The 228,589-nt window shown below is 70.1% G+C and carries 217 protein-coding genes, 2 tRNA genes and 1 pseudogene (2 of these 220 running past the window's edge); 120 read left to right on the forward strand and 100 right to left on the reverse strand.

Features of this window, described 5'->3' with window-relative positions:
• The 27 genes from C8E83_RS06020 to C8E83_RS06150 all read left to right on the forward strand — a co-directional run.
• Nucleotides 1-308, forward strand: the final stretch of a protein-coding gene (locus C8E83_RS06020; protein ID WP_121368887.1) for a dihydroorotase. It extends 1,072 nt beyond the left edge of the window; the window shows 308 of its 1,380 coding nt (coding positions 1,073-1,380); the start codon falls outside the window, past its left edge; it ends in the stop codon at nucleotides 306-308.
• Nucleotides 305-823: a PH-like domain-containing protein gene (locus tag C8E83_RS06025; RefSeq protein WP_121368888.1), complete on the forward strand. Its 519-nt coding sequence runs from the start codon at nucleotides 305-307 to the stop codon at nucleotides 821-823. Before C8E83_RS06020 ends, C8E83_RS06025 begins: the two co-directional genes overlap by 4 nt.
• A complete protein-coding gene (gene carA / locus C8E83_RS06030; protein ID WP_121368889.1) occupies nucleotides 820-1,989 on the forward strand; it encodes a glutamine-hydrolyzing carbamoyl-phosphate synthase small subunit in 1,170 nt (389 codons plus the stop codon). Before C8E83_RS06025 ends, carA begins: the two co-directional genes overlap by 4 nt.
• Nucleotides 1,989-5,288 (forward strand): carbamoyl-phosphate synthase large subunit, encoded by a 3,300-nt coding sequence (carB, locus tag C8E83_RS06035; protein WP_121368890.1) that lies wholly within the window; start codon nucleotides 1,989-1,991, stop codon nucleotides 5,286-5,288. Before carA ends, carB begins: the two co-directional genes overlap by 1 nt.
• The gene (gene pyrF / locus C8E83_RS06040; protein ID WP_121368891.1) at nucleotides 5,285-6,127 is read left to right on the forward strand and encodes an orotidine-5'-phosphate decarboxylase; all 843 of its coding nucleotides are present in this window, start codon (nucleotides 5,285-5,287) and stop codon (nucleotides 6,125-6,127) included. The genes carB and pyrF overlap by 4 nt, the downstream gene beginning before the upstream one ends.
• Nucleotides 6,124-7,044, forward strand: a complete 921-nt coding sequence (gene gmk, locus C8E83_RS06045; protein ID WP_121368892.1) for a guanylate kinase — start codon at nucleotides 6,124-6,126, stop codon at nucleotides 7,042-7,044. The genes pyrF and gmk overlap by 4 nt, the downstream gene beginning before the upstream one ends.
• 8 nt (nucleotides 7,045-7,052) lie before the next feature.
• Nucleotides 7,053-7,322: a DNA-directed RNA polymerase subunit omega gene (rpoZ, locus tag C8E83_RS06050; RefSeq protein ID WP_121368893.1), complete on the forward strand. Its 270-nt coding sequence runs from the start codon at nucleotides 7,053-7,055 to the stop codon at nucleotides 7,320-7,322.
• Nucleotides 7,323-7,558: 236 nt separating this feature from the next.
• The gene (metK, locus tag C8E83_RS06055; protein ID WP_121368894.1) at nucleotides 7,559-8,779 is read left to right on the forward strand and encodes a methionine adenosyltransferase; all 1,221 of its coding nucleotides are present in this window, start codon (nucleotides 7,559-7,561) and stop codon (nucleotides 8,777-8,779) included.
• A gap of 13 nt (nucleotides 8,780-8,792) precedes the next feature.
• Nucleotides 8,793-10,853: a primosomal protein N' family DNA-binding protein gene (locus tag C8E83_RS06060; protein WP_121368895.1), complete on the forward strand. Its 2,061-nt coding sequence runs from the start codon at nucleotides 8,793-8,795 to the stop codon at nucleotides 10,851-10,853.
• 16 nt (nucleotides 10,854-10,869) lie between these two features.
• Nucleotides 10,870-11,862 carry a methionyl-tRNA formyltransferase gene (fmt, locus tag C8E83_RS06065; RefSeq protein ID WP_121368896.1) on the forward strand — a complete coding sequence of 331 codons (993 nt, stop codon included), beginning with the start codon at nucleotides 10,870-10,872 and terminating at the stop codon, nucleotides 11,860-11,862.
• Nucleotides 11,859-13,235, forward strand: coding sequence for an RsmB/NOP family class I SAM-dependent RNA methyltransferase (locus tag C8E83_RS06070; RefSeq protein WP_121368897.1), 1,377 nt, complete (start codon nucleotides 11,859-11,861; stop codon nucleotides 13,233-13,235). The genes fmt and C8E83_RS06070 overlap by 4 nt, the downstream gene beginning before the upstream one ends.
• Before the next feature lie 40 nt (nucleotides 13,236-13,275).
• Nucleotides 13,276-13,956 (forward strand): ribulose-phosphate 3-epimerase, encoded by a 681-nt coding sequence (gene rpe, locus C8E83_RS06075; RefSeq protein WP_121368898.1) that lies wholly within the window; start codon nucleotides 13,276-13,278, stop codon nucleotides 13,954-13,956.
• A 5-nt stretch (nucleotides 13,957-13,961) separates the two neighbouring features.
• On the forward strand, nucleotides 13,962-14,225 hold the full coding sequence (locus C8E83_RS06080; RefSeq protein ID WP_121368899.1) for a phosphoribosyl-ATP diphosphatase: 264 nt from the start codon (nucleotides 13,962-13,964) through the stop codon (nucleotides 14,223-14,225).
• Between the two features lie 50 nt (nucleotides 14,226-14,275).
• Nucleotides 14,276-15,115 carry an ATP phosphoribosyltransferase gene (gene hisG, locus C8E83_RS06085; RefSeq protein WP_121368900.1) on the forward strand — a complete coding sequence of 280 codons (840 nt, stop codon included), beginning with the start codon at nucleotides 14,276-14,278 and terminating at the stop codon, nucleotides 15,113-15,115.
• A 2-nt stretch (nucleotides 15,116-15,117) separates the two neighbouring features.
• Nucleotides 15,118-15,912: an imidazole glycerol phosphate synthase subunit HisF gene (gene hisF, locus C8E83_RS06090; protein ID WP_121368901.1), complete on the forward strand. Its 795-nt coding sequence runs from the start codon at nucleotides 15,118-15,120 to the stop codon at nucleotides 15,910-15,912.
• A 46-nt stretch (nucleotides 15,913-15,958) separates the two neighbouring features.
• Nucleotides 15,959-16,357, forward strand: a complete 399-nt coding sequence (gene hisI, locus C8E83_RS06095; RefSeq protein WP_121368902.1) for a phosphoribosyl-AMP cyclohydrolase — start codon at nucleotides 15,959-15,961, stop codon at nucleotides 16,355-16,357.
• Nucleotides 16,335-17,930, forward strand: a complete 1,596-nt coding sequence (locus tag C8E83_RS06100) for an anthranilate synthase component I (protein WP_245981440.1) — start codon at nucleotides 16,335-16,337, stop codon at nucleotides 17,928-17,930. Before hisI ends, C8E83_RS06100 begins: the two co-directional genes overlap by 23 nt.
• Nucleotides 17,930-18,634, forward strand: coding sequence for a Trp biosynthesis-associated membrane protein (locus C8E83_RS06105; RefSeq protein ID WP_121368904.1), 705 nt, complete (start codon nucleotides 17,930-17,932; stop codon nucleotides 18,632-18,634). The genes C8E83_RS06100 and C8E83_RS06105 overlap by 1 nt, the downstream gene beginning before the upstream one ends.
• Nucleotides 18,635-18,746: 112 nt before the next feature.
• Entirely contained in the window at nucleotides 18,747-18,941 is a 195-nt protein-coding gene (locus C8E83_RS06110; protein WP_121371767.1) for a DUF6704 family protein, read from the forward strand.
• Nucleotides 18,941-19,714 (forward strand): indole-3-glycerol phosphate synthase TrpC, encoded by a 774-nt coding sequence (gene trpC / locus C8E83_RS06115; protein ID WP_121368905.1) that lies wholly within the window; start codon nucleotides 18,941-18,943, stop codon nucleotides 19,712-19,714. The genes C8E83_RS06110 and trpC overlap by 1 nt, the downstream gene beginning before the upstream one ends.
• A gap of 1 nt (nucleotide 19,715) precedes the next feature.
• Nucleotides 19,716-20,927 carry a tryptophan synthase subunit beta gene (gene trpB, locus C8E83_RS06120; RefSeq protein WP_121368906.1) on the forward strand — a complete coding sequence of 404 codons (1,212 nt, stop codon included), beginning with the start codon at nucleotides 19,716-19,718 and terminating at the stop codon, nucleotides 20,925-20,927.
• Nucleotides 20,924-21,739, forward strand: coding sequence for a tryptophan synthase subunit alpha (trpA, locus tag C8E83_RS06125; protein WP_121368907.1), 816 nt, complete (start codon nucleotides 20,924-20,926; stop codon nucleotides 21,737-21,739). The genes trpB and trpA overlap by 4 nt, the downstream gene beginning before the upstream one ends.
• A 57-nt stretch (nucleotides 21,740-21,796) precedes the next feature.
• Entirely contained in the window at nucleotides 21,797-22,828 is a 1,032-nt protein-coding gene (gene lgt / locus C8E83_RS06130; RefSeq protein WP_425454755.1) for a prolipoprotein diacylglyceryl transferase, read from the forward strand.
• 245 nt (nucleotides 22,829-23,073) lie between these two features.
• A complete protein-coding gene (gene gltB, locus C8E83_RS06135; RefSeq protein WP_121368908.1) occupies nucleotides 23,074-27,651 on the forward strand; it encodes a glutamate synthase large subunit in 4,578 nt (1,525 codons plus the stop codon).
• A 114-nt stretch (nucleotides 27,652-27,765) separates the two neighbouring features.
• Complete coding sequence (locus C8E83_RS06140; protein ID WP_121368909.1) at nucleotides 27,766-29,226, forward strand: glutamate synthase subunit beta; 1,461 nt, start codon at nucleotides 27,766-27,768, stop codon at nucleotides 29,224-29,226.
• Nucleotides 29,227-29,361: 135 nt separating this feature from the next.
• The gene (gene pyk, locus C8E83_RS06145; RefSeq protein WP_121368910.1) at nucleotides 29,362-30,807 is read left to right on the forward strand and encodes a pyruvate kinase; all 1,446 of its coding nucleotides are present in this window, start codon (nucleotides 29,362-29,364) and stop codon (nucleotides 30,805-30,807) included.
• Nucleotides 30,808-30,929: 122 nt separating this feature from the next.
• Nucleotides 30,930-31,556, forward strand: coding sequence for a hypothetical protein (locus tag C8E83_RS06150; RefSeq protein WP_121368911.1), 627 nt, complete (start codon nucleotides 30,930-30,932; stop codon nucleotides 31,554-31,556).
• A gap of 78 nt (nucleotides 31,557-31,634) precedes the next feature.
• On the opposite strand, the gene C8E83_RS06155 is transcribed toward C8E83_RS06150, so the two are convergent.
• Nucleotides 31,635-31,838 carry a cold-shock protein gene (locus C8E83_RS06155; RefSeq protein WP_121368912.1) on the reverse strand — a complete coding sequence of 68 codons (204 nt, stop codon included), beginning with the start codon at nucleotides 31,836-31,838 and terminating at the stop codon, nucleotides 31,635-31,637.
• 221 nt (nucleotides 31,839-32,059) lie between these two features.
• On the opposite strand from C8E83_RS06155, the gene C8E83_RS06160 reads away from it, so the two are divergent.
• A tRNA-Leu gene (locus tag C8E83_RS06160) sits at nucleotides 32,060-32,141 on the forward strand.
• Between the two features lie 97 nt (nucleotides 32,142-32,238).
• On the forward strand, nucleotides 32,239-32,844 hold the full coding sequence (locus C8E83_RS06165) for an ANTAR domain-containing response regulator (RefSeq protein WP_066279960.1): 606 nt from the start codon (nucleotides 32,239-32,241) through the stop codon (nucleotides 32,842-32,844).
• 72 nt (nucleotides 32,845-32,916) lie between these two features.
• Here the strand turns inward: C8E83_RS06165 and C8E83_RS06170 are convergent, their stop codons facing one another.
• Nucleotides 32,917-33,264, reverse strand: coding sequence for a PaaI family thioesterase (locus C8E83_RS06170; protein WP_121371769.1), 348 nt, complete (start codon nucleotides 33,262-33,264; stop codon nucleotides 32,917-32,919).
• Between the two features lie 205 nt (nucleotides 33,265-33,469).
• Between C8E83_RS06170 and polA the strand changes: the two genes are divergently transcribed.
• From polA to C8E83_RS06255, 17 genes are all read left to right on the forward strand, one after another.
• Nucleotides 33,470-36,142 carry a DNA polymerase I gene (gene polA, locus C8E83_RS06175; protein ID WP_121368913.1) on the forward strand — a complete coding sequence of 891 codons (2,673 nt, stop codon included), beginning with the start codon at nucleotides 33,470-33,472 and terminating at the stop codon, nucleotides 36,140-36,142.
• A 71-nt stretch (nucleotides 36,143-36,213) separates the two neighbouring features.
• Nucleotides 36,214-36,525 (forward strand): PTS sugar transporter subunit IIBC family protein, encoded by a 312-nt coding sequence (locus C8E83_RS06180; protein ID WP_121368914.1) that lies wholly within the window; start codon nucleotides 36,214-36,216, stop codon nucleotides 36,523-36,525.
• Between the two features lie 45 nt (nucleotides 36,526-36,570).
• Nucleotides 36,571-38,283 carry a DUF885 domain-containing protein gene (locus C8E83_RS06185; protein ID WP_121368915.1) on the forward strand — a complete coding sequence of 571 codons (1,713 nt, stop codon included), beginning with the start codon at nucleotides 36,571-36,573 and terminating at the stop codon, nucleotides 38,281-38,283.
• 173 nt (nucleotides 38,284-38,456) lie between these two features.
• Entirely contained in the window at nucleotides 38,457-39,908 is a 1,452-nt protein-coding gene (gene rpsA / locus C8E83_RS06190; RefSeq protein ID WP_121368916.1) for a 30S ribosomal protein S1, read from the forward strand.
• A gap of 103 nt (nucleotides 39,909-40,011) precedes the next feature.
• On the forward strand, nucleotides 40,012-40,632 hold the full coding sequence (coaE, locus tag C8E83_RS06195) for a dephospho-CoA kinase (protein ID WP_121368917.1): 621 nt from the start codon (nucleotides 40,012-40,014) through the stop codon (nucleotides 40,630-40,632).
• A gap of 122 nt (nucleotides 40,633-40,754) precedes the next feature.
• The gene (uvrB, locus tag C8E83_RS06200; RefSeq protein WP_121368918.1) at nucleotides 40,755-42,821 is read left to right on the forward strand and encodes an excinuclease ABC subunit UvrB; all 2,067 of its coding nucleotides are present in this window, start codon (nucleotides 40,755-40,757) and stop codon (nucleotides 42,819-42,821) included.
• On the forward strand, nucleotides 42,811-43,740 hold the full coding sequence (locus tag C8E83_RS06205; RefSeq protein ID WP_121368919.1) for an SDR family NAD(P)-dependent oxidoreductase: 930 nt from the start codon (nucleotides 42,811-42,813) through the stop codon (nucleotides 43,738-43,740). Before uvrB ends, C8E83_RS06205 begins: the two co-directional genes overlap by 11 nt.
• Nucleotides 43,741-43,842: 102 nt before the next feature.
• The gene (uvrA, locus tag C8E83_RS06210; RefSeq protein ID WP_245981900.1) at nucleotides 43,843-46,803 is read left to right on the forward strand and encodes an excinuclease ABC subunit UvrA; all 2,961 of its coding nucleotides are present in this window, start codon (nucleotides 43,843-43,845) and stop codon (nucleotides 46,801-46,803) included.
• A 42-nt stretch (nucleotides 46,804-46,845) separates the two neighbouring features.
• Complete coding sequence (gene uvrC, locus C8E83_RS06215; protein ID WP_121368921.1) at nucleotides 46,846-48,753, forward strand: excinuclease ABC subunit UvrC; 1,908 nt, start codon at nucleotides 46,846-46,848, stop codon at nucleotides 48,751-48,753.
• 9 nt (nucleotides 48,754-48,762) lie between these two features.
• The gene (gene rapZ / locus C8E83_RS06220; RefSeq protein ID WP_121368922.1) at nucleotides 48,763-49,659 is read left to right on the forward strand and encodes an RNase adapter RapZ; all 897 of its coding nucleotides are present in this window, start codon (nucleotides 48,763-48,765) and stop codon (nucleotides 49,657-49,659) included.
• A gap of 77 nt (nucleotides 49,660-49,736) precedes the next feature.
• Complete coding sequence (whiA, locus tag C8E83_RS06225) at nucleotides 49,737-50,717, forward strand: DNA-binding protein WhiA (RefSeq protein WP_121368923.1); 981 nt, start codon at nucleotides 49,737-49,739, stop codon at nucleotides 50,715-50,717.
• Between the two features lie 148 nt (nucleotides 50,718-50,865).
• The gene (locus C8E83_RS06230; protein ID WP_121368924.1) at nucleotides 50,866-51,489 is read left to right on the forward strand and encodes a superoxide dismutase; all 624 of its coding nucleotides are present in this window, start codon (nucleotides 50,866-50,868) and stop codon (nucleotides 51,487-51,489) included.
• Between the two features lie 135 nt (nucleotides 51,490-51,624).
• On the forward strand, nucleotides 51,625-52,629 hold the full coding sequence (gap, locus tag C8E83_RS06235; protein ID WP_121368925.1) for a type I glyceraldehyde-3-phosphate dehydrogenase: 1,005 nt from the start codon (nucleotides 51,625-51,627) through the stop codon (nucleotides 52,627-52,629).
• 105 nt (nucleotides 52,630-52,734) lie between these two features.
• Nucleotides 52,735-53,946 (forward strand): phosphoglycerate kinase, encoded by a 1,212-nt coding sequence (locus C8E83_RS06240; RefSeq protein WP_121368926.1) that lies wholly within the window; start codon nucleotides 52,735-52,737, stop codon nucleotides 53,944-53,946.
• The gene (gene tpiA, locus C8E83_RS06245) at nucleotides 53,940-54,728 is read left to right on the forward strand and encodes a triose-phosphate isomerase (protein WP_121368927.1); all 789 of its coding nucleotides are present in this window, start codon (nucleotides 53,940-53,942) and stop codon (nucleotides 54,726-54,728) included. The genes C8E83_RS06240 and tpiA overlap by 7 nt, the downstream gene beginning before the upstream one ends.
• Nucleotides 54,729-54,811: 83 nt before the next feature.
• A complete protein-coding gene (gene secG / locus C8E83_RS06250) occupies nucleotides 54,812-55,063 on the forward strand; it encodes a preprotein translocase subunit SecG (protein ID WP_121368928.1) in 252 nt (83 codons plus the stop codon).
• The gene (locus tag C8E83_RS06255; protein WP_121368929.1) at nucleotides 55,063-55,431 is read left to right on the forward strand and encodes an RNA polymerase-binding protein RbpA; all 369 of its coding nucleotides are present in this window, start codon (nucleotides 55,063-55,065) and stop codon (nucleotides 55,429-55,431) included. The genes secG and C8E83_RS06255 overlap by 1 nt, the downstream gene beginning before the upstream one ends.
• An 80-nt stretch (nucleotides 55,432-55,511) precedes the next feature.
• Here C8E83_RS06255 and pgl read toward each other — a convergent pair whose 3' ends face one another.
• The 5 genes from pgl to tkt form a co-directional block, all read right to left on the reverse strand.
• Nucleotides 55,512-56,282, reverse strand: coding sequence for a 6-phosphogluconolactonase (gene pgl, locus C8E83_RS06260; protein ID WP_121368930.1), 771 nt, complete (start codon nucleotides 56,280-56,282; stop codon nucleotides 55,512-55,514).
• A 59-nt stretch (nucleotides 56,283-56,341) separates the two neighbouring features.
• Nucleotides 56,342-57,292 carry a glucose-6-phosphate dehydrogenase assembly protein OpcA gene (locus C8E83_RS06265; RefSeq protein WP_121368931.1) on the reverse strand — a complete coding sequence of 317 codons (951 nt, stop codon included), beginning with the start codon at nucleotides 57,290-57,292 and terminating at the stop codon, nucleotides 56,342-56,344.
• Nucleotides 57,289-58,845 (reverse strand): glucose-6-phosphate dehydrogenase, encoded by a 1,557-nt coding sequence (zwf, locus tag C8E83_RS06270; protein WP_121368932.1) that lies wholly within the window; start codon nucleotides 58,843-58,845, stop codon nucleotides 57,289-57,291. The genes C8E83_RS06265 and zwf overlap by 4 nt, the downstream gene beginning before the upstream one ends.
• Nucleotides 58,846-58,984: 139 nt before the next feature.
• Entirely contained in the window at nucleotides 58,985-60,112 is a 1,128-nt protein-coding gene (gene tal / locus C8E83_RS06275; RefSeq protein WP_121368933.1) for a transaldolase, read from the reverse strand.
• 40 nt (nucleotides 60,113-60,152) lie between these two features.
• The gene (gene tkt / locus C8E83_RS06280) at nucleotides 60,153-62,255 is read right to left on the reverse strand and encodes a transketolase (protein ID WP_121368934.1); all 2,103 of its coding nucleotides are present in this window, start codon (nucleotides 62,253-62,255) and stop codon (nucleotides 60,153-60,155) included.
• Nucleotides 62,256-62,610: 355 nt separating this feature from the next.
• Between tkt and C8E83_RS06285 the strand changes: the two genes are divergently transcribed.
• Together C8E83_RS06285 and C8E83_RS06290 are read left to right on the forward strand one after the other, a co-directional pair.
• Nucleotides 62,611-63,558, forward strand: coding sequence for a heme o synthase (locus C8E83_RS06285; protein WP_121368935.1), 948 nt, complete (start codon nucleotides 62,611-62,613; stop codon nucleotides 63,556-63,558).
• Entirely contained in the window at nucleotides 63,559-64,077 is a 519-nt protein-coding gene (locus tag C8E83_RS06290) for a P-loop nucleotide/nucleoside kinase family protein (RefSeq protein ID WP_121368936.1), read from the forward strand.
• Here the strand turns inward: C8E83_RS06290 and C8E83_RS06295 are convergent.
• Nucleotides 64,074-65,030 (reverse strand): COX15/CtaA family protein, encoded by a 957-nt coding sequence (locus C8E83_RS06295; RefSeq protein WP_121371770.1) that lies wholly within the window; start codon nucleotides 65,028-65,030, stop codon nucleotides 64,074-64,076. The genes C8E83_RS06290 and C8E83_RS06295 overlap by 4 nt on opposite strands.
• A 229-nt stretch (nucleotides 65,031-65,259) precedes the next feature.
• Here C8E83_RS06295 and sufB point away from each other — a divergent pair, with 229 nt between their 5' ends.
• From sufB to C8E83_RS06320, 5 genes are read left to right on the forward strand one after another with little or no spacing between them, the layout of a single operon-like run.
• On the forward strand, nucleotides 65,260-66,678 hold the full coding sequence (gene sufB, locus C8E83_RS06300) for a Fe-S cluster assembly protein SufB (protein ID WP_121368937.1): 1,419 nt from the start codon (nucleotides 65,260-65,262) through the stop codon (nucleotides 66,676-66,678).
• Nucleotides 66,679-67,938: a Fe-S cluster assembly protein SufD gene (gene sufD, locus C8E83_RS06305; protein ID WP_121368938.1), complete on the forward strand. Its 1,260-nt coding sequence runs from the start codon at nucleotides 66,679-66,681 to the stop codon at nucleotides 67,936-67,938.
• A complete protein-coding gene (locus C8E83_RS06310; protein WP_121368939.1) occupies nucleotides 67,935-68,264 on the forward strand; it encodes a non-heme iron oxygenase ferredoxin subunit in 330 nt (109 codons plus the stop codon). Before sufD ends, C8E83_RS06310 begins: the two co-directional genes overlap by 4 nt.
• A 28-nt stretch (nucleotides 68,265-68,292) precedes the next feature.
• Nucleotides 68,293-69,102 carry a Fe-S cluster assembly ATPase SufC gene (gene sufC, locus C8E83_RS06315; protein ID WP_121368940.1) on the forward strand — a complete coding sequence of 270 codons (810 nt, stop codon included), beginning with the start codon at nucleotides 68,293-68,295 and terminating at the stop codon, nucleotides 69,100-69,102.
• 10 nt (nucleotides 69,103-69,112) lie between these two features.
• Nucleotides 69,113-69,445, forward strand: coding sequence for a metal-sulfur cluster assembly factor (locus C8E83_RS06320; protein ID WP_121368941.1), 333 nt, complete (start codon nucleotides 69,113-69,115; stop codon nucleotides 69,443-69,445).
• A gap of 129 nt (nucleotides 69,446-69,574) precedes the next feature.
• Here the strand turns inward: C8E83_RS06320 and C8E83_RS06325 are convergent, their stop codons facing one another.
• Nucleotides 69,575-70,201: a biotin transporter BioY gene (locus C8E83_RS06325; RefSeq protein ID WP_121368942.1), complete on the reverse strand. Its 627-nt coding sequence runs from the start codon at nucleotides 70,199-70,201 to the stop codon at nucleotides 69,575-69,577.
• 136 nt (nucleotides 70,202-70,337) lie between these two features.
• On the opposite strand from C8E83_RS06325, the gene C8E83_RS06330 reads away from it, so the two are divergent.
• Nucleotides 70,338-71,936: an ABC-F family ATP-binding cassette domain-containing protein gene (locus C8E83_RS06330; protein WP_121368943.1), complete on the forward strand. Its 1,599-nt coding sequence runs from the start codon at nucleotides 70,338-70,340 to the stop codon at nucleotides 71,934-71,936.
• A gap of 95 nt (nucleotides 71,937-72,031) precedes the next feature.
• On the opposite strand, the gene C8E83_RS06335 is transcribed toward C8E83_RS06330, so the two are convergent.
• From C8E83_RS06335 to C8E83_RS06365, 6 genes are all read right to left on the reverse strand, one after another.
• Nucleotides 72,032-72,856: a hypothetical protein gene (locus C8E83_RS06335; RefSeq protein WP_121368944.1), complete on the reverse strand. Its 825-nt coding sequence runs from the start codon at nucleotides 72,854-72,856 to the stop codon at nucleotides 72,032-72,034.
• Nucleotides 72,853-73,458 (reverse strand): RNA polymerase sigma factor, encoded by a 606-nt coding sequence (locus tag C8E83_RS06340; protein WP_121368945.1) that lies wholly within the window; start codon nucleotides 73,456-73,458, stop codon nucleotides 72,853-72,855. Before C8E83_RS06340 ends, C8E83_RS06335 begins: the two co-directional genes overlap by 4 nt.
• Before the next feature lie 70 nt (nucleotides 73,459-73,528).
• Nucleotides 73,529-74,368 carry a hypothetical protein gene (locus C8E83_RS06345; RefSeq protein WP_121368946.1) on the reverse strand — a complete coding sequence of 280 codons (840 nt, stop codon included), beginning with the start codon at nucleotides 74,366-74,368 and terminating at the stop codon, nucleotides 73,529-73,531.
• Nucleotides 74,365-74,994 (reverse strand): RNA polymerase sigma factor, encoded by a 630-nt coding sequence (locus tag C8E83_RS06350; protein ID WP_121368947.1) that lies wholly within the window; start codon nucleotides 74,992-74,994, stop codon nucleotides 74,365-74,367. The genes C8E83_RS06345 and C8E83_RS06350 overlap by 4 nt, the downstream gene beginning before the upstream one ends.
• 100 nt (nucleotides 74,995-75,094) lie before the next feature.
• Nucleotides 75,095-75,985, reverse strand: coding sequence for an SURF1 family cytochrome oxidase biogenesis protein (locus C8E83_RS06355; protein ID WP_170159858.1), 891 nt, complete (start codon nucleotides 75,983-75,985; stop codon nucleotides 75,095-75,097).
• A 258-nt stretch (nucleotides 75,986-76,243) separates the two neighbouring features.
• Nucleotides 76,244-76,921 (reverse strand): DUF3099 domain-containing protein, encoded by a 678-nt coding sequence (locus C8E83_RS06365; protein WP_121368950.1) that lies wholly within the window; start codon nucleotides 76,919-76,921, stop codon nucleotides 76,244-76,246.
• Between the two features lie 187 nt (nucleotides 76,922-77,108).
• Between C8E83_RS06365 and fabG the strand changes: the two genes are divergently transcribed.
• Nucleotides 77,109-77,819: a 3-oxoacyl-ACP reductase FabG gene (gene fabG, locus C8E83_RS06370; RefSeq protein ID WP_121368951.1), complete on the forward strand. Its 711-nt coding sequence runs from the start codon at nucleotides 77,109-77,111 to the stop codon at nucleotides 77,817-77,819.
• Between the two features lie 43 nt (nucleotides 77,820-77,862).
• Here fabG and serB read toward each other — a convergent pair whose 3' ends face one another.
• Entirely contained in the window at nucleotides 77,863-78,501 is a 639-nt protein-coding gene (serB, locus tag C8E83_RS06375) for a phosphoserine phosphatase SerB (protein ID WP_121368952.1), read from the reverse strand.
• 123 nt (nucleotides 78,502-78,624) lie between these two features.
• Nucleotides 78,625-79,866: a glucose-1-phosphate adenylyltransferase gene (locus tag C8E83_RS06380; protein ID WP_121368953.1), complete on the reverse strand. Its 1,242-nt coding sequence runs from the start codon at nucleotides 79,864-79,866 to the stop codon at nucleotides 78,625-78,627.
• Between the two features lie 46 nt (nucleotides 79,867-79,912).
• On the opposite strand from C8E83_RS06380, the gene glgA reads away from it, so the two are divergent.
• Nucleotides 79,913-81,094 carry a glycogen synthase gene (gene glgA / locus C8E83_RS06385; RefSeq protein ID WP_121368954.1) on the forward strand — a complete coding sequence of 394 codons (1,182 nt, stop codon included), beginning with the start codon at nucleotides 79,913-79,915 and terminating at the stop codon, nucleotides 81,092-81,094.
• A gap of 91 nt (nucleotides 81,095-81,185) precedes the next feature.
• Nucleotides 81,186-81,971 (forward strand): ABC transporter ATP-binding protein, encoded by a 786-nt coding sequence (locus C8E83_RS06390; protein ID WP_121368955.1) that lies wholly within the window; start codon nucleotides 81,186-81,188, stop codon nucleotides 81,969-81,971.
• Here the strand turns inward: C8E83_RS06390 and C8E83_RS06395 are convergent.
• Nucleotides 81,968-83,446 carry a peptide MFS transporter gene (locus C8E83_RS06395; protein WP_121368956.1) on the reverse strand — a complete coding sequence of 493 codons (1,479 nt, stop codon included), beginning with the start codon at nucleotides 83,444-83,446 and terminating at the stop codon, nucleotides 81,968-81,970. The genes C8E83_RS06390 and C8E83_RS06395 overlap by 4 nt on opposite strands.
• Before the next feature lie 190 nt (nucleotides 83,447-83,636).
• Between C8E83_RS06395 and C8E83_RS06400 the strand changes: the two genes are divergently transcribed.
• Entirely contained in the window at nucleotides 83,637-83,891 is a 255-nt protein-coding gene (locus tag C8E83_RS06400) for a type B 50S ribosomal protein L31 (protein WP_121368957.1), read from the forward strand.
• A 103-nt stretch (nucleotides 83,892-83,994) separates the two neighbouring features.
• The gene (locus C8E83_RS06405) at nucleotides 83,995-84,723 is read left to right on the forward strand and encodes a 3'-5' exonuclease (RefSeq protein WP_425454756.1); all 729 of its coding nucleotides are present in this window, start codon (nucleotides 83,995-83,997) and stop codon (nucleotides 84,721-84,723) included.
• Here the strand turns inward: C8E83_RS06405 and treS are convergent.
• Nucleotides 84,720-86,468, reverse strand: coding sequence for a maltose alpha-D-glucosyltransferase (gene treS / locus C8E83_RS06410; protein WP_121368958.1), 1,749 nt, complete (start codon nucleotides 86,466-86,468; stop codon nucleotides 84,720-84,722). The genes C8E83_RS06405 and treS overlap by 4 nt on opposite strands.
• 93 nt (nucleotides 86,469-86,561) lie before the next feature.
• Between treS and C8E83_RS06415 the strand changes: the two are divergent.
• The 6 genes and pseudogenes from C8E83_RS06415 to C8E83_RS06440 all read left to right on the forward strand — a co-directional run.
• Nucleotides 86,562-87,500: pseudogene (locus C8E83_RS06415) on the forward strand (alpha/beta fold hydrolase); the annotation flags it as partial.
• Between the two features lie 81 nt (nucleotides 87,501-87,581).
• On the forward strand, nucleotides 87,582-88,643 hold the full coding sequence (locus C8E83_RS06420) for a glycosyltransferase family 4 protein (protein ID WP_342768943.1): 1,062 nt from the start codon (nucleotides 87,582-87,584) through the stop codon (nucleotides 88,641-88,643).
• Nucleotides 88,644-88,726: 83 nt separating this feature from the next.
• Entirely contained in the window at nucleotides 88,727-89,512 is a 786-nt protein-coding gene (locus tag C8E83_RS06425; protein WP_147430099.1) for a hypothetical protein, read from the forward strand.
• Between the two features lie 131 nt (nucleotides 89,513-89,643).
• Entirely contained in the window at nucleotides 89,644-90,819 is a 1,176-nt protein-coding gene (locus tag C8E83_RS06430) for a hypothetical protein (protein ID WP_121368960.1), read from the forward strand.
• Nucleotides 90,816-91,184: a hypothetical protein gene (locus C8E83_RS06435; protein WP_121368961.1), complete on the forward strand. Its 369-nt coding sequence runs from the start codon at nucleotides 90,816-90,818 to the stop codon at nucleotides 91,182-91,184. The genes C8E83_RS06430 and C8E83_RS06435 overlap by 4 nt, the downstream gene beginning before the upstream one ends.
• Nucleotides 91,181-92,002, forward strand: a complete 822-nt coding sequence (locus C8E83_RS06440) for an ankyrin repeat domain-containing protein (RefSeq protein ID WP_147430100.1) — start codon at nucleotides 91,181-91,183, stop codon at nucleotides 92,000-92,002. The genes C8E83_RS06435 and C8E83_RS06440 overlap by 4 nt, the downstream gene beginning before the upstream one ends.
• Here the strand turns inward: C8E83_RS06440 and C8E83_RS06445 are convergent.
• The 6 genes from C8E83_RS06445 to C8E83_RS06470 all read right to left on the reverse strand — a co-directional run bounded on the left by C8E83_RS06445 (nucleotide 91,999) and on the right by C8E83_RS06470 (nucleotide 95,641).
• Nucleotides 91,999-92,226, reverse strand: coding sequence for a hypothetical protein (locus tag C8E83_RS06445; RefSeq protein WP_121368963.1), 228 nt, complete (start codon nucleotides 92,224-92,226; stop codon nucleotides 91,999-92,001). The two genes, C8E83_RS06440 and C8E83_RS06445, sit on opposite strands and share 4 nt — an antisense overlap.
• A 55-nt stretch (nucleotides 92,227-92,281) precedes the next feature.
• Nucleotides 92,282-92,818 carry a LysM peptidoglycan-binding domain-containing protein gene (locus C8E83_RS06450; RefSeq protein WP_121368964.1) on the reverse strand — a complete coding sequence of 179 codons (537 nt, stop codon included), beginning with the start codon at nucleotides 92,816-92,818 and terminating at the stop codon, nucleotides 92,282-92,284.
• Complete coding sequence (locus tag C8E83_RS06455; protein WP_147430101.1) at nucleotides 92,818-93,621, reverse strand: hypothetical protein; 804 nt, start codon at nucleotides 93,619-93,621, stop codon at nucleotides 92,818-92,820. Before C8E83_RS06455 ends, C8E83_RS06450 begins: the two co-directional genes overlap by 1 nt.
• A gap of 56 nt (nucleotides 93,622-93,677) precedes the next feature.
• Nucleotides 93,678-94,169, reverse strand: a complete 492-nt coding sequence (locus C8E83_RS06460) for a WapI family immunity protein (RefSeq protein WP_121368966.1) — start codon at nucleotides 94,167-94,169, stop codon at nucleotides 93,678-93,680.
• 43 nt (nucleotides 94,170-94,212) lie between these two features.
• Nucleotides 94,213-94,788, reverse strand: a complete 576-nt coding sequence (locus C8E83_RS06465; RefSeq protein ID WP_121368967.1) for a hypothetical protein — start codon at nucleotides 94,786-94,788, stop codon at nucleotides 94,213-94,215.
• Nucleotides 94,789-95,044: 256 nt separating this feature from the next.
• Complete coding sequence (locus C8E83_RS06470) at nucleotides 95,045-95,641, reverse strand: hypothetical protein (RefSeq protein ID WP_121368968.1); 597 nt, start codon at nucleotides 95,639-95,641, stop codon at nucleotides 95,045-95,047.
• A gap of 104 nt (nucleotides 95,642-95,745) precedes the next feature.
• On the opposite strand from C8E83_RS06470, the gene C8E83_RS19410 reads away from it, so the two are divergent.
• The 5 genes from C8E83_RS19410 to C8E83_RS06490 all read left to right on the forward strand — a co-directional run bounded on the left by C8E83_RS19410 (nucleotide 95,746) and on the right by C8E83_RS06490 (nucleotide 98,740).
• Nucleotides 95,746-95,904: a hypothetical protein gene (locus tag C8E83_RS19410; protein WP_170159859.1), complete on the forward strand. Its 159-nt coding sequence runs from the start codon at nucleotides 95,746-95,748 to the stop codon at nucleotides 95,902-95,904.
• Nucleotides 95,905-95,955: 51 nt separating this feature from the next.
• Nucleotides 95,956-96,387, forward strand: a complete 432-nt coding sequence (locus C8E83_RS06475; RefSeq protein ID WP_121368969.1) for a RidA family protein — start codon at nucleotides 95,956-95,958, stop codon at nucleotides 96,385-96,387.
• An 88-nt stretch (nucleotides 96,388-96,475) separates the two neighbouring features.
• A complete protein-coding gene (locus C8E83_RS06480; RefSeq protein ID WP_170159860.1) occupies nucleotides 96,476-97,558 on the forward strand; it encodes a DUF805 domain-containing protein in 1,083 nt (360 codons plus the stop codon).
• A gap of 79 nt (nucleotides 97,559-97,637) precedes the next feature.
• A complete protein-coding gene (locus C8E83_RS06485) occupies nucleotides 97,638-97,967 on the forward strand; it encodes a hypothetical protein (RefSeq protein ID WP_121368971.1) in 330 nt (109 codons plus the stop codon).
• Complete coding sequence (locus tag C8E83_RS06490) at nucleotides 97,964-98,740, forward strand: hypothetical protein (protein ID WP_121368972.1); 777 nt, start codon at nucleotides 97,964-97,966, stop codon at nucleotides 98,738-98,740. The genes C8E83_RS06485 and C8E83_RS06490 overlap by 4 nt, the downstream gene beginning before the upstream one ends.
• Nucleotides 98,741-98,752: 12 nt before the next feature.
• Here C8E83_RS06490 and C8E83_RS06495 read toward each other — a convergent pair whose 3' ends face one another.
• On the reverse strand, nucleotides 98,753-99,268 hold the full coding sequence (locus C8E83_RS06495) for a GNAT family N-acetyltransferase (protein ID WP_121368973.1): 516 nt from the start codon (nucleotides 99,266-99,268) through the stop codon (nucleotides 98,753-98,755).
• Between the two features lie 82 nt (nucleotides 99,269-99,350).
• Between C8E83_RS06495 and C8E83_RS06500 the strand changes: the two genes are divergently transcribed.
• Together C8E83_RS06500 and C8E83_RS19415 are read left to right on the forward strand one after the other, a co-directional pair.
• The gene (locus C8E83_RS06500; RefSeq protein WP_121368974.1) at nucleotides 99,351-99,602 is read left to right on the forward strand and encodes a hypothetical protein; all 252 of its coding nucleotides are present in this window, start codon (nucleotides 99,351-99,353) and stop codon (nucleotides 99,600-99,602) included.
• A gap of 124 nt (nucleotides 99,603-99,726) precedes the next feature.
• A complete protein-coding gene (locus C8E83_RS19415; RefSeq protein ID WP_170159861.1) occupies nucleotides 99,727-99,873 on the forward strand; it encodes a hypothetical protein in 147 nt (48 codons plus the stop codon).
• Here C8E83_RS19415 and C8E83_RS06505 read toward each other — a convergent pair.
• Nucleotides 99,861-100,184, reverse strand: a complete 324-nt coding sequence (locus tag C8E83_RS06505; protein WP_121368975.1) for a hypothetical protein — start codon at nucleotides 100,182-100,184, stop codon at nucleotides 99,861-99,863. The two genes, C8E83_RS19415 and C8E83_RS06505, sit on opposite strands and share 13 nt — an antisense overlap.
• Before the next feature lie 361 nt (nucleotides 100,185-100,545).
• Between C8E83_RS06505 and C8E83_RS06510 the strand changes: the two genes are divergently transcribed.
• The gene (locus C8E83_RS06510; protein ID WP_121368976.1) at nucleotides 100,546-101,568 is read left to right on the forward strand and encodes a GNAT family N-acetyltransferase; all 1,023 of its coding nucleotides are present in this window, start codon (nucleotides 100,546-100,548) and stop codon (nucleotides 101,566-101,568) included.
• Nucleotides 101,569-101,843: 275 nt separating this feature from the next.
• The gene (locus C8E83_RS06515) at nucleotides 101,844-102,203 is read left to right on the forward strand and encodes a hypothetical protein (protein ID WP_121368977.1); all 360 of its coding nucleotides are present in this window, start codon (nucleotides 101,844-101,846) and stop codon (nucleotides 102,201-102,203) included.
• Between the two features lie 9 nt (nucleotides 102,204-102,212).
• On the opposite strand, the gene C8E83_RS06520 is transcribed toward C8E83_RS06515, so the two are convergent.
• Nucleotides 102,213-102,530, reverse strand: a complete 318-nt coding sequence (locus C8E83_RS06520) for a hypothetical protein (protein WP_121368978.1) — start codon at nucleotides 102,528-102,530, stop codon at nucleotides 102,213-102,215.
• A 199-nt stretch (nucleotides 102,531-102,729) separates the two neighbouring features.
• Between C8E83_RS06520 and arfB the strand changes: the two genes are divergently transcribed.
• The gene (gene arfB / locus C8E83_RS06525) at nucleotides 102,730-103,152 is read left to right on the forward strand and encodes an alternative ribosome rescue aminoacyl-tRNA hydrolase ArfB (protein WP_121368979.1); all 423 of its coding nucleotides are present in this window, start codon (nucleotides 102,730-102,732) and stop codon (nucleotides 103,150-103,152) included.
• Nucleotides 103,153-103,217: 65 nt separating this feature from the next.
• On the opposite strand, the gene C8E83_RS06530 is transcribed toward arfB, so the two are convergent.
• From C8E83_RS06530 to C8E83_RS06540, 3 genes are all read right to left on the reverse strand, one after another.
• A complete protein-coding gene (locus tag C8E83_RS06530) occupies nucleotides 103,218-103,994 on the reverse strand; it encodes a phosphotransferase family protein (RefSeq protein WP_211331670.1) in 777 nt (258 codons plus the stop codon).
• 113 nt (nucleotides 103,995-104,107) lie between these two features.
• The gene (locus C8E83_RS06535; RefSeq protein WP_121368980.1) at nucleotides 104,108-104,746 is read right to left on the reverse strand and encodes a histidine phosphatase family protein; all 639 of its coding nucleotides are present in this window, start codon (nucleotides 104,744-104,746) and stop codon (nucleotides 104,108-104,110) included.
• Nucleotides 104,747-104,836: 90 nt separating this feature from the next.
• Complete coding sequence (locus C8E83_RS06540; RefSeq protein ID WP_121368981.1) at nucleotides 104,837-105,673, reverse strand: Sir2 family NAD-dependent protein deacetylase; 837 nt, start codon at nucleotides 105,671-105,673, stop codon at nucleotides 104,837-104,839.
• A gap of 78 nt (nucleotides 105,674-105,751) precedes the next feature.
• Between C8E83_RS06540 and C8E83_RS06545 the strand changes: the two genes are divergently transcribed.
• The 3 genes from C8E83_RS06545 (at nucleotide 105,752) to C8E83_RS06555 (ending at nucleotide 108,266) form a co-directional block, all read left to right on the forward strand.
• On the forward strand, nucleotides 105,752-106,549 hold the full coding sequence (locus C8E83_RS06545; protein WP_121368982.1) for a TrmH family RNA methyltransferase: 798 nt from the start codon (nucleotides 105,752-105,754) through the stop codon (nucleotides 106,547-106,549).
• On the forward strand, nucleotides 106,546-107,811 hold the full coding sequence (locus C8E83_RS06550; RefSeq protein WP_170159862.1) for a D-alanyl-D-alanine carboxypeptidase family protein: 1,266 nt from the start codon (nucleotides 106,546-106,548) through the stop codon (nucleotides 107,809-107,811). Before C8E83_RS06545 ends, C8E83_RS06550 begins: the two co-directional genes overlap by 4 nt.
• 116 nt (nucleotides 107,812-107,927) lie before the next feature.
• Nucleotides 107,928-108,266, forward strand: coding sequence for a zinc ribbon domain-containing protein (locus tag C8E83_RS06555; RefSeq protein ID WP_121368983.1), 339 nt, complete (start codon nucleotides 107,928-107,930; stop codon nucleotides 108,264-108,266).
• Nucleotides 108,267-108,358: 92 nt separating this feature from the next.
• Here C8E83_RS06555 and C8E83_RS06560 read toward each other — a convergent pair whose 3' ends face one another.
• Nucleotides 108,359-109,144, reverse strand: coding sequence for an SGNH/GDSL hydrolase family protein (locus C8E83_RS06560; RefSeq protein ID WP_121368984.1), 786 nt, complete (start codon nucleotides 109,142-109,144; stop codon nucleotides 108,359-108,361).
• A gap of 23 nt (nucleotides 109,145-109,167) precedes the next feature.
• Here C8E83_RS06560 and C8E83_RS06565 point away from each other — a divergent pair, with 23 nt between their 5' ends.
• From C8E83_RS06565 to C8E83_RS19165, 4 genes are all read left to right on the forward strand, one after another.
• On the forward strand, nucleotides 109,168-110,334 hold the full coding sequence (locus tag C8E83_RS06565; protein ID WP_121368985.1) for an acyl-CoA dehydrogenase family protein: 1,167 nt from the start codon (nucleotides 109,168-109,170) through the stop codon (nucleotides 110,332-110,334).
• Nucleotides 110,335-110,387: 53 nt separating this feature from the next.
• A complete protein-coding gene (dinB, locus tag C8E83_RS06570; RefSeq protein ID WP_121368986.1) occupies nucleotides 110,388-111,659 on the forward strand; it encodes a DNA polymerase IV in 1,272 nt (423 codons plus the stop codon).
• An 11-nt stretch (nucleotides 111,660-111,670) separates the two neighbouring features.
• Nucleotides 111,671-113,560: a DEAD/DEAH box helicase gene (locus C8E83_RS06575; RefSeq protein ID WP_121368987.1), complete on the forward strand. Its 1,890-nt coding sequence runs from the start codon at nucleotides 111,671-111,673 to the stop codon at nucleotides 113,558-113,560.
• Nucleotides 113,561-113,740: 180 nt separating this feature from the next.
• Nucleotides 113,741-113,959 (forward strand): hypothetical protein, encoded by a 219-nt coding sequence (locus tag C8E83_RS19165; RefSeq protein ID WP_147430103.1) that lies wholly within the window; start codon nucleotides 113,741-113,743, stop codon nucleotides 113,957-113,959.
• On the opposite strand, the gene C8E83_RS06580 is transcribed toward C8E83_RS19165, so the two are convergent.
• The 10 genes from C8E83_RS06580 to C8E83_RS06625 all read right to left on the reverse strand — a co-directional run bounded on the left by C8E83_RS06580 (nucleotide 113,884) and on the right by C8E83_RS06625 (nucleotide 123,718).
• Nucleotides 113,884-114,423, reverse strand: coding sequence for a hypothetical protein (locus C8E83_RS06580; RefSeq protein WP_121368988.1), 540 nt, complete (start codon nucleotides 114,421-114,423; stop codon nucleotides 113,884-113,886). The genes C8E83_RS19165 and C8E83_RS06580 overlap by 76 nt on opposite strands.
• Nucleotides 114,424-114,551: 128 nt before the next feature.
• Nucleotides 114,552-114,995 carry an FAD synthase family protein gene (locus tag C8E83_RS06585; RefSeq protein WP_121368989.1) on the reverse strand — a complete coding sequence of 148 codons (444 nt, stop codon included), beginning with the start codon at nucleotides 114,993-114,995 and terminating at the stop codon, nucleotides 114,552-114,554.
• Nucleotides 114,992-116,236, reverse strand: coding sequence for a P-loop NTPase family protein (locus C8E83_RS06590; RefSeq protein WP_121368990.1), 1,245 nt, complete (start codon nucleotides 116,234-116,236; stop codon nucleotides 114,992-114,994). Before C8E83_RS06590 ends, C8E83_RS06585 begins: the two co-directional genes overlap by 4 nt.
• Entirely contained in the window at nucleotides 116,237-117,001 is a 765-nt protein-coding gene (locus tag C8E83_RS06595) for a CDP-alcohol phosphatidyltransferase family protein (RefSeq protein ID WP_121371775.1), read from the reverse strand.
• Complete coding sequence (locus C8E83_RS06600; protein WP_121368991.1) at nucleotides 116,998-118,227, reverse strand: glycosyltransferase family 4 protein; 1,230 nt, start codon at nucleotides 118,225-118,227, stop codon at nucleotides 116,998-117,000. The genes C8E83_RS06595 and C8E83_RS06600 overlap by 4 nt, the downstream gene beginning before the upstream one ends.
• Entirely contained in the window at nucleotides 118,227-119,783 is a 1,557-nt protein-coding gene (locus C8E83_RS06605) for a sugar transferase (RefSeq protein WP_121368992.1), read from the reverse strand. The genes C8E83_RS06600 and C8E83_RS06605 overlap by 1 nt, the downstream gene beginning before the upstream one ends.
• 869 nt (nucleotides 119,784-120,652) lie before the next feature.
• Complete coding sequence (locus tag C8E83_RS06610) at nucleotides 120,653-121,978, reverse strand: NAD(P)/FAD-dependent oxidoreductase (protein ID WP_121368993.1); 1,326 nt, start codon at nucleotides 121,976-121,978, stop codon at nucleotides 120,653-120,655.
• A gap of 41 nt (nucleotides 121,979-122,019) precedes the next feature.
• A complete protein-coding gene (locus C8E83_RS06615; RefSeq protein ID WP_121368994.1) occupies nucleotides 122,020-122,286 on the reverse strand; it encodes a hypothetical protein in 267 nt (88 codons plus the stop codon).
• 78 nt (nucleotides 122,287-122,364) lie between these two features.
• Nucleotides 122,365-123,342, reverse strand: coding sequence for an aldo/keto reductase (locus C8E83_RS06620; protein ID WP_121368995.1), 978 nt, complete (start codon nucleotides 123,340-123,342; stop codon nucleotides 122,365-122,367).
• Between the two features lie 291 nt (nucleotides 123,343-123,633).
• Nucleotides 123,634-123,718: transfer RNA gene (locus C8E83_RS06625), tRNA-Leu, on the reverse strand.
• A gap of 101 nt (nucleotides 123,719-123,819) precedes the next feature.
• Between C8E83_RS06625 and C8E83_RS06630 the strand changes: the two genes are divergently transcribed.
• From C8E83_RS06630 to C8E83_RS06645, 4 genes are read left to right on the forward strand one after another with little or no spacing between them, the layout of a single operon-like run.
• Nucleotides 123,820-125,115, forward strand: a complete 1,296-nt coding sequence (locus C8E83_RS06630) for a M20/M25/M40 family metallo-hydrolase (RefSeq protein WP_121368996.1) — start codon at nucleotides 123,820-123,822, stop codon at nucleotides 125,113-125,115.
• A gap of 15 nt (nucleotides 125,116-125,130) precedes the next feature.
• Entirely contained in the window at nucleotides 125,131-125,973 is an 843-nt protein-coding gene (locus C8E83_RS06635) for an undecaprenyl-diphosphate phosphatase (protein WP_121368997.1), read from the forward strand.
• Nucleotides 125,973-127,217, forward strand: coding sequence for a cysteine--1-D-myo-inosityl 2-amino-2-deoxy-alpha-D-glucopyranoside ligase (mshC, locus tag C8E83_RS06640; protein ID WP_121368998.1), 1,245 nt, complete (start codon nucleotides 125,973-125,975; stop codon nucleotides 127,215-127,217). The genes C8E83_RS06635 and mshC overlap by 1 nt, the downstream gene beginning before the upstream one ends.
• Nucleotides 127,218-127,235: 18 nt before the next feature.
• Nucleotides 127,236-127,982: a class I SAM-dependent methyltransferase gene (locus tag C8E83_RS06645; protein ID WP_211331671.1), complete on the forward strand. Its 747-nt coding sequence runs from the start codon at nucleotides 127,236-127,238 to the stop codon at nucleotides 127,980-127,982.
• 210 nt (nucleotides 127,983-128,192) lie between these two features.
• On the opposite strand, the gene C8E83_RS06650 is transcribed toward C8E83_RS06645, so the two are convergent.
• Nucleotides 128,193-128,729, reverse strand: coding sequence for a hypothetical protein (locus C8E83_RS06650; protein WP_121368999.1), 537 nt, complete (start codon nucleotides 128,727-128,729; stop codon nucleotides 128,193-128,195).
• Between the two features lie 23 nt (nucleotides 128,730-128,752).
• On the opposite strand from C8E83_RS06650, the gene C8E83_RS06655 reads away from it, so the two are divergent.
• Nucleotides 128,753-129,319 carry a P-loop NTPase family protein gene (locus C8E83_RS06655; RefSeq protein WP_121369000.1) on the forward strand — a complete coding sequence of 189 codons (567 nt, stop codon included), beginning with the start codon at nucleotides 128,753-128,755 and terminating at the stop codon, nucleotides 129,317-129,319.
• A 30-nt stretch (nucleotides 129,320-129,349) separates the two neighbouring features.
• Here C8E83_RS06655 and C8E83_RS06660 read toward each other — a convergent pair whose 3' ends face one another.
• Nucleotides 129,350-130,270, reverse strand: coding sequence for a proteasome assembly chaperone family protein (locus tag C8E83_RS06660; protein WP_121369001.1), 921 nt, complete (start codon nucleotides 130,268-130,270; stop codon nucleotides 129,350-129,352).
• Between the two features lie 74 nt (nucleotides 130,271-130,344).
• Between C8E83_RS06660 and C8E83_RS06665 the strand changes: the two genes are divergently transcribed.
• The 9 genes from C8E83_RS06665 to lnt all read left to right on the forward strand — a co-directional run bounded on the left by C8E83_RS06665 (nucleotide 130,345) and on the right by lnt (nucleotide 141,439).
• The gene (locus C8E83_RS06665) at nucleotides 130,345-131,076 is read left to right on the forward strand and encodes an HAD family hydrolase (RefSeq protein ID WP_245981444.1); all 732 of its coding nucleotides are present in this window, start codon (nucleotides 130,345-130,347) and stop codon (nucleotides 131,074-131,076) included.
• Entirely contained in the window at nucleotides 131,073-132,176 is a 1,104-nt protein-coding gene (locus tag C8E83_RS06670; protein WP_245981447.1) for a tRNA (adenine-N1)-methyltransferase, read from the forward strand. Before C8E83_RS06665 ends, C8E83_RS06670 begins: the two co-directional genes overlap by 4 nt.
• Nucleotides 132,177-132,179: 3 nt before the next feature.
• Nucleotides 132,180-133,142: an FKBP-type peptidyl-prolyl cis-trans isomerase gene (locus C8E83_RS06675; RefSeq protein WP_121369002.1), complete on the forward strand. Its 963-nt coding sequence runs from the start codon at nucleotides 132,180-132,182 to the stop codon at nucleotides 133,140-133,142.
• 94 nt (nucleotides 133,143-133,236) lie between these two features.
• Nucleotides 133,237-134,154, forward strand: coding sequence for an FKBP-type peptidyl-prolyl cis-trans isomerase (locus tag C8E83_RS06680; RefSeq protein WP_121369003.1), 918 nt, complete (start codon nucleotides 133,237-133,239; stop codon nucleotides 134,152-134,154).
• Nucleotides 134,155-134,238: 84 nt separating this feature from the next.
• Nucleotides 134,239-135,291, forward strand: coding sequence for a helix-turn-helix transcriptional regulator (locus C8E83_RS06685; RefSeq protein ID WP_342768908.1), 1,053 nt, complete (start codon nucleotides 134,239-134,241; stop codon nucleotides 135,289-135,291).
• Nucleotides 135,284-136,255 carry a helix-turn-helix transcriptional regulator gene (locus C8E83_RS06690; RefSeq protein ID WP_281270800.1) on the forward strand — a complete coding sequence of 324 codons (972 nt, stop codon included), beginning with the start codon at nucleotides 135,284-135,286 and terminating at the stop codon, nucleotides 136,253-136,255. Before C8E83_RS06685 ends, C8E83_RS06690 begins: the two co-directional genes overlap by 8 nt.
• Before the next feature lie 157 nt (nucleotides 136,256-136,412).
• Nucleotides 136,413-137,177, forward strand: a complete 765-nt coding sequence (gene tatC / locus C8E83_RS06695; protein ID WP_121371780.1) for a twin-arginine translocase subunit TatC — start codon at nucleotides 136,413-136,415, stop codon at nucleotides 137,175-137,177.
• Complete coding sequence (locus C8E83_RS06700) at nucleotides 137,143-139,716, forward strand: DEAD/DEAH box helicase (RefSeq protein ID WP_121369005.1); 2,574 nt, start codon at nucleotides 137,143-137,145, stop codon at nucleotides 139,714-139,716. The genes tatC and C8E83_RS06700 overlap by 35 nt, the downstream gene beginning before the upstream one ends.
• Nucleotides 139,717-139,804: 88 nt before the next feature.
• Complete coding sequence (gene lnt / locus C8E83_RS06705; protein ID WP_121369006.1) at nucleotides 139,805-141,439, forward strand: apolipoprotein N-acyltransferase; 1,635 nt, start codon at nucleotides 139,805-139,807, stop codon at nucleotides 141,437-141,439.
• Nucleotides 141,440-141,491: 52 nt separating this feature from the next.
• On the opposite strand, the gene C8E83_RS06710 is transcribed toward lnt, so the two are convergent.
• From C8E83_RS06710 to C8E83_RS06725, 4 genes are all read right to left on the reverse strand, one after another.
• Nucleotides 141,492-141,857: an RNA polymerase-binding protein RbpA gene (locus C8E83_RS06710; RefSeq protein ID WP_121369007.1), complete on the reverse strand. Its 366-nt coding sequence runs from the start codon at nucleotides 141,855-141,857 to the stop codon at nucleotides 141,492-141,494.
• 140 nt (nucleotides 141,858-141,997) lie between these two features.
• On the reverse strand, nucleotides 141,998-142,750 hold the full coding sequence (locus C8E83_RS06715) for a glycerophosphodiester phosphodiesterase family protein (protein WP_121369008.1): 753 nt from the start codon (nucleotides 142,748-142,750) through the stop codon (nucleotides 141,998-142,000).
• A complete protein-coding gene (locus C8E83_RS06720) occupies nucleotides 142,747-143,940 on the reverse strand; it encodes an SPFH domain-containing protein (protein WP_121369009.1) in 1,194 nt (397 codons plus the stop codon). Before C8E83_RS06720 ends, C8E83_RS06715 begins: the two co-directional genes overlap by 4 nt.
• A gap of 2 nt (nucleotides 143,941-143,942) precedes the next feature.
• Complete coding sequence (locus C8E83_RS06725) at nucleotides 143,943-144,425, reverse strand: NfeD family protein (RefSeq protein WP_121369010.1); 483 nt, start codon at nucleotides 144,423-144,425, stop codon at nucleotides 143,943-143,945.
• A 183-nt stretch (nucleotides 144,426-144,608) separates the two neighbouring features.
• Between C8E83_RS06725 and C8E83_RS06730 the strand changes: the two genes are divergently transcribed.
• The 4 genes from C8E83_RS06730 to C8E83_RS06745 all read left to right on the forward strand — a co-directional run bounded on the left by C8E83_RS06730 (nucleotide 144,609) and on the right by C8E83_RS06745 (nucleotide 148,199).
• A complete protein-coding gene (locus C8E83_RS06730) occupies nucleotides 144,609-145,373 on the forward strand; it encodes an SDR family oxidoreductase (RefSeq protein WP_121369011.1) in 765 nt (254 codons plus the stop codon).
• 3 nt (nucleotides 145,374-145,376) lie between these two features.
• The gene (locus C8E83_RS06735) at nucleotides 145,377-145,871 is read left to right on the forward strand and encodes an NUDIX hydrolase (protein WP_245981453.1); all 495 of its coding nucleotides are present in this window, start codon (nucleotides 145,377-145,379) and stop codon (nucleotides 145,869-145,871) included.
• Nucleotides 145,868-146,941 (forward strand): LLM class flavin-dependent oxidoreductase, encoded by a 1,074-nt coding sequence (locus C8E83_RS06740; protein WP_170159863.1) that lies wholly within the window; start codon nucleotides 145,868-145,870, stop codon nucleotides 146,939-146,941. Before C8E83_RS06735 ends, C8E83_RS06740 begins: the two co-directional genes overlap by 4 nt.
• Nucleotides 146,942-147,032: 91 nt before the next feature.
• The gene (locus tag C8E83_RS06745) at nucleotides 147,033-148,199 is read left to right on the forward strand and encodes a glycosyltransferase (protein ID WP_121369013.1); all 1,167 of its coding nucleotides are present in this window, start codon (nucleotides 147,033-147,035) and stop codon (nucleotides 148,197-148,199) included.
• A 314-nt stretch (nucleotides 148,200-148,513) separates the two neighbouring features.
• Here the strand turns inward: C8E83_RS06745 and C8E83_RS06750 are convergent, their stop codons facing one another.
• The 8 genes from C8E83_RS06750 to C8E83_RS06785 form a co-directional block, all read right to left on the reverse strand.
• A complete protein-coding gene (locus C8E83_RS06750) occupies nucleotides 148,514-150,640 on the reverse strand; it encodes an acyl-CoA dehydrogenase family protein (protein WP_121369014.1) in 2,127 nt (708 codons plus the stop codon).
• 208 nt (nucleotides 150,641-150,848) lie between these two features.
• On the reverse strand, nucleotides 150,849-152,819 hold the full coding sequence (locus C8E83_RS06755) for a S53 family peptidase (protein WP_211331672.1): 1,971 nt from the start codon (nucleotides 152,817-152,819) through the stop codon (nucleotides 150,849-150,851).
• A 153-nt stretch (nucleotides 152,820-152,972) separates the two neighbouring features.
• A complete protein-coding gene (locus tag C8E83_RS06760; protein ID WP_121369016.1) occupies nucleotides 152,973-153,680 on the reverse strand; it encodes a response regulator in 708 nt (235 codons plus the stop codon).
• A complete protein-coding gene (locus tag C8E83_RS06765; RefSeq protein ID WP_147430104.1) occupies nucleotides 153,677-154,885 on the reverse strand; it encodes a sensor histidine kinase in 1,209 nt (402 codons plus the stop codon). Before C8E83_RS06765 ends, C8E83_RS06760 begins: the two co-directional genes overlap by 4 nt.
• Nucleotides 154,886-154,948: 63 nt before the next feature.
• A complete protein-coding gene (locus tag C8E83_RS06770; RefSeq protein ID WP_121369018.1) occupies nucleotides 154,949-156,316 on the reverse strand; it encodes a hypothetical protein in 1,368 nt (455 codons plus the stop codon).
• Nucleotides 156,297-157,148 (reverse strand): TIGR03943 family putative permease subunit, encoded by an 852-nt coding sequence (locus C8E83_RS06775; protein ID WP_121369019.1) that lies wholly within the window; start codon nucleotides 157,146-157,148, stop codon nucleotides 156,297-156,299. Before C8E83_RS06775 ends, C8E83_RS06770 begins: the two co-directional genes overlap by 20 nt.
• A complete protein-coding gene (locus C8E83_RS06780) occupies nucleotides 157,141-158,166 on the reverse strand; it encodes a permease (RefSeq protein ID WP_121369020.1) in 1,026 nt (341 codons plus the stop codon). The genes C8E83_RS06775 and C8E83_RS06780 overlap by 8 nt, the downstream gene beginning before the upstream one ends.
• 53 nt (nucleotides 158,167-158,219) lie before the next feature.
• Nucleotides 158,220-158,786 carry a TetR/AcrR family transcriptional regulator gene (locus C8E83_RS06785; protein WP_121369021.1) on the reverse strand — a complete coding sequence of 189 codons (567 nt, stop codon included), beginning with the start codon at nucleotides 158,784-158,786 and terminating at the stop codon, nucleotides 158,220-158,222.
• A gap of 52 nt (nucleotides 158,787-158,838) precedes the next feature.
• Here C8E83_RS06785 and C8E83_RS06790 point away from each other — a divergent pair, with 52 nt between their 5' ends.
• Both C8E83_RS06790 and C8E83_RS06795 read left to right on the forward strand, forming a co-directional pair.
• Complete coding sequence (locus C8E83_RS06790) at nucleotides 158,839-159,378, forward strand: tautomerase family protein (RefSeq protein WP_121369022.1); 540 nt, start codon at nucleotides 158,839-158,841, stop codon at nucleotides 159,376-159,378.
• A gap of 106 nt (nucleotides 159,379-159,484) precedes the next feature.
• Complete coding sequence (locus C8E83_RS06795; protein ID WP_121369023.1) at nucleotides 159,485-159,739, forward strand: CBU_0592 family membrane protein; 255 nt, start codon at nucleotides 159,485-159,487, stop codon at nucleotides 159,737-159,739.
• 69 nt (nucleotides 159,740-159,808) lie between these two features.
• Here the strand turns inward: C8E83_RS06795 and C8E83_RS06800 are convergent, their stop codons facing one another.
• Nucleotides 159,809-160,225 carry a hypothetical protein gene (locus tag C8E83_RS06800; protein ID WP_121369024.1) on the reverse strand — a complete coding sequence of 139 codons (417 nt, stop codon included), beginning with the start codon at nucleotides 160,223-160,225 and terminating at the stop codon, nucleotides 159,809-159,811.
• A 250-nt stretch (nucleotides 160,226-160,475) separates the two neighbouring features.
• Here C8E83_RS06800 and C8E83_RS06805 point away from each other — a divergent pair, with 250 nt between their 5' ends.
• Entirely contained in the window at nucleotides 160,476-161,480 is a 1,005-nt protein-coding gene (locus C8E83_RS06805; protein ID WP_121369025.1) for an Ig-like domain-containing protein, read from the forward strand.
• A 57-nt stretch (nucleotides 161,481-161,537) separates the two neighbouring features.
• Here C8E83_RS06805 and C8E83_RS06810 read toward each other — a convergent pair whose 3' ends face one another.
• Nucleotides 161,538-162,146 carry a dihydrofolate reductase family protein gene (locus C8E83_RS06810; RefSeq protein ID WP_121369026.1) on the reverse strand — a complete coding sequence of 203 codons (609 nt, stop codon included), beginning with the start codon at nucleotides 162,144-162,146 and terminating at the stop codon, nucleotides 161,538-161,540.
• A gap of 61 nt (nucleotides 162,147-162,207) precedes the next feature.
• On the opposite strand from C8E83_RS06810, the gene C8E83_RS06815 reads away from it, so the two are divergent.
• Both C8E83_RS06815 and C8E83_RS06820 read left to right on the forward strand, forming a co-directional pair.
• Nucleotides 162,208-162,615, forward strand: a complete 408-nt coding sequence (locus tag C8E83_RS06815) for a hypothetical protein (protein ID WP_121369027.1) — start codon at nucleotides 162,208-162,210, stop codon at nucleotides 162,613-162,615.
• 446 nt (nucleotides 162,616-163,061) lie between these two features.
• Nucleotides 163,062-163,484, forward strand: coding sequence for a hypothetical protein (locus tag C8E83_RS06820; RefSeq protein ID WP_121369028.1), 423 nt, complete (start codon nucleotides 163,062-163,064; stop codon nucleotides 163,482-163,484).
• 15 nt (nucleotides 163,485-163,499) lie between these two features.
• Here C8E83_RS06820 and C8E83_RS06825 read toward each other — a convergent pair whose 3' ends face one another.
• Both C8E83_RS06825 and argG read right to left on the reverse strand, forming a co-directional pair.
• A complete protein-coding gene (locus tag C8E83_RS06825; RefSeq protein ID WP_121369029.1) occupies nucleotides 163,500-165,134 on the reverse strand; it encodes a histidine phosphatase family protein in 1,635 nt (544 codons plus the stop codon).
• A gap of 134 nt (nucleotides 165,135-165,268) precedes the next feature.
• Complete coding sequence (argG, locus tag C8E83_RS06830; RefSeq protein WP_121371782.1) at nucleotides 165,269-166,711, reverse strand: argininosuccinate synthase; 1,443 nt, start codon at nucleotides 166,709-166,711, stop codon at nucleotides 165,269-165,271.
• Between the two features lie 135 nt (nucleotides 166,712-166,846).
• Here argG and C8E83_RS06835 point away from each other — a divergent pair, with 135 nt between their 5' ends.
• On the forward strand, nucleotides 166,847-167,311 hold the full coding sequence (locus tag C8E83_RS06835; RefSeq protein WP_121369030.1) for a MarR family winged helix-turn-helix transcriptional regulator: 465 nt from the start codon (nucleotides 166,847-166,849) through the stop codon (nucleotides 167,309-167,311).
• A 34-nt stretch (nucleotides 167,312-167,345) separates the two neighbouring features.
• On the opposite strand, the gene C8E83_RS06840 is transcribed toward C8E83_RS06835, so the two are convergent.
• Both C8E83_RS06840 and C8E83_RS06845 read right to left on the reverse strand, forming a co-directional pair.
• The gene (locus C8E83_RS06840) at nucleotides 167,346-168,917 is read right to left on the reverse strand and encodes a glycosyltransferase family 39 protein (RefSeq protein ID WP_245981455.1); all 1,572 of its coding nucleotides are present in this window, start codon (nucleotides 168,915-168,917) and stop codon (nucleotides 167,346-167,348) included.
• Nucleotides 168,892-171,438 (reverse strand): glycosyltransferase, encoded by a 2,547-nt coding sequence (locus tag C8E83_RS06845; protein ID WP_121369032.1) that lies wholly within the window; start codon nucleotides 171,436-171,438, stop codon nucleotides 168,892-168,894. Before C8E83_RS06845 ends, C8E83_RS06840 begins: the two co-directional genes overlap by 26 nt.
• 224 nt (nucleotides 171,439-171,662) lie before the next feature.
• Between C8E83_RS06845 and C8E83_RS06850 the strand changes: the two genes are divergently transcribed.
• Nucleotides 171,663-172,871: a CaiB/BaiF CoA transferase family protein gene (locus C8E83_RS06850; protein WP_121369033.1), complete on the forward strand. Its 1,209-nt coding sequence runs from the start codon at nucleotides 171,663-171,665 to the stop codon at nucleotides 172,869-172,871.
• Entirely contained in the window at nucleotides 172,868-174,040 is a 1,173-nt protein-coding gene (locus tag C8E83_RS06855; protein WP_121369034.1) for an acyl-CoA dehydrogenase family protein, read from the forward strand. The genes C8E83_RS06850 and C8E83_RS06855 overlap by 4 nt, the downstream gene beginning before the upstream one ends.
• Nucleotides 174,041-174,070: 30 nt before the next feature.
• Here the strand turns inward: C8E83_RS06855 and C8E83_RS06860 are convergent, their stop codons facing one another.
• Nucleotides 174,071-174,262, reverse strand: coding sequence for a hypothetical protein (locus tag C8E83_RS06860; RefSeq protein WP_121369035.1), 192 nt, complete (start codon nucleotides 174,260-174,262; stop codon nucleotides 174,071-174,073).
• Between the two features lie 59 nt (nucleotides 174,263-174,321).
• Here C8E83_RS06860 and C8E83_RS06865 point away from each other — a divergent pair, with 59 nt between their 5' ends.
• Nucleotides 174,322-174,729: a YchJ family protein gene (locus C8E83_RS06865; protein WP_121369036.1), complete on the forward strand. Its 408-nt coding sequence runs from the start codon at nucleotides 174,322-174,324 to the stop codon at nucleotides 174,727-174,729.
• Here the strand turns inward: C8E83_RS06865 and dhaM are convergent.
• The 3 genes from dhaM to dhaK form a co-directional block, all read right to left on the reverse strand.
• Nucleotides 174,726-175,418 carry a dihydroxyacetone kinase phosphoryl donor subunit DhaM gene (gene dhaM, locus C8E83_RS06870; protein WP_121369037.1) on the reverse strand — a complete coding sequence of 231 codons (693 nt, stop codon included), beginning with the start codon at nucleotides 175,416-175,418 and terminating at the stop codon, nucleotides 174,726-174,728. The genes C8E83_RS06865 and dhaM overlap by 4 nt on opposite strands.
• Nucleotides 175,415-176,065, reverse strand: a complete 651-nt coding sequence (dhaL, locus tag C8E83_RS06875; protein ID WP_121369038.1) for a dihydroxyacetone kinase subunit DhaL — start codon at nucleotides 176,063-176,065, stop codon at nucleotides 175,415-175,417. The genes dhaM and dhaL overlap by 4 nt, the downstream gene beginning before the upstream one ends.
• A gap of 83 nt (nucleotides 176,066-176,148) precedes the next feature.
• Nucleotides 176,149-177,150: a dihydroxyacetone kinase subunit DhaK gene (gene dhaK, locus C8E83_RS06880; RefSeq protein WP_121369039.1), complete on the reverse strand. Its 1,002-nt coding sequence runs from the start codon at nucleotides 177,148-177,150 to the stop codon at nucleotides 176,149-176,151.
• Between the two features lie 207 nt (nucleotides 177,151-177,357).
• Here dhaK and C8E83_RS06885 point away from each other — a divergent pair, with 207 nt between their 5' ends.
• Both C8E83_RS06885 and glpK read left to right on the forward strand, forming a co-directional pair.
• Nucleotides 177,358-178,080, forward strand: a complete 723-nt coding sequence (locus tag C8E83_RS06885; RefSeq protein WP_121369040.1) for an MIP/aquaporin family protein — start codon at nucleotides 177,358-177,360, stop codon at nucleotides 178,078-178,080.
• A gap of 94 nt (nucleotides 178,081-178,174) precedes the next feature.
• Complete coding sequence (glpK, locus tag C8E83_RS06890; protein WP_121369041.1) at nucleotides 178,175-179,692, forward strand: glycerol kinase GlpK; 1,518 nt, start codon at nucleotides 178,175-178,177, stop codon at nucleotides 179,690-179,692.
• A gap of 63 nt (nucleotides 179,693-179,755) precedes the next feature.
• On the opposite strand, the gene trpD is transcribed toward glpK, so the two are convergent.
• Nucleotides 179,756-180,808 (reverse strand): anthranilate phosphoribosyltransferase, encoded by a 1,053-nt coding sequence (trpD, locus tag C8E83_RS06895; RefSeq protein ID WP_121369042.1) that lies wholly within the window; start codon nucleotides 180,806-180,808, stop codon nucleotides 179,756-179,758.
• Between the two features lie 93 nt (nucleotides 180,809-180,901).
• Here trpD and ctaE point away from each other — a divergent pair, with 93 nt between their 5' ends.
• The 4 genes from ctaE to qcrB all read left to right on the forward strand — a co-directional run bounded on the left by ctaE (nucleotide 180,902) and on the right by qcrB (nucleotide 185,266).
• Nucleotides 180,902-181,546, forward strand: coding sequence for an aa3-type cytochrome oxidase subunit III (gene ctaE / locus C8E83_RS06900; protein WP_121369043.1), 645 nt, complete (start codon nucleotides 180,902-180,904; stop codon nucleotides 181,544-181,546).
• Between the two features lie 21 nt (nucleotides 181,547-181,567).
• On the forward strand, nucleotides 181,568-182,416 hold the full coding sequence (gene qcrC / locus C8E83_RS06905; RefSeq protein WP_121369044.1) for a cytochrome bc1 complex diheme cytochrome c subunit: 849 nt from the start codon (nucleotides 181,568-181,570) through the stop codon (nucleotides 182,414-182,416).
• A 94-nt stretch (nucleotides 182,417-182,510) separates the two neighbouring features.
• Nucleotides 182,511-183,578 carry a cytochrome bc1 complex Rieske iron-sulfur subunit gene (qcrA, locus tag C8E83_RS06910; protein ID WP_121369045.1) on the forward strand — a complete coding sequence of 356 codons (1,068 nt, stop codon included), beginning with the start codon at nucleotides 182,511-182,513 and terminating at the stop codon, nucleotides 183,576-183,578.
• Between the two features lie 86 nt (nucleotides 183,579-183,664).
• Complete coding sequence (qcrB, locus tag C8E83_RS06915; RefSeq protein WP_121371783.1) at nucleotides 183,665-185,266, forward strand: cytochrome bc1 complex cytochrome b subunit; 1,602 nt, start codon at nucleotides 183,665-183,667, stop codon at nucleotides 185,264-185,266.
• Nucleotides 185,267-186,003: 737 nt separating this feature from the next.
• Here qcrB and C8E83_RS06920 read toward each other — a convergent pair.
• From C8E83_RS06920 to C8E83_RS06940, 5 genes are all read right to left on the reverse strand, one after another.
• On the reverse strand, nucleotides 186,004-186,426 hold the full coding sequence (locus tag C8E83_RS06920; protein ID WP_121369046.1) for a cytochrome c oxidase subunit 4: 423 nt from the start codon (nucleotides 186,424-186,426) through the stop codon (nucleotides 186,004-186,006).
• A 4-nt stretch (nucleotides 186,427-186,430) separates the two neighbouring features.
• Nucleotides 186,431-188,167 carry an aa3-type cytochrome oxidase subunit I gene (gene ctaD, locus C8E83_RS06925; protein ID WP_121369047.1) on the reverse strand — a complete coding sequence of 579 codons (1,737 nt, stop codon included), beginning with the start codon at nucleotides 188,165-188,167 and terminating at the stop codon, nucleotides 186,431-186,433.
• Between the two features lie 11 nt (nucleotides 188,168-188,178).
• Nucleotides 188,179-189,072, reverse strand: coding sequence for an aa3-type cytochrome oxidase subunit II (ctaC, locus tag C8E83_RS06930; RefSeq protein WP_121369048.1), 894 nt, complete (start codon nucleotides 189,070-189,072; stop codon nucleotides 188,179-188,181).
• A 200-nt stretch (nucleotides 189,073-189,272) separates the two neighbouring features.
• Nucleotides 189,273-189,644: an iron-sulfur cluster insertion protein ErpA gene (gene erpA, locus C8E83_RS06935; protein ID WP_121369049.1), complete on the reverse strand. Its 372-nt coding sequence runs from the start codon at nucleotides 189,642-189,644 to the stop codon at nucleotides 189,273-189,275.
• A gap of 82 nt (nucleotides 189,645-189,726) precedes the next feature.
• On the reverse strand, nucleotides 189,727-191,142 hold the full coding sequence (locus C8E83_RS06940) for a dipeptidase (protein ID WP_121369050.1): 1,416 nt from the start codon (nucleotides 191,140-191,142) through the stop codon (nucleotides 189,727-189,729).
• Nucleotides 191,143-191,185: 43 nt separating this feature from the next.
• On the opposite strand from C8E83_RS06940, the gene C8E83_RS06945 reads away from it, so the two are divergent.
• Nucleotides 191,186-191,767 carry a DUF3043 domain-containing protein gene (locus C8E83_RS06945; protein WP_245981457.1) on the forward strand — a complete coding sequence of 194 codons (582 nt, stop codon included), beginning with the start codon at nucleotides 191,186-191,188 and terminating at the stop codon, nucleotides 191,765-191,767.
• Between the two features lie 44 nt (nucleotides 191,768-191,811).
• On the opposite strand, the gene C8E83_RS06950 is transcribed toward C8E83_RS06945, so the two are convergent.
• The 24 genes from C8E83_RS06950 to C8E83_RS07065 form a co-directional block, all read right to left on the reverse strand.
• Nucleotides 191,812-192,879 carry a quinone-dependent dihydroorotate dehydrogenase gene (locus C8E83_RS06950; RefSeq protein WP_121369052.1) on the reverse strand — a complete coding sequence of 356 codons (1,068 nt, stop codon included), beginning with the start codon at nucleotides 192,877-192,879 and terminating at the stop codon, nucleotides 191,812-191,814.
• Entirely contained in the window at nucleotides 192,876-193,361 is a 486-nt protein-coding gene (gene nrdR / locus C8E83_RS06955; RefSeq protein ID WP_121369053.1) for a transcriptional regulator NrdR, read from the reverse strand. The genes C8E83_RS06950 and nrdR overlap by 4 nt, the downstream gene beginning before the upstream one ends.
• A 12-nt stretch (nucleotides 193,362-193,373) precedes the next feature.
• Nucleotides 193,374-194,684 carry a histidinol dehydrogenase gene (gene hisD, locus C8E83_RS06960; RefSeq protein ID WP_121369054.1) on the reverse strand — a complete coding sequence of 437 codons (1,311 nt, stop codon included), beginning with the start codon at nucleotides 194,682-194,684 and terminating at the stop codon, nucleotides 193,374-193,376.
• A gap of 79 nt (nucleotides 194,685-194,763) precedes the next feature.
• Nucleotides 194,764-198,273, reverse strand: a complete 3,510-nt coding sequence (dnaE, locus tag C8E83_RS06965; protein ID WP_121369055.1) for a DNA polymerase III subunit alpha — start codon at nucleotides 198,271-198,273, stop codon at nucleotides 194,764-194,766.
• A gap of 84 nt (nucleotides 198,274-198,357) precedes the next feature.
• On the reverse strand, nucleotides 198,358-199,281 hold the full coding sequence (locus C8E83_RS06970) for an RluA family pseudouridine synthase (RefSeq protein ID WP_121369056.1): 924 nt from the start codon (nucleotides 199,279-199,281) through the stop codon (nucleotides 198,358-198,360).
• Nucleotides 199,278-199,937 (reverse strand): signal peptidase II, encoded by a 660-nt coding sequence (lspA, locus tag C8E83_RS06975; protein WP_245981459.1) that lies wholly within the window; start codon nucleotides 199,935-199,937, stop codon nucleotides 199,278-199,280. The genes C8E83_RS06970 and lspA overlap by 4 nt, the downstream gene beginning before the upstream one ends.
• Nucleotides 199,924-200,775, reverse strand: coding sequence for a DivIVA domain-containing protein (locus tag C8E83_RS06980; protein WP_121369057.1), 852 nt, complete (start codon nucleotides 200,773-200,775; stop codon nucleotides 199,924-199,926). The genes lspA and C8E83_RS06980 overlap by 14 nt, the downstream gene beginning before the upstream one ends.
• A 200-nt stretch (nucleotides 200,776-200,975) precedes the next feature.
• The gene (locus C8E83_RS06985) at nucleotides 200,976-201,278 is read right to left on the reverse strand and encodes a YggT family protein (protein WP_121369058.1); all 303 of its coding nucleotides are present in this window, start codon (nucleotides 201,276-201,278) and stop codon (nucleotides 200,976-200,978) included.
• A 54-nt stretch (nucleotides 201,279-201,332) separates the two neighbouring features.
• On the reverse strand, nucleotides 201,333-201,938 hold the full coding sequence (locus tag C8E83_RS06990; protein ID WP_121369059.1) for a cell division protein SepF: 606 nt from the start codon (nucleotides 201,936-201,938) through the stop codon (nucleotides 201,333-201,335).
• 49 nt (nucleotides 201,939-201,987) lie between these two features.
• A complete protein-coding gene (locus C8E83_RS06995) occupies nucleotides 201,988-202,689 on the reverse strand; it encodes a YggS family pyridoxal phosphate-dependent enzyme (RefSeq protein ID WP_211331673.1) in 702 nt (233 codons plus the stop codon).
• Nucleotides 202,690-202,695: 6 nt separating this feature from the next.
• Nucleotides 202,696-203,847, reverse strand: a complete 1,152-nt coding sequence (gene ftsZ, locus C8E83_RS07000) for a cell division protein FtsZ (RefSeq protein ID WP_121369060.1) — start codon at nucleotides 203,845-203,847, stop codon at nucleotides 202,696-202,698.
• 196 nt (nucleotides 203,848-204,043) lie between these two features.
• A complete protein-coding gene (locus tag C8E83_RS07005; protein ID WP_121369061.1) occupies nucleotides 204,044-205,120 on the reverse strand; it encodes a cell division protein FtsQ/DivIB in 1,077 nt (358 codons plus the stop codon).
• Between the two features lie 8 nt (nucleotides 205,121-205,128).
• Nucleotides 205,129-206,556, reverse strand: a complete 1,428-nt coding sequence (murC, locus tag C8E83_RS07010) for a UDP-N-acetylmuramate--L-alanine ligase (RefSeq protein WP_121369062.1) — start codon at nucleotides 206,554-206,556, stop codon at nucleotides 205,129-205,131.
• Nucleotides 206,553-207,689, reverse strand: coding sequence for a UDP-N-acetylglucosamine--N-acetylmuramyl-(pentapeptide) pyrophosphoryl-undecaprenol N-acetylglucosamine transferase (locus tag C8E83_RS07015; protein WP_121369063.1), 1,137 nt, complete (start codon nucleotides 207,687-207,689; stop codon nucleotides 206,553-206,555). The genes murC and C8E83_RS07015 overlap by 4 nt, the downstream gene beginning before the upstream one ends.
• Nucleotides 207,686-208,942: a putative lipid II flippase FtsW gene (ftsW, locus tag C8E83_RS07020; RefSeq protein ID WP_121369064.1), complete on the reverse strand. Its 1,257-nt coding sequence runs from the start codon at nucleotides 208,940-208,942 to the stop codon at nucleotides 207,686-207,688. The genes C8E83_RS07015 and ftsW overlap by 4 nt, the downstream gene beginning before the upstream one ends.
• On the reverse strand, nucleotides 208,887-210,434 hold the full coding sequence (gene murD, locus C8E83_RS07025) for a UDP-N-acetylmuramoyl-L-alanine--D-glutamate ligase (RefSeq protein WP_121369065.1): 1,548 nt from the start codon (nucleotides 210,432-210,434) through the stop codon (nucleotides 208,887-208,889). Before murD ends, ftsW begins: the two co-directional genes overlap by 56 nt.
• On the reverse strand, nucleotides 210,431-211,522 hold the full coding sequence (gene mraY / locus C8E83_RS07030) for a phospho-N-acetylmuramoyl-pentapeptide-transferase (RefSeq protein WP_121369066.1): 1,092 nt from the start codon (nucleotides 211,520-211,522) through the stop codon (nucleotides 210,431-210,433). Before mraY ends, murD begins: the two co-directional genes overlap by 4 nt.
• Entirely contained in the window at nucleotides 211,519-212,940 is a 1,422-nt protein-coding gene (locus tag C8E83_RS07035) for a UDP-N-acetylmuramoyl-tripeptide--D-alanyl-D-alanine ligase (protein ID WP_121371786.1), read from the reverse strand. The genes mraY and C8E83_RS07035 overlap by 4 nt, the downstream gene beginning before the upstream one ends.
• On the reverse strand, nucleotides 212,937-214,511 hold the full coding sequence (locus C8E83_RS07040; RefSeq protein WP_121369067.1) for a Mur ligase family protein: 1,575 nt from the start codon (nucleotides 214,509-214,511) through the stop codon (nucleotides 212,937-212,939). The genes C8E83_RS07035 and C8E83_RS07040 overlap by 4 nt, the downstream gene beginning before the upstream one ends.
• A gap of 63 nt (nucleotides 214,512-214,574) precedes the next feature.
• On the reverse strand, nucleotides 214,575-216,371 hold the full coding sequence (locus tag C8E83_RS07045; protein ID WP_147430105.1) for a peptidoglycan D,D-transpeptidase FtsI family protein: 1,797 nt from the start codon (nucleotides 216,369-216,371) through the stop codon (nucleotides 214,575-214,577).
• Nucleotides 216,372-216,431: 60 nt separating this feature from the next.
• The gene (ftsL, locus tag C8E83_RS07050; protein ID WP_121369069.1) at nucleotides 216,432-217,043 is read right to left on the reverse strand and encodes a cell division protein FtsL; all 612 of its coding nucleotides are present in this window, start codon (nucleotides 217,041-217,043) and stop codon (nucleotides 216,432-216,434) included.
• Nucleotides 217,040-218,035, reverse strand: coding sequence for a 16S rRNA (cytosine(1402)-N(4))-methyltransferase RsmH (rsmH, locus tag C8E83_RS07055; protein ID WP_121369070.1), 996 nt, complete (start codon nucleotides 218,033-218,035; stop codon nucleotides 217,040-217,042). Before rsmH ends, ftsL begins: the two co-directional genes overlap by 4 nt.
• 101 nt (nucleotides 218,036-218,136) lie before the next feature.
• A complete protein-coding gene (gene mraZ / locus C8E83_RS07060) occupies nucleotides 218,137-218,568 on the reverse strand; it encodes a division/cell wall cluster transcriptional repressor MraZ (RefSeq protein ID WP_121369071.1) in 432 nt (143 codons plus the stop codon).
• 226 nt (nucleotides 218,569-218,794) lie between these two features.
• Nucleotides 218,795-219,190: a DUF3040 domain-containing protein gene (locus C8E83_RS07065; RefSeq protein WP_121369072.1), complete on the reverse strand. Its 396-nt coding sequence runs from the start codon at nucleotides 219,188-219,190 to the stop codon at nucleotides 218,795-218,797.
• Nucleotides 219,191-219,285: 95 nt separating this feature from the next.
• Between C8E83_RS07065 and C8E83_RS07070 the strand changes: the two genes are divergently transcribed.
• Complete coding sequence (locus tag C8E83_RS07070; RefSeq protein ID WP_121369073.1) at nucleotides 219,286-220,407, forward strand: polyprenyl synthetase family protein; 1,122 nt, start codon at nucleotides 219,286-219,288, stop codon at nucleotides 220,405-220,407.
• Between the two features lie 10 nt (nucleotides 220,408-220,417).
• Here C8E83_RS07070 and C8E83_RS07075 read toward each other — a convergent pair whose 3' ends face one another.
• Nucleotides 220,418-220,774, reverse strand: a complete 357-nt coding sequence (locus C8E83_RS07075) for an Rv2175c family DNA-binding protein (protein WP_121369074.1) — start codon at nucleotides 220,772-220,774, stop codon at nucleotides 220,418-220,420.
• 187 nt (nucleotides 220,775-220,961) lie between these two features.
• Here C8E83_RS07075 and C8E83_RS07080 point away from each other — a divergent pair, with 187 nt between their 5' ends.
• Both C8E83_RS07080 and pknB read left to right on the forward strand, forming a co-directional pair.
• The gene (locus C8E83_RS07080; protein WP_245981461.1) at nucleotides 220,962-222,317 is read left to right on the forward strand and encodes a LysM peptidoglycan-binding domain-containing protein; all 1,356 of its coding nucleotides are present in this window, start codon (nucleotides 220,962-220,964) and stop codon (nucleotides 222,315-222,317) included.
• Between the two features lie 99 nt (nucleotides 222,318-222,416).
• Nucleotides 222,417-224,453 (forward strand): Stk1 family PASTA domain-containing Ser/Thr kinase, encoded by a 2,037-nt coding sequence (gene pknB, locus C8E83_RS07085; RefSeq protein WP_121369076.1) that lies wholly within the window; start codon nucleotides 222,417-222,419, stop codon nucleotides 224,451-224,453.
• 87 nt (nucleotides 224,454-224,540) lie between these two features.
• On the opposite strand, the gene C8E83_RS07090 is transcribed toward pknB, so the two are convergent.
• The 3 genes from C8E83_RS07090 to C8E83_RS07100 form a co-directional block, all read right to left on the reverse strand.
• A complete protein-coding gene (locus C8E83_RS07090) occupies nucleotides 224,541-225,875 on the reverse strand; it encodes a class II 3-deoxy-7-phosphoheptulonate synthase (RefSeq protein WP_121371787.1) in 1,335 nt (444 codons plus the stop codon).
• A gap of 103 nt (nucleotides 225,876-225,978) precedes the next feature.
• Complete coding sequence (locus C8E83_RS07095; protein ID WP_121369077.1) at nucleotides 225,979-226,668, reverse strand: lysophospholipid acyltransferase family protein; 690 nt, start codon at nucleotides 226,666-226,668, stop codon at nucleotides 225,979-225,981.
• Nucleotides 226,669-226,723: 55 nt separating this feature from the next.
• The gene (locus C8E83_RS07100; RefSeq protein ID WP_121371788.1) at nucleotides 226,724-227,689 is read right to left on the reverse strand and encodes an ROK family glucokinase; all 966 of its coding nucleotides are present in this window, start codon (nucleotides 227,687-227,689) and stop codon (nucleotides 226,724-226,726) included.
• Nucleotides 227,690-227,762: 73 nt separating this feature from the next.
• Between C8E83_RS07100 and C8E83_RS07105 the strand changes: the two genes are divergently transcribed.
• Nucleotides 227,763-228,589, forward strand: the 5' portion of a protein-coding gene (locus tag C8E83_RS07105) for an AMP-binding protein (protein ID WP_170159865.1). 580 nt of this gene lie beyond the right edge of the window; 827 of the gene's 1,407 nt are visible here — the first part of the coding sequence; it begins with the start codon at nucleotides 227,763-227,765; its stop codon lies beyond the right edge, outside the window.

Below are 228,589 nucleotides of genomic sequence, written 5' to 3' on the forward strand. Positions count from 1 at the left end.
GCTGGGGCGACGTCGAGCGCATCCTCTCCGCCGCACCCGCGCGCATCGGTCAGGTCGAGGGCCACGGGCAGCCGATCGGCGTGGGGTCACCGGCCGAGATCACGCTCTACGATCGAAGTGTGACCAGGAATTTCTCGGTCGACGACCTCGCCGGCAAGAGCACCAACTCGCCCTACCTCAATCGCGAGCTGCCCGGGCGCGTCATCTCGACCTTCCACGCCGGGTACGCCACCGTGCTCGACGGCCGCGTCCTCGACGCGGCCGAGATCGAGCAGGCCGCGGCACTCGGCGCAGGAGCGACCCGATGATCGACTGGGTGATCGGCGCCGGGTTCCTGGTCGCCTGCGGCCTCGTGTACCTGCTCATGCGCTGGGGCTGGAAGCGGCGGGGCCGACGACAGTCGGGCGTCGCCGCCCCGATCCCCGCTCCCGCCGACCTCGGCACGCCGCGTCACACGAGCGACCTGTTCTACGTCGCCACCGCGAACGCGCAGAACCGCCTCGACCGCATCGTCACCGGCGGCCTCGGGTTCCGCGCCCGGGCCGTGGTCGAGGTGCACGACGAGGGAGTGGTGCTCGATCTCGCCGGAGTCGCCCCGATCCTGATCCCGCGCGCCGACCTCCGCTCGGTCGGCCGCGCCACCTGGACCATCGACCGCGTCGTCGAGGCGGACGGGCTCGTGCAGCTCGGCTGGCGCCTCGGCGACCTCGACGTCGACACCTTCCTGCGCGACCCGGACGACCCGCGTCCGCTGATCGCCGCCATCGAATCGCTCATCGCCACGGCAGGCGCAGCCCCCACCAGAGGAGACACCACCCCGTGACAACCGTCACCAGCAGCACCCCCGCAGTCCTCGTCCTCGAAGACGGCAGCCGCTTCACCGGCCGCGCCTACGGCGCTATCGGCCGCACCCTCGGCGAAGCGGTCTTCGCCACCGGCATGACCGGCTACCAGGAGACCCTCACCGACCCGTCCTACGCCGGGCAGATCGTCGTCATGACCGCGCCGCACATCGGCAACACCGGCGTGAACGACGAGGACCCCGAGTCGCGCCGCATCTGGGTGGCCGGCTACGTGGTCCGCGACGCCAGCCGCGTCGTCTCCAACTTCCGGGCCGACGGCACGCTCGACGACCAGCTGGTCGACGACGGCATCGTCGGCATCCGCGGCGTCGACACCCGCGCGATCACGCGGCGCCTCCGCGACACAGGCTCGATGAAGGCCGGGATCTTCTCCGGCTCCGAGGCCGAGATCCCCGAGGCCGAGATGCTCGAGATCGTCAAGGCCGGCCGCGACATGCGCGGGCTCAACCTCTCCAGCGAGGTCTCGACCGCCGAGCGGTACGACGTCCCTGCCGTGGGCGAGCGCATCGGCTCGCTCGCCGTGCTCGACCTCGGCGTGAAGACGTCGACCGTGCGCTACCTCTCCGAGCGCGGCTTCGACGTCATGGTCCTGCCGCAGTCGCTGACCTCCGCCGAGCTGCGCGAGATCGGGCCAGACGCCCTCTTCTACTCGAACGGTCCCGGCGATCCTGCGGCCTCCGACTCCCAGGTCGAGCTGCTGCAGGGGGCCCTGCGCGACGGGCTGCCGTTCTTCGGCATCTGCTTCGGCAACCAGCTGCTCGGCCGCGCCCTCGGCTTCGGCACGTACAAGCTGCCGTTCGGTCACCGCGGCATCAACCAGCCGGTGTGGGACAAAACGACCGGCACCGTCGAGATCACCAGCCAGAACCACGGCTTCGCGGTCGACGCCCCGATCGACGGCGTGCTCGAGTCGCCCGCCGGGTTCGGCCGGGTCGAGGTGAGCCACTTCTCGCTCAACGACCACGTGGTCGAGGGCCTGCGCGCGCTCGACATCCCCGCGTTCAGCGTCCAGTACCACCCCGAGGCCGCCGCCGGCCCGCACGACGCCAACCACCTGTTCGACCGGTTCCGCCAGCTCGTCATCGAGCGCACGTCCGGCAGCCAGACCTCCACCGAAAGCCTCTGATGCCCAAGCGCCCCGACATCAACTCCGTCCTCGTCATCGGCTCCGGCCCCATCGTCATCGGCCAGGCCGCCGAGTTCGACTACTCGGGCACGCAGGCCTGCCGCGTCCTCCGCGAGGAGGGCGTCCGCGTGATCCTCGTGAACCCGAACCCGGCGACGATCATGACCGACCCCGGCTTCGCCGACGCGACCTACATCGAGCCGATCACCTCCGAGATCCTCGAGGCGATCATCGTGAAGGAGCGCCCCGACGCGATCCTGCCGACCCTCGGCGGCCAGACCGCGCTCAACGCGGCGATCGCCCTCGACAAGGAGGGCATCCTCGCCAAGCACGGCGTCGAGCTCATCGGCGCGAAGGTCGACGCGATCAACCGCGGCGAAGACCGGCAGATCTTCAAAGACCTGGTGATCGAGTCCGGAGCCGAGGTGGCCCGCTCGCACATCACTCACACCCTCGACGAGGCGATCACGGCCGCCGACGACCTCGGCTACCCGCTCGTCGTCCGCCCCAGCTTCACCATGGGCGGCCTCGGCTCCGGCTTCGCGCACACCCGCGACGAGCTGATCCGCATGGTGACCGACGGTCTCCACTCCAGCCCGACCACCGAGGTGCTCCTCGAGGAGTCGATCCTCGGCTGGAAGGAGTACGAGCTCGAGCTCATGCGCGACACGGCCGACAACACGGTCGTGATCTGCTCGATCGAGAACGTCGACCCGGTCGGCGTCCACACCGGCGACTCGATCACGGTGGCGCCCGCGCTCACGCTCACCGACCGCGAGTACCAGCGGATGCGCGACATCGGCATCGACATCATCCGCCGCGTGGGCGTCGACACCGGCGGCTGCAACATCCAGTTCGCCGTCGACCCGGCCAACGGCCGCATCATCGTCATCGAGATGAACCCCCGCGTGTCGCGATCGAGCGCCCTCGCCTCGAAGGCGACCGGCTTTCCGATCGCGAAGATCGCCGCGAAGCTGGCCATCGGCTACCGCCTCGACGAGATCCCGAACGACATCACCAAGGTCACCCCGGCGTCGTTCGAGCCGACCCTCGACTACGTCGTGGTCAAGGTGCCGCGGTTCGCCTTCGAGAAGTTCCCCGCCGCCGACACCACGCTCACCACGACGATGAAGAGCGTCGGCGAGGCCATGGCGATCGGCCGCAACTACACGACCGCCCTGCAGAAGGCGCTGCGCTCGCTCGAGAAGCGCGGCTCCAGCTTCCACTGGGAGGGTCACCCCGGCAGCGTGTCGGAGCTCCTGGAGCTCGCCGCCACGCCGACCGACGGCCGCATCGTCACCGTCCAGCAGGCCCTGCGCGCCGGCGCCACCCCCGAGCAGGTGTTCGAGGCGACCAAGATCGACCCCTGGTTCGTCGACCAGATCGTGCTGATCAACGAGGTCGCCGAGCGCGTGAAGAACGCCGACGAGCTCGACTACGACACGATGGCCGAGGCGAAGGACCACGGGTTCAGCGACGCCCAGATCGCGCAGCTGCGCGGTCGGCAGGAGCACGACATCCGCGACCACCGCCACTACCTGGGTCTGCGCCCGGTCTACAAGACCGTCGACACGTGCGCCGGCGAGTTCCCGGCGCTCACGCCGTACCACTACTCGTCGTACGACTTCGAGACCGAGGTGGCGCCGTCCGACCGTCGCAAGGTGATCATCCTCGGCTCCGGCCCGAACCGCATCGGGCAGGGCGTCGAGTTCGACTACTCGTGCGTGCACGCGTCCTTCGCGCTCTCCGACGCCGGCTTCGAGACGATCATGATCAACTGCAACCCCGAGACGGTCTCGACCGACTACGACACCAGCGACCGGCTCTACTTCGAGCCGCTGACCCTGGAGGACGTCCTCGAGGTCATCCACGCCGAGAGCGCCTCCGGCGAGCTCGTCGGCGTCGTCGTGCAGCTCGGCGGCCAGACGGCTCTCGGGCTCGCGCAGGGCCTCGCCGCGGCGGGCGTGCCGATCCTGGGCACCACGCCCGACGCGATCGACTCGGCCGAAGAGCGTGGCCTCTTCTCGCAGATCCTCGAGCAGGCCGGCCTGCTCGCGCCCCGCAACGGGATCGGCACCGACGCGGCCACGGCCATCGCCGTCGCGGAAGAGATCGGCTATCCGGTGCTCGTGCGGCCGTCGTACGTGCTCGGCGGCCGCGGCATGGAGATCGTGTACTCGTCCGAGCTCCTGAGCGACTACTTCACCAGGGTCAAAGACCAGGTGATCATCGGCCCCGGCCAGCCGCTGCTCGTCGACCGCTTCCTGGACGACGCGGTCGAGATCGACGTCGACGCCCTCTACGACGGCGACGAGCTCTACATCGGCGGGATCATGGAGCACATCGAGGAGGCCGGAATCCACTCCGGCGACTCGAGCTGCACCCTGCCGCCGGTCACCCTCGGCAAGGGCGAGATCGCCCGAGTCCGCGAGGCGACGCTCGCCATCGCCCAGGGCATCGGCGTGTCGGGCCTGCTCAACGTGCAGTTCGCGATCGCCGCAGGCGTGCTCTACGTGCTCGAGGCGAACCCGCGCGCGAGCCGCACCGTGCCGTTCGTGTCGAAGGCGCTCGGCATCCCGCTGGCGAAGGCCGCCTCGCTCGTCATGGTCGGGCACTCGATCCGCTCGCTTGTCGAGTCGGGCCTCCTGCCCGTGCGCGACGGCTCCGACGTTCCACTCGACTCGCCGATCTCGGTGAAGGAGGCCGTGCTGCCGTTCAAGCGCTTCCGCACGGTCGAGGGCCAGGTCGTGGACTCCGTCCTCAGCCCGGAGATGCGCTCCACCGGCGAGGTCATGGGCATCGACCGCGACTTCCCGCGGGCGTTCGCGAAGAGCCAGGACGCCGCGTACGGCGGCATCCCGTCGAAGGGCGTCGTGTTCGTCTCGGTGGCGGATCACGACAAGCGCGCGATCGTTCTGCCGATCCTGCGCCTCCAGCAGCTCGGCTTCGAGATCCTCGCGACCGAGGGCACCGCGACGGTGCTCGTGCGCAACGGGATCAAGGCGAAGGTCGTCGGCAAGTTCTCGGAGGGCGGCGAGAGCGTCGTCGACCTCATCAACCGCGACGAGGTCGACATCGTGGTGAACACGCCGACCGGCTCGTCGGGTCGCGCCGACGGCTACGAGATCCGGGCCGCGACGGTCGCCGCCGACAAGGCGCTGTTCACGACCATCGCCCAGCTCGGCGTGGCCGTGGCCTCGATCGAGTCCACGCACACCGGCTACGACGTCACCAGCCTGCAGGACTACGAGCGCGAGCGGCAGGCCGCACTCGTGCGCGAGGCCGAGGCGGTCAAGTGACCTCAGCGTTCGGTGCCCGGCTCGCCGACTCGTTCGGCCGGGCCGGGCAGCTGTGCGTCGGCATCGACCCGCACCCCTACCTGCTGACCGAGTGGGGGCTGCCGGTCGACGCCTCCGGCGCCCGCGAGTTCGGTCTGCGTCTCGTCGACGCGGCCGCCGGGCGCGCCGCGGTGGTCAAGCCCCAGGTGGCGTTCTACGAGCGCTACGGCTCGGCCGGGTTCGTCGCGCTGGAGGCCGTGCTGGCCGCCGCGCGCGACACCGATCTGCTCGTCATCGGCGACGCGAAACGCGGCGACATCGGCACGACCATGGACTCGTACGGCGACGCGTGGCTCGACGACTCCTCGCCTCTCCGCGTCGACGCGGTCACCGTGGCGACCTACCAGGGCCTCGGCGCCAACACCGGGTTCCTCGCCAAGGCGCGCGCGACGGGCCGCGGCGTGTTCGTGCTCGCCGCGACCTCGAATCCCGAGGCGCATCTCACGCAGACGGCACGTCTGGCGTCGGGAGCGACCGTCGCGGCCGGTATCGTCGACGACGTGCTCTCCGACAACCAGGCCGCAGGATCAGACACTCTCGGCTCCGTCGGCCTCGTGCTCGGCGCCACCCTCGACCTCGGGGAGTACGGCATCGACCTCGGCCGCCTGACCACGACGCCGATCCTCGCGCCCGGCTTCGGGGCGCAGGGTGCGCTCTACTCCGACGTCGCGCGCCTGTACGGCCCCGCCGCGGGCGCCGTCCTCGTCTCCGCGTCGCGGTCGATCGCGCAGGGCGGCCCCGCAGGCGTCGCCGCGGCGATCGACGAGGCGAACCGAGAGGTGGCCTCGTGCCTCGCATGACCCCGCCGCCGGTCGACCGTGCCGCAGCCGCGAAGGCCGCCGTCGCCGCACGGCGCGCCCGTGCCGCCGTGAAGCGAGACGTCGCCGACCGCACCCGCACCGCGCTCGAGGTGGCGGACGCCGGCTGGGCCGGGGAGGCGACCGCACCCGAGGCGACGCTGCGCGTGCGCGAACTGCTCACGAGCATCCCGGGCATCGGCCCGACCCGCGTCGCTCGGATCATGGAGCAGCTCGGCATCGCCGAGTCGAAGCGCGTCGGAGGCCTCGGCGTCCGTCAGCGGGCGACGCTGTCGACGTGGCTGCAGCAGCGGGAGTCGAGGGGGCGACTCAAGTCGCGCCTCGTCGTGCTGGCCGGCCCGACGGCCGTCGGCAAGGGCACCGTGTCGAGCTACATCCGCGACAACTACCCCGACGTCCACCTCTCCATCTCGGCCACGACGCGCAAGCCGAGGCCGGGCGAGGTCGACGGCGTGCACTACTACTTCGTCGACGACGCCGAGTTCGACCGGATGATCGCCGAGCACGAGCTGCTCGAGTACGCCACCGTTCACAACTCGTTCCGCTACGGCACGCCGCGTCCGCCGATCGACGCGGCTCTCGACCGCGGCCGGAGCGTGCTCCTCGAGATCGACCTGCAGGGAGCACGCCAGGTGCGGGCCGTGATGCCGGAGGCCGTCCTGGTGTTCCTGCTGCCCCCGACCTGGGAAGAACTGGTGCGCCGCCTCATCGGCCGCGGCACCGAGGACAAGGCCGAGCAGCAGCGTCGTCTCGAGACCGCGAAGGTCGAACTCGCCGCCCAGGACGAGTTCGACGCGAAAGTCGTGAACAGCGACGTCGCCCAAGCCGCCCAGGAGGTCGTAGACTTGATGGCATTGCCTGCGGCGCACTCGCGCGCCCTCCGGCAACCAGAACTCTAGGAGGCACCATGGCCGACAGGACCAAGGGCATCATCGACCCGCCCATCGACGACCTGCTCTCGAAGGTCGAGTCGAAGTACGCGCTCGTCATCTTCGCGTCGAAGCGCGCGCGTCAGATCAACGACTACTACGCCGACCTTCACGAGGGGAGCCTGTTCGACAACGTGGGCCCGCTCGTCGACTCCACGATCGACGACAAGCCCCTCTCGGTCGCGATGCACGAGATCAACGAGGACAAGCTGACCTCGAAGCCGCTCGAGGTCGCTCCCGCCGAGTAGCCGCAGCGTCCACGAAGGCGGGCCGTCCCTCTCCGGGCGGCCCGCCTTCGTCGTGCCGCCCGGCCGCCCCGCCCCCGTCCCGCCCTCGCGCCGCCGAGTGGCACGAAAACGTTGATGATGGCGGCGTCGATCAGCCCTGTCGTGCCACTCGGCGTCACGCAGGAAGCCCTGTCGGAGGGCGGCGCTAGGCTGGATGAGCCGAACGGCAGCCGCCACCGCACCACCTTGAGGAATCCTTGACACGCACCCGCGATCTCCGCCTGTTCACGTCCGAGTCGGTCACCGAGGGCCACCCCGACAAGATCTGCGACCAGATCTCCGACGGCATCCTCGACGCCCTCCTCGCCGTCGACCCGCACAGTCGCGTGGCGGTCGAGACGCTGGTCACCACGGGCCTCGTGCACGTCGCGGGCGAGGTCACGACCACCGGCTACGTCGACATCCCGACCATCGTGCGCGACCTCATCACGGGCATCGGCTACAACGACTCGTCGGTCTCGTTCGACGGCCGCACCTGCGGCGTCGAGGTCTCCATCGGCGCCCAGTCGCCCGACATCGCACAGGGCGTCGACGTGGCGCTCGAAGCCCGCACGGGGGGCGACGACGACCGTCTGAGCCAGCAGGGCGCCGGCGACCAGGGCATCATGTTCGGCTTCGCCACGACCGAGACGCCGCAGCTCATGCCGCTCCCGATCTGGCTCGCCCACCGCCTCGCCGAGCGACTCAGCGCCGTCCGCAAGGAGGGCCTCCTCGGCTACCTGCGCCCCGACGGCAAGACCCAGGTCACGATCGGCTACGACGGCACCACACCCGTCACGGTCGACACCGTGGTGCTGTCGACGCAGCACTCGCCGCAGGTGTCGATGCTCGACCTCGAGCGCGAGGTCATCGAGCACGTCATCAGGCCCGTCCTCGCCGCCGAGGCACCCGGCCTCGACACCTCCGAGACCACGTTCATCATCAACCCGACCGGCCGGTTCGAGATCGGCGGTCCGCAGGGCGACGCCGGCCTCACGGGGCGGAAGGTGATCGTCGACACCTACGGCGGCGCGTCCCGTCACGGCGGCGGCGCCTTCTCGGGCAAAGACCCCTCGAAGGTCGACCGATCGGCCGCCTACGCCATGCGCTGGGTGGCCAAGAACGCCGTCGCGGCCGGCCTCGCCGACCGCCTCGAGGTGCAGGTCGCCTACGCGATCGGCCGCGCCGCACCGGTCGGCCTCTACGTCGAGACGTTCGGCACGAACCACGTCGACGACGAGACGATCATCCGAGCCATCGGCGAGGTCTTCGACCTCCGACCGGCCGCGATCATCCGCGACCTCGACCTCCTCCGCCCGATCTACGGGCAGACGGCCACCTACGGCCACTTCGGCCGCGACCTGCCCGACTTCACGTGGGAGCACCTCGACCGCGTCGACGCCCTCCGCGCCGCTGCCGGGCTCGCCCCCGCCGCCTAGAGGGCGCGAGCCCGTGGCTGTCGCGCGGGTGCTGGTCGACACCCCGCTGCCGCAGCTCGACCGGCTCTTCGACTACGCCGTGCCGGCGAAGCTCGCGGCCGACATCGGTCCGGGCATGCGCGTTCGCGTGCCGCTCCGCACCGCCGGCCGCATGGCCGACGCGTTCGTCGTCGAGGTGGTCGACACGAGCGAGCACGAGGGCACGCTGAGCGAGGTCGACGAGATCATCTCGACGGTGCCGGTGCTCGCGCCCGAGGTGTGGCGCCTGGCCAGGGCGGTCGCCGACCGCGCCGGCGGATCAGCGAGCGACGTGCTGCGGCTGGCCGTGCCCACGAGACAGGTGCGGGTCGAGAAGCAGTGGCTGGCGGCTCGGGCCGAGGGTGCCTCGGCTCCTGCGCCCCTGCCCGTCGTCACGGCACCCGAGGCCGTGGCGGGCTACCGCTCGACCGACCTGCGTGCCGCCCTCCGCGCCCGCGCGCGGCTCGCACTCGACGCGGTGCCGCTGCTGGTCGAGCTGTCGCCGGCCGCCGGGGCAGAAGACCCCGAGGGCGCAGGAGCACGCGCCACCCCTCCCGGCGACACCCCCACGCCCCCGAACCTCTGGGTCGGCCGCTGGGCCGCGACGCTGGCGACCCTGGCGGCGATGACGGTCGCCGAGGGCGAGAACGCGATCCTGGCCGTCCCCGACTACCGCGACCAGGAGCAGCTCGTGACCGCCCTCGAGGCCGTGGTGCCGCGCGCGCGCATCGTGCGGCTCGACGCCAAGCAGTCGAACCCGGAGCGCTACCGGGCGATGCTGCGGGCGCGAGGCGACGAGGCGCTGGTGCTCGTCGGCAACCGCTCGGTGCTGCTGGCGCCGTCCGAGCGTCTCGGCCTGATCGCGGTGTGGGACGACGGCGACCCGCTCTACTCCGAACCTCTCGCGCCGTACGTCCACGCCCGCGACACCGCGCTGCTGCGTGCCGAGCAGCAGAACGCCGCGCTGGTGTTCGCCGGCCACGCGCGCTCGACCGACGTGCAGCGGCTGGTCGAGATCGGCTGGCTCATCGAGGTGCTGCCCGACCCGCGCTACCAGCCGCACGTGATCCCGACGATGCAGCAGGGGTCGAGCGAGGGCTTCGCCGCCAACGCCCGCATCCCGTCGTCGGCCTGGGCGTCGGCCAAAGCCGCGGTCGAGTTCGGCCCCGTGCTCGTGCAGGTCGCCCACCCCGGCTACGCACCGCGCCTGGCCTGCGCCGAGTGCGGCGACGTCGCCCGCTGCCTGAAGTGCTCGGGGCCGCTGCAGAAGCACGACTCCGGCGCCGTCCCCGCCTGCGCCTGGTGCGGCGCCCTCGCGGTCGGCTGGCACTGCCAGACCTGCGAGAACACGACGATGCGCTCGATCGGCACCGGCGCCGGCCGCACCGCCGACGAGCTCGGCCGGGCGTTCCCCGGGGTGAAGGTCGTCGTCTCCGACGGCTCGCGGCAGATCACCCGGGTCGACGACGAGCCGGCGATCGTGGTGGCGACCCGCGGGGCCGAGCCGGTCGCTCCAGGCGGGTATCGGGCGATCCTGCTGCTCGACGGTGAGCGCATGCTCGCCCGCGAGAGCCTGCGCGTGGCGGAAGACTGCCTGCGCTGGTGGTCCGACGCCATCGCCCTCGCGGCGCACCGGGCGCCCGTGCACCTGGTCGGCGTCGGGGGAGCCCTCGCCTCCGCCCTCGCGACCTGGACCCTGCCGCGCTTCGTCTCGACCGAGCTCGCCGACCGGCGGCACCTGCGGTTCCCGCCCGCAGTGCGGGTGGCGACTCTGACCGGGCAGACGGCCGTGGTCGAGAAGGCCGTCGACGCCCTGCCCGAGGCCGCGCGGCACGAGGTCCTCGGCCCGGTCGACGTGCCGGGAGGCACCGTGCGGGCGATCGTGCGCTTCGACTACGCGCAGGGGGCGGACGTCGCGCGGCTCCTGCGCAGCCAGGTGATCCGCGCCGCGACCGACCGCCGCCGGCCGCCCAAGGGCTCGCGCGACGACGGTCGCCGCGTCGCCCCTCCTACACTCAGAGTGCGGTTCGACGACGTCGAGCCGTTCTCCGACTGACACCGAAAGCCTCTTCTTGCGTCTCGTCTTCGCGGGCTCTCCCGCCGCCGCCGTCCCGTCGCTCCGCGCCCTCGCGGCCTCGCCCGACCACGAGGTCGCGGCCGTCCTCACCCGCGACGACACGCCGCAGGGCCGCAAGCGGGTGCTGACGCCGACACCGGTCGCCGACGCCGCCGCAGAGCTCGGCATCCCGGTCATCAAGGCCCGCCGCATCACCGACGAGGTCACGAGCGCGATTGTCGAGACGCAGGCCGACCTGGGCGTCATCGTCGCCTACGGCGCCCTCTTGCGCGAACCTCTGCTCTCGACGCTGCGCCTCGGCTGGATCAACCTACACTTCTCGCTCCTGCCCCGCTGGCGGGGCGCCGCTCCCGTACAGCGGGCGCTGATCGCGGGCGACACCGAGACCGGCGCGGCCGTCTTCCAGCTGGTGCCCGAGCTCGACGCGGGCGTCGTCCACGGGCAGATCACCAAGCCTCTCCACGGCGACGAGACCGCGGGCGTGCTCCTCGGCGAGCTCGCCATCTCGGGCGCGCTGCTGCTGTCGCGGGTCGTCGACGAGATCGGCGCCGGCACGTCGACGCCCGTCGAGCAGCAGGGCGACGTCACTCTCGCCCCGAAGCTCACACTCGACGACGCCCGCCTCGACCCCTCGCAGCCCGCCGCCGCCGTCTACGACCGCTTCCGGGGCGTCACCCCCGAGCCCGGCGCCTTCGTCGAGGTCGCAGGAGCCCGGCTCAAGCTCCTCGCCGCGAAGCCCGCCGGCCCCGGCACCCCGGCCGTCCCCGCCGGAGCCTTCCTGCTCGACGGTCGGCGCGCGCTCCTCGGCGCCGGCGGCGGCGCCCTCGAGCTCGTCACCGTGCAGCCCGCCGGCAAGAAGCCGATGGCGGCGGCGGACTGGCTCCGGGGCGTCGCCTCGCGAGAGACTCTGCGCGTCGACGACCCGGCGGCCGAGGCCGACGGCCCCGCCGCGCCCGGCACCGCATCGGCGACCGGGGCCGCCTCGTGAGCCGCGTCCAGCCCGCGCGCCGCGTCGCCCTCGAGGTCATCCGCGCCGTCGAGCAGGACGACGCCTACGCGAACCTCCTCCTGCCGCAGCGCATCGCGAAGGCGCGGCTCGACGCGAAGGACGCCGGCCTGGCGACCGAGCTGACCTACGGCACCCTCCGCATGCAGGGCTACTACGACCGCGTCATCGAGCTCGCCGCGCGCCGCCCGACCGCGAAGATCGACCCGGCCGTGCTCGACGTCCTGCGGCTCGGCACGCACCAGCTGCTGGCGACCCGCGTCGCGAGCCACGCCGCCGTCGACGAGTCGGTCACGCAGGTCCGCGACGCCGGCAAGGGACAGGCGTCGGGCTTCGTGAACGGCGTCCTCCGCACCATCTCGCGCGACACCCCCGAGTCCTGGCGTGCGCGCGTCCTCGACGCCGCCGAGGGTGTCGACGCCCGCCTCGCCGCCGAGTTCTCGCACCCCGAGTGGGTCGTCCGGGCGCTCCGCGGCGCCCTCGCCGCCGAGGGCCGGGCCGACGAGCTCGGCGAGCTGCTCGCGGCCGACAACGTGCCTCCGAGGGTGAGCCTGGTGGCGCTGCCCGGGCTCGACGAACCCGGCGCGGTCGCTGGCGTCGAGCCGGGGCGCTGGTCGCCGGTCGCGGTCACGGCACCGCCCGGGGATCCTGCGGCTCTGCCCTCGGTGAAGGCCGGCAAGGTTCGAGTGCAAGATGAAGGTTCGCAGCTCGCGGCTCTCGCCCTCTCGCGAGTCGCGCCGATCACTGCGGGCGAGCGCTGGCTCGACATGTGCGCGGGCCCCGGCGGCAAGGCGGCGCTGCTCGCCGCCGAGGCCCAGGCGGGCGGGGCGACCCTCGTCGCGAACGAGCTCGTTCCCGGGCGCGTGGGCCTGGTGCGGCAGGCCCTCGCGGCCTCCGGGCTCGAGGGCGTCGAGGTGCGGCAGGGCGACGCGGCCGAGATCGGGGCGCAGGAGCCGGCGTCGTACGACCGCATCCTGCTCGACGCCCCCTGTACCGGCCTCGGGGCCCTCCGCCGCCGGCCCGAGGCCCGCTGGCGCAAGCAGCCGCGCGACGTGGCCGACCTCGCGGCCCTTCAGGTGCGGCTCCTGGCGTCCGGCCTCGCCGCGCTGAAGCCCGGCGGCACTCTCGCGTACGTCACGTGCTCGCCGCACCTCGCGGAGACACGGGCTATCGTCGACGGGGGAGTGAAGCGGTTCGCCCGCGACGGCGGTGACGTCACGCTGCTCGACGCGCCCGCGGTGCTCGGCGGCATCGCCACGGCGCCGCTCGACCTGGGGCCGGGGCCGTTCGCCCAGCTGTGGCCGCACCGGCACGCCACCGACGCCATGTTCATCTCCCTGCTCGTCCGCGGCTGACCGGCGAAACACGCCGAAAGCCCCCGGTAGGCTTGATCCCGTGCCCGTTCGCATCAGCCCCAGCATCCTCTCGGCCGATTTCGTCAACCTCGAGCGCGACCTGAACCGCATCAGCGACGCCGACCTGGTCCACGTCGACGTGATGGACAACCACTTCGTGCCGAACCTCACCCTGGGCCTGCCGATCGTGCAGCGCATCCAGGAGGTCAGCCCGCTGCCGCTCGACGTGCACCTCATGATCGACGACGCCGACCGCTGGGCCCCGCTCTACGCCGAGACCGGCGCCTACTCGGTGACCTTCTCGGCCGAGGCCGCCCGCGACCCGCGCGCCCTGGCGAAGACGCTCCGCGGCGCCGGTGCTCGCGCCGCCGTCGCCATCAAGCCGGGCACGCCGGTCGAGCCGGTGCTCAAGTACCTCGACGACATCGACATGATCCTGGTGATGACGGTCGAGCCCGGCTTCGGCGGCCAGTCCTTCATGGACGACACGATGCCCAAGCTCCGCGCCGCCCGCGAGGCGATCGACGCCTCCGGCCGCGACGTCTGGCTCGAGGTCGACGGCGGCATCAACGACACGACCATCCTCACCGCGGTCGAGAACGGCGCCGACACGATCGTCGCCGGCTCGTCGGTCTACGCGTCGAAGCCGGGCGAGGGCACCGAGACCGGCCCCGCCGAGCGCATCGCCGCCCTTCGCGCCGCCGCGGCCCGGGTAGCGTAGTCGCCGTGAAGACCTTCGACGAACTGTACGCAGAGCTGAGCCTCAAGGTGCGCGAGCGCCCCGAGGGCTCCGGCACCGTCAAGGAGTTCGACGGCGGCGTGCACCAGATCGGCAAGAAGATCGTCGAGGAGGCCGCCGAGGTGTGGATGGCCGCCGAGTACCAGAGCGACGACGAGTGCGCCGAAGAGATGTCGCAGCTGCTCTACCACGTGCAGGTGATGATGCTCGCGCGCGGCCTCACGCCGGCCGACCTCTACCGACATCTGTGAGCTGAGACCCCCACCTCGCTCACCTCCCACAGATCGGCACCCACGAACCCATGCTCCGCGTCGCAGTCCCCAACAAGGGCTCCCTCTCCGAGACCGCAGGCCAGATGCTCTCCGAGGCCGGCTATTCCGGCCGCCGCGACCCCAAGTCGCTCTACCTCGCCGACGAGCGCAACGGCGTCGAGTTCTTCTACCTCCGCCCGCGCGACATCGCGACCTACGTCGGCTCCGGCGCCCTCGACGTCGGCATCACCGGCCGCGACCTCCTGCTCGACTCCGGCTCGACGGCCAGAGAGGCCACCGCGCTCGACTTCGGCTCGTCGACCTTCCGCTTCGCTGGGCCCGCCGGCCGGTTCTCCGAGCTGAGCGACCTCCAGGGCCTCCGGATCGCGACGAGCTACGCCGGGCTCGTCGGCGACTTCCTCGCCAAGCACGGCGTCACGGCGACGCTCGTGTCGCTCGACGGCGCGGTCGAGAGCGCCGTGCAGCTCGGCGTGGCCGACGCGATCGCCGACGTCGTCGAGACGGGCACGACGCTCCGGGCGGCCGGCCTCGAGATCTTCGGCCCCGTGATCCTGAAGTCCACCGCCGTCCTCATCACCTCGCGCGACGACGTGCCCGGCCTCGACGTGCTGCAGCGTCGTCTTCACGGCGTCCTCGTGGCCCGGCAGTACGTGATGATGGACTACGACCTCCCGGTCCGCCTGCTCGACGAGGCCACGCGCATCGCGCCCGGCATCGAGTCGCCCACGGTCGCGCCGCTGCACGACCCCGAGTGGGCCGCCGTCCGCGTCATGGTGCCGCGCGCCGACACCAACCAGATCATGGACGCCCTGTACGAGATCGGCGCCCGGGCCATCCTGGTGACGCCCATCCACGCCGCGAGGCTGTGACCATGGGCGCAGGAGCAGACGAGAGCCGCACCCACGCAGGCCTCGCCGTCCGCGTGATCCCCTGCCTCGACGTCGCCGCCGGGCGCGTCGTCAAGGGCGTGAACTTCCTGAACCTCCGCGACGCCGGCGACCCGGTCGAGCTGGCGAAGACGTACTACGAGCAGGGCGCCGACGAGATCACGTTCCTCGACGTCACGGCGACGGTCGAGGAGCGCGCGACGATGTACGAGGTCGTAGCTCAGACGGCCGAGCAGGTGTTCATCCCGCTGACCGTGGGCGGGGGAGTCCGCTCGACCGACGACGTCGCCCGGCTCCAGGCGTCCGGCGCCGACAAGGTCGGCGTGAACAGCGCCGCGATCGCCCGCCCCGCCCTCGTCACCGAGATCGCGGACCGCTTCGGCGCCCAGTGCGTCGTGCTGTCGCTCGACGTCAAGCGATCCGAGCGCATGCCGTCCGGCTTCGTCGTGACCACCCACGGCGGCCGCACCGAGACCGACATCGACGCAATCGCATGGGCTCGTGAGGCGATCGAGCGCGGGGCCGGAGAACTGCTGGTCAACTCGATCGACGCCGACGGCACGAAGCAGGGCTACGACCTCGAGCTCGTCGCGCTCATGCGCGAGAACAGCACTGTGCCGGTGATCGCCTCGGGCGGCGCCGGGTCGCTCGACGACTTCGCTCCGGCGATCCGGGCGGGCGCCGATGCTGTGCTCGCGGCGAGTGTGTTCCACAATGGAGAGCTGACGATCGGCGAGGTCAAGCGATCCCTCGCCCAATCGGGCGCCGTGGTCCGCTGACCGCGGGCCCTCGCCACGCAGAGAACGACACGAGAGAAGACGACAGATGACCACCGAGCAGCCGCTCACTCGCGAGACCGTGGAGGCCGTCGTCGAACGGGCCGCGTTCGACGCGAAGGGGCTCCTGCCCGCGATCATCCAGGAGGAGTCCACGAAGGACGTCCTCATGATGGGATGGATGGATGCCGAGGCGCTCCGCCGCACACTGACCGAGGGTCGAGTCACCTTCTGGTCGCGGTCGCGCCAGGAGTACTGGCGCAAGGGCGACACCTCCGGACACTTTCAGTACGTCCGCGGTGCCGCCCTCGACTGCGACGGTGACACCCTCCTGGTGACCGTCGACCAGGTCGGAGCCGCGTGCCACACCGGTGAGCACGCCTGCTTCGACGTCGACCCTCTCTCCCCTCAGATCGGCTCTCGAAATGACCACCTCGTCCATGACTGACGGCTCCACCCCCGCTCCCTCCGCGACGACCGCGCCTGCCGCGCCGGCCGAGCCCCGCACCACCACCCGCGCCGAGTTCGACGCGCTCCTCGACGGCCACCGCGTCGTCCCTGTGCTCCGCGCCCTCTTCGCCGACGGCGAGACGCCCGTCGGCATCTACCGGAAGCTCGCCGAAGGCAGGCCGGGCACCTTCCTGCTCGAATCCGCCGAGCAGGGCGGCATCTGGAGCCGCTACTCGTTCGTCGGCGTGTCGTCGTTCGGCGTCCTGACGACCGCCGGCCCCCGCGCCGAGAGCACCTGGATCGACTACGGCATGAGCGCAGAGCGCGCCCTGGGCGGCGCGACGGGCGCACCGCTCGACGTCCTCTCGGCGCTCCACGAGCGCTGGAAGACCCCGGCGATGCCCGGCTTCCCCCCGCTGACCGGCGGCCTCGTCGGCTTCATCGGCTGGGAGACCGTGCGGCAGCTCGAGAACCTCCCCGACGCGCCGCCCGCCGAGTTCGAGGTGCCCGTCCAGGCACTGAGCTTCGCCTCCGAGCTTGTCGTCATCGACCATCGCACGGGCACCGCGTTCCTCATCGCGACCGCCCTCAACGACGGCGCCGACGACGCCGACACGCTGTGGGAGGGCGCGCAGCGTCAGCTCGACGAGCTCCAGCGACGCCTGGCGCAGCCGACCGAGACGTTCCTCGCCGACATCGACATGACGATCGAGCCGCAGCCGGTCCGCCGCTCGACCGACGACGACTACGCCGAGGCGATCCGCCGCTCGAAGGAGCACATCCACGACGGCGACGTCTTCCAGGTCGTCATCTCGCAGCGCTTCGACCACGAGCTCACCGCGTCGCCGATCGACGTCTACCGGGTGCTCCGCACGCTCAATCCGAGCCCGTACATGTACCTCGTGAGCCTCGAAGGCACGGACGGCACCCCGTACGCGATCGTCGGCTCGTCGCCCGAGGCCCTGGTGAAGGTCGCCGGCACGCGCGTCTACTCGCACCCGATCGCCGGGTCGAAGCCGCGCGGCGAGACCCCCGAGGCCGACGTCGCGCTGGCCGCGGCGCTCGAGGGCGACGACAAGGAGCGCGCCGAGCACCTCATGCTCGTCGACCTGGCCCGCAACGACCTCCTGAAGGTCTGCGTGCCCGGAACCGTCGAGGTGACCGAGTTCATGCACGTCGAGCGCTTCAGCCACATCATGCACCTGGTCTCCAGCGTCGAGGGCGACCTCACCCCGGGCAAGAACGCCATCGACGCCTTCCGCGCGACGTTCCCGGCGGGCACGCTCTCGGGCGCGCCGAAGCCGCGTGCCCTCGAGATCATCGACGCGCTCGAACCCGCGCGCCGCGGCGTCTACGGCGGGGTCGTCGGCTACTTCGACTTCGCCGGCTCGGCCGACGTCGCGATCGCGATCCGCACCGTGCTCCTGCAGCCCGGCATCGCCCGTGTCCAGGCCGGCGCCGGACTCGTCGCCGACTCCGACCCCGTCGCCGAGAACCAGGAGGCACGCAACAAGGCCGCCGCGCCCCTCCGCGCGGTCGCCGTCGCCAATGCCATGAAGGGCCTGCACTGATGTCTTCCGAGGGCGCTCCGGCCGACGGGCTTCCCGATCCTGCGACCGCAGGATCCGAGACGCCGACCGACCGAGACGCCGATCGCGCCGCGACCCGCCCGGGCCGCCGCCTCCGGCTCTACTCGATCCTCATCGGCCTCGCCCTCTCGGGCGTGGTCTTCCTCGCCTACAGCCAGACCTGGTTCTCGCTCGACGTGTCGAGCCCGCAGGGCGGCGACAGCACGGTGACCGTCGCGGGCAGCGCGGCGGGCGCCGCGCTGTCGGCGCTCGCTCTGGCCGGGCTGGCGCTGTTCTGCGCGATCACGATCGCCGGGCGGGTGTTCCGCGTGATCCTGGGTGCCCTCGAGGTGGTCCTGGGCGGCTGCGTCGTCCTCGCGGCGGGGCTCGGCATCGGCGACCCGGTGAAGGCCTCCGAGACGTCGATCACGAACGTCACCGGCGTGAGCGGCACGGCCTCGGTGCGCGCTCTCGTCCAGAGCCACTCGATGACCGCGTGGCCGATCGTCGCCGTCGCAGCCGGCGTGGCGATGGCCGTTCTGGGCGTCGCCGTCGTCGTGACCTCGCGCCGATGGCCCACCGGGAGCCAGCGCCGATACCAGGCGATCCGCGTGGTCGACGCAGCCGCGCCGACCGACCCCGTGGTCGCGTGGGACACCCTCTCGACCGGCGCCGACCCGACGGCCGAGCCCGGCGACAACCGATAGACTCATTTCACCCCGTGATACAAGGAGCACCGTGAGCACGCAGACGACCAACGACGCAGGCCTCGCCCAGGCGAGCCAGCACCACGAAGAGCACGACGCCGAGGGCAACTCGATCGCCGCGTGGACGGCCGTCGTCATCATGCTCGTCGGCTTCGCCTTCGGCACCATCGCCTTCTGCGCCGCGATCCCGGCGCTCGTCTGGGTCGGAGCAGCCATCCTCGTGATCGGACCGATCGTGGGTGGCATCCTGAAGAAGATGGGCTACGGCGTGGGCGGTCACCGCTACGTGCCGAAAGCGCACAACTAGTGCTCGACGACCTCTTCGCGGGCGCGGCCGCCGACGCCGAGGCCCGCCGCTCCCTCGTCTCCCTGGCCGACGTCGAGCGCGCCGCACTGGCACGCCCGGCGGCCCTCGACGCACGCGCCGCGCTGCAGCCCGCCGACCAGGTGAAGATCATCGCCGAGGTGAAGCGCGCGAGTCCGTCCCGCGGTCCCCTCTCGGCGATCCCCGACCCCGCCTCGCTCGCCCTCTCGTACGAGACCGGCGGCGCCAGCGCGATCAGCGTGCTGACCGAGGGGCGCAAGTTCAAGGGCACGCTCGGCGACCTCGAGGCCGTCCGCGAGGTCGTCTCGGTGCCCGTCCTGCGCAAGGACTTCATCTCCGAGCCGTACCAGGTGTTCGAGGCCCGTGCCGCGGGCGCCGACCTCGTGCTCCTCATCGTGGCGGGCCTCGACCAGAAGACCCTCGTCGAACTCCACGAGCTCGTCCAGCAGCTCGGGATGACCGCCCTCATCGAGACGCACTCCGCCGACGAGGTCGTCCGCGGCCTCGACGCGGGCGCCGCGGTCCTCGGCGTGAACGCCCGCGATCTCACCACCTTCGAGCTCGACCAAGACCTCTTCGGCTCCCTGGCCGACAGCATCCCGTCCGGCGTCGTCCGCGTGGCCGAATCCGCCGTGAAGGCGCCGGCCGACGTCGCGCACTACCGCCGCGCCGGGGCCGACGTCGTGCTCGTGGGCGAGGCCCTCGTCACGCACGGCGACCCGGTCGACGCCCTCACCGCCTTCCTGGAGGTCTGACATGGCCCTGCGCGACGCAGTCGGTCCGTACTTCGGCGACTTCGGCGGGCGCTTCGTCCCCGAATCCCTCGTCGCCGCCCTCGACGAGCTCGACGCCGCCTACCGCGAGGCCGCCGTCGACCCCGAGTTCCAAGCCGAGCTCGCCGGTCTGCACGCGACCTACACCGGGCGGCCGTCGATCATCACCGACGTGCCGCGGTTCGCCGAGCACGCCGGCGGGGCGCGCATCCTGCTGAAACGGGAAGACCTGAACCACACCGGCAGCCACAAGATCAACAACGTGCTCGGGCAGGCCCTTCTCGCCCGGAAGCTCGGCAAGACCCGCCTCATCGCCGAGACCGGCGCCGGTCAGCACGGCGTGGCGACCGCCACGGCCGCGGCGCTCTTCGGCATGGAGTGCGTCGTCTACATGGGCGAGGTCGACACCGAGCGGCAGGCGCTGAACGTGGCCCGCATGCGCCTCCTCGGCGCCGAGGTCGTCGCGGTCAAGACCGGCTCGCGGACCCTGAAAGACGCCATCAACGACGCCCTGCGCGACTGGGTCGCCTCCGTCGAGACCACGCACTACGTGCTCGGCACGGTCGCGGGGCCGCACCCGTTCCCGACGATGGTGCGCGACTTCCACAAGATCATCGGCGAGGAGGCGCGGCAGCAGGTCCTCGACCTCACCGGCGCGCTTCCCGACATCGTCACCGCCTGCATCGGCGGCGGCTCGAACGCCATGGGCATCTTCGACGCGTTCCTCGACGACGAGGGCGTCGAGCTCTACGGCTTCGAGGCCGGCGGCGAGGGGATCGAGACCGGTCGCCACGCGTCGTCGATCACGCTGGGCCGCACCGGCGTCCTGCAGGGCGCGCGGTCGTATCTCATGCAGGACGAAGACGGCCAGACCGTCGAGAGCCACTCCATCTCGGCGGGCCTCGACTACCCGGCCGTCGGCCCCGAGCACGCCTGGCTGGCCTCGATCGGCCGCGCGACCTACGAGCCGGTCACCGACGTCGAGGCGATGGAGGCGTTCCGCCTCCTCACCCGCACCGAGGGCATCATCCCCGCCATCGAGTCGTCGCACGCCCTCGCCGGCGCCCTGCGCCTCGGGCGCGACCGCGGGCCGGGCACCACGATCCTGGTCTCGCTGAGCGGCCGCGGCGACAAGGACGTCGCGACCGCCAGCCGCTACTTCGGCATCCTCGACGAAGGGGCGAGCCAGCTGTGACCCTCGAGTTCACCCCCGACACCCGCCCCAGCAAGGTCTCGTCGGCCATCCGTGCCCGGAAGGACGCCGGGTCGGGCGCCGTCATCGGCTACCTCCCCGCGGGCTTCCCCGACCTCTCGACGAGCATCGACGCCGCCGTCACCCTGGCGACAAACGGCATCGACGTCATCGAGCTCGGCCTGCCGTACTCCGACCCCGTGATGGACGGCCCGGTCATCCAGGCGGCCACGCAGAAGGCCCTCGCCGGCGGCTTCCGCGTGCGCCAGGTCTTCGAGGCGGTCCGCGAGATCACGTCGCAGACCAGCGTTCCCGTCGTGGTGATGACCTACTGGAACCCGGTCACGCAGTTCGGCGCGCAGCGTTTCGCCGACGCGCTGGCCGAGGCCGGGGGAGCAGGGCTCATCACGCCCGACCTGATCCCCGACGAGGCCTCCGAGTGGATCGAGGCGGCCACGAACGCCGACCTCGACCGCGTCTTCCTCGCCGCTCCGTCGTCGAGCGAGGCGCGCCTCCGCCAGGCCGTGGCGGCCAGCCGAGGCTTCGTCTACACGGTCTCCACGATGGGCATCACCGGTGCGCGCGCCGACGTCGACGCCGCCGCCGCGACTCTCGTCGGCCGACTCCGCGAGGTGGGCGTCGAGAACGCCTGCGTGGGGCTCGGCATCTCGACCGCGCAGCAGGTCCGCGAGGTCCTCGAGTACGCGGACGGCGCCATCATCGGCTCCGCGTTCGTCCGCGCCCTGTCCGACGGCGGCACCGCGCGACTGGCCGAGGTCGCCGCCGATTTGGCTTCCGGCGCTAAAGTCTCCTAGCGTCGGTACGACGTCAGCACTCTCGTCACGTCCGTTTTCCCCGAAAGGCTCCTGCCTGTGTCGTTGCCCCTCGCCCCCCTCGGGCTCAGCATTCCCAGCCCGTCGAGCGCGTGGCAGTACCTCGATCTCACGGCGATCTACAACGACATCTTCCACCAGAACGCGACTTTCGACGTCCGCATCCACATGTACGCGATCTGCATCCTCGCCGGCATCGTGGCGGCCGTGCTCTTCACGAACGCCCGCCTCAACCGACGCGGTGCCGAGCGCTGGGTCATCATCGACCTCGCCATCTGGTGCGTCCCGTTCGGCATCGTGGGCGGCCGCATCTTCCACGTGGTGACGCACACCGACGACTACTTCGGCCCCGGCAAGAACTGGGTCACGATCTTCTACGTCTGGGAGGGCGGGCTCGCCATCTTCGGCGCCCTCATCTTCGGCGCGATCGGCGCCTGGCTCGGCTGCCGACAGACCGGCATCCGCTTCTGGGTGTTCGTCGACGCCCTCGTCCCCGGCCTCATGCTCGCGCAGGCCTTCGGCCGCCTCGGCAACTACTTCAACGTCGAGCTCTACGGCACGCCGACCACGCTGCCGTGGGGCCTCCAGGTGCCGTCGTCGAACGCGGCGTACCCGGTGGGCCTGCCCGCCGGCACGCTGTTCCACCCGACGTTCGCCTACGAGATCCTCTGGAACCTCTTCGGCCTGTTCGTCATCCTCCTGATCAACAAGAACGTCAAGCTCGAGTGGGGCAAGACCTTCGCCCTCTACCTCGTCTGGTACGGCTCGGGCCGCATGTGGTTCGAGTCGATCCGGACCGACTACAGCGACGTCTTCTTCGGCCTCCGCACCAACGTGTGGGCGGCGATGGGCGCCGTCGTGCTGGGCATCATCATCTTCCTCGTGCAGTCGAGGCGTCACACCGGCCTCGTGCCGAGCGCCTACGCTCCGGGCCGCGGCCCGAACGAGGCGGGGTTCCAGCCCGTCATCACCGGTGAGGTCGACCACCCTGAGGTAGACTCGTCTGGCGACCTCGCGGGCGACGACGACGATGCCGACGAAGTCGCACCCGCCACAGCCCTGCACCGCTAGCACGACACGCATCACCACCGCCGGGGCCTGACCACCGGCCCGCGGTTCGCACCACCTCTCGCTCCGCACACAGACCGAGAGCACACATCGTCTGTCTCCGCCACGACCCCGGCCACCAGACGACTGCCAGAGGCACTCGATTTCCTGTCGGGTCGACCTGAAACGGGCCAGAGACGCCCCGCCCTGCATTAGTTTTCGTCTTACCTCCCTCTCAGGGCGGTTCCACATCGCGAGGACGGATCGACATGGCTCTCACGCCAGCGCACCAGACTTTCAGCAGCATCCCGAAGGCCCAGGGTCTCTACGACCCCAGCCTCGAGAAGGACGCCTGCGGCCTTGCCATGGTCGCGACCCTCCGTGGCACCCCGGGCCACGACATCATCGACGCCGCCCTCGGCGCCCTCCGCAACCTCGAGCACCGCGGCGCGGTCGGCTCGGACGCCGGCACGGGCGACGGCGCCGGCATCCTGATGCAGGTCCCCGACGCTTTCTTCCGCGCCGTCGTGCCCTTCAACCTGCCGGAGGCCGGCCGCTACGCCGTCGGCATCGGCTTCCTGCCCACCGACGACTCCGAGCGCGCCGAGATGAAGGCCGCCATCGAGGCCATCGCCGCCTCCGAGCAGCTGAGCGTCCTCGGCTGGCGCGACGTGCCGGTCCGGGCGCAGGAGCTCGGCAACCTCGCCCGCGCAGCCATGCCCGCGTTCGAGCAGCTCTTCGTGGCCCACGCCGCAGCCGACGGTGTGACGCCGCTCGCCGGCATCGAGCTCGACCGCCTGGCCTTCCGCCTGCGCAAGAGGGCCGAGCGCGAGCTGGAGGCGTACTTCACCTCCCTGTCGAGCCGCACCATGGTCTACAAGGGCATGGTCACGACCCTGCAGCTCGAGCCGTTCTACCCCGACCTCTCCGACGAGCGGGTCGCGTCCAAGCTCGCGATCGTGCACTCGCGCTACTCGACCAACACGTTCCCGTCGTGGCCGCTCGCTCAGCCGTTCCGCATGATCGCGCACAACGGCGAGATCAACACGGTGCGCGGCAACCGCAACTGGATGCGCGCGCGCCAGTCGCAGCTCGAGTCCGAGCTGATCGGCGACATGCGGCCGCTGCTGCCGATCGTCAGCCCGGGCGCCAGCGACTCGGCCTCGTTCGACGAGGTCGTCGAGCTCCTGAGCCTGACCGGCCGCTCGCTGCCGCACGCCATCATGATGATGGTGCCCGAGGCGTGGGAGAACCAGGTCGGGATCGACCCCGTGCTCCGCAACTTCTACGAGTACCACTCGATGCTCATGGAGCCGTGGGACGGCCCGGCGGCCATCACGTTCACCGACGGCTCGCTCGTCGGCGCCACGCTCGACCGCAACGGCCTGCGCCCCGGCCGCTACCTCGTCACCGACGACGGCCTCGTCGTGCTCGCCAGCGAGATCGGTGTGCTGCCGGAGATCGACCAGTCGAAGATCGTTCGCAAGGGCCGTCTGCGCCCGGGCAAGATGTTCCTCGTCGACACCGAGGCTGGTCGCCTCATCGAGGACGACGAGATCAAGAGCGAACTCGCGTCGAGCGAGGCGTACGGCGAGTGGCTCGAGATGAGCCGCATCCACCTCAAAGACCTCCCGGAGCGCGAGCACATCGTGCACACCCCGGCTTCCGTGACCAGGCGTCAGCGGACGTTCGGGTACACGGAGGAAGAGGTTCGGATCCTGCTCACCCCCATGGCGAAGACCGGCGCCGAGCCGCTCGGCGCGATGGGCAGCGACACCCCGATCGCCGTGCTCTCCGACCGGCCGCGCCTGCTGTTCGACTACTTCACCCAGCAGTTCGCGCAGGTGACCAACCCGCCGCTCGACTCGATCCGCGAGTCGGTCGTGACGAGCCTCGGCATGGGCCTCGGCCCCGAGCGCAACCTGCTGGCGGCGACGCCGGAGCACGCGCGCCAGGTGATCCTCGACTTCCCGGTGATCGACAACGACGAGCTCGCGAAGATCCAGCACATCGACCCGCGGCCAGGATCGCGCCTCACGGCCACGATCAAGGGGCTGTACCGCGTCGACAAGGGTCCGCGCGCCATGGAGGAGCGCATCGCCGCGATCTGCGCCGAGGTCGACGAGGCCATCGAGAACGGCACCGAGCTGATCGTGCTCTCCGACCGCGACTCGACGGCCGACCTCGCGCCGATCCCGTCGCTCCTGCTCGTCGCGGCGGTGCACCACCACCTGATCCGCACCGAGAAGCGCATGAAGACCGGTCTGATCGTCGAGGCCGGCGACGTCCGCGAGGTGCACCACGTGGCGACGCTGATCGGCTACGGCGCGTCGGCGATCAACCCGTACCTCGCGATGGAGACGTGCGAGAACCTCGTCCGCAGCGGCATGATCACCGGCATCTCGCCCGAGCAGGCCGTCAAGAACGTGATCAAGGCGCTCGGCAAGGGCGTCCTCAAGATCATGTCGAAGATGGGCATCTCGACCGTGTCGAGCTACGCGGCCGCCCAGGCGTTCGAGGCCGTCGGCCTCAGCCAGCAGTTCATCGACACCTACTTCACCGGCACCTCGACGCGCCTCGGCGGAGTCGGCATCGACGTGGTCGCGGCCGAGAACGCCGAGCGCCACCTCAGCGCGTACCCGGCCGACGGCGCCACGAGCGCGCACGAGCGCCTGCAGACCGGCGGCGAGTACCAGTGGCGCCGCGAGGGTCCGCCGCACCTCTTCAACCCCGAGACGGTGTTCCGCCTGCAGCACGCGACCCGGTCGGGCCGGTACGACATCTTCCGCGAGTACACCAAGCTCGTCGACGACCAGGCCGAGAACCTCATGACCCTGCGCGGGCTGTTCACGCTGCGCACCGGCACGCGTCCCGCGGTGCCGCTCGACGAGGTCGAGCCCGTCTCGTCGATCGTCAAGCGGTTCTCCACCGGCGCGATGAGCTACGGCTCGATCTCCCGCGAGGCCCACGAGACGCTCGCCATCGCGATGAACCGCCTCGGCGGCAAGTCGAACACGGGCGAGGGCGGAGAAGACGTCGACCGCCTCCTCGACCCCGAGCGCCGCAGCGCGGTCAAGCAGGTCGCGTCGGGCCGATTCGGCGTGACGAGCATGTACCTCACGCACGCGACCGACATCCAGCTCAAGATGGCGCAGGGCGCGAAGCCGGGCGAGGGCGGCCAGCTGCCTCCGTCCAAGGTGTACCCCTGGGTCGCGCGCACGCGTCACGCGACGCCGGGAGTCGGCCTCATCTCGCCGCCCCCGCACCACGACATCTACTCGATCGAAGACCTCAAGCAGCTGATCTTCGACGTGAAGCGCGCCAACCCGACCGCCCGCGTCCACGTGAAGCTCGTGTCGCAGTCCGGCATCGGCGCGGTAGCTGCGGGCGTGACGAAGGCCCTGGCCGACGTCGTCCTGGTCTCCGGCCACGACGGCGGAACAGGAGCCAGCCCGCTCAACTCCCTCAAGCACGCCGGCACGCCGTGGGAGATCGGCCTGGCCGAGACGCAGCAGACGCTCATGCTGAACGGCATGCGCGACCGCGTCGTCGTCCAGGTCGACGGACAGATGAAGACGGGCCGCGACGTCATCGTCGCCGCGCTCCTCGGAGGCGAGGAGTTCGGGTTCGCGACGGCCCCGCTCGTGGTGAGCGGGTGCATCCTGATGCGCGTCTGCCACCTCGACACCTGCCCCGTGGGCGTCGCGACGCAGAACCCCGAGCTGCGTGCGCGCTTCTCGGGCAAGGCCGAGTACGTCGTCAACTTCTTCGAGTTCCTGGCGCAGGAGGTGCGCGAGTACCTCTCCGAGCTCGGCTTCCGCTCGCTCGACGAGGCCATCGGCCACAGCGAGCTGCTGGGCGTCGACCGCGCCGTCGACCACTGGAAGGCGTCGGGTCTCGACCTCGAGCCCGTGCTCGTCGGGCCGGAGTTCGCCGACGACGAGCCGCGGCGCAACCGTGTTCCGCAGGACCACGAGCTCGAGAAGCACTTCGACAACCAGCTGATCCACGCCACCGCCGAGGTGCTCGAGAAGGGCGGCCAGGTCTCGCTGACCCTGCCGATCCGCAACACCGAGCGCGCCGTCGGCACGATGCTGGGCCACGAGGTGACCGTCCGCCACGGCGAGAACGGCCTGCCGCAGGGCTCGATCGACGTGACGCTCACCGGATCCGCCGGGCAGTCGCTCGGCGCGTTCCTCCCGGCCGGCATCACGCTGCGCCTCGAGGGCGACAGCAACGACTACGTCGGCAAGGGCCTGTCCGGCGGCACGATCGTCGTGCGTCCGCCCGCGGGTGCCGGCTTCGTGCCGGAGGAGAACGTCATCGCCGGCAACGTGATCGGCTACGGCGCGACGCAGGGCAGCATGTTCATCCGCGGCATCGTGGGCGAGCGGTTCCTCGTGCGCAACTCCGGCGCCACCGCCGTCGTCGAGGGCGTGGGAGACCACGCGCTCGAGTACATGACGGGCGGCCTCGCGCTGATCCTGGGCCCCACGGGTCGCAACCTCGGAGCGGGCATGTCGGGCGGAACCGCCTACGTGCTCGGGCTCGAGCGCGACAACGTGAACGAGGACTCCCTGACGACCGGCGAGCTCCTGCTGCAGGAGCTGGGGAGCGCCGACCTCGAGATCGTCACCGACCTCCTCGAGAAGCACCTCGCGGAGACCGGATCCGGCCTCGCGGAGCGCCTCCTGGCCGACGGCGAGGCCCTCGCATCCAAGTTCACGAAGGTTCTGCCGCGCGACTACGCCGCGGTCATGGAGACACGCCAGACGGCTGTCGACGAGGGGCTCGACCCCGACGGCGACGAGGTCTGGAATCGAATCATGGAGGTTACCGGTGGCTGACACGAACGAGGTCTGGAACCGGCTGTGCCCATCAAAATCCCAGGAGGTGACCGGTGGCTGACACGAACGAGGTCTGGAACCGGCTGTGCCCATCAAAATCCCAGGAGGTTACTGGTGGCTGACCCGAAGGGCTTCCTCAAGGTCCAGAAGCGCGAGCTCCCGCAGCGTCGCCCCGTCTCGGTCCGTCTCATGGACTGGAAAGAGGTCTACGAGCAGCAGGAGTCCGGCGAGCTCCGCCGGCAGGCCGGCCGCTGCATGGACTGCGGCGTGCCGTTCTGCCATCAGGGCTGCCCCCTCGGCAACCTGATCCCCGAGTGGAACGACCTCATGTGGCGCGGCGAAGGCCGTCAGGCCATCGAGCGTCTCCACGCGACGAACAACTTCCCGGAGTTCACCGGCCGCCTGTGCCCCGCACCCTGCGAGGCGTCCTGCGTGCTGGGCATCAACCAGCCCGCGGTGACGATCAAGCAGGTCGAGGTGTCGATCATCGACCAGGCCTTCTCGAACGGCTGGGTCACGCCGCACCCGCCGGAGCGCCTCACCGGCAAGACCGTGGCGATCGTCGGATCCGGCCCCGCCGGCCTCGCCGCCGCGCAGCAGCTGACGCGCGCCGGCCACACCGTGGCCGTGTACGAGCGCGACGACCGCATCGGCGGCCTCCTGCGCTACGGCATCCCGGACTTCAAGATGGAGAAGAAGCAGATCGAGGCCCGCCTCGCCCAGATGCAGGCCGAGGGCACCCGCTTCCGCGCCGGCGTCGAGATCGGCAAGGACATCTCGTGGGACGACCTGCGCGCGCGCTACGACGCCGTCGTGGTCGCGACCGGCGCGACGGTGCCGCGCGACCTGCCGATCCCGGGCCGCGACCTCTCGGGCGTGCACTTCGCCATGGAGTACCTCGTCCAGCAGAACAAGGCCGGCGCCGGCGACCAGGTCGCCGACCAGATCACGGCCGAGGGCAAGCACGTCGTCGTCCTGGGCGGCGGCGACACCGGAGCCGACTGCATCGGCACCGCGCACCGCCAGGGCGCCCTGAGCGTCACGAACCTCGCCATCGGCAAGCAGCCGCCTCTCGAGCGTCCGTCGCACCAGCCGTGGCCGACTCAGCCGACGCTCTTCGAGGTCTCGAGTGCGCACGAGGAGGGTGGCGAGCGGGTGTACCTCGCGTCGACCGTCGAGTTCCTGAGCAACGAGGTCGGCGAGGTGCGCGCCATCCGCGTCGCCGAGACCGAGTACATCGACGGGCGCCGCGTGCCGAAGTCGGGCACCGAGCGCGAGATCCCGGCCGACCTGGTCCTCCTGGCGCTGGGCTTCACAGGCCCCGAGAGCGAGACGCTCGAGAGCCAGCTCGGCGTGCCGTTCGATGAGCGCGGCAACGTCGAGCGCGACGGCCAGTACGAGACCAGCGAGCCGGGCGTCTTCGTGACCGGCGACGCCGGCCGCGGCCAGTCGCTCATCGTCTGGGCAATCGCCGAGGGCCGCGCCACCGCGTCGGCCGTCGACCGGTACCTCGAGGGCTCGACCTCGCTGCCCTTCCCGGTCAAGCCGACCGACCGCGCCATCTCCGTGATCTGACCCGCTGCGACCACCCCGGCCGCACGAATTCATGCCGACGACGGGTGCCGGTTACTGGCACCCTCGTCGGCGGGAATAGGGTGGGGTGGTGCCACGTGCGCTTCACCCCGCAATCACCTCCGACGAAGGAATATTTTGAGACGAGCAAAGATCGTCGCGACCCTCGGGCCCGCGACGTCGAGCTATGACGACATCCGGTCGATCATCGACGCCGGTGTCGACGTGGCGCGGATGAACCTCAGTCACGGCACCTACGAGGTGCACCAGGGCGTGTACGAGAACGTGCGCAAGGCGGCGGCCGATTCCGGCCGTGCCGTCGCGGTCCTGGTCGACCTGCAGGGTCCGAAGATCCGTCTCGGCAAGTTCTCCGACGGCCCGCACGACCTCGCGGTCGGCGACATCTTCAAGATCACGACCGAGGACATCCTCGGCACGAAGGAGATCTGCGGCACGACCTTCAAGGGCCTGCCGCAGGACGTCGCCGCCGGCGACCCGCTGCTCATCGACGACGGCCGCGTGAAGCTGCGCGTTCTCGAGACCGATGGCACCGTGGTCACCACCGAGGTCGTCGTGGCCGGCACGGTCTCGAACAACAAGGGCATCAACCTGCCCGGCGTCGCGGTCAACGTGCCCGCGCTCTCCGAGAAAGACGAAGCCGACCTCCGCTGGGGCCTCGGCCTCGGTGCCGACTTCATCGCCCTCTCGTTCGTCCGCAACGCGGAGGACATCGACCGCGTCGCCGAGATCATGGCCGAAGAGGGCCGCAAGGTGCCGGTCTACGCGAAGATCGAGAAGCCCCAGGCGGTCGACAACCTCGAGGAGATCATCGACGCCTTCGACGGCATCATGGTCGCGCGAGGCGACCTCGGCGTCGAGCTGCCGCTCGAGGCGGTGCCGATCGTCCAGAAGCATGCCATCGAGCTCTCACGTCGCATGGCCAAGCCGGTCATCGTCGCCACGCAGATGCTCGAGTCGATGATCTCCAGCCCGATCCCGACCCGCGCTGAGACGTCCGACGTCGCGAACGCCGTCCTCGACGGCACCGACGCCGTCATGCTCTCGGGCGAGACCAGCGTCGGCGAGTACCCCGCGATCACGGTGGCCACCATGGCCAGGATCGTGCAGTCCACCGAAGAGCACGGCCTCGAACGGATCCCGGCACTCGGCACGAAGCCCCGCACCCAGCCCGGCGCCATCACGCTCGCCGCGGCCGAGGTCGCCGACTTCGTCGAGGCCAAGTACGTCTGCGTCTTCACCGAGGGCGGCGACACCGTCCGCCGCATGGCTCGCCTCCGTCACGCGATCCCGATCGTCGCCTTCACCACCGACGAGGCCATCCGCCGCCGCATGGCGATGAGCTGGGGCGCCCAGTCGTACCTCGTCGACCCGGTGACCCACACCGACGCCATGTTCGGCCAGGTCGACGACGTGCTGCTCGGCAACGGTCTCGCCCAGCACGGCGACAAGGTGATCGTCATCTCCGGGTCCCCTCCCGGGATCTCCGGCTCGACGAACGACCTGCGCGTGCACCGCGTCGGCGACGCCCACAACGAGGCGGCTCCGGCCTACGCGCGCAGCTAGGTTCGACCGACGGCCGCTCTCACCTCTGGGTGAGGGCGGCCGTCGCCGTTTTCATTCCCAGCGAGCCGTGACCATGCTGTGAAGGCCTCGCCCGGAGGCCGCCGAAAACCTAGGATCGTCGCATGGCTGTCGACGGTTCGCACGAGGGGTGCTTCGAGTTCGGCTCGCGCCTGTACGTCGTGCCGACCGACTCCGAGCACAGCGTCGCCGAGGTGGCCCGCAGCTACTCGGATGCGTCGCGCATCCGGCGTCGCGGGCACCGCATCCGCCTGCACTGGACTGCGTTCGTGGGCGCGGCCCTCGGCGGCGGATTCCTCGACCTCTCGGCCTGGCACTCGTCGGGTCTGACGGCACCCCTCGATCTCGCGATGCTGTTCGGGCTCGGGGGAGTGGTGGGCTTCGCCACGGCGATCGGCATGCGCCAGGCCTTCCGGGCGCAGGCGACCGAGGTGGTCGTGCGGCTTCCCGCCATCCAGGTGCCGGCCGAGGTCGCCCGCCATGCTCCCGACGACGCCACGGCCGACGAGCTCGTGCTCTGGAGCGTCCTCACCCGCCGGTTCCGTGCCGCGCGCGTCGCCCTCGAGAACGTGCCCTTCGAGTCGGCGGGGCCGTCCGAGGCGCCCGGTCACTCGCCCACCGGCACCCTGACACCGCAGGCGACGGGGGCACTCGCCGAGCTGACGTATGTGACGGCCAAGCACGACTACGAACCCGTCGCGTTGATCCTGGGCCTGCCCGTCCCCGACTGATCCGCACACGGCTCGGCCGGGGAATGCAAGAGGCCCCGGCACGAATGCCGGGGCCTCTCGGGTGTGCGTCGCCTAGGGCTAGAGGACGCGGATGTTCTCGGCCTGGAGGCCCTTCTGGCCCTGGGTGGTCTCGAACTCGACCTTCTGGTTCTCCTCGAGGTTGCGGTAACCCGAACCCGAGATGGCCGAGAAGTGCGCGAACACGTCGGTCGAACCGTCGTCAGGCGTGATGAAGCCGAAGCCCTTCTCGGAGTTGAACCACTTGACGGTGCCTGTTGCCATTTTTCTGTATTCCTTCAATCAGAGGTGCTCGATCCCCGTGCGAGATCTCTCGTCGCGGTGTCTTCCGCTCCCTCTAGGAACGATGAGAGCGAAACCGCCTCATCGCGAAGTACAAATGCGTCACACAACAACCAGTGCCGCTCACCCTATCCCAGGCGGAGCCTCAGCGACACCGCCCGCGCGAAAGAAGTCGTCATGAAGTCGGTAGGCTGGTCATTCACGCGAATGTGGTGGAATTGGCATACACGGGGCACTCAAAATGCTCTGCCTCACGGCTTGCGGGTTCGAGTCCCGCCATTCGCACCCTGGGCGCCGTGCCGGAGCGGCCGAGCCCCGGTCGCAGCGCCCCTCACCCGGGCCGCGCGATTCCACAAAACCTCAAGACGGTAGGATTCCATTCGTGAGTGACCAAGAAGCAACTCCCGCAGCTCCGCGACGCGTCGTCGTCGCCGAAGACGAGAGTCTCATCCGCCTCGACATCGTCGAGATCCTCCGCGACAACGGCTTCGAGGTCGTCGGCGAGGCCGGCGACGGCGAAGCAGCAGTGGCGCTCGCCACCGAGCTGCGTCCCGACCTCGTGATCATGGACGTCAAGATGCCCAAGCTCGACGGTATCTCGGCCGCCGAGCAGCTGAGCAAGAACCACATCGCGCCCGTCGTGCTCCTCACCGCCTTCAGCCAGAAAGAACTCGTCGAGCGCGCCAGCGAAGCCGGCGCCCTCGCCTACGTGGTGAAGCCGTTCACGCCGAACGACCTCCTCCCCGCCATCGAGATCGCCCTCTCGCGCTACACGCAGATCATCACCCTCGAGGCCGAGGTCGCCGACCTCGTCGAGCGCTTCGAGACGCGCAAGCTCGTCGACCGGGCCAAGGGCCTCCTCAACGAGAAGATGGGCCTCACCGAGCCCGAGGCGTTCCGCTGGATCCAGAAGGCGTCGATGGACCGCCGCCTCACCATGCACGACGTCGCCCAGGCGATCATCGAGCAGCTCAGCGTCAAGAAGTAGCAGCACCCCTCACGACGAAGGCCGACCCCGGGCGGGGTCGGCCTTCTGCGTCTGCGGCGCGCCCGGCGCGTCCTAGCGGGCGTCGCGCAGGATGTTCGTGATGCGCACCGTGCTCAGCCTCCGGCCCGCATCGTCGGTGAGCACGACCTCGTGCGTGGCGAGGGTGCGCCCGATGTGGATCGCCGTGCACGTGCCGGTCACCCAGCCGCTCGTCGCCGCCCTGCTGTGGCTGGCGTTGAGTTCGATGCCCATCGCCATGCGCCCCGGGCCGGCGGCCAGGGTCGCCGCCATCGATCCCAGCGACTCGGCGAGCACCACGTGGGCACCGCCGTGGAGGATGCCGAACGGCTGCGTGTTGCCCTCGACCGGCATCCGGCCGACCGCCCGTTCGGCGCTGATCTCGAGGATCTCGATGCCCATCTTCGCGGCCAGGTCGCCGACGCCGCGTCGCCCGGAGACGTCGAGGTCGTCGTCGGGCAGGGGAGCGGGCGACGAGCCGGTCTCGGCTCCTGCGCCACCTGTCTCGATGATGGGATCGGTCACTTCGGCCTCCTCGCGAACGGAGCCCGTCGCGGTCGGCCGCCGCACCGGAACGAGTGTCGGAGGCGGCCGCTAGGCTGACGGGGTGTCGGACGCAGCAAAGCCTACCCTTCTCGTGATCGACGGCCATTCCCTGGCCTTCCGGGCGTTCTACGCCCTTCCGGTCGACAGCTTCGTCAACCGCGAGGGCCAGCACACCAACGCCATCCACGGCTTCATCTCGATGCTGCTGAACCTCCTCAAGAACGAGAAGCCGACGCATCTCGGCGTCGCGTTCGACATCTCGCGCTACTCCTTCCGCACGCGCGAGTACCCCGAGTACAAGGGCACCCGCTCCGAGACGCCGCCCGAGTTCGTCGGCCAGATCCCCCTGCTGCAGGAGGCACTGCACGCCATGGGCATCACGACGATCACGAAAGAGGACTTCGAGGCCGACGACATCCTGGCGACCCTCGCCAGCCGCGGGGCGTCCGAGGGCTTCCGCGTCTCCGTGGTCTCCGGCGACCGCGACGCCATCCAGATGGTCAACGACGACGTCACGCTCCTCTACCCGTCCGCACGAGGTGTCACCGACCTCACCCGCTACGACCGCGACAAGGTCTTCGAGCGCTACGGCATCGAGCCTCCGCAGTACCCCGAGATCGCCGCCCTCGTCGGCGAGTCGAGCGACAACCTGATCGGCGTCGACAAGGTCGGCGAGAAGACCGCGGTCAAGTGGATCACACAGTACGGCTCCCTCGAAGAGGTGATCGCCCACCGCGACGAGATCAAGGGCGTCGTCGGCGACAAGCTCCGCGAGCAGTACGAGCGAGCCGAGCGCAACCGCCGCCTCAACCGGCTCGTCACCGACGTCGAGCTCCCGGTCGGCCCTGGCGACCTCGAACGTCGGCCGATCGACGTCACAGCGGTCCGCGAGGTCTTCGACCGCCTGCAGTTCCGCACTCTGCTCGACCGGGTGGTCGCCCTGGCCGAGGCTTCGGGCGACGGCGAGGGCAGCGCTCCTGCGCCCTCCGAGCCCGTCGGGCCCACCACGCCCGTCGTCCGCACGCTCATCGACGAAGAGCTCGGCTTCTGGCTGAAGAACCACGCGGGCGCCGACAAGCCGGCCGTGGGTCTGGCCGTCGAGTACGGCGCAGGCGGCACCGTGACCGGCCTCGGCATCGCGGCCGCCGACGACACCGTGTACGTGCCCTGGGCCGCGGGCCGCGGCGACTACGTCGCGCTCGAGGAGTGGCTCGGCGCAAGCAGTCCGAAGGTCGTGCACGACGCGAAGCGCAGCTACAAGGCGTTGAAGACCTCCGGGCTGCCGCTCACCGGTCTCGTGGGCGACCCGCGGATCGCGGCGTGGCTCCTGCGGCCCGGGCGCACCTCGTTCGCGCTCGACGACCTCGTCTACGAGCACCTCGGCGAGAAGATGCCGACGGCAGACCCGAACCAGCTCGTGCCCGCCGACGACGCCGGCTCGGCCGCGCTCGACGCCTGGTACGCCCTCCGGGTCTCCGACGCGATCGTCGAGGCGCTCGACGAGGGCTCCCGCGGCGTGCTCCGCGACATCGAGCTGCCGCTCGTGCGGGTGCTCGGCGACATGGAGCTCACGGGCGTCGCCACCGACCAGAAGTCGCTCCGCGACCTGTCCGTCAGGCTCGGCGACACCGCCGCCTCGATCGCCGCCGAGGCGTTCGAGGTCATCGGGCGCGAGGTCAACCTCGGTTCACCCAAGCAGCTGCAGGAGGTCCTGTTCGAGCAGCTCGACATGCCGAAGACCCGTGCGATGAAGACGGGCTACTCCACCGACGCTGCCTCGCTCGCCGACCTCCAAGACAAGCATCCGCACCCGTTCCTCGGGCTGCTGCTGAAGCACCGCGACGCCACGAAGCTCCGGCAGATCATCGACACGCTCGACAAGGCGGTGGACGAGGGCGGCCGGATCCACACGACCTACGACCAGACGGGCACGACGACGGGCCGCATCTCGTCGATCGACCCGAACCTCCAGAACATCCCCGTCAAGACCGAGGTCGGGCACGAGATCCGCGCCGCGTTCCAGCACGGCTCCGACTACGAGACGCTGCTCACCGCCGACTACTCGCAGATCGAGATGCGCATCATGGCGCACCTCTCCGGCGACCCGGGTCTCATCGAGGCGTTCAACGTCGGCGAAGACCTCCACCGCTTCGTCGGCGCCCGCATCTTCGGCGTCGAGCCGGCCGACGTGTCGCCGCTCATGCGCACCAAGGTCAAGGCCATGTCGTACGGCCTCGCCTACGGTCTGAGCCCGTTCGGCCTCTCCAAGCAGCTCCGCATCGAGACGGCCGAGGCCAAGCAGCTCATGGCCGACTACTTCGCCCGCTTCGGCGCCGTCCGCACCTACCTCCGCGGCGTCGTCGAGCAGGCCCGCGAAGACGGCTACACCGAGACCATCTTCGGCCGCCGACGCCCGTTCGCCGACCTCACCTCGCCGAACCGCGTGCTCCGCGAGAACGCCGAGCGCGCCGCCCTGAACGCCCCGATCCAGGGCTCGGCCGCCGACATCATGAAGATCGCGATGCTGGGTGTGCGCGACGACCTCGACGAGCGCGAGCTCCGGTCGCGCGTTCTGCTGCAGGTGCACGACGAGCTCATCGTCGAGGTCGCCCGGGGCGAGGCCGACGACGTGGAGGAGATCGTCCGTCGCCGCATGGGCTCGGCCGCCGACCTCAAGGTGCCGCTCGACGTCTCCGTCGGCCACGGCGAGAGCTGGGACGCCGCCGCGCACTGACCGCCCGCGGGGCGCATCCGCCGCCAGGGGAGCACGATGGGGGAGATCACATCCGCGACGAAGGAGTTCCCATGGCCACCCTCAACGGATCCACCGTCAAGAAGCTGATCGTCGCCTGCGACGCCGGCATGGGCTCGAGCATCATGCTCGCCACGACGCTGAAGAAGCAGCTGAAGAAGAACGGCGTCACCGTCGAGCACTCCGCGGTGGCCGAGATCCCGCAGGATGCCGACGTCGTCGTCACCCAGAACAACCTCGCCGCCCGCGCACGCGACGCGGCCGCCCCCGGCACACCGATCGTGCCGTTCCAGCTCTTCATGGGCGATCCCGCCGTGGCCGCCGTCGTCGACGCCATCCAGAACGGCACCACCGTCGAGGTCTGACCCCGGCGCCCGCCGGGTGTCGGCACCCGTCGCTAGTCTCGATCCATGAGCACCGTGACCTCCGCGAGCACCGAAGCCGCGCGCCAGCCCACCGCCGTCGACGCCATCGCCGAGCGCTGGGTCGACACCCTCTGCGAGCTCGACCCGCAGTGGGCCACCTGGCTGGGGCGGCCCGGGCGGACGGGCGAGTACGGCGACCTCTCGCCGCGCGGGCACGCCGCGTACATCGAGGCGGCGCGGTCGACGCTGGCCGAGCTCCGCCGGGCTCCTGCGGCCGATGCCGTCGACCGGGTGACGAAAGGCGACCTCGAGGCCTCTCTCGAGCTCGATCTCGAGTACGACGCCCAGCGCCTGCACCTGCGCGATCTCAATGTTCTCGCGTCGCCGGCCCAGAGCGTCCGAGACGTCTTCGACCTCATGCCGACCGCGACCGAGGGCGACTGGGCCGATATCGCCTCGCGGCTGGAGCACCTGCAGGGCGCTCTCGACGGCTACGTCGAGACGCTGCGGCAGGGCATCACCGAGGGCGTCGTGCCGGCGAAGCGGCAGGTCCGGGCCGTCGCCGAGCAGTGCGACCGGCACATCGCGGTCGACGGCTTCTTCGCCGAGCTCACCGAGGCCCCGGTGCTCGCCGACGGCAGCGCCGTCCCCGACGACCTCGGAGACCGGCTCAGCGAAGGCGCCCGGGCTGCGTCCGAGGCGTATCGCTCGTTCGGCGCGTTCCTCCGCGACGAGCTCCTCCCCGCCGCGACCGAGGCCGACGCCGTGGGCCGCGACGCGTACGCGCTGCACTCCCGCCGATTCCTCGGGGCGACCGTCGACCTCGACGAGACCTACGAGTGGGGCCTCGCCGAGGTGGCCCGCATGGCCGCCGAGCAGGAGGCAGTGGCCGACACGATCGAGGCGGGCGCGAGCGTGACGAGGGCGATCGAGGTGCTCGACTCGGATCCTGCCCGCCAGCTCGACGGCGCCGACGCCCTCCGGGCCTGGATGCAGACGCTCAGCGATCGCGCGGTGGCCGAGCTCGGCGAGAGCCACTTCGACATCCCCGACGAGATCCGCACGCTCGAGTGCCGGATCGCGCCGACGCACGACGGCGGCATCTACTACACGTCGCCGAGCGACGACTTCACGAGGCCGGGCAGGATGTGGTGGTCCGTCCCGGTGGGCGTCACCCGGTTCACCACGTGGCGCGAGACCACGACGGTGTACCACGAGGGCGTCCCCGGTCATCACCTGCAGCTCGGCCAGGCGGTCGTCAATCGCGCGACGCTCAACACGTACCGCCGCTCGGTGGCCGGCACCTCCGGTCACGCCGAGGGCTGGGCGCTCTACGCCGAGCGGCTCATGGAGGAGCTCGGCTACCTCGACGACCCGGGCGACCGGCTCGGCATGCTCGACGGGCAGCGCATGCGCGCGGCGCGCGTCGTCATCGACATCGGCGTGCACCTCGGCAAGGAGTTCCCGGGTTGCGCCTCGATGCCCGCCGGCGGCACCTGGGACTACGACAAGGCCTTCGCCTACATGACCGACAACGTCAACATGGACGAGTCGTTCATCCGCTTCGAGATCGACCGCTACCTCGGCTGGCCGGGTCAGGCGCCGTCCTACAAGGTCGGCCAGCGCATCTGGGAGGGGCTGCGGGCCGCCCGCGCCGAACGGGACGGCGACGCGTTCGACGTCCGGCGCTTCCACAGCGAGGCGCTCGCCCTCGGCGGTGTGGGGCTCGACACCCTTCGACGCGCGCTGCTCGACTGAGGTTGTCGCGCCTGCGTCCGTGCCGTTAGACTTGCTGGGCGCAAACTGCGTCGACCTATCCGCACGCTGCCGCTTCATCACAATTCCCATGCACTGCGACCTCCGCGAGGAGTCGTGTGTCGTGCGGGAGAAGCGCGTGGCCCGAACAATGCCCAAAACGGAGCAACCACTACATGACAATCGTAACGACCAAGGCACCCAAGCAGGTCGCCGTCAACGACATCGGATCTGCTGAAGACTTCCTCGCCGCGGTCGAAAAGACTCTCAAGTTCTTCAACGACGGCGACCTCATCGAGGGCACCGTCGTCAAGATCGACCGCGACGAGGTCCTCCTCGACGTGGGCTACAAGACCGAGGGCGTCATCCCCTCGCGCGAGCTCTCGATCAAGCACGACGTCGACCCCAGCGAGGTCGTCGGCGTCGGCGACACCGTCGAGGCCCTCGTTCTCCAGAAGGAGGACAAGGAAGGCCGTCTGATCCTGTCCAAGAAGCGTGCGCAGTACGAGCGCGCGTGGGGCGACGTGGAGAAGATCAAGGACGCCGACGGCGTCGTCACCGGCACCGTCATCGAGGTCGTCAAGGGCGGCCTCATCGTCGACATCGGCCTCCGCGGCTTCCTCCCGGCCTCGCTCATCGAGCTGCGCCGCGTCCGCGACCTCACGCCGTACCTCGGCCAGGAGATCGAGGCGAAGATCCTCGAGCTCGACAAGAACCGCAACAACGTGGTCCTGTCGCGCCGCGCCCTGCTCGAGCAGACGCAGTCCGAGAGCCGCACCTCGTTCCTCAACAACCTCCACAAGGGCCAGGTCCGCAAGGGCATCGTGTCGTCGATCGTCAACTTCGGTGCGTTCGTCGACCTGGGCGGCGTCGACGGTCTCGTCCACGTCTCCGAGCTCTCGTGGAAGCACATCGAGCACGCCTCCGAGGTCGTCGAGGTCGGCCAGGAGGTCACCGTCGAGATCCTCGAGGTCGACCTCGACCGCGAGCGCGTCTCCCTGTCGCTCAAGGCGACGCAGGAAGACCCGTGGCAGGTCTTCGCCCGCACGCACGCCATCGGCCAGGTCGCTCCCGGCAAGGTCACGAAGCTGGTGCCGTTCGGTGCGTTCGTCCGCGTCGCGGACGGCATCGAGGGCCTCGTGCACATCTCCGAGCTGTCCGCCAAGCACGTCGAGCTCGCCGAGCAGGTCGTGTCGGTCGGCGACGAGGTGTTCGTCAAGGTCATCGACATCGACCTCGAGCGTCGCCGCATCTCGCTGAGCCTCAAGCAGGCCAACGAGGGTGTCGACCCCGAGGGCACCGAGTTCGACCCGGCGCTCTACGGCATGCTCACCGAGTACGACGACCAGGGCAACTACAAGTACCCCGAGGGCTTCGACCCGGAGACCAACGAGTGGCGCGAGGGCTTCGAGGCCCAGCGCGAGAAGTGGGAGCAGGACTACGCTGCCGCCCAGGCTCGCTGGGAGGCTCACAAGAAGCAGGTCGCCGCTTCGCTCGCCGAAGAGGCCACCTCGTTCGACGTCCCCTCGGGTTCGTCGTTCTCGAACGAGTCGTCCTCGAACGCCGGCACCCTCGCCGACGACGAGTCGCTCGCCGCGCTTCGCGAGAAGCTGTCGAACAACAACTAGTTCGACCTGCCTCACACGCAACGGCGGTCACCCCCTCGGGGTGGCCGCCGTTCGGCGTTTCACTGCGCATTCCGTCCAAGGCGTGCGCGCTAGGGTGTCACCCGTGTTCGTTGTGGGATTGACCGGGGGAATCGCAGCCGGCAAGTCGATCGTCGCCTCGCGCCTGGGCGCGCTCGGCGCAGCCGTGGTGGACGCCGACCGTCTGGCCCGCGAGGTCGTCGAGCCGGGCACACCCGGGCTCGCCGAGATCGCCCAGCGGTTCGGCGAGGGGGTCGTGCAGCCGGACGGCTCGCTCGATCGGGCGGCTCTCGGGGCGATCGTGTTCAGCGATCCTGCCGCCCGACTCGACCTCGAGGCGATCACGCACCCGCGCGTGCAGGCTCTCAGTCTGCAGCGGATGTGCGAGGCCGTGGCCGACGACCCGGCGCGCGTCGTCGTCTACGACGTGCCGCTACTCGTCGAGGCCAGGGGAGTGGGCGAGTTCGACCACATCGTCGTCGTGCACGCGCCCGCCTCGATGCGCATCGCACGGCTGGTCACGCTGCGCGGCATGGACCCCGCCGAGGCCCGCAAGCGCGTCGACGCCCAGGCGTCCGACGAGCAGCGGGCGGCGGTGGCCGACGACGTGATCGACTCGTCGACCAGCCTCGCGTCGACCGAGAAGCAGACCGACGCCCTCTACGCCCGACTGGTCGACCTGGCCGTCGCGAAGGCGCGCGCCTAGGGCGATCCATCTCGACGTGGCACCCTCGCGCCGCGCCCGCGTCGGCACGATTCCGCTCAGGGCGCAGGAGCAGCGTCGCCCCGCCCGGCCGAGTGTCAGTGGCCGCTCGTACACTTGTTCGCATGGAACCGACTCGCAGCGTCCGCCCCTTCGAAGTGGTCAGCGAGTACCAGCCCAGCGGCGATCAGCCCGCTGCCATCGCTGAACTCGCCGGCCGGATCAACGCCGGTGAGACCGACGTCGTGCTGCTCGGCGCGACCGGCACCGGCAAGTCCGCGACCACCGCCTGGCTCGTCGAGGCCGTCAACCGGCCGACCCTGGTGCTCGCCCACAACAAGACGCTGGCGGCGCAGCTGGCGAACGAGTTCCGCGAGCTGTTCCCGCACAACGCCGTCGAGTACTTCGTGTCGTACTACGACTACTACCAGCCCGAGGCGTACGTGCCGCAGACCGACACCTTCATCGAGAAAGACTCGTCGATCAATGCCGAGGTCGAGCGCCTGCGTCACTCGACGACCAACTCGCTGCTGAGCCGCCGCGACGTCATCGTCGTCTCGACCGTGTCGTGCATCTACGGCCTCGGCACGCCCGAGGGCTACATGGAGGCGATGCAGGCCCTCCAGGTCGGCATGATGATTCCGCGCGACACGCTCATCCGCAAGTTCGTGGCGATGCAGTACCAGCGCAACGACATCGACTTCTCGCGCGGCAACTTCCGGGTGCGCGGCGACACGATCGAGATCATCCCGATGTACGAAGAGCTCGCGATCCGCATCGAGATGTTCGGCGACGAGATCGAGGCGCTCTACTACCTGCACCCGCTCACCGGTGACGTCGTCCGCAAGGTCGACGCGGTCTCCGTGTTCCCGGGGTCGCACTACGTCGCCGGCACCGACGTCATGCACCGCGCCATCGGCACGATCAAAGAAGAGCTCGCCGAGCGTCTCGCCGAGCTCGACCGTCAGGGCAAGCTCCTCGAGTCGCAGCGGCTGCGCATGCGCACGACGTTCGACCTCGAGATGATGGAGCAGATCGGCTTCTGCAACGGCATCGAGAACTACTCGCGCCACATCGACGGCCGCGTGGCCGGCGAGGCGCCGCACTGCCTCCTCGACTACTTCCCCGACGACTTCCTCGTCGTCATCGACGAGTCACACGTCACCGTGCCGCAGATCGGAGCGATGTACGAGGGCGACGCCTCGCGCAAGCGCACGCTCGTCGACCACGGCTTCCGTCTGCCGAGCGCCCTCGACAACCGCCCGCTCAAGTGGGAGGAGTTCCTCGAGCGCGTCGGCCAGAAGGTCTACCTGTCGGCGACCCCCGGCAAGTACGAGCTCGGCGTCACCGACAGCGTGGTCGAGCAGATCATCCGCCCGACCGGTCTGGTCGACCCGAAGATCGTGGTCAAGCCGTCCGCCGGCCAGATCGACGATCTGCTCGAGGAGATCCAGCTCCGCACCGAGCGCGACGAGCGCGTGCTCGTCACGACGCTGACCAAGAAGATGGCCGAAGAGCTCACCGACTTCCTCACCGAGGCCGGCGTGCGCGTGCGCTACCTCCACTCCGATGTCGACACCCTCCGTCGCGTCGAGCTGCTCACCGAGCTCCGGCAGGGTGTCTACGACGTCTTGGTGGGCATCAACCTGCTCCGCGAGGGACTCGACCTCCCCGAGGTGTCTCTCGTCGCCATCCTCGACGCCGACAAGGAGGGGTTCCTCCGCTCGTCGACGTCGCTCATCCAGACGATCGGCCGTGCGGCCCGCAATGTCTCGGGCGAGGTGCACATGTACGCCGACGTCATGACCGACTCGATGAAGCAGGCCCTCGACGAGACCGAGCGCCGCCGCGAGAAGCAGATCGCGTACAACGTCGAGCGCGGCATCGACCCGCAGCCGCTGCGCAAGAAGATCGCCGACATCACGGCGGTGCTCGCCCGCGAGGGCGCCGACACGGCCGAGCTGCTCGCCGGCCGCCAGGGCGCGAAGCGCGCACCGACACCGAACCTGCGCCGCGAGGGCCTCGCCGCCGGCGCCGCCGACAACATCGAGTCGATCATCGCCGACCTCAACGAGCAGATGCTCCAGGCCGCCGCCGAGCTCAAGTTCGAGCTCGCGGGCCGACTGCGCGACGAGGTCGCCGAACTCAAGAAAGACCTGAGGGGCATGGAGGCCGCCGGGCATGTCCGCTGACGCGCGGGGAGGGTCTCCGCGCGCGACGCGACGCCGGGTCGTCGTCACCGGCGCCAGTGCGGGCCTGGGCTACTTCGTGAGCGAGCAGCTCGCGGCGACCGGCGCGCGCGTCGTCCTGGCCTGCCGCGACGAGGGGAGGGCCGAGCGCGCCGCCGAGAGCATCCGGGCGGTCGTCCCCGACGCCGATCTGCAGATCGTGCTGACCGACCTCGCCGACCTCGCGTCCACCCGCGCGGCCGCGGAGCAGATCGCCGCCGACGGGCCTGTCGACGCCCTCGTCGCCAACGCGGGCGTCGTCGGCTCGCGTCGCCGACGCGTGACGTCCGACGGCTTCGAGCTGCAGTTCGGCACGAACCACCTCGGGCACTTCGCCCTCGTCTCCCACCTGCTGCCGGCGATCGCCGCGGCCGAGGCCGGTCGCATCGTGCACGTGGGCAGCATCGCCCACAGGTTCGCCCGGCTCGACCTCGACGACCCGATGATGGTCCGGCAATACCGCGGCCACCTCGCCTACTCGCGCTCGAAGCTGGCCGTCATGACCTTCGGATTCGAACTCGACCGACGTCTGCGCGAGTCGGGCTCGACGGTACGGAGTCTGGTCGCGCATCCTGGTTTCTCCCTCGAGAACCTCACGGAGCGACGACCGGGCATCACCCGCCGCCGCTGGCTGCCGTCGCCGCTGATCGGCCTCATGCGGACCGTCTCGCAGGGCAAAGACCAGGGCGCTCGGCCGCTCACCTACGCGGCCATCGGGGCCGACGTCCAGGGCGGGGAATACTGGGGGCCCGACGGCTGGTTCCAGCTCACGGGGTCGCCGGCCCTGGTCCGCGCCCAGCGTCACGCCCACAGCCGCAAGGTCGCCGCCCGCCTCTGGAACCTCTCGTCGCGCCTCACCCGCGTGCACCCGATCCTCGAGTGATCGCCCCCTCCGCCTCCCGTCACCGCCTCGCCGACCCCGCGTCCGGCCGAGGCCCCTCGAACTAGAATGGACAGAGTGTCGATCTCAGCCGCCAACCCCGTCGTGAACGCTCCCGACCCCCTCGAGGCGAGCGTCTCGGATCCCGGTGACGTCGCCAAGCTCAGCGTGCGCGGCGCCCGCGTCCACAACCTCCAGAACGTCGACATCGAGATCCCTCGCGACTCCCTCGTCGTCTTCACCGGGCTCAGCGGCTCCGGCAAGTCGTCGCTCGCGTTCGACACGATCTTCGCCGAGGGCCAGCGCCGCTACGTGGAGTCGCTGTCGGCCTACGCGCGCCAGTTCCTCGGTCAGGTCGACCGCCCCGACGTCGACTTCATCGAGGGCCTGAGCCCTGCGGTGTCGATCGACCAGAAGTCGACGAACCGCAACCCGCGATCGACCGTCGGCACGATCACCGAGATCTACGACTACATGCGCCTGCTCTGGGCGCGCATCGGAATCCCGCACTGCCCCGTTTGCGGCGAGCCGATTCAGAAGCAGACGGTCCAGCAGATCGCCGACCAGCTGATGGAGCTCGAGACCGGTCGCCGCTACCAGGTGCTCAGCCCCATCGTGTCGCAGAAGAAGGGCGAGCTCGTCGACCTCTTCAAAGAGCTCGCCTCGTCGGGCTATTCGCGCGCGATCGTCGACGGCGAGCAGATCCAGCTCTCCAACCCGCCGACGCTCAAAAAGCAGGTCAAGCACGACATCTCGGTCGTGGTCGACCGACTCGTGGCGTCCGACGAGATCCTGCAGCGCCTCACCGACTCGCTCGAGACGGCGCTCCGGCTGACCGACGGCCTCGTCACCATCGACTTCGTCGACGACGAGGGGCCGGCGAAGTACCGCACGTTCTCCGAGAAGCTCTCGTGCCCGAACAACCACCCGCTGCAGCTGACCGAGATCGAGCCCCGCACGTTCTCGTTCAACGCGCCGTTCGGCGCCTGCCCGGAGTGCTCGGGCCTCGGCACGAAGATGTCGGTCGACGCCGACCTGCTCCTGGGCGACGAAGACCTCAGCCTCTCCGAGGGCGTGATCCTGCCCTGGACCAACTCGGGCAAGGGTCTCTACAACTACTTCCAGAAGCTGCTCGAGGGCCTCTCCGGCGACCTCGGATTCAGCCTCAAGACGCCGTGGCGCGACCTCGGCGACGACGTCAAGCGCGCGGTGCTCGAGGGCAACGACTTCGAGGTCACCGTGCGGTACCGCAACCGCTTCGGCCGCGAGATGAAGTACACCACGGGCTTCGAGGGCGTGATGCCGTACATCGAGCGCAAGTACGCCGAGGCCGAGAGCGACTCGCAGCGCCAGCGCTACGCCAGCTACCTCCGCGAGATCCCGTGCGTGGTCTGCAAGGGCAAGCGCCTCAAGCCCGAGGTGCTCGCCGTACTCGTCGACGGCCACAGCATCGCCGACGTCTCCGAGCTCAGCCTCACCGATGCCTTCGGCTTCATGGAGTCGCTCGAGCTCTCGGCCCGCGAGGCCAGGATCGCGGCGCAGGTGCTCCGCGAGATCCGGGTGCGCCTCGAGTTCCTCCTCGAGGTGGGCCTGACGTACCTCTCGCTGGCGCGATCGGCCGGCTCGCTCTCCGGCGGCGAGGCGCAGCGCATCCGCCTGGCGACGCAGATCGGCTCCGGCCTCACGGGCGTCCTCTACGTGCTCGACGAGCCGTCGATCGGCCTGCACCAGCGCGACAACCGCCGACTCATCGACACCCTCGTCAAGCTGAAGAACCTCGGCAACACGCTCATCGTCGTCGAGCACGACGAAGACACCATCCGCACCGCGGACTGGATCGTCGACATCGGCCCCGGCGCCGGCGTCAACGGCGGCCGCGTGGTCCACTCGGGCAGCTACGAGTCGCTCATCGCGAACACGTCTTCGTACACCGGCGACTACCTCGCGGGGCGCCGGTCGATCGAGACGCCGACCACCCGGCGCACGATCGACACCGGTCGCATGATCTCTGTCGTCGGAGCCAAGGCGAACAACCTCCAGAACGTCACGGTCGACTTCCCGCTCGGCGTGTTCGTCGCCGTCACCGGGGTCAGCGGCTCGGGCAAGTCGTCGCTCGTCAACGACATCCTCTACAAGGTGCTCGCCAACGAGCTCAACGGCGCCCGTCAGATCCCGGGCAAGCACACGCGGGTCACCGGGCTGGAGAACCTCGACAAGGTCGTCCACGTCGACCAGGCGCCGATCGGCCGCACCCCGCGGTCGAATCCGGCGACCTACACCGGCGTCTTCGACCGGATCCGCAACCTGTTCGCCGAGACCGTCGAGGCCAAGGCCCGCGGCTACCTGCCCGGCCGGTTCAGCTTCAACGTCAAGGGCGGCCGCTGCGAGAACTGCGCGGGCGACGGCACCATCAAGATCGAGATGAACTTCCTGCCCGACGTCTACGTCGCGTGCGAGGTCTGCGGCGGCGCGCGGTACAACCGCGACACGCTCCAGGTGCACTACAAGGGCAAGAACATCTCCGAGGTGCTCGAGATGCCGATCAGCGAGGCGGCCGAGTTCTTCGAGCCGATCAGCGCGATCTCCCGGTACATGAAGACCCTGGTCGATGTGGGTCTCGGCTACGTCCGGCTCGGTCAGAGTGCGACGACCCTCTCCGGCGGCGAGGCCCAGCGTGTGAAGCTGGCCACCGAGCTCCAGAAGCGGTCGAACGGTCGCAGCGTCTACGTGCTCGACGAGCCGACGACGGGTCTCCACTTCGAAGACGTCCGCAAGCTCCTGCTCGTGCTCGACGGTCTCGTCGAGAAGGGCAACACCGTGATCACGATCGAGCACAACCTCGACGTGATCAAGTCCGCCGACTGGCTGATCGACATGGGTCCGGAGGGCGGAGCCGGCGGCGGCACCGTGATCGCCGCGGGAACACCCGAGCATCTCTCGTCCGTTCCCGAGAGTCACACCGGGCGGTTCCTGCACGAGATCCTCTCGATGCCGCGGGCCGAGATCCCCGCGCCGGCCAAGGCCCGGTCGAAGGGTCGCCCCCGGCAGAAGGCGATGGCAAGGTAAGACGCTGATAGCGCACGAACACGAACAGGAGGCCACGGCACGATGAGCGACACCGTCTCCTGGCGCCCCAAGGCCGGCGAGATACCGACCCAGCCGGGCGTCTACCGCTGGCGCGACGAGCGGGGTCGAGTGCTCTACGTCGGCAAGGCCAAGAACCTCCGGCAGCGGCTGAGCAACTACTTCGCGCCGCTGCCCTCGCTCCACGAGCGCACCCGGCGGATGGTCCTGACGGCTCGGAGTCTCGACTGGACCGTCGTCGGCACCGACATCGAGGCGCTGCAGCTCGAGTACACCTGGATCAAGGAGTACGACCCGCCGTTCAACGTCAAGTTCCGCGACGACAAGACCTACCCCTTCATGGCCATCACCCTGGCCGACGAGGCGCCCCGCGTGATGGTGAGCCGCAACACCCGGATCAAGGGCGCCAAGTACTTCGGCCCGTTCCCGAAGATCTGGGCTGTCCACGACACCATCGACCTCATGATCAAGGTGTTCCCGATCCGCACCTGCTCCGACTCGAGCTACAAGAAGGCGATGGCGACCGGCAAGCCGTGCTTCCCCGGTCAGATCGGGCGCTGCGGCGGCCCCTGCTCGCAGACCGTCTCGGTGGAGGAGCACCGGAAGCGGGTCGACGAGTTCGTCCGCTTCATGGGCAGCTATGACCGCTCCGTGATCGTCGAGCGCCAGCGCCAGATGAAGCTCGCCGCCGACGAGCAACGGTACGAAGACGCCGCGAGGTACCGCGACCAGGTCGAGGCCCTCGAGGCCGTCCTCGAGAAGTCCGCCGTCGTGCTCCGCGACTCCGTCGACCTCGACCTGTTCGCCGTCGCCGAGGACGAGTTGGCGGCGGCCGTCCAGCTCTTCACAGTGCGCGGCGGCCGGATCCGCGGCGCGCGGGCCTGGGTGCTCGACAAGGAGATCGACATCTCGACCGGCGACATCGTCGAGCAGGCCCTCCAGGACGTCTACGCGTCCGGCGCCGAGCTGCCGCGCGAGATCGTCGTCCCGACGCTGCCCGACGACTCCGAGGCCCTCGAGACCTGGCTCACCGACCTCCGCACGGAGGCGGCGACGGACGGCAGGATGCGCGGCAGAGTCGCCCTGCACACGCCGCAGCGCGGCGACAAGGCGACCCTCATGCAGAACGCCGCCCTCAACGCCGGGCAGGCGCTCATGCTCTACAAGACGAAGCGGTCTGCCGACTTCGCGACGCGCTCCACGGCCCTCGCCGACATCCAGGAGGCCCTGGGGATGGACGAAGCCCCGCTGCGGATGGAGTGCTACGACGTGTCGCACCTGCAGGGCACGAACATCGTGGCGTCGATGGTGGTCTTCGAGGACGGCCTGCCGCGGAAGGACCAGTACCGCCGGTTCAGCATCCCGTCGTCCACCGACGACACCGAGTCGATCTACCAGACGCTCACCCGCCGCCTGGCCCGCCTCGACGACGAGCTCGCCCCGGTCGAGGAGGTGGGGGAGCAGCGCAAGCGCTTCGCCTACCGGCCGAACCTCCTCATCGTCGACGGCGGCCAGCCGCAGGTCGCCGCCGCACAGCGCGCCATGGACGACCTCGGTGTGACGGGCATCCAGCTGTGCGGGATCGCCAAGCGTCTCGAGGAGATCTGGCTGCCCGACGACGACTTCCCCGTGATCCTGCCCCGCAACTCCGACGCCCTCTTCCTGATCCAGCGGATCCGCGACGAGGCGCACCGCTTCGCGATCACGTTCCAGCGGCAGAAGCGCAAGCGCGACATCGCGACCCAGCTGTCCGAGATCCCCGGGCTCGGCAAGACGCGCACCGCCGAGTTGCTCAAGCACTTCGGCTCGGTGGCGCGACTCAAGAAGGCGTCCGCCGACGAGATCGCCGAGGTCAAGGGCATCGGGCCCGCCCTGGCGAAGAGCGTGGCCGCGACGATCGGCACCGCGCAGCCCGTCGCGAGTGCCGAGTAGGCTTTCGGCGTGAGCGACGCGTCCGAGCAGCAGGAGGTGCTGATCGTCACCGGCATGTCCGGTGCCGGCCGCTCCACGGTGGGCAACGCCCTCGAAGACCTCGGCTGGTACGTGGTCGACAACCTCCCCGCGCAGATGCTGCGGCCGCTGCTCGACCTCGCGGGCCGGGCCGGCGACGGCCTGCCCAAGATTGCGGCCGTCGTCGACGTCCGCGGCGGTCGCCTCTTCTCGGAGGCGCAGGAGGCCGTCCGCTCGCTCCAGGAGCGCCCGTTCGGCGAGTCGACGCCCACCCGGGTGCGCGTGCTCTTCCTCGACGCGACCGACGCCGTCCTGGTCCGTCGCTTCGAGCAGGTGCGTCGCCCGCACCCCCTACAGGGCAGCGGCACGCTCCTCGACGGCATCCTCGCCGAGCGCAGCCGCATGGAAGAGCTCCGCGAGACGAGCGATATCATCATCGACACGTCCGAGCTGAACATCCACCAGCTCGCCACCGCCATCACCGAGAAGTTCTCCGGCCCTGAGACCGCCGGCGTCACGGTCACCGTCCTGAGCTTCGGCTTCAAGTTCGGCCTGCCCGCCGACGCCGACATGGTCGGCGACGCCCGCTTCCTCCCGAATCCGTTCTGGGTGCCTGAGCTCCGCCCGCAGAACGGCCTCGACGCTCCCGTCGCCGAGTACGTCCTGGGCCAGCCCGGCGCCCGCGAGTTCATCGAGTCGTTCGGCGCAGCGCTCGAGCCCGTCATGGCGGGCTATCAGCGTGAGAACAAGAGACACGCTACGATCGCCATTGGCTGTACGGGGGGCAAGCACCGATCCGTCGCCCTCGTCGGCGAGCTGGCCGCTCATCTGCGCGGTCTCCCCGGCGTGGCGGTCAACGTCAAGCACCGCGATCTGGGTCGGGAGTGAGCAGGAGCCCGCGACACCGTGCCCGTGGCGACTGCACCCGCGCCCGCACCACCGAGAACAACACGTAAGGAACCGCCTTGGCCCATACCGCCGACGTCAAAGAAGAACTCGCCCGAGTCGAGGTCTCGAAGACCACCGTGCGGGCGGCTGAGGTCGCGACGATCCTGCGCTTCGCCGGCGGTCTCCACGTCATCTCCGGCCGCATCGCCGTCGAGGCCGAGCTCGACAGCCCGCAGGTCGCCCGGCGGGTGCGAAAAGACCTCGCCGAGCTCTACGGGGCACGAAGCGACGTCTCGGTCATCGCGGCGACAGGGCTCCGCCGGACCAGCCACTACCTGGTCCGCATCCACGAGGCGGGGGAGACCCTCGCTCGCCAGACCGGCCTGATGGACGCCCGCCGCCGCCCTGTCCGCGGCCTGCCGAACCGGCTGACGACGGGCTCGCGCGACGACCTCGCCGCGATCTGGCGCGGTGCCTTCCTCGCCCAGGGGTCGCTCACCGATCCGGGTCGCTCCGCCGCACTCGAGGTCGTCTGCCCCGGCAACGAGGCCGCCATGGCCCTCGTCGGCGCCGCCGGCCGCCTCGGCATCCCGGCCAAGGCCCGCGAGGTTCGCGGCGTCCACCGCGTCGTCATCCGCGACGGCGAGGCGATCAGCGCCATGCTGACCCAGATGGGCGCGAGCCAGAGCGTCCGCGACTGGGAGGAACTCCGCCAGCGACGCGAGGTCCGGGCCACGGCCAACCGCCTCGTCAACTTCGACGACGCCAACCTCCGCCGCTCCGCGCAGGCGGCTGTCGCCGCGTGCGCTCGCGTCGATCGGGCGATGGAGATCCTCGGCGACGACATCCCCGACCACCTGCGCTATGCGGGCGAGCTCCGCCTGGCCCATCGCGACGCCAGCCTCGACGAGCTCGGGCACCACGCCGACCCGCCCATGACGAAGGACGCCGTGGCCGGCCGCATCCGGCGACTCCTCGCCATGGCCGACAAGAAGGCGCAGGATCTCGGCATCCCCGGCACCGAGGCGAACCTCCCCGCTGATCTCGAGCTCGACTAGATCTTTCGGCGCGCCCGCGGTTCCGAACGGGTTTCCTGAGGGTTCCGTCACCGGCCGATCCCCGTTCGCTGGGCGTCGATACACTGGCCGGGACCCCCGAAGTGGTGCCCTCGTGCGGCTTCGGACCCGCTAGTGAGGAGTACAGACCATGGCTGAATACACCCTTCCTGACCTTGCGTACGACTACTCGGCTCTCGCGCCGAGCATCTCGGGCACGATCATGGAGCTGCACCACTCCAAGCACCACCAGACCTACGTCACCGGCGCGAACACCGCCGTCGCCCAGATCGCCGAGGCCCGCGAGTCCGGCAACCTGGCCACCATCAACAAGCTCGAGAAGGACCTCGCGTTCAACCTCGGCGGACACGTGAACCACTCGATCTTCTGGACCAACATGTCGCCCGACGGCGGCGACAAGCCCACCGGCGACCTCGCGAGCGCGATCGACGACCAGTTCGGCTCGTTCGACAAGTTCACCGCCCAGTTCACCGCCGTCGCCCTCGGCGTCCAGGGCTCCGGCTGGTCCGTCCTCGCCTACGACATCCTCGGCGAGAAGCTGTCGATCTTCCAGCTGTTCGACCAGCAGGGCAACGTCCCCTTCGGCCTCGTCCCGCTGCTCATGCTCGACGTCTGGGAGCACGCCTACTACCTCGACTACAAGAACGTCCGCGCCGACTACGTCAAAGCGTTCTGGAACATCGTCTCCTGGAACAACGTCCAGGCTCGTTACACGGCAGCCACCACGAAGACCCAGGGCCTCATCACCCTGTAAGCCGTGCGGCCCCGCACCGTCGCGCACCTGCGCTACTGTCGAAGTGGCCACAAGCTCGCATCGCCCCGGCGTGACACCCATGTCACGCCGACACAACAAAGTGCGCCGCAAGGCGCCGGATAATCTGGAGAACCATTGAGCGTCAAGATCGGAATCAACGGCTTCGGCCGGATCGGCCGCAACTACTTCCGCGCCGCCCTCGCCAAGGGCAGCGACCTCGAGATCGTCGCGGTCAACGATCTGACTGACAACGCCGCCCTCGCCAATCTGCTGAAGTTCGACTCGATCACCGGCCGCCTCGACGCGACCGTCGAGCTCGACGGCGACACCATCGTCGTCAACGGCAAGCCGATCAAGGTCTTCGAAGAGCGCGACCCCGCTAACCTCCCCTGGGGCGAGCTGGGCGTCGAGATCGTCATCGAGTCGACCGGCTTCTTCACCAAGGCGTCCGACGCCCAGAAGCACATCGACGCGGGTGCCAAGAAGGTCATCATCTCGGCTCCTGCGACCGGAGACGACGCCACGATCGTCCTCGGCGTCAACGAGGGCACCTACGACCCGGCCAACCACCACATCATCTCGAACGCGTCGTGCACGACGAACAGCCTCGCGCCCCTGATGAAGGTGTTCCTCGACAACTTCGGCGTCGAGCGCGGCCTCATGACGACGGTTCACGCCTACACGGCCGACCAGAACCTCCAGGACGGCCCGCACAAAGACCCGCGTCGCGCCCGCGCCGCGGCCCTCAACATCGTGCCGACCTCGACCGGTGCGGCGAAGGCCATCGGCCTCGTCATCCCCGAGCTGTCCGGCAAGCTCGACGGCTACGCTCTCCGGGTGCCGGTGCCGACCGGCTCGATCACCGACGTCACGCTCACCACCACGAGCACCGTCACGATCGAGGAGATCAACGCGGCCTACAAGAAGGCCGCCGAGGGCGAGCTGAAGGGCATCCTGCTCTACTCGGAAGACCCGCTGGTCTCGAGCGACATCCGCACCGACCCGCACTCGTCGATCTACGACTCCGGCCTCACGAAGGTGATCGGCAACCTCGTCAAGATCACGTCGTGGTACGACAACGAGTGGGGCTACTCGAACCGTCTCGTCGACCTCGCCGAGTACGTCGCGGCGCGGCTCTAAGCACCACCCGGCGGCGGGCACTCTCCTCGAGTGCCCGCCGCCTCTCGGTTGGCAGGCCGACCTGCGCGACCGGTGACCACCTCCCGCCACCAACGAATCGATCCCATGGCACTTCGCACCCTCGACTCCCTCGGCGATCTCGCCGGCAAGCGAGTCATCGTCCGCTGCGACCTCAACGTCCCCCTGAAAGACGGCGTGATCACCGACGACGGCCGCGTCCGCGCCTCGCTCGGCACGCTCAACACCCTGATCAACCAGGGCGCACGAGTCGTCGTCATCTCGCACCTCGGCCGCCCCGATGGCGAGGTGAAGCCCGAGTACAGCCTCGCGCCGGTCGCCCAGCGTCTCAGCGAGCTGCTCGGCAAGTCCGTCGGCTTCGCGACCGAGACCACCGGCGAGGCCACCACCGAGGCCGTCCTCGCGATGACCGACGGCCAGATCACCGTCCTCGAGAACCTCCGCTTCCAGGCCGCCGAGACGTCGAAGTCCGACGACGAGCGCCGCGGATTCGCCGAAGAGCTGGCGAAGCTGGGGGAGGCATTCGTCTCCGACGGCTTCGGTGTGGTGCACCGCAAGCAGGCGAGCGTCTACGACCTGCCTCAGCTCCTGCCCAGCGCCGCCGGCTCGCTCATCGAGACCGAGCTCGGTGTGCTCGACCGCCTCACCGAGAACCCCGAGCGCCCCTACACGGTCGTGCTCGGCGGCTCGAAGGTCTCCGACAAGCTCGGCGTGATCGAGCACCTGTTGCCGCGCGTCGACAACCTGCTCATCGGCGGCGGAATGCTCTTCACGTTCCTCGCGGCCCAGGGCCACGCGGTCGGCAAGAGCCTGCTCGAAGAGGACCAGCTCGACCGGGTCCGCGGCTACATCGCCGAGGCCGAGTCGAAGGGCATCCGCCTCGTCCTGCCGACCGACGTCGTCGTGGCCTCGGGATTCTCGGCAGACGCCGACCACGAGACGGTCGCGGCCGACGCGATCGAGTCCACGTCCTTCGGCGCGAACGGCATCGGCCTCGACATCGGCCCCGCCACCGCGCAGGCCTTCGCCGAGATCGTCACCGCATCGAAGACCGTGTTCTGGAACGGCCCGATGGGCGTGTTCGAGTTCCCGGCCTTCGCCGCGGGCACGAAGACGGTCGCCGAGGCGCTCACGAAGGTCGACGGCCTCGGTGTCGTCGGCGGCGGCGACTCCGCCTCCGCCGTGCGCGCGCTCGGATTCGCCGACGACCAGTTCGGTCACATCTCGACCGGCGGCGGCGCCAGCCTCGAATTCCTCGAGGGCAAGAAGCTTCCCGGACTGGAGGTCCTCGGATGGTAACCACCCGCCGCCCGCTCATCGCGGGCAACTGGAAGATGAACCTCGACCACCTGCAGTCGATCGCGTTCGTGCAGAAGCTCGCCTGGAGCCTGAAAGACGCGAAGCACGACTACCAGACCGTCGAGGCGGCGATCTTCCCGCCCTTCACCGATCTGCGCAGCGTGCAGACCCTGCTCGACGCCGACAAGCTCGAGCTCGAACTGGGTGCGCAAGACCTGTCCGACAACGACTCGGGCGCCTTCACCGGCGACATCTCGGGCGCGTTCCTGGCCAAGCTCGACGTGAAGTACGTGATCGTCGGTCACTCCGAGCGCCGCACGATCCACCACGAGAGCGACGAGATCGTGGCGTCGAAGGTCGCGGCGGCTCACCGCAACGGCCTCGTGCCCGTCATCTGCGTGGGCGAGACGGCCGACGACCTCGAGAAGCACGGCCCCAGCGCCGTGCCCGTCGCGCAGCTCAAGGCGGCTCTCGAGACCGTCCCGGCCGACGCCGAGATCGTCGTCGCGTACGAGCCCGTGTGGGCCATCGGCTCCGGCCAGGCCGCGACGCCCGAGCAGGCCGAGCAGGTCTGCGCGGCGCTCCGCGAGACCCTCGCCGAGAAGCTCGGTGCCGACCAGGCGAGCGCCACGCGCGTGCTCTACGGCGGCTCCGTCAAGGCCGCCAACATCGCGACGTTCATGCGCGAGCCCAACGTCGACGGCGCCCTCGTCGGCGGCGCGAGCCTCGACACGAACGAGTTCGCGAGCATCGTGCGCTATCAGAACCACGTGGGCGTGTAACCGCATTCCCCGCGACCGGAGGGCGGGTTTCGCCCGCCCTCCGGTTATACTTCTTAGCGGCCCGCCCGCTCGAAAGGTTCTCCGTGCAAATTCTCCAGGTCGTCCTGCAGGTGGTGCTCGGCATCACAAGCCTGCTGCTGACCCTGCTCATTCTTCTGCACCGCGGTCGCGGTGGCGGTCTGTCCGACATGTTCGGCGGCGGCGTCACCTCCAACCTCGGTGCCTCCGGGGTCGCCGAGCGCAACCTCAACCGCATCACAGTCATCCTCGGGCTCGTCTGGATCGCGTGCATCGTGGTCCTCGGGCTCATCACCAAGTTCACGGCAGGTTCGTAATGGCATCAGGCGGCAGTGCAATTCGAGGGTCTCGCGTCGGCGCGGGCCCCATGGGCGAGCAGGATCGCGGATTCCATGCCGAGCGAATCACCGTCTCGTACTGGGACGCCCTGGGCAACGAGGTCGTGCGCCACTTCGCGGCGAATGTGCCGGAAGAAGAGATCCCCGAGACCGTCGACTCGCCGTCGACGGGTCTGCCCGCCGGTCGCGACAAGGACAACCCGCCGGTCGTCGCCAAGCTCGAGCCGTACAAGACGCACCTCGCGTACGTGAAGGAGCGCCGCACCGAAGAGGAGGCGGCTCAGCTCCTCGACGAGGCCCTGCAGCAGCTGCGCGAGCGCCGGGGCAAGGTTCCCGCGAAGAAGTAGTCCGCGTTCCACGCGAAAGGGCCCGACACCAGCTGGTGTCGGGCCCTTCGGCGTTCGTGGGCTCCTGCGCCCTGATCGACTCAGTAGGTCGAGGCGATCAGCTGCTCGGGGACCTCGGCGGCGGCGTCCTTGTCGACGAAGAACACGGTGCGCTTGCGGCCCTTGACGCCCGCCACCGGCACCTGGTCTTCGCCGGCACCCGCGAGAGCGAGGCCGAGCGAGGCGGCCTTCTCGGCGCCGGCCAGGATCAGCCACACGCGCTGCGAGTTGTTGATCGCCGGCAGGCTGAGGGTCAGGCGCTCCGGCGGAGGCTTGGGGGAGTCGTCGATGGTGAGGACCGTCGGCGAGGTCTGGAGCACCTGAGGCTTGTCGGGGAAGAGCGACGCGACGTGGCCGTCGGGGCCGACGCCGAGGAGCGTGATGTCGAAGCGCGGCGATTCGTCGTCGCCCTGCGCGTGCGCCTTCAGCTCGGCCTGGTACTGCGTCGCAGCCTCGGCGAGCGACGCCGCCTGCGACGTGTTCGCCATGCGGTGGACGTTCTCGGGCAGGACCCCGATGTGGTCGAGCAGGTCGATGCCGTTCTGCTTGTCGTTTCGCTCGTCGTCGCCGTCGGCCACGAAGCGCTCGTCGGCCCACCAGAACGACACCTTCGACCAGTCGACGCTGTCGCGGGCCTCGGAGCGGTTGATCGCGGCGAGGACCAGGGTCGAGACCGAGCCACCCGAGAGGACGACGCTGGCGTAGTCCTGCTCTTCGATGACGTCGATGATCTTCGTGATGAAGCGGGCGGCGACGGAGGCCCCGAGGTTCTGCTTGTCGGGGTGTACGAGCACCCGGCGTTCATTCGTCACGTCTGAGTCAGCCTCTATCACTGTCGAGACCCGTTGGGTGCGGGTCGTGAACCGTCAAATCAGTCGTTGCTCGGGTCGGACCGGAGCAGCGCGACTCCGCTCCTGACCACATTGCCGAAGAGCGCGTCTGGGTCGAGTCTACGGAGTTCTTCGGCCAGGCAGTCACGCAGGCTGCGGCGTGGCAGCGAGAGGTCGTGCGTCGGCTGGCCGGGCTGCGACAGGGTCGCGACGTTGACCAGCGAGCGCTCGAGCTCGATGGGCCCGGACGCCCGCACGAGCTTCACGCCGTGGATGCCGCTCGAGCCGGTGGCGCGACTGGTCAGCTCGTGATTCACGGGCACCTGGAGCTGCAGGCGGAGCCAGGCCGCCAGGAGGAGGGTCGAGGGGGAGTCGGCTGCTCCTGAGACCTCGACCGCCGTCACGGGCTCGTACGGGGGCTGGTCGAGCGCCGCGGCCAGCTGCGTGCGCCAGAGCGTGAGACGGGTCCAGGCGAAGTCGGTGTCGCCGGGCTCGTACGTCGAGGCCAGGTCGATGATCGACTGGCGCGGGTTGCTCTGGGCGGCGGCGTCGGTGATCCGGCGCTGCGCGATCCGGCCGAGAGGCGACTCGGAGACCACCGCGGGCGCCTTGCCGGGCCACCACGCCACGACAGGGGCGTCGGGCAGGAGCAGGCCGGTCACCAGCCCCTCCTCGTCGCGCGCCACGTCTCCGTACGCCCGGAGGAGGATGACCTCGCTCGCGCCGGCGTCGCCGCCGACGCGAATCTGCGCGTCGAGGCGGGGGTCGTCGTCGGGGGAGATCTCGTCGTCGGTGGAGATGACGATGACCCGCATCGGGTGCTCGCGCGAGGCCTCGTTGGCGGCCTCGATCGCCTCCTCCTCGTGGCCGAGGGTCGTGGCGATCACCAGGGTCAGCACGCGGCCGAGGGCGACGACACCGCCCTCCTCGCGGATCTTGACCAGGGCCTTCGAGACTCGGCTGATGGTGCTGTCGGGCAGATCGACGATCACGGACGCCTCCAGGTACGGCCGTCGCGGGCCATGAGCTCATCGGCGCTGTGGGGACCCCACGTGCCGGGACGGTACTGCTCGGGCTGGCCCTGGGTGGCCCAGAACCGCTCGATGGGGTCGAGGATCTTCCACGAGAGCTCGACCTCCTCATGACGGGGGAAGAGGGGCGGGTCGCCCAGCAGGACGTCGAGGATCAGTCGCTCGTACGCCTCGGGGCTCGCCTCGGTGAAGGCGTGGCCGTAGCCGAAGTCCATCGTGACGTCGCGCACCTGCGTGCCGATGCCGGGGACCTTCGAGCCGAAGCGCAGAGTCACACCCTCGTCGGGCTGCACGCGGATCACCAGGGCGTTCTCGCCGAGCTCGATGCCGTCGCCGAGGCCGAAGACGTTCTCGGGGACGCGCTTGAACACGACCGCGATCTCAGTGACGCGGCGGCCGAGTCGCTTGCCGGCGCGGAGGTAGAAGGGCACGCCCGACCAGCGGCGCGTGGCGATCTCGAGTTTGATGGCCGCGTACGTCTCGGTGACCGACTCGGGGTTCATGCCGCCCTCTTCGAGGAAGCCGAGCACCTTCTCGCCGCCCTGCCAGCCGCCGGAGTACTGCCCGCGGGCGGTGCCCTCGGCCAGGTCGGCGGGGATCGTCACCGCCGACAGCACCTTCTCTTTCTCGGCGCGCAGATCGCGGGCCTTGAAGCTCACGGGCTCCTCCATGGCGGTGAGCGCCAGGAGCTGCAGGAGGTGGTTCTGGATGACGTCCCTGGCTGCCCCGATGCCGTCGTAGTAGCCGGCGCGGCCTGCGACGCCGATGTCCTCCGCCATCGTGATCTGCACGTGGTCGACGTAGTTCGAGTTCCACAGGGGCTCGTACATCTGGTTGGCGAAGCGCAGCGTCAGGAGGTTCTGGACGGTCTCCTTGCCGAGGTAGTGGTCGATGCGGAACACCGAGTCGGGCTCGAACACGGTCTCGACGACGGCGTTGAGCTCGCGGGCGGTCTCGAGATCGGAGCCGAACGGCTTCTCGATGACGACGCGGCGCCACGGCTTCTCGCCGTGCTCGTCGACGGTGTCGTCGGCGAGGCCCGAGTTGCGCAGCTGTTCGGTCACCAGCGGGAAGAACCGGGGTGGAATCGAGAGGTAGAACGCGTGATTGCCCTTCGTCCCGCGTTGCGCGTCGAGCTCGTCGATGGTGAGCTTGAGCTGGGCGAAGGCCTCGGGGTCGTCGAAGTCGCCCTGGACGAAGCGGATGCCCTCCTTCAGCTGACGCCACACGTCTTCGTCGAAGGGGGTGCGGGCGTGCTGCTTGACGGCCTCGTAGACGACCTGCTCGAAGTCCTGGTCCTCCCACTCGCGCCGGGCGAAGCCCACGAGGGCGAAGCCGGGCGGCAGGAGTCCGCGGTTGGCGAGGTCGTAGACCGCGGGCATGAGCTTCTTGCGCGACAGGTCTCCGGTGACGCCGAAGATGATGAGCGCGCTCGGCCCAGCGATGCGATTGAGGCGGCGATCGGAGGGCAACCTCAGCGGGTTGAACTCCGGCGTGATGTCCACCGGTGCCATGTGTCTATCCAAGTCCTTGATGCGTCGGTCGGTGCAGATCGTGATCGCGCGAGCGCCGAACGGCACACCGAACAACGGGGGCGACTGCGCGTGCAGTCGCCCCCGTGCCGGTGAGCGCTGGTCTCACGTGGGAGGTCGATTACTTGGCTGCGTCCAGAGCGGCCGTGACCGTGTCGAGCAGCTCGTTCCACGAGACGATGAACTTGTCGACGCCCTCGGACTCGAGCACGCCCACGACGTCGTCGTAGTCGACGCCGACGGCCGCGATGGCGTTCATGACTTCGTTCGCCGCGGCGTAGGAGCCGGTGATGGTGTCGCCGGTGATGACGCCGTGGTCGAACGTCGCCTCGAGCGTCTTCTCGGGCATCGTGTTGACGACGTCGGCCGCGACGAGCTCGACCACGTAGGTCGTGTCGGGCACGGACGGGTCCTTGACGCCGGTCGACGCCCAGAGCGGACGCTGCTTGTTCGCACCCGCGGCCAGGAGGCCGGTGGCGCGCTCGGTGGCGAACGCCTGCTCGTACACCTCGTAGGCGAGCTGGGCGTTGGCGACGCCGGCCTTCGACTTGAGGGCCTTGGCCTCGTCGGTGCCGACCGCCTCGAGGCGCTTGTCGATCTCGGTGTCGACGCGCGACACGAAGAACGAGGCGACCGAGTGGATCTTCGACAGGTCTTTGCCCGCTGCCTTGGCCTGCTCGAGGCCGGTGAGGTAGGCGTTGATGACCGCGCGGTAGCGCTCGAGCGAGAAGATCAGGGTCACGTTGACGCTGATGCCCTCGGCGATCGTGGCGGTGATGGCCTCGAGGCCCTCGACGGTGGCGGGGATCTTGATGAGGACGTTCTCGCGGTCGACCTTGGTGAACAGCGCCTTGGCCTGCTCGATCGTGCCCTGGGCGTCGTGCGCGAGGCCCGGCTCGACCTCGATCGAGACGCGGCCGTCGAAGCCCTTGGTCGAGTCGTAGATCGGCTTGAAGATGTCGCACGCGTTGGCGACGTCGTCGGTCGTGATCTCGAAGACGGCATCGGTGACGCCGGTGCCGGCCTTGGCCAGCTCGGCGACCTGGGCGTCGTACGCCTCGCCCTTGGCGAGGGCGCCGGCGAAGATCGTCGGGTTGGTGGTGACGCCGACGACGTTGCGGTCGGCGATGAGCTTCTGCAGGCCCTGCGACTCGATGCGCTCGCGCGACAGGTCGTCGAGCCAGATGCTCACGCCCGCGGCCGAGAGGGCCGCGGTGGGCGTGGTAGCGGTGGTCTGGGTGTCAGTCATTTCTTCTCTTCTTTCGACGTGTTCTCTGTCGTCGGCCGGCTCAGAGAGCGGCCAGCGAGTTGAGCGAGTCCTTGGCAGCCGCGACGGCGTGCTCGGTGGTCATGCCGAACTCCTTGAACAGGGTCTTGTAGTCGGCCGAGGCACCGAAGTGCTCGATCGACACGGAGCGACCGGCGTCGCCGACGTAGTTCTTCCAGCCGAGCGCGATGCCGGCCTCGATCGAGACGCGAGCCTTGACGGACGACGGGAGCACCGACTCCTTGTACTCGTCGCTCTGCTCCTCGAACCAGTCGAGGCTCGGGGCCGAGACGACGCGGGCGTTGATGCCCTCGCCGCGCAGCACCTCGCGGGCCTCGAGAGCGATCTGCACCTCGGAGCCGGTGGCGATGAAGATGACGTCGGCCGAGCCGTTCGGCGCCTCGGCGAGCACGTAGGCGCCCTTCGAGGCGTACTTGGCCGAGGCGAGCGTGTCGCCGGTGGCCTCGCCCTCGCCGCGCTCGAACACGGGGAGGTTCTGGCGGCTGAGCGCCAGGCCCTCCGGGCCCGAGAAGCGCTGGAGCACGGTGAGCCAGGCGTACGAGGTCTCGTTGGCGTCGGCCGGGCGGACCACGGACATGCCGGGGATCGCACGGAGCGCCCAGAGCTGCTCGATCGGCTGGTGCGTCGGGCCGTCCTCGCCGAGCGCGACCGAGTCGTGCGTCCACACGTAGGTGGCCGGCGCCTTCATGAGCGCGGCGAGACGCACGGCCGGGCGCATGTAGTCGGAGAAGATGAGGAAGGTGCCGCCGAAGGGCCGGGTGTTGCCGTGGAGGACGATGCCGTTGAGGATCGCGCCCATGGCGTGCTCGCGGATGCCGAAGTGCAGCACGCGGCCGTACTCGTTGCCCGTCCACTCGTGGGTCGACCACTCGGTCGGGACGAACGAGCGGGCACCCTCGATGGTGGTGAGGTTCGACTCGGCGAGGTCGGCCGAGCCGCCCCAGAACTCGGGGAGCAGCGGGGCGATCGCGTTGATGACCTTGCCGGAGGCGGCACGGGTCGAGACCTCCTTGCCGGGCTCGAAGACGGGCAGCGCCGCCTCGAGGCCCTCGGGCAGGTCGCCGGCGAGCATGCGGTTGAGCAGGGCGTTCTTCTCGGGGTTGGCCGCAGCCCACGCCTCGAGCTTCTCGTTCCACTCGGCGTGCTGCGCCTGGCCGCGCTCGACGGCCTGGCGGGTGTGCTCGAGCACGGCCGGGTCGACATCGAACGACTTCTCGGGGTCGAAGTCCAGGACCTTCTTGAGGGCCGCGATCTCGTCGGCGCCGAGAGCGGAACCGTGCGACTTGCCGGAGCCCTGCTTGGTGGGCGACGGCCACGCGATGATGGTCTTCAGGATGATGAGCGACGGCTTGTCGGTGATGCCCTTCGCGCGCTCGATGGCGTCGAACAGCTCCTGCACGTCTTCGACGTACTCGCCGGTCTTCTTCCAGTCGACGACCTGGACGTCCCAGCCGTAGGCCTCGTAGCGCTTGTGGACGTCCTCGGTGAAGGCGATGTTGGTGTCGTCCTCGATCGAGATCTGGTTCGAGTCGTAGATCGCGATGAGGTTGCCGAGCTGCTGGTGGCCGGCGAGCGAGGCGGCCTCGCTGGTGACGCCCTCCTGCATGTCGCCGTCACCGGCGATGACGTAGACGAAGTGGTCGAAGGGGCTGGTGCCCGCTGCGGCCTCGGGGTCGAAGAGACCGCGCTCGAAACGGGCCGCATATGCGAAACCGACGGACGAGGCCAGTCCCTGGCCCAGGGGGCCGGTGGTGATCTCGATGCCGTCGGTGTGGCCGTACTCGGGGTGGCCCGGGGTCTTGGAGCCCCAGGTGCGGAGCGCCTCGAGGTCCTCGAGCTCGAGGCCGTAGCCGCCGAGGTAGAACTGGATGTACTGGGTGAGGGAGGAGTGCCCGACCGAGAGGATGAAGCGGTCGCGACCGATCCAGGTGCTGTCGCTCGGGTCGCGGTGCATCACCTTCTGGAACAGGAGGTAGGCCGCGGGGGCCAGGCTCATCGCGGTTCCGGGGTGGCCGTTGCCGACCTTCTGGACCGCGTCGGCCGCGAGGACGCGGACCGTGTTGACTGCCTTTTCGTCAATGGAATCCCATTGCAGATCTGCCACGTGAAGATGACCCTTCTAGATGCGAGATTGCGCGGGTCTTGCTCCCGCGCGGACAGCGCCTGCCGAGACATCGTCGGCTCGACCTTGTTATCGGCCCGGCTGGAGGGTGCGGTCTCGATCTGACATCGCCGGAATCGGATGTCGCCCGATTCTGACTCGCACTGAAGCGTCGACGTCGTGAACGACATCGACACGGTCAGTGATCGGCGCCTGTGCCCTGCAACTGGCAAGCACCTGCCAGTATAGGGACGTCCGGGGTGCGACCGCCCTCCGTGACGTCCCCCGTATCGCCGTCAGCGTAGACATTCATCACTTAGACTTGCTCGCGACACAGCATCGCCGGTTTTGAGGACGCATGACAGCTATCGACACCCGCTCCACACCCGCAGGGGAGCGCCCCACGTGGCGGCGGATAGGCGTCAAGCGCAAGGTCCGGGCCTACGTCTCGCTGACCAAGCCGCGCGTCATGGAGCTCCTGCTCGTCACCACCGCGCCGACCATGTTCCTCGCGCAGGGCGGCATCCCGAACCTCTGGCTCGTCGCCGCCACCCTCATCGGCGGCGCCCTGAGCGCCGGCAGCGCCTCCTCGTTCAACTGCTACATCGACCGCGACATCGACCGCCAGATGAAGCGCACCGCCGATCGCGCGCTCGTCACCGGCGACGTCACCGACCGCGAGGCCCTCGTCTTTTCGTACGTCATGGGCGTGGCCTCGACGATCTGGCTGGCGCTGACGGTCAACCTGCTCGCGGCCGCACTGTCGCTGTTCGCGATCCTCTTCTACGTCGTCGTCTACACGCTGTGGCTCAAGCGCCGCACGCCCCAGAACATCGTCTGGGGCGGGATCGCGGGCTGCATGCCCGTGCTGATCGGGTGGGCGGCCGTGACGGGCACGCTGGGCTGGGCTCCGCTGATCCTGTTCGGCATCATCTTCCTCTGGACCCCGCCGCACTACTGGCCGCTGTCGATGCGCTACCGCGACGACTACGCGTCGGTGAAGGTGCCCATGCTCGCGGTCGTCCGCGGCCGCGCGCACGTCGGCCTGCAGGTGATCCTGTATGCCTGGGCGACCGTGGCATGCTCGCTGCTGCTCGTGCCGGTGGCCCACATGGGCGTGTTCTACACGGTCGTCGCGCTGGCGGCGGGCGCCTGGTTCATCGTCGAGTCGCACCGCCTCTACGGCCGCGCCATTCAGCCGGTGGCCGAGGTCAAGCCGATGAAGGTCTTCTTCGCCTCCATCACCTACCTCACGCTGATCTTCCTGGCGGTCGGCATCGATCCGCTGCTGCCGCACCTTTTGTAGTTGTCTCAGTCGGCGGTGCTCATCAACGGGGCACCGGGTTCTGGAAAGACGACCCTCGCCCGGCTCCTGGGCCCTGAGCTGGGCCGGACCGTGCTGTCGAAAGACGCGGTCAAAGAAGCCCTCGCCGATGCCGTCGCTGCGCGGCTGCCGACGCGAGAGTTGGGCGCGCTGGCATCCGACGCGATGTGGCGTCTCGCGGCCCTCGTCGACGGCCCCGTCGTCGTCGAATCGTTCTGGGCGGCCGATCGCGACGAGGCATTCCTGGCCGAGGGGCTCCGGATCGCCGGAATCACGTCCGGTGTCGAGGTCTACTGCGAGGCGCCCCTGCCCATGATGCGCGCGCGGTTCGTCGACCGTGAGCGGCACGCCGCTCATGACGACGCCCTGCGCCTGGACGAGTGGGAGCACCTCGCCGCCGTGGCCAGGCCGCTGTCGGGCTTCCCCGTGCTGCGCGTCGACACATCCGCGCCCGTCGACGTGGCGGCCGTCGCCGTCGCCGTCCGCGAGACCCTCGGCTAGCGGACGGCGGCAGCGGCAGCGGCGTCAGCAGGCGCCGCGGTGAGGTCGACGTCGGACTGCAGCGTGTGCCCCACGGCCGTCATCGCCGACACGAGCAGCGCCGCGAGCACCAGGTGCGCGCCGACGAGCAGCGACGGAAGCCCCGTGTTGGCCTGGATCAGGCCCACGGCGATCTGCGCGACCTCGACGGCGAGCAGCATCGTGACGAGGCGCCGGGGGAGCCCCAGCCGATAGGTGGCGATCACCAGCAGGATCGTGAGACCGAACACGGCGAACGCCGGCACGGCGTGGACCACCTCGATCACCCGGGGGTCGAGCCCGTTGCGGTGGGTGTGCGCGTCGCCGGCGTGTGGGCCGGCTCCTGTGGTCAGGATGCCCAGCACCACCGTGATCGCGACGAAGACGGCCGTGACCCGCGCGACGTTCGCGAACCACGCCGGCGTGGCGGCGGACGTGCCGCGCGGCCCGTGCGTGACGCGGTAGACGAGCGTGGTCGCGATACGGACCAGAATCATCGACACGATGAAGTGCGACCCGACGACGTAGGGGTTGAGCTTGGCCAGGACGCTGATGCCGCCGAGCACGGCCTGGAACGGGATCGACATGCCCTGGATGAAGGTGAGCCAGAAGAGGTCGCGGCGGACCTTCCGGAATCGCAGGATGCTGAGGAACGCCGCGATCACGACGATCACCAGGACGAACGTGAGCATCCTGTTGCCGAACTCGATGACCCCGTGATACCCCATCGCGGGCGTGGTCACGAAGGAGCCGTCACCGCACTGCGGCCACGTCGGGCAGCCGAGACCCGACCCTGTGAGGCGAACGAGACCCCCCGTGCCCACGAGGACGATCTGGCAGACGAGGGACGCCCAGGCCACGACGACCACGCGGCGGTCGACGCCCGACGGCAACCACGACCACACGGTCGACCAGAGCCGGCCGAGGGGTTTCATCGACGTTGCCTGTGCATTGCTCACCTGGTGGTGCCCTTCGTTCCCTTTGCTGTGCGGACCTGTAGAATCGACTGGTTCAGGAAACGACAGACCCGTTGTCTCAAGTCTACGGACGCCGGTCTGAGCGACCGCCTGAGTCCGCCCCGCCGCCGACGGCGAGGGTGTCGCCCCGCATGAGGGAATGCCGCAACGAGCGTGAAGGTTCGAGCCGGCAGAGAAAGAGGTAGCTATGTCCGACGTGCTGATCGACCGCCCCGAGCTCGAAGGGCTCGGCCAATACGAGTTCGGCTGGGCCGACTCCGACGAGGCGGGCGCCTCCGCCCGTCGCGGCATCAACGACGAGGTCGTCACCGACATCTCGAACCTCAAGAGCGAGCCCGAGTGGATGCTCAAGAACCGCATCAAGGGCCTCCGGCTCTTCGAGAAGAAGCCCATGCCGACGTGGGGCGCCGACCTCTCGGGCATCGACTTCGACAACATCAAGTACTTCGTCCGCTCGACCGAGAAGCAGGCCGCGTCGTGGGAGGAGCTCCCCGACGACATCAAGGCGACCTACGAGAAGCTCGGCATCCCGGAGGCCGAGCGCAACCGTCTCGTCGCCGGCGTCGCCGCCCAGTACGAGTCCGAGGTGGTCTACCACCAGATCCGCGAAGACCTCGAGGCCCAGGGCGTGATCTTCATGGACACCGACACCGCGCTCCGCGAGCACCCCGAGTTCTTCGAGGAGTACTTCGGCACGGTCATCCCGGCCGGCGACAACAAGTTCGCGGCGCTGAACACGGCGGTGTGGTCGGGCGGCTCGTTCGTGTACGTGCCGAAGGGCGTCCACGTCGAGATCCCGCTCCAGGCCTACTTCCGCATCAACACCGAGAACATGGGCCAGTTCGAGCGCACGCTGATCATCGCCGACGAAGACAGCTACGTGCACTACATCGAGGGCTGCACGGCCCCGATCTACAAGTCCGACTCGCTGCACTCGGCCGTCGTCGAGATCATCGTGAAGAAGAACGCCCGCGTGCGCTACACGACGATCCAGAACTGGTCGAACAACGTCTACAACCTCGTCACGAAGCGCGCCATCGCGCACGAGGGCGCCACCATGGAGTGGATCGACGGCAACATCGGCTCCAAGGTGACGATGAAGTACCCGTCCATCTACCTCGTCGGCGAGCACGCCAAGGGCGAGACGCTCTCCGTCGCGTTCGCGGGCCCGGGCCAGCACCAGGACGCCGGCGCGAAGATGATCCACATGGCGCCGTACACGACGTCGTCGATCGTCTCGAAGTCGATCGCGCGCGGCGGCGGCCGCGCCGGCTACCGCGGCGAGGTCCGCGTCGACGAGGGCGCTCACCACGCCGCCAACACGGTGCGCTGCGACGCGCTCCTGGTCGACACCGTCTCGCGCTCCGACACGTACCCGGCCATCGACATCCGCGTCGACGACGTCCAGCTCGGCCACGAGGCCACGGTCTCGCGCGTCTCGGAAGAGCAGCTCTTCTACCTCATGTCGCGCGGCATGGCGGAGGACGAGGCGATGGCGATGATCGTCCGCGGCTTCATCGAGCCGATCGCCCGCGAGCTCCCGATGGAGTACGCACTTGAATTGAACAAGCTCATCGAGATGAGCATGGAAGGATCCGTCGGCTAGATGTCCGCCACTCCCGCACCAACCACAGCCACGACGGACTCCCGCGACGATCTCGTCCAGCACGGGGCGAAGGCCCACAGCGACGGCGGCTGGGACGCCTCCGACCGCAAGGTGCCGGTGCAGACGCGCTCCGAGAGGTTCGCGTCCACCGATCCTGCCGCCTTCCCCGACGTCACCGGCCGCGAGGTCGACTGGAAGCTCAGCCCGGTCGCGAACCTCCGTCACCTGATCGACGGCCCGCTCGACGGCAGCCCGTACGCCTACCTCGCCCGCGAGACGCCTGGCGCGAGCGTCGACTGGGTGTCGCCGTCGCACGAGCTGGTCGGCCGCGCCGGCACTCCCGAAGACAAGGCGTCCGCCAACGCCTGGTCGAGCGTCGAGAACGTCCTGCTGATCACCGTGAAGGGCGACGAGCCGACCACGATCACCGTGGGCCGCTCCGGACTCGACGACCAGCCCCGCGCCGGTCACACCGTGATCCACGCCGAGGCGAACTCGTCCGGTCTCGTGATCCTGCTGAACTCGGGCGCCGCGAACCTCGTCGAGAACGTCGAGATCGTGGTCGACGAGGGCGCGCACCTCACGATCGTGAGCGTGCAGGAGTGGGACGACGAGGCGATCCACCTCGGCAGCCACTTCTCGCGTGTCGGCCGCGACGCGCAGCTGAAGCACTTCGTCGTCAGCCTCGGCGGCAAGGTCGTCCGGATCAACCCGTCGGCGCACCTCGCCGAGCAGGGCGCCGACGCCGACCTGAACGGCGTGTACTTCGCCGACGCCGGTCAGCACCTCGAGCAGCAGGTCTACGTCAACCACGACGCCCCCAACACCAAGAGCCGCGTCAACTACAAGGGCGCGCTGCAGGGCGAGGGCGCGCGCACGGTCTGGATCGGCGACGTCCTCATCGGCCGCACCGCCCCCGGCACCGACAGCTACGAGCAGAACCGCAACCTCGTGCTGTCTGAGGGCACCCGCGCCGACTCGATCCCGAACCTCGAGATCGAGACCGGCGACATCCTCGGCGCCGGCCACGCGTCCGCCACGGGCCGCTTCGACGACGAGCACCTGTTCTACCTCGAGTCGCGCGGCATCCCCGAAGACGAGGCCCGCCGCATCGTGGTGCTCGGCTTCCTCTCCGAGATCGTCCAGCGCATCGGCGAGCAGGGGCTGCAGGATCGCCTGATCGCCGCCCTCGAAGCCGAGCTGGCGGGCGGCGCCGCCGCACGTGCCGAGGCCGACGCGAACGCGGCGACGACGGCATGACCGCGCAGAAGGTCTGCTCCGACGCCGACGTGAGCGTCTCGGAGGCGCTCCGCGTGGTCGTCGACGGCATCCCCGTGGCGGTCGTCCGCGACTCGGCCGGCACCCTGCACGCCCTGGGCGACACCTGCACGCACGGCGACATCTCGCTGGCCGAGGGCTTCGTCGAGGACGACACGATCGAGTGCTGGGCGCACGGGTCGAAGTTCGAGCTCACGAGCGGCAAGCCGCTCACCCTGCCGGCGTACGAGCCGGTCCCCGTCTTCGAGGTCACCGTCCAGGACGGCGACGTCTACGTCGACACCGCGACGCGAGTCGCTGCATCCTGAGTCTTCTTCTTTTCAGTTAGGAACATCAATGTCTACCCTCGAAATCCGCGACCTGCAGGTCTCGATCGACACCGAGCAGGGCTCGAAGCCGATCCTCAAGGGCGTCGACCTCACCATCAAGCAGGGCGAGATCCACGCCGTCATGGGCCCCAACGGCTCCGGTAAGTCGACCCTCGCGTACACGATCGCCGGGCACCCGCGCTACAAGGTCGACGGCGGCTCGATCCGTCTCGACGGCGCCGAGGTGCTCGACATGACGGTCGACGAGCGCGCCAAGGCGGGCCTGTTCCTCGCGATGCAGTACCCGGTCGAGATCCCGGGCGTGACGGTCGCGAACTTCCTGCGCACCGCGAAGACCGCCCTCGACGGCCAGGCTCCGGCTCTCCGCACCTGGGTCAAGGACCTCCGCACCCACATGGCCGACCTCAAGATGGACGCCTCGTTCGCCGAGCGCAACGTCAACGAGGGCTTCTCGGGCGGCGAGAAGAAGCGCCACGAGATCATGCAGCTCGAGCTGCTCAAGCCGAAGTTCGCGATCCTCGACGAGACCGACTCCGGCCTCGACGTCGACGCGCTCAAGATCGTCTCCGAGGGCGTCAACCGCGCCCACGCGGCCACCGGCCTCGGCATCCTGATGATCACGCACTACACGCGGATCCTCCGCTACATCAAGCCCGACTTCGTGCACGTGTTCGTCGACGGCCACGTCGCCGAGCAGGGCGGCCCCGAGCTCGCCGACCGCCTGGAGGAGGAGGGCTACGACAAGTACGTCACGGCCGCCGCTCTCGCCGCAGGTGAGGGTTCGGCGACCGCGCCGACCGACGCGGTCTCGGCGTAGGGTCGCGATCATGCCGAAGGCACTCGCACCCGAGAAGTTCGACTCCGTCGAAGAGGCGCTCAAAGAGGTCATGGACCCCGAGCTGGGCGTCAACGTCGTCGACCTCGGGCTGATCTACGACCTCGCGATGGACGACGAGGTCGAAGACGCGCTCATCATCAGCATGACGCTCACGAGCGCCGGCTGCCCTCTGACCGACGTCATCGAGTCCGAGACGGCCAACGCGCTCGACGGCATCGTCGACGCGTTCCGCATCAACTGGGTGTGGATGCCGCCGTGGGGCCCCGAGCGGATCACCGACGACGGTCGCGACATGATGCGCGCCATCGGCTTCTCGATCTGAGTCGTCTCCGCTGCTCCTGCGCCCCCGCCCGCCTCGTGCCGGCGGGGGCGTCGTCGTCCGCGCACGAGAGAGCCCCCGGTGCTCCTACAGGGCGCAGGAGCAGCGGGGGCTCTCGGGGCTTCGCCGGTACTAGCGGCCGCGACGCGAGTCGAGCGCGCGCGACGCCCGCCACGCGAGCGGCAGAGCGCCCGCGGCGATGGCCCACTTGACGATGCCGCCGACGATGAACGGCGTGAAGCCGGCGGCCAGGACGTCGGCGAACGTGTGGGGGAGATGCAGCTGAGCCAGCGACATCGCGAGGTAGGGCAGGCCCACAGCGAACGGGATCAGCGAGGCGCCGAGGAAGCCGAGCGCCGAGAGCACGACGTGGCGGTCCCAGGATCGCTCGGACAGCCACCCGATGAGGGCCGCGGCCGGGATGAACCCGATCACGAAGCCGAAGCTGGGGATCGCGAGGCTGCCGACCGAGTGGCCGGCGTAGATCGGGGCGCCTAGGAGGCCGATGACCATGTACGCCGTGAGCGACAGCGCGCCGCGGCGGGCGCCGAGCGTGGCGCCGACGAGCATGACCGCGAGGGTCTGCCCGGTGATCGGCACCGGCCACAGCGGGATCTCGACCTGGGCGAGGAGAGCGACGAACGCGACGCCCGCGAGAACGAGGGCAGCGTCGGTGACGACCTTCGGAATCGAGGTGCTTCCGGGCACCAGACGGTCGGCCAGGACGGGTCGCAGAGTCGCGCGGGCGGTGTTCGTCATCGAGTCTCCTAGAATAATCAGGTCGATCGGCGCGTTCTGTGTCGTAGACGGTCCACGCATCGATCCCTTTCATCCTAGGGGCGGCCCACCGGCGGGCGGCGTTGTGGACATCTCCTCAGATGATTGGAACTTTGCTGTGCTTTCCGTGCACGACCTCGAGATCCGCGTGGGCGCTCGCCTCCTGATGAGCGACGTCACCTTCCGGGTCGACAAGGGCGACAAGATCGGCCTGGTGGGCCGGAACGGCGCGGGCAAGACCACGATGACCAAGACGCTGGCCGGCGAGACGCTGCCCACGGGCGGCAAGATCGAGCGGACCGGGGAGATCGGCTACCTGCCGCAGGACCCGCGGAGCGGGAACCCCGAGGATCTCGCGCGGACCCGAATCCTCGACGCCCGCGGGCTCGGTCAGATCCTGCTCGGGATCCAGCAGGCCACGCTCGACATGGGATCGGACGACCCGGCCGTGGCCGAGAAGGCGATGAAGCGCTACGGCGACCTCGACGACCGCTTCAACGCGCTGGGCGGCTACGCGGCCGAGGCGGAGGCGGCGTCGATCGCGTCGAACCTCAGCCTGCCCGACCGCATCCTCGACCAGCCGCTCTCGACCCTCTCGGGTGGTCAGCGGCGTCGCATCGAGCTGGCGCGCATCCTGTTCTCGGCGGCCGAGACGATGATCCTCGACGAGCCGACCAACCACCTCGACGCCGACTCGATCGTGTGGCTGCGCGAGTACCTCAAGACGTACTCGGGCGGCGTGATCGTGATCAGCCACGACATCGAGCTTGTCGACGAGGTCGTCAACCGCGTCTTCTACCTCGACGCGAACCGCCAGCAGATCGACATCTACAACATGGGCTGGAAGCACTACCAGCGCCAGCGCGCCGCCGACGAGGAGCGCCGCAAGAAGGAGCGCGCCAACGCCGAGAAGCAGGCGTCCGCTCTGCAGAAGCAGGCCGCCCGCTTCGGGGCGAAGGCGACGAAGGCCGCCGCGGCGCACCAGATGGTGGCGCGCGCCGAGAAGCTGCTGGCGGGCCTCGAGGAGGTCCGCGCCGTCGACCGCGTGGCCAAGCTGCGGTTCCCGACGCCGGCCGCCTGCGGGCGCACGCCGCTCATGGCGTCGAACCTGTCGAAGAGCTACGGCTCGCTCGAGATCTTCACCGCCGTCGACCTCGCGATCGACCGCGGCTCGAAGGTCGTGATCCTGGGCCTCAACGGTGCCGGCAAGACTACGCTGCTGCGCATCCTCGCGGGTGTCGACGAGCCCGACACCGGGCAGCTCGAACCGGGGCACGGCCTGCGCGTCGGCTACTACGCGCAGGAGCACGAGACCATCGACGTCAAGCGCAGCGTGCTCGAGAACATGGTGTCGTCGTCGCCGAACATCACCGAGACCGAGGCGCGGCGCGTGCTGGGATCGTTCCTCTTCACGGGCGACGACTCCGCGAAGCCCGCCGGGGTGCTGTCGGGCGGCGAGAAGACCCGTCTCGCGCTGGCGATGATCGTGGTGTCAGGAGCAAACGTGCTGCTGCTCGACGAGCCGACCAACAACCTCGACCCGGCTTCGCGACTCGAGATCCTCGACGCTCTCAACAACTACGAGGGCGCCGTGGTGCTCGTGAGTCACGACGAGGGTGCGGTCGAGGCGCTGAACCCCGAGCGTGTGCTCATCATGCCCGAGGGCACCGAAGACCACTGGACCAAGGACTACGCGGATCTGATCACTCTGGCGTAGCGCCGTCGTCCGGCTGCCCTCGCCTTTCCGGCCTACGCGCCGTGCCTAAGACACGCGCCTAGTCCGAAACTACGCGGATAGTCCGGCGGCCCGCATCAGCAGAACTCGCCGGGCTTGCCCTTCGTGTAGGTGACGTCGATCTCGCCGACGACGCCGTGCTCGTCGAGCACGAAGGTGAGCCAGCGGCCGGACGAGTCCTCGATGCCGTACGTCTCGCCGAACGTGCTGGTCGTGCCGACGGTCGTGCTGAGCGACTCGATGTCCGGGTAGGTCGCCAGGAGGGCGGCCTGCGTCGATCCCAGTCCAATGCCCGACGGCGTCTTGGGCGAGTCCGCTGCAGGCGACGTGCCGAGCGCGCCGATCATGATGAGGTCGATCCGGTCGCCCGAGAAGGCCTGCGTCGTGAGCTTCGGGTCGCCGCCGCCGTGCGGCGTGTAGAAGTCGACGGGGCACGCGTAGGCCTGGCGCGCGACGCTGTAGGCCGAGGCGGCAGCCGCAGCCGCAGCCGTCTGGCTCCCACCGAGGGCGATCGGACCGATGCCGGCGGTCGTGATGGTCCAGCTCGACGGGTCGACCGGCAGCGGCGTCGCCGTGCCCGCCGGCTCGGAGGTCGGGCCGGGGGCCGAGGTCTTCGACGGGCCCGCCGACGGGACGGTCGAGGGCGCAGGAGCCGAGGTGACGGGCACGGGCACCGCCACAGGGCCCTGCGTCGACGCTCCGCCGCCCAGGGCGGCGTAGGCGAGGCCCCCGCCGCCCAGCACCACGACTGCACTCGCGGCGATCGCCGTGAAGCGGAGCACGCGCCGACGGCGGATCGCCGGAGCGGCGGCGGCGTGCTCCTGCGCCTGATCGTGGACGAGGCGCCGGACCGCGGCGCGGCGGACGGGGTCGATGTAGTCGGGTGCGGGTGTGGCGTTCATTGGTGTTCTCCCATCGTGGCGATGGCGGACAAGGAGGGGGCCAGGTCGGGCCCGGTGAGCGTGGCGAGGCGACGCTTGGCGCGGGAGAGACGCGACTTGACGGTGCCGACGGGCACGCGCAGCACGTCGGCGGCCTGCTGCAGGGGGAGCTCGTGGACGACGCAGAGGGTGAGGACGTCGCGGTCGTTCGGCGCGAGCTGCGCGAACGCGGCCCGGAGGCGCGACTCCCGCCCACTCGAGTCGATGCGGTCGAGCACGTCGTCGGTGGAGTCGTCGACGCTCTCCTGGAGGGGGAGCTTCGCCATCGCGACCCGGTGTCTGCGGGCGGAACGGCTGGCGTTCGCCGAGACGTAGTTCGCGGTGACGAGCAGCCACGGCAGCACCGAGCCGTCGACGACGCGGACGTGCGCCCGTCGCCGCCACGCCTCGAGGAAGACCAGCGCCGCGACGTCCTCGGTGTCGTGGACGGTCGGCGCCAGCCTCAGCGAGTGACGGTAGACGCGGTCGTAGTGGCGGTCGTAGATCTCCGTGAACGCGTCGGCGTCGCCGTCGCGTGCGCGGTTCCAGACGACCTCGTCGTCGGGTGGTGTGGTGCCCGGCATGCTTCCCCCTGTGGTGGTTCCTTTCTCTGGTGTGTCCGCTGCCCGAGAAAGGTTCCACCCGTCGGGAAGGCTAGCCGCAGAACTCCGGCGGGATGTAGTTGTCGGAGCTCACGAACATCGCCTGAACCGTGGCCGAGGCGTTGTCGACCTCGAAGTCGATCCAGTGACCGGCCCCGTCGGAGAGGCCGTAGCCGGTCTCGCTCGGATACGTCGAGACCGACACCAGCCCCGAGTACGTCGAACGGAGTTCGTCGGACGTGGACCCGATGTGGATCCCGTGGGGCGTCGCCAGGGTGCCCGTGGACGAGTTGGCCGCGACCAAGCCGTCGACCGCCACGTAGCCCACCGTGCTGGGGCTGCTCAGGCCGACCACGATCTGCGTGCCGTCCGGCAGATCGTAGAAGTGGGTGCCCTGCACGAGACCGCCGCCGCAGTCCGTGACGGTCAGGCCGGCCGCCTTGGCGATGGCGTCGGCGTCCGCCAGCGGCATGCCCGGCTTCAGCGGCCCGATGCCGGCGGTCGTGATCTGCCAGGTGTCGACGTCGGTCGGAGTGTTCGCCGTCGGCGTCGGCGTCGGTACGGGCGACGCCGAGCCGGCCGGGTCGACGATGCCGTTCGAGTCGGTGGGCTGCGGCGTGATCGAGGGGCGCGACGAGGGCTGCGACGTGGGCACGGCGATGTTGCCGCCGGGATCGTGCGACGCGGTGCCGCGCGTGGCCGCGAAGCCGATGCCCGCCGCGGCGACGACGCAGACGGTGGCGAACGACGCGATCAGGATTCCGCGGGTGCGCTTGCGTGTGCGGGTGATGCGGCGCGCGTCGGCGTCGTCCGCGAGAGCGCCGCGGAGCATGCTCTCGATGGCGTCGCCGCGGCGAGGGTCGAGCGGGGGAGTGGAGAACGAGGAAGTCATCGGGTACCTCCGAGGGTCGACGCCGAGGCGCCCGTGTCGGAATCGGGAGAAGTCGAGGAGAGGTCGAGGCCGAGGTCGGTCCCGGCCGCGAGGGTGAGGTCGGCGAGCCGCTTCTTGGCCCGCGAGAGGCGTGACTTGACGGTGCCGACCGGCACGTCGAGGGCGGTCGCGGCGTCGGCGAGCGAGTACTCGTAGACGACGCAGAGCGTGAGCACGTCGCGGTCGTTGGGCGAGAGCCTGAGGAACGCGGCGCGGAGCGCACTCTCGCGACCGGTCGAGTCCCAGCGCGTCAGGACCTCGTCGGAGTGGTCGTCGGCGTGCTCCTGCGGCGACAGCTTGCTCATCGCGATGCGGTGACGCCGTCTCGACCGGTCGACGTTGCGGGAGACGAGGTTGGTGCAGACCAGCAGCCAGGCCAGGATCGACCCGTCGACCAGGCGCACGTTCGATCGGCGGCGCCACGCCTCGAGGAAGACGAGCGCGGTGACGTCTTCGGCGTCGTGGCTCGAGCGAGTCAGGCGCAGGGCCTGACCGTAGATGCGGTCGCGATGCTCGCGGAAGAGCGTGGCGAACGACGAGTCGTCGCCTTCTCGGGCTCGCTCCCAGATGGTGATCTCATCGGGCAAGGCTGTGTACCCCCAGTGGTTCTGTGATCGCAGTGCGTGTGGTGACTGCACGACCACTGATGTCCGCTGACGCGAAAAGGTTCCACCCTGCTCGGGAAGGTCAGCGGCCGATCATGGTGCCGGGCCGCGACGAGGAGTACCCGGCCTCGTCGAGCTCGTGGTCTTCGATGTCGGCGTCGGTCGGGCCGCGCTTCTGACGCTTGCGCTCTCGCTCCTCCTCGAGCCAGCGCTGGTCTTCCTCGTCGCTGTAGCGGGCGTCGTACTCCTGCCGGATCACGTAGATGAGGAACCCGAAGGCGGCCAGGGCGAACATGACCCACTGGATCGCATACGACAGGTTGAGCGACCAGTCGACCTGAGGCTTGAGGGCGGGCTTCGGCAGGTTCGCGGCGCCGGGCGACGGCGTCTCGCTCTTCAGCTTGCCGTAGGCGGCGGTGTACGCGGTCAGGCCGGTCTTCTTCGCGATGTCGGCCGGCTGGATGCGGGCGACCTCGTTGACGCCCTTCGGGTCGGTCCGGCCCGGCACATCGCCCTGCGCGGGCGCGAGTCGAGCCACGACCGTGACCTCGCCTTTCGGCGGCGTCGGGATGGAATCGGGGTAGTCGTGGTCGTTGCCGGTGGCGACCCAGCCTCGGTCGATGATGAAGACGCGGCCCGAGGCGAGCTGGAGCGGCACGAGCACGTCGAAGCCCGGGTAGCCGTTGTAGCTGATGTCGCGGGCGAGGTAGGTCTTCGACGTCAGATAGTGGCCGGTGAGCCTGAGGGGCTTGAACTCGTCGGACGAGTCGTAGGAGTGAAGCGTCGGAAGCACGCTGTCGATCGACACCGGCTTCGCGTTGTAGTTCGCGTCGAGCTTGTCTTGGAGCGCGAGGTTCTCAGACCGGCGATCCCACTGCCAGTGCGACAGCAGCACGCAGATGATGGCGAACGCGACCGCGATGCCGAGATAGCCCAGCCACTTCTTCGACAGGACGAAGCGCCACTCCCTCACGAGCTCGCCTCCGCTCCGACCCGTTCGACGGTCTCGCCCAGTGCGGTGACGACGACGGGGAAGTCGCGCGACCGCAGAAAACCTTCGAGATATTCTACGTGGCTCTCGCAGGCCGCCCACGTCTTCACGCGTTCGGGGCCGTGGATGCGCGGGTTCCTCCAGTGGACCGCCCGGGTGGCGTCGAGCCTGCACCCGGCGCGAGAGCACTGCGGGGTCGACGGCCCCTCCGAGCCCAGGATCACGCGACGGCCTTCACGGTCACTCGCGCGGCCGCGGCTGGACGTTCGCGGCGTCCCGCGCCGCCGCGGCCTGCCGCGCGCGCTCGATCCGCTCGGCCTGCTGGTCGCGGGACTCGGGCTGCGTGTGCGGGGCGGCGTCGCCCGACGACGCGGGCTGGGCGCGACGCGGCTCCGTGCCGGGGGCGTAGGCGGCGTAGTAGACGCGGGGCTCTTCGGGCGCCGAGCGATTCTGCTCCTGCGCGCGGCGGCGGCGGTCGGCGTTCGCGTCGCGCCCGGACTGCCCTGGGGCGGCGTCGGCGGGGCGTGGGGGAGCAGGGGTGTCGCGCGGGGTCTCGTCGGCGCCGTCGGCGTGTGGCGCTGCTCCTGCGCCCTGGGGGTCGTAGCCGGTGAACTCGGTCGGGCGGTACAGCTCGACGCCGCCCGGGCGCTCGACCTCGCCCGCGGTGCCGTCGTGGCCCGCGTTCGCGATGACGACGGCGAAGTAGGGCAGCACGACCGCGGCGATGGCCGGGGCGAGACGCCACCAGCCGGGCACGAAGAAGACGGCGATCACACAGATCGTGCGGATGCCCATCGAGATCGCATAGCGGACCATGCGCGCCCGCTGCTCGTCGCGGGGAGCCGGGGGCAGGCTCGTGATCGTGTTCGAACCGCCGTTCAGCGGTGTCACGCGCGACTTCTTGCTCTTGATCTTCATACGCTCACGGGCTCGGGTGGCATCGCGGTCGGATGCACGCTCCATGGTAAGTCGTTCTCGGGTGGGTGGAGCCTCGACAGTAGGCTTGTCGGCGGCCCTGGCGCTTCGCGGCGGTCGGGGTCGCTCGACATCGAACGACATGGCGCGAGTTGCGCGACGCGTTCTTCCCGGCTTCTTGGAGAGACTCATGACCACACCCCGCACCGTCCTGGTCACCGGCGGCAACCGCGGCATCGGCTTCGCCATCGCTCAGCAGTTCCTCGCCGACGGCCACCGCGTCGCCGTCACCGCGCGATCGGGTCAGGGGCCCGAGGGGGCTCTCACGGTGCACGCCGAGATGACCGACAGCGCCTCGATCGACGCCGCGTTCACGCAGATCGAGCAGGAGCTCGGCGCCGTCGAGGTCGTCGTCGCCAACGCCGGCATCACGAAGGACACCCTGCTCATGCGCATGTCGGACGACGACTTCACGTCGGTGCTCGACACCAACCTCGGCGGGGCCTTCCGCGTCGTCAAGCGCGCGTCGAAGGGCATGCTCAAGGCCCGCTTCGGACGAATCGTGCTCATCTCGAGCGTCGTCGGACTCTACGGCGGCGCCGGCCAGGCGAACTACGCCTCGTCGAAGAGCGGCCTCGTCGGCTTCGCCCGGTCGATCACGCGCGAGCTCGGCGCCCGCGGCATCACGGCGAACGTCGTCGCCCCGGGCTTCATCGAGACCGACATGACGGCCGTGCTGCCGGAGGCCCAGCAGGCCGAGTACAAGAAGTCGATCCCGGCCGGCCGGTTCGGCACGACCGACGACGTCGCACGGGCTGTGACGTGGCTGGCGTCGGACGACGCGGCGTACATCTCGGGCGCCGTGATCCCGGTCGACGGCGGCCTCGGGATGGGCCACTAGGGGCACTAGGGCCTCTCGATTTGGCGCGCCTGCAGGCCGGGCGCTAGCCGCGGAGGCCCAGCAGCGGGAGCACCTGCGAGAGGTCGCGCACGGGCATCGAGACGTCGGCCGACGCACGGACCTTCGGCTTCGCGTCAAAGGCCACCGACAGGCCCGCGACGCGCATCATCTCGAGGTCGTTCGCGCCGTCGCCGATCGCGACCGTGCGCGGCAACGGGACGCCTGCCTCCTGCGCCCATTCGGTGAGCGCGGCGGCCTTCGCGGCGGCGTCGACGATCGGGCCGTCGACCCTGCCGGTGAGCACGCCCTCGGAGACCTCGAGCCGGTTGGCCCGCCAGAAGTCCAACCCGAGACGCTCGGCGACCGGGTCGAGCAGCTCGTGGAACCCGCCGGAGACGACCCCGACCAGCCCGTCGGCGGCATGGACGCCGGCGATCATGTCGGGAACACCGGGGGTGACCAGGATCCTGCTGCCGACGCTCTCGAACACGCCCTCGTCGACGCCCCGCAGCGTCGCCACCCGCTCGGTGAGCGACTCGGCGAAGTCGAGCTCGCCCGCCATCGCCCGCTTGGTGATCTCGCGCACGGCGTCGTGGCTGCCTGCGACCTCGGCGAGCAGCTCGATGGCCTCGTTCTCGATGAGGGTGGAGTCGACGTCGAGAACTACGAGGAAGCGAGGCACCCAGCCAGGGTAGTGGTGCCGGGCTTCCCATGACGCCGCACAGTTCGCCGAGTGGCAGGAAAGTGCTGATGCGGGCGCCCGGGATCAGCAGTTTCTTGCCACTCGCGGGACGAGGTGAGCGAGCTACTGCTCGACGCGGACGCCCTTGCCGACCACGGTGATGCCGGAGGGGGTGACTGTGAAGCCGCGGGCGCGGTCGGCCTCGGCATCGAGACCGATGTGGGCGCCGTCGGCGATCACGACGTCCTTGTCGAGGATCGCGCGGTTGACGATCGAGTTCTTGCCGACGTAGATGCGGTCGAACAGCACGGAGTCGACGACGCGCGAGCCCGAGTCGAGCGTGTTCCACGGCCCGACGACGCTGCGCTCGATGTGCGAGCCGATCGACACGGTGCCGAGCGACACGATCGACTCGATGAGCGAGCCCGGGTTTCCGTGCGCATCGCGCCCGAACTTGGCCGGCGGCGAGTTGAGCTGCTGGCTGTAGATCGGCCACGACGTGTTGTAGAGGTTGAAGACCGGAAGCGCGGCGATGAGGTCGCGGTGGGCGTCGTAGAACGAGTCGATCGTTCCGACGTCGCGCCAGTAGTAGCGGTCGCGCTCGGTCGACCCGGGAACATCGTTGCGGTTCAGGTCGTACACGGCGCAGTCGCCTCGCGACACGAAGTCGGGGATGATGTCGCCGCCCATGTCGTGGTTCGACGCGGGGTTCTCGCCGTCGCGCAGCACGGCGTCGATCAGCGCGTCGGCGTTGAAGACGTAGTTGCCCATCGACGCGAGCACCTCGTCGGGGGAGTCGGCGAGGCCGACCGGGTTCTTCGGCTTCTCGAGGAACGCGTCGATGAGGGTCGCGTCGTCCTCGTTGGTCTGGATGACGCCGAACTGGTCGGCCAGCGAGATCGGCTGGCGGATCGCGGCGACGGTCGCGCTCTTGCCCGACTCGATGTGCGCCTGCACCATCTGGTCGAAGTCCATGCGGTAGACGTGGTCGGCGCCGACCACGACGACGATGTCGGGCTTCTCGTCGCGGAGCAGGTTGAGGGACTGCAGGATCGCATCCGCCGACCCCGCGAACCACCTCTTGCCGAGGCGCTGCTGCGCGGGGACCGAGGCCACGTAGGCGCCGAGGAGGCCCTCGATGCTCCAGGTCTGCGACACGTGGCGGTCGAGGCTGTGCGACTTGTACTGCGTCAGCACGACGATCTGCCGGAGCCCGGAGTTGATGAGGTTCGACAGCGCGAAGTCGATGAGACGGTAGTTGCCACCGAAGGGGACCGCGGGCTTGGCACGGTCGGCCGTCAGGGGCATCAGCCGCTTGCCCTCTCCGCCGGCGAGAACGATGCCGAAAATCTTCTTCGATGCCATGAGGCCAGAATGGCACGTTCCGCATGAGAACGACTACCGTAAGGGCGTGCGAGTCGATGTGATCTCCAAGGAATACCCGCCCAACGTCTACGGCGGGGCGGGCGTCCACGTCACCGAGCTCGTCAAGGCCCTCCGCGAGAGCATCGAGGTGCAGGTGCGGGCCTTCGGTCAGCCCGTCGACGAGGCGGACACCACCGGGTATCCCGACCTGGCGGAGCTCGACGGCGCCAACGGCGCCCTGAAGACCCTCGGTGTGGATGTCCGGATCGCGCAGGACGTCGCGGGCGCCGACGTCGTCCACTCGCACACCTGGTACGCCAACGCCGCGGGCCAGCTGGCGCAGATGCTGCACGACGTCCCGCACGTGCTGACGGCGCACTCCCTCGAGCCGCTTCGGCCGTGGAAGGCCGAGCAGCTCGGCGGCGGCTATCGCGTGTCGAGCTGGATCGAGCGCCAGGCCTATGAGACCGCCGATCACGTGATCGCGGTCAGCGACGGCATGCGACGCGACATCCTGCGCGCCTACCCGCAGATCGACGAGCAGAAGGTGAGCGTCGTCTACAACGGCATCGACCTCTCCTCCTGGCGTCGCCTCGACGAGCCCGAGCTCGTCCGCTCGCTCGGCATCGACCCCGACCGCCCCGCGGTCGTCTTCGTCGGCCGCATCACCCGCCAGAAGGGCCTGCCGTACCTTCTGCGCGCCGCGGCCCTCCTGCCGCCCGAGGTCCAGCTGATCCTGTGCGCAGGAGCACCGGACACCCCCGAGATCATGGAGGAGGTCACCGGCCTCGTCCGCGAACTGCAGGAGTCGCGCACCGGCGTCGTCTGGATCGAGCGGATCCTGCCCCGCGACGAGCTCTGCGCCGTGCTCTCGGCGTCGACCGTGTTCGTCTGCCCCTCGATCTACGAGCCGCTCGGAATCGTCAACCTCGAGGCCATGGCCTGCGGCCTGCCCGTGGTCGGCACCGCGACCGGCGGGATCCCCGAGGTCGTCGCCGACGGTCTGACCGGGCGTCTCGTGCCGATCGAGCAGGCCACCGACGGCACCGGCACGCCCCTCGACCCGGAGAAGTTCGTGAACGACCTTGCGGCGATCCTCACCCAGACCGTGGCCGACGCCGGCATGGCGTCGCTGATGGGGCAGGCCGGGCGCATGCGGGCCGAACAGGACTTCAGCTGGGCGTCGATCGCCGAGCGGACGCTCGGGGTGTACCGCTCGCTGGCGTAGGTTCGGCGGCCTTCGGCTGCTCCTGCGGCCGTTGTCCACAGGTGTCGGTGAGTCGGGCTTTTCGGTGCGCTCGACTGAGTAGAGTTCAGACATGCCCACCGTTCTGCAGCTCACCGATGTGTCCGTCGTCCGGAATGGCTCTCGGATCGTCGACGACGTCTCGTGGACTGTCGACTCCGACGAGCGCTGGGTCGTGCTCGGGCCGAACGGCGCCGGCAAGACCACCGTGCTGCAGGTCGCGGCCGCCCAGACGCACCCGTCGTCAGGCGGCGTCGAGGTGCTCGGCGAAGACGTGGGCAGCGTCGACCTCTTCGACCTCCGCCCCCGCATCGGCTTCGCATCGACCACCATCGCCCGCCGGATCCCGCCGACCGAGAAGGTCATCGACGTCGTGCTCACCGCGGCGTACTCGGTGACGGGGCGCTGGAACGAGGAGTACGAGAACGTCGACGTCCGCCGTGCGCAGCGGGTGCTCGACGAGTGGAAGCTGGGGCACCTCGCCGACCGCACGTTCGGCGGGCTCAGTGACGGCGAGCAGAAGAGGGTGCAGATCGCCCGCGCCGTGATGACCGACCCCGAGCTCCTGCTGCTCGACGAGCCGGCCGCGTCGCTCGACCTCGGCGCGCGCGAAGAGCTTCTGCAGATGCTCGGCGGCTACGCCTCGAGCGAGGGCGCCCCGGCCATCGTGATGGTCACGCACCATGTCGAGGAGATCCCGCGCGGCTTCACGCACGCGCTGCTGCTGTCGCACGGCAAGGTGCAGGCCGCCGGTCCGCTGGCCGAAGTGCTGACGGCCGAGATCCTGGGCGAGACGTTCGGCTTGTCGCTTACCGTGACCGAGACCGACGGCCGTTTCGCCGCCCGCGCCGCGAGCTAGCGGACGCCGCGCATCAGGCGCAGCACCGGGCGGGCGATCAGCAGGAGCACGACGCCGACCGCGACCGACACGAGGCCGAGCGTCGTGAAGTACGGCACCTCGTTGGTCGGGTCGTAGACCCCGGCGAGGAGGCCCGACGCCGCCGACCCCAGCGCCACCGACAGGAAGAACAGCGCGACCATCTGCGTGCGGAACTTCTCGGGCGCGAGCTTCGTCGCCGCCGACAGGCCGACGGGGGAGAGCATGAGCTCCGCCACCGTGAAGACGAGCAGAATCAGCACGACCGCGATCACCGGTGTGCCGTGGGGCCCCGTGCCGCTGAACGGCAGGAAGAGGAGGAACCCGAGCCCGACGATGCCGACGCCCAGACCGAACTTCACCGGGGTGGACGGCTGGCGCGGCCCGAGCTTGGTCCAGATCGCGGCGAACACGCCCGACAGGATGATGATGAAGATCGGGTTGATCGACTGCACCCAGGCGACCGGGAACTCCCACCCGAACACGTCGCGGTTCAGCCGCTTGACCGCGTAGATCGTCAGCAGGGTGAACTGCTGCTGGTAGATCGACCAGAAGACCACGCTGGCGAGGAAGAGCGGGATGAACGCGAACACGCGACTCCGCTCGTCGGCCGTGATGATCCGGCTGGTGAGGATCACGATGAAGTAGGCCACCGACGCCGCCGCGCTCACGCCGATGACGACGTAGGCGAGTTTCGACGCCGTCACGAGGTGCAGCGCCACGGCGAGGACGATGACGACGAGCGCGACGACGGCGACAATGGCCATGCGGAGGCGGCCCGACGCGGGGAGCGGGTCGGGCAACTCGAGGGTCGTGTGCGGCAGTCGACGGCGCCCGAACCAGTATTGTGCGAGCCCGAGGGCCATGCCGACGGCGGCGAGGCCGAAGCCGTAGTGGAACCCGAGCGTCGACTGCAGGAGGCCGGTCAGCAGCGGGCCGACGAACGCGCCGAGGTTGATGCCGAGGTAGTAGAGCGAGAAGCCCGCGTCGCGGCGCGTGTCGCCCTCGGAGTACAGCGTGCCGACGAGGGACGTGGCCGTCGCCTTCAGGCCGCCGGAGCCCACGGCGATGAGGATGAGGCCCACGGCGATGCCGCCGACCCCCGGGATCAGCGCCAGGGCGATGTGCCCGAGCATGACGATCGTCGCCGAGACGAGCAGGGTCCGCTGCGGCGCGAGCAGCCGGTCGGCGACCCAGGCGCCGAGGATCGTCGCCAGGTACACGCCGCCGCTGTACGCCCCGGCGATGCCCGCGGCCGTGGCCTCGTCGATGCCGAGGCCGCCCTTGGCCGTCGAGTAGAACAGGTACAGCAGCAGGATCGCCTGCATGCCGTAGAACGAGAAGCGCTCCCACAGCTCGACGCCGAACAGGGTCGCGAGCGGACGCGGCTGGCCGAAGAACCCGGTGTCGAGTTCCTCGCTGTCGTCGGTCGAACGGTCGGTGGGGGTGGTGCTCATGGTGGGCCATGGTGCCATATCAGATGCCGTGGGGGCCAAATCCGTCGGGCGGCTGTGGATGGGCAGACTTCAGGATCCTGCTGCCGCCTGACGAAACCCGCTCGTTCTGGTAACGTTGACGGCTGGCCGTTCGGCCGTTTCCGTCTGCCCTGGCAAAACCCAGTGCACCCCAGACTCCCAAGGATTCCCCATGAAGACCGACATCCACCCCGAGTACAAGGCGATCGTGTTCCGCGACCTCGCCTCCGGTGAGACCTTCCTCACCCGCTCGACCGCGACCAGCGACAAGACGATCGAGCTCGACGGCGTCACGTACCCCGTCATCGACGTCGAGATCTCGTCGGCGTCGCACCCGTTCTACACGGGCAAGCAGCGCATCCTCGACTCGGCCGGTCGTGTCGAGAAGTTCAACCAGCGCTTCAAGAACTTCGGCGGCGCCAAGTAAGTCGACGCTCTGCCCGAAGGGCCCGGCACGCACTCGAGTGCCGGGCCCTTCGCCGTTCTCGGGCCTGCACCGCGATGACGGTGGGCGCCGCTACCCTGGGGGCGTGAGTACAGCACCTGTCGACGACGCGACCGTCGGGCCCATACCGGTCAACTGGTGGGACGGCCTCGGCGTCTTCGACCTCGAGACGACGGGCATCGACGTCGAGACCGCGCGCATCGTCACCGCTCACGTCGGGGTCATCGACTCCACCGGCGCGTCGATCGCGCACGGCGAGTGGCTGGCCGACCCGGGCGTCGAAATCCCGCCGCAGGCGTCGGCCGTGCACGGCATCACCACCGAGCGCGCGCAGGCCGAGGGCCGCCCCGCGCCCGAGGTGGTCGCCGAGATCATCGCCGCACTCCGCGCGGTCTTCGTGCGGGGCATCCCGCTCGTCATCTACAACGCCCCCTACGACCTCACCGTCCTCGACCGCGAGGCCAAGCGCTACGGCCTCGAGCCGCTCGGCGACGACGGCTTCGTCGTCGACCCGCTCGTCATCGACAAGGCCGTCGACCGCTGGCGCAAGGGCAAGCGCACCCTCGAGGCCGCCGCGGAGTTCTACGAGGTGTCGCTCACCGACGCGCACGACGCCGGTGCCGACGCAATCGCCGCAGGCCGGGTCGCGCAGGCGATGGCGCGCCGCCACGGCGACACGCTCAACGTGCCCGCGCACGAGCTGCACCAGCTGCAGGTGGGCTGGTGCAGCGAGCAGGCCGCCAGCTTCCAGGAGTACATGCGCCGACGCGACCCGGCGTTCACCGCTTCCGGCGAGTGGCCACGCAAGCCCTAGCCGTCGAGCTCTTCCGGCGCGGGGGCAGGAGCCGGCGTCGCCTCGACGTCCCCGACCTTCAGCCAGTAGAACGCCTGCGTCCCGAGCGTGATCGTGACCCGCCCCTCTGCGTCGAACGCCGGGAAGGACCCTCCGCCGAAGAGGTCCGTGAGCCCGCGGCCCGCGAACTGGGGCGCGGTCACGGTGACGGATGCGGGGTTGTGCGCGAAGGAGAACACGCAGAGGACGTCTTCGGGAGCGTCGCCGAACTGGGTGCCGGCTCCTGCGTACGACCGGACGAACGCCAGGGCGGACTCGTGGTCGACGGGCAGCACCTGCATGTCGCCGAGTCCGAAGGTCGGGTGCGCCTTGCGCACGTGGATCACGTTGCGGATCCAGTGCAGGAGCGACCGCGACTGCGCGAGCTGCGATTCGACGTTGACGAGCGAGTAGTTGTAGACGAGCGACTGGACGACGGGCAGATAGAGCTTGCCCGGGTCGGCGGTGGAGAACCCGGCGTTGCGGTCAGGGGTCCACTGCATCGGCGTGCGCGACGAGTCGCGGTCGTTGAGCCAGATGTTGTCGCCCATGCCGATCTCGTCGCCGTAGTAGAGGAACGGCGAGCCCTTCAGTGAGAAGAGGAGGGCGTGCGCGAGTTCGAGCTCGGCGCGCGAGTTGTCGAGCAGGGGCGCGAGGCGGCGCCGGATCCCGATGTTCGAGCGCATCCGCGGGTCGTAGGCGTACCAGCCGTACATCGCCTGCCGGTACTCCTCGCTGACCATCTCGAGCGTGAGCTCGTCGTGGTTGCGGAGGAAGACGCCCCAGCCGGCCTCGTCGGGCACGTCGGTCGTCTCGGACAGGATCCGGATCAGCTCGGCCGCGTTCTGCGACCGGAGCGAGTAGAAGATGCGCGGCATGACGGGAAAGTCGAAGGCCATGTGGCACTCGGGCTCGTCCTCGGTGCCGAAGAAGGCGGCGACCTCACGCGGCCACTGGTTCGCCTCGGCGATCATGATGCGGCCGGGGTACTCGTCGTCGACCATCGCGCGGAGCCTCTTGACGAACTCGTGCGTCTTCGGCTCGCCTTCGCCGTTGCCCTCGTCGGACTCGAAGAGGTACGGGATCGCGTCGAGACGGATTCCGTCGACGCCGAGGTCGAGCCAGTGGCGCACCAGGTCGAAGACGGCCTCCTGCACCTTCGGGTTGTCGAAGTTGAGGTCGGGCTGGTGCGAGAAGAACCGGTGGAAGAAGAACTGGCGACGAACCGGGTCGAACGTCCAGTTCGACTCCTCGGTGTCGATGAAGATGATGCGGATGTTCTCGTACTTCTCGTCGGTGTCGCTCCAGACGTAGAAGTCGCCGTAGGGGCCGTCAGGGTCCTCTCGCGACTGCTGGAACCACTCGTGCGCGTCGGAGGTGTGGTTGATCACCATGTCGATGACGATGCGCATGTTGCGCTCGTGCGCCTTGGTGACGAGGTCGCGGAACTCCTCGAGCGTGCCGAACTCCGGCAGCACGGCCTTGTAGTCGGAGATGTCGTAGCCGCCGTCGCGGAGCGGCGACTGGAAGAACGGCGGGATCCACAGCGCGTCGATGCCGAGCCACTGGAGGTAGTCGAGCTTCGACGTCAGGCCCGCGAGGTCGCCGGCGCCGTCGCCGTTGGAGTCGACGAACGAGCGCACCATGACCTCGTAGAAGACGCTTCGCCGGAACCACTGCGGGTCGAGTGTGAGGCCGGGGTTCTGGATCGGGGCAGTGAAACTCACCGTTCTCCTTCGGGCTGGCGGATTGCCCCACCCTACGACGGCGCGCGCGCCCGCCGTCCAGAGTCGTCCGAGCCGCGTCTTTAGACTGGCCGGGTGACTCCTGACAGCCCGACCGTGCCCTCGCCCTACGCCGATCGGCTCGACGGGCTCCAGATCGAGGCACGGCGCGTCACGGCCGGGGAAGTCGACACGGCCTACTGGGTCTACGGCGACGACGACGCACCTCAGACGCTGCTGATGGTGCACGGCTTCCGCGGCGAGCACCACGGCCTCGAGCCGATCGCAGCCCACCTCGACGGCCTTCGCGACGGCTCGCTGCGGGTCGTCGCGCCCGACCTTCCCGGATTCGGGGCGTCCGCGCCGTTCCGCGGGCGGGAGCACAGCGTGCCTTCGTACGCGAAGTGGCTGGTGGCGTTCTCCGGGGCGCTCGGACTCGGCCCCGGGGTCGTGGTGCTCGGGCATTCGTTCGGGTCGATCGTGTCGGCGGCGGCTCTCGCCGGGGCGCCCGGGCGGCCGGCACTGCCGGCGGCGCGGCTGATCCTGGTCAACCCGATCGCTGCTCCTGCGCTCAAGGGGCCCCGAGGGGTCTTCAGCCGGCTCGCAGTGCTCTACTACTGGGCCGGGGCCGCGCTGCCCGAGGTGCTGGGCGAGCCCGCGCTCAAGAGCCGCTTCGTCACGCGCGTGATCAGCGAGGCTATGGCGAAGACGCGGTCGAAGCCGCTGCGGTCGTGGATCCACGACCAGCACGACGTCTACTTCTCACGCTTCGCCGACCGGCAGGTCGTGCTCGAGGCGTTCAAGGCGTCCGTCTCGACCGACGTGTCGACGTACGCCTCGGGCATCGCGCAGCCGACCCTGCTGGTGGCCGCCGACCGCGACGACGTCACGGCGCTTCCCGCGCAGTACGCGCTTCAGCAGAAGTTCGCTCGCGCCGAGCTCGACGTGATCCACGGGGTCGGGCACCTGATCCACTATGAGAAGCCGCGCGAGGCGGCTCTCGCGATCGGGGACTTCCTGGCTCGCGGCGAGGCGTCGTTCACGCCGGCATCGGGGGCAGATCTGGGCGCAGGAGCAGCAGACCGCCCGCTCGACATCCTGCTCGACTGCCGGTACGTGCGCACGGGGCAGCACGACGGCATCAGCCGATTCACCGCGGGCCTCGTCACCGCCCTCGCGCCGCTGGCGGCCGCTCGGGGCCATCGTCTCCGCCTGCTCGTGAGCGACCGCCGCCAGCTCTCGAAGTTGCCCCGGCTGCCCTTCGTCGTGGGGACCGATCCGACCAGCCCGTTCGAGCCGCTCGTCGCGACCCGGATCAACCGCCTCGCGCCCGACATCGTCTGGTCGCCCATGCAGACGATGGGCACCTTCGGGCGCGGCTACCGCCTCGTGCTCACGCTGCACGACCTCATCTACTACACGAACCGGACGCCGCCGCCCGAGTTCAACCCCGTGATCCGTATGCTGTGGCGGGCGTACCACCTGGCGTGGTGGCCTCAGCGGCTCCTGCTCAACCGGGCGGACGCCGTTGTCACGGTGTCGTCGACCACGGCGGCGGCGATCGCCGAGCACCGGCTCACGGCGCGGCCGGTGTCGGTGGTGGCGAATGCCGCGGATCCTGCGCCCTCTGGCCTTGTCGCGCGCACGGCGCCCGCGACTCGCGACCTCGTCTACATGGGGTCGTTCATGCCGTACAAGAACGTGGCGACGCTCGCTTCGGCGATGCAGTCTCTCGCGGCGGACGGGTACCGGCTGCACCTGATGAGCCGGGTGTCGCCCGCCCAGCGCGCGTCGCTCTCGGCGCTCGCCCCTGCCGGATCGCTCGTCTTCCACGACGGGGCGTCGGACGACGAGTACCAGGCGGTGCTGCTGGGTGCGACGGCCGTGGTGTCGGCGTCGCTGAACGAGGGGTTCGGGATTCCGCTCGTCGAGGGCATGGTGCTCGGCACGCCGGCCGTGGTGAGCGACATCCCGATCTTCCGCGAGATCGGCGGGGAGGCGGCGATGTACTTCGAACCGTCGTCGCCTGCGTCGGTGGCGGCTGCGGTGCGGCGGGTGTCGGCGCCCGACGAGTGGGCTGCGCGGAGCGCGGCGTCGCTGGCGCAGGCCGCTCGGTTCAGCTGGGATGCCTCGGCCGGGGTGCTGCTCGACCTGCTGGAGCGGACGGCACGAGGCTAGCGCCGGGGCGACTTCGCCCAGGCGGGAACACGTGCGCATTTCTGCGTATGGGCCACGACGACGTGGGGCCCTAGCGTGTCCGCATGCTCATCAAAGGACCTTCAGCTCCCGCGTCGATCCCTCCGCCACCGGAGGTCGTGCGCGATAGCTTCGTCGAGGCCGCTCGGCTGGCTGCGCCCAACATCATCCGCCGGCGCGCGATCCTCGACGAGATCCTCGCGGACCGTGATGTCACCTCGTCCCCTGAGCCTCTTCGGAGGCTGGCGACCATGGCTGTGCCGATCGCACGGGATGGAGTCCTGGAGATGCAGGAGATCCCCTATCTCGAGCGACCTGAGACCTTGATGGCGGCTTTCGACGATCTGGCGGTCGAATCGGGCCCGGCCCCCTGGGGAGAAGACCGGATGCAGGAGCTTCGCGACGACGCGTTCCTCTTCCGGCAGTGGCTCGCCGCTGAAGAACGCGTCCTCGCCGACGCCGGACTCCCCGTGTTAAGCATTTCAGAACTCCGCAGGGAGCTGACGGGCGCGATCAGGGAACCGCGCCGGGCGCCGGAAGACCTGCACGCGCCTCTCGCCATGGTCGCGGAATCGTTGGCGTCGGACGCACGCCATCTCGGACCGGATGCCTCGTCGGATCATGAGCACGGACCACACAGCCTCGCGTCGAGCAAGGCACTCTGGGCTCGCATCCGAGGCGCGGCCACGATCATCGGCGGCGGTGCGAGCATCGTCGCCGACATCCCGCACCCCTTCCTGACCGGCGGGGTGAGCATCGGCGTGGCCCTGATCTCCATCAGCGGAGGAATCTCCATGATCGCCGACGGAGTGGCCAGGGTGACCGAGACCATGGAGCCGAACCAGGGGTAGCCGGCACGGCACGAGGCCGCCTGATCCGAACCGCCCCGTTCGGGGGATCGTGGCACGGCGGCGACCGCCGTAGCGTGGTGGGGCCATCATCGCTCGTGGTTCCTGGGGGGACCGCCACGACAGGAGACCACGTGACCTACGCGCCCGCCTCCGCGCCCGTCCGACCGCCGCTGCGCTTCGTCGTGCCGCCCGGATGGCCCGAGCCGTCGCCGTCGTGGGTGTCGCGCAACCAGGGCTGGCAGCCACCCGCAGGCTGGGTGCCTCCGGTCGCCGCGGGGTGGCCGCGTCCTGCCGCCGCACCCCGAGGCTGGTCTTTCTGGGCGCAGGAGCCCGGCGCCTGGAGCTCGTTCCGAGAGCCCTACCGCCGCGCCGCGCTGAGCCAGATCCGCGTCGGGGCGATCTTCATGGGCGTCGGCTTCGGAGTCACGCTGCTGGGGCTGCTCGGTGTGCTCGGGCCGGTTTTCCTGATCCTGTGGGGGCCTGTGATCTTCGGCGCGATCAGGGTTGTGACGGGCCTCGTGAACCTGCGCCGCGCGGATGCCCACGCCCGGGCGGCGCTCGCCTCGCGCGCCCTGCAGGTGCGCAGCGCACAGGACGCGGCCCTGTACCCGCAGTACCTGGCCGAGACCGCCGCCACGCGCGCGGCCACGGGGCAGCCGGCGATGTTGCTGGAGCAGCTGTCGTACGCGCTGGACTCCGAGCCATGGGGGAGCGCGACGCCGCGGCAGGCGACGCTCGCACCGGTCGGTGGGTCGTACGGTTCGGGGTCGATCGGCGGGGCTTACGGCGCGTACGGCGCCTACGGCTCGGGCTACGGGGCGGTGTCGCCCTGGGCGCCCCCGGTCGTCGAAGCGCGGCGGTCGGAACTCAGCGTGCGCAAGCGCTTCTGGATCCCGCTCGCGTCGATCGGCGCGGTGCTGATCGTGCTCGTCGCCATCGGGGCGGTGACCGACCTCAGCCATTCGCCGGCGTCGAGTGCGGGAACGGGTGTCACCGACAGCACCGGCCGCCACTGGCCGCCGAACACCGGCAACTACAGCCTCAGCGGGGTGAAGTACGAAATCGTCGACTCCGGGCCGTGCAGCACGTCGCTGGGATGCATCCAGGCCGACATCACCGCGCCCACGGCCTGCGCGTCGGCGACGATCACGTGGGGCTTCTCGGACGCCGCCAACGGCGACGACAAGGCGGTGCGCGCGAGCACGGTGACTTTCGTGGCCGGGCAGACGGAGCATGTGTCGATCCCCGAGGACTCCCAGCTGGAGCCTCTGAAGTACATGTTCCTCGACAGCATCACCTGCGCGTGAGTGCGCTGCCCGACCGCGGCGACTGGGGCGGACTGCTCTGGTCGGCGAAGCCGTTCAGTGTCGGGATCCGCGAGACGATCGCGGTGAATGCGAGCGCGCCGTTTCCGCGCGGAGTCGCGCTCTACGAGAACGGAATCCTGCTCAGAAGCCTCGCCACGAAGGTGTTCGTCTCGCGGATCGACATCACCGAGATCCATCGCGGCCCGGGCTACGTCAGGATCGTCTGGGGCGCGGGCGGGCACCGGGCTTCGGCGGTGGTGAACGACCTGTGGAGGATTCGGCGCACGGTCGCCGCCCTGCGGGAACACGGATTCGACGTGCAGGGCGGACGCGCGAAGAATGACTCGTCGTGGAGGGCGCGATGAAGTGGTTCACGGCGGCACGGGTGTTCGGGCCCGACGAGAGCGACGCACGACCCGAGTACGCGCAGCACCTGGCCGAGATCGACGACGCTCTCACGCCCGAGGTGCGCGAGCTCGCGCACGACGTCCACCTGCACGACGCGCGGGTCGAGTCGTTCGACGCGAGCGGCGACCGGCTCCGGCTCCTGCTCGTCGCGGGCGCCAACGCCCGAGGGTACGAGCGGATCGCCCTGACCTTCGAGGGGGTGACCCTCGGCGTCCCCGAGCGGACTCGGCTGGACGAGCTGCACCTTCTGGCGGGCGACAGCGAGATCCTGTGTGACGAGGTCGACCTCGCTCCGGGCGGCCGTTTCGTGCACCGCGGCTGGGTGTGGGAGACGGGCATGTTCAGCGTCGAGTTCTCGGGCCTGCTGCTGAGCCGGGAGGCGACGACCGCGGCCGACCGCAACGCCCTCGCGGCGCGGCACGACTCGCCTGACGAGGCACGCGGGCTGAGGGACAGGTGGCTCGACTTCGAGCCTCCGCTCGTCGCCGCTGCCGCGCGAGGCGACCTCGACGAGGCGACGAAGCTCCTCGCGGGCGGCGCCTCGCCCGACTCGGCCGACGACGCCGGATGGAGCGCGCTGCATGCCGCTGCGAGTCGCTCGCACCTTGAAGTGTGCCTGCTGCTGCTCGGCGCAGGAGCGGACATCGACGTCGTCGACGACGCCGGATTCTCACCGCTGCACAATGCTCTGCGGGCGGAGGCCGCCCCGGCGGTCATCGACTACCTGCGCGCGGAGGGAGCGAAGGAACCCGAACCCGACGACGACGACGACTAGGGCCGAGGCGGTCCGCTCGGCCCTCCGCGACCCTGGTAGCGCGGATCCCACTCGCCGGTCGACTCGAAGCGTCGCACGGTCTTGTAGTGGCTGTGGAGCGCCCGCAGGATCGCCGTGCGGATCAGCAGGTAGGCGAGGAACAGCACCAGCAGCCCGAGCCCGACGTACACCACGACCGCGACGATGCCGAAGATGACGGCGTTGACACCTAGATCCTGGAACATGAGACCCCCTTCGCCCGCCGTCTGCGGGCTGCTCGATGCTAGCGGAATCCGTGCGTCAGCCCGGGTAGTTGCAGCGCCAGCCCTCGTGCGAGGTGTCCTGGTCGGCAGGATCCGAATCGGGCTGGTCCATGCGCCGCTCGACAGTGATCACCTGGCCGGGCTGCAGTTCCCTGCCGGACGACTCACCGGGGTTGACGATGTCGACGCCGCACAGCCCGAAGCGGAGGGCGATCACCGAGTCGACGTCGCCCGAGCTCACGGTGTACGTGTAGACGCCCGGCGACGTCTCGACCGCGGTGCCTTCGGCGTTCGCGCGGGCGCCGTGGTCCTTCGCCGGCCACTCCTGGATGGTGTCGGTCGCGACGGACGTGGGCTGCGAGGTGGCGTTCTCGGCGGCCGCCTGGTTGCGCCCGGCGGCGATGGCCGCGTGATCCTGCGCGCTGAGGGTGCGTGACGTCGGATCGGGCGTCGAAGACGGCGCAGGAGCAGACGTGCCCAGCCCGTGCCCGGTCGTGCAGCCCGCCAGCAGGACCAGGCCCAGGACCGTGGCGACGGCTGCCGCGGCACACGTGTGCGACCTTCTGCGGGGCATCAACCCTGGCCTCCCGAGTAATCGTCGGTCGTGATGGTCACCGTCGAGTCGTTGTTCTCGCAGCGGCCGATGACGGTCGTCGCATCGGCCCGGTCGGCGGTCTCGGCGTGGCCCGGCTGAGCAGCCAACGCGGCCTTGGCGAGGGAAGCCGTCGAGGACGACTCCCATGAGGTCGCGCCCGCCTTCGTCGACAATGCTGCGAGATCGGAGGCTGCCGTCGCTCGCTCCTGCTGCCACTGCGACGCCGACAACTCGTGCGAGAGGTAGTCCTGGTCGGCTTGGTCGAGCGTCGACTCGGCGTCGGAGTAGGCGGTGCAGAATGCCGAGACGCCCGCGTTCTGACGGAACACGTAGGTGGACAGCGACGCCCGCACGGTGAATGGCTTTCCATCCGTCGCCGCGGTGGCGTCGAGCGTCACGGTCGTCGCGCCGAAGTCCTTGTCGCGCGCTGTGATCGGCAGGTACTCGGGGGACGTCGTGCCGCACGATGCTTCACGGGTGAGCGTCGAGGCGTCGTCTGTGACGAACCATCCGCCCGATCCCGCGCAGGTGACCGTGACCTCGATCGACTGCGCACCCGTCACGAGCGGCACCGTGAGCACGAGAGGCTTCGACGAGGTCGCGTGGCCCGCCGTGATACCCGTGCCGTGAGCGACCGTCGCTGCGCCGAGCGCTGACGTGTTCGCAGGTGTCGCCGACGAGCGGCCGGCCTCCTGTGTCGAGGCGGCTGAGCACGCGGAGAGGCCGACGATCAGAACCACGGCAGCCAGAGCGACACCGACGGCGGTTGGTTTCGAACCCACGTTTCCCCCCAAGGAACTGCTCTGATCATGGCACAGGATCGGCGTGAGTCAAGCGATCAGTACTCGGTGGCCCGGCGCGGAAATCGTGCCGCCTCGGCGGCCAGATGCTCGACGGCCGATGCGAGTTCGCGCCGGGTCAGAGCGAAGTCGAGACGGTAGCCCGTGGCTCGCTTCATCACGAACGGGCGCTTCTTGTCGTCGACAGCCGCCTCGAAGGTGCTCGGCGGCGCCGCATCGTGCTCGAGCGCCACCGCGATCGACACGATGTCGTCGTTGACTGCGATCAGTTCGAAGCCGAGGCTCGGCTCGAGAAACCAGAGTTCGTCGCCCGCCACGCGAGTGCCCTCTGTGGTCGCGCACTCGCGCAGCCACGTGACCAACTCGGCCAGCTCCACCGCGGTGAGCGCAGGATCACGAAAGGTCCACTCCTCGGCGGTTCCTCCGACACGCCCTTCGATCACGAGCCAGGAGTCGTCGCCGTCGGGGAACTCGTATCTCGTCGGTGAGAGCTCGACCCAGTACCCGGATCGCGGATCCTGCAGCCTCATGCGCCTTCACTCGCGACAGGGTTCGTCCGTGTCGTCATGTCCATCAGAACGGCGGCAGCCCGTACGTGTGCCTCACGGGGTCGGCCTCACTGTCGAAGAATCGGAGGTAGACGGCGGCCTCCTCGGTTCCGTCCGGGGCGGAGTCCGCCGGCTGCCAGACTCGGAGATAGGCAGCGGCGGTAAGGCCCGGTCGAGTCCACGCGAGCGGAATGCGACTCTCATGGACGTTGTCGAAGCCGTCGAACGCGGACCTGCGGCCGATGTGCACGGCCGGCAGCTCGTCACTCCGCCAGGTGAGCGACTGGACGTCATCCAGGCCGCGTGGCGCGGTTGTGCCAAGTTCGGCTACAGCCATGGGAATCACGGCGACGATGCCGAGGTCCTCGTCCTCGGCGAACAAGGCGTCGCCGACGAGGGCCGCGAAGATCTCGATCATGTCGCCCACCGCCCAGGCCTTCCTGGAGCCGAAGAAGTACGCCGAGTCGGCCGACGAGAGCTGCTCGTCGGCGATGAACTCGCGAGTGGACTCGAGGAACTCGTGAGCCGCTCCGATGGCCTTCTGGAGTCGCCGCTGAGCGCGAGACGATGACTCGCGTGCGAAGCCCGGCCTGGTGATCACTCTCAGAGCATACGAAAGCACGCCGCGCCCTGTGAGACGCCGCCATCGACACACCCCCGAACCGACGCGAATTGAGCGCCGGGAGGAAGTTCACGTCGGGTAGAGGGTGTCTCGGTGAGCACGGCGCGGGGCGGCTCAGCGAGTTTTCAGCGCTCGGTTACGGGCAAAAGCTCGGTGCGCTCGACGACCCGGGCTCGCCGGTCGGCGAGCGCGGCGCCGTCGCCGGAACGCGCCCAGAGGAGGCAGCAGAGGAGGATCACTCGTCGCCCCTCCCGTCGTCGTGGCCCTCGGCGGTCTCGGCGTGCTGCCCCCGCTGGAGCAGCCGGCCCTGGAGGACGGCGATCGCCGCATAGCCCAGCAGGACGATTCCGAACACTCCCGCGACGAATGTCCCGCGGAAGTCCGAATCGCGGCCGATGCCGATAACGGGGCCGAACCAGAACAGCGCCACCGCGATGGCGCAGCAGACCACTCCCATGAATGCGGCTTTGCCCGGTCCGATGACCTGTGCCATCGGGTCGTAGGCGTCGCGGTAGAAGTCGGCATCGATTTCGGCCGCTTCCGTCGGCTCCTGCGTCGCTCGATGTCCGCTGTCGCCGTCCAGGGCAGAGGACGTGTCCCGACCAACAGGGTCGCGGTCGTCGACGACACGCTGCTCACGCGCCCGCCGTTGGGCCGCGGTGACGCCGAAGGTCGCCCAGCCGACAAGGCCCAGCCCGATGAATACGGCGCCCTCCCGCAGATCGTCGCTCATCTCGGTGATGCCGTATCCGAAGACCAGGGTTCCCAGGATGCCGGAGACGAACTCCAGCCATGTCGGGCCCGACGGATCGTCGGGTGCGAAGCCGAACACCTGACGAGGAGTCTTCATGGTCGCAAAGGTAGCGGACGTGAGGGGGATGGCTGGCGAGCGACGGGGCGCGTAGAGTCGCGCTCATCGCACGGCAGGGGGATGTCATGGAGACCAGGCGCATTCTGATCGGTGCCGGGCGCACCGTAGCGAGGACTCTGGCCACTCTGGGGCGAGCCCTGACCGCCCTCGGCTCGGGCGGCGGAGTGTCGCCGCTCGCTGCCCCGCCACCGGAGTTCCGCAAGCGCGACGACTACCGGCCGTAGGCTCGGTCGGGCCGAGCTCGGAGCCCGGCGGCGCGAAGGAGCCCCAGCACGATGCCGAACGAGACACCCGCGACGCACGCGTCGAACGTCACCCTCATCCGGTCCGCCGAGCTGTCGAGCGCGGCTGAGTACGCGTACGCGGCGAGCGCGCCGGGGGATTCGCGGCTGGTGTTTCTCGCGGGCTCCTGCCCGCTGGATCCGGACGGGAACGTCGTCCGACCCGGCGACTACGGGGCGCAGACGGCGCAGTGCCTCGTCAACATGGAGATAGCGCTACGGGCCGCCGGCGCGACGATCACGGACGTCATCAGCACCCGGGTGCTGGTGGCCTCGACCGAGAGGACGGACCTCGGCACGGCATGGAGTGTCGTCCGCGACCGGTTCGGCGCCCACGACGTGCCGAGCACGCTTCTCGGCGTAACGGTGTTGGGGTATGAGGGCCAGCTCGTCGAAGTCGAGGCCGTGGCGGTCGTGCGCGACTGAGTGCGACGCGGCGCGGCCACGCGAACCGCGAACGCGGGGTTGGCGCAGGGCGCAGGATCCTGCGACACTGACCGCCGAAGGGGGAGTCATGGCCACTGCGACGACCGCGCCCGCACGCGGCGCCGAACGCGTGCGCGCTGCGAGCGACGGCGGGCCGTGGGGCATCTTCCGCTCCGACGACGAGGCACCGATCCGGCGAGCGCATCCCCTCGACGCGGCCCGCCGCTACTGGACCAAGTACGCCGTCTTCACGGGGCGGGCGAGCCGGAGCGAGTTCTGGTTCTCGTGGCTGTACCTCACGGCGGGGTACGGCCTCATCCTGATCGGTGTGCCGCGGCTCCTGGGCGTGCACAGCGACTTCAGTCTGGACAGCGGGTTCCTCGGCCCGGCGCTCAGCACGGGCTGGTCTCTCGCGAACGCGCACGGCGGCGGCCTGCCCGATCCGTGGAGCGGGGTCGGAGCCGTCACGCACGCGCTTCTTCTCACCTTCACGCTGGTGACCTTCGTACCGACGATGGCTCTCGGGTTCCGGCGCATGCACGACGTGGGCCTGCCCGGCTGGATCGCCGTGACCGGGCTCGGCACGTCACCGATCGTCGGGCTGCTGTTCCTCGCGGCGCTGTTCCCGTCGCGGACGGCCGGGGCGCGGTACGACCGCGCGGTCGAGCGCATCGGTGCCGACGAGTCCGAGACGCCGGACCGTGCCGACAGTACCGACACGCATCACCACTCCATCCTGGGGGGCCGCCCGAAACGAACCACCGTCGTCCGCGCGAGCGTTGTCGTCGGGCTCGTCGCCGCCGCGACGGTCGGCCTGTACTTCGCCGCCGTCCCCGCGACGCCCGTCGCGGCCCAGGGCACCTGGCAGCTGACCGCGATGCGAGGCATCTCCGGACCCCAACGCCTCACGAGCGAGCCCATCGAGATGACTCTGCGCGCCGGTTCTCTCGTCGGCGACGACACCTGCAACACGTTCTCCGCAGACCTGCACGGCTTCTCGCCGTGGCGCATGTCGACCGTCATCGCCACCGAGATGGGCTGCGACGACGACTCCGCGGCCCGCGCGCATTTCGCCGACGACCTCGCATCGGTCGCGCGGGCCTCCGTCGACGGCGACACGCTCCGCCTGACTGGCCCGAACGGCGTCGAGCTGGACTTCGTGCGGACGTGACCGCGGTCCACCCCGTACCTCGGAAGCGGGGCTGGCAGCCGGCGAGGCGCCCTGAGACACTCATCACCGAGGGGGAGTCATGACCGACGACACATCTGCCGCATCCGAAGGCCAGCGCACCACCGAGGGTCTTCCCTCCGACCGTTCGCTCTGGGGGCAGAGGGCGCCCGGCTACGCGCCGCCCGAGCCTCGCACTCCCCGGCAGCTCGCCCGCATCTGGATCCTCGTCATCGGCAGCATCCTCCTCGTCTTCGGCGCAATCGCCACGCCCGCCGGCCTCCACTCGCAGTACGAGGGCTGGGGGTTCCTCGGCATCGGCGCGCTGATCTTCGGGTTCTCGACCCTCATGGTGACGCTGTTCCTCTTCGCGTTCGGCCACCCGGGCCCGACGTCGCCCGACAGGCCGTGAGCGGGGCCGCACCGGCAGAGCAACAGGAGCGGGCAGGCCGCAGGATCCTGCTGCTGCTCGTGGCGACCATCGCCCTGCCGGTCGCCGGCTCCGTGGTCGGCCTGCTGCTGCTCATCGGGCTCCGCGGCGGCCTCTCGCTGGGCGGTGTGCTGTTCGGCTCGGTGGCGATCGTGTTCGCCGTGCCGTTCGCGATCTCGGCGGTCGTCAACCTGATGCTCTGGGTTCGCAGGCCCGCCGGAACCACCGCCGGCCGGAGCTTCGTCGTCGCGTGGTCTGCCCTGGCGGTGAGCGGCGCCGCGTGGATCGCCGAGATGCTGCTGGTGCCGCTCGACGATCAAGAAGGCTTCGGTTTCGTGATCGGCTGTCTCATCGCGGCCTCGTCGATCGCGGTGTGCGTGATGCTCGTCCGCTCGGGTCGGCACGCTCTCGTCAACCTGCCCCCGGAGGAGCGACTTGCCCGTCACTCCGCCCACCGCCGAAAAGTGCGACGCGGTCTCCTGGTCACCGGTATCGCCGCGGTCGCCCTCGTCGCTGCGGGAGCCTTCGTCTACACGGTGCCCACCGGGCACTACGATCACTGTCGCGCCGAGGGGTACTCCGCGACCGGCGATCAGTACACCGTCTACACCGAGAACTGCGGCGTCTTCGCTGTCACGGCCGACAATCACATCTACTCGTCGTTCGACGGCGACGAGACGTGCACGTTCACCACCAGAGGCTTCACGATCCTGCCCTGGAGAGCTCGCGCGGTGTCGATGACGTGGACCGAGTGAGCGGGCGGCGGATCAGACCGACGGCACCGCGTACTTGAACCCCACGTGCGACGCGACGAACCCGAGCCTCTCGTAGAAGCGGTGGGCGTCGACCCTCGCCGAATCGGACGTCAGCTGCACCAGCGCGGCCCCGAGCGACAACGCCGCGACGTCCGTCACCCAGCGCATCAGGGCGCCGCCGATCCCCGCCGACCGTCGCTCGCTCGACACGCGCACGGCCTCGACGAGCAGCCGCGTGGCGCCCCGTCTCGCCATCCCGGGGATCAGCGTGAGCTGCAGCGTCCCGACGACCACGCCCGCGGCGTCCTCCACCACGACGAGCTCGTTCGCAGGATCCGACAGGATCCTCGCGAGAGCTTTCTCGTACGCGGGTCGGTCCTCGCCCCGCGCCGCGTCGCCCCGCCCGGCGCTGATCGCGTCGTCCGACAGCAGGCCGATGAGGGCGTCGAGGTCACAGTGCCGGGCACGTCGCACCGTGTGCGTGTCGGCGGTGGGGAGGGCGGCGGGCAGGTCGAGAGAATCGAGCACACGGTAGTGTCTCGCATCCTGCGCCCTGGGTCGGCGCAAGGCGTGCACGCTCGACGGTTCGAGGGCTCGCTACGCTGACGCCATGAACGACCCTCGCGACATCGCGTCGACGCTGACTTTCGCGCAGAGTGTGCATGCCGACGACGAGCCGGGCCGCTTCTCCGAGCTGCTGCGGAACGTGGCCGACACGGTCGACGGGCTGGGACGAGTCGACGTGCACGACATGACGTTTCGCCAGGAGAGCACGCCGCAGGGCGACTTCCTCACGATCAGCGTCTACTACGACCGGCTCGACGGGCCCGATCTCAGGATCGTGCCGATCCACGGCGACTGATCGGCGCGTCGCGACGTGACGCGCGGGCCTCGCGGCCGTCGCGGCTCGACCGACCCTCGCGGCTCGACCGACCCTCGCGGCTCGACCGACCCGCGCGTAGAGTCGGCGCATCAGAGGGGGAGCCATGAGGGTTCTGCGTGTGACCGGCAGGGTGTTCTCGGCGCTGCTGCTGACCATCGCGAAGACGATCGGCGGCATGCACGGGTCGCGGACGTTCGACCACGACAACGCGACGTCGATCTACCGCCGGCGCGAGGACTACCGGCCGTAGCGCTCGGCCGCGAGGCGCACGAGTTCGTCGAGGACGGCGCGGCCGGTGCTGAGCACGTCGTCGGCCGGCGGCCCGATGCTCGGCAACACGATGAGATTCGTCGATCGGGCGTGCACGCTGGCCGTGCCGTCGCCGTTGTCCGCGAAGTCGAATCTCGTCGTCTCGGCGCGGAACGCCAGGTTCGTCCTCACGCCGACGAGAGCGTACGCGTCGTCGACGTCGATGAGACTGGCATGCGGCACCGCCGCGACGGCCTGCCGGATCAGACCCGGCACAGCGGCGATCGGCGCGGCGACTCTGACGGTGGGCACGGCCTCAGAGTAGGCGCCGCCGAGGAGGGGTGCGATGTCACGAGTTCGGGAGGAAGTTCTCCCTCCCGGACGGACACGGGGCTGCACGCGTGGCGCGCCTGGTGCCATGGTGCACGTCCGGGAGGAGAAAAGTCCTCCTGAAGGCCTGCAAACGGGCCCGCCGGAGAGAACGCGCGACGGCGGGGAGGAAATCGGCGCGGTCGATCCTCCCCAACGAGTCGTCGTCACGCCGATTTCCTCCCGAGTGCGCGTCTTCGGGCCATTCCTCCTCCCGAAACGGCGGCGAGTCCTCCCGAGCCGAACGCCCCGACAAACGAAAGACGCCAGGGGAGGAAGCGCCTCCTCCCGCTAGCGTGAGCCCATGGAGAAGGTCGAGCTCACCACCGAGCGGCTCACCCTGCGCGCGCCCCAGCCGCGAGACGCCGACGAGATCGCGATGGCCTGCCGCGACGAGGGGATTCAGCGCTGGATCCCGCTGCCCGACCCCTACACCCTCGACAGCGCCCGCGCCTTCGTCGCCGAGCACAGTGACGCCGGGTGGGCCGCCGGCACGGCGTGCGTCTGGGCCATCGTCACGAGCACGGGGTTCGCCGGCGTCATTGAGCTGAACAACCTCGGCGGGCAGTCGTCGATCGGCTACTGGCTCCGGCCGCAGGATCGAGGCCGAGGCCTCATCGACGAAGCCGCCAGGGCCGTGCTCGACTTCGCCCTCAGCCCGGCTCCCGCGGGTCTCGGCCTGGACCGCATCGAGTGGCGCGCCTTCGCCGGCAACGACGCGTCGGCGCGGGTGGCCGCGCGCCTCGGGTTCCGGTTCGAGGGCACTCGGCGGGCCAGCGCGGTGATCCGCGGCGAGCGTCGCGACGAGTGGGTTGCGGCGATCCTGCGCGGTGATCCGCGCGAGCGGGTGGAGTGGGACGTCGCGGGCATGTGGGAGGACGCCGCCGATGATCGCGTGAAGGCGGCGGTCGGGGTGGAGAGTCAGACGCTGACGGTCGCCGAGATCACGGCGGTGCTGGGCCTGGAGCCCGATCTGTCGTGGAACAAGGGCGAGCGGCGACCCACGGCACCGCCCGACATGCCGATCGAGCCGGCGTCGTTCACGTTCACGTCGTGGTCGATCGAGTCGCGGCTTCCGACGACGGCCTCCGACGACGAGCACCTGGCGCACCTATGGGATCGCGCCTCGGCGGCGATGGCGCGCGTGCCTCTCCTCGACGGCGACGTGAAGCCGTGTCTGTTGCTGGTGCGCAAAGTCGACGGCCGCACGGGGCAGGGCCATGGCTTCGGATTCGAGTCGCCGTGGCTCGAGCTCATGGGCAGGATCGGGGGAAGCATCGAGGTCGACCAGTACCTCCTCCGCACCGGTCCCGACGGCGACGACTGACCCGCCGCCCGCCGCCTCGTAGGCTGACAGCATGCCTCCTCCTGCCGGGGGAGTCGTCCTCGGGAGGCCTCAGCTCGCAGCCCCGCCTCAAGGTCGACGGAGGCAGGGTCGCGTGGGGGGAGCCGCAGCCGGCTGCGCCGCTGCGTGGGGGGAGGCTGCCGCGACACAACGCGACACCTGCGACGCTCCGTGGCGTCGCAGCCGTCGCGTTGTGTCGCCAGAAGGGTCGCCAGACGGGTCGCCAAACGGGGCAGACAGAGCACTAGGGTGACGGCATGACCGAGTCGCTGCCAGAGCCGACGCAGGCGCGCGCCACGTCGCCCGCGTCCTCGCCCCCGCCCGCTCGCACGACCTCGGGCATCGCCGTCGCTGACGACTCCGTCCGCGCGACGAACCCGTGGGGTGTGGTGATGCTTGTCGGGGCCGGCCTCTTCGTGATCGTCGGCCTGATCGTGTGGTCGTACGGCGACATCTCGGCGAACGCGACGTTCGACAACGCGACCGGCCCCACTCACGACCAGCTGGCACTCATCCAGCACATCACGGGCCTCGTGCTCGTCGGCTTCGGAGTGCTCACCGTCCTCTTGCGCATCGCTGTCGAGGCCGTGCGCTGGACGCCTCGCGCGCGCGACTGACGCGGTCGGTCAGCTCTCGCCCTGGATCGCCCGGAGCAGGACGCCCGTCGCGACACGGACCGTGAGCACCACGGCACCCGTCGCGGCGACGATCCACGAGGCGATGACCGCGACCGGCGACAGGGTGAGCCGCGAGACGCCCTGTGCCTGATACACGTGTGTGCCCATCGCCGGCAACACGAGCACTCCGACGCCGATCACGACGAGAGCGACGCCCAGCGCCGAGAGGGCGCGAAGAGCCGGTGGTGCGGCGCGTCTCGTGGCAGGCGCGCCACTCGCATCGACACGTGGACGGGCGCCCTGCGCCTCCCAGTCACCGTCGGTCATGATCCCCCCGTTCGCCGCGCGAAGGGCGGCATCGTCACGCAAGGGTAGCCGCCTGCCCGGCCGCATCGCACGCACGCGTTCGGGGGGCCGCCGCGGGCCGTGGCAGCGGCGGAGGCCGCGCGGGCTTCCCTGATCCTGCGCCCTGCTCGCCCCGCCCGAGGCGAGCCCAAGGTCGGCGGCTTCTGGGAGAGTAAGCGGCATGGACCTCGAGGTGACGCCGGCGCTGACGATCCCCGGCGCCGAGCTGCGCTGGCGCTTCTCGCGCTCGTCGGGGCCGGGCGGGCAGCACGTCAATACGTCCGACTCGCGCGCACAGCTGTCGTGGAACGTCGCGACCAGTGCAGCTCTCGACGACGAGACCCGGGCGATCCTGCGCGAAAGGCTCGCCCCGAGACTCGTTCGCGGCGAGATCACGGTCAGCGCGAGCGAGCAGCGATCGCAGCTGCGCAACCGCGAGACCGCACGCGCCCGGCTCATCGCCCTGATCGTCGACGCCCTGGCGCAGGAGCCACCCGAACGCCGCCCGACCCGACCGTCACGCGGTGCCGTCCGCCGCCGCCTCGACGACAAGGCCCGCCGGTCGACGACGAAGGCCCAGCGCCGCCGCCCGCCCCTCGACTAGCCTCACGCCTCCCAAAAACGACTCTGCACATGCGAAATCACGTGCGCAGAGTCGTTTCGGGAGGGTTAGCGACCCCAGGCGCCGCCGAGCAGCATGTCGCCCTCGCCCCCGGGCAGGAACGGGTCGAACCCGTGCGCGGCGAGCCACCGGATGTTCGTGAGGCACCGCCACGACCACCACGCCTCGACGAGCGAGGCGTCGACCGGCATGTGCCCAGAGGCCTCGTACCCGTCGAGCAGGTCCGGCAGCCGCGCCGCATGCCCCAGCGTCAGCGTCGCCAGGTCGAACAGCGGATCGCCCGGCCCGCCCTCCGACCAGTCGATGATCCCCGTGACACGAGGGTTCGCGCCGCCACCCTCGACGAACACGTGCTCGGGCTGCAGATCGCCGTGCGTGAAGGCCGGCTCGAACGATCGCACGACGCGCGAGGCGAGCTCCTGGTGCCTGATCACGACCGACACCGGCAGGATCCCCTCGCCGACGAGCGCCTCGCACTCCCGCGCCAGCACGTCGATCGTGGCGGCCGGGCGCCCGGGCAGCGCAGGAACGGGCGCCTCATGAAGCCGCCGCACCACCGCCCCGACCGCCCGCCACACCGACGCCGGAGCGGACGACACCTCGCCGAGCCGAGCAAGCCTCTCGCCCCGAACCCGCGCGACGGCCATCGCCTGCGGCTGCCGCCAGAGCACCTCGCCGGTCGGCACCGGGGCGAGATCCATCGCCGCCAGCTCGCGGTCGAGGCGCGCAGGATCCGAGTCGATCTTGATGAAGACGTCCCCGGCCCGCACCGTCGCCCGCTCCGCGTGCGCGACGACCACCTCGACTTCACTCACGGCGCCCATCCTCCTCCGCCCGCCGTTCCTCGCGCGCGCCCGCCCGCCCGCGCGACAAAACGCGACACCTGCGACGCGCCGGAGCGTCGCAGATGTCGCGTTTTGTCGCAGGTGGCGGAGAGTTACGCGTCAGCCCGGTTCTCGAGCGCGTTCTGGTACCCGAACGCATACCGCCCGGCGGCCTCCGACATGACCTCGATCGGGTCGTCGAACGCGACGAGCGACAGCGCGCCGTCGACCACCTGGAAGGAGTGGATGGACCCGTTGCGGATCGGCACGCCGGCGTTGGCATCCTGCTCAGGAGCCACGTGGTTCACGATCGCGCGGATCACGGCGCCGTGCGTGGCCACGACGACGACCTGCCCGGTGCACGACGCGGCGATCTCGAGGAGGGCCGACTCGACGCGCTCGAGGAGCGCGGTGCGGCTCTCGCGGCCGGGAACGGGGGCGCCGTCGGGGAACGACGCCTCGACCTCGTCGAAGGTCATCCCCTCGGCCTCGCCGTACGAGCGCTCGATCATGCGAGGCGCGATCGTCGGCGACGGCAGCCCGAGGTGCGACGCGATGATCGCACCGGTGTCGAAGGCGCGCTGCAGCGGGCTCGCGTAGACGGCGTCGAAGTGCCGGCGCGACAGGAGCTCGGCCGCAGCCAGGGCCTGCTGGCGCCCCAGCTCGTTGAGCGCGATGTCGGTCGCGCCCTGGATGCGGCGCTGGCGGTTCCAGTCGGTCTCGCCGTGGCGGACGAGGTAGAGCAGTGTCATGGGGGATTCTCCAGGAGCGGAGGGCGTTCCTGATCCTGCGCCCCACCCGGACCCGCCGCGACAGCGCGACGACCCGAGCAACACGCAGGCCTAGGGGATGAGCCGCTCGGCCAGGGCCGTCAGCGTCTCCGACGTGCCGGCGTTCAGCTTAACGGTGGCACGCCCGTCGCCCTTCGTCACACCCCGGTTAATCACGACGACGGGCGCCTTCTTGCGGAGCGCGGTCTCCAGGAGCCGGATGCCCGAGTTCACGACCAGCGACGACCCTGCGACGATCAGTGCGTCGGCCTGAGCGACCATGGCCCGCGCCTCGGCGAACCGCTCGACGGGCACGAACTCGCCGAAGAAGACGACGTCGGGCTTGAGGACCCCGCCGCAGTTCGTGCAGACGGGCACCTCGAAGTCGGCGTAGTCGTCGATATCGACGTCGCCGTCGGGGTTGAGGTGGATCTCGTCGGGGCGCTCCAGCCAGGGATTGGCGGAGGCCATGCGCTGGGCGATCGTCTCGCGGGCGAACTCCTGCCCGCAGGTGAGGCACACGACGCGGTCGACGGAGCCGTGGAGGTCGACGACCCGGCTCGACCCGGCACGGAGGTGGAGGCCGTCGACGTTCTGCGTGACGACGCCGTTCGTGACGCCGGCGTGCTCGAGCGCGGCGAGCGCGCGGTGGCCGTCGTTCGGCGCGGCCTCGCGGAAGTGCCGGTAGCCGAGGTGGCTGCCGGCCCAGTAGCGCTTCCGGAAGGCGTCGTTCGCGAGGAACTGCTGGAAGGTCATCGGGTGGCGGACGGGAGCGCCCTCGCCGCGGTAGTCCGGGATCCCCGAGTCGGTGGAGACGCCGGCCCCGGTGAGCACCGCGAGGCTCCTGCCGCGGAGGATGCCGGCGGCCTCGTCGAACTCCGCCTCGGTGGGCGTCGGTGCGAGTGGCATGCAGGAACTCCTCTGGGGCTGTGACGCTAGCCTAAACAACGACTCTTTCCGTTATGTTTCCGAAGGCCACCCGACCCGTTGCGAATCACCCCGATCTCCGACCTCGACCGCCCCGAGCTCGCCGACTACTCGCGGCTCACCGACGTGTCGCTGCGTCGCAAGACCGAGCCGGCGGGCGGCCTGTACATCGCCGAGTCGACGAAGGTGATCACGCGCGCCCTCGCGGCCGGGCACACGCCGCGGTCGGTGCTGCTCGCCGAGAAGTGGCTGCCCGACGTCCTGCCGCTGGTCGAGGCCTATGACGGCGACGTCTTCGTCGGCGACGACGCCCTGCTCGAAGAGCTGACCGGGTACCACCTGCACCGGGGCGCCCTGGCCGCGATGCACCGCCCACCCCTGCCCGAGGTCGCCGAGCTGCTCGAGGGCGCACGGCGCGTCGTCGTGCTGGAGGACATCGTCGACCACACCAACGTCGGGGCCATCTTCCGCGCCGTCGCCGGCCTCGGCGCCGATGCCGTCTTCATCACGCCGCGGTGCGCCGACCCGCTCTACCGGCGGAGCGTGCGCGTGTCGATGGGCACGGTGCTGCAGGTGCCGTGGACGCGCCTGCCCGAGTGGCCCGAGGCGCGCGAGCAGCTCCACGGCGCCGGGTTCGAGATCGCCGCCCTGGCCCTCAGCGACGACGCGGTGACACTCGACGACTACGCCGCCACGCCGCCCGAGCGCGTCGCGATGGTGTTCGGCACCGAGGGCGACGGGCTGTCTCGCCATGCCCTCGAGTCGGCCGACACGGTCGTCACGATCCCGATGCTGCACGGCGTCGACAGCCTGAACGTGGCCGCGGCGAGCGCCGTGGTGCTCTGGGCGCTGCGGTGAGGCGCACCGAGGCGAAGGTCACAGCGCGCAGGAGCCGACGCCGGTTCGGCCTGGTCGTCGGCATCGTCGTCGTCGTGGCGCTCGGCCTCTACGTGCCGGCGAGCCTGCTGGCGCCCGCCCCGGCGAGCGCAGGCGTCGCGACGACGTACACGGCGCCGAGCCAGGCGGCGACGAGCGTCGACCTGCCGAGCTACGGCGGGTCGGCCATCGAGGCTGTCGGCTACAAGGGTTCGCTCGTGACCCACGACCCGTCGACCCCCCGCTCGATCGCGTCGATCAGCAAGATCGTCACCGCGCTCGTCGTCTTGCAGAAGAAGCCGCTGAACGGCGGGAACGGCCCCACGATCACGATCACCCCGACCGAGCAGGCCTACTACAAGACCTACCTCGCGCAGGACGGCGAGGTCGCGACGATGACGGTCGGGCAGAAGCTCACCGAGCGGCAGGTGCTCGAGGTCGCCCTGATCAAGTCGGCGAACAACTACGCGACCACGCTGGCGATCTGGGCCTACGGCTCCATCCCCGCCTACCGGGCGGCGGCGGCGACCTGGCTGAAGCAGCACGCCCTCGACCACACGACGATCAACGAGCCGACGGGCCTCGACTTCAAGAACAAGTCGACCCCGACCGACCTCCTCACGCTCGGCAGGCTCGCCCTGGCGAACACCGACGTCGCCACCATCGTCTCGACGGCGGAGACCACCGTGCCCGGCGTCGGCGAGATCGAGAACTCCAACGGGCTCCTCGGCAAGGACGGCGTCGTCGGCATCAAGACCGGCACCCTCGACAAGGTCGGCGCGAACCTCCTCTTCGCCACGAAGCAGGAGGTCGACGGCCACGAGGTCGAGCTGATCGGCGTGGTGCTCGGCGGCCCCGACCACGACACCATCGACACGGCGATCGGGCGCATGCTCGCCCAGGTGACCGCGAAGTTCCACGTGGTCACCGCGGTGTCGAAGGGCGCCGTCTACGGCACGTACGCGACGCCCTGGGGTGCGACGGCCCGAGCCGCGACGACCCGTTCGGCCTCGAAGCTCGTGTACGGCACGGCGACGGTGTCGGCACACGTGAAGCTCGACCACGTGGCGGTCCGGGGCGCAGGAGCCCACGTGGGCACCATCCGCGTCACCATCGGCTCGTCGACGACCACGGTGCCGCTCGCGCTCGACGGTCCGATCGAGGCCCCCTCGGCCTGGTGGCGCCTCACGAATCCTCGGGCGACGTTCGGCGGTGCGGAGGCGGCGGTCGCGGAGCGGTTCTAGCGTCGCGGAGCGGTTCTAGCGTCGCCGAGCGCGGTGCCGCGGATCCTGCGCCCGGGGGTTCGTGCGCCCGCGCGCGCGTCGGGGTACCCTCGACGCAGATCACACCTGGGGGAATCATGATCATCTTCGGCTCACGGACGTCGTCCAAGATCGTCGCCATGCTCGTCTTCGTCTGCGGCGCCTGCGGGCGCGAGGCGGCTCAGCGGCTCGTGCGGCGGCGGACCTGGTTCACGCTGTTCTTCACGCCGATCTTCCCGTTCGGCCACGGAACCTACGCGATCTCGTGCGCGTACTGCGGGGCACACTCGCCGATCACGCGCGAGAACGCCGACCGGTTCGTCAAGGACTCCGAGGCGGCGCAGATCAACGCCGAGGCCGACCGCATCCTCGCGGCGGAGGACGCCCGGATCGCCGCTGAGCAGAACGGACAGGGGCAGCCGCCGCTCCAGGGCTGACCCGCGGCCCGGCGGCGTAACCGCGGCCCGGCGGCGTACGCGCGGCTCCTACGAACGTCGCACACGCCGGGAAGCGGCGCACTCGCGCCCGGCTACCTCTCGTTCGCGATGACCGACACGGCCTCGGGCCGCTTCGGACCAAGGCCGTCGCCCGACGACTGGTGTCGCACCCGCCGCAGCACCCACGGAACGAGGTACTCGCGCGCCCAGCTCACGTCGTCGCGGCGGGCCTCGCGCCAGTGTCGCGGCGCAGCGGCCGGCAGCGTGCGCTCTTCGAGGTCGTTGTCGACGTTCAGAGTCGCGAGCACCATGCGGGCGATCGTGTGGTGGCCGAGCGGCGAGAAGTGCAGGCGGTCGGGAGCCCACATGCGGCTGTCGGCGAGCTGCCGCAGGGCCCACATGTCGGCGACCACCGCGTCGTGGCGGAGGGCGATCGCGTGGACGTTCTCGTTGTAGATCGCGACCTTGCCGCGCAGCCTGCCGAGCACGGGCGTCGCGCCGATGTCGGGGCCGGTGAACAGCACGACCGTGGCGCCGTCGCGCGACAGCGTGCCGACGAGCCCGTCGAGGCGCGAGGCCACCTCGTCGGGGTCGGTGCCGGGGCGGATGATGTCGTTACCGCCCGCCGACACCGTGATGAGGTCGGGGCGCAGCTCGAGGGCGGCCTCGGCCTGCTCGTCGATGATGCCCTGCAGCAGCCGGCCGCGGATCGCGAGGTTCGCGTACGCGAAGTCGGGCGTGGACGACCCCAGCACTTCGGCGACGCGATCGGCCCAGCCGCGATGCCCGCCGACCGCACCGGGGTCGGGGTCGCCGATGCCCTCGGTGAACGAGTCGCCGACGGCGACGTAACGGGACCACGGGTGGAGCTCAGGCATGCCTCCCACGGTACCGTGGGGGAGTGACAGCGACCTCCGCAGACGGCCTCCTCGACGACGAGCTCCTCGAGCGGTTCCGGTCGCGCGCCGCCGGCTACGACGCCGCGAACGCCTTCCCCTCCGACGACTTCGACGAGCTCGTCGCCCGAGGCTACCTCCGCGCGGCGGTGCCGACGGAGTTCGGCGGTCTCGGGCTGGGCCTCGAAGTCGTCGCCGAGCTGCAGTCGCGCCTCGCGTCCGCCGCTCCCGCCACCGCCCTCGCGGTCAACATGCACCTGGTGTGGACCGCCGCCGCCGCCATCGTCCACGCGCGGGGCGAGTCGTTCCTCGACGTGGTGCTGACGGACGCAGGAGCAGGCGAGGTCTTCGCGTTCGGGGTCTCCGAGCCCGGCAACGACCTCGTCCTCTTCGACTCCGTGACGAGCGCGGTGCCGATCGGCGACGGCGGCTACGCGTTCGCCGGCACGAAGATCTCCACGTCCCTCTCACCGGTGTGGACGAGGCTCGGCCTGTTCGGCCGCGACGACACGGGCGGCCCCGACGGCACGCCCGTGATCGTCCACGGGTTCCTGCGCCGCGACGAGCCCGGCCACACGTCGCTCGGCGACTGGGACACCGTCGGCATGCGCGCGACGCAGAGCCACACCACGCTGCTCGACGGCGCCGTCGTGCCGGCGTCCCGCATCGTCCGCACGCTGCCCGTCGGGCCCAGCGCCGACCCTCTGGTGTTCGGCATCTTCGCCGCGTTCGAGACCCTCGTGGCCGCCGTCTACCGCGGTGTCGCACGCCGAGCCGTCACCCTCGCGGTGGAGGCCGCCAACGGTCGCACCTCCCGCCGCTCCGGCGCCCCCATCGCCCTCGACCCGGTGACGCGATGGCGCGTCGCCGACCTGTGGATGGCGCTCGACGGCCTCGAGCCGCAGATCGACCGCGTGGCGCAGGATCTCGACGCCCTCGCCGGATCCGCACCCGACTGGTTCCCGCGCCTCGTGGCCCTGAAGGTCCGCGCGACCGAGGTCGCGGCGGCCGTGGTCGACGGCGCCCTCACCGTCGCCGGAGGGTCGTCGTACCGGGCGGACTCCGAGCTCGGGCGACTCTTCCGCGACGTGCTCGCCGGGCGGTTCCACCCCTCGTCGAGCGACTCCGCCCACGCCACGGTGGCGCAGCGGCTGCTCGGGCCGCTCGGCTGACCTCGGGCGTCGGTGGCTCGTGTGAGGATGGCCCCTGACGCGAAAGGGGAGCGGTGAGCAAGCAAGACGGCTCGGGTCGCCAGGTGACGCTGAGCGCGCCCGACGACGACACGGCGACGATTCTGCACGTCGACATGGACGCGTTCTTCGCCTCTGTCGAGCTGCTCGAGCACCCCGAGCTGCGGGGCCTGCCCGTCGTCGTGGGGCACCGCTCGCAGCGCTCCGTCGTCACCGCCGCGACCTACGAGGCGCGCAAGTTCGGCGTGAACTCGGCCATGCCGATGGCCGTCGCCCTCCGCCGCTGCCCGCAGGCGATCGTGCTCGAGCCCCACTTCGACCGCTACAAGCACTTCTCGAAGCAGGTCATGGCGATGTTCGACGACGTCACCCCGAAGGTCGAGCGACTCGGCATCGACGAGGCCTTCCTCGACGTCGCGGGCTCGCGGCGACTGCTCGGGTCGACGTTCGACATCGCCACGGCCCTCCGCAAGCGCGTCCACGCCGAGACCGGCCTGCACTGCTCGATCGGCGCCGCCTCGACGAAGTTCGTGGCGAAGCTCGCGTCCAGCGTCGCGAAGCCCGACGGCCTGTTGATCGTCCCGCGCGACGAGACCGTCGCCTTCCTGCACCCCCGGCCCATCAGCGCCCTCTGGGGCGTCGGCGGTCGCACCGAGGAGGTGCTGCGCGGCTACGGGCTGAACACCGTCGGCGACGTCGCGCACACGCCGCTCGACACGCTCCAGCGCGCCATCGGCCCGGCCGGCGGCGCGAAGATCCTCGACCTCGCCTGGGGCCGCGACCCCCGCACCGTGCAGACCCGGGCGGACGAGAAGAGCGTCGGCCACGAGGTCACCTTCGAGCGCGACGTCGCGGCTCCCGACGAGATCCGCCGCGAGCTCTTCCGGCTGAGCGACCAGGTGGGCCGGCGCCTCCGGGCTGCCGGAGCCGTCGGGCGAACGGTCGTGCTGAAGCTCCGCTTCGGCGACTTCACCACCATCACCCGGTCGAAGACCCTTCCCGACCCCACCGACCTCGGGCGGAGCATCTTCGAGGAGGCGCGCAGCATCTACGAGGCCTCCGGCAAGATCGGCACGCCGCTGCGACTTGTCGGGGTCCGCATGGAACAGCTGGCGTTCGAGGGAGAGATCTCCGGGGCTGTCGGCCTGTGGGACGACGACGACGCCTGGCGCGACGCCGAGTCGACGATGGACGCCCTCCGCGCACGGTTCGGGCCGGGCAGCGTCTCACCGGCGAGCCTGCTGTCGACGAAGAAGGCTCCGGCTCCGGCCCGGCGTGTGTCGGAGCACGGCCCGGCGCCCGAGTAAAATCGGTGTCAGTGAGCAACGCCTTCGCCTTCGACCCCGCAGAGCCTCCGGGCTCCGGTTCGTCGAACTCGAACGAGGGCGACCACCCCGCCGCGACCGGCGCCGCCGACGGAGCACCTGTCGGCGCCGTCGCCGGGAACAGCGCGGCCGAGCACCTCTCGCCCGCCTTCCCCGAGCGCGCCGCCTGGGGCACGGCCGGCAAGCTCCGCGCCTGGCAGGCCGAGGCCCTCGAGAAGTACTTCTCGACGAATCCCCGCGACTTCCTCGCCGCCGCCACGCCCGGCGCCGGCAAGACCACGTTCGCGCTCAGGCTCGCGACCGAGCTGCTGAGCCGCGGCGAGATCGACCGGGTCGTCGTCGTCGCGCCCACCGAGCACCTCAAGCGCCAGTGGGCCGACGCCGCCGACCGCGTCAACCTGCGGCTCGATCCGATGTTCAAGAACGCCGACGTGACCTATGGCCGGCACTTCCACGGCATCGCGATCACGTATGCCCAGGTCGGCATGAAGCCCGAGGTGCACAAGGCCATCACCGAGGCCGGCCGCACGCTCGTGATCCTCGACGAGGTCCACCACGGCGGCGACGCCCTCACCTGGGGCGACGGCATCCGCGAGGCCTTCGGCAGCGCGACGCGACGCCTGTCGCTGACGGGCACCCCGTTCCGGTCGGACACCGCGCCGATCCCGTTCGTCACCTACGCACCCGACGAGCACGGCATCCGCACCTCGCAGTCCGACTACTCCTACGGCTACGGTCGCGCCCTCGCCGACGGCGTCGTCCGTCCCGTGCTCTTCATGGCCTACGCCGGCCAGATGCGCTGGCGCACGCGCATGGGCGACGAGATGAGCGCGACGCTCGGCGAAGCTGTGACGAAGGACATCACGGCCCAGGCGTGGCGCACGGCCCTCTCGCCCCAGGGCGACTGGATCGCCGCCGTGCTCTCCGCCGCCGACAAGCGCCTCACCGAGGTGCGGCGCGGCGTGCCCGACGCCGGCGGCCTCGTCATCGCGACCGACCACACGGCAGCGCGCGCCTACGCCGCGATCCTCACGAAGCTCACCGGCGAGCGACCCACCGTGGTCCTCTCCGACGAGAAGGCGGGCAGCGACCGGATCGCCGCCTTCTCTTCCGGCGAGTCGCGGTGGATGATCGCGGTGCGCATGGTCTCCGAGGGCGTCGACGTCCCGAGACTCGCCGTCGGCGTCTACGCGACCAGCGCCTCGACGCCGCTGTTCTTCGCCCAGGCGATCGGCCGCTTCGTCCGTGCCCGGCGCCGCGGCGAGACCGCGTCCGTCTTCCTGCCGAGCGTCCCCTCGCTCATCGCCCTCGCCGGCCAGCTCGAGCTGGAGCGCGACCACGCCCTCGACCGCCCGACGAACGCCGACGACGGCATCTTCGCGCCCGAGGAAGACCTGATGGCGGCCGCCAACCGCGAGGAGAAGGCGTCGAGCCTCCTCGAGCAGCAGCCGTTCGAGGCGCTCGAGGCGCAGGCGAACTTCGACCGGGTGCTCTACGACGGCGGCGAGTTCGGCACCGCCAGCGAGGTCGGCAGCCTCGAAGAGCTCGACTTCCTCGGGATCCCCGGGCTGCTCGAGCCCGACCAGGTGCGCGAGCTCCTGCGGCAACGGCAGGCGACCCAGGCCGGCCGCTCGAAGAAGCAGCCGAAGACCGGCCTCCCGACGCAGGCCGAGGCGCGACCGCTCTACATGACGCTCAAAGAGCAGCGGTCGGAGCTCAGCCGGCTCGTCTCCATCTGGTCGCGGCATTCGAACGAGCCGCACGGGGTGATCCACGCCGAACTCCGCAGGATCAGCGGAGGGCCCGCCGTGGCCCAGGCCTCCACCGACCAGATCCAGAAGCGCATCGACGTCCTCCGCGGACGCATCGGCGGCGGCCGCTAAGCCGACGCCGCGCCGCCGCACCGCGACTCAGCCCCCGCAGCTCAGCCCCCGCAAGGAGTGGCCGTTGATGCAAGGAGCGGCGTCGCGCCGCCGCTCCTCGCGTGAACCGCCGCTCCTCCTCGACGTCGACGGGACCGACCGGACGTCCGGCGCGCCAGGCCCGCCCCGTAGACTCGGGGAGTGCTCGACGAGACCCGCCCCGGCGCCTGGCTGGTGCGCGCGGGCGCGGGCGAACCGCCCGAGGCGTTCGTCGAGCGGTTCACCCGCGGCTACAAGCTGTCGAGCTGGTCGCTCGTCGAATCGGAGCGCCGCGACCTCGGCGTCTACATGTCGGCCGAGCTGGCCGAGACCGCCTGGTGGCGTCGCCGCGAGAGCTCGTCGAGGTCTCCCTCGTCGTAGCCCGACACACCGTCGTCGTGGCAGAGGTACACGCCGCGCACCCGGATTCCGTGCCCGACACCGACCTCGAGCAGGTAGCTGAGCCACGCCGCGTCGTCGTCGGTCAGCGATCGCGAGCCGGAGCGCTCGAGCACGAAGACGAACGACGCGACCTCGAACTCGCGCGTCATCATCGTGAGGGTCTCGAGCACGCCCTCACCGTCGACGGCCGGCCCGTCGGCGTGCAGCGGCAGGTCGCCGATCGGGATCATCACGGGCATCTGGACGTCGTCGGCATCGAGCAGCAGGAGCCACAGCTGGCGCTGCGCAGCGCACGGCAGGAGCTGCCGGACGCGCTGGTCGAGGTCGGCGCGCGACGTCAGCGGGACGTGCGAGTCGAGGGTGTCGGCGGGCGGCGGACCGGCCTGCGGCGTGGCGCTCGACTCGGAGGCGGTGGAGGGCGTGGGAGCGGTTGTCGTTGTCATGCGACGAGCATCGACCACGCGACCGGGCGGGAAGCCGGTTGTCCACAGGCGGCGTCGGCTCCTGCGCGCTCAGAGCCCGATTGTGGAGAACGCGACGCGGCCCGACCCGAGCCCCGCGCGCCCCGAGGTCAGCGCGCCGCTTGCTCCGCGTCGAGAGCCGCCACAGCGCGCCGCAGGATCGTCGACGACGTCGACATCGTGTAGGGGAAGTACACGACCTCCACACCGACCTCGGCGAACTCGCGCTCGAGCTTCAGGCCCTTCTCGGTGCCGCGCCAGTCGTCGCCCTTGAAGAAGACGTCGAAGTGCAGCTCGCGCCAGACGTCCATCTTGTCGGGCACCTGCTCGGCGTAGGCCTCGTCGACGTAGTCGATGTGGCTCACGATCTCGAGGCGCTCGGCGAGCGGGACCATCGGCGACATGTTCTTCGTCAGCTCGAGCATCTCGTCGGCGACGACGCCGGCGATCAGCCAGTCGCACTGGCTCTTCGCGTGCCGCAGCAGGTTGAGGTGGCCGATGTGGAAGAGGTCGTAGGCGCCGGCTGCGTAGCCGACACGGCGCGGTGCTGTCATGAGTCCTTCTCCGAGCTGTCGAGAGGGCGGGTGAGGGAGCGGGCGGTCGTGCCGCCCGACGAGCCGTCGCCGGATCCTGCGCGCTCGACCAGGTCGGCGATCGAGAAGCCGGCGAGGCGAGGCATGCCGAGATCGAGGTCGTCGTCTTCGTCGTCGAAGAGCAGCGGCGTGACGACGACGGGCGAGGTGGGCGCCTTGGGGGAGCGTCGCGAGGGCGTCGGCGCCTGCACGGCGGCCTCCGAGGTCGCAGGAGCCGGCGGCTCGGCCACGTCGTCGTCCCGCGCCGGCGAGTCGGTCGCCACCACGCCCGCCCGGAAGTCCGACGCCGTCCACGTGCTCCGCAGCAGCACCCTGTGCCGCGCCGCGACGCCGGTGAGGATCACGCCGATCGGCTCCACGCCCATGCCGAGCAGCTCGCCGTACATGGCCAGCAGCGACTCGACCGTGGTGCGGTTGGACCGCGCGACGATGATCACGGCGTCGGCGGCGGGGGCGAGCGCTCGAAGGGGGACGGGCTGGGAGTCGCTAGCTGCTCCTGCGACCGTGACGTCGTAGCGGTCGCCCAGGACGCCGAGGAGCTCGTCGACCCGGGCGAGCCGGTCGGCCGGACGGGCGGCGATCACGCGGTCGGGGACGGGCTCGCGGACGTAGCCGGCCGGAGCGGTGCGCGGGGCGTCCTCGCCGAGAGGCGACTGGTCGACCGACGACGGCCGCGACTCGAGACGGTTCTCCAGGTCGGTGTCGAGCACGGCTGTCGCGAAGCCCGACTCGACCAGGGCGCGGGCCAGACCGCCGTCGACGCCGGACGCCTCGGACACCGTGTCGGTGCGGGCGAGGACCAGCCGTCGGGGAAGGTCGCCGCCGGCGAGGCTGCGCGTGTTCATGACGGCCTCGCGGAGCGTCGTTCGCATGCGCCGCGTCGAGGCGCGGTCGTCGTAGCCCTCGGGGCCCAGGTCGGGGTCGATCACCGCGGCGGGCAGCTGCGCGATGACGGGCAGCCCGGTCACGCGGCGGATGTCGTCGACCTTGGTGACGCGCGGGTGGAGCTTGACGAGCGTGAACGCGGCGAAGAACCCGGCCGCGGCGCCGACGATCGCGGCGAGCACGACGACGACCGCCGACGGGTTCGGCGTGCCCGCGGCGATCCCGACGAGAAGGCCGATGACGGCGCCGCCGGCGACGACGGTCCAGCGGCGGCGGAGCTGCGCCAGGACGTCGACCAGGGTGAGGGGCGTGTTCACCTACGCGACCTCCCGATCCGGAAGCTCGCCGAGGCTCACCAGCTCACGGAACCACTTGGGCAGGGCGAGCAGGAGGTACAGCGTGTTCGCCGCGAAGAAGGCGAGGTAGACGACGGTGAAGCCGGCGGGCCAGGCGAGCAGGACGAAGGCGAGGCACATCAGTCCGTAGTCGGTGGGCACCACGGCGAGCGAGTACAGCGCGCTGGTCTGGCGCGAGCCGCGCGTCGGGATGCCCGTGCGGACGTGCTGCTGGCGCCGCAGCTGGTCCGTGAGCACGATGGCGAAGAACGCGATGAAGGCGACGCTCTCGTAGGCGAGCGCGAAGCCCTGCAGGCCGAAGTGGCCCTTCGGCTCGCGCAGCCAGTTGCCGAACACGGCGAGGTGCAGGGTCGCGATCTTCGTGGCGTCGATGACGTGGTCGAGCCACTCGCCGGCCGGGCTGCCGCCGCCGCGCAGACGCGCGAGCTGCCCGTCGGCGGAGTCGAGGGCGTAGCCGATCACGAGCAGGAGCATCACCGCGATCGCCGACCAGATCGTCGTGTGGACGAAGGCGATCGTCGCGATGCCGGCGAACGTGAACAGCGCCGACACCACGGTCACCTGGTTCGGCGTCATGCCGAGCTGGAAGGCGGCGGCGGCGAAGTACCGGCCGATGCGCCGGTTGATGTAGCGGGAGTACGCGGGCGCGCCGGACGACCCCTTCTGCGCCGACTGGAGGCGCTGCAGGGAGTCGGTGTAGCGCTCTTTGACGAGGGGCGAGGTCACGAGGCGGCCGCCCAATCCTGAGGTTCGACCGAGCGGCCCTGCGACACGGCGCCCGGGCCGCGTCGCGCGAGCTCGCGGTCGACGACGGCGTGGATGCGGCGGCGCATGTGCTCGGGGGTGAACTCGGCCTGGTACGCCTCCTGCGCGCGCACGCCGGCCTCGGCCAGCGCGGCGACGTCGAGGTCGCGCAGCAGGCCCGCGAGGGCGTCGACGTCCTGGCAGTCGAAGAGCCAGCCGGTCACGCCGTCCTCGATGACCTCTTCCGGGCCGCCGGAGCGCGACGCGATGACCGCGCGGCCCTCGCTGAACGCCTCGACGCTCACGAGGCCGAAGCCCTCGAGGGTGTCGGTGGGCAGGATCACGGCGTCCGCCGCCTGCAGGTACGGCGTCGCGTCGTCGACCTCGCCCACGACCGTGACGGTCGCAGGATCCGACACGTACTTCTCCACGAGAGCCGGGACGTCGACGCCGATGCCGACCGCTGGCGCGCCGCCGAGGATCACGAGCTCGCCGGGGCAGCCCGCCCTCTCCCACGCCTGCAGCAGCGTGCCGTGGCCCTTGTGGGGGTTCCAGCGGCTCGCGATGAGGTAGTGGGGGCGGGGGTGCACGGGCGGCGGCTCGGGAAGATCACGCGAGCGGTGGGGCACACCGTTGTGTACCACCACCGCCCGCGCGTCCTCGGCGAGACCCGACGCGCCGAGGACGGAGCGCGAGACGGCCACGAGGGCCGTGCACGCGCGTGCCAGGGGACGAAGACCTACCCGGTCCCTCGTTCCCCATGGTTCTTGGAGGTGGCCGACGACGCTCCGCACGCCGCGGAGGCGTGCGAGAGGGGCGACGGGCAGGCATGCGCTCGTGGCGCAGTACACCAGGTCGAAGTGGCGCCCCGAAAGGCGCGAGAAGGTCCGTGCGGCGTCACGTGCCAGGCGCAGGAACCCGCCCGGGGTGAGCTTCAGGCGGCGCAGGATCGGCAGCGGGTGGCGTTCCACGCGCGCCCCCAGCTCGCGGAGCAGCGGCGCGAGCGGGCCGGGCTCGACGTCGGTCGGCAGCCACACGGTCACGTCGAGCGAGTCCGACGCGACGAGCTCGGCGACGACCTCGAGCACGATCCGGTCGGAGCCGTACATCTCGTCGGAGGAGTGCACGACGAGGACGCGTCCCCGCCGGCCCATGCGGCCGAGCGAGGACGTCGAACTCGGGTGCTCCTGGTTCAGGATCTCCGTCATCAGTAGGCCCCCTCCGGCCTCAGGATCACTTTGATGGTCCGCCACATGAGCACGAGGTCGACGGTCATCGACCAGTTCTCGACGTAGTAGAGGTCGAGCCGGACGCTCTCCTCCCAGCTCAGGTCGCTGCGCCCGTTGACCTGCCACATGCCGGTCAGGCCGGGCTTGATGTAGAGGCGGCGGTGCACGTGGTCGGCGTAGCCCTCGACCTCGCGCGGCAGCGGCGGGCGCGGCCCGACGATGCTCATCGTTCCGAAGAAGATGTTGAACAGCTGCGGGAGCTCGTCGAGCGAGTACTTGCGGAGGACACGACCGGCACGGGTGACTCGGGGATCCTGCTTCATCTTGAACAGGAGCCCGGCGCCCTCGGAGCGCGCCTCGAGCTCGGCCAGGCGGGCCTCGGCGTCGACCACCATGGTGCGGAACTTGAGCATGGTGAAGCGCTGGCCGTCGCGGCCGACGCGGGTCTGGCGGAACAGCACCGGTCCGCCGTCGTCGGCGCGCACCACGAGGGCGATGACGGCCATGAGCGGAAGGGTCAGCAGGATCCCGAGACCCGACAGGGCCACGTCGGTCGCCCGCTTCATCATGTGCTTCGGGCCGTCGAACTGAGGCAGCTCGACGTGCATCAGGGGCAGGCCCTCGACCGGGCGGAAGTGGATGCGCGGGCCGGCGATGTTCGCCATGCGCGACGCGATGACGAGCTCGGTGGCGCGCCCCTCGAGGCTCCAGCCGAGGTCGCGGACGTAGTCCGTTCCGTGACGGGGGTCGCCGGCGACGATGACGCTCTCGACCGACATCTTCCAGACGGCCCGCGAGACGTCGTCGAGTCCTGCGACGATCGGGACGACGCGGGAGCCGATGGAGATGCCCGACGGGTCCTCGTCGTCGACGACGGCGCCGACGACGTCGTAGAGCGCGCCCGGCTTCTCGTCGATCCGGTCGATGACGTAGCGGACGTCGGCGCGGCTGCCGACGACGATGGCGCGCGAGAGGTAGTTGCCGAGCTTCCGCTGGCGCATGAGCCAGCGGCGCAGCGCGAAGCGGGAGCCGATCAGGCCGAGCGTGCCTCCGGGCAGCGCCACGAAGAAGTAGGCGCGCATGCTCTCGTGGCCGGTGATCGAAATGACCAGGGCGATGAGCACGAAGGTGAGGATCGTGGCGTTCGTGACGCGCTTGTACTCGGCGGCGCCTGTGCCGACGACCGAGAGGTCGCGGGTGCGGTGGAACGCCAGGCACAGCAGCCAGAGCAGGCCGATCCCGACGGGGTAGCCGAGAGTGATGAAGAGCGTCGGCGGGTGCGCCGCGGCGAAGCCCGAGGCGGTCTCGTCGATGCCGCCGCGGAACGCCTCGACGATGCTCGCGAGGACCACGCTGGCGGAGATGATCGACACGTCGGCCGCGAACAGCCGACGGCGGTAGCGCAGGGCCCAGGAGGCGCCGGTGGACGCACCGCCCACCCGATCGCCGAGGTCCGCCCATGCCGCGGTGGTCGTCCGCGCGGACGACGGCCAGGCGACGCGGCTCTCGCCGGCGTCGCGGCTGATGCCGCTCATGATCCCGCCGCCGATTCGGGGCGGCAGCGGGTACGCGGGAACGTACGCGGAATGTGCAGGGTAAGCATGGATCTCGGGTTCGGGTAGGCGGTGCATTCGCCGCGATCCACCATTCGGGAGTGGACCGCAGCCGGGTGGGTGCACTCGACGCGGCGGTTCGGGGACCTCGTCGGATGCGCCCGGTGACGATGCGTTCTCTGATCCTGGGAGAGCCCGTCGGGTACGGGTGATCTCGTGGTTCGCGACGCGTCGACAGTCGGGGATTCGGGTGTTCGGGTTCGGGTGAGACGGGTGATCGTGCGGGGCTGCTCCGGCGGGAGGCATTTCGGGTGCTCCTGCCGGCGGGTGGTGCTGCCTTGCCGGTCGTTCTGCCCCCTCTACGAGTGGGCACACAGTGAAGTTAGCCCCCCTGAGACGGGGGGCACATGCCCCCATTTCGGGGGACCTCTTACCCCCGTGACAGCCGGATCACAGGGGGTGAGTGATACCCCCGAACGGGTGAGACGACACCTCGGCGAGGACAGGGGGACAGGACGCGTTCACCGGGGGTTCAACGGACGAACGTTCCGGTTCGATCGGCACCCCGGCGAGTCGCCCGGAACCATGCGGATCGCGGGGCACCCGACGCCGTCACGACCACGAGATTTTCTCGACAGTTGTCGGAATGGGGGACGCCGACGAGGCCCATTTTGTCCTCACGAATGACCTCATTATTTGTACCCCGATGACCCCGAACGGGCTAAACGGGTGATATCTGCACCGCGTGCCCCGTGGGACGAAATGTAACGCCGGTGAAACGCAGGAGACCCCCGCGGGGTGGTTCGCGGGGGTCTCGGGGTGAAGCGACGGGGGCCTGTCGGCGCCCGGGCCTACTTCTTGGGCGGCGCGGCGAGCGCGACGAACGACGCCCGCGGGTCGGTCATGTTCTCGAGCGTGGTCTCGTCGCGGCCCGAGACGAAGTTCGTCACCCAGCCGGTCAGGATCCGCCACTTGCGCGTGTAGGTCGGCATCGCGAGCAGGTGGTAGCCCCGGTGCGCGAGCCAGGCGAGCAGGTTCTTGAGGTGCACGCCCTGGATGAGCGCCGCGCCCTTGCCGATGCCGTAGCTGGCGACGGTGCCCACCGACTCGTGGCGGTACTCGGCCAGCGGCTCGCCCGCCATGGAGGCGAGGATGTTGTCGGCGACGGTCACGGCCTGACGGACGGCGTTCTGCGCGTTCGGCGGGTAGTAGGCCGGCTGCTTCGCCGCGGTGAGGTCGGGCACCTGAGCGTTGTCGCCGAGGGCCCAGACGCCGTCGATGCGCTTGCCCTCGTCGGTGATGACCTCGAGCTTCGCGTTCGCGTTGACGTGGCCCTTGGGGCCGCGGGGGAGGTCGGTCGCGTCGAGGGCCGGATTCGGCTTCACGCCGGCCGTCCATACGATCGTGCCGGCCGGGATCGTCTCGCCGTCGCTGAGCACGCAGTCGCCGTTCTCGCACGACGGCATGGTGGTCTTGAGGCGGATGTCGATGCCGCGGGCGCGGAGGGCGCCGAGGGTCCACTTGGACAGCTCGGGGCCGACCTCGGGGGCGACGCGGTCGAGGGCCTCGACCAGGACGAACCGGAGCTCGTGGCGCGACAGGACCGGGTACTGGTCGACCGCGGCGTTGGCCGCGTCGAGCAGCTCGCCCATCGCCTCGACGCCGGTGTAGCCGCCGCCGACGAAGACGACGGTGAGGAGCTTCGCGCGCTCCGCCGGGTCGAGCGTGTTGGCGGCCTTCTCGATGTTGCCGAGGACGCGAGCGCGCACGTAGGCGGCCTCCTCGACGCTCTTGAAGCCGACGGCGTTCTCGGCCAGGCCGGGGGTCGGGAAGGTGCGGGTGACCGCGCCGAGGGCCACCACGAGGTGGTCGTAGCCGACCTCGGTGGTCTTGCCGTCGGCCAGGTCGACCGCGACCGTCTTCTTGGCGGTGTCGATGCCGGTCATGGCGCCCTGGATGAACTTGGAGCGGCGCAGCGTCTTGCGCAGCGGAACCGTCACGTCCTTCGGGTCGATGTGCCCGCCGACGACCTCGGGGAGGAACGGCTGGTACGTCATGTACGGGCTCGGGTCGATCACCGTGATGCTGGCGCTCTGCGGAGGCCTCTTCTTCTGCAGAGCGAGCGCCGTGTGCAGGCCCGCCGAACCACCACCCAGAATAACGATTCGCGTTGTCATGACATCGACGCTACTCCAGGATCATCAGGTGCACCGAGGTTCTACTCGACACCGTCGCTCTCGGTGTAGGCGCCCTCGAACCCTGCCCTGTCGGCCTCGGTCTCGCCGGGCTTGATGTCGTCGGCCGGGATCTCCGAGTCGGTGAACGCGCCGTCGTAGTCGACGCCGTCCTCCTTCGTGCTCGTGAACGAGCCGGAGGCGGCGTGCGCACCGCCGTTCAGCGGGGTGTCGTCGGCCGCGGAGGTCTGCTCCTCGCCGGCCTGGGCCTCCTTGGCCTCGTCGTCGGCGTGGCTGGTGTCGTCGCTCACGGTGGGCTCCCATCGACTCTCCGGCGGCTCCGTCGCCGCCCGGGTGCTCTCACTATGCACCCGGGACGGCTCATCGGATCAGAATCCTTCGGGAGTGCGCGTCACGTACCCGCTCTCGAGGCGGTCGAGCTCCTCGTCGGTGAGCCAGAGGTCGACGCTGGCCACGGCGTCCTCGAGGTGGTGCGGCTTGGTGGCGCCGACGATGGGGCTGGTGACCGCCTCCTGCTGACGGACCCAGGCGAGCGCGACCTGCGCGCGCGAGACGCCGCGCTCCTCGGCGACCGACTTCACGGCGTCGATGACCTGACGGTCGGCGTCCTCCTGCTGCCGATACAGCGTCTTGCCGAAGGCGTCGGTCTCGGAGCGGTCGGTCGTCTCGTCCAGGTCGCGCGTCAGGCGGCCGCGGGCGAGCGGCGACCACGGGAGCACGCCGACGCCCTGGTCGAGGCAGAACGGCAGCATCTCGCGCTCCTCCTCGCGCTGGATCAGCGAGTACTGGTCCTGCATCGAGACGAAGCGGGTCCAGCCGCCGAGGTCGGCCGTGTACTGCATCTTGGCGAACTGCCAGGCGTACATCGACGAGGCGCCGATGTAGCGCACCTTGCCGGCCTTGACGACGTCGTGGAGGGCCTCCATGGTCTCCTCGACGGGCACGTTCGGGTCGAAGCGGTGGATCTGGTAGAGGTCGATGTAGTCGGTGCCGAGGCGACGGAGGCTGTTGTCGACCTCCGTCATGACGGCGAGGCGCGAGAGGCCCGCGCCGTTCGGCCCGGGGCGCATCCTGCCGTTCAGCTTGGTCGCGATGACGACCTCGTCGCGCTTCGCGAAGTCGTTCAGGGCGCGCCCGGTGATCTCCTCGCTCGAGCCGTTGCTGTACACGTTCGCGGTGTCGAAGGTGGTGATGCCGAGTTCGAGGGCCCGCTGGATGAACGGGCGGCTCTCGTCTTCGGGCAGCGCCCACGGGTGGCCGCCTCTCGTGGCGTCGCCGTAGCTCATCATGCCGAGCGTGACCGCCGACACCTCCAGTCCGGAAGCACCCAGACGCACGTATTCCATTGGTGACCCTTTCGGTCGTTGGGGGGAACACGTCCGTCCTACACCCGGCAGGCGGCGAGGGAGCGCAGCGACCGATGCCCGGCGCACGGCGAGCGCAGCGATGCCGGGGCGAGGGAGCGCAGCGACCAATGCCCCACGCCGACGCACGGCGAGCGCAGCGAGCCCGTGCACAGCGAGCGACGAGCGCAGCGATGTCGCGAGCGCGCCGCGAGAGCGGCCAGACCAGCACGACGAAAAAATGGCCCGCGCCCAGAACCGAAGGTTCTGGATAGGCACGAGCCATTTCTTTCGTGTCCGAGGGGGGACTTGAACCCCCACGCCCTATACGGGCACTAGCACCTCAAGCTAGCGCGTCTGCCATTTCCGCCACCCGGACGAGTGTTGTTGCTGGTGTTGCTCCGGCGTTTCCGCCTGGAAGACATTAGCACGGTTCGGCACCTGCCTCTGACACAGCCGACGACCGGTACCGTGGGCAGTATGACCGTTCTCGACGAGACCGCACGGATCGCGCAGGATCTGATCCGTTTCGACACCACCAATTACGGCGGCGGCAGGTCGAACGGCGAGACGGAAGCGGCGGAGTACGTCGCAGCGAGGCTCGAGTCGATGGGCCTCGAGCCTCTGATGTTCGAGTCGGAGCCGGGGCGCCACAGCGTGCTGGCGCGGGTCGAGGGCCGTGACCCCGAGAAGGCGGGGCTCGTGGTGCACGGGCATCTGGACGTCGTGCCTGCCGATCCTGCGAACTGGTCGGTGGACCCGTTCGGCGGCGAGGTGAAGGACGGCATGCTGTGGGGTCGCGGTGCCGTCGACATGAAGAACATGGACGCCATGATGCTCACGAGCGTCGGCGAGCTGCTGGAGTCGGGGGAGCGGCCGGCGCGCAATCTGCTGCTGGGGTTCCTGGCCGATGAGGAGGCCGGCGGTGTGCTGGGCTCACACTGGCTGGTGAAGAACCACCCGGAGCTGTTCGACGGCTTCGGCGAGGCCATCAGCGAGGTCGGCGGCTATTCGACGTACATCGACGGCAAGCGGGCGTACCTGCTGCAGACGGGCGAGAAGGCTCTCATCTGGATCAAGCTGATCGCGCGGGGCACAGCGGGTCACGGGTCGCAGATGATCAAGGACAACGCGGTGACGAAGCTCGCCGAGGCCGTCGCCGTACTGGGGCGGCAGGAGTGGCCGGTGTCGCTCACGCAGACGACGACGGGGCTGCTGCGCGCGGTGGCGCGGATCCTCGACGTCGACCCGGAGCGCACGAGCCCCGACGAGCTGGTGCTGCGGACGGGCACGGCCTCGGGCTTCATCCGTGGCAGCCTGCGCGTGACGACGAACCCGACGCTGCTCGAGGCCGGCTACAAGCACAACGTAGTGCCCGACACGGCGTCGGCTCTCATCGACATCCGCTGCATGCCGGGCGAGGAGCAGTCGGTGCTCGACCAGGTCCGCGAGCTGATCGGCGACGAGATGGAGATCGTCACGATGCACACCGACATCGGACTCGAGACCGAGTTCGGCGGTCCGCTGGTCGAGCAGATCGTGGCGACGCTCGACGAGCACGACCCGGGTGCGCCGGTGCTGCCGTACATGCTCTCGGGCGGCACCGACAACAAGGCGCTGAGCCTCCTCGGCATCAAGGGCTACGGTTTCGCGCCGCTCAGGCTGCCGGAGGAGATGGACTTCCCGGCGATGTTCCACGGCGTCGACGAGCGGGTGCCGCTGGACGCACTAACCTTTGGCAGTCGCGTGCTCCGCGATCTCCTCCGCACCTACTGAGAGGCCTCCGCCCCCGTGGAACACTTTCTCCAGGCGCTCCTCCTCGGCCTCGTGCAGGGCCTCACCGAGTTCCTGCCGATCTCGTCGAGCGCGCACATCCGTCTCGTCGCCCTGTTCTTCCCGCACGCCGCGGGCAAGGAGTTCGACCCGGGCGCCGCCTTCACCGCCATCATCCAGCTCGGCACCGAGACGGCCGTCCTCATCTACTTCTGGAAGGACGTCTCGCGCATCGTGTCGCGCTGGTTCCTGGCGCTGTTCGGCCGCCACGACCGCAGCGACCCCGACGTGCGCATGGGCTGGCTGGTGATCATCGGCACGTTCCCGATCATCATCGTGGGCGTCCTCACTCAAGACCTGATCGCGACCGACTTCCGTTCGCTCTGGCTGCTGGCCACCGTGTTCGTGGTGTTCGGCGTGATCCTCGCCATCACCGACATGTACGGCAAGAAGGTGCTCCGCTTCGAGGAGATGCGGTGGTCGCACGGCATCGGCATCGGCATCGCGCAGGTCCTCGCGCTGATCCCCGGCGTCTCCCGCTCGGGCGCCACCACGTCGGCGGGCCTCGCACTCGGCTACACGCGGCCGGCCGCGGCTCGCTACTCGTTCCTCCTCGCGATCCCGGCGGTCTTCGGCTCGGGCCTGTTCGAGGCCTACCAGGCGATCCACTCGCACGCGCACAACCCGTACAACGTCGTCGACACCGCCGCGGCGACGATCGTCGCGTTCGTCGTCGGCTTCGTCGTGATCGCCTTCTTCATGAACTACATCTCGAAGCGCTCGTTCATGCCCTTCGTCGTCTACCGCATCGTGCTCGGCATCGTCCTGTTCGTCCTCCTGGGCGTCGGGGTGATCGGCTGATGAGGCCCTGGTCGGCTCCGTCTCTTCCCTCCCTTCCGGGCGCAGGATCCGTGCCGCTCCTCTACGACACCGCGACCGCCTCGCTCCGACCGACCGACGTGAGTGCGGGTGCACGCCTCTACGTCTGCGGCATCACCCCCTACGACGCGACGCACCTCGGCCACGCGTCGACGTACCTCGCGTTCGACACGCTCAACCGGGTGTGGCGCGACGCCGGCGTCGCCGTGTCGTACGCGCAGAACACGACGGACGTCGACGACCCGCTCCTCGAGCGCGCGATCGCGACGGGCGTCGACTGGCGTGAGCTGGCGGCGTCGCAGACCGACCTGTTCCGCAGCGACATGGAGCACCTGCGCGTGATCCCGCCCGACCACTACGTCGCCGTCACCGACGTCGTCGAGCGGATCGGCTCCGCCGTGGCCGCGCTCATCGACGCAGGCTTCGGCTACAGGGTCGACACCCCCGAGTCGGCCGCGGGCGACGACGTCTACTTCGACGTGGCGCGCGCCGCCGACAGCACGTCGTGGCACCTCGGCATCGAGAGCCGACTCGACGCCGCGACGATGCTGCACTTCTTCGCCGAGCGCGGGGGAGACCCCGATCGCGTCGGCAAGCGGAACGAGCTCGACCCGCTGCTGTGGCGCTCCGCCCGCGACACTGAGCCCTCGTGGCCGTCCGCCGTCGGCGAGGGCCGGCCCGGCTGGCACATCGAGTGCTCGGTCATCGCGCAGGACGCCCTCGGGCTGCCTCTGTCGGTGCAGGGCGGCGGCTCCGACCTGGTGTTCCCGCACCACGAGATGAGCGCCGGGCACGCCACGGCCCTCACCGGCTCGACGTTCGCGGGGCACTTCGCTCACGCGGGCATGGTCGCCTACCAGGGCGAGAAGATGTCGAAGTCGCTCGGCAACCTCGTGAAGGTGTCGGAGCTCGTGGCGGAGCAGGTCGACCCCCGGGCGATCCGTCTCGCGCTCCTGCAGCATCACTACCGCTCCGACTGGGAGTGGTTCGACGACGACGTCTACGCGGCGATCGCGCGGCTGACGCACTGGACCGAGTGGGCGGCGCGTGCCGAGCCCGGTGCCTCCGAGACCTCGCTTCTGCAGGAGCTGCGCGAGGCCCTCGCCGACGACCTCGACACCCCGCGTGCCGTGTCGCTCGTGGAGCGCGCCGTCCGCTCGGGGTCTGCCCCCACCGCCGTCGACGTCGCCGCCGTCGACGCCCTCCTCGGCATCCGCCTCGCCTGACTCGCCTCGCCTCCCGCCATGGCCGACTTCGACGAGCTGATCCGAGAGGCGGCGGCCAGACCCGGCGGCGGATGGGACTTCTCGTGGATGGAGGGCCGGGCCTCAGGATCCGCGCCCTCGTGGTCGTACGAGTCGATGGCGCGAGACCTCGTCCGCTCGTCGGCCCGACTGCTCGACGTCGATACGGGCGGCGGTGAGTTCCTGGCCGGGCTGGCGCCACTGCCCGACGGGAGCCGCGCCACCGAGGGCTGGGCACCCAATGTCCCGATCGCGGCGTCGCGCCTCGCCCCGCTCGGAGTCGCGGTGGTGGCGAGTGCGGACGGGCTCCTGCCGTTCGACGACGCCTCGTTCGACCTCGTCCTCAACCGTCACGGCCGGCTCGACGCCGGTGAGACGGCGCGTGCCCTGCACTCCGGCGGTCGACTGCTGACGCAGCAGGTCGGAAGCGACGATTCGGAGGAGCTCAACGCGGCGCTCGGAGCCGAACGCGGTCACGAGGCCGGGAGCTGGACCCTCGAGCGGGCCGTCGCGCAAGTGGAGTCCAGCGGCCTCCACATCGAGGAGGCGCGCGAGGAGTGGCCGCCGCTCACCTTCTTCGACATCGGGGCCGTCGTGCTCCAGCTCCGGGCCGTGGCCTGGCAGATCCCCGACTTCACGGTCGATCGCTATGAGGAGCCGCTCCTCGCTTTGCACGCTCGGATCGAGCGCGATGGCTCATTCACGGTGCGCTCGCACCGCTTCCTCGTCCTCGCCTCCCGCCCGTGAAGCGCGTCGTCGTCGTCGGCTCCGGTGGCTCGTCCGACCGCCTCGTCACCCTCCACAGTCGCCGGGCCGCCGCCCGTTACCTCGCCACCATCGCCGCCTCTCGATCCGCGTCCTGACTCGCCGGACGCCGAAACACCCCCGACCCGACGGATCAGGTCGCCCCACGACCAAAATGTGTCGGGTCGAGGGTGTCTCGACACCCGCCACGCGTCACATGACCTCGAAGTCGCCGGACTCGACCACGAACCACGGATAGTACCCGTCAGGCGTCGGATCCCCGGAGTCGAAGATGAACACCCCCACGTCCAGGATGTCGACGAGCGCGCCGGTCGACCCGCGGGGTGCGCCTTCGCCGACGAACGCGTCGCTGACGAGCCGGACCGGGCTGCGGTAGATGTGGGGCGCCCGGGCGCCGGGCGCACAGATCTCGAGGCCGGCGTAGGTGATGTCTCGGCGGCGAGTCGCAAGCTCCTGCAATGCCCGGATCTCTGCGTCGACCGCCCCGGGGGTCAGGTCGCGCGGCGGGAACTCGACACCGACGACATGGCCTCCGCACCCCGGCACGACGAAGTCGAGCCACGGCGTGAAGCCGCGCCGCGCCAGACGCGCGGCCCAGCGTGCAGCGCCCTTCTCGGTCGTCGCGCTGAAGAAATGCACGACCGCCTGCTCGCCCGCCGCCGACACCGCCCCCACCTGCTTCACGTTGACGATGCTGTCACGCCGCCCGGCCGACGGCCAGCGGCGCACCCGCGGCACCGTAGGCTGGTCGGATGCTCGGACCGCTCGACCCGCTGCCGCACACGCCCCGCCGGATCGCGGTGGCCGGGGTGTCGGGGGCGGGCAAGTCGACGCTCGCGAGACGGCTGTCGCGGATCCTGCAGCTGCCGTACACCGAGATGGACGCCCTCTTCCACGGGCCCGACTGGGTGCCCCGCGAGGCGTTCGCCGCCGACGTCGACGCGTTCACCCGCGGCGACCGCTGGGTGACCGAGTTGTCGTACACGTCACAGCAGTCGTTCATCACCGAACGCGCCGACACGGTCGTGTGGCTCGACCTGCCCTACAGCACGGTCTTCCGCCGCGTGGCGACCCGCACGGTGAAGCGCCGCATGACCCGGCAGGAGCTGTGGAACGGCAACCGCGAAGGGCCGCTGCGCCACTTCTTCACCGACTCGGGCCACGTCGTGCGCTGGTCGATCAGCACGCGCCACAAGCTCGACGACCTGGGGGAGCGGCTGGCGCGGGAGAACCCGGCGCTGCAGGTGGTCTGGCTCACGTCACCGCGCGAGGTGGAGCAGTTCGTCGTCGCTGCGGCGCAGCATCGCGGCGAGCGCTGAGCAAGACGGCGGAGCGCTGAGCGATAGCCGCTACTGCGCCGGCGGCCGCCACGGGTCGTCGCCCGACTTGCCGTCGCGGCGCCGCAGGTACCGCTCGAACTCCTGCGCGATCGCCTCGCCCGACGCCTCGGGGGAGTCGACGGTGTCGCGCGCCTGCTCGAGCTGCTCGATGTACCCGGCCATGTCCTCGTCGTCGGCGGCGAGCGCGTCGATGCCGGCCTCCCAGGCCGCGGCCTCTTCGACGAGGTCGCCGCGGGGGATGTCGACGCCGGTGAGCTCTTCGACCTTCTCGAGGATCGCGAGCGACGCCTTCGGCGACGGCGCGTTGTGCACGTAGTGCGGCACGGACGCCCAGATCGACAGGGTGGGCACGCCGGCCTCCTCGAGCGCCTGCCCGAGCACCGACAGGATGCCGACCGGGCCCTCGTAGGTGGAGCGCTCGACGTCGAGCTCGTTCCGCACGTCGGTGTTCTCGCTGCCGACGTAGATGGAGATGGGCCGGGTGTGCGGCACGTCGGCCAGCATCGCGCCGAGGAAGACGACGCCGGTGACGTCGTGGACGTCGGCGAGGTCGACGATCTCGGCCGCGAACGACCGCCACGAGCGAGACGGCTCGGCCCCGAGCAGCACGAGCAGACCGCCGTCGGAGGCGCCGTCGCTCGTGACGACCTCGCCCGAGACGTCGGCGACCGGCGTCGCGACCGGGGGAGCCCCGTGCAGCAGGATCCGAGGCCACACCAGAATGGAGTTGCCCTCGTCGTCGTGAGCCGCCTGCGGCCGATTGAACTGGAAGTCGATGTACGCCTCGCCGTCGAGCTCCGCGAGGGTCGTCATGTCGAAGGCGTCGACGAGAGCGCGTGCGACGTTGCTCGCCGCCTCACCCGCGTCGTTCCAGCCCTCGAAGGCGACGACGAGGAGGCGCCCGTCGGCGAATCGCGACGTACCGGTCAAGATGCTCCCTCACTGCGCAGGACCAGGGGTCGCCCGCGCTGACCCTCCACGATAGACCGGTAGACTCGCTCGTCGTGACCGAAACCACTCCGGCCCTCGATGCCTCGTCGCGCGCGGCCCGGCCCCTGCCCGAGGCCGTGCTGTGGGACATGGACGGCACCCTCGTCGACACCGAGCCCTACTGGCAGGAGTCTCAGGTGCGTCTCGTCGCCGAGCACGGCGGCACGTGGAGCCGCGAGGACGGCGACTCCCTCATTGGCTCGGGCCTCTGGCACTCCGCCAAGGTGCTCCAGGACCACGGCGTGGCCCTCGACGGTCAGGCGATCATCGACTACATGACCGACGACGTGCTGCGCGACATCCGCTCGCACCTGCCGTGGCGGCCCGGGGCCCGCGAGCTCCTGCGCGAACTGCGCGACGCCGGGGTGAAGACCGCGCTGGTCACGATGTCGTTCCGCCGCATGGCCGAGGAGATCGCCGACGCGATCGAGTTCGACGCGTTCGACCTCGTCGTCGCCGGCGACATGGTCGAGCACGCCAAGCCGCACCCCGAGGCCTACCTCGTCGCGGCCGAGCGCCTCGGCGTCGACATCACCCGCTGCGTCGCCATCGAGGACTCACCGACGGGCGCCGCCGCCGCGGTCGCCTCGGGCGCCGTGACGATCGCCGTCGAGCACCACGCCCCGCTTCCGGCCGACGGCGGGTTCCTCCGCCGCGACACGCTCACCGGGGTCACCCTGGACGACCTGCGCGAGATCCTCGAATCGGGCCGCGAGCTCGCCGCCCTTCCGGAGGGCGAGGAGTGAGCGACGCCACGGCACAGGCGCCGGGCACGCCGTCCGGCTACCGCCGCCAGAGCGGGCCCTTCCTCTACGGCGACAAGGTCCAGCTGACCGGCCCCAAGGGCCGCATGCACACGATCACGCTGACGCCGGGCGGCGAGTTCCACACGCACCGCGGCATCATCCGCCACGACGACGTCGTCGACAAGCCCGACGGCTCGGTGCTCATCGCGTCGACGGGCGACGAATACCTGGCGCTCCGCCCCCTCCTGGCCGACTTCGTCATGTCGATGCCGCGCGGCGCCGCGATCGTCTACCCGAAAGACGCGGCGATGATCGTCACGTTCGCCGACATCTTCCCGGGGGCGACCGTCGTCGAGGCGGGCGTGGGGTCGGGCGCCCTGTCGCTCTCGCTGCTGCGCGCCATCGGGCCCGACGGGCGCCTGGCGTCGTTCGAGCGCCGCGAGGAGTTCGCCGACGTCGCCCGCGGCAACGTCACGAGCTTCCTCGGTGCAGACCCGGAGAACTGGACGGTCACGGTCGGCGACCTGGTCGACGAGCTGCCGGGCGTCGTGCCCGACGGCGAGGCCGACCGCGTCGTGCTCGACATGCTCGCCCCGTGGGAGTGCGTCGAGGCCACCGCGAACGCCCTCCGCCCCGGCGGCCTGGTCGTCTGCTACATCGCGACCGTCACGCAGCTCTCCCGCACCGCCGAGGCGTTCCGCGCGACCGGCCTGTTCACCGAGCCCGACTCGTCCGAGACGATGGTGCGCGGCTGGCACGTCGAGGGCCTAGCCGTGCGCCCCGACCACCGCATGATCGCCCACACGGGCTTCCTCATGACCGCCCGGCGCCTCGCGCCAGGGGCCGTCCTGCCCGAGTTGAAGCGCCGCGCCTCGAAGTCTGACTTCACCGACGAAGACGTCGAGCTGTGGACCCCGGGTGCCCTCGGCGAGCGCAGCGCGACCGCGAAGAAGCTGCGGAAGACCGCCAGGCAGGCGCAGGATGCAGCGGCGAAGGCCGTGCGCGGAGACCTCCGGTTCGCAGGCGCTCCCGATCCTGCGACCGAAGCAGCCCTCGAAACAAGCACAGACACCGACGACCCCACCACCGGACAGGACTGACACGTGCCCTCTTTCAAGCTCACCAAGGCCATCGCCACGGCGGCCGCGATCGGGGCCCTGGTCTCGCTCTCGCTGGCCGGCTGCACCTCGTCGTCGACCACGAGCGCCGGCTGCACCGGCATGTCGTCGGGCAGCGCCTCCGACTCGGTGAAGGTGTCGGGCTCGGTCGGGAAGGCGCCGACGGTGAAGTTCTCGTCGAAGTCGGTCGCGACGAAGACGTCGCAGAAGACGACGGTCGTCACGGGCAAGGGCGCGGTCGTGAAGAAGAACGACGTGGTCGTGTTCGGGGTGAGCCTCTATGACGGCAAGACCGAGAAGAAGGCGGTCTCGTACACGAAGTCGTACCTGGTCACGCAGAAGTCGACCCAGCTCGCCGCGCTGATCAACGGCCTCGAGTGCTCGCGCGTGGGCGATCGCATCGTCATCGCGGGCAGCGCGAAGGACTCCACGAACGGCAAGGGCATCTCGTCGTACAACATCGGCGCGAAGGACTCGGTCGTCTTCGTCGCCGACGTGCTGAAGGCGTTCCCCGCTCGGGCCACCGGCACGAAGGAGAAGCCGGTCGCCGGCCAGCCGACCGTGAAGCTCGGCTCGGACGGCACCCCGACGATCACGATCCCGAAGGGCACGAAGGCGCCGTCGTCGACCGTGGCGACGACCCTGATCAAGGGCTCAGGAGCGAAGGTGAAGTCGGGCGACACGGTGATGGTGCAGTACACCGGCGCCCTGTTCTCGAATGGCAAGGTGTTCGACTCGTCGTGGTCGCGCAAGCAGCCGACCGCCCTCGCGATCGCCGACGGCCAGGTCATCTCGGGCTGGGTGAAGGGTCTCGTCGGCAAGCCGCTCGGCAGCCAGGTGCTGCTCGTGATCCCGGCGAAGGACGGCTACGGCTCGACCGCGCAGTCGTCGATCCCGGCCAACTCGACACTCGTCTTCGTCGTCGACCTGCTCGGCAAGGTCAGCTGATCGCGGCGCCGGCCGGGGCTCGCCCCGTGTCCGGCGCCCGAAGGTCGAACCAGTAGGCTGGTCGGGCTCGCCGGCCACCAGAGAAAGAGGATTCGTGCGCAAGCTCCCCGCGCTGATCGTTGTCACCGCCGCCCTCCTCGGGTCGCTGACCGCCTGCTCCACGGCGTCCGCTCCCGGCTCGGCCGGGTGCACGACCCCGGCGTCGGGCGACGCGTCGAGCGTCGTCTCGGTCTCTGGGCAGTTCGGCTCGAAGCCGACGAAGGCGAACATCCCGACGCCGATCAACACCTCGCACACCGAGGTGTCGACGCTGATCCAGGGCCACGGGCAGACGCTCACCGACGGCACCCCGGTCTTCATCAAGTACACCGTCTACTCCGGCACCACCGGCAAGGTCGTCTCGTCGTCGTCGTACGGCAAGCCCACCACGCCGATCACGGTCGGCGAGAAGAACGGCGGCCCGATCGTCGACGGCCTCCAGTGCGCCCAGGTCGGCTCGCGCCTCGCCATCGCGGTGAAGGCCTCCGACCTCACCAGCACGGCCAAGTCCAACGGCAAGTCGGGCCCGGCGTATGTCGCGATCGTCGACGTCGTGAAGGCGTTCCTGCCGAAGGCGAACGGCGCCCTCCAGCCCGGCGTGAACAACATGCCGGCCGTGGTCACCGCCGCGAACGGCGCCCCCGGCATCAGCGTGCCCGACGTCGCGGCGCCGACCTCCGAGAAGGTCCAGCTGGTCCGCAAGGGCTCCGGCCACACGCTGACCAAGAGCGACACCGCCATCGCGCAGTTCACCGCGGTCGACTGGTCGCAGACCTCGAAGGTCGAAGGCTCGACGTGGACCGACGGCGACGCCGCCACGACGGTCGCCCTGAACTCCAGCCAGATCCCCGCCGTGATCCGCAAGGCGCTCATCGGGCAGTCGGTCGGCTCGCAGGTCATGGTCGTGGTGCCCTCCGGCACGAGCGGCTCGGGCAACTACATCTACGTGTTCGACGTGCTGGGCTCGTTCTGACCCACGTCGACACCGAAGCACCCCGCCGGAGGCGGCGGTCGGCCCTGACGCCGACCGCCGCCTCCGGCCGTTAGGATCGACATCGTGCCTGCCGCTCGCGTCCCGCGCATCCCCGTCGAAGAGAGGCTTTTCAGCCTCGTCCTCGCCCTGCTCGCGACCGACACCGGCCTCACTAAGACCGAGATCCTCTCGACGGTCCAGGGCTACCGCCAGCGCTGGTCGACCGGCGACAACGCCGCCCTCGAGCGGCAGTTCGAGCGCGACAAGGACGACATCCGCGAGCTCGGCGTCCCGCTCGAAACCCTCGAAGAGCCGGGGTCGTCCGGCAACAACCAGAACCTCCGCTACCGGATCCCGCGCGGCGCCTACGAGCTGCCCGACGACATCGCCTTCTCGTCCGAAGAGACCGCGCTCCTCACTCTCGCGGCCATGGTCTGGCGCGAGGGCACGCTCTCGGGCGAGTCCCGCCGAGCGCTCCTCAAGCTCCGCAGCCTCGGCGGCGCCACCCCGGTGCCCGAGCTGGCCTACGCGCCCAGGATCCGATCGCGCGACGCGGCCTTCGAACCCCTCCGCACAGCGCTCGACCGTTCCGCCGTCGTCACGTTCGACTACCTGAAGCCCGGCGAGGCCTCCGCCCGCGCGCGCAGGGTCGTCCCGTACGCCCTCGTGCAGTTCCAGGGGCGGTGGATGTGCCCCGCGATCGACCCGGAGACGGGCGGACGTCGCGTGTTCCTGCTCTCCCGGATCGTCTCGCCGGTGACCATCACGAGCCACTCGTGGCTGACGCCCGACGACGCCACGGCCGAACGAGCCCTCGCCGACCTCGAGGCCCTTTGGGAGTCTCAGACGGCGACGGTCGACGTCGAGGCGAACTCCGACGCCGAGACCCGGCTCACGAAGAGGCGCGGCACGACCCGGGCCGCCGACGGATCCCTCGTGATCCACTGGTCCGACCGCTACCTCCTGGCCGACGAGCTGGCCTCGTACGGGCCGGAGGTGCGAGTGACCGGCCCCGACGAGCTCACGGGCCTCGTCCGCGAGCGCCTCGCCGCGCTCGTCGCCGACCACTCCGACCCGCAGAACGACGACGCGTCGTCGTTCGTCATCGACCGAGTCGAGGAGGACCCCCGTGCCTGACCGCACTCCGGCGCCGGGCGCCCAGGACAAGCTGGCGTTCCTCCTGTCGCTCGTTCCCTACCTGATGGACCGCGGTCGAGTCTCGGTCGACGAGGCCGCCGCGCACTTCGGCGTCCCCGTGAAGCAGATCAAGCAGGCCGTCGAGCTCATCGCCGTCTCGGGGATCCCAGGCGAGACCTCCCAGTACCAGCACGGCGACCTCTTCGACATCGCCTGGGACGACTTCGAGCAGAACGACGTGATCCAGCTCACCAACATGGTGGCGATCGACGACTCGCCGCGGTTCTCGGCGCGCGAGGCAGCGGCCCTGATCGCCGGGCTGCAGTACCTCTCGTCGCTGCCCGAGAACGCCGACCGGCAGGCGATCGCGTCGCTCTCGTCGAAGCTGTCCCGCGGGGCGTCGGCGGCGCCGAGCCAGGTGGCCGTCGAGAACTCCGAGACGAACCAGATGCTGGCGCTCGTGGGTCGCGCCGTCGACGAGGGCGTGCAGATCGAGTTCGACTACTCGGGCGTGCGCGGTCAGTCGGAGCATCGCCGAGTCGACCCGCTGCGCGTCGAGTCGGTGGACGCCGACTGGTACCTCCGTGGCTACGACCACCTGCGGGAGGCGATCCGCACGTTCCGGCTCGATCGCATCTCGGCTCCTGCGGTCAGCGACCAGCCCATCACCTACCGTAAGGGCGACCTGCCGCTGCCCGAGACGCTGTTCGAGGGCTCGCCCGACGACGTCGTCGTGACGGTCGAGATCGACGCCGAGGCGTCGTCGCTGCTGGCCGACTACGCCCCCGACGAGATCGAGGACGTCGGGGAGGGCCGGTGCCGCCTGCACCTGCGCGTCAATCAGTTCGGCTCGCTCGCGCGCCTTGTCGCGGGGCTGCCCGGCCGCGCCGTGGTCACCGACCCGCCGTCGGCCCGTCTCGCCGTCGCCGACTGGGCCCAGCGCGCCGCCGAACGCTACCTGTGATCCCGTTCGGAGGGTGCCGAACTCGCGCCTCTCGCGAGTTACACTGAAACCTCCCACCCGAGCAAGGAAGCGGTGAGCCGTGGCCACGACCGATCTCGGCGGCGCCAAGGGCACCGCCGGCAAGCAGAAGCGCGCGCCGAAAGACCGCGAGGGGCGGATGTCGCTCGGCGGCCACTTCCTCGAGCTGCGCCGCCGCCTGTTCATCGCGGCCCTCGCGATCCTGCTCGCCAGCGTCGCCGGCTGGTTCCTCTCCGACTACGTGCTCGACGCCCTCCGCGCCCCGGTGCTCGCCATCGCCGGCAGCGACCGCCGCGCGAGCCTCAACTTCTCCAACATCACCGGCGCCTTCGACCTGAAGCTGCAGATCACGATCACCGTCGGCGTCGTCATCGCCTGCCCCGTGTGGCTGTACCAGATCTGGGCCTTCATCGTCCCGGCGCTCATGCGCAAAGAGAAGATGTACGCGCTCGGCTTCACGCTGACCGCGATCCCGCTGTTCCTCATCGGCTGCGCCGGCGGCTACTACGTGCTGCCGCACATCGTCGAGGTGATGACCTCGTTCGCCGCGAAGCAGGACTCCAGCATCATCGACGCGAAGACCTACTACAACTTCGTGCTGAAGCTGGTGCTCGCGGTCGGCGTCGCCTTCGTCCTGCCGGTGTTCCTCGTGCTCCTGAACTTCATCGGCCTGCTCTCGGCGGCCGCGATCATCAAGAGCTGGCGCATCGCGATCATCTGCATCTGCGTGTTCTCCGCCCTGGTGACGCCGTCGGCCGACGTCGTGTCGATGCTGATCCTGGCTGTGCCGATGGCGTTCCTCTACCTGGTGGCGTGCGGCATCGCCTGGCTGCACGACCGCCGGGCCGCGAAGCGCCTCGCCCTCTCCGATGCGGAACTCGACGCCGAACTCGCGGGAGAATAGCTGGGTGACTTCCAGCGAGCCCTCCGCGGCTGAACGGTTCGCCGCGTCCCGCAACCGGCAGAAGACCCCGGCCCTCCAGGCCTTCCGCGCGCGGCTGAGGTTCGGTCTCGACCCGTTCCAGATCGCCGCCTGCGAGGTCGTCGAGCAGGGCCGCAGCGTCCTGGTCGCGGCCCCGACGGGCGCCGGCAAGACCCTCGTCGCCGAGTTCGCGATCCACCTCGCGATGCAGGATCCCCGCGACAAGGTCTTCTACACAGCCCCGATGAAGGCGCTGAGCAACCAGAAGTTCCAAGAGCTCGTCGCCGAGTACGGCGCCAGCGAGGTGGGCCTGCTCACGGGCGACACCAACGTCAACAGCCGCGCCCGCATCGTCGTCATGACGACCGAGGTGCTCCGCAACATGCTCTACGCCGGCAGCGACCTGCTCGACGACCTGCGCTACGTGGTCCTCGACGAGGTGCACTTCCTCGGCGACCGGTTCCGCGGCGCCGTGTGGGAGGAGGTGATCATCCACCTCCCTCAGGACGTCCGGATGGTCTCCCTCTCGGCGACCGTGTCGAACGCCGAGGAGTTCGGCGACTGGCTCATGGCCGTGCGCGGCGAGACCGACGTCATCGTCTCCGAAGAGCGCCCCGTGCCGCTGCAGCAGCACGTGCTCGTCGGCAACAAGTACCTCGACCTCTTCGACTCCACCGGCAAGGCGGCCACGAACCGGGTCAACCCCGAGCTGGTCCGCGCGGCGTCGCTGTCGACGAGGGCAGGATCCCGATCGGGTCGCGCCGGCACCGGCTCGCACGGCTACCGCGGTCGCGGCGGCACCCGCGGCAAGGGCCCGTCGCGGCCGGTGCAGAGCGGCCCGCAGGCGTTCGGCCGCATGGACCGCTGGCGCGTCGTCGAGCTGCTCGACGGCAAGAACCTCCTGCCGGCGATCTTCTTCGTCTTCAGCCGCGCCGGCTGCGACCAGGCGGTCCGCCAGGTGCTCCGGTCGGGCATCCGCCTCACGAGCGCCGCAGACCGCGACGAGATCCGTCAGGTCGTCGACGACCACTGCCGCACGCTCCGCGACGAGGATCTCGCGGTCCTGGGCTACTACGAGTGGGTCGAGGGGCTGGAGCGCGGAGTCGCGGCGCACCATGCCGGGCTCCTGCCCGCCTTCAAAGAGGTGGTCGAAGAGCTGTTCCAGCGGAAGCTGCTCAAGGTCGTGTTCGCCACCGAGACCCTGGCGCTCGGCATCAACATGCCGGCACGGTCGGTCGTGCTCGAGAAGCTCGAGAAGTACAACGGCGAAGCGCGCGTGCCGATCACGCCGGGGGAGTACACCCAGCTCACCGGCCGCGCCGGCCGTCGCGGCATCGACGTCGAGGGCCACTCGGTGATCCAGTGGGCGCAGGGGCTCGACCCGCAGGCCGTCGCCGCCCTCGCCTCGCGCCGCACCTACCCGCTGAACTCCAGCTTCCGGCCGACCTACAACATGGCCGTCAACCTCATCGAGCAGTTCGGCCGGGCCCGGACGCGCGAGGTGCTCGAGACGTCGTTCGCGCAGTTCCAGGCCGACCGCGCCGTCGTCGACCTCGCCCGCAAGGCGCGCAGCCAGCAGCAGTCGCTCGACGGCTACGCGAAGTCGATGGAGTGCCACCTCGGCGACTTCGGCGAGTACTTCGAGATCCGGCAGCAGATCTCCGAGCTCGAGAAGCAGGGCGCCTCACGCGGCGAGGTCCAGAGCCGCTCCGAACGCGACCGTCGGCAGCAGCGCATCACCGCCCTTCGGCGTCAGATGCGCACCCACGTGTGCAACGAGTGCCCCGAGCGCGAGCAGCATGCCCGCTGGGCCGAGCGCTGGTACAAGCTCAAGAAGCAGCACGATCAGCTCTCGGCGCAGATCCGCGGCCGCACCGGCGCCGTCGCGAAGGTCTTCGACCGGGTGACCGACGTGCTGCTCGACCTCGGCTACCTCGTGCCCCGGGGGGCCGGCTCGACCGGCGAGACGCCCGTCCTGCACGACTCCTCGTCGGTGTCGCGCACGGCCGAGGTCCTCGTCGCCGCCCCCGGTCGCGCCCTGCGGCGCATCTACGGCGACCGAGACCTCCTCGTCGCCGAGTGCCTGCGCCGCGGCGCCTGGAACTCGCTCGACGTGCCGTCGATCGCCGCCATGGCCGCGACGCTCGTCTACGAGCCGCGACGCGACGAGGGAATGCTCGGCGACCGGTTCCTGCCCCGCGGCGAGTACCGCACCGCCCTCGACCGAACCCAGACGATCTGGTCCGAGCTCGACGACCTCGAGCAGGCGCACCGACTGCCCGGCACGTCGCAGCCGTCGCCCGGGCTCGCCCTGGCCATGTACAAGTGGGCCCGCGGAGCAGACCTCGACACGGTCCTCGACGACGCCGACCTCGCCGCCGGCGACTTCGTCCGCTGGACCAAGCAGACCATCGACCTCCTCGACCAGCTCTCGATCGTGGCCGACGCGCCGGTCGGGTCGAACGCCCGCCGGGCACTCGACGCGGTGCGGCGGGGGATCGTGGCGTACAGCGCGGTCTGAGCGGCCTCGGGCGGGCGGAGCCCCTGATCCTGCGCCCCAGGAGCCTGCCACGGGCGGCGTTCCAAGGCACGGCACCTATGATTCGGGGGTGCCCCGCTCCGTCACGCGCCCCGCTCGCGACCTCCGGCTGCCGCTGTGGCAGGCGCTCATCGCGGCCGCGCTCGGCGGCGTACTGCTCGACATCGCGTTCCCGAGCCCGAACGTGTGGGTCGCCGCCTTCCCGGGCATCGCGCTGACCCTGCTGGCGCTGCGCGGCCGGTCGCTCGGCGGCGCGATCCTCGTCGGCTGCGTCGGCGGGCTCACGTTCTTCTTCCTGCTGATCCAGTGGGTCAGCACCTACCTCGGGCCTGTGCCGTGGATCGCTCTCGCCGCCTTCGAGGGGCTCTTCTTCGCCGCCGGCAGCGTCGCCATCGCCCTCGTGCTGCGCTGGGTACCCCGCGTCCTGCCGAACGCCTGGGGTCGCCTCCTCGTGATCCCGATCGCCGTGGGCGGGCTATGGACGGGCCGCGAGTACCTGGCCGGCCACTATCCTTACGGCGGGTTCGCCTGGGGCAGGATCGCCGAAAGCCAGTCCACGAGCCCTCTGGCGTCGCTAGCGGCCTACCTCGGCCTCTCCGGGCTGAGCTTCGTGATCGTGGGCGTCGTCGCCCTGCTCGTGCAGCTCGCCCTCGAGCGGCCGATGCGCGTCGTGGTGCGCGCGGGGGTGGCCGTCGTGGCGTGCGGCGTGCTCCTTGTGGTCCCGGCCTGGCCGACGCACGACGCCGGCACGACGACGATCGCGGCGGTGCAAGGCGACAGCAAGGCCGGCTTCTTCCAGCAGCACCAGTACGGCGACCTCACGAACGCCCAGGTCGAGGCGACCTACGAGCACGTGCCGACGTCGAAGAAGGTCGACATGGTCGTCTGGCCCGAGGGCGCCAGCGACCGCGACCCGACGCGCGACAGCTTCGGCCGATACGCGTTCGACACCATCTCGCAGCGCTACGACGCGCCGCTCGTCTCCGGCGTGATCACGCAGAAGGGCACGAAGCTCTACAACTCGTCGATCGTCTGGCAGGGCGGGAAGGTCACGGCGCAGTACGACAAGCGCCACCTCGTGCCGTTCGGCGAGTACGTGCCCGACCGGCCCTTCTTCAACGCCCTGGCGCCCAGCCTCGTCGGCCTCCTCACCCGTGACGAGACTTCGGGCTCAGGAGCCAACGTGCTCACCGTCAACGGCGTCAAGGCCGGGTTCGCGATCTGCTTCGACATCGTCGACGACGCCCTGACGACGCAGATGGTGAACGGGGGAGCGAAGGTGATCCTCGCGCAGACGAACAACGCCGACTTCGGTCGCAGCGAGGAGAACACGCAGCAGCTCGCGATCGCCCGCCTGCGCGCGATCGAGACCTCGCGGCCCCTCGTGAACATCTCCACGGTCGGGTCGAGCGCCGTCATCTCGGCCGACGGGAAGACGATCGACTCGATCCCGGCGTACAAGCCCGCCGCGATGGTGACGAAGGTCACGCTCGGGTCGGGCATCACGCCGGCGATCCGGTTCGGCGGGGCGCTCGAGGCGATCGCGTGCTGGCTCGGGCTGGCCGTGCTGGTGCTCTCGGGTGTCGGCTCGCGGATCCTGCCTCGCCGGTCGTCCGTCGGCGACGATCGTGCCGACGGTGACGGCTCGGACGGCGCAGGCCCTCACGAGGGCAGAGAAAACGCGCCGGCTCTCGCCGACGCGTGACGAGCGCGCCGCCCAGTACGGCGCGCCCCGGGGCCTCCGCTTCTGATCGACGCTAGGCGCCGATCTTCTGCTGCCCCTTCCGTGCGCGCAGGTAGTCGAGGCGCTCCTGCAGGAGCTCCTCGAGCTCGGCGCGTGTCCGTCGCTCCATGAGCATGTCCCAGTGGGTTCGCGGCGTCTTGGTGTCGCCGCGGTCGATCTCGACGGGCTTGCCGTCGGCTGACAGCAGAGTCCCTTCCTGACCGGTCTTGGGGGACTGCCAGGACTCGGGGATCTCGGCCTCGGCGGCGAAGACGACCTCGAAGGTCGCTCCGTCGGCCGTCTGGTAGACGGCCTTCTTGCGAGGCGAGAACTCCACGCCCTCTTCGCTCTGGAGGCTCTGGCTGCCGAGCCTCATTCCGCGCAAACTGCGATCTGCCATTGTGTGGTCTCCTCTCGCGTTGCAATCGCCCTTTATAACGACTTAGCATGGGAGTTTGTTTCCGCGGCCCGGGTTTAACAGGTCGCTCCCAGGCGATCGTGACGCATCCGGCGTAGCGACTCGTTGCGGAAGGCCCCGAGTCACGCGCGTGCGGCGACGACGTCGAGGGCGAGATCGGCCCGATCGGTGATGAGCCCGTCGACGCCCAGATCGAGCAGGCGGCGCATGTCGGCGGGATCGTTGACCGTCCAGACGTGCACCTCGACGCCGCGGTTGTGCGCCAGGCGCACGAGCTCGGGTGTGAGGATCCGCACGCCGCGGTGATGCTCGGGGATCTGGAGCGCGTCGACGGAGTCGAAGACCCGGCGGGCGATCATCGGCGCGCGGAGCCGCCCGGCCAGTGCCGCGGCGACGACCCCGCGCGACCCGGGGGAGGTGGCCACGCCGGGGAGGGCGTCGAGGGCCCGCTGCCGCCGGCGGTCGTCGAACGAGGTGATCAGCACCCGGTCGCAGGCGCGCGCCGCGTCGATCGCGGCGACGGCGGGCTCGACCACGGCGTCGACCTTGAGGTCGATGTTGAAGAACGCGTCGGGGAGAGCGTCGAGCAGATCGGCGAGGGTCGACACGGTCTGGTCGGCACCGAGCCGCACTCGTCGCAGCTCGTCGCGAGTGCGCGACGCCAGGGGCGTCGAGTCGCCGGTCAGGCGCCCGAGGTCGGGGTCGTGACTGATCACGGCGACGCCGTCACTCGTGGCGTGGACGTCCGTCTCGAGGTGGGTGACGCCGATCGCCATGGCCTGCACGAAGGCGAGAAGAGTGTTCTCGGGAGCCCCGAGCGCGAGACCGCGGTGCGCGATCACCCGCGGCCGAGGCCCCGAGAACCAGTCGCTCATTCGGTCGGTGCGGGAGCGGACGGGGCTGCGGTGCCCGGCTGGTCGCCTGTAGCGGGCGCAGGAGCCGGCGGAACCTCGCCCGCTGACGCAGTGGCCTCCGCCGCGGCATCCGCCGCCGTGGACGCCTCCTTCGACGCGGCGGCCGCAGAGGCGAGCGCATCGGCGAGGAGCGACCCCGGCGCCGCACCGGTCGTCCCGGAGGAGGCCCTGCGGCCCCGCGGCTCGTCCGACGCCGCGGCACCCGCGGCGCCCGCCGCACCGGCCGCTCCGCCGGCGGCAGCCGCGCCGCCGAGTGCGTCGCGCGCGCCGAGGAACCCTGCGCCGATGCCCTTGAGGGCCTCGGTGAACTCCGACGGGATCATCCAGACCTTGCTGGCGTTGCCGTCGGCGATCTTCGGCAGGGTCTGGAGGTACTGGTACGCCAGCAGCTTCGGGTCGGCGTCGCCGTCGTGGATCGCCTGGAACACGGTCTGGATGGCCTCGGCCTCACCCTGGGCCCGGAGGACCTGGGCCTTCGCGCTACCTTCGGCCTCGAGGATCGCGGCCTGCCGGGAGCCCTCGGCGTTGAGGATCGCGGACTGCTTCGTGCCTTCGGCGCGGAGGATCTGGGCTCGGCGGTCTCGCTCGGCGCGCATCTGCTGCTCCATGGAGTCCTGGATCGACGCCGGCGGCTCGATCGCCTTGAGCTCGACTCGGCCGACGCGGATGCCCCACTTTCCCGTCGCCTCGTCGAGGACGACGCGCAGCTGGCCGTTGATGTTGTCGCGGCTGGTGAGCGCCTCCTCCAGGTTGAGGCCGCCGACCACGTTTCGGAGGGTGGTGGTGGTGAGCTGCTCGACCGCGCCGAGGTAGTTCGCGATCTCGTAGGTCGCGGCCCGGGCGTCGGTCACCTGGAAGTAGACGACGGTGTCGATGCGAACGACGAGGTTGTCTTCCGTGATGACGGGCTGCGGCGGGAACGACACGACCTGCTCGCGCATGTCGAGCAGCGGGCGGACCCGGTCGATGAACGGCACGAGGATGTTCAGGCCCGGGGCGAGGGTCTTGTGGTACCGCCCGAGGCGTTCCACGACGCCGGCCGTCGCCTGGGGGATGATCCGGATGGATCGGAACAGGATCACCAGCACGAAGATGATGACGATGATCAGGACGACGGCGAGGACGATCCCGACCGGATTCACGGTGGTCATGCTCAGATCCTTTCAGCGGGGACGACGACGGCCGTCGACCCTTCGATGGCGGTCACGACGACGGCCGTGCCCGGGTCGAGTGTCGGAGTGCCGTCGGCGGCGAGGAGCCTCGCCGTCCAGGTCTCTCCGTTGGCGAGTTTCACCTGGCCGAGTGGCCCGGCGCCGACGGCCGTCGAGGTGAGGGGCAGGAGCACCTCGCCCCGGATGCCCAGGAGGGCGTCGAGATTCGACGGGGTGGGGTCGCCGCCGCGCTTGAGGGCCCGCAGCAGGGGCGGGCGGACGGTGAACAGCAGGAGCAGGGCGACCACCGCCGCGACGAGCACCTGCAGCCAGAAGGGACCCCCGACGAGGTCGGTGACGAGGCCGGCGAGGCTGCCGACCGCGAGCATGAGGAACGTGAACTCGACCGTCGCCACCTCGACGATGACGAACAGGAGCATCAGGGCCCCCCAGATGATCCACGCGTACGTGGTGAACAGCTCCATAGCTCTCAACCCCTTGGGCCGCGGGGCCCACTTGTTCGGCAGCGCTGTATATCTCACGCTGTCATTTCGGCCACACTAGCAGTCCGCGAGGCTCCGCGGCCGCACGGGCGGCGCTCTCACAGTTGATATCGTGGGGCCGGTCGCACGCGCCTCCGGCATGCGCCGTACCGAAGGAGACACCCCGTGGAAACCCCGCTCGCATCCGGCTCGCTCGAGGGCAAGCGCGCCCTGGTCACGGGCTCGTCCCGCGGCGTCGGCGCCGACACCGCCCAGTACCTCGCCGCGGCCGGTGCGAAGGTCGTCATCAACTACCGCAACAAGGAGAAGCGCGCGGTCCAGCTGGTCGACAAGATCGTCGCCGCCGGGGGAGACGCTCTCGCGATCGGCGCCGACCTCACCGACCCCGCATCGGTGGGCGGCATGATGTCGACGGTCGAGAAGGAGTGGGGCGGCCTCGACCTCCTGGTGCTGAACGCGTCGGGCGGCATGGAGTCGGGCATGGCCGAGAATTACGCGCTCCTGCTCAACCGCGACGCCCAGGTCGACGTGCTGAACCAGGCCCTGCCGCTCATGGCGCCGGGCTCGCGCGTCGTCTTCGTCACGAGCCACCAGGCGCACTTCATCCGCACCACCGAGACCATGCCCGAGTACCTCCCCGTGGCGCTCTCCAAGCGCGCCGGCGAGGACGCCCTGCGCGAGCTGATCCCGAGCCTGACCGAGAAGGGCATCTCGTTCGTCGTCGTCTCGGGCGACATGATCGAGGGCACCATCACCGCGACGCTGCTCGAGCGCTCGAACCCCGGCGCCATCGCGTCGCGCCGCGAGTCGGCCGGCAAGCTGTACAACGTGGCCGAGTTCGCCGCCGAGGTCGCGAGCGCGGCCGTCGACGAGATCCCCGCCGACCACGAGCGCCTCGTCGGCGACGTGTCGGACTTCGCGAAGGCCTGACCCGTGAGCGACTCCGGCCGCGTGAGCGACTCCGGCCCCGTGAGCGACTCCGACCGCGTGATCCTGCGCGCCACCTCGCGTCTCGTCGTGATCGACGAGGACGATCGCGTGCTGCTCATGCTGACGAAAGCGCCCGACACGTCCGGTTCGGCGCGCTGGATCACGCCCGGCGGCGGAGTCGACGAGGGCGAGACGCACGCCGAGGCTGCCATTCGGGAGCTCCACGAGGAGACCGGGCAGACGATCGCGGATCCTGGGCCCGTCGTCTACACCGAGGACTTCGCGGTGCCGTGGGACGCCGCCGACCACACGCACGGCCACGCCGAGTTCTACGTCGTGCACCTGCCGCACTTCGACATCGTCGAGGACGACTGGACCGACGACGAGAGGGTCGACATCCTCGAATCGCGCTGGTGGTCGCTCGCCGAGCTCGAGTCGACCGACGAGCCGCTCGAGCCGGCCGTGCTGGTCGACCTGGTGCGCAGGGCCCTGGCGTGACGACGGGTCGCGGTCCGCTCGAACTCGGCTTCCTCTCGTTCGTCTCGAACCCCTACCGGGGTCAGGGTCTGCCCGACGACGGCGCCGCACGAGCACTCGACGACGGCATCCGGCTCTTCCAGCGCGCCGAGGAGGTCGGATACGACATCGGCTGGATCCGGGTGCGCCACTTCGAGGAGTTTCCCTCGAGTCCGATGACCCTTCTCGCCGCCGTCTCGCAGCGCACCAGCCGCATCCGCATGGGCACCGGCGTGATCCCGATGCGCTACGAAGACCCGATCCGCCTCGCCGAGGACGCCGCGACCGTCGACCTGCTGAGCGGCGGCCGCCTCGAACTCGGCCTGTCGACCGGCATCCCCGAGTTCGCCGCGACCTTCGACCCGGTCTTCGGCGAGACCGAGCGGTCGTTCGCCGACGAGTCGCAGCACCGACTCGGCCGCCTCGTGTCGGCGCTCCGCGGCGACACCGTCGCGAACTCCGGCGCCGGCTACATGTCGATCCCCGCCGACACCGACCTCATCGTGAGGCCCCACTCGCCCGGCCTCGCCGACCGGGTCTGGTACGGCGCAGGATCCCTCCGCTCTGCCGCGAGAACCGGCTCGCAGGGGCTCGACCTGCACGTCTCGACCCTCAACACCGAGGAGACCGGCGACACGTTCGCCGCCGGTCAGGCGAAGCAGCTCCGCGCATACCGGGAGGCGTTCGCCGAGGCCACCGCCGGCAGCGGCCGGGAGCCCCGCGTCGCGGCGGGCCGCATCATCCTGCCGCTCATGTCGACGGCCGACGAGGAGGCGTACGCCGGCTTCATCGCGGGCTACGCCGAGCGCATGCACGACGACGGCCGCCCGCACGACGAGAACGTGAAGATCCGCTTCGACCGGGTGCACGCCGGGTCTCCGTCGCAGATCGTCGACGAGCTGCTCGCCGACGAGGCGCTCGACGAGGTCACCGAGCTGACGCTCACTCTGCCCGCGAACGGTGGCCTCGACGCGCACCTCCGCACGATCGAGGCGGTGGCCGAGCACGTGGCACCGGCGCTCGGGTGGGTGCCCGCCACCGCGTCGGCCTGATCCTGCGCCCCGTCTCTCATCACATGTGATGACGACCGTTTTGGGCCGGTCGGACGATTCGACTCAAAACCGTCTTCAGTAGGTTTGACCTATGGAGCTCTCCGTCGTCGTCCCCACCTTCAATGAGGCACCCAATGTCGCCGAACTGGTGAGGCGCGTGCACGCGGCGGTCTCGGAAGCCGGGATCGACACCGAGATCGTCTTCGTCGACGACTCCCGCGACAACACGCCCGACGTGATCCGCGAGGTCGCGAAGACCGCTCCGCTGCCCGTCCGCATGATCCACCGCGACGTCCCCGTCGGCGGCCTCTCGGGCGCCGTGATCGAGGGCCTCCGGTCGTCCGACTCGACCTGGCAGGTCGTCATGGACGGCGACTTGCAGCACCGTCCCGAGACCATCCCGTCGCTCGTCGCCAAGGGCACGGTCGACGGCGTCGACGTCGTCGTCGCCTCCCGCCACGTCGCCGGCGGCTCGAGCGACGGCCTGAGCAACGGACTGCGTCGCTTCGTGTCGCAGGTGTCGATCCAGGTGACGAAGGCCCTGTTCCCGAAGCGTCTCGGCGGCACCACCGACCCGATGAGCGGCTTCTTCGCGGTTCGCCGCGAGTCGATCGACCTCGAGGGGCTCCACCCGCGCGGCTTCAAGATCCTGCTCGAGATCCTCGCCCGCCAAGACCTCCAGATCGGCGAGGTCCCGCTCGTGTTCGAGGCCCGCCTCGCCGGCACGTCGAAGGCCGACATGAAGCAGGGCATCGCCCTCGGCCGCCAGCTCTTCGACCTCAAGTTCGGCCGCATCTCCGGTTTCGCCGCCATCGGCGCCCTCGGTGCGGTGGCGAACCTCGTGATCCTCGCGGGTCTTCAGCACTTCGGCGTCGGCTACCTCGCCGCCGCCTGCATCGCCGCGATCGTGACGATCATCGGCAACTTCCTGCTGCAGGAGCGCTTCATCTTCAACGACCTCAAGGCCGGCGCCCGCGGCGTGTGGAAGCGCTGGTGGCACACCTTCGCCTTCAACGGCACCGAGTCGGCCGTCCGCACCTTCGCGCTCTGGGTGATCGTCGAGACGACGCACCTGCCGAGCGTGCCGGTGCAGGCCGTGCTGATCGTCATCGGCTTCACTCTGCGCTACCTCTACCAGTCGCGCGTCGTCTACAAGCAGCACGAGCAGGCTCCGGCCGAGATCGTCACCCTCGACGAGATCCTCGACCACGAGCACGCCCCGACCTCGCCGGCGCTGGCCGAGGAGCCCGCCGCGTAGGTCGCTTCGCCCTCTGCACTCGCACGGCTGAGCCGTGCCCTCGTGTCGCACGGAGGAGATCGCGGCGTCAGGAGGTCCTGCGCCCGATGGGCTCGTTCCGCCGGGAGGACTCCTTTTCGCCGCGGGAGGATTCCCGGCCGATCTCGCGACTTCGGGCGGGAGCCGAGCGCCTTTCCGCCCGCTGGGGAGGGCGCCGTCGAGCGATTCCCTCCCGAGCGAAACTGGCGGGCGCCGACAGGTCCTCCCGCGGCGACATTGTCCTCCCGCGGCGACGCAGTCCTCCCGCGGCGACGATCACCTCGCAGGCGAACGACTCAGCGGGCGGGCTTCTTCTCGGGCGCAGGAGCAGCGCCACTCGCCCGCAGCGCACGGTAGTACTCCGCCGCCTCCGCCTGCCGGCCGGCCTCCGCACCCGTCGCGATGGGCGCGCGCAGGTGCTCGGGAGCGAACCCGAACGCGTCGACGAGGTCGACGGCGTGCGGCCGGAGGCGGGGGAGCAGGCGGTCGTCGATGTAGTCGGTGATCGCCGTCGCGCGCTGCGCCGACAGGCGCCCGTGGATCAGGTACCAGGCCAGGTTCTTCTCGATCAGCGTGAGGCCGAAGAGGTCGCGCAGCCAGGTGAGCACGCGCCGCGTGGACTCATCGGCAACGCCGGCGAGAGCGTCGGTGAACGCCTCCCACTGCAGCAGCTCGGCGTGCGCGCGGGCCGCGTCGATGAGCTCGGACTGGTTGCGGTCGAAGAGCTTGGCGGCCTCGAGGGGCGTCAGCTTCGACGACGGGCGCAGGCGCGCGGCGAGCTCCGCCACCATCGTCTCGACGCGGCCGGCGAGCAGCTGCCGCTGGGTGTCCTCGTCGCGGACGTGCCCGACGGCGCGGGCGGTCTGGCCGAGATCGGAGACCGACTGCACGATGCGGCGCAGGCCAGACCGGTCGACCGACGTCTGCCCGACCTGCGTGGCGACCAGGGCCGCCTGCTGGCGGGCGTCTGCTCCTGCGAACCGCTTGCCGTAGTCGGTGAGCAGCCGCTTCGCGACCAGCTGCAGCAGCACGGTGTTGTCGCCCTCGAAGGTCGCGTAGACGTCGAGGTCGGCCCGGAGCTGCGTGAAGCGGTTCTCGGCGAGGAAGCCGGAGCCGCCGCAGGCCTCGCGGCATTCCTGCAGGATGTCGAGTGCCGCCCAGGTGCTGAGCGGCTTGAGGGCGGCGGCGAGGGTCTCCAGGTCTTGGCGGTCGTCGTCGGTGGCGTGCTCGCCCGAGAAGACGCCGTCGAAGGTCTCGAGCAGGCGCTCGTGCGCGAACGACATGGCGTACGTGGTGGCGAGGCGCGGCAGGAGCCGACGCTGGTGCCGCTGGTAGTCGAGGATCACCTCTTCCCTCGTCGGGTCCGCCGCCGTGAACTGCCGCCGCTCCGACCCGTACCGGATCGCGATGGCGAGACCGAGCTTCGACGCCACGACCGCGGAGCCGTCGAGCGAGACGCGGCCCTGCACGAGCGTGCCGATCATCGTGAAGAAGCGGCGGCCGGGGCTGGCGATCGGCGACGAGTACGACCCGTCGGGCTCGACGTGGCCATAGCGGTCGAGGAGGTTGGTGCGCGGCACTCGCACGTGGTCGAAGTGGAGGCGGCCGTTGTCGATGCCGTTGAGGCCGCCCTTGCGGCCGTCGTCCTCGCCGCCGACGCCGGGGAGGAAGCCGTTCTCGTCGCGGATCGGCACGTAGAAGGCGTGGACGCCGTGGTTGACCCCGCCCGTGATGAGCTGGGCGAAGACGACGGCGGCGATACCGTGGATCGCGGCGTTGCCCAGGTAGTCCTTCCAGGCCGCGCGGAACGGCGTGTGGATCACCCACTCCTCGGCCTCGTCGTCGTAAGTGGCCGTCGTGCCGATCGACGCAACGTCCGACCCGTGACCCGTCTCGGTCATGGCGAAGGCGCCGGGCACGTCGAGGTTCATGATGCCGGGCAGGAGCCGCTCGTGGTGCTCCTCGGTGCCGAGGTGGAGCACCGCCGAGCCGAAGAGGCCCCACTGCACACCGGCCTTGATCTGCAGCGACGGGTCGGCGCTCACGAACTCCTCGAACGCGGCCACGTTGCCGCCGTGGTCGTCGCCGCCGCCGAGGTGCTTCGGGAACGCCCGGAGCACGGCGTTCCTGCGCAGCAGCTCGTGCATCTGGTCGAGGCAGCGCTGGCGCATCTCGGCGAGGCTGAGCTCGGGGTCCTGGTGGAACGCGCTGTCCCGCAGGAGCTCGCGGGAGTGCTTCCGGGCGTCGGCCCACCGCCCCAGCAGGTACTCGCCGAGCCAGGCCGTGTCGATGCGGGCGACGGTGCCCGCGGTGGGTGCGGGGGCGGACGGTCGCGCGCCCTCGGGCGTGGGGTCGGCGGGGGAGTGCGGGGCTCCTGCGCCCTGGTTGTTCACTGGAGCGGGAGCGTCGTCGAGGCGGGTCATCTGCGCTGATTCCTTCTTTCGCGTCGTCGTCACGTGGAACGCTAGATCGCGCCGGGCGCGCGTGCGAAATCGCTCGTAGCCCGCCCACCAAGCGACCTGGTTCGGCTCGTCTCGCCTTTGTGGGAACCCTCCATGCCCGTCGTCCGCGCACGCGAAGCGGCCCGCCCGAGCGGAAGCTCGGACGGGCCGTCTCAGTGGGTGGTGCAGGTTACCGCTTCTTGGTCAGCGACTTGACCGCCGCGAAGAAGTTCGGACCGTTGGGGGTGCCGACGCCGGTCTCGTCGTCGTAGCCCTTCGTGTCGTGAAGGGTGGTCGACTGGACGTCGATCGTCTGCACCTTGTACGTCTTGCCCGCCGAGTTGTCGACTCCGTTGACGAAGTCGGTGCGCACCTGGGCGATCGGCGACTTCGGGGCGACGATGTCGTGGATCGCGCTGGTACCGAGCATCTTGTAGTACAGCGGGTTCACGAATCCGAGCGTGCGGTGCGAGTACTGCGACGCGACCGCCAGCACACCGGCGAGGAGCGGGGACGAGAGGCTGGTGCCGCCGATCCGGTACTCGTCGTAGTACGTGCCGTCCGCGAACGCCTGGGTCTCGCCGACCAGCATGCCCGTGTTCGGGTCGCCGACCATCGAGATGTCCGGCACGGCGCGCATCGGCGTCGTTCCGAAGGCCTCCGAGACCGACGTGGGCACGACCCCCTTCTGGTAGAAGGGCTGCGTGAACAGCGTCGACGTTCCGCCGCCGCCACCCGACGAGTACGTGCCGGGCAGGGTGCCCCAGCCGGACGACGAGAGAGGTGCGGAGTACGACGACTGCCAGCCGTACTCGCCCTGCCACTGGCTCTTCGAGTTGATCAGCACGCTCGTGCCGCCGACACCGGTGACGTAGGGCAGGTCGCTCGGGAACCCGACGGTCTTGGCCGAGAGGTTCGTGCCACCGGCCGTGCCGTCGCCGTCGTCGCCCGACGAGAAGGTGACGGAGATGCCGGTGAGGGCCGCCTCGGTCGAGTACTGCTCGTAGAAGTCGACGTACGACTGGCCGAGGTCGGCGATGTCGTCGATGCCCTCACTCCAGGAGTTCGTGATGATGTCGGCGACGTGGTTGTCGATCGACGCGGCCCAGGCCTCGTCGAGACCGGTCGAGCAGTCCTGCGCACCGACGTAGACGATCTTCGCGCCGGGAGCCATGGCGTGCACGGCCTCGACGTCGAGGGTCTCCTCGCCGTACCAGCCGCTGGCACCGCACTCGGAGTCGGCGGTCAGGTCGTACTGGTCGGGCCCGGGCGTGATCTGCGTGAACTGGCCCTTCGAGTAGCCGGGCTGGCCCTGACGCTTGGCGTAGAGGGCGGCGTCCTGAGCGATCGTCGGCGCGGCGTACGCGTCGGTGATCGCCACGGTCACGCCCTTGCCGGTGTAGCCCGCCTTGATGAGCGACGACTCGCCGTAGGCGCCCTGGAGCTGAGCCGAGCCGTAGCCGCAGACCGCGTACGGGGCCTTCTTGCCGTAGGCGTCGGGCTTGTTCGAGGCGACCTGCTGGCCGTAGTAGGCAGAGCAGGGCTGAACGCCGTAGCGCGCGCCGGCGGGCGGCCCGGGGAGGGTCTCGGCCGGCTTCTTGTAGGTGACCGCCTGGTCGAGGCCGATGACCCCGTTGACGCTGCTGACGACCGTGGCCGGCGTGCCGTCGGGGAGCGAGAGCGTCGTCGTGTTCGTCTGCACGGTCTTGCCCTGGTACGAGTAGTTCTTCAGCGACGTGCCGAAGGTCTTCTCGACCTGCGCCGTGGTGCCGGTCGCGGTCACGTACATGCCGCTCGAGAGCGTCGTGCCGAGCGAGAAGCCCTGCGACGTGAGCCACGACTGCACCGACTTCACGCTGGCCGCGGTGGGGGCGTACGTCGCCTTGAACTGCGCGTTGGTGAGGTACTTGCCGTAGCTGGCGCTCGACGGGTTCGAGACGGCCGCGACCTGCGCGTTCGCCTGCGCCGTGTTGCGCATGTTGAGCAGGATGCCGAAGGTCACCTTCGACGCCGACGAGGGCGTCGAGACGGCTTTCGCGTGACTCAGCCAGTGAGGCGAGGAGTCAGGGATGGCGTGCCTGGTCGCAACGGCGCTGGCCGGAGACGCGACGACGCTCGAGAGAGCGATCGCGGTCGCGGCAGCGGCGAGCGCTGCGAGCACGGGACGGATACGGCGAGAATTAGAGCTCACTTATGCCCCCGTTAAGGATGGTGTGGGAATCCGCCGAGAATCTCGGTGTGCTGTGTACCCTCCACCCCCCGTACGGGGCACGTCAAGTCCCCCTTAACTCCTACCGGGGTACAGTTTCGGGGTTCATTCCTGGCTGACGAGCCCGTTCTCGTAGGCGAAGATCACGAGTTGCACGCGGTCGCGAAGGTGCAGTTTCTGCAGGATTCGAGAGACGTGGCTCTTCACGGTGGCGTCGCTCAGCTGCCGCTGGGCGGCGATCTCGTTGTTGCTGAGACCGGAGGCGAGGAGGGCGAAGATGTCCCGTTCGCGCACGGTGAGCTCTCCGAGGGCATCGGTGTCGATCCGCGGGGTGCGGCGGGCGAAGCGCTCGACGAGGCCGTTCATCATCGACGGCGCGACGACGGCCGACCCCGCGTGGACGGTGCGGATCGCGGCGAGGAGGAACTCCGGGTCGGCGTTCTTGAGCAGGAATCCGGAGGCGCCGGCCTGGATCGCCTGGAACGCCTTGTCGTTGAGCTCGAAGGTGGTGAGGACGACGATGCGGGCCGGGGGGCTCGCGGCAGCCGGGGTGCCGGGCGACGGGGCCTCGTCGAGGGCGGGGGAGGGGGCGGACGTCAGGATCCTGCTCGTCGCCTCGACACCCGACACGCGGGGCATCTCGAGGTCCATCAGGATGAGGTCGACGGGCTCGTCGGTCTGCCGCTGGATGGCCTCGGCGCCGTCGGAGGCCTCCCAGACGACCTCGAAGTCGTCCTGCGACTCGATGATCATGCGGATGCCGGCGCGGAAGAGCGGCTGGTCGTCGGCGAGGCCGATCCGGATGGCGGTCACTCGTGGCCTCCTGGGGCTCGGGGGATGCGGGCGTTCACGACGTAGCCGCGTTCGCCGTCGGTGCGTGGCCCGGCGGTGACACGGCCGCCGACGAGCCGGACGCGCTCGTTCATGCCGGCGACGCCGTGGCCGTGGTGGGCGGGGGAGTCGTCGACCAGCCCGGCGCCCTCGCTCTCGGTGGTGCGGGAGTCGACGACGACCTCGGCGGCGCCCCAGTCGAGCCGCAGGTCGACCACGGTGCCCGGGCCGCCGTGCTTGAGGGCGTTGGTGAGCGCCTCCTGCACCACCCGGTAGAGCGCCAGGTCTTCCGCGGTCGAGAGGGCGAAACGGGTGCCGGTCTCGCTGAACCGCAGCTCGAGGCCGGAGGAGCGCATGGAGTCGAGCATCCGGTCGAGGTCGGCGACGCCGAGGGTGCCGTGGTGCTCGCCGGTGCCCTTGAGCACACTCAGCAGCTCGCTCACGTCGTCGAGGGCATCGCGAGCGGAGCGGTTGATGACGCCGAGCGCCTCGGTGGCGGCCGCCGGGTTCTTGGCGACGGCATAGCGCGCTCCGTCGGACTGCGCGATGATCACGGCGAGGGAGTGCCCGATGGCGTCGTGCATCTCGCGGGTGATGCGGGTGCGCTCGGTCTCCTGGGCGACGCGGAGCTCGGCGCGCAGGAGCTCCTGCTCGCGCTCGGACCGCTCGAGGCGTTCGTCGATGAACGCGCGCCGCACCCTGGTGACCGCGCCGAGCAGCCAGAACAGCGCGAGCGAGGCCGCGATCACGCCGGCGACGCCGGTGAAGTAGAGGACGCGCGAGACGGCCTCCTGCCCGTGGCTGGCCTCGGGTGGCAGGAAGAGCCCGGTGATCAGGACGAGCTTCGCGCTGCCGACGACGCCGCCGAGGATGCTCGAGGCCAGGCCGAGCCGACGGACGGCGGGCTCGTCGGCGAGGCTGGTGGCGAAGATGACCGCGGCGACCATGACGTTGCCGTTGATGAACGACGGCAGGATCACCAGCTGCGTGATCGCTCCGACCCAGGCGACGGCGAGCGCGAGCCCGGGGGAGCGGCGGCGGAACACGAGGGCGAACGCGAACAGGGCGTCGACCGGGAGGGTCTCCCAGCCGGTGCGCGTGACGTCGAGCGCCGCGAAGAACAGCAGGGCGACGACGCCGACGAGCACGTCGACCACCATCGGCCTGCGTTCGAGCGAGTTCCACACGGGTGCAACGCTACTGGTCGCCGATCCGGCGCACCTGCGCGGCGAGCCGCCCGACCCGCCGTGTCACCAGTCCAGGTGAGCACCGCTGAGGCTCGCCACGACGGCACCCGAGCGCGCGTCGACGACGAGGGTCGTCGGCGAGACCGGCACGGGGTCGATGGTGTACCCGTCGGCGGGGCTCGACGCCGGTGCGGTCACGACGACGGCGAACTCGCCGTTGGGCGACGCCTCGACGGCGACGACCCGCGTGCCCGCGATCGGCGCGTAGAGGGAGCGGCCTTGTACGACGACTCGGCCGCCCTCGATCCGGGCCGCGCCGCCGACGACGCTCGCTCCCGCCTCCCCGTTGAGCCGGGCCGAGACCGAGGGCGCAGGATCCGAGACGGCGCTCGCCCGCCCGCCGAGCGACAGGTCCACCCTCTCCACGTCCCCACCCGCGACACGGGCCACGACCACGGGTGCGCCGGCGGTCATGAACCACGACGTGGCCGACACCGGCCGGTGTCCCGGGCCGAGGAGGCGTGTGGCCAGGTGGTTGCCCGAGAGGGGGATCGTGTAAAGGGGCGTGGTGGCGCCGGGCCGCCGGGGCGTTCCGCCTGCTCCTGCGGCCGTCCAGCCGAAGACGACGACGCCGGTCGGCGGGTCGACCGCGAAGCTCGTGACGGTGCCCGCGCCGGGCAGCACCAGCTTCTCGGTGGTGCCGTCGCTGCGGGCGACGAGCGAGATGGTCGACAGTCCTGCCTGCTCGGTGACGACGACGAGGTCGTCGCCGACCTGCCCGAACGCCTGGATGCCGCGGGCCCGGTAGACCACGGGACGACCCGGCGAGCGGAGGTCGGCCCGGACGATCTGGTCGACGCCGCCGGGGTTCCTGACCAGGGCGAGCACCGAGGCCGAGGCCGTCGTGAAGTGCGTGGTGAGGGTCGACGCCCGCGATCCGTCGACGCTCGTCACCCCGTCGACGCGGATCGTGTAGCGCGTCGAGTACGCGAGGCGATCGGTGAACTGGACGGCGACGACGGTGCCGACCGTCTGCACGGTGAACGGGACGTCGGGGGTGACGGTCACCTGCGAGCGCGCGACGTGCGAGACGGCGGTGGCGACGAAGAGGCGGGCCTGCTGCCCGGGATCCTGCGTCACCGCGGTGGTGTCGACCTGGGTCTGGTCGAGCTTCGGGCCCTGCTGCTGGCTCACCACGACGAATCCGGCGCAGAGCAGGGCGAGCACCACGATGGTGCCGACGAGGAATCGACGGAACGACGTCTCGGCCGTCACACGCGTCCGGCGGGCCGGGGGCGCGGGGCGCGGGATCTCCGTCGATTCTGCGGCCACCTCGGTGGGAGCAGGCGTGCGCGCGGCCCAGGCGGCCCAGGCGTCGTCGGCGTCGTCGGCGCCCGCGGCGCCGTCCGGCTCAGTAGAGGTAGGGGTCATGCGGCTGCGCGACCTTCGTGACGGCGGTGGGGACGACGGCGATCGGCGACTGCCCGACCGCAGGGTTGGCGCCGAAGCCGCCCTTTACCGTGACCCACTCGTCCTTCTTCAGCGACTGCTGCCAGTTCGGGTCGTAGACGGTCAGCCCGACAGGCTGCGCGTCGACGGCGCAGCAGGTGATGACGAACCTCGTGACGACGAAGGTGTCCCTCGGATCGGTGGTCGACGCGGCGATGAACCCGGTGACGTCGACGGCCTTTCCGGCGTAGTCGCCGAGGCTCGTCGACTGCCGCAGGCGCGTCGCCCAGTCGAGCACGGTGTACTTCGCGGTGGCCCCGCCCGACGCGGTCGCGGCCGAGCCGCCCGAGGCGCCGAGCGAGAGGGTCGAGGCGCCGACGTCGCGCGTGCCCGCTGTCACGCTCGAGAGGGTGGCCGGCGGCAGCACGACCAGGGCGACCGCCACGCCGACCGTCACCACCGCCCCGATCAGGCCCAGGAGCCGGCGCCCGCCGCGCACCCCGCGCCCACTCGCCGTGCGGTCGCCGCCGCCCCCGAGGTCCGCCCCCGAATCGTCGTGCTCGCCGTCGTCGGGCCCGTGCTCGTGCCCCGCGTCGCGATCGCCGACCGCGAGGGCTCCGAGCGCCAGGATCATCCCCAGCACCACGAGCGCCACCGTGAACACGACGTAGCGCGGGTGGATGTAGAGGATGAGGCGGCCGGTGCCCGCGAGCCAGAGCGTCGCCGTGCCGATGGCGAGGGTGAGCGCCACCCCCTGCCAGCGGTCGGCGAGGGCTCGGAGCGAGAGCCCGGGCGTGGGCCGCGTGTCAGCCAAGGACGTTCACCGCCAGCCCGATCGTGGCGGCGAGCAGCCCGACCACGACGGCGATCTGCACGAGCACGGCAGGCCGATAGGTCGTCCGCAGGAGGGTCAGCATCTTGATGTCGACGATGGGCCCGAAGACGAGGAAGGCGACGAGGCCGCCGGGCAGGAAGGTCGACGCGAACGGCAGCACGAAGAACGCGTCGACGTTCGAGCAGATCGAGATGACGAACGCGAGCGCCATCATCGCGAGCACCGACCACACCGGGTTCGCTCCGAGGGCGATGAGGATGCTGCGGGGGACCACCGTCTGCACGCCCCCGGCGATCGCCGCGCCGACGATGAGCGCGGGGAGGAGGGCGGACATCTCGCGGCGGAAGACCTGGGCGGAGGAGGCGATCCGCGATCCTGCGCCCTCATGAACGTGTGACGCCTCGACGCGGCACTCGCGCGCGAACGAGGCGGTGAGGAGGCTCTGCTGGTCGGGGTGCCGCGAGTAGAGCCAGCCGAGGAGGTTCGCGACGAGGAAGCCTCCGGCGATGCGGGCGACGAGGATGCCGTGCGAGAAGCCGAAGGCCTGATAGGTCGTCACGATCGTGATCGGGTTGACGATGGGGGCGGCGATGAGGAAGGTCATCGACTCGGAGACCGAGAGGCCCTTCACGACGAGGCCGCGCGCCAGGGGCACGTTGCCGCACTCGCACACCGGCAGGAACACGCCGATGAGCGAGACGACGGCGCGGCGGAGCAGGGGAGTGGTCGGCAGGATCCGCGTGAAGACTCCGTCGGGCAGCCAGACCTGCACCGCGATCGACAGCACGATCCCGAGCAGCACGAACGGCAGCGACTCGATGACGACGCTGAGGGTCAGCGTGACGAAGTCCTGGAGGCGGTCCGGCAGGATCCCCGCCGGCAGAGCCGACGTGGCGACTCGGGCGGCCGCGAGGGCGGCGACGACGACGACTCCGGCCACCAGCGTGCGCGAGCGCAGCCCTTCGCGGGGCGGCGCGGCTGCTCGGAGGGTCGTCACGGCGACGACGGTAACGCGCCCTCAGCGTGCGGCCGGTGCGGCTCGCCGGGTGTTCACCGGCCCGTGGGCAGCGCCTCGGCCTGGGCGATGAGCTGCGCCGCGACCGAGTCGAACGGCTCGAGCGTCCGGTCGGCACGGCACACGACGACGGCGCCTTCGGACGCGGCGATGAGGAGAGCGGCGAAGCCGGCGGCCGCGGCGGGTTCGACGCCGGCGTCGACGAGCAGCTCGGCGAGGCGCCCGCGCCAGGTTCGGAAGACCTCGGCTGCGCGATCTCGCAGCGACGGGGAGTCGGTCGCGACGGTCACGGCGACCACGCTGCATCCTGCGCCGAAGTCGCTCGCGCTGAGGATCAGCCGCCACATGGCGAGGAAGTCCTCGGCGATGCCGCCGGGGGAGCGCCCGATCGCGCGGTCGAGGAGGCTGACGGCGTGCGCCCCGGCGAGGTCGACCGCCTCGGCCACGAGCTGGTCTTTGCCGTCGGGGAAGTGGTGGTAGATCGACCCGCGCGGTGCTCCGGTGAGCTTCAGGACCTCGGAGAACGACGTCTCCTGCAGCCCCTTCTCGGCCAGGAGGCGCGCTGCGCCCACGACCATGCTGTGCCTCGTGTCGCCTGCCATGCGGCAACTCTACCCTTGACTATGACGGGTGTCATAGAGCAGGATCAGCGTTATGACGACCGACATAATCGTCGATCGCTTCCAGACACGCGCCACGCGTCACGTCCGCACCCGTTTCCACCCCGAGGAGCCCGCCATGCCCATGATCGACGTCTACGCCCAGACTGGTACCTTCGCCGACACCCGCCGGCTGGCGATCGACCTCGCCACCGCGGTGATGACCATCGAGCAGGTGCCGGACATCTCGCTGTTCCGGAAGAACACCGCCGCGTTCATCCACGAGCTGCCCTCTGCCGCACTCGCGAACGTCGACGGCGACTCGACGTACGTGCGGGTCCAGGTGCTGACCAACGCCGGTGCGCTCGACCGTGACAAGCAGCTCGCCGTCGTCGCCCGCCTGACCGAGATCGTCGCCGCGGCAGCGGGCGACGATACATTTGCCTCGCGCACCTGGGTGCTGCTCACAGAGGCGCCCGAAGGCGGTTGGGGCCTGGCCGGGCACGCGAACACGAACGCCGAGCTCGTCGGCCTCGCGCGCGCCGAGATCGCCGCGCTCGGCGCCGGTCAGCAGGGGCAAACACCAGGGGAGTAGCCGCGCGGAGGCCGATCACGTAGAATATCAGGGCGCCCGGCTGACCGCGGCGCCCGGACGAGAGGCACCGTACCCGGCACGACGACGGCGAACCAGAAAGTCCGTCATGTCGCTCGTCATCCAGATCGCAGGATCGCTCCTCGTCCTCGCCGGATTCGCCCTCGCACAGTTCCGCGTCGTCGACGTGACGTCGCGACTGTATCTCGTGGTCAACGTCGTCGGCTCAGGCGCCCTCGCCGTCGACGCCGTCGTCGAGGCCGAGTGGGGGTTCCTGCTGCTCGAGGGCGTGTGGTCGATCGTCTCGGCGATCAGCCTGGTCCGCGTCCTGACCGGCAAGACCGTCACGTCGACCGGCCACTGAGCGGCGGCCACGTGAACGACGGCGGGCCGCCGACCTCACGGTCGACGGCCCGTCGCGTAGCTCAGCGGATCAGCCGAGGCGGGGCGACGTGTAGTTCGTCACCGGCGACGTCTGACCGCCGAGCGACTGCGAGATCGCCAGCTGACGCGCCTTGATGGTGAAGCCGCGCGTCGGCAGGACGGCGTGCCAGCCACCCTTCTCGTCCGCCTTGGCGGTGACGGTGGCAGTGCCGTCCTGGACGATCGTGACGGTCGCGCCCGGCTGGGCATGCAGGCCGACGATCTCGACGTCGCCGACGCCGCCCAGCGGGTACAGCAGCGTGAAGCCCGACTCGGACAGCGCCGGCAGCGGCGCGACCGGCGCGACGGTCGAGGCCGAGACGGTGTCGACAGGAGCCGAGGCGTTCGCCGCCGAGGCCGAGAACGTGAGGGCGCCTGCGGCCAGGACGGCGCCGGTGATGATCGAGGCGCGAGTGAAGTTGCGCATGGTCTTCCAATCCGCGTGGACCTTCCACGCAAGATCACATGGTATTTCATATTCCATTACCGAAGACTGAGCGCTCCAACATCGTCCGCAACGCCGATAATGCACATTATGTCAAGTAAGGGAGATTGGGGAGCCCGGGACGGTGGAGATCTTACGATCCTCCACACCCATGGTCGTCGAACTTGCCGGAATGCTACGTTCCAGATGTTCGAGGTAGACGCCTCGTTCTGATCCACCGAAAGGCATTCTCATGATTTTCCGAAAAGCCACCGTCGTCGCGGCCGCCGCCGCATGCATCCTCGGGGTCGGCATCGCCCAGCCTGCTGCAGCTGCGCCGATGCTCCGCGCGACCGTGGCCTCTGCGGCGACGACCTCGGCTCCTGCGACCCAGGCACCGACCGTCACCATTCCCCCGTACTCCGCCGGCGAGAAGGTCACAGTAGAGGGCACCGCCACCCCAGGGGCCTCGCTCGAGGTGACCGCGAGCAGCTATCCCGCTCTGCTCGACACCACCCTGACCGTCGGCGACGACGGCCGGTGGTCGTTCGAGCTCACCGGCGGCTACGCGTTGTCCGTGAGCGTCTGGGAATCCCAGCCGGTCCTCGGCGGACTGGTCGTGACGTCCGCCTCGGCGTACGCCGGACGCACCTCGCCTGTCGTTCCCTTCTCCAGCCTCGCTCCCTTGGGCTCGGCCGTGTCGACCTCGCCCGACCTCACCGGCACGGGCGATCCCGGTGCGACCGTGTCGCTGCTGGGCGGCGCGAACACCGTCCTCGGGTCGACGACGGTCGGCGACGACGGCGTCTGGCACCTCAAGCCCGATGCTCCTCTCCCGGTGGGGACGTTCCGCGGTGTCGTCAAGGAGACCGGCTCGGCGTCGCTGAGGTCGACGTCCGTGGTGCTGAACGTGGACCCGTCCGGGGTGGTCGTTGCACGCGCGCACACGGCTTCGGTGATCTCAGCGGAACAGCCGTTCGCGATCACGTCTTCACGCGAATTCGTGCGCGGTGAGCGTGTCACCGTGAGCGGCACCACGACGGTTCCCGGTGCCGACGTCACCGTCTACGTCGCGGTCGGCACACAGCAGATCGCCCGCGGGGTGGCCATCGCGGACAGGTCGGGCGCCTGGTCGTGGACGACGCCGCTGGCGCTGACCGGTGAGAGCTACACGGTGTCCGCAGTCCAGGGCTCCTACACCGCTGTCAGCAGCCAGACGATCGTGGCAACGGCCGGACCTGAGGTCGACGCGGCCTGATGAACCGAGTCGCGGGCGGGCGGAACGGCGTCCGCCCGCGCACGGTGCCCGCGAACCTCAGGCGCCGGCGTGACCTCGACGATAGATCGCGATGATCATGCCCGACGGCAGAGTCCAGGTCTCGGCGAGCGACAGCGTGAGCGTCGGGAATCCGTCGCGGAACAGCTTCTTGCCGCGACCCAGCACGATGGGATGGATCATCAGCCTGTACTCGTCGACGAGGTCGAGCCGGGCGAGCGACTCGATCAGCTCGGTGCTCCCCCAGATCCTGATCTCGCCGTCGATGTCGGCCTTGATGCGTTCGACGTGCGCGCCGAGGTCATCGTTGATGAACTCGGTGCCGGCCCAGGTGCCCTCGGTCTGCGTGCGCGACACGACGAACTTCGGCACCCGGTTGTAGGTGCGGATCATGTCGCCGAACGGCCCCTGGTCGCTCTGGTCGGCGGTGCCCCAGAACGGCGCCCAGATGTCGTAGGTCTTCCGCCCGAAGAGCAGCGCGGCGACACGGCTCTCCCAGTCGGGGATGAGCGTGTCGTCGTCGCCGTCGTCGAACCGCATCTGCCAGCCTCCGAGGTCGAAGCCGCCCTCGCGGTCCTCGTCCTCTCCCCCGCCGCCCTGGACGACGCCGTCCAGTGTCATGAACTCCTGCACCACGATCTCGCCCACGGCTGCCTCCTTCGGTGCCGTCAGCGTAGCCCCCAGCAACCCACCGATGAATGGAGAAGAAATGAAGAAGTCCCTCGCCACGGCGTTCGCCGCCGCTGTCCTCGTCTGCGCGGGTCTCGCGCTGCCCGGTGCGGCGACCGCCGCATCGCTCGGCCCGGGCACTGACTCCCCCGTCGCCCCGGCGACGGCCGCGACGACCCCGTTCGCCGTGACGTCGCCCGTCACCGCCTTCGTGAAGTCATCGCGCACGCCGGTCTTCGCCGGAACGGCGCCCGCCGGCTCGCGGGTCGAGATCCGCGGCATCGCCGGCTCCGGCCCCGCGCTCGCCGTCGCTATCGCGGACACCGACGGCTCGTGGTCGGCACCCGTCGGCACTCCGTTCACGACCGACGGCGCAGCGGGAACGGTCGTCGCGACGTCCGACCAGGGCGTCTTCGTCACGTCGTGGACCCTCCGGTTCACCGACTGACGGGCCAGGAGCGGGGCCGCCCTCCCCCGGGAGGGCGGCCCCGCACCATTCGTTCACTTGCGCTTTGCGGATGCGGGAGTGAAAATCCTCGATACGGGCGACAGGGCCCGCTCGCACGGGCCGTAGGGCTCGCACCTCACGAATCAGCATTCCGCACCACGCACAGGGCATCAGGGGCCCGGAACGGCGGTGGCCATGGCAGTAGCACGGCACTGATCCACAGTCTTCTTCGACGCCGACACCGCCGCACGGGTGCTCCATCGCGACTGCGTCGGCCCTCACGACGATGCCATGGTGACCCCGCTGGCAGGGGCGACATCGTCGTCCGGCACCGCCGATGGCGCGACCCGCTCGCTCTCCGGGAAAGAGCCTGGGCCCGTCGCACGAGGCCCTCGGCCACCATCGGCGGTGCCCCTCTCCCCCACCACGCCTCGACGAGGAGCGACATGCGACAGCTGACGGGAATCATCGCGGACCACCTGGTGATCACCGACGTGGTCGACCTCGTCGGCGTCGCGACCGCCGACGTGACCGTCGCGCTGGGCGGGACTCTCATCGTGACCGGCCTGGTCTCCGGCGCGCTCGACGTGCAGGCCGGCGGCCTCGTCTCGATCGAGGGGGCGGTCCTCGGCCCCGTCACCGTCGCCTGGGGCGGCCACGTCGAGCTGCTCGGACGAGCTCTCGGCGGCATCGAGACACAGGGCGGGGTGGTCAGGGTGGGCGCAGGATCGAGGATCGGCTCACTGCGCATCGACCACGAGGGTCGTCTCGGCCCGCACGCCGCCCGCCCGGAGGCCACCGGCTCCATCCCCTGGTTCATGCTCCCCCGCCGCTACGGCGACGGCATGGTCCTCTCTCGTGTCGATTAGACCTTCGCCGCAGGATCAGCGGAGTGCCGCACCCTCGAGGTCGCGCCGCGGGTCACGGCCGAGCGCCGCGACGTCGTCGGCGAGTTCGCGCCGCTGGCGACGCACTCGCACGACGTCGTCGAGCCAGACCAGGCCGAAGAAGGTGACGACCGCGGCAGTGCCGAAGCCCGCCTCGCGAGCGCCGAAGAGCGCAGCCGACAGGCTGACCCAGAGGAAGACGTTCGGAGTGGCCTGGGTGATGCGGATGTCGCGGTCGACGCCTTCGTCGGGGCGGACGACCTTCAGGTAGCCCCCCGCGAGGAGGCGGATCGCCAGCAGCGCCGCCACGGCGAACCCTATCTGGCCGGCCACGGACGCATCGACCGTCAGGTCGGACGGTGTGAGCGAGTACCCGGCGAAGAGGGCCAGCACGATCACCGCGACCGAGCCGAGCCAGTTCCAGTTCGTCGAGACCTGACCGGCACGGATCGGCGACCGGCGACGGAACGCCTGCGCCGCGACCAGCGGCAGCACGAACGACCCGACGACGACGAGCGCGAAGGCGAGAGCCGCCTCCGGCAGCCTGGCCGCGTCGAACGACGACCCCGAGTCGAGAAGCACGACCACTCCGACAACCGCCGGCAGCACGAGCGTCGCCACGACGGTCTGGCAGATCGCGGCGAAGTAGTCGCCGCCCCACGCCAGCGACAGCGTCGGCGCGAGGAGGGCCGGTGGCAGCAGCAGGAGCAGCGCTCCGAGCAGCGCCAGAGGCGAGTCCGAGAGCTGCAGCAGGATCAGCGCCAGACCCGCTTTGAGGACGACGAGCGGGACGACCGCGAGGACCGAACGGCGGGAGGGGCGAAGGGCTGGATCGCCGAGGATCGAGGGCGCGATCCTGAGCAGCGAGAAGAAGCTCGTCACGGCCAGGAGTGCACCCAGCCCGACCTCGAAGACGATCGTCGGCACGGTGACGGGTAGTGCGATGTGCAGGCCGACGCCGACCAGTGCGGCCACGAACGCGAGGAGCGGGAACCGGATCTCGACGATCTCTCCGAGGTCGTTCACCGCCGCGGTCGTCGAGTCGGCTCGGGCGATGCGGCGAAGGTCGTCTACCGACAGCGGCCTGGCGTTCGGCACCTTGAGATCGCGATACTCACTCGGGTCGATTCCGGCCGCGATCAGGGCGAACATCTCGACGACGTACTTGTGTGTGACGACCAGGACGGTCCGGCCGGCACGGTCGGCCGGTGTGAGCACCTCGTCGTAGTACGCCTTCGCGCGGCCGTAGAGCTCGGCCCAGGTCTCTCCCCCGGGCGGCGCACCCGCGTTCGAGTGGAAGTGCTCGGTGTACGTCGCGAATCCCACCGCCTTCTTGACGAGGCTCTTGTTCTTGCCGCCGTACACGCCGAAGTGACGTTCGACGATCAGCCCCGACTCGACGACCACGGGCGACTGCCCCATCTCCCCCAGGGCGAGCTCTGCGGTTCGGCGCGTGCGCGACAGCGTCGAGATGTGCACCTCGTCGACCTCGAGCCCCAGGTCGAGGGCTCGCTTCCCGGCGTCACGCGCCTGGCTCTCCCCCAGCGGGGTCAGGTGGGATTCGAGGTGCCCCGCGAATCGGTTGCGCTCGTTGGCGCTCGACTCGCCGTGACGGATGAAGTAGATCGGCATGCACTCACTCGCTCTGGGTATCGCGCCTCGCTCGAGGCGTGATATCCAGAATATGAGTGCAGGATCAGTGAAACCCTTCAGGTTCTTACGTCGTGATGACGAATGGCCTTGCCGTGCTTCCCCCGCCCGACCGCCTAGTCGGTGCCGGAGTCGAACGCCGCGCCCTCGGAGGCGGCGTCGGTCGCGCGCTCGAGTGCGACGTCGTCGGCGCTGAGCGGGTCGGCCTCGCCGAGGATCTGCCCGGCGGCGCCCTCCTCGAGCTGGCCGACGAGCTCGGCGGTGGCACCGCCGATGAGGCCTGCGGCGGCGTACTGCTCGAGGCGCGAGCGCGAGTCGGCGATGTCGAGGTTGCGCATCGTGAGCTGCCCGATGCGGTCGTCGGGGCCGAACGCGGCGTCGCCGACGCGCTCCATCGAGAGCTTGTCGGGGTGGTAGCTGAGATGCGGGCCCGTGGTGTCGAGGATCGTGTAGTCGTCGCCGCGGCGGAGACGCACCGTGACCTCGCCGGTCACGGCCGAGGCGACCCAGCGCTGCAGCGACTCACGCAGCATGAGCGACTGAGGGTCGAGCCAGCGGCCCTCGTACATGAGGCGGCCGAGACGACGGCCCTCGTTGTGGTACGACGCGACGGTGTCTTCGTTGTGGATCGCGTTGAGCAGGCGCTCGTAGGCGATGTGCAGCAGCGCCATGCCGGGGGCCTCGTAGATGCCGCGGCTCTTCGCCTCGATGATGCGGTTCTCGATCTGGTCGGAGGCGCCGAGCCCGTGGCGACCGCCGATGGCGTTCGCCTCGTAGACGAGGGCGACCGCATCGGCGTACTCGACGCCGTTGAGCGCGACCGGGCGACCGGCCTCGAAGCGGACCGAGACGACCTCGGTCGCGACCTCGACGTCGTCGCGCCAGGCGGCGACGCCCATGATCGGCTCGACGATGTCGAGGCCCGAGGAGAGCTCTTCGAGGCTCTTCGCTTCGTGGGTCGCACCCCAGATGTTGGCGTCGGTCGAGTAGGCCTTCTCGGTCGAGTCGCGGTACGGGAAGCCGCGGGCGACGAGCCACTCGCTCATCTCCTTGCGGCCGCCGAGCTCTTCGACGAACTGGACGTCGAGCCACGGCTTGTAGACGCGCAGCCGCGGGTTCGCCATGAGGCCGTAGCGGTAGAACCGCTCGATGTCGTTGCCCTTGTAGGTCGATCCGTCGCCCCAGATGTCGACGCCGTCCTCCTTCATGGCGCGCACCAGCATCGTGCCGGTGACGGCGCGGCCGAGCGGCGTCGTGTTGAAGTACGTCTTGCCGCCCGAGCGGATGTGGAAAGCACCGGTCTGGAGGGCCACGAGCCCCTCCTCGACGAGGGCGCTCTTGGCGTCGACGAGGCGGGCGATCTCGGCGCCGTACTCGTGCGCGCGGCCGGGGACCGCGTCGATGTCCGGCTCGTCGTACTGCCCGATGTCGGCGGTGTACGTGCAGGGCACGGCGCCCTTCTCGCGCATCCAGGCCACCGCGCACGAGGTGTCGAGACCTCCGGAGAACGCGATGCCGACTCGCTCGCCGACGGGAAGACTGCTCAGGACCTTGGACATGCCCATAAGCGTAGAGGAACGCCACGGCTCGTTTCGTCGACGGCCGCGGCGCCGGGAGCACGGAGCGACACCTGTCGCTAGGATGCGACGAGGGGACGTCGTTGTGCCCCGCCGTTTCATCCGCCGAGGTCGCCCATGGACTCCACCGCCGCCGAGCTGAACCGCCTGTTCGGTCCGCTGCGCCGTGCCGCCGTGCGGGCCACCCGTGCCGAGGCGGGCCTGCCCGACCTGCCCGAGGCGCACGTCGAGATCCTGCGCGCCCTGGCCGACCACCACCCGCAGAGCCCGGGCGAGCTCGCCGAGAACCTCCGCCTCGCCCGATCCACCGTCAGCAACCTGATCAAGGCGATGGTCGCCGCCGGCCTCATCCGCCGCGAGGCCGACGTGACGGATTCGCGGTCGACTTCGATCTACCCGACCGACTCGGCGATCGACAACATGCGCCGCTACGACGAGGCCGGCACGCAGGTGCTCGCCAGGGCGCTGGCCACGATGACCGAGGGCGAGCGGCGCACGCTGGGCGATGCGGCCCCGATCCTGAGCCGCCTCGTCGACCTGCTCACGTCGCACCCGCTGCCGCCCCGGCCGCACGCCGGCTGACCTCCGCGCCGGGGCGACTCCTGCCCGACGGGGTTCACTTCTCGAGGCGCAGGATCTCGCTGCTGTGCGTCCGATACGTCTCTCGCACGCGATACCCCGCCCGCTCGAGGTCGGCGAGGCCCGACGTGTCGGTGGTCCCTCCCGACGAGTACTCGACGAGCCACACCGTCGTCACACCGGCGAAGCGCCCGAGGGCGAGCGCCTCGGGCACGGTGTACGTCGCGTCGTACCAGGTGCTGTTCTCGGCGTACGGCACGCGGAGGGTGACGTCGTCGAGCCCGCGGAAGCCCGCAGGGTAGGTATGGAGGGCCAGACGCGGATTCCTCGACGTCTTGGCCGACTCGTCGAAGACGATCGCGCCCGCGCCGCCGGAGTGAGCACCGACGAGCGCGGAGATCTCGGCCCAGTCGCTGCCGTTCTTCGCATAGGGGGTGCGCTGCGAGAGGTACGCGGGCACGGCGGACGCGAGCACGAGCGCGGTCAGGACGCCGAGCGCCGGGACGCGGGCCGATGCCGGGCCGACCGCGCGCGGCAACCGGAGACCGGCGAGGCGTCGGAGGCCCGCGGCGATGAGGAGGGCCGCTCCGGGCGCCGACATGGTGAGGTAGCGGCCGGTGAAGTCGGCGACGACGAGGTTCGACAGCAGCAGGAGCGCGCCGGGCAGCACCAGCCACGCCAGGCCGACCAGCTCGAGGCTCGGAGGGCGCGGCGCGCGCGGCGCAGGATCGTCACCGGGCTCCGACACGCCGTCGGCGTCTCGCGGCGTACGGACCGCCCGGATCACCGCCACCACCCAGAACGCCGTCGCGACGACGATCAGCAGCCACGCGACCGCCGCGTAGAGCGATGTCGTGAACCAGAGCCCGACCGCGAGCGAGCGGAAGTCCGTCGTGGTGTCGCCGGCCAGGGAGGCGATCTGTGACCGCTCGAGCATCGCCAGCACGAGCAGCGGCGCCGTGGCGACGAGCGCGCAGACGACGGCGACGGCCCAGGCGCGCCAGGCACCGCGACGGGCGCGCGAGGCCGCGAGCACCAGCGCGTGCGCCGCGAGGAACAGCGCGAGGTAGAGGAACACGTAGATGCCGAGGGCGAGCAGGGCACCGTAGACGATCCACCAGCGGGTGCCCCGGAGCCGGCCACGGGCCAGGTCGACGACGAGCAGCAGGAGCCACGCCGCGATCGCCGCCGAGAACGCGTACGAGCGCGCCTCCTCGCCGGTGTATGTCATCCTGGGCAGCAGGAGGCACACGAGCCCGGCCACCACCGCCGTCGCGGGGTCCGCGAGGCGCCCGACCAGGAGCACGACGGCGACGACGGCGAGCCCGACGGCGATCGCGTCGGGGAGGCGCACCGCGAACGGCGACGTTCCCGCGATCCTGATCCACCAGTGCAGCCCGAAGTAGAAGGTGCCGTGCACGGCGTCGACGTGCGTGAGCATCCTCGCGAGACTCGGGAGCGGGCGGGTGGCCGACAGGACACTCGCGGCCTCGTCGCCCCAGAGGGACGGGATCCACGAGCCGCAGGCGGACACCACCGCGGCGACGAGCGCGAGGAGCCACGCCGACCGGCGGATCACCCGGTCAGGCCGCGACGGTCGAGGCTTCACGCGGTGCGGCGACGGAGAGTCGGTTGGTGGAGAGGAAGCGCGCCAGCGCCTGTCGGTTGTACGCCTCGGCATCCAGCGTCGACGGCGCGACGCCGCCGTCGAAGTACGCCGTCATGCCGGTGTAGAGGCCGTCGACGTCCAGCGGCGTGACACGGATGGTGGGTCGCGGCAGGGCGTCGCGAACCGACGCGAAGCCGGTCGAGACGATCGGCAGGCCGAGCAGGGCCGCCTCGAGCAGCACCATCGGCTGCCCCTCGTAGTCGCTCGAGAGCACGAAGCAGGCCGACCGGCTCATGACTGAGAAAGGATTGGAGAGGGGCCCGGTGAGATGCGCGGCCCCGGTCAGACCGAGCTCGCGGATGAGCTCGCCGAGGCTCTCGCGGAGGGGCCCGTGGCCGATGATCGCGAGGCGCGCCTCGGGGTGCTCGGCGTGGACGCGTGCGAAGGCACGGAGGAGCCTCTCGTGGTTCTTCTCGCGGGTGTAGCGGCCCACTGTGACGAACCACCGGGTGCCGTCGTGACGCTGCAGCGCCTCGACCCACTCGGGCTCGGGCTCTCGGGCTGCGTCGGGGTCGCCGTTCTCGACACCGTCGGCGGGCGCATCGAGCGTCTCGTTCTCGAACGGCCGCGCGGCACCCAGGCGCAGGACGCGCTCGGCGTCGACGAGGTTCGGGACTGCCAGGATCCGAGCGCCGCCGAGCGCCCCCTTCGGCAGCGACCGCTCGTTGATCTGCGCGAGAACCGGCGACACGGCGGCGAGGGCGTCGTAGTGGCGCAGCGTGCCGAAGATCTGCGGCAGCGACCGGGCGAGCGGGCGCCGCCCGTTGACGACGCGGCCGAGTTCGGCCACGAGGTCGTTGTGCATCCAGACGGCGCGCGGCGCCTCGGGCGAGTGGAGCAGGAGGGTGGCCCAGAGGACGCTGTAGCCCGAGAAGTCGATGACGCGGTCGAATCGTGCGTCGCCGAAGACGCGAGTCCACTCGTCGTCCCAGAGCCGGCGCTGGCGCGGATCGTCGAGGTGGACGTCGACCGCGCCGAGCCGAGCCTGGAGGCGCCGACGCAGCTGGTGGACCTTCGAGCCGTTCATGCCGCCGTCGCGGAGGATCTGGCGCACGGTCGGCGGCACGAGCGCGGCGTTCGAGACCTGCTGGCGTGAGCGCGTGCGCGTGTAGGCGATCGACACGTCGAACCGGTCGGCGGGCAGAGCCTTCAGCAGGTTGAGGGCCGACGAGGTGATGCCGTTCGAGGCGAGGTTGCCGACGTGCAGCAGCACCGAGACACGATCGCCGTCGGCGAGAGTGCGGACACGGTGCGTGCCGAGGCGTCCTCGGAAGACGACGTCGACGATCCTGCGGCTCGAGTCGGTGCCGCCCTGCGTGGTTAACCGGGCCTGCCACTCGTCGCGGACGGCGCCGCGCAGCCACGGGGAGCCGTCGGGGTCGGTGACGCCGCGGGCGAGGTCGTCGAGTGTGTCGCACATCGGGCCGGGCAGCTCGTCGACCCCGAAGGCGAGGCCCCGGGTGGCGCCGTAGTCGTCGCGGTCGGGTGCGTGGAAGAGGATCCTGCGGCCGGTGGCGAGGAAGTCGAAGAAGATCGACGAGAAGTCGGTGACGAGGGTGTCGGCCACGCCGAGGACGACGTTCGTGGGGATCGTGGTGGGCACCAGGATCCGCGCGAGGTCGGGCCGCGACCCCACGAAGCGCTCGAGGATCTGGTGCGTCTTCAGCAGCACGACGTACTCGTCGCCGAGACGCGCCTGCAGCCCGGTCACCGTGGCCACGAGCCGGTCGATGTCGTCGGTCGGGTCGTTGAACGCGCCCCCGCGCCAGGTCGGCGCGAACAGCACGATGCGCCGGCGGCCGACCGCGAGGCCACGGGCCGAGAGCAGGCCTCGGGCCCGCAGGAGCCCCGCCGCGTCGAGCCGCTGCCGGTCGACGCGGGGGTACCCCTCCTCGATCACGAGGCCGCGGTAGAGCCCGGCGAGCCGATACGCGCGCCGGTACATCGACTCGGTCATGAACTCGTTCTGCGAGAGCAGGTAGTCGGCCTGGAGGAAGTTCCGCAGCGTGTTCGCCGACTCGCGGGCGCCGTCGGGCATGTCGTAGCCCATGGCCTTGAGCGGCGTGCCGTGCCACGTGTTCAGGTAGACCTGCCCCGGCCGCTTCGAGAACTGCGCGGGGAAGGTCGCGTTGTTGACGAGCCAGCCGCTCGTCGCGAGGGCCCACCAGTACGCGAAGCCGTCACGCGTGACGAAGCGCACGCGGCGATCGCGGCGGAACTCGCGGCGGAGGGCGCGGTGGTTCCCGGTGCGGTCGAGCACCCACACGTGCCGCAGGTGCCCGAGGTCGGGCGAGCGCAGGATCTCGCGGAAGATCGCCTCGGGGTTGCAGAGCGCCCCGGATCCTGCGAACGCCTCGTACAGCACCACGTCGGGCCGCACCGGGCGTCGCCGCGCGGTCGCGTGGACTTCGAAGCGCAGGGCGCGGAGCAGGAATCGGATGAGCGCAGCCAGCCGGTGCACGGGGCCTCCTTCGTCGGGATCAGTCGACGGGCCGAGTGGAGCACGGGCGTGCGAAGGATCCTCCAAGAAACCACGCTCGCTCCGGGAGGTGACGCGGCGGTGTCGGGCCGTGGACGTGTCGGTGACGGGCGGGCGGACTCTGGGCGGCGGGTGAACGACCGGGTGAACGCCCTGCCTGGGGTAGCCTCGATCGGTCGGCACCGTCGCCGACGCCAGGAGGCCCGATGCTGCACGACGAGACGCCCGATGCGCCAGCTCTGGACGCGCCGCCCGTCGACGCGCCGCCCCTCGACGGCCTGCTCGTCGCCGATTTCAGCCGGGTGCTCGCCGGCCCGCTCGCGACCATGACCCTCGCCGACCTCGGGGCCGACGTCGTGAAGATCGAGCGTCCGGGAACGGGCGACGAGACCCGCTCCTGGGGACCGCCGTGGACACCCGCCGGCACCAGCTCGTACTTCGAGTCGGTGAACCGCGGCAAGCGGAGCGTCGCCCTCGACCTCTCCTCCCCCGACGACCTCCGAATCGCACGCGACCTCGCGGCGAGGGCAGACGTCGTCGTCGACAACTTCCGGCCCGGGCTCATGGCGTCGTACGGCCTCGCCCACGACGACGTCGCCGCCCTCAACCCGCGCGTCGTCACCTGCTCGATCTCGGGCTTCGGGTCGGGCGCAGGAGCCGAGATCCCCGGCTACGACTTCGTGGTCCAGGCCGTCGGAGGGCTGCTGAGCATTACCGGCGATCCGGGCGGCGACCCGATGAAGGCCGGCGTCGCCCTCGTCGACGTGCTCACCGGCAAGGACGCCGTCATCGGCATCCTCGCCGCCCTCCGCGAGCGCGAGACGTCGGGCCGCGGCCAGCACGTCGAGGTCAACCTGCTCTCCAGCCTCCTGGGCTCGCTCGTCAACCAGGCCAGCGGCTACCTCGCCACCGGCCGCGCGCCCGGCCGCCTCGGCAACCGGCACCCGTCCATCGCGCCGTACGAGACGCTCCGCTGCCAGGACGGCCCGCTCGCCGTCGCCGTCGGGAACGACGAGCAGTTCGCCCGCTTCGCCCGCGCCCTCGGCCTGGCCTGGCTGGTCGACGACGCGCGGTTCCGCACCAACGCCGACCGGGTCGCCCACCGCGACGAGCTCGCGACCGCGCTCGAACAGATCCTCACGACCCGCCCCGCGGAGCACTGGCAGTCCGTGCTGCTCGAGGCCCGCGTGGCCGCCGGTCGAGTCGGATCCGTCGCCGACGGCCTGGCGCTCGCCGAGTCGCTCGGCCTGGACCCCACCTTCGTCCCGGCCCCCGGCCGCTCGCCGCAGGTCGCGAACGCCATCTCGTTCTCGAGGACGCCGACCGTGCGGGCGTCCGCGCCTCCCGGCCTCGGCGACACGCCGGCCTCCGACCTCGACTCCGATCCCGCTCCCCTTCGAAAGGCCGACGCATGACCCTCTCCCTCGATTCCCGCACCGACCTCCTCGGCATCGACGCGCTGCTGAACCCCGAGGAGATCGCCCTCCGCGCCTCGACGCGCGCATTCGTCGACGAGGCGATCCGCCCGCACATCGCCGAGTGGTTCGAGAAGGCGGTGTTCCCGGCCGAGATCATGACCGAGCTGGGCTCTCGCGGGCTCCTGGGCATGCACCTGCACGGGTACGGCTGCCCTGGCCGGTCGGCCGTCGAGTACGGCCTCGCGGCGCTCGAGCTCGAGGCCGGCGACTCGGGGCTCCGCACCGCCGTGAGCGTGCAGGGGTCGCTCGCCATGAGCGCCATCTCGAAGCACGGCTCCGACGAGCAGAAGCAGCGGTACCTGCCGGAGATGGCCGCGGGGCGCCTGATCGGCTGCTTCGGCCTCACCGAGCCGACCGCAGGATCCGACCCGGCGACGATGGCGACGTTCGCCCGTCGCGACGGCGACGACTGGGTGATCAGCGGATCGAAGCGCTGGATCGGCCTGGCGTCGATCGCCGACGTCGCCGTGATCTGGGCGCAGACCGACGACGGCATCCGCGGATTCCTCGTGCCCACGTCGACGCCCGGATTCTCCGCGACGCCGATCACCGGCAAGCTGTCGATGCGCGCGTCGATCCAGTGCGACATCACGCTCGACGACGTGCGTCTGCCCGCCGACGCGATGCTGCCGGGCGCCCGTGGCCTGCGCGGCCCGTTCGAGTGCCTCAACGAGGCCCGCTACGGCATCGTCTGGGGCGTGCTCGGCGCCGCCCGCGACAGCCTGGAGGCCGCGCTCGACTACGCGTCGAACCGGATGCAGTTCGGCAAGCCGCTCACCTCGTACCAGCTGACGCAGGAGAAGCTCGCGAACATGCTCCTCGAGCTGCAGAAAGGCCAGCTCCTCGCCCTCCACCTCGGCCGGGCGAAGGACAACGGAGGCATCGAGCCGCACCAGATCTCGATGGGCAAGCTCAACAACGTGCGCGAGGCGATCGAGATCTGCCGCACGGCGCGGACGATCTTCGGCGGCAACGGCATCACGCTCGAGCACTCGCCGTTCCGTCACGCCGACAATCTGGAGAGCGTCCGCACCTACGAGGGCACCGACGAGGTGCACACCCTCGTGATCGGCCAGGCGCTCACCGGGATCGCGGCGTTCCGCTGATCCTGCGCCCGGATGCCCCGAAGGGGCGGTTCAGCTGTAGCGCTTGACCTTCGGGATCTTCGGCACCACGACGAGACCCGGCTTCTGGTGCGCGGCGTGCTCGACCGCGTGCAGCCGGCGCTCGAACTTCGCCTGCTTCTTCGCCTCGGCCGCCGCGCGCCGCGACATCACGACGGCGACGATGCTCGCGAGGGCGGCGACGATGAGGGTGACGATGCGCATGGGCCGAGCCTACGCGTCGGGCGGTCTGAGGGCAGGAGCCCGGGTGAGACAATCTCCCGGTGCGCGCTTCGTCCGGCCCCTGCCCCTGCCTCTCCGGCAACCCGTACGGCGAGTGCTGCGGGCCCCTGCACGACGGCGCCGAGGTCGCACCGACGGCCGAACGACTGATGCGGTCGCGGTACTCGGCGTTCGCGGTGGGCGACGCGGACTACCTGCTGGCCACGTGGGCTCCTGAGACCCGGCCCTCGACGCTCGACCTCGACCCGGGCCTCCGGTGGTTCCGCCTCGACATCGAGGGCACCACGGGCGGCGGGCCGTTCGACGCGGCAGGCACCGTGGAGTTCACGGCGCACTACCGCCCGGCCGGCGGCGGCGCGGCCACGCAGCACGAGAACAGCCGATTCGCCCGACGCGGCGGCCGGTGGCTCTACGTCGACGCCGTGCGACGCGGGCTGGAGGCTAGTTAGACCTCGCCGAAACCGCTTTCGACGAGAGACACGAGCTCGTCGACCGCGGCCGATGCGTCGGCTCCTGTCGCCACGATGCTCACCGTGGAGCCCTGAGCCAGGCCCAGCCCCATGATGCGGAGCAGGCTCTTGGCGTCGACGCCGTTGATCTGGATCGTCGAGTCGAACTTCGAGGCGTGCTTCACGAACTCGGCCGCCGGGCGCGCATGAAGGCCCGACGGGTTGACGAGCACCGCCGAGCGCTCGACGGCGCCCTGCACCTCGTCGCGGGTCAGCGTGTGCTCGTCGGCATGCGGGTCGGCGATACCGGTCGCGGTGCGGGCGGCAGCGAGGACGTCCTGCAGAGTGCCACCGGTCTCGGCGGCGACGGCGGCGGCGACAGTGCCCTCGACGACCGGTGCGTCGGCAATGACGACCTGGGCCTTCTCGGCGTCGTCGAGGAAGTCGATCGCCGTCTCGGCGGTGAGGATTGCCGAACCGAGGTCGCACAGGATCACGACACCGTGACCGCCCTGGGCGTCCTGGATGCCCGACGAGATCTTGTCGAAGCTCGTGCCGATGCCGCCCTCGTCGCTGCCGCCGGCGGCGACGAACGTGACCGTCGGCGCCATCTGACGTGCCAATTCGACGGTGCCCTCGGCGATCTTCGCGCTGTGCGAGACGACGACGATTCCCACGGCGCCGGTCATGCGGAGGCCTCCGTCGCCGTGGCCGCGTCGGCTGCGGCTCGCAGGATCAGGGAAGACGACTCCGCGCCGGGGTCTCGATGCCCCACCGCTCGCTCCCCCAGGTAGCTGGCGCGCCCCTTGTGCGCGACCAGCGGCTCGGTCGACTCCGCGCCCTTCTCGGCGGCGCTCGCCGCGGCCTCGAGGGTCTCGGCGACGCTCTTGCCGGCCTCGGCGGCCGCGGACGCGGCGTCGACGGCCGGGGTCCAGGCGTCGATCATCGTCTTGTCGCCGACCTCGGCCTTGCCGCGCATCACGACGCCGTCGCGCGCCGCGGTGAGGAAGGCCGCGATCGCCGCGGAGTCGAGGGAGGTCGCGTCGCCGAGCGCCTGCGACCCCTTGAGGTACGCCGTCCCGAGGAGCGGGCCCGAGGCTCCCCCGACGGTCGAGATGAGCGTGGTCGCGACGAGCTTGAGCGCCGCGGCGGGCGTCTCGCCGTCGGGCAGCGCGTCGAACTTCGCCTTGACGGCCTGGAAACCGCGGTCGAGGTTCTCGCCGTGGTCGCCGTCGCCGATCTCCCGATCGAGCTCGATGAGCCTCACCCTGTTCTCGGAGACGACCCTCACGGTGTCGCCCACCCAGGCCTTCACCCAGTCGATTCCCACGCTCATGCTTCGTGTGTTCCTTTCGGTGCGGACGGGCCTCGGCCGCCCTTGCGGTGCGGCCTGGCGACCCTCGGCTTCGGCGAGGCGCCTCAGCGACCCCAGCGCAGCGCGGCGGTCTCGACGGGGGCGTCCCACAGATCGGTGAGCTCATCGTCGAGCTTCGTGAGAGTGATCGAGACGCCCTGCATCTCGAGGCTCGTCACGTAGTTGCCCACCAGCGTACGCGTGACCTCGATGCCCCTGTCGGCCAGCACCTTGGCGGCATGGCGGTAGACGATGTACTGCTCGACGAGCGGAGTGCCGCCCATCCCGTTGACGAACAGCAGCACCCGGTCGCCCGAGGAGAACGGGAGGTCCTCCAGGATCGGCGCGAGCATGCGGTCCACGATCGCGTCGGCGCTCTCGAGCTTGATCCGCTCGCGCCCGGGCTCGCCGTGGATCCCGATGCCGATCTCGATCTCGTCCTCGGGCAGCGTGAAGCTCGGCTCGCCGGCGTGCGGCACGATCCCGGCGGTGAGGGCGACGCCCATGGTGCGGGTCACCGAGTTCACCTTCGTGGCGACTGCGGCGACCGCGTCGAGGTCGTCTCCGCGCTCGGCGGCCGCGCCCGCGCACTTCTCGACGACGACGGTGCCCGCGACGCCACGGCGACCCGCCGTGTACAGGCTGTCCTTCACGGCGACGTCGTCGTCGACGATCACGGACACCACGCGGACGCCCTCGGCGTCGGCGAGGTCGGCGGCGGTCTCGAAGTTGAGCACGTCGCCCGTGTAGTTCTTCACGATGTGCAGCACGCCCGCGCCGCCGTCGGCCTTGAGCGTCGCCGCCACGATCGGATCCGGCGTCGGCGACGTGAACACGGCGCCCGGCACGGCCGCCGTCAGCATGCCGTAGCCGACGAATCCGGCGTGCAGCGGCTCGTGGCCCGAGCCGCCTCCCGACACGAGTCCGACTCTGCCCGTGGTCGCGCCGCCCGCGCGCGAGACGAACAGCGGATCGGGCGTCACCTCCACGAGGTCGCCGTGGGCGAGGCCGAAGCCCTCCACGGATTCGTCGACGACGTTCTTCGGATCGTTGATGAGCTTCTTCATCGCAGGCCTCCCCGGTGAGCGCGAGCACACGGTGTGGTCACCGTGCTGAGCACACGCTAGCGCCAAACGAACGGACAGAGCCAGACACAAAACAAAGTCTGTGCGTGTTGGTATCGAGGGCCTATCTCGGGTCTATGGTGATGACAAACGCTCACCGCAGAGCTCGTTCGACGTGCTCTGCTCGTTAATCGACAAAGGACGGTCGACGTGACTCTGGGAACCATATTTCTGTCCGAGACGGTGGGTACCGCCGTCCTGATCCTGTTGGGTACGGGTGTCGTCGCGAACGTCGCCCTGACCAAGACCAAGGGCTTCAACGGCGGCACGCTCATGGTGACGTTCGGCTGGGCCTTCGCCGTCTTCGCCGGCGTCACGGTCTCCTACTCGTCGGGCGCGCACCTGAACCCCGCCGTGAGCCTCGCCCAGCTGATCCTGGGCAACATCACGTTCGTGCAGTTCTGCATCTACGTGCTGGGGCAGTTCCTCGGGGCCATCATCGGCGCCACGCTCTGTTGGCTCGCCTACCGCGACCACTTCGACCAGGAGCCCGAACCCGCCGCCAAGCTCGGCGTCTTCTCCACCGGCCCCGCCATCCGCAACTACGCCTGGAACCTCATCACCGAGATCATCGGCACCTTCGTGCTCGTGTTCTCGATCATCGCCTTCACGAACGGCAAGACGCCGGCCGCCCTCGGAGCACTCCCGGTCGCCTTCATCGTCCTCGTGATCGGCGTCTCGCTCGGTGGCCCGACCGGCTACGCGATCAACCCGGCCCGTGACCTCGGCCCCCGCATCGCGCACGCCTTCCTGCCCATCAAGGGCAAGGGCTCGAGCGACTGGTCGTACGCCTGGGTGCCGGTCGTCGGCCCGCTGGTCGGCGGCGCCCTCGCCGCGCTGCTGTCCTTCCCGCTGCTCCCCGTCGTGCACTGACGCACGATCCCCGCCGCGTGGGCATGACGGCCCACGCGGCGGTCCCGACCGACATCCGAACGACTCACCACTCAACGACGAAGGAGCACCACCCGTGAGCGACGACTACATCCTCGCCATCGACCAGGGCACGACATCGAGCCGCGCCATCGTCTTCGACCACTCCGGTTCGATCGTCTCGACCGGCCAGCTCGAGCACGAGCAGATCTTCCCCCACGCGGGCTGGGTCGAGCACAACCCCAAGGAGATCTGGGAGAACACCCGCGAGGTGATCGGCCAGGCCCTCTCGCGCGCCAACATCACGCGCCACAACATCAAGGCCATCGGCATCACCAACCAGCGCGAGACCGCGGTCGTCTGGGACAAGAACACCGGCGAGCCCGTCTACAACGCAATCGTCTGGCAGGACACCCGCACGCAGGAGATCGTCGACCGCTTCGCCGCCGACGGAGGCGTCGAGCGCTTCAAGGACATCGTCGGACTCCCCCTCTCGACCTACTTCGCCGGAACGAAGATCGTGTGGATCCTCGAGAACGTCGAGGGAGCCCGCGAGAAGGCCGAGGCCGGAGACCTCCTCTTCGGCACGACCGACACCTGGGTGCTCTGGAACCTCACCGGCGGGACCGACGGCGGTGTGCACGTCACCGACGTCACCAACGCGTCGCGCACGCTCTTCCTCGACCTCGAGACCCTCGAGTGGCGCCAGGACATCCTCGACGTCTTCGGCGTGCCGAAGTCGATGCTGCCCGAGGTCAAGTCGTCGTCGGAGATCTACGGCTACGCGTCGAGCTCCTCTCTGCTGCGCGAGGTGCCGATCGCCGGAATCCTGGGCGACCAGCAGGCCGCCACCTTCGGCCAGGCGGCGTTCGACGCCGGCGAGTCGAAGAACACGTACGGCACCGGCAACTTCCTCATCTTCAACACGGGCGAGGAGAAGGTGAAGAGCGAGAACGGCCTGCTCACGACGATCGGCTACAAGCTGGGCGACGGGCCGATCCACTACGCGCTCGAGGGGTCGATCGCCGTGACCGGGTCGCTGATCCAGTGGCTCCGCGACAACCTCGGCATCATCAACTCGGCCCCCGAGGTCGAGGCCCTCGCCACCACGGTCGACGACAACGGCGGCGTGTACTTCGTCCCCGCCTTCTCGGGGCTCTTCGCCCCGTACTGGCGGTCGGATGCACGTGGTGCGCTGGTCGGCATGACCCGCTACGTGAACAAGGGCCACATCGCCCGGGCCGCGCTGGAGGCGACCGCCTTCCAGACCCGCGAGGTCCTGGATGCGGTGAACGCCGACTCCGGCGTCGACCTGACCGAGCTGAAGGTCGACGGTGGCATGACCGCCAACGACGCCCTCATGCAGTTCCAGGCCGACATCCTCAACGTTCCCGTCGTCCGACCCGTCGTCGCGGAGACGACGGCGCTCGGTGCGGCCTACGCCGCGGGGCTCGCCGTCGGATTCTGGGCGAACCTCGACGACCTGCGCGCGAACTGGCAGCAGTCGAAGCGCTGGGAGCCGAACCTCGACGCTGACGAGCGCGACCGCCAGCTCCGCCTCTGGAAGAAGGCCGTGACGAAGACCTTCGACTGGGTCGACGGCGACGTGCAGTAGTCCTCGGAAGAACGAGAAGGCCCGGCAGGATCGCTCCTGCCGGGCCTTTCCCGTACGCGGAGGCTAGCGCTGCGTGGCCGCCACCCACGCGTCGAGCTTCGCCGTAGCGCTGCCGTCATCGATCGCCTTCCGTGCGATCTCGAGCTGCTCCGCGAACCGCGCGATGATCGGGCGTTCGCGCTGCGTGGGATCCTGCGCCAGCGCGAACGACACCAGCCCCGCGGCCGCGTTGAGCAGCACGATGTCGCGCACCGGGCCCGTCTCGCCGGCCAGCGTGCGGCGGGCGACCTCGGCGTTGTGGGCGGCGTCGCCGCCGAGGAGGTCGTCGATCCGGGCGCGCGGGATGCCGAGCTCGAGCGGGTCGAAGTCGTGCTCGGTCACGGACCCCGCCGACACCTCCCAGATGTGGCTGTGCCCCGTGGTCGTGAGCTCGTCGAGGCCGTCGTCGCCGCGGAACACGAGGGCGGTCGCGCCACGGGTCTGGAAGACCCCGACGAGGAGGGGGATCTTGGTCGCGTTCGACACGCCGACGGCGCTGGCCTCGGGCCGTGCCGGGTTGGTCAGCGGACCCAGGAAGTTGAAGACGGTCGGCACGCCGATCTCGCGCCGCGTCACGGCCGCGTGCTTGAAGCCGGGGTGGAAGGCCGCCGCGAAGGCGAAGGTGAGCCCGACCTCGTCGAGCACCTCGGCGACACGCGCCGGATCGCGCGTGAGGTCGACGCCCAGGGCGCCCAGCACGTCGGAAGCACCGGAGGCTGAGCTGGCCGCGCGATTGCCGTGCTTGATGACCGGCACACCGCACGCCGCGACGACGATGGACGCCATCGTCGACACGTTCACCGTGCCGAAGCGGTCGCCGCCCGTGCCGACGATGTCGACCGCCATCGAGTCCACGTCGAGCGGAAGCGCGTGCGCCAGGATCGCGTCGCGGAACCCCACGATCTCGTCGACCGTCTCGCCCTTGGCGCGCAGCGCGACCAGGAATGCCGCGAGCTGCGACGGAGTCGCAGCGCCGGTCATGACCTGCTCCATCGCCCAGGTGGCCTCGGCGATCGAGAGGTCGCTCCCCTCCAGGAGAGCGTCGAGGAGGCGGGGCCAGGTGAGCTCGTCGGTCATGGCTCCCAGCCTACTAATCACGGACTTTCAGATTCCTCGATGTCGAGACTGGCAGGCTGTCAAGGCGAATCACGGGCGGGTTTTTCGGCCATAATGGCTTTTGTGACAAGTACCCCCCTCTCGAGAACCTCAGGTGCTCCGGTCGTCAACCGGCCGAGCACCGCTGCCGTCGGCACCATCGTCTGGCTCGGGAGCGAGGTGATGTTCTTCGCCGGCCTGTTCGCGATCTACTTCACCCTCCGCAGCACCTCGCCGGTGCTCTGGGCATCACAGTCGGCCAAGCTCGACGTGCCTTTCGCGGCGTTCAACACGGTCACGCTGGTCCTCTCCAGCTTCACCTGCCAGTTCGGCGTCTTCGCGGCCGAGCGCATGCAGGGCAAGCGCACGGGCAAGCTGTTCCAGGTCTCGCAGTGGGGCATGGTCGAGTGGCTCTTCCTCACCTATGCCATGGGCGCCACGTTCGTCTCGCTGCAGATGTACGAGTACACCAACCTCGTCGCCGACCACGTCACGCTGCAGTCCAGCGCGTACGGCTCGGCCTTCTACCTCACCACCGGGTTCCACGCCGCGCACGTGACCGGCGGTCTCATCGCCTTCCTGTTCATCATCGGTCGTGCCTACGCGGTCAAGAACTTCGGTCACCGCGAGGCGACCAGCGCGATCGTGGTCTCGTACTACTGGCACTTCGTCGACGTCGTGTGGATCGGCCTCTTCCTGGTCATCTACATCCTCAAATAGGCATTGGATCCCCTTCACCGCATGATTTCGAAAAACTCCGCCTCGAAGAGCGTCACGAAGACGGCCGGCACGAAGCGCAAGCGCTCCGGCCGCCGCTCCCCCCTGGCGACCGTCTCGCTGATCCTGGTCGGCCTGCTCACCACCGGCGGCGCCTACGCGCTGTTCACCTCGACCGCGAACGCCGACTCCGGCACGACGGCCACGACCGCCTCGTCGTCGCAGAGCGCCGTGAACCAGGGCGAGAAGCTCTTCAACGCGAACTGCGCCACCTGCCACAACATCAACGGGTCCGGCACCAAGGCCGGTCCCAGCCTCATCGGCGTGGGCGCCGCGGCGGTCGACTTCCAGGTCGGCACGGGTCGCATGCCCGCCGCCGCCAACGGCCCGCAGGCGCTCGAGAAGCCGGTCGCGTTCACCAACAGCCAGATCCAGGAGCTCGCGGCATACGTCGCCTCGCTGGGCACCGGCCCCGCCGAGCCCTCCTCGAAGTACCTGCAGGCGAACGGCAACGCCGCCAAGGGTGCCGAGCTGTTCCGCATCAACTGCGCCATGTGCCACAACGTCGCGGGTGCCGGCGGCGCCCTGACCGAGGGCAAGTTCGCCCCGTCGCTCAAGGGCGTCTCGGCCAAGCACATCTACGAGGCCATGCTCACCGGCCCGCAGAACATGCCCGTCTTCAACGACTTGAACATCAAGCCGCAGGAGAAGGCGGACATCATCACGTACCTCAAGTACCTCGAGAAGAACCCGTCCCCGGGTGGATTCGAGCTGGGCAGCCTCGGCCCCGTGTCCGAGGGCCTGTTCATCTGGATCTTCGGTCTGGGCGCGATCGTGGCCGTCACCGTCTGGCTGACCGCGAAGTCCAACTAGGGGCACCGACAACAACAGTCCCGGCACCGAGACCGCACACACTTCCCGCGAGCATCAGCACTCGCGAGACCTGCACTCACCGAAAGGCAGCACCATGGCAGATCACGACGACGAGAACCCGGAAGCGGGCTCGGCTGTCGCTCATCACGAGCCTCGTCAGATCTCATCCGGCACCGCGGTCATCCCGACCGAGCAGTTCGAGAACCCGGGCGAGCCGCCGCACCGCCCCCGCGTCACCGACAAGGACCCCCAGGAGGAGAAGCGCGCCGAGCGCCAGGTCTCGTTCCTGTTCTTCCTCTCGGTCATCTTCAGCTGCCTCGCGGTCGCGGCCTACATCGCCTTCCCGATCACGCCGGGCGACACGCACTCGATCCGCCTGAACAACCTGTTCCTCGGCCTCGGCATCTCGCTGGGCCTGCTCTCCATCGGAATCGGCGCGGTCCACTGGTCCAAGACGCTGATGCCGTCCCGCGAGCTCACCGAGATGCGCCACCTGACGCGCGGCTCCGAGCCGACGCGCCAGAAGGCCGCCGAGGTCTTCGAGCTCGGCAACAAGGAGTCGGGCTTCGGCCGTCGCGCGCTGATCCGCAACAGCCTCTTCGGCGCGCTGGTCGCCTTCATCCTGCCCGGCGTCGTGATCTTCCGCGACCTCGGCCCGAAGACCGACCCGAACGTCGTCCTCAAGCACACGCTCTGGAAGAAGGGCATGCACTTGACGATCGACCCCACGGGGACGAGGATCAAGGCCTCCGACGTGACGCTCGGCTCGGTGTTCCACGTGATCCCCGAGAACCTGCTCACGTCCGAAGACATGCTGGAAGAGAAAGCCAAGGCCGCCGTTCTCCTCATGCGTCTCAAGCCGGAGGATCTCCACGAGCCGGCCGGTCGCGAGAACTGGCAGTACAACGGAATCGTTGCCTATTCGAAGATCTGCACGCACGTCGGGTGCCCCGTGGCCCTCTACGAGCAGCAGACGCACCACCTCCTCTGCCCCTGCCACCAGTCCACGTTCGACGTGACCGAGAACTGCAAGGTCATCTTCGGCCCAGCGAGCCGCCCGCTGCCGCAGCTGCCGATCATGGTCGACGACGAGGGCTACCTCGTGGCGCAGAGCGACTTCCACGAACCTGTGGGCCCGAGCTTCTGGGAGCGCGACAAGTGATCACCACCACCCCCTCTTCCTCCGACGACGCGCACGAGTTCTCGTACGCCGAGGCCGGCAACCAGCCCGTCCGCCCCGCCAAGGGCATGAAGTTCTTCGGGGCCGCCGCCAACTACGTCGACGAGCGCACCTCGATGTCCGGCCTCGTCAAAGAGGTCGGCCGCAAGATCTTCCCCGACCACTGGTCGTTCATGCTCGGCGAGGTCGCTCTCTACAGCTTCGTCGTCATCCTGCTGTCGGGAACGTTCCTGACGTTCTTCTTCCAGCCCTCCATGGCCGAGGTGACCTACCAGGGCTCGTACGTGCCCCTCAAGGGCATCCAGATGTCGGCGGCGCTCCAGTCGACGCTGAACATCTCGTTCGACGTCCGCGGCGGTCTGCTCTTCCGTCAGATCCACCACTGGGCGGCGCTGCTGTTCATCGCGGCCATCGGCCTGCACATGCTCCGCATCTTCTTCACTGGTGCGTTCCGCAAGCCGCGCGAGCTCAACTGGTTCATCGGCTTCGTGCTGTTCATCCTGGCGCTGGCCGAGGGCTTCACCGGCTACTCGCTGCCCGACGACCTCCTCTCGGGCAACGGCCTCCGCATCATCGACGGCATGGTCAAGGGCATCCCGGTGGTCGGCGTGTGGATCTCGTACCTGCTGTTCGGCGGGGAGTTCCCCGGCACTGCGATCGTGAGCCGCCTGTACTCGCTGCACATCATGCTCCTGCCCGCTCTCCTCATCGCGATGCTCGGCGCCCACCTGCTCCTGCTGGTGATCAACAAGCACACGCAGTGGGCCGGCCCGGGCAAGACCAACGACAACGTCGTGGGCGTGCCGGTCATGCCGGTGTTCGCGGCGAAGGCCGGCGGCTTCTTCTTCATCGTCTTCGGCGTGATCGTCCTGATCGCCTCGCTGTTCACGATCAACCCGATCTGGACCTACGGTCCCTACGACCCCTCACCGGTCTCGGCGGGTACCCAGCCCGACTGGTACATCGGCTTCGCCGACGGTGCGCTGCGACTCGTTCCACCGCACTGGGAAGTCGTCTGGGGCGGCTACACCGTCTCGTTCAACATCCTGGTCCCGATCGCGGTCCTGCTGTTCCTGCTCGGCGCAGTCGCCCTCTACCCCTTCATCGAGGGCTGGGTCACCGGCGACAAGCGCGAGCACCACATCCTCGACCGTCCGCGCAACGCCCCGACCCGCACCGGCTTCGGTGCCGCGTTCATGACGCTCTACGCGGCTCTCTGGGGCGCTGCCTCGTCCGACCTCATGGCGACGCACTTCAAGCTGTCGATCGACCAGGTGATCCACGTGATGCAGTTCTTCGCGGTCATCGGACCGTTCATCGCCTTCTGGGTGACGAAGCGCGTGTGCCTGGGTCTGCAGAAGAAAGACCGCGAGGTCGCGCTGCACGGGCACGAGTCGGGTCGTATCGTGCGCCTCCCCGGTGGCGAGTTCATCGAGGTCCACACCCCGCTCGACAAGTACGAGCTCTGGACCCTCACGAGCTTCAACGAGTACGAGCCGCTTCTGGCCCGCCCGAACGAGAAGGGTGTCATCACCCCGATCGAGCGCGTGCGTGCGTCGCTCTCCGGCTTCTTCTTCGAAGACCGTATCTCGCCGGTCACGCCGTCCGAGCTGGAGGCGGCGCACGCCCACTCCGAGCACCACGAGGTCGAGGCCGGGGCGTCGCACTAGCCGCGCTCCCCCGCGTCAACGCCTGAGGGCCCGCCTGCACACGCAGGCGGGCCCTTTCGCGTTCTGCAGGTCGTTCACCGTGGGCGCAGGATCTGGGCGACGCCCGGCGGGGCCAAACCTTCTGCCGGGCCCCTGAGCCGTCGCGCCCGATGAGGCCGCGCCGCGCCGCGCCGCGAGCAGTGGACGGCCAGGCTGCACGGAGTGCTGTCCGGCGCCTGCTGGCTGACCACGGCGACAGGGGCGGTGTCGCGGCGCGTTTCACGCAAGACGCCGTGACGCGTCGCGCCGGGATGCGTGAATCGCGCCGCACTCCCCCGCTGCGAGCCTCAGCGCCTCCGTGCGTGTGTCTACAACCGACACAGCCCGGCCCCGGGCAGGCGGGCTGCACTGTCGGTGCTGCCGCGCGTTGGTGCTGCCGCGCGTTGGTGCTGCCGCGCGTTGGTGCTGCCGCGCGTTGGTGCTGCCGCGCGTTGGTGCTGCCGCGCGTCGGTGCTGCCGCGCGTCGGTGCTGCCGCGCGTCGGTGCTGCCGAGGTCGGCGCTGCCGCGCGTAGCTGCCGTCGAGAAGGCCGGCACGTGCTTCCAACCGAAGCAGCTCTCACCACTGACAACAACGCCACCCCACGGCACGCCACCCCACGGCACGCCGCCGCACCCCGCACACGCAAGAGCGGGGCACCACCCGAAGGTGATGCCCCGCCCGCGCCACGACGGCCTCAGCGGGCCGCCTGACGCCAAATCAGTGCTGGTGGATGCCGCGGTAGTTCTCGAACACCCAGCCGACGAGCGTCACGGCGACGATCGCGGCGCCGAAGAAGCAGATCCAGGTGCCGACCGCGAGGCCGAGGAAGCACAGGGTGCAACCGCCGGCGAGGGCGATGGGCCACCAGCTCCACGGGTTGAAGAAGCCGATCTCCGGGTCGCCGTCGTCGATGTTGGCGTCGAGGCGGTCCTCCGGCAGCTCGCCCGACTGGGCGAAGTGCGACCGGTTCATGTAGAAGGCCAGGAAGATCGAGGCGATGGCGGCGAGGCCGATGCCCACCGTGCCGACCCACTCGACCTTGTGGAACTCGGTCGAGAGGAGGCTCCAGATCGTGTAAGCCGCGTCGGCGAGCAGGAAGAAGACCGCCATGACCCAGAAGATGTTGGACTGTGCTCTCATGGCGCTACTTCACGCTTCCTGTCTGTGCGTCGTACGTGGGGGCCTCGGGGGCGTCCTTCAGCGGGCCGATGCCGACGGGCAGGCCGGCCTCGGGGTGGTTGAGGTCGAACGCCGGGGACTCCGAGCGGATGCGCGGGATCGAGGTGAAGTTGTGACGGGGAGGCGGGCAGGACGTCGCCCACTCGAGCGAACGGCCGTAGCCCCACGGGTCGTTCACGGCCACCTTCGGAGCGAGTCGCGCCGTGATGTACACGTTGTAGACGAACGGCAGCATCGAGACGCCGAGCAGCATGGCGCCGGTGGTGGAGAGCTGGTTCATCCAGGTGAAGCCGTCGCTCGGCTGGTAGGTCGCGTAACGGCGGGGCATGCCGAGCACGCCGAGCCAGTGCTGGATGAGGAAGGTCATGTGGAAGCCGATGAACAGCAGCCAGAAGTGAACCTTGCCCAGACGCTCGTTGAGCATCTTGCCCGTCCACTTGGGCCACCAGAAGTAGAAGCCCGAGAACATGGCGAAGACGACCGTGCCGAACACCACGTAGTGGAAGTGCGCGACGACGAAGTACGAGTCGGAGACGTGGAAGTCGAGCGGCGGAGACGCGAGGATCACGCCGGTGAGACCACCGAAGGTGAAGGTGATGAGGAACCCGATGGCCCAGAGCATGGGCGTCTCGAAGGTGATCGAGCCTCGCCACATGGTGCCGACCCAGTTGAAGATCTTCACACCGGTCGGGACCGCGATGAGCATGGTCATCAGCGAGAAGAACGGCAGCAGCACCGAGCCGGTGACGTACATGTGGTGGGCCCACACCGTGACCGACAGGGCGGCGATGGCGATGGTCGCGTAGATCAGCGTCTTGTAGCCGAAGATCGGCTTGCGGCTGAAGACCGGGAAGACCTCCGACACGATGCCGAAGAACGGCAAGGCGATGATGTACACCTCGGGGTGGCCGAAGAACCAGAACAGGTGCTGCCACAGGAGCGCGCCACCGTTGGCCGGGTTGAAGACGTTCGCGTCGAACACCCGGTCGAACCCGAGTCCGAAGAGCGCCGCAGCCAGCACCGGGAAGGCCATGATCACGAGGATCGACGTGACGAGAGTGTTCCACACGAAGATCGGCATGCGGAACATGGTCATGCCCGGGGCACGCATCGTGATGATCGTCGTGATGAAGTTCACGGCGCCCAGGATCGTGGAGAAGCCGGTCAGGGCGAGGCCGAAGACCCAGAGATTGCCGCCGAGCCCTGGCGTGAACGTTGTGTCGGACAGAGGTGCGTACGCGAACCAGCCGAACGACGCGGCGCCCTGCGGGGTGAGGAAGCCGGCCATGACAACGAGCGCGCCGAAGAAGTACAGCCAGAACGCGAAGCCGTTCAGTCGCGGGAACGCCACGTCGGGCGCACCGATCTGAAGCGGCATGACCGCGTTGGCGAAGCCTGAGAAGAGCGGTGTCGCGAAGAGCAGCAGCATGATCGTGCCGTGCATCGTGAACAGCTGGTTGTACTGCTCTTTCGTGGCGACGATCGAGAGGCCCGGCTCGAACAGCTGGGCGCGGATGACCAGCGCCATGATGCCGCCGACCAGGAAGTAGCAGAACGAGGTGATCAGGTACAGGTAACCGAGCACCTTGTGGTCGGTCGAGGTGATCCAGCGGACCACGACGTTGCCCTTACGGCCGACACGCGACGTGGTGAAGTTCTGGCCTTGGCCGCCCGTGGTCGGCCTGGTTGCAGTGGCTGTCATCGAACGCTGCCTTACTTGCTCGAGCTGTCGGCGCCTGCGGCGACCGGGGTGGTGTTGGTGGGGTTGTTCGTGTTCTGGTCGTACTTGTTGCCGAGATCACCCACGTTGCCGGCCTTGCGGAGGCTCGCCAGGTAGTCCTGGTACTGCGACGGGGTGACGACCTTCACGTTGAACAGCATGAGCGAGTGGTACTCGCCGCAGAGCTCGGCGCACTTGCCCGCGTAGGTGCCGAGCTTCTCGGGGGTGAAGTACTCGTAGTTGGTCTTGCCGGGGATCATGTCCTTCTTGTAGAGGAAGTCGATCACCCAGAAGGAGTGGATCACGTCGCGCGACTTGAGGATGATCTTGACGCTCTCACCCTTGGGGAGGTACAGGACGGGCAGTTTCGACTCGTCGATGTTGCCTCCGCCGAGCTCCTGCGCCTGGATGCCCTGGTAGTAGACGCTCTTGGACTTGTCGGCGGTGTTCATGTAGTTGAAGTCCCATGCCCAGCGCTTGCCGTAGACCGTGATCGTGGCGTCGGGGTGGGCCGTGGGCTTCTCGATCGCCGACTGGTCGGTCGCGGTGAAGAAGAAGAAGCCGAGCACGAGGAACAGCGGCACGATCGTGTAGAAGATCTCGATCGGCATGTTGTAGCGCATCTGCACCGGGAGGCCGGTCTGGTTCTTGCGGCGGCGGTAGACGACGACGGCCCAGATGATGAGGCCCCAGGTGATGAGGCCGACGCCGAGGAGCACGATCCAGGAGGTGACCCAGAGGCCGATGACGCTCGAGGTGTGGTTCGTAACGCCCGCCGAGCTCGGGAGCCAGCCCTTGAGCTCCTGCTGGGAGCAGCCGGACAGAGCGAGGATCAGGCCGGCCGCCGCGGGGATGGCTGCCAGACGAAGTCGACGTTTTGAGCGCACTGTTACCTCTCGGATGACGCGTGTGTGGGGCGCGTTCAGGCTCTCAGTAAGAGACGGAACATGCTTAGCCTACTCGCAGAGACGGGGTGCTTTTGTCGCAGGCGCGGGCGGGTCTGTCGACTCCGAGACGAAAAACCCGGCCCGACGACGAAGGGGAACCATCCGTCTGGATGATTCCCCTTCGTCGTCTGGAAGCGACCTCAGTGGAAGCTGTCACCGCAGGCGCAGGAGCCCTGGGCGTTCGGGTTGTCGATGGTGAAACCCTGCTTCTCGATCGTGTCTTCGAAGTCGATCGAGGCGCCGTCGAGGTACGGCACGCTCATCTTGTCGACGACGACCTCGACGCCGTCGAAGTCGCGCGTGGCGTCGTTCTCGAGCAGGCGCTCGTCGAAATAGAGCTGGTAGATGAGCCCCGAGCAGCCGCCGGGCTGCACCGCGACGCGGAGGCGAAGGTCGTCACGCCCCTCCTGCGCGAGGAGGTTCTTGACCTTGGTCGCCGCCTGGTCGGTGAGCAGCACGCCGTGCGTGGGGCCGTCGACGAGGGTGTCGATGGCGGTGGCGGTGTCTGTCATTGGTGCCTCCTTCGAGCTGAGGGGTGCGCAGAGGCGCACGATACTTCCAGTGTAAGCAGGAGCCCACGAACAGTCGAGCGCATCACAGCCGACGCGCGTCGAGCCTCGCCAGCAGGAGAGCCTCGCCGAGGATCGACCGGTGGAAGACGCCGAGGTGCTGGGACTCGTTCGGGCTGTGGGCACGCGTGTCGGGGTCCTCGACTCCGGTCACCAGGATCTGCGCCTCGGGGAAGGCGTCGTGGAGGTCGGAGATGAACGGGATCGACCCGCCGATGCCCGTCTCGACCGGCTCGGCGCCCCAGGCCTCGCCCAGGGCCGCCATGCCCTCGGCGAAGCCCCAGCCGGACGTGTCGACGAGGAAGGGGTTGCCGCGGTCGACGTCGCTGATCTCGACGACGGCACCCCAGGGCGCGTGGGCGAGGAGGTGGTCGCGGAGGGCCTCGAACGCCTCGTCGGCCGTCTGGCCCGGGGCGACCCGCGCGCTGATGCGCACGGAGGTCGACGGCGAGAGCGTGTTCGACGCGTTCGCGACCGACGGCGCGTCGATGCCGGTGACCGTGATCGACGGCTGCGACCAGAGTCGGCTGAGGATGTGGCCCGTTCCGATGGGGGCGACGCCCGGCAGGAGGGCTGCCTCCTCGCGGAGCTGGGACTCGGGGAAGTCGGGGTACTCGGCGTCGCGGGAGGTGAGCCCGGCGACATTCACGGATCCTGCGTCGTCATGCAGGGTGCTGAGCAGCCTGATCATCGCCATCATGCCGTCGGGGACGGCGCCGCCGTACATGCCGGAGTGGGAAGCGTGCTCGAGGGTCTTGACCGTCAGCCGGAAGGTGACATTGCCGCGCAGCCCGACGGTGAGGGCGGGGATCTCGGTGGACCAGTTGTCGGCGTCGGCCACGATGATGAGGTCGGCGGCGAGCTGGTCGTGGTGCTGGGCGAGGAAGTTCGTGAACGAGCGGGAGCCGAACTCCTCCTCCCCCTCGATGAACAGGACGATGCCGACCTTCAGGTCGTCGCCGAGCACCTCCTTCACGGCGCGGAGGGCGGCCACGTGGGTCATGACGCCGGCCTTGTCGTCGGACGCGCCTCGGCCGTACAGGCGGTCGCCGCGCACGGTCGGCTCGAACGGCGGGGTCTCCCAGAGCTCGTCGTCGCCCTGCGGCTGGACGTCGTGGTGCGCGTACAGCAGCACGGTGGGGCGGCCGTCCTTCGCCGCGCGCGTCGCGAGGACGGCGGGATGCCCCAGGGTCTCGCCCTCGATCGGCGCGCGGCTCGTCCGGACCTCGTCGAAGAGGCCCGTGCCCTCGACGAGGGCCGCCACCGCGTCCGCGCTCGCCTCGACGGCCGCGGGGTCGAAGGCGTCCCACGACACCGAGGGGATCCGCACGAGCGCCGAGAGATCGGCGATCGAGGCGGGCAGACCGCCCTGGACGGCCTCGCGCAGCCTTCCTGCGAGTTCCGGGTCGGTCGGGCGTGCGGACTGTGAGGTCTCGGTCATGACAGGTAATCTTAGGTGTCCGACTTTCTACCGAGGATCTCCCGTGGCCAAGGCACCCATCATCTCCCCCGACAACTCCGGCTCGTCCGCCACCGACTCCAAGGGCGGCGCACCGGTCGGGAAGGGGCACGCCACTCCCACCCGCAGGGAGCGCGAGAAGGCCAACCAGCGTCCCCTCGTCGCCAAGGGCAAAGAGGCGCAGAAGGCGCAGCGCGACCGCGTCGCCGCCGAGCGCGAGCGTGCCCGCATCGGCATGGCGAACGGCGAGGAGAAGTACATGCCGGCCCGCGACCGTGGCCCGCAGCGCCGGTTCGTCCGCGACTACGTCGACGCCCGCTTCTCCGTCGGCGAGCTGCTGATCCCCGCGATGGTCGTCGTCCTTGTGCTCACGGCCGTGCCGGCCGTGTCGGCCTACGGCACGTACATCATCTGGGGCTACCTGATCCTGGCGATCATCGACATCGCGCTGCTCGTGCGCCGCCTCAACCGCAAGCTGGCCGCGAAGTTCGGCGCATCGAACGCCGAGCGCGGTCTCACGATGTACGTCGCCACGCGCGCAGCGTCGCTCCGCATCATGCGGACCCCGCGCCCGCAGGTGAAGCGCGGCCAGTTCCCGCAGGAGTAGCGCCCTCCCGCAAGCGCGGCGCTGTCTTGTTGGACTAGCGCGGCTCAGCGCTTCGTGCGCAGCTCTCGCAGCCCGCGGTTGATCATGCGCGCCCAGAGCGGGCCGAGGTAGAGGAACCCGGTGTAGCCCTGCACCAGGGTGGCACCGGCGTCGACGCGCTCCTGCACGTCGCTCGCCGTGAACACTCCCCCGACGGAGATCACGCACAGGTCGGCCGGAGCTGTGGCGCGGATGAGGCGCAGGACTTCGAGCGAGCGAGCGGCGAGGGGTGCGCCGGAGAGTCCGCCTGCTCCTGCGCCCTCGACCTCGCGGCCCGAGGAGGCGAGCCCGTCTCGAGACAGCGTCGTGTTCGTGGCGATGACGCCGGCGAGGCCGAGTTCGACGACGAGGGCGGTGACGCGGGTCACGGCGTCGTCTTCGAGGTCGGGGGCGATCTTGACCAGGACGGGGGTGCGACCGGCCGCGTCGCGCACGGCGGTCAGCAGCGGCGCCAGACGGTCGATCTCCTGGAGGCCGCGGAGGCCCGGAGTGTTCGGCGACGAGACGTTCACGGCGAGGTAGTCGGCGAGGGGCGCCAGCAGCCGGGTCGAGACGAGGTAGTCGTCGACCGCGTCGTCAACGTCGACCACGCGGCTCTTGCCGATGTTCACGCCGATCACCGGCCGGTGGCGGATGTGCCGGGCGCGCCCGACCTCGCCGGCGGCCTTGACCGCGCCGCCGTTGTTGAAGCCCATGCGGTTGACGACGGCGTGGTCCTTCACGAGACGGAAGAGCCGCGGCTTCTCGTTGCCGGGCTGAGGCCGGGCCGTGATCGTGCCCACCTCGACGTGACCGAAGCCGAGCACGCCGAGCCCGGCGATGCCCCGGGCGTCTTTGTCGAAGCCCGCAGCGACGCCGAACGGCGACGGGAAGGTCAGGCCGAGAGTCTCCACGCGCAGCGACCGGTGCGGCTTCGTGAAGGTCCGCACGATCGTGCCGAGGCGGAGCTTCGGAATGGCGCGGATGAACGCGAACGCGAAGTGGTGCGCCTTCTCGGGGTCCATGCGGACGAAGAAGGTGCGGAAGACGAACTGGTAGAGGCCGGAGTCGGGAACGCTCGCGCTCTCGCTCATTCGGCGACCGCCCCCGACGTCTGCGCCGGGCGGTCGCGGTGCTCGACGCGGAGCTGGCGAATCGCCTCGTCGAAGTCGTCGAGCGAGTCGAACGCCTGGTAGACGCTGGCGAACCGGAGGTAGGCCACCTCGTCGAGGTCGCGGAGGGGCGGCAGGATCGCGAGACCCACCTCGTTCGCATCGATCTGCGACGCCCCCGACGCCCGCACGGCCTCTTCCACCTTCTGGGCGAGCACGGCGAGGTCGCCGTCGGTGACGGGGCGACCCTGGCAGGCCTTGCGGACGCCCGAGATGATCTTCTCGCGGCTGAACGGCTCGAGCACGCCGTTGCGCTTGATCACCGCGAGGCTCGCGGTCTCGGTCGTCGAGAAGCGCCGGCCGCAGTTGGGGCACTGCCGACGGCGGCGGATCGACGTGCCGTCGTCGCTCGTTCGGGAGTCGACGACTCGGCTGTCGGGGTGGCGGCAGAAGGGGCAGAACATATCGCCTCCAGTCTACGGACGGCGCAGCCGCGCGCTGACGGCCTCGCCGTGCGCCGGCAGCATCTCGGCGCCGGAGAGGGCGACGAGGCGCTCCGCGACCGCGGCCAGCGGCTCGGCCTCGTAGCGCACGATCTGCTGCGGGCGCAGGAACGTGAACGCCCCGAGCCCCGACGAGTACCGCGCCTGGCCGCCGGTCGGCAGGATGTGGTTCGAGCCGGCGAGGTAGTCCCCCAGGCTGACCGGCGTGTGCGCGCCGACGAAGATCGCGCCGGCATCGTCGATCAGCCCGAGCACGGCGTCGTCGTCGGCGGTCTGGATCTCGAGGTGCTCGGGGCCGTAGGCGTTGCTGAAGCTCGCCGCGGCGGCGAGGTCGTCCACGACGACGAGGGTCGACTGCGGGCCGGTCAACGCGGCGCGCACACGATCGGCCGACGCGGTGAGCGGACTCAGGCGGGCGACCTCGGCGTCGACGGCGGACGCGAAGTCGGCGGAGTCGGTAACCAGGATCGCCGAGGCCTGCTCGTCGTGCTCCGCTTGGCTGATGAGGTCGACGGCGACGAGCGTCGCGTCGGCCGAGTCGTCGGCGATGACGAGGATCTCGGTGGCCCCCGCCTCGGCGTCGATGCCGACGCGCCCCTGCACGAGGCGCTTCGCGGCGGCGACGTAGTTGTTGCCGGGGCCGGTGATGACCTGCACAGGAGCCAGCCCGATCGACTCCACGCCGTACGCCAGCGCGGCGATCGCGCCTGCGCCGCCCATGGCGTAGACCTCGTCGATGCCGAGGAGCCCGGCCGCCCCGAGGATCGCGGGGTGCACGGACCCGCCGAACTCCGCCTGGGCCGGCGACGCGAGCGCGATCTGCGCGACACCGGCGACCTGGGCGGGGACGACGTTCATGACGACGCTCGACGGGTAGACGGCCTTCCCGCCGGGCACGTACACGCCGGCACGCGACACGGGCTGCCAGCGCTGCACGATCGAGGCGCCCGGGGCCGGGTGGGTGACCTGCTCGCCGGGCACCTGGGCGCGGCTCGAGGCGGTGACCCGGGCGATCGACTCGGTCAGGGCCTCGCGCACGAGCGGGTCGAGCTCGTCGACGGCACGCAGGATCGCGGATCGCTCGACGCGGATCGCCTCGGGCCGCACGCGATCGAACCTCTCCGCCTGGTCGAGCAGCGCCTGCACTCCGTGCTCGCGAACCGCGTCGACGATCGAGGTCGCGGCCTCGATCGCGACGCCGACGTCGAGCGACGCGCGAGGGACGAGGGCCAGCAGCTGGCTCGGGCTGAGGGTCTGACCGCGGAGGTCGGTGATCGTCATCATGGCCGCTCCAGGGTACCGGCCCGACCCGAGTGTGACGGCGGGCCGAAGGGCTCGTGCGTCACCCGGCGCCGCTGTCGGCTCAGAGGAGGCAGGACGGCCCGAGCAGGCTCTTGAGCTCGCCGTAGAGGTCGGCGGTGATGTCGACCGGGTACGGGATCTCGAAGGTGCGCGCGTTGTCGCCCTTCAGGAGCCGCAGCCTCACCTCGGTGTCGCCGGCGTGCCGCCCGAGGACGGCACCGAGCTCGGTGACCACGTCGGTCGTGGCCCGGAACTCGGGCATGCTCAGCACGAGCGGCCCGTTGCTCGACGCGATGCCGAGGTCGGGCGCGAACATGCTGACGGCGTGGAGGTTCTTGCCGTCGTCGCGGACGCCGACCCGGCCCTTGAGCACGATCACCTGGTCGCCGACGAGAGACGGGCCGAACTCCTGATAGGTCTTGCCCAGGAACATGACGCCGATCTCGCCCGAGAAATCCTCGACGGTGATGATGCCGTACGGGTTGCCCGAGTTGCGCGCGACGCGGTGCTGGACGCTCGTGATGAGGCCCGCGACGGTCACGGTCTCGCCGTCGATCGAATCGTCGGCCGACGCGATCGTCGAGATCGTGGTCGACGCGTGCTTCGCCAGCGGCAGCTCGAGGCCGGCCAACGGGTGGTCGGAGACATAGAGGCCGAGCATGTCGCGCTCGAAGGCGAGCTTGTCGCGCTTGGACCACTCGGGCCGGGGCGGCACCTGCTGCACCTGCGCCGGTTCGTCCCAGAGCGAGTCGAAGTCGAAGCCGACCTGCCCGTTCGCCTCGGCGCGCTTCTCGCTCACCGCGGCCTCGACCGCCGCCTCGTGGATCTCGACCAGGGCACGACGCGTGTCGCCCATGGAGTCGAACGCACCGGCCTTCACCAGCGACTCGATGGTCCGCTTGTTGGCGACGGGGATCGGCACCTTCCGCAGGAAGTCGTGGAAGGTGGTGAACGCCCCCTCCTTCTCGCGGGCGGCGATGATCTGGTCGACGACGTTGAAGCCGACGTTGCGGACCGCACCCATTCCGAAGCGGATGTCTTCGCCGACGGCGGCGAAGAAGCCGATCGACTCGTTGACGTCGGGCGGCAGCACCTTGATGCCCATGCGGCGGCACTCGTTGAGGTAGAGACCGAGCTTGTCGCGCGAGTCGCCGACGCTGGTGAGCAGGGCCGCCATGTACTCGGCCGGGTAGTGCGCCTTGAGGAAGGCGGTCCAGTACGACACCACGCCGTATGCGGCCGAGTGCGCCTTGTTGAACGCGTAGTCGGAGAACGGCAGCAGGATGTCCCAGATCGTCTGCACGGCGCTCTCGGAGTAGCCGTTGTCGATCATGCCCTGCTGGAAGCCGGCGAACTGCTTGTCGAGCTCGGACTTCTTCTTCTTGCCCATGGCCCGCCGGAGGATATCGGCCTGACCCAGCGAGAAGCCGGCGAGCTTCTGCGCGACGCTCATCACCTGCTCCTGGTAGATGATCAGGCCGTAGGTGCCGCCGAGCACCTCGGCCAGCGGCTCTTCCAGCTCGGGGTGGATCGCCGTGATCTCCTGCTGGCCGTTCTTGCGCAGCGCGTAGTTGGTGTGCGAGTTCGCGCCCATGGGGCCGGGCCGGTAGAGCGCGATGACCGCGGAGATGTCCTCGAAGTTGTCGGGCTTCATGAGGCGCAGGAGCCCGCGCATCGGCCCGCCGTCGAGCTGGAACACGCCCAGGGTGTCGCCGGAGGACAGGAGGTCGTAGGCGCCCTTGTCGTCGAGCTCGAGGTGTTCGAGGTCGAGGTCGATGCCGCGGTTGGAGCGGATGTTGTCGAGGGCGTCGTTGATGATCGTGAGGTTGCGGAGCCCCAGGAAGTCCATCTTGATCAGGCCGAGCGCCTCGCTGGCCGGATAGTCGAACTGCGTGACGATCTGGCCGTCCTGCTCGCGCTTCATGATCGGGATGATGTCGATCAGCGGGTCGCTCGACATGATCACGCCGGCCGCGTGGACGCCCCACTGGCGCTTCAGGCCCTCCAGCCCGAGAGCCGTGTCGAAGACGGTCTTGGCCTCGGGGTCGGCCTCGACGACGGCGCGGATGTCGCCGGCCTCCTTGTAGCGGGAGTGCTCGCGGTCGAAGATGCCGGTGAGCGGGATGTCCTTGCCCATGATGGCCGGCGGCATGGCCTTCGTGAGCTTCTCGCCCATGCCGAACGGGAAGCCGAGGACTCGCGACGAGTCCTTCAGCGCCTGCTTCGCCTTGATCGTGCCGTAGGTGACGATCTGCGCGACGCGCTCGGAGCCGTACTTCTCGGTCACGTAGTTGATGACCTCGGTGCGGCGGCGGTCGTCGAAGTCGACGTCGAAGTCGGGCATCGAAACGCGGTCGGGGTTGAGGAACCTCTCGAAGATGAGACCGTGCCGCAGCGGGTCGAGGTCGGTGATGCGCATGGCGTACGCAGCCATCGAGCCGGCGCCCGAGCCACGGCCCGGCCCGACGCGGATGCCGTTGTCTTTCGACCAGTTGATGAAGTCGGCGACGACGAGGAAGTAGCCCGGGAACCCCATCTGCGCGATGACGCCGACCTCGTAGTCGGCGCGCTCGCGCACCTCGGGCGTGATGCCGTCGGGGTAGCGGTAGGCGAGGCCCTTCTCGACCTCCTTCTTGAACCAGGTCTCCTCGGTCTCGCCCTCGGGCACCGGGAACCGCGGCATGTAGTTGGCCGCCGTGTCGAACTCGATCTCGCACCGCTCGGCGATGAGGAGCGTGTTGTCGCAGGCCTCCGGGTGGTCGCGGAAGAGGTGGCGCATCTGGGCCGCCGACTTCAGGTAGAACTCGTCGGCGTCGAACTTGAAGCGGTTCGGATCGGAGAGCGTCGAGCCCGACTGCACGCACAGGAGCGCGGCGTGGCTGGTCGAGTCGTGCTCGTGCGTGTAGTGGAGGTCGTTCGTGGCCACGAGCGGCAGGTCGAGCTCTTTGGCGAGCCGGACGAGGTCGCCCATGATCCGGCGCTCGATGCCCAGCCCGTGGTCCATGATCTCGGCGAAGTAGTTCTCTTTGCCGAAGATGTCGCGGTAGTCGCTGGCGGCCTTGAGGGCCTCGTCGTACTGGCCCAGGCGAAGGCGGGTCTGGACCTCGCCCGACGGGCACCCGGTGGTCGCGATGAGCCCCTTCGAGTAGGTCGACAGGAGCTCGCGATCCATGCGCGGCTTGAAGTAGTACCCCTCGAGAGACGCCTTCGACGAGAGCCGGAAGAGGTTGTGCATGCCCTCGGTGGTCTCGGAGAGGAGGGTCATGTGCGTGTACGCGCCGGCGCCGGAGACGTCGTCGCGGCTGCCGTCGCCCCAGCGGACGCGGGTCTTGTCGGACCGGTGGGTGCCCGGCGTGATGTACGCCTCGGTGCCGATGATGGGCTTGATGCCGGCGGCGGTCGCGGTCTTGTAGAACTCGAACGCCCCGAACATGTTGCCGTGGTCGGTCACGGCGACGGCCGGCATGCCCTGCTTGACGGCTTCGTCGACCATCGGGCCGAGGCGGGCGGCACCGTCGAGCATCGAGTATTCGCTGTGGACGTGCAGGTGCACGAACGAGTCGTCGCTCACAGAATCGCCGCCCTTTCGACTGGAGGGATTCCAGCCTAAGGGGCACCGCCGACACCGTTCGGCGTGTCGCGACGGGAGAGTCGCCTACGCGCCCCGAAGCACTTCAAGTGCCGCTTGAAGGTCTGCCAGATACGGCGAGACGAACTCGACCCGCTCCCCCGTCGCCGGGTGGTCGAAGCCCAGCCGGACGGCGTGGAGCCACTGCCGGGTGAGGCCGAGGCGGGCGCTCAGCGTCGGGTCGGCGCCGTAGAGCGCGTCGCCGACGCAGGGGTGGCGCTGCGCCGCCATGTGCACCCGGATCTGGTGCGTGCGACCGGTCTCGAGGTGGATCTCGAGCAGCGACGCGGCGGGGAACGCCTCGACGGTCTCGTAGTGCGTCACGCTCGGCTTGCCGTCGCTCACGACGGCGAACTTCCAGGACGACGACGGGTGCCGGCCGAGGGGTGCGTCGATCGTGCCGGCGAGGGGATCCGGGTGTCCCTGGACCACGGCGTTGTAGATCTTGTCGACCGTGCGCTCCTTGAAGGCGCGCTTCAGCAGCGTGTAGGCGCGCTCGCTCTTCGCGACGACCATGAGGCCGGAGGTGCCCACGTCGAGCCGGTGCACGATGCCGGCGCGCTCGGCGGCGCCGCTCGTGGCGATGCGGAAGCCGGCGGCGGCCAGGCCGCCGAGCACCGTGGGGCCGGTCCAGCCGACCGACGGGTGAGCCGCGACGCCCGCGGGCTTGTCGACCACCACGATGTCGTCGTCGTCGAAGACGATGCCGAGCCCGGGCACGTCGACCGCGACCACGCGGGGCTCTTCCTTGGGGGTCCAGGTCACTTCGAGCCAGGCACCGGCTTCCAGGCGGTCGGACTTCCCGACCGGGCGCTGGTCGACGCTCACGCCGCCCTGCGAGGCCACCTCGGCGGCGAAGGTGCGGCTGAAGCCGAGCAGCTTGGCCAGGGCCGCGTCGACCCGCTCTCCGGCGAGGCCGTCGGGCACCGGCAGGGCGCGGGTCTCGCTCACGGCCGGGTCTCCGTCGACTCGTCGACGCTCGACTCGCCGACGCTCGCCGAGTCGACGCTCGCCGAGTCGACCGGGCCGGCGGCGGGCGCAGGATCCGACACCCGCGCGCCCGAGGTCTTCCCTGCGCGCTTGCCGTCCAGCCCGATGCCGAGCAGCGACAGCAGCAGGAGAAGTCCCATGCTCGACACGATGAAGGTGTCGGCGATGTTGAAGATCGCCGGGAGGATCCACGGCAGGTAGATGAAGTCGACCACGTGCCCGACGCCGAAGCCGGGCTCTCGGAAGAGGCGGTCGGTGAGGTTGCCGCAGGTGCCGCCGAGGAGCATGCCGAGCATGAGCGCCCAGCGGAGCGACTGGATCCTGCGGATCAGGACGATCACGGCGACGACGACGGCGACCGCGGCGATCGAGAAGATCCAGGTCTGGCCGGTTGCGAGCGAGAAGGCGGCGCCCGGGTTCTTGACGAAGTGCAGGTGGATGATGCCGCCGAGGATCGGGGTGTCCTCCCCGATCGTCATCGTCGAGACGACGAGGTGCTTCGTGCCCTGGTCGAGCAGATAGACCACGACCGCGACGAAGGCCAGTGTCAGCAGAACGCGGACACTGGCCTTCTTCGCTGGTGTGCTCGACCGGGGCGACGGCTCAGTTGGAGCCAAAGCCCTGGAAGCTCGCGGGAGCACTCGACTGGGCGGCGACGGGCTCGGGCGCGGAGCCCGACGTCTCGCCCTCGAGGTCGCGCAGCTGGCCCTCGATGTAGCCCTTCAGCTTGGCGCGGTAGTCGCGCTCGAAGGTGCGGAGCTCGTCGACGCGGTGCTCGAGGCCGATGCGCTCGTTGTCGAGACGCTCGACCTGAGCGCGCTGCTCGCCCTCGATCTTCTGCTGGCGGGCGGTGAACTCGGCCTCGAACTGCTCGGTCTTCTGCTGCTGCTCGGTCTCGAGCTGGGCGACGCGGGCGCGGTGCTCGTTCTCGAACTGCTCGGTCTTGGCCTGCTGGTCGGCCTCGGCCTCGGAGACGATGCGGGCGGCGGTGGCGTGGCCCTCGGCGATGAGAGCGTCGCGCTTCTCGATGCCCTCGCGCACGTGCTCCTCGTGGAGTCGACGGGCGAGCTGCAGGAGGTTGTTCGTGCTCGTGGTCTCGTCCACGCTCGGGGCGACGTACGCGCCGGCGGGGGCGGCCGCAGGAGCAACCTCGGCGACGGGCTCGGGCGCAGCCACCGGCTCGGGCTCGGCGACGGGCTCAGGAGCGGCGGCCACGGGCTCAGGAGCCGGGGCGGGCGCGGCGGCAGGAGCCTCCGAAGCGGCACGCTGGGCCTCGTCGGCACGCGACTCGGCGGCGCTGAGGCGCTGGCGAAGCTCTTCGTTCTCCTGGCCGAGTCGACGGAGCTCGACGACGACCTCGTCGAGGAAGTCGTCGACTTCGTCCTGGTCGTACCCTTCGCGGAACTTGGTCGGCTGGAACCGCTTGTTGACTACGTCTTCAGGCGTCAAAGCCATTGCCGTCACCTCGGAAATCTGTGGATCGTGGTCTGTGTGGTGGCACCCCCTGCGGAGACACCGTGCTCGCACAGCCTACAACGACAACAGTCGACCTGACCTGAAGGCTGAAGGTCGTGGCGCGAGCGATTCCTGTGGATCAGCCGATCATCCGCCGAACGCGAGAGGACGTCAAGATCCGAGCCTCAGATCATGATGTGTCAGAACGACGAGTGGCTGAGGTTCGACGCGATGCTCATGAGGATCACCACGACGAGCATGACGATGCTCCAGCCGAAGTCGAGCGACACCGACCCGAGGCGGATCGGCGGGAGGACTCGCCGAAGGGCCCGGATGGGCGGATCGGTCACCGTGTAGGTCACGTCCGCGAGAACGAGCAGCGCGCCCTTCGGACGGTACGACCGGCTGACCGACTGCGTGAGGTCGTAGATGAAGCGCGCCCACATCAGCAGGAAGAAGATGAGGAGCGCGATGTACACGATGGTCGCGATCAGGTGGATCATGGGTGGCCATCAACTCGCACGGCTCAGCGCGGGCGGTGTGCCCGCGGGGAAGAACTAGGACTGGGCGAAGAACGACGCCTCGATGTCGGACTCTACCTCAGCACGATCCCCGCTCACCGCGATGTGCGCCGGCGACAGGAGGAACACCTTGTTCGTGACGCGCTCGATCTTGCCGTAGAGGCCCTGCGAGAGGCCGCTGGCGAAGTCGACGAGCCGACGCGCGTCGCTCTCGCTCATCTGCGAGAGGTTGATGATGACGGGGATGCCGTCGCGGAAGCTCGCCGCGATCGACTGGGCGTCCTTGTACTCGCGGGGGTGGACCGTCAGAATTTCGTTCATCTCAGAAGACACTGCCATCTCGGCCGGAGCCGAATTCTTGGTCGAGGGGCGACGCAGGGGCGTCACAGGAGCGCGGATAGGCGCGGGGGCCGGGACCGCCTGGACGGGCGACGCCGACTGGTGCCGCTGCGAGCCGTGGTGAGGGGCTGCGGCCTGGGGCTGCGCGACGGGGGCCGCCGGCGCCGAGTGCTGGGGAGCGGTCGGCTGCGGAGCGGTGGGCTGGGGGGCCTCCGACTCGGCACGCTCGTGCTGGTCGTCGTACTCGAGCTCCTCGTCGGCGAGGCCTAGGTAGATCAAGCTCTTCTTCAGCGGGTTCGCCATGGTGTCCTCCGTCTAGCAGCCCGTACGAACAAATCGTCTGCGGCCCAGATTAACGAGCGTCGGGCCGGTTTCCGGTGATTGCCGTCCCGATTCGCAGGTGTGTCGCGCCCTCGGCGATCGCGTCGGCGAAGTCGTGCGACATCCCCGCCGAGATCGCGGTGGCGTCGGGGGCGAGCGCGGTGACGGTCTCGGCGAGCTCTCGCAGGCGGGCGAAGGCGCGGCGCGGCTCCTCGTCGAGCGGAGCCACCGCCATCACCCCGCGCAGGGCGAGGCCGGGCGAGGAAAGGATCCGCTCGGTGAGGTGCTGCAGCTCCTGCGCCCTGACCCCGCCTCGGCCCGGGTCGTCGGTGAGGTTGACCTGCACGAAGCCGTCGAGCACGAGTCCGTCGTCGACCGCGAGGGCGTCGACGACCGAGTCGCGGTCGAGCGAGTGGACGCTCGTGGCGTAGGAGCGCACCTGACGCGCCTTCTTGGACTGCAGCTGGCCGATGAAGTGCCAGCGCAGCCCCTCGAGGTCGCTCGTCTCGGCGGCCTTCGCCTGTGCCTCCTGGTGACGGTTCTCGCCCAGGTCGCGCAGGCCGAGTGCGTGCAGGTCGCGCACGAGCTGCGCCGGGTGGAACTTCGTCACGACGATGGTCGTGAGGGTCGCAGGATCGCGGGACGCCGCACGGGCCGCGTCGGCGATGCGCCCGAAGACGTCGTCGACCCGGCCCGCGAGGGTGTCGCCGGGGGCCACGGGATCAGCGGCCACGAAGGGTCACTTCAGGAAGTCGGGGACGTCGAGGTCGTCGTCGCCGTCGTCGAACACCGGGTCGGGGCTCGGCGCCTGGTTCTCGTCGGGGCGCTGGTAGGACGGCACGGCGCCGGAGTCGGCGATCGCGCTCACGCCGCCGACCGTCGTGGTGGCCGGGCCTTCGCTCTCGACGAAGCTCTGGCGGCGCCCCTCCGACTTGGTCGACGGCTCACCGCCGTCGAAGCCCGCGGCGATGACGGTGACGCGCACCTCGTCGCCGAGGGTGTCGTCGATGACCGCGCCGAAGATGATGTTGGCCTCGGGATGCACGGCCTCCTGAACGAGGCGGGCCGCGTCGTTGATCTCGAAGATGCCGAGGTTCGAGCCGCCCTGGATCGAGAGGAGCACGCCGTGGGCGCCGTCGATGGACGCCTCGAGGAGGGGCGACGCGACGGCCAGCTCGGCGGCCTTGATGGCGCGGTCGGCGCCGCGGGAGGAGCCGATGCCCATGAGAGCGGATCCGGCCCCCTGCATCACGCTCTTGACGTCGGCGAAGTCGAGGTTGATGAGGCCCGGGGTCGTGATGAGGTCGGTGATGCCCTGGACACCGGCGAGGAGCACCTGGTCGGCGGTCTGGAAGGCCTCGACCATCGAGATGCCGCGCTCGGAGATCTCGAGGAGGCGGTCGTTCGGCACCACGATGAGGGTGTCGACCTCTTCCTTCAGCGACGCGACGCCGGCCTCGGCCTGCGCCTGACGGCGTCGACCCTCGAAGCCGAACGGCTTGGTCACGACGCCGATGGTGAGGGCGCCGATCGACTTCGCGATCCTGGCCACCACGGGAGCGCCGCCGGTGCCGGTGCCGCCGCCCTCGCCCGCCGTGACGAAGACCATGTCGGCCCCGGCCAGAGCCTCCTCGATCTCCTCGGCGTGGTCCTCCGCCGCGCGACGGCCGACCTCGGGGTCGGCGCCGGCGCCGAGGCCGCGGGTGAGCTCGCGGCCGACGTCGAGCTTGACGTCGGCGTCGCTGAGCAGCAGCGCCTGGGCGTCGGTGTTGATCGCGATGAACTCGACTCCGCGGAGTCCGAGCTCGATCATGCGGTTGACGGCGTTGACGCCGCCGCCGCCGACGCCGACGACCTTGATCACAGCAAGGTAATTGTGGTTCGTGGTCACGTCCGGCCTCCGCGTGAGATTGCTTGAAAATCTGAGAACACACCGCGGCGCAAAACCCTAAAGTTCAAGTTGAGACTTAGTGTTATGCCGAGTATGCATGTCGTGCAGTCACAAGGTATGTGCCAGCGTGACCCGCCCCGGACCGACTTGCCCGCGTGTCGCGAAACCGTGCGGGGATTCGCATCGTTCCCGTCGACTACTTGGTGCGGATGATGCCGTTGTCGGGCGCCGACACGTCGTACTCGACCGGCTGACTCGGGTTCGTGGCCTTGTGGCTCTTGATCAGGCCCGTGAGCAGCGCAGCCTTCTGCGTGGACGAGTCGGCGCTCCCCCACACGACCTGCTCGCCCGTCTTGAGGTTGAGGGTCACGTCGTCCGCCGTCGACGCGGTGACCTTCGTGACCGACGCGCGCAGCGTGGCGGGAAGCGAGAGCAGCACCTCGGCGGCGGCGCGGTAGACGCTGCCCGAGATCGTCGCGCCCTTGATGTCGACGACCGGGTAGCCGGCGGGCTGCTTCGGCGACGTCTGGATCACGATGCCGGCCGGGTCGACCAGCTCGTAGCCCGACGAGATCTTCACCGAGGCGATCGGCTGCCGCTCGGTGATCTTGATGACGAGGGTGTGCGGCGGTTCGGTCTCGGTGACGTACGACTCGATCAGCGGGAAGTCCGAGAGGTCGCTCTTCACCTGCGTGAAGTCGACCATCGCGAGGGGCTTGCCGATCTGATCGTGAAGCGAGTCGAGCACGGCGGCCTTCGAGACGCGGCTCGTGCCCTCGACCTTGATCGTCTGCAGCGACAGCAGCGGCGAGAAGACGCTGATCGTCACGGAGCCGACCAGCACCACCACGACGACGCCGGCGGCGATCCAGCCGGCCCTCCGGTGGCGACTGCGCCGGGTGAACCGTCGCACCTCGCTCCGCTCGACGGCTCGGCGGGCGCTGGCGGCGCGGCGGGCCAGGCGACGGGCCGCGCTCGCACGCGTGCGGGCCTCCGAGGCTCCGGTGTCGACGGGATCGATGCGCGCAGGATCGGCGACGGCCTCGTCGACCGGGGTCTTCTCCGCGCCGCCCCGCTCCTTCGTGGCCGTCCCCGACGCCGCACGCGCCACGGCGGCCTTCGCGGCCCCCAGGGACGGGCGGACGCCGCGGGTCGTCGGCGACTTCTCGCTCGTCGACTCGTCGACGGGCGCCTCAGCCGTCTCGTCGACCACGGGCTCCTCGGCCCGGGGACGCGGCGGCGGGACCCTGTCGAACCCCTCTGGTCGCTTCACGCGCCCGCCTAGTCGCCCGCCGGGGCGGGCTCGGTCTCGGCCTGCGGGGTGCGTTCGAGGCTGCCGAGCAGCTGCGGCACGATGCGGTACACGTCGCCGCAGCCGAGCGTGATGACGAAGTCGCCGTCGCGGGCGATCTCGGCGACGCGGTCGGCGGCCTGCTGCCAGTCGGGCACGTAGTCGACCCTCGACGGGTCGTCGAAGCGCTCAGAGACCAGCGCGCCGGTGACGCCGGGCACGGGGTCCTCGCGGGCGCCGTAAACGTCGAGCACGACGGTGTGATCGGCGAGCGTCTCGTACGCGGCGGCGAACTCCCCCGCCATCATCTGCGTGCGGCTGTAGAGGTGCGGCTGGTGGACGGCGATGAGCCGGCCGTCGCCGACGACGGTGCGGGCCGCCTGGAGCGCGGCCTGGACCTCGGTCGGGTGGTGCGCGTAGTCGTCGTAGACGCTGACGCCGCGGACCGTGCCGTGCAGCTCGAAGCGGCGCTGCGTCCCGCCGAAGACCTCGAGGCCCGAGATCGCCTCCTCGGGGGTGAGGCCGAGCCCGGTGAGCACCGCGTAGGCGCCCGCGGCGTTGAGGGCGTTGTGCGTGCCGGGCACGGCGAGCTGCACTCGCCGGTCGACGCCGGCGTGCGACAGGGTGAAGGCGACGGGGCCGGACGTGGTGACCTCCGACACGCGGACAGTCGCATCCTGGGCCAGACCGAAGGTGACCACCCGCGAGGCGTCGAGCGACGCGGTGACCGCGACGGCGCCGGGGTCGTCGCTGGAGATCACGACGAACTCGCGAGCGCGGGAGGCGAAGGTGACGAAGGCCTCGTCGAACGCCTCGCGCGAGCCGTAGTGGTCGAGGTGGTCGGCGTCGACGTTCGTGATCAGGGCGATCGAGGTGTCGTAGAGGAGGAAGGAGCCGTCGGACTCGTCGGCCTCGATGACGAACAGGTCGTCACCGCCGCCCTTGGCGCTCACGCCGAGCGACTGGATGACGCCGCCGTTGACGAAGTTGGGGTCGCGGTCGGCCTCGAGGAGGGCGGTGATGATCATGCCGGTCGAGGTGGTCTTGCCGTGCGCGCCGGCGACCGAGACGAGGCGGTGCGAGCCGATCAGCCAGGCGAGGGCCTGCGACCGGTGCAGCACCGGCAGGCCCATCTCGAGGGCGAGCTGGTACTCGGGGTTGTCCTGCCAGAGGGCGCCCGTCACGACCAGGGTGTCGGCGTCGCCGACGTTCGCGGCGTCGTGGCCGATCGTGATCGTGGCGCCGAGTCCGCGCAGGGCGTCGATGTTCGACGACTCGCGGACGTCCGAGCCCGTGACCGTGTAGCCGCTGGCGAGGAAGACGCGGGCGATGCCGCTCATGCCGGATCCGCCGATGCCGACGAAGTGGAGCTTGCCGAGGTTCTCGGGCAGGGCCTTGGTGAGGTCGGGCTTGATCATGACTTCTTCTGACTGACGGAACCGGTGACTGAGGTGCTGGGACGCGACGGGGCCGAGACCTGCGCCGGAGTCGCCTCCAGCACAAGGTCGACCATGCGATCAGCTCCGTCGCGGATCCCGACCGACGCCGAGCGCGCGGCCATGTCGGCGGTGAGGGCGCGGTCGAGCAGGATCGGCACGAGCTTCGACCGCACCCACGCCGGCGTGAACTGCTCGTCGGCGACCAGCTGCGCGCCTCCTGCGGCCACGACGTCCGCGGCGTTGAACCGCTGCTCGCCGTTGCCCACGGGGTACGGCACGAGCACGGCGGGCAGGCCGAGCGCGGTCAGCTCGCTGACGGTGGCTGCTCCGGCGCGCGAGACGACGAAGTCGGCGGCCGACAGGGCGAGGTCCATGCGGTCGCAGTACTTCAGCAGGTGGTAGTCGGCGAGCGGCGTCGAGGTGATGTCGCTCTTCTCGCCGGTGATGTGCAGGATCTGCCAGCCTGCGCCGAGGATCGCCTCCGCGGCGCGCGACACGGTCTCGTTCAGCCGTCGCGCCCCGAGCGACCCGCCGGTGACGAGCACCGTGGGCTTCGCTGGGTCGAGGCCGAAGAACTGCTGCGCCTCCGACTGCGTCGTACGCCGGTCGAGGGTCTCGATCTCGTCGCGGAGCGGCATCCCCACCTGGCGCGCGTGCCGCAGTCGGGTCGAGGCGAACACGACGCCGACGTGACGGGTGGCCCAGGAGCCGAGGACGTTGGCGATCCCGGGCTTGGCGTTCGCCTCGTGCACGACGATCGGCACCTTGGCGCGCCAGGCCGCGAGATAGGCGGGTGCGGCGGCGTACCCGCCGAAGCCCACGACGACGTCGACCCCGTGCTCGGCGAGGAGCCTGCGGACACCGGCCACGGCGCCGACGATGCGCTTCGGGAAGCGGAGGGCGGCCGCGTTGGGACGCCGCGGGAAGGGCAGTCGCGGCACGGTCAGCAGCTCGTAGCCGCGGGCCGGGACGAGCCGGGCTTCGAGCCCCTCCGCCGTGCCGAGCACGAGGATGGTCGCGCCGGGGTCGCGGCGCCGCAGGCGATCGGCCGTGGCGAGGAGCGGATTCACATGGCCGGCGGTGCCGCCGCCGGCGAGGAGGTACGTCGTCACCGGAGAGACCCTACCGTCTCGCGCGGCGCCATCGCTGGGCGCTCGTCGGCGTCGTGACGACGCACGAACGAGAGCACCACGCCGATGGCGAGCAGGCCGAAGATCATCGACGAACCGCCCGCGGAGATCAGCGGAAGGGGCACGCCGAGCACGGGGAGGAGACCGAGCACCACGGCGATGTTCACGAGGGCCTGGCCGATGATCCAGGTGGTGATGGCGGCCGTCGTGATGCGGACGAACGCGTCGTCGGAGCGCCGGATGATCTTGAAGAACGACACCGCCAGCACAATGAACAGGCCGAGCACGACGCACGCGCCGATCAGTCCGAGCTCTTCGCCGATGATGGCGAAGATGAAGTCGTTGTCGGCCTCCGGCAGCCACGACCACTTCGCCTTCGAGTTGCCGAGGCCGACGCCGAAGACGCCGCCCGAGGCGAGTGCCCAGAGACCGTGGGTGGTCTGCCAGCAGGTCGACTGGTAGGCGGCCGCGCTCGAGCAGCCGTCGAGCCAGGCCGAGATGCGCGTCGTGCGCGAGTTGCCGCCGAGAGTGAGGATCGGGATCGCGACGCACAGCGCCAGAGCCGGGAGGATGAAGAACTTGAGCGGCACGCCCGCGAGGAAGACGGCGACGGCCACCTCCATGAGGATGATCAGCGTGGTGCCGAGGTCGCCGCCCTTCATGATCAGCAGGACCGCGAGGATCACGACCGGCACGAGGGGCACGACGACCTGTTTCCAGTCGGCCAGGTGCTGCTGCTTCTTCACCAGGATCGACGCGATCCAGATGGCGAGGGCGAGCTTGAGGAACTCCGACGGCTGGGCCGAGAACGATCCGATCCGGATCCAGTTCCGGTTGCCGTTGACGTCGATGCCGAGCGGCGTGAAGACCAGCAGCTGCAGGAACATCGCCAGGGCGAGCAGGTGCCAGGAGTACCGCATCCACGCCCGGCGAGAGACGCGGGTCGCGATGAGCATGAGCGGGATCCCGACCGCGGCGAAGATCAGCTGGCGCAGGAAGGCGCCGAAGAAGTCGTGGGTCTGCACGAACTGCTCGACGCTCGACGACGACAGCACCATGACCACGCCGAAGACGACGAGGAAGAGCGCGGTGCCGAGGATCACGAAGAAGGTCGAGGTCTCCGCGGCGAAGATCCTCTTGACCCTGACGACGGCGGCGCCGTTGGGGCTGAAGGCCGAGTCAGCGGTCGTCGCTCCCGGACGCTTCGGGAGGTTGGACGTCTGAGTCGTGGCCATCGGCGTCACCTCCCAGGTGGTCGTGCACGGCTCGTGCGAACGCGTCGCCGCGGGCGCCGTAGCTGTCGAACTGATCGAACGATGCCGCTGCCGGCGCGAGCAGGACGGTGTCTCCCGGCTCGGCGACCGACGCCGCGAGCTGCACGGCGCGCGTCATCACAGAGTCAGTCTCGGTGGCCTCGACCTCGAACACGGGGATGCCGGGGGCGTGTCGCTGGAAGGCCTCCCTGAGAGTCTGCCGGTCGGCCCCGATCAGCACCGCCGCCTTCACGTGCGCGGTGTCGTCGCGCACCAGCGGCGACACGTCGACGCCCTTGAAGAGCCCGCCGACGATCCAGACGGCCGAGGCCGCGGCGCGCAGGGAGGCTCGGGCCGCGTGCGGGTTCGTCGCCTTCGAGTCGTCGATCCAGGTGATGCCGCCGGCCGTCGCGACGACCTCCGAGCGGTGGTGGTCGGCGCGGAAGGCGTGGGCGGCGAGGTCGACCGCCGACGGGTCGACGTCGATCGCCCGGACGAGGGCCGCGGCGGCCAGCACATCGGCCACGAGGTGGTCGGCGCCCAGGCCGGAGGACGTCAGCGTGTCGACGGTCGTGAGCTCGAGAGCGCGAGTGTGCCGCTCGGCGAGGAACGCCCGGTCGACGAGCACGCCCTCGACGACGCCGAAGTCGGAGATCGGCGGGATGTCGAGGCCGAAGCCCACCGCGCGGCAGCCCTCCTCGACGTCGGCGTCCTCCACCATGTGCCGGGTCGCCTCGTCGGCGCGGTTGTACACGCAGGCCACGCGGGTGTTCGCGTAGACGCGCGCCTTCGCCGCCCGGTACGCCTCGAACGAGCCGTGCCACTCCAGGTGGTCGTCCTCGATGTTGAGGCAGACGCTGGCCGCAGGATGCAGGGCCCCCTCGCCCTCGATCGGCAGGTAGTGCAGCTGGTGGCTCGAGAGCTCGACCGCGAGCACGTCGAACCCCTCCGGTTCGCGGACCGCGTCGAGCACCGGCAGGCCGATGTTGCCGCACGCCGCGACCGAGCGCCCCGAGGCGGCGACCATGGCGGCGACGAGCTGCGTCGTCGTGGTCTTGCCGTTGGTGCCGGTGATGAGGAGCCACTCGGCCGGCGGCGACACCTTGTCGCGCACGCGCCAGGCGAGCTCGACGTCGCCCCAGACGGCCGCGCCGGACTGCGTCGCCCAGCGGACGATCGGGTGGTGCGGGGCCAGCCCGGGACTGACGATGACGACCTCGGGGGCGAAGTCCGTGAGCTCCTGCGCCGGGGTGTCGAGGCTCGAGGCCACGAAGCGGGCGCCGATGACGCCCAGGAGGTCGACGCGGTCGCGGGCCTCGTCGGTGGTCGCCTCGGGCGCGGCGACGAGCACCTCGGCGCCGAGCTCGACGAGCGTGTCGGCCGCCGAGAAGCCCGAGACGCCGAGGCCGAGCACCGCGACGCGCAGGCCCTTCCAGTCGGCGTGCCAGCTGGTGAGGGTCGTGAGGTCTCTCACGCGCGGCTGATCCAGTCGAGGTAGAAGACGCCGAGGCCCACGGCGACGAACAGGCCGCCGATGATCCAGAAGCGGACCACGACCGTGACCTCGGCCCAGCCCTTGAGCTCGAAGTGGTGGTGCAGCGGGCTCATGAGGAAGATCCGCTTGCCGTGCGTCAGCTTGAAGTAGATCCGCTGCACGATCACCGAGCCGGTGACGATGAGGAACAGGCCGCCGATGAGCACCAGGAGCAGCTCGGTGCGGCTGAGGATCGCCAGCGCGGCGAGGGCGCCGCCGAGGCCGAGAGAGCCGGTGTCGCCGAGGAAGATCTGCGCGGGAGAGGTGTTCCACCAGAGGAACCCGATGAGGCCGCCCGAGATGCACGCGGCGACGACCGCGAGGTCGAGCGGACTGGTGGTCGTGTAGCAGGCCGACTTCACCGCCCGCAGGCTGAAGCACGACTGGTTGTACTGCCAGAAGCCGATGAAGATGAAGGCGCCGAGAGCCAGGATCGACGCGCCGGTCGCGAGACCGTCGAGCCCGTCGGCGACGTTGACGCCGTTCGACGCCGACACCGTGATGAGCGTCACCCAGATGGCGAAGAGGATTCCGCCGATGAGCGGGCCGAAGAAGAACAGGTTCAGCCACGGGATGTCGCGGACGCCCGAGATGAAGTGCGACGCGGCGGTCTGCCCGTGCGGGCCGGCCACCCAGATCGCGAGCACGGCGAAGACCACGGCCACGATGACCTGGCCGAGGATCTTGGCCCAGCCGGTGAGCCCGAGGCTGCGCTGGCGGCGCACCTTCGTGAAGTCGTCCAGGAACCCGACGAAGCCGAGCCCCACCATCATGAGCAGGACCAGGAGTCCGCTCATGGTGAGGGCGTCCCCGCCCGCGAGGTGGCCGAGGAAGTACCCCAGCACCGTGCCCAGGATCACGACGGTGCCGCCCATGGTGGCGGTTCCGCGCTTCGTGTGGTGCGACTGCGGGCCGTCGGACCGGATGAACTGCCCCCAGCCGAGCTGGTGGAAGAGCCGGATGAAGATCGGCGTGAGCAGCAGGGTGAACCAGAGCGACACGCCGCCGCCGATGAGGAGGGCGATCACGCGGTCACCCCCGCGAGCCGGTCGCCGAGGTGGCGGAGACCGGCCGACTTCGACGACTTCACGAGCACGACGTCGCCGCTTCGGAGTTCGCTCTGCAGCAGCGCGTACGCGGAGTCGATGTCGGGAACGAGCACGGACTCACCATCCCATGAACCCTCGAGTCCGGCCGCCATGTGGACGTGGCGCGCCGCGTCGCCGACCACGATCAGCTTGCCGATGTTGAGGCGGACGACGAGGCGCCCGATGCGGTCGTGCTCCTCCTGCGCGTACTCCCCCAGCTCGGCCATCTCGCCGATCACCGCGACAGAGCGCTGATCGGGCCGGACGATCTGGGCGAGGGTCTTGAGCGCCGCGGCCACCGAGTCGGGGCTGGCGTTGTAGGCGTCGTTGATGACGGTGATGCCGGGGCCGCCGTCGAGGACCTCCATGCGCCAGCGCTCGGCGCGGGTCACGCCTTCGAGCACGGTGGCGGCGCGGTCGACGTCGAGGCCCCACTCGCCGGCGACCGTCAGGGCGGCCAGGGCGTTCATGACGTGGTGCTCCCCCAGGATCCGGAGGTTCACCCGGCGAGTCCTACCCGGCGCATGCAGGGTGAACGCGGTGCCCGTCGCCGTCACGTCGACGTCGCTCGCCCGATACGCGGCGCCCTCGCCGAGGCCGAAGCCGACGACGCGGGCCCTCGTGAGCTCGGCCATGCTCGCGACGCGGAAGTCGTCGACGTTGAGGACGGCGGTGGCGGTCTCGGGGAGGTCGGTGACCATCTCCGACTTCGCCTTCTTCGTCTCCTCGATGCCGCCGAACTCGCCGGCGTGGGCGAGTCCGACCTTCAGCACGACGCCGGTGTCGGGGCGGGCGATGCTCACGAGGCGGGCGATCTCGCGGGATCCTGACGCCCCCATCTCGACCACGAGATACCTCGTGCCCTCGTCGATGCGGAGCATGGAGATCGGTGCGCCCACGTGGTTGTTGAACGAGCCCTCGGGCGCGACCGTCGGGGCGACGTCGGCGAGGATCGCGCGGAGCATGTTCTTCGTCGAGGTCTTGCCGTTCGAGCCGGTGATGCCGACGACCTGCAGGCGGAGCGCCTCGTCGGTCGCGGAGGCGCGGACGCGCGCGACGACCTCGCGGGCCAGAGCGGCCAGAGCGGTGACTCCGTCGTCGACGACCACCACCGGCACGGAGGCGTCCACCTCGCCCTGCGACACGACGAGCGCGGCGCCGTTCTCGACGGCGCTGGTGACGAACAGGCGGCCGTCGGTGACCTCGCCGGGCAGGGCGAAGAAGATCGATCCGGTCGTCACGAGGCGCGAGTCGGTCTCGACGGTGCCGCTCACGGTCGCAGGAGCCTCGACACCCGACGGCAGGACGAGGCGGCCGCCCGAGATCTCGACGATCTCGGCGGGCGTCAGCGCGATCACTCGGCCCACCCGGCCTCGCGCAGCGCGGCGCGGGCCTCCTCGCGGGCGGAGTACGGGGTGCGGACGCCGCGGATGTCGCGGTAGTCCTGGTGACCGGGGCCGGCCCACAGGATCGAATCGCCCTCGCCGGCCAGCTCGACCGCCTTGCGGATCGCAGCCTCGGGCGGACTCACCTCGTAGAGCTCGTGGTCGGGGTACGCCTCGCGGGCGGAGTCGACGAGCGTCTTCCGGATCGAGTCGGGGTCTTCGAAGCGCGGGTGGTGGTCGGTGATCACCAGGATGTCGGAGCCCGCCGCCGCCACGCGCGCCATCTCGGGGCGCTTCGTCGTGTCGCGGTCGCCGTCGGCGCCGAACAGCATGATGACCTTGCCCGGCGTGAAGCGCCGGACGGCCTTCAGAGTGTTGAGGAACGCGTCGGGACTGTGGCCGAAGTCGACGAAGACGCTCGGGCCGCGGTCGCCCGAGACGCGCTCGGTGCGTCCCGGGAGGTAGGCGACGATGCCGCCGTCCTCGTCGAGGGCCTGGCCGATCGCCTCCAGCTCGAAGCCGGCCTCGACCATCATCACGATGGCCAGCGCGGCGTCGGCGGCCATGTGCCAGCCGATCATCGGCACGCGCGTGACGAGCGAGCGACCCTCGGGACCGGAGAGCCGGAACTCGGTGTAGGCGGCGCGCTCGTCGAGCACCTCGACGGTCCACTCGACGTCGTTCGCGTCGGCTGCGGCCGAGCCGTCGACTGGCGGCGTCATCGCGATGGTCGTCAGCGGGATCCGCGCGGACTCGACGACGCGCTGCCCGTACGGCGAGTCCAGCGAGATCACGGCGCGCTTGGCCCGGTCGGGCTGGAAGAGCGGCAGCTTCGCCTGGAAGTACGCCTCCATGTCGGCGTAGTCGTCGAGGTGGTCGTGGCTGAGGTTCGTGAAGCCGGCGACGTCGAAGACGAGGCCGTCGACGCGGTTGCGGCTGAGGGCCTGAGCGCTCACCTCGACCGCCACGGCGCGCACCTCGGACTCGCGCATCCGGGCCAGCAGGGCGTGCATCTCGCTCGCCTCGGGCGTCGTGAGGCGCGAGACGACCGTGAGATCGCCGATGTGACGCTCGGCCGTCGACGAGAGCCCGGTGACCAGACCCATCTGCTTGAGGATCCCCTCCAGCAGGTACGACGTCGAGGTCTTCCCGTTGGTCCCCGTGACGGCGAAGAGGAGGGGCATGTGCTCGGTGGTGCGGTACACCCAGGCAGAGACGTCGCCCAGGGCGGCGCGGGGCGAGTCGACCAGGATCACGGGAAGCCCCGACTCCTGAGCGATCTCGGCCCCCTTCGCGTCGGTCAGCAGGGCGACGGCGCCGCCCTCCTTCGCCTGCGCGGCGAACTCGGCGCCGTGGCGGTGGGCGCCGGGCATGCCGACGTAGAGGTCGCCCGGGTGCAGGTCGCCGGTCGACAGGGTGACGCCGGTGATCTCGATGCCGTCGAGCGAGCCGATGTGCTCGAGTCCGAATTCGCTGGCCAGCTGGCCGAGCGACCTCGCCGAGGGATGTTCCGGTCGCAGGACCGGGGGGATCCGGGCACTCAAAGGTTCCTCATTTCTTGCCGGTGCGGTGCGGGTCGGCACCGAGCCGTGATCAGGCAGTCTTGTCTACCAGGTATCGGGGAGGTTCGCCGCCGGCACCGTGGAGGGCTTGACCCGGTAGGTCTCCAGGACCTGGGACATTATCTCGCGGAAGGCGGGCGCGGCCGCGAACGAGGTCTTCAGCGTAGTCGGCTTCGTGAAGGTGATCAGGACGACGTACTGGGGGTCCTCCGACGGGGCGATTCCCGCGACGGAGATGATGTAGTCGTCGCCGTACCCACCGCCCGGGCGGTCGGCGATCTGCGCCGTTCCGGTCTTGGCGGAGACGTTGTAGCCCGAGATCGGCACCATGCCCTGGAGCGTGCCCTCGGGGATCGTGTTCTCGAGCATCTGGACGACGTCGGTCGCCGCCTTGTCGGACACGACGCGGGTGGCCTTGCCGGTCGGCGTGTCGATCACCGTGCCGTCGGCGAGCCGGCAGCCCTTCACCAGCTTCAGCGGCTCGCGGACTCCGCCGTTGGCGAGCGTCTGGAAGATGCTGGCGACCTGGACGGCCGTGGCCGACACGCCCTGGCCGAACATGGAGTTGTAGTTCGTCTGCTTGTCCCAGGTGTTCGGGTTGCCGAGCGAACCCGAGCCCTCGAGCGGGAAGTTCACCTCGGACTTCTTGCCGAGCCCGAACTTCAGCATGTACGCGTAGCGCTCCTGGGCGCTCATCTTCTCGCCCATGTACGAGATGCCGACGTTCGACGAGTCGGCCAGGATCCCGGCGAGGGTCAGGTGCTCGACCGGGTGCGACTCGGCGTCGCCGATGAAGCCGCCCCACGAGAAGTCACGCCGATCGGCGACGATCGCCTGGCTGGCGGGGCTCGCGAGGCCGGAGTCGATGAGGGACGCGGCCGTCATAGCCTTGAACACCGAGCCCGGCTCGTAGTTGCTCTGGAACGACGCGGCCGTGTTCGAGGCACCGGGGTTATTCGGATCCGTGCTCGACGAGTCGGCATCGGCCAGGATCGAGCCGTCCGCGACCTTGATCACGGTCACGGTGCCGGACGAGGCGCCGATCGCCTTGACCTGTTCGTCGAGATCCTGCTGCATCTGGTACTGGAGGTCGGCGTCGATCGTCGTCATCAGCGTGCCGCCGTCGTGGGCCTTCTTCGTCGTCGTCGTGGAGCCGGGGAGCTTCACTCCGTCGAGGCCGCGCTCGTACGTCTGCGACCCGTTCGTGCCGGCGAGGCACTTGTCGTACGCGAGCTCGAGGCCGGTCTGGGCGCCCGAGCCGTTCACGAAGCCGATGAGGTTTCCGGCGACGGAGCCGTTGGGGTAGGTCCTCGCGGTCTGGCGAACCGGGTAGAGCCAGGAGATGCCGAGCGACTCGATCTTCTGGTAGCCCGCGACATCGACGCCGGCGATGAGGTTGGCGTAGAGGCTGGTCTTCGAGGCGGTCAGCTTCTTGAGGATCGCCGCCGTATTGCCGCCGGTCGCTTCGGCGATCTGCTGCGACGCCTGCTCGATCGTGTAGTGGGTGGTCTTGCCCTTGACCGTGGTCGAATAGCCGCCTTGCGCGAACTTCGGAGCGGCCGTGATGTCGTAGCGCAGCACCGTGTCGGCGAGCACCTTGCCGTTCGTGTCGACGATCGTTCCGCGGTCGCCGTAGATCGGCGATGTGATCGAGCGCTTGCCGACGGCGTCGGCGTTGAGCGTGGCGGCCTGGACGACCTGGATGTCGATGAGTCGCACCACGAACAGGGCGACGAGCACCAGGATCGCGGCCGCGACGATCGACACGCGGCGTCGCCTCGATCGCGCCGTCATGGCGGTCCCGGCGTTCGCCGCACCGCGGTTGGTCGCGCTTGGTCTCACGGGAGGTTCCTCACCGCGGGGCGACCGGTCGTCGACCCGCTTCCGGCCGGCGGAGGTGCGTCATCGAGTCTGCGGAGCCACCAGCTGATTCGACGACGACGCTACAGAAGAGGAGGACGTTTTCGAGGTTGCCGCGCCCGTCGACGACGACTGCGCCGACGAGTCCTTGGTCTTGTCCTTCTTCGTGACCACGGGGATGCCCTTCAGGAGGCTGTTCGCGACCAGGTTCCCGCTGGTCGCGGCGTCCTTGGACGCGGCCGTCGGGGTGCCGTAGACCGTCTCGGTGTTCAGGTCGAGGTACACCGGGTTCTGGTTGCGGACCATGCCGAGGGCCGTCGCGTTGTTCGCGATGTTCTGCGGCGAGGAGAGGACGTTGAGCTTCTCGCTGTACTTCTGCTGGCTCCGGCTGAGCACGGTCTGTTCGTCCTGCAGCGCCGAGATCCGGTAGGCGCCGTTGCTCAGCGCGATGCTGATGCCGAGCTGGGTGAGCAGCAGCACGAAGAGCGCCGCCGTGGCGATGAGGGCGTAGACGATGCGGGGTCGAGCACTCCGCTGAGCGCGGCTCGTGACGATCTCGATCGGACTCCGGCGACGCGGCTGCTCGTCGAGGAGGTCGACCTCGTCGAAGTCGACGTCGGCGGCCGCGGTGGCAAGGGCGTGGTTGGTGCTCATGCTGCTCTCCGGATTCGCTCGGCCGCCCGCAGGCGGACCGGTGTGGCGCGGGGGTTGAGGGCCTTCTCGTCGTCGGACGCCAGTTCGGCGCCACGGACGAGGAGACGGAACTCGGGACGATGCTCGGGCAGTTCGACGGGGAGGCCGGCCGGAGCGGTCGACGTGGAGCGGCGGGCAAGCTCCCGCTTGACCAGGCGGTCCTCCAGCGACTGGTAGGCGAGGACCACGATCCGGCCGCCGACGGCGATGCGGTCGAGCGCGTCCGGAAGCGCCGTCTCGAGCGATGCGAGCTCGGCGTTCACCTCGATCCGGAGCGCCTGGAACACGCGCTTGGCCGGGTGACCCGATCGCGACAGGGCGGCGGGCGTCGCGTCGCTGAGGATGTCGACGAGCTGGGCACTGCGGATGATCGGCGCGGCCTCGCGCTGCTGCACTATGGCCCGGGCGTAGCGGGCCGCGAGTTTCTCCTCGCCGTACTGCGTGAAGATGCGCCGGAGCTCGCTCTCCGAATAGGTGGCGACGACCTGCTCGGCCGTGATGCCGCGCGTGGTGTCCATCCGCATGTCGAGCGGGGCGTCCTTCGAGTACGAGAAGCCGCGGTCGACCTGGTCGAGCTGCAGCGACGAGACGCCGAGGTCGAACAGGATGCCGTCGATCTCGTCGATGCCGAGGGAGTCCAGCGCGGCGGCGACCCCGGCGTACTCGGTGTGGACCAGGTGGACCCTCGGTGCGAACGGCTCGAGTCGGGCTCCTGCGATGCGGAGCGCGTCGGTGTCGCGGTCGAGGCCCACGAGGGTGAGCTCGGGGAACCGGGTGAGCATCGCCTCGGAGTGCCCGCCCATGCCGAGGGTCGCGTCGACGACCACCGCGCCGGGCTTCTCGAGGGCCGGGGCGAGGAGGTCGAGCGTGCGCTCGAGGAGGACGGGGACGTGGAGGTCGGCGCCGCGAGGCGTCTCGTCGGCCGAGCCGGATCCGGTGGTGTCGTCTGCCATGGCGTTCGGGCTTCGACTCGTCGGCCCTGATCCCCATCCATCCCACCTGGCACCGGGGAAGGTGTGCCAGGGGCGGACGGCTGGGAGTCAGGGCCGACGAATCAGAACAGGCCCGGAATCACCTCCTCGGTGATGTCGGCGAACGAGCCCTCCTGCTCGGCGGAGTACGTGGACCATGCCTCGGTGTCCCAGATCTCGACGCGGTTGCCCATGCCGATGACCGTGACGTCGCGGTCGAGGTTCGCGTAGGTGCGCAGGTTGGCCGGGATCGTGACCCGGTTCTGCTTGTCGGGGATCTCGTCGGAGGCGCCCGACATGAACATGCGCAGGTAGTCGCGAGCCTCTTTGCTCGTGATCGGCGCCTTGCGGATCGTCTGGTGCAGCTCTTCGAACTCGCCCCGCGGGAAGACGTAGACGCAGCGCTCCTGCCCGCGCGTCATCACCAGGCCGGGGGCCAGTTCGTCGCGGTACTTCGCAGGAAGGATGATGCGGCCTTTCTCGTCGAGGCGAGGTGCGTAGGTACCGAGGAACACTGCACGTCACCCCCGATCCCGTCCGTTTCCTCCACTTTACTCCACCATGCACCACATTCCCTAGCAGAAGCCCCGAAAGGGGGGCGAATGGCACGAAAAAACCCCGTGATTCCGGGGAATCACGGGGTGGAGGGAAATGGAGGGGTTATGCGCCGCGCGAGGGTGTCGGTGCACGAGAAAAGGGGCCGCCCGGAGGCGACCCCTTTTCGGGAAGAACTGTGGCGATCTAGCGCTCGTCGCCGTGCTGACGGCGATCCCAGCGCTCGTTCATGCGGTCCATCATCGAGCCGCGGTTCGACCGGCCACGACCCTTGGTGGAGGCGTGGGGAGGAACGGGGGCCGGGCCGAGCAGGCCGTGGCGACGACGCGGCGGGGCGATCGCGAAGAGCGCGCCCGCGAGGAGGACGACGAAGCCGGCGACACCGATGAGCGGCTGGCGGAACGCGACACCGGCGACGATCACGCCGACGCCCACGAGAGCAGCGAGGATTCCGAGGATCACCATCGCGTAGCTCGGTCGCCCTCGACGCGAGCCCATGGTGGTGACGAAGTCGGAGTCGTTGTTGTAGAGGCTGCGCTCCATCTCTTCGAGCAGCCGCTGCTCCTGTTCGGAAAGTGGCATTTCTGTTCCCTTCAGGGACGACCGACCGGCGAGGTGAGATTCGCGGTCACTGGCACAAAATTCTACGCTCGCCAGACCTGGTTAGGCTAGGCGGCGTGGCTGAGAGTACGCGGTTAGTAGACGTCGTTCAAGAGCGGATCGACACCTTTCTGGCCGGGCAGAGGCCGCACCTCGCGGCCATCGCCGGCGACCTGGATCCGTTCGCCCGGTTCTCGGCCGACCTGCTGCACGGCGGCAAGCGGTTCCGCGCTCTCTTCTGCTATTGGGGCTGGCAGTCGGTGGCCGGTCTGGCCACCGGGTCCGACCTCCTCGCCGACGAACCCGACCGCGAGCAGCTCGCCAGCGTGGTGACCGCGTCCGCCGGTCTCGAGTTCTTCCACGCGGCCGCGCTGGTCCACGACGACATCATGGACAACTCCGACACCCGGCGCGGACTGCCCGCGGCGCACAAGCGCTTCCAGGAGCTCCACCGCGACGGCTCGTTCGACGGCGACCCGGTCTCGTTCGGCACCTCGGGCGGCCTCCTCTTCGGCGACCTCCTTCTCTCGTGGAGCGACGAGCTGGTCTCCGAGGCCTTCGACTCGCTCGCGAACCGCGACGCCGCGCGGGCTGCACGCGCCGAGTTCAACCGCATGCGCACCGAGGTCACCGTCGGCCAGTACCTCGACATCCTCGAGGAGGGCGCCTGGCGAACCGTCGACGAGGCCGAGCAGCTCACCCGGGCCCAGCGCGTCATCGTCTACAAGTCGGCGAAGTACTCGATCGAGGCCCCCCTCACCATCGGCGCGTCCATGGGCGGTGGGTCGCAGGAGCAGGTGAACGCCCTCCGGCGATTCGGCCTCCCCCTCGGCATCGCCTACCAGCTCCGCGACGACCTCCTCGGCGTCTTCGGCGACCCGTCGGTGACCGGAAAGCCCGCCGGCGACGACCTGCGGGAGGGCAAGCGCACCGTGCTCATCGCCACCGCGCGTGCGTCGTTGCCCTCGACCGCGGTCCGGCTGCTCGACGAGCTGCTCGGCGACCCCGACCTCGACGAGGCGCAGGTGTCGATGCTGCAGGCGACCATCCGCGAGTCGGGTGCGGTCGACGCGATCGAGGAGTCGATCGCGGAGCAGGTCGGCAAGGCGCGCGCGGCGATCGAGGCGGCCCCGCTCACTCCGAGCGCGCGGGCGCAGCTCTCGCAGCTGGCCGAGACCGTGACGCGCCGGAGCGCGTGATCCCTCCTCGCTAAAGGAGGCTCTGCGCCACGCGACGCACCTCGGCCTTCCGGCCTGCGAGCAGCGCCGCGACGGGGCTCGTGCCGAGCGACTCCTCGTCGCTGAGCAGCCAGTCGAGCGACTCGTCGTCGTCGAAGCCGTTGTCGGCGAGGACAGTGAGGGTGCCCTTGAGCTCGTGGAGGGGCTCGCCGCCGACGAGGAAGACGGCCGGCACCTTGCGGACGCCGTCGATGCGGGCGCCGACGAGGATCCGGTCTTCGAGGAGCCTGCGGACGCGGCTCGCGGTGGTGCCGAGCCGCTCGGCGACGTCGGGGAGCGTGAGCCAGTCGACGTCGTCGAACCAGGGACGCGATGAGAGGTCAGTCACCCTCCCACTGTGCCACGTCCCCGCCGCGTCGTCGCGCGGGGGTGGCGCACCCCCGCATTGGGGCCGAAGTCACACCAGTCACACCTGTCTCGTTAATTGACTTGGCTTTACTTGTGTGCCAGCGTGGAATACCGACACGCGGGATCACGGAAGGGCGTGTCGCAGAAGACAGGCCGGGGAACGTTCCATGAATGCATCAGACGAGACACGCGGCACAGGCGGGCCGATCAGCCGGACCGCCGCCTACCGCCTGGGCAGGAGCATGCTCGGCACCGTCCCGATCGTCCTCGCCGGGACCATGGCGGTCACGATGGGCGCCACCGGACAGCTCGCCGCCGACCACGTCCAGCCTCACACGAAGCGCCCCGAGGCCTCCCCCGCTCCCGCGACCACGATCGACCTCAGCGCCATCTACCGCAGCCGGCAGACCGCGACCCTGACCGCCGACAACACCACCGCCGACGTCACGACCGACGCCGTCCTCGAGACGGCCTCGACGGCCCCCACCACCTACACCGTCGTCGCCGGCGACACCGTCGCTTCGATCGCCGGCCGCTACGGACTCTCGACCGCCTCCGTCCTCGCCCTGAACGGCCTGAGCTGGAAGTCGACCATCTACCCCGGCCAGACGCTCCACCTGACCTCCGCGCGCGCGACCGCCGCGGCCGCCGCGTCGGTGACGAAGCCGCACGCCTCGACCACCGGCACCTACACGATCGTCCGGGGCGACACCCTGTCGTCGATCGCGGCGAGGCACGGCGTGTCGACGCAGGCGCTCCTCGACGCGAACGGGCTCGGGTGGTCGAGCATCATCTACCCGGGGCAGAAGCTGAGGATGCCGGGTGCGTCGACCTCGGCTCCTGCGCCCTCGTCGTCGGCCCCGTCGAAGGCGGCCGCGCCCGCGACGACGACCGCGGGCTCGTCGAAGGCGGGCTCGACCAAATACACGATCCGCACGGGTGACACGCTCTCGTCGATCGCCAAGGCGCACGCCACCACCGTCGACCGGCTGCTGGCCGCGAACGGCCTGAGCTGGTCGAGCACGATCTACGCCGGCAAGCAGCTGACGATCCCGGGCGCCGCGACCACGGCGACGGCGTCGGTCGGCGGAACGAGCACCGTGCCGGTCAGCCCGAACACGCTCTCGGCGGCGCAGCGCTCCAACGCGCTCACCATCATCCGCGTCGGCCGCGCGCTCGGCGTCAGCGACTACGGCATCGTCGTCGCGCTCTCGGCCGCCGCGCAGGAGTCCGGGCTCGAGAACCTCTCTTCCGGCGACCGCGACTCGGTCGGCCTGTTCCAGCAGCGTCCCAGCCAGGGCTGGGGCTCGAAGGCGCAGCTGCTCAACACGACCTACGCCGCCGAGCTGTTCTACGGCGGCTCGCGGAACCCGAACGCGGGCGTCACCCGCGGGCTCCTGGACATCCGCGGATGGTCGTCGATGACCGTGACCCAGGCGGCCCAGGCCGTGCAGAACTCGGCCTACCCCACCGCCTACGCCAAGTGGGAGAAGCCCGCGCGCCTCTGGCTCGCGACGCTGTAGCGCCACCACACATCGAGACGTGTTCGGGTCAGGTAACGATCTCGTCAGGCCCGGTGCGTCAAGGACCTCTTCAGGCGACCCCTCCGTAAAATCCCGAGGGTGAGTGTCAACCAGACGGACCCGATGATCGGCAGACTCATCGACGGCCGATACCAGGTGCGCTCACGCATCGCCCGCGGCGGCATGGCGACGGTCTACCTCGCCTCCGACCTCCGGCTCGAGCGGCCCGTCGCAGTGAAGATCATGCACGGCCACCTCGCCGACGACGAGAACTTCAAGGAGCGCTTCATCCAGGAGGCCCGGTCGGCCGCCCGCCTCGCGCACCCGAACGTCGTGAACGTCTTCGACCAGGGGCAGGACGACGAGTCCGCCTACCTGGTCATGGAGTACCTGCCCGGCATCACGCTGCGCGAGCTGCTGCAGGATCACCGGGTGCTCACCCCCGAGCAGGCCACCGACATCCTCGAGGCGGTCCTCGCCGGGCTCGCCGCGGCTCACCGCTCCGGCATCGTCCACCGCGACCTCAAGCCCGAGAACGTCCTGCTCGCCGACGACGGCCGCATCAAGATCGGCGACTTCGGCCTCGCCCGCGCGGCCAGCGCCAACACCGCGACCGGCGCCGCGCTCCTGGGCACCATCGCCTACCTCTCCCCCGAGCTCGTCACCCGCGGCGTCGCCGACACCCGCAGCGACATCTACGCGCTCGGCATCATGCTCTACGAGATGCTCACCGGCGAGCAGCCCTACAAGGGCGACCAGCCGATGCAGATCGCCTACCAGCACGCCAACGACACCGTGCCGATGCCCTCCGCCGTCAACCCGCGCGTGCCGCCCGAGCTCGACGAGCTCGTGCTCTGGGCGACCGCCCGCGACCCCGACCAGCGCCCGCGCGACGCCCGAGCCATGCTCGACCACCTGTTCGAGCTCCAGCGCGGCGGCGCGACCGGCGGCGTGCAGAAGACGATGGTGCTGCCCAGCGCGATGGCTCCGGTGCCCCCGCTGCAGCGCACGACCGGGCCGACGGGGCCGGTGCCGCCGTCGGGCACGGGCGAGACGTTCGGCGGGTCGACGGGCGACACTCAGATCCTGCCCAAGGGTCGGCACCGCACCGGGCCGGTCGTGCCGGCGCTCTCGGAGAACGCCGAGGCGCTCCAGAAGAAGGCCGGCCGTCGACGCCGCCGCGGGGCCGTGTGGCTCGTCATCGTGATCGTCGTGGCGCTCGTCGCCCTCGGCACCGCCCTCTGGTTCAACGTCGGGCCGGGAGCGATGGCCTCGGTGCCGGGCGTCTCACGGTCGAGCGTGAGCCAGGCGACCTCGACGCTCACGGCCGACGGCTTCGCCGTGAGCAAGACGCAGGAGCAGAGGTACAGCACCTCCGTGCCCGCGGGCGAGGTGACCGGCACCCGACCTCGTGCCGGCGCCACCGTGCACAAGGGCGCAACCGTGACGCTGATCGTGTCGCAGGGGCCCAGAATCCTGAGCTTCCCCCAGGTCACCGGCCACCTCGAGGCGACCGCACGCGCCGCCCTGAAGAACTTCACCGTCAAGGCGTCGTCGTACCAGTTCTCGAACCAGGCGAAGAACGTCGTGCTGTCGGTCGCCGGCACGACCTCGGCCGGCGCCGACGAAGACCTGGGCTCGGCGTCGACCTACCGCGAGAAGGGCCCGGTGACGCTCACCGTCTCGCTCGGGCCCGTGCCCGACGTCACCGGCAAGACCGTGTCGGACGCCCAGGCGACGCTGTCGGCGGTCGGCCTCGTCGGCGACCAGACGGCGTCGTCGTACAGCGACACGGTCGCCGCCGGGTCGGTGATCTCGCAGGCTCAGGCGAACCAGGGCACCGTCATCAAGGGCGACCACATCGATCTCACGGTGTCGAAGGGGCCCGCCCCCATCACGCTTCCCGACGAGACCGGCAAGAAGGTGTCGACGGCCGAGGCCGCACTCAAGGCCCTGGGCCTCAAGGTGACCTACGCCGACTGCACCACGGTGCAGTGCTCGACCGCGTCGGCCCTCGGGTTCGACTGGCGGAAGCTCGTCAAGGTGCAGTCGCAGTCACCCGCGGGCAAGTCGACCGTGCACAAGGGCGACACCATCACACTCACGTACGACGGCTCAGCCATCAGCGTCGGCTGATCTCCCTGAGCGCGGTCTACCCGCGCGAAAACGGCCTACCCGCGTGCCCTAAGACACGCGGATAGGCCGTTTCGCCGCGGGTAGTGGTCAGGCGTTCGCGCTCGCCAGCTCTTCGGCCACGAGGAACGCGAGCTCGAGCGACTGCATGTGGTTGAGGCGCGGGTCGCACAGGCTCTCGTAGCGCGTCGCGAGGGTGGCCTCGTCGATGTGCTCGGAGCCGCCGAGGCACTCGGTGACGTCGTCGCCGGTGAGCTCGATGTGGATGCCGCCCGGGTGCGTGCCCGCGGCGCGGTGAGCCTCGAAGAAGCCCTTCACCTCGTCCATGATCTCCTCGAAGCGGCGCGTCTTGTAGCCGGTCGGGGTGGTCATGCCGTTGCCGTGCATCGGGTCGGAGACCCACAGCGGCGTCGCGTCGGCCTTCTTGATCGCCTCGAGCAGCGACGGCAGAGCCTCCCGGATCTTCCCGGCACCCATGCGCGTGATGAAGGTCAGGCGACCGGGCTCGCGCTCGGGGTCGAGCTTGTCGATGAGCCGGAGCATGTCGTCGGGCGTCGTCGTCGGGCCGAGCTTGACGCCGATCGGGTTGCGCACGCGCGACAGGAAGTCGACGTGAGCGCCGTCGAGGTCACGCGTTCGCTCGCCGATCCACTGGAAGTGGCTCGACAGCGTGTACGGGGTGCCCGTGCGCGAGTCGATCCGGGTCATCGGGCGCTCGTAGTCCATGAGCAGTGCCTCGTGGCAGGTGTAGAACTCGGCGCGCTTCATCTCGTCGAAGTCGGCGCCGGCCGCCTCCATGAACTTGACGGCCTTGTCGATCTCCTTGGCGAGGTGCTCGTACATCGAGTTCGCCGGGTTCGCGGCGAAGCCCTTGTTCCACGCGTGCACCTGGCGCAGGTCGGCGAAGCCCCCCTGCGTGAAGGCGCGGATCAGGTTCAGCGTCGACGCCGACGTGTGGTACCCGCGGACCAGGCGCGCAGGATCCGGCTGCCGCGACTCGGGCGTGAAGTCGTACCCGTTGATGATGTCGCCGCGGTACGCGGGCAGCGTCACGCCGTCGCGGGTCTCGACATCGCTCGAGCGGGGCTTGGCGAACTGCCCGGCCATGCGACCCATCTTGATCACGGGCACGCTGGCGCCGTAGGTCAGCACGACGGCCATCTGCAGGATCGTCTTGACCCGGTTGCGGATGTTGTCGGCCGTGGCGTCGGCGAAGGTCTCGGCGCAGTCGCCGCCCTGCAGGAGGAACGCGCGGCCGGCGGCCGCCTCGGCGAGGCGGTCGCGGAGCGTGTCGACCTCGCCCGCGAACACGAGCGGCGGGTACGTGGCGATCTCCGCGGAGGCCGCGGCGACGGCCGACGAGTCGGCCCATTCGGGCTGCTGCTTGATGGGGAGCGTGCGCCAATAGTCCAGTCCGGCGATCACATCGGGATCGGCAAAGACGACTGGTTCTTCGGTCTGGAGCACAATTTCCTCATCAGAATCGCTGGCGGTTCAGGCGGCCGGAGGGCCGCCACGATCAGCGAGCCTATCGCGAAAGAACGGCTCGCCTCTCTTTCACCGAAGACGCGTAGACGTCCGCATATTCCTGACCGCCGAGCTTGTTGAGTTCGTGCATGATCTCGTCGGTGATCGACCGGAGAATGAACCGGTCGCCCTCGAGACCCTCGAACCGCGAGAAGTCGAGGGGCTGGCCGAACACGACGCCGATCCTGTGCAGGTGCGGCCTCTTCGACCCGGTGATCATGACCTTCTGGGTGTCGATCATCGCGACCGGCACGACGGGCACGCGCCCCTCGAGCACCATGCGGGCGATGCCGGTGCGACCCCGGTAGAGCTTGCCGTCGGGGCTGCGCGTGCCCTCCGGATAGATGCCGAGCTGCTCGCCGCGCGCCAGGACCTTGAGGCCGGTGTTCAGCGACGCCTCGGACGCCTTGCCGCCCGATCGGTCGATCGGCAGCTGGCCGGTCGCGTTAAAGAAGACGCGTGTCGCCCAGCCGCGGATCCCTCGCCCGGTGAAGTAGTCGCTCTTCGCCAGGAACGAGATGCGACGTTCGAGCGCCAGCGGCAGGAACACCGAGTCGACGAACGACAGGTGGTTGCTCGCGAAGATCACCGGCCCGGTCTCGGGCACGTTCTCCTTGCCGATCACCCAGGGCCGGAAGATCGACAGCAGGATCGGACGGAAGAGGAACGTCTTCATGATCCAGTAGAACAACGGCGTCTCCTTGTCGCAGGCGGCTGTCGAAGTCTAGCCGCGCACGGGTCTCGGATCAGAGCGTCTGCACGTGAAGACGAGCGAGGTCGGCTGCTCCGACGACGCCGGCCTCGTTCACCAGCTCGGCGATCACGAAGTCGGGCTCGGGGTGGAAGCCCCGGGCCGGCAGGTGAGAGAGGTACGCCTCGCGGATCGGAGCCAGCAGGAGCTCGCCGGCCTGCGCCACACCGCCCCCGAAGACGAACCGCTGAGGGTCGAGCACCACGCTGAGAGAGGCGCACGCCTCGCCGAGCCACGTGCCGAGCTCCGTCAGGGCCTCGAGTGCACCCGGGTCGCCCTTGGCCATCAGCTCGGCGACGTCGGGCCCGGTCAGCTGGCCCTTCGCCGCACGGACGTCGGCCAGGGCCTTGCCGTTCGCACCGCCGCGGTCGGCGACCTCGCCGGCCATGCGGAGGAGGGCGCGTCCCGAGCCGTACTGCTCGATGCAGCCGTGGGCTCCGCAGCCGCAGAGGAGGCCGTCGCGCACGAGGCGGACGTGGCCGAGCTCGCCGCCCGTGCCGAAGCCGCCGCGGAGCAGCTGGTCCTTGGCGACGATGGCGCCGCCGACACCGGTGCCGATCGTGAGCATGGTCATGTCGCTGACGAGGCGACCCGCACCGAAGCGGAATTCGGCCCAGCCGGCGGCGTTCGCGTCGTTGTCGATCGTGATGTGGAGGCCGAGCTTCTCGTTCAGGCGTGCGCGCAGCGGCTCGTTGCGCCAGGGGATGTTCGGCGTGTAGTAGACCGTCGACTGCGCGGCGTCGATGAACCCCGGGGCCGCGACGCCCGCGGCGACGACCTCGCCGCCCGCGGAGGGGGCGGCGCCCTGGAGCTCCTGGATCATGGCGACGACGGCGTCGACGATCGACTCGGAGTCGCCCGCCGGGGTCGGGACCCGCCTCTCGGCGACGATCTCACCGAGTTCGGTGACCACGCCCCCCGCGATCTTCGTTCCGCCGATGTCGATTCCGATGGCCTGCACGAGCATTCATCCTAACCACCGGTCGGGAGAGGGCGCTGCCGATCGTTCGAACACCGGCGGGTACTGTGGTGGCATGGCCGGGATGACGACAGGCGCGCTCCTCGACGAGCGCGTGTCGACGGACGCCGACGCGAGGCTCGTCGCGATCCCCGACTCCCTCGGCTCCTGGTTCGATCTCACCGCCGCCGAGTTCTCGCAGCGCGTCCGCACCCTGGCGCGCGGCCTCGTCGCCCGGGGCATCCGCCACGGCGACCGCATCGGCGTGCTGAGCGCGAACCGTCTCGAGACCACGCTCCTCGACTTCGCCGCCGGTTTCGTGGGGGCCGTGACCGTGCCGCTCGACCGGCGTGCCGGGCAGTCGCAGCTGCTCCGCGTGCTCGACGACGCCACGCCGACCGCAGTCGTCGTCGAGACCCCCGCCGACTTCGCCCGCTTCGACGAGCTGCACAGCGAGCTCCCGACCGTCCTCTCGGTGTGGCAGCTCGGGCTCGGCGACCTCGACAAGATCGTCGACTCGGGCCGCGACGTGCCCGACGACGAGTTCGCCGCGCACCTCGACGCGGTGACGCCCGACGACGCCGCGGGCCTCCTCTATTCGTTCGACGACGAGGGGGCGCCCGTGCGGTCGACGCTGACCCACGGCGTGCTCGCGACGAGGGCCCGGCAGGTGGCGGACGCACTGGGCGAGGCGGTCGGCCCGGGGCGGTCGGTGCTGCAGATCCTGCCCGCAACCGACCCCGACGCGCGACTCGTGACGCTCGCGGCGCTCGCCACCGGCACTCGACTGGGCCACCTCCACGATCGCGCCGACCTGGTCGAGACGCTGCACTCGTTCCGGCCGACGCTCCTCGTGGGCCACCCGGCCACCTTCGCGTTCATCGACGAGGCCGCACGAGTGCG

Source organism: Frondihabitans australicus (genome assembly GCF_003634555.1).
GTDB lineage: Bacteria > Actinomycetota > Actinomycetes > Actinomycetales > Microbacteriaceae > Frondihabitans > Frondihabitans australicus.

Excerpts from the sequence above, each read along its gene's own strand:
- C8E83_RS06025 (WP_121368888.1), top strand. The coding sequence starts at position 305 with ATGATCGACTGGGTGATCGGCGCCGGGTTCCTGGTCGCCTGCGGCCTC.
- carB (WP_121368890.1), top strand. The coding sequence starts at position 1,989 with ATGCCCAAGCGCCCCGACATCAACTCCGTCCTCGTCATCGGCTCCGGC.
- gmk (WP_121368892.1), top strand. The coding sequence starts at position 6,124 with ATGACCCCGCCGCCGGTCGACCGTGCCGCAGCCGCGAAGGCCGCCGTC.
- rpoZ (WP_121368893.1), top strand. The coding sequence starts at position 7,053 with ATGGCCGACAGGACCAAGGGCATCATCGACCCGCCCATCGACGACCTG.
- hisG (WP_121368900.1), top strand. The coding sequence starts at position 14,276 with ATGCTCCGCGTCGCAGTCCCCAACAAGGGCTCCCTCTCCGAGACCGCA.
- hisF (WP_121368901.1), top strand. The coding sequence starts at position 15,118 with ATGGGCGCAGGAGCAGACGAGAGCCGCACCCACGCAGGCCTCGCCGTC.
- hisI (WP_121368902.1), top strand. The coding sequence starts at position 15,959 with ATGACCACCGAGCAGCCGCTCACTCGCGAGACCGTGGAGGCCGTCGTC.
- C8E83_RS06100 (WP_245981440.1), top strand. The coding sequence starts at position 16,335 with ATGACCACCTCGTCCATGACTGACGGCTCCACCCCCGCTCCCTCCGCG.
- C8E83_RS06105 (WP_121368904.1), top strand. The coding sequence starts at position 17,930 with ATGTCTTCCGAGGGCGCTCCGGCCGACGGGCTTCCCGATCCTGCGACC.
- trpB (WP_121368906.1), top strand. The coding sequence starts at position 19,716 with ATGGCCCTGCGCGACGCAGTCGGTCCGTACTTCGGCGACTTCGGCGGG.
- gltB (WP_121368908.1), top strand. The coding sequence starts at position 23,074 with ATGGCTCTCACGCCAGCGCACCAGACTTTCAGCAGCATCCCGAAGGCC.
- C8E83_RS06150 (WP_121368911.1), top strand. The coding sequence starts at position 30,930 with ATGGCTGTCGACGGTTCGCACGAGGGGTGCTTCGAGTTCGGCTCGCGC.
- C8E83_RS06155 (WP_121368912.1), bottom strand. The coding sequence starts at position 31,838 with ATGGCAACAGGCACCGTCAAGTGGTTCAACTCCGAGAAGGGCTTCGGC.
- C8E83_RS06170 (WP_121371769.1), bottom strand. The coding sequence starts at position 33,264 with ATGGGCATCGAGATCCTCGAGATCAGCGCCGAACGGGCGGTCGGCCGG.
- C8E83_RS06180 (WP_121368914.1), top strand. The coding sequence starts at position 36,214 with ATGGCCACCCTCAACGGATCCACCGTCAAGAAGCTGATCGTCGCCTGC.
- C8E83_RS06185 (WP_121368915.1), top strand. The coding sequence starts at position 36,571 with ATGAGCACCGTGACCTCCGCGAGCACCGAAGCCGCGCGCCAGCCCACC.
- rpsA (WP_121368916.1), top strand. The coding sequence starts at position 38,457 with ATGACAATCGTAACGACCAAGGCACCCAAGCAGGTCGCCGTCAACGAC.
- uvrB (WP_121368918.1), top strand. The coding sequence starts at position 40,755 with ATGGAACCGACTCGCAGCGTCCGCCCCTTCGAAGTGGTCAGCGAGTAC.
- C8E83_RS06205 (WP_121368919.1), top strand. The coding sequence starts at position 42,811 with ATGTCCGCTGACGCGCGGGGAGGGTCTCCGCGCGCGACGCGACGCCGG.
- uvrC (WP_121368921.1), top strand. The coding sequence starts at position 46,846 with ATGAGCGACACCGTCTCCTGGCGCCCCAAGGCCGGCGAGATACCGACC.
- C8E83_RS06230 (WP_121368924.1), top strand. The coding sequence starts at position 50,866 with ATGGCTGAATACACCCTTCCTGACCTTGCGTACGACTACTCGGCTCTC.
- C8E83_RS06240 (WP_121368926.1), top strand. The coding sequence starts at position 52,735 with ATGGCACTTCGCACCCTCGACTCCCTCGGCGATCTCGCCGGCAAGCGA.
- tpiA (WP_121368927.1), top strand. The coding sequence starts at position 53,940 with ATGGTAACCACCCGCCGCCCGCTCATCGCGGGCAACTGGAAGATGAAC.
- C8E83_RS06255 (WP_121368929.1), top strand. The coding sequence starts at position 55,063 with ATGGCATCAGGCGGCAGTGCAATTCGAGGGTCTCGCGTCGGCGCGGGC.
- zwf (WP_121368932.1), bottom strand. The coding sequence starts at position 58,845 with ATGGCACCGGTGGACATCACGCCGGAGTTCAACCCGCTGAGGTTGCCC.
- tal (WP_121368933.1), bottom strand. The coding sequence starts at position 60,112 with ATGACTGACACCCAGACCACCGCTACCACGCCCACCGCGGCCCTCTCG.
- C8E83_RS06285 (WP_121368935.1), top strand. The coding sequence starts at position 62,611 with ATGACAGCTATCGACACCCGCTCCACACCCGCAGGGGAGCGCCCCACG.
- C8E83_RS06295 (WP_121371770.1), bottom strand. The coding sequence starts at position 65,030 with ATGAAACCCCTCGGCCGGCTCTGGTCGACCGTGTGGTCGTGGTTGCCG.
- sufB (WP_121368937.1), top strand. The coding sequence starts at position 65,260 with ATGTCCGACGTGCTGATCGACCGCCCCGAGCTCGAAGGGCTCGGCCAA.
- sufD (WP_121368938.1), top strand. The coding sequence starts at position 66,679 with ATGTCCGCCACTCCCGCACCAACCACAGCCACGACGGACTCCCGCGAC.
- C8E83_RS06310 (WP_121368939.1), top strand. The coding sequence starts at position 67,935 with ATGACCGCGCAGAAGGTCTGCTCCGACGCCGACGTGAGCGTCTCGGAG.
- sufC (WP_121368940.1), top strand. The coding sequence starts at position 68,293 with ATGTCTACCCTCGAAATCCGCGACCTGCAGGTCTCGATCGACACCGAG.
- C8E83_RS06320 (WP_121368941.1), top strand. The coding sequence starts at position 69,113 with ATGCCGAAGGCACTCGCACCCGAGAAGTTCGACTCCGTCGAAGAGGCG.
- C8E83_RS06325 (WP_121368942.1), bottom strand. The coding sequence starts at position 70,201 with ATGACGAACACCGCCCGCGCGACTCTGCGACCCGTCCTGGCCGACCGT.
- C8E83_RS06335 (WP_121368944.1), bottom strand. The coding sequence starts at position 72,856 with ATGAACGCCACACCCGCACCCGACTACATCGACCCCGTCCGCCGCGCC.
- C8E83_RS06340 (WP_121368945.1), bottom strand. The coding sequence starts at position 73,458 with ATGCCGGGCACCACACCACCCGACGACGAGGTCGTCTGGAACCGCGCA.
- C8E83_RS06345 (WP_121368946.1), bottom strand. The coding sequence starts at position 74,368 with ATGACTTCCTCGTTCTCCACTCCCCCGCTCGACCCTCGCCGCGGCGAC.
- C8E83_RS06365 (WP_121368950.1), bottom strand. The coding sequence starts at position 76,921 with ATGAAGATCAAGAGCAAGAAGTCGCGCGTGACACCGCTGAACGGCGGT.
- fabG (WP_121368951.1), top strand. The coding sequence starts at position 77,109 with ATGACCACACCCCGCACCGTCCTGGTCACCGGCGGCAACCGCGGCATC.
- C8E83_RS06380 (WP_121368953.1), bottom strand. The coding sequence starts at position 79,866 with ATGGCATCGAAGAAGATTTTCGGCATCGTTCTCGCCGGCGGAGAGGGC.
- C8E83_RS06390 (WP_121368955.1), top strand. The coding sequence starts at position 81,186 with ATGCCCACCGTTCTGCAGCTCACCGATGTGTCCGTCGTCCGGAATGGC.
- C8E83_RS06395 (WP_121368956.1), bottom strand. The coding sequence starts at position 83,446 with ATGAGCACCACCCCCACCGACCGTTCGACCGACGACAGCGAGGAACTC.
- C8E83_RS06400 (WP_121368957.1), top strand. The coding sequence starts at position 83,637 with ATGAAGACCGACATCCACCCCGAGTACAAGGCGATCGTGTTCCGCGAC.
- C8E83_RS06425 (WP_147430099.1), top strand. The coding sequence starts at position 88,727 with ATGCTCATCAAAGGACCTTCAGCTCCCGCGTCGATCCCTCCGCCACCG.
- C8E83_RS06440 (WP_147430100.1), top strand. The coding sequence starts at position 91,181 with ATGAAGTGGTTCACGGCGGCACGGGTGTTCGGGCCCGACGAGAGCGAC.
- C8E83_RS06445 (WP_121368963.1), bottom strand. The coding sequence starts at position 92,226 with ATGTTCCAGGATCTAGGTGTCAACGCCGTCATCTTCGGCATCGTCGCG.
- C8E83_RS06450 (WP_121368964.1), bottom strand. The coding sequence starts at position 92,818 with ATGCCCCGCAGAAGGTCGCACACGTGTGCCGCGGCAGCCGTCGCCACG.
- C8E83_RS06460 (WP_121368966.1), bottom strand. The coding sequence starts at position 94,169 with ATGAGGCTGCAGGATCCGCGATCCGGGTACTGGGTCGAGCTCTCACCG.
- C8E83_RS19410 (WP_170159859.1), top strand. The coding sequence starts at position 95,746 with ATGGAGACCAGGCGCATTCTGATCGGTGCCGGGCGCACCGTAGCGAGG.
- C8E83_RS06475 (WP_121368969.1), top strand. The coding sequence starts at position 95,956 with ATGCCGAACGAGACACCCGCGACGCACGCGTCGAACGTCACCCTCATC.
- C8E83_RS06480 (WP_170159860.1), top strand. The coding sequence starts at position 96,476 with ATGGCCACTGCGACGACCGCGCCCGCACGCGGCGCCGAACGCGTGCGC.
- C8E83_RS06485 (WP_121368971.1), top strand. The coding sequence starts at position 97,638 with ATGACCGACGACACATCTGCCGCATCCGAAGGCCAGCGCACCACCGAG.
- C8E83_RS06500 (WP_121368974.1), top strand. The coding sequence starts at position 99,351 with ATGAACGACCCTCGCGACATCGCGTCGACGCTGACTTTCGCGCAGAGT.
- C8E83_RS19415 (WP_170159861.1), top strand. The coding sequence starts at position 99,727 with ATGAGGGTTCTGCGTGTGACCGGCAGGGTGTTCTCGGCGCTGCTGCTG.
- C8E83_RS06510 (WP_121368976.1), top strand. The coding sequence starts at position 100,546 with ATGGAGAAGGTCGAGCTCACCACCGAGCGGCTCACCCTGCGCGCGCCC.
- C8E83_RS06515 (WP_121368977.1), top strand. The coding sequence starts at position 101,844 with ATGACCGAGTCGCTGCCAGAGCCGACGCAGGCGCGCGCCACGTCGCCC.
- C8E83_RS06520 (WP_121368978.1), bottom strand. The coding sequence starts at position 102,530 with ATGACCGACGGTGACTGGGAGGCGCAGGGCGCCCGTCCACGTGTCGAT.
- arfB (WP_121368979.1), top strand. The coding sequence starts at position 102,730 with ATGGACCTCGAGGTGACGCCGGCGCTGACGATCCCCGGCGCCGAGCTG.
- C8E83_RS06530 (WP_211331670.1), bottom strand. The coding sequence starts at position 103,994 with ATGGGCGCCGTGAGTGAAGTCGAGGTGGTCGTCGCGCACGCGGAGCGG.
- C8E83_RS06535 (WP_121368980.1), bottom strand. The coding sequence starts at position 104,746 with ATGACACTGCTCTACCTCGTCCGCCACGGCGAGACCGACTGGAACCGC.
- C8E83_RS06540 (WP_121368981.1), bottom strand. The coding sequence starts at position 105,673 with ATGCCACTCGCACCGACGCCCACCGAGGCGGAGTTCGACGAGGCCGCC.
- C8E83_RS06555 (WP_121368983.1), top strand. The coding sequence starts at position 107,928 with ATGATCATCTTCGGCTCACGGACGTCGTCCAAGATCGTCGCCATGCTC.
- C8E83_RS06560 (WP_121368984.1), bottom strand. The coding sequence starts at position 109,144 with ATGCCTGAGCTCCACCCGTGGTCCCGTTACGTCGCCGTCGGCGACTCG.
- C8E83_RS06580 (WP_121368988.1), bottom strand. The coding sequence starts at position 114,423 with ATGACAACGACAACCGCTCCCACGCCCTCCACCGCCTCCGAGTCGAGC.
- C8E83_RS06585 (WP_121368989.1), bottom strand. The coding sequence starts at position 114,995 with ATGACAGCACCGCGCCGTGTCGGCTACGCAGCCGGCGCCTACGACCTC.
- C8E83_RS06600 (WP_121368991.1), bottom strand. The coding sequence starts at position 118,227 with ATGACGGAGATCCTGAACCAGGAGCACCCGAGTTCGACGTCCTCGCTC.
- C8E83_RS06605 (WP_121368992.1), bottom strand. The coding sequence starts at position 119,783 with ATGAGCGGCATCAGCCGCGACGCCGGCGAGAGCCGCGTCGCCTGGCCG.
- C8E83_RS06610 (WP_121368993.1), bottom strand. The coding sequence starts at position 121,978 with ATGACAACGCGAATCGTTATTCTGGGTGGTGGTTCGGCGGGCCTGCAC.
- C8E83_RS06620 (WP_121368995.1), bottom strand. The coding sequence starts at position 123,342 with ATGGAATACGTGCGTCTGGGTGCTTCCGGACTGGAGGTGTCGGCGGTC.
- C8E83_RS06630 (WP_121368996.1), top strand. The coding sequence starts at position 123,820 with ATGACCGTTCTCGACGAGACCGCACGGATCGCGCAGGATCTGATCCGT.
- mshC (WP_121368998.1), top strand. The coding sequence starts at position 125,973 with ATGAGGCCCTGGTCGGCTCCGTCTCTTCCCTCCCTTCCGGGCGCAGGA.
- C8E83_RS06645 (WP_211331671.1), top strand. The coding sequence starts at position 127,236 with ATGGCCGACTTCGACGAGCTGATCCGAGAGGCGGCGGCCAGACCCGGC.
- C8E83_RS06655 (WP_121369000.1), top strand. The coding sequence starts at position 128,753 with ATGCTCGGACCGCTCGACCCGCTGCCGCACACGCCCCGCCGGATCGCG.
- tatC (WP_121371780.1), top strand. The coding sequence starts at position 136,413 with ATGTCGCTCGGCGGCCACTTCCTCGAGCTGCGCCGCCGCCTGTTCATC.
- C8E83_RS06700 (WP_121369005.1), top strand. The coding sequence starts at position 137,143 with ATGCGGAACTCGACGCCGAACTCGCGGGAGAATAGCTGGGTGACTTCC.
- C8E83_RS06710 (WP_121369007.1), bottom strand. The coding sequence starts at position 141,857 with ATGGCAGATCGCAGTTTGCGCGGAATGAGGCTCGGCAGCCAGAGCCTC.
- C8E83_RS06715 (WP_121369008.1), bottom strand. The coding sequence starts at position 142,750 with ATGAGCGACTGGTTCTCGGGGCCTCGGCCGCGGGTGATCGCGCACCGC.
- C8E83_RS06720 (WP_121369009.1), bottom strand. The coding sequence starts at position 143,940 with ATGACCACCGTGAATCCGGTCGGGATCGTCCTCGCCGTCGTCCTGATC.
- C8E83_RS06725 (WP_121369010.1), bottom strand. The coding sequence starts at position 144,425 with ATGGAGCTGTTCACCACGTACGCGTGGATCATCTGGGGGGCCCTGATG.
- C8E83_RS06745 (WP_121369013.1), top strand. The coding sequence starts at position 147,033 with ATGGAGCTCTCCGTCGTCGTCCCCACCTTCAATGAGGCACCCAATGTC.
- C8E83_RS06750 (WP_121369014.1), bottom strand. The coding sequence starts at position 150,640 with ATGACCCGCCTCGACGACGCTCCCGCTCCAGTGAACAACCAGGGCGCA.
- C8E83_RS06770 (WP_121369018.1), bottom strand. The coding sequence starts at position 156,316 with ATGACCCCTACCTCTACTGAGCCGGACGGCGCCGCGGGCGCCGACGAC.
- C8E83_RS06785 (WP_121369021.1), bottom strand. The coding sequence starts at position 158,786 with ATGGCAGGCGACACGAGGCACAGCATGGTCGTGGGCGCAGCGCGCCTC.
- C8E83_RS06790 (WP_121369022.1), top strand. The coding sequence starts at position 158,839 with ATGACGACCGACATAATCGTCGATCGCTTCCAGACACGCGCCACGCGT.
- C8E83_RS06795 (WP_121369023.1), top strand. The coding sequence starts at position 159,485 with ATGTCGCTCGTCATCCAGATCGCAGGATCGCTCCTCGTCCTCGCCGGA.
- C8E83_RS06800 (WP_121369024.1), bottom strand. The coding sequence starts at position 160,225 with ATGCGCAACTTCACTCGCGCCTCGATCATCACCGGCGCCGTCCTGGCC.
- C8E83_RS06805 (WP_121369025.1), top strand. The coding sequence starts at position 160,476 with ATGATTTTCCGAAAAGCCACCGTCGTCGCGGCCGCCGCCGCATGCATC.
- C8E83_RS06815 (WP_121369027.1), top strand. The coding sequence starts at position 162,208 with ATGAAGAAGTCCCTCGCCACGGCGTTCGCCGCCGCTGTCCTCGTCTGC.
- C8E83_RS06820 (WP_121369028.1), top strand. The coding sequence starts at position 163,062 with ATGCGACAGCTGACGGGAATCATCGCGGACCACCTGGTGATCACCGAC.
- C8E83_RS06825 (WP_121369029.1), bottom strand. The coding sequence starts at position 165,134 with ATGCCGATCTACTTCATCCGTCACGGCGAGTCGAGCGCCAACGAGCGC.
- argG (WP_121371782.1), bottom strand. The coding sequence starts at position 166,711 with ATGTCCAAGGTCCTGAGCAGTCTTCCCGTCGGCGAGCGAGTCGGCATC.
- C8E83_RS06835 (WP_121369030.1), top strand. The coding sequence starts at position 166,847 with ATGGACTCCACCGCCGCCGAGCTGAACCGCCTGTTCGGTCCGCTGCGC.
- C8E83_RS06850 (WP_121369033.1), top strand. The coding sequence starts at position 171,663 with ATGCTGCACGACGAGACGCCCGATGCGCCAGCTCTGGACGCGCCGCCC.
- C8E83_RS06855 (WP_121369034.1), top strand. The coding sequence starts at position 172,868 with ATGACCCTCTCCCTCGATTCCCGCACCGACCTCCTCGGCATCGACGCG.
- C8E83_RS06860 (WP_121369035.1), bottom strand. The coding sequence starts at position 174,262 with ATGCGCATCGTCACCCTCATCGTCGCCGCCCTCGCGAGCATCGTCGCC.
- dhaM (WP_121369037.1), bottom strand. The coding sequence starts at position 175,418 with ATGACCGGCGCCGTGGGAATCGTCGTCGTCTCGCACAGCGCGAAGATC.
- dhaL (WP_121369038.1), bottom strand. The coding sequence starts at position 176,065 with ATGAGCGTGGGAATCGACTGGGTGAAGGCCTGGGTGGGCGACACCGTG.
- dhaK (WP_121369039.1), bottom strand. The coding sequence starts at position 177,150 with ATGAAGAAGCTCATCAACGATCCGAAGAACGTCGTCGACGAATCCGTG.
- trpD (WP_121369042.1), bottom strand. The coding sequence starts at position 180,808 with ATGACCGACGAGCTCACCTGGCCCCGCCTCCTCGACGCTCTCCTGGAG.
- ctaE (WP_121369043.1), top strand. The coding sequence starts at position 180,902 with ATGGCTTTTGTGACAAGTACCCCCCTCTCGAGAACCTCAGGTGCTCCG.
- qcrC (WP_121369044.1), top strand. The coding sequence starts at position 181,568 with ATGATTTCGAAAAACTCCGCCTCGAAGAGCGTCACGAAGACGGCCGGC.
- qcrA (WP_121369045.1), top strand. The coding sequence starts at position 182,511 with ATGGCAGATCACGACGACGAGAACCCGGAAGCGGGCTCGGCTGTCGCT.
- qcrB (WP_121371783.1), top strand. The coding sequence starts at position 183,665 with ATGAAGTTCTTCGGGGCCGCCGCCAACTACGTCGACGAGCGCACCTCG.
- C8E83_RS06920 (WP_121369046.1), bottom strand. The coding sequence starts at position 186,426 with ATGAGAGCACAGTCCAACATCTTCTGGGTCATGGCGGTCTTCTTCCTG.
- ctaD (WP_121369047.1), bottom strand. The coding sequence starts at position 188,167 with ATGACAGCCACTGCAACCAGGCCGACCACGGGCGGCCAAGGCCAGAAC.
- erpA (WP_121369049.1), bottom strand. The coding sequence starts at position 189,644 with ATGACAGACACCGCCACCGCCATCGACACCCTCGTCGACGGCCCCACG.
- C8E83_RS06940 (WP_121369050.1), bottom strand. The coding sequence starts at position 191,142 with ATGACCGAGACCTCACAGTCCGCACGCCCGACCGACCCGGAACTCGCA.
- C8E83_RS06950 (WP_121369052.1), bottom strand. The coding sequence starts at position 192,879 with ATGAGCGAGAGCGCGAGCGTTCCCGACTCCGGCCTCTACCAGTTCGTC.
- nrdR (WP_121369053.1), bottom strand. The coding sequence starts at position 193,361 with ATGTTCTGCCCCTTCTGCCGCCACCCCGACAGCCGAGTCGTCGACTCC.
- hisD (WP_121369054.1), bottom strand. The coding sequence starts at position 194,684 with ATGATGACGATCACCGACCTCCGCGGTCAGACCCTCAGCCCGAGCCAG.
- C8E83_RS06980 (WP_121369057.1), bottom strand. The coding sequence starts at position 200,775 with ATGGCTTTGACGCCTGAAGACGTAGTCAACAAGCGGTTCCAGCCGACC.
- C8E83_RS06985 (WP_121369058.1), bottom strand. The coding sequence starts at position 201,278 with ATGATCCACCTGATCGCGACCATCGTGTACATCGCGCTCCTCATCTTC.
- C8E83_RS06990 (WP_121369059.1), bottom strand. The coding sequence starts at position 201,938 with ATGGCGAACCCGCTGAAGAAGAGCTTGATCTACCTAGGCCTCGCCGAC.
- murC (WP_121369062.1), bottom strand. The coding sequence starts at position 206,556 with ATGATCAAGCCCGACCTCACCAAGGCCCTGCCCGAGAACCTCGGCAAG.
- ftsW (WP_121369064.1), bottom strand. The coding sequence starts at position 208,942 with ATGGCCACGACTCAGACGTCCAACCTCCCGAAGCGTCCGGGAGCGACG.
- ftsL (WP_121369069.1), bottom strand. The coding sequence starts at position 217,043 with ATGAGCACCAACCACGCCCTTGCCACCGCGGCCGCCGACGTCGACTTC.
- rsmH (WP_121369070.1), bottom strand. The coding sequence starts at position 218,035 with ATGGCAGACGACACCACCGGATCCGGCTCGGCCGACGAGACGCCTCGC.
- C8E83_RS07065 (WP_121369072.1), bottom strand. The coding sequence starts at position 219,190 with ATGCCACTTTCCGAACAGGAGCAGCGGCTGCTCGAAGAGATGGAGCGC.
- C8E83_RS07080 (WP_245981461.1), top strand. The coding sequence starts at position 220,962 with ATGAATGCATCAGACGAGACACGCGGCACAGGCGGGCCGATCAGCCGG.